Source organism: Neisseria sp. P0021.S007 (genome assembly GCF_051956855.1).
Window position 1 is genome coordinate 113,588 of sequence record NZ_JBQCXA010000001.1, and the last position, 228,727, is coordinate 342,314.

The window sequence follows — 228,727 nt, forward strand, 5'->3', positions numbered from 1 at the left end:
AGTACCATCATCATCGTCATCTCCATGATCATCAGCTACGGCTCTTCCGATTCCGACGGCTCGCGTATGCACTCCGGCGGCTATTATGGCGGCAGCGGTTATTCCGGAGGCCATAAATGACCCATGCGCCCGGTAATCATGGCCTATTGGACTTATACGGTTGCGATGAAGCCATCTTAAAAGATGAAGGCCGTCTGAAAACCGCTTTGGTGGCTGCCGCACAGGCTGCAGAAGCCACCATATTGACCGAACACTTCCACACCTTCGGTGGCGCAGGCGGCGTAACCGGTGTTTTGCTGCTCGCCGAGTCCCATATCAGTATCCACACTTGGCCTGAACACCGCTTCGCTGCTATTGATGCATTTATTTGCGGCGGTATGAAATTGGAAAAAGTGAAGGAAATCTTGTGCAGGGAGTTGGTGGCAGCAAGGGCTGTTTGGACGGTTGTGCAACGTGGCGAAGGTATACTGGACGATGTACAACCATCGGTTGAACAATAAAATCTGTCGGGCCGTCTGGAAAAAATTGGCTGATAGTAAATTAGATAACAAATTTTGTATAAAAAGGCTTTTAAACAAAATGCTTAAAATAAAAGATTGGAAGAGAAACAGAAGTTTGCCATTGGTTATTTACTTGCTTGCAGGTTTGTTTTTGCTTGGAGTGGAAAGTGCCGAAGCAAAAAAATTAACACATGATCGTACCGAGTATTGCCGTAATCAAGTTTATGTCAGTAATAACCAAGGCGCATCCCTGCAAGCTCAACCGGACGATAAAGCATCTTCAATCACTCAATTGCACCATATGCAATACCTTTGCGTTGTCGGTAATGACAGCAAAAATACCGAAGAAGGATACTCTTGGATAAAAGTAAAAAAAGTACCTTTGGCAATCAAAGAAAACCAAATCAGTTGTCATGATATGGGCCTGCCTGACAACTGCACCAAACCTACCGATTTCCCGACTGAATGGAAAATCAAACCGCCCAAAGGCAAAAAATGTCGTCTTTCCACTCATGTTGATAATGAAGGTCAGTTGCTTATTGTCGCAAAAGGCGTTTGCCCAACCGGATGGGTAAAAGAGAGAGATGTACAATTTTTTGCCGATTAGTAAACTTGGCTTTAGTTAAAGAAAAAAACAAAGTTCATCATATGGCAGAACAATCAAGAAAAAAGATTTAACTTATTCTTTATTAAAAGACAGGCCGTCTGAAAGCATATTCAATCCGTTTTCAGACGGCTTTATCTTACATTTTTAAAATATCCTGATTAAGGAAATCAGAAATGCATGTTCGTACTTCCATCATTTTTGCCTTATCCATGCTCACCTTAGGAGCATGTGTCAGTCATCATCCTTCGGTTCCTCATGCTTCAACGGTGAAAGACCGTGCATATTATTTCCAACATCTTGACGAAGCCCAAGCAAAAAAAGAGCAATGTTTGAAAGACAGAGTATTTGAGAAAGCAGGCGTTGATATGGAAAACAGCAGAGATCAACAAATGATTGCTGCGTATCCCGATGACCTTTTAATGCTCAACCAAGATAATGCGGAATTATTTTCTTGTATCGCTGCGTGGACGGCTGCTAATTCCGCAGAACCATTACGCAAATGGCAGAGGGAAAATGAGGAAAGTGAAGCCACCAATCAAAAATTTGAGGCACAGGTTATGCGGTTTAAAGCAGAACTAGAAAAGAAATACTCAGAAATAGATTGGAAAAAGTTTTATCCTGCCGCACTCTATCAGGAATCTGTCCATTTCCTTTACACAGACAGTACGTCAGAAGAATATGCAAAAAAAGAAGCCATCGAACGTATCTTTATTGATAAAGCGAAACGGTTTATAGCAGAATCGGAAGCGAACAATATTGAAACGCTGACCCAAAAGATGTCGCAAATCTGCAAGGAGGATACTTGGGGCTATATCCCTTCGTGTAAAGTCTATTATCATGTTTTAAAAGAAAAACTCTCGAAAAAAACACTATCCGAATTAGTGGAGATGGAAAAACAGTATAACGACGGCGAGCATATGCCTGTTCCTATTTTATTTGAAGCTTATCGTTTTACCCTTGGATCTGCTTTGGAGAAAATAAATCGAGAATTAATGTCAGACTACGGTAAACTCGATTCCGAATATAGGCAGTGTGTAAAAAAAATCGGAGAAAAAGTCTCGGTTACCCAAATGGACAGCTTTGAAGAAAATTTCGAGCCGGAGTTTTATCTCGGTTTTTATCCCGAATGTGCCGTTACCGATAACATTATGAAACAATTGGAGTTTCCTCTGGATTTAAATGTCGCGGTTGAAAGCAAAATTTTCCACAAAATAGTCAAACAAAGCCAGGAAGAAAACGAGAAATTTCTCATCGATGAAGAGCTATCAGGAATAGCATGGCGGAAGCAGCTGGAAGAATCGCCCGAAGTCTTACAAACCAAAAAAAGCTTGGCTCAAAAATATGCCCAAACACCTTGGCAAAATTTCAGGAGCACTATAAAACAAGACTATCCAGATATCGAAAGTGACTTCTCGGGTACGGAAGAAGAACAGAAGCAGAAAAAGATAATTTCTACTGCCCTGAGGTTAATCTTGATTGAAAAAATACAGCCTGAAATGGACAAGTTAGAGAAAAAAAGTATAGATGAATTACTTACTGAACTACGAGCTCGTTGTAAAGAAGGAGAAGGAATAGATTGGCTAAGCGATACTCAGTGTATTCTGTATTACCGTACCTTCTTAAAAAAAATTCAGGGTCAAACTTTAGAAGAGCTATTAGCTTCAAAAGATAAATATGAAGAGGGGCCTTCCTTGGTTAAGTTTTCCTATAAGTTAGTATTAGAAGGGAAAGAGGTGAAACGATCCTTCGAACTGATAAAAAATGATGACAAACGCGAAGCAGCATACTGGCAATGTATCAAAAACATCAGCAAAACCATAAAGAAATCAGGCATTCTAGAAACTAACGATGCCGAGTCGATTATCTTGAACGAACCTGGTTGCAAACAGGTGTACTATGTCATGAGCAATATGAACGAAGAAAAACGGTTCACATATTTTGCCGACACGCTGCTTAACAAGAAACGTTTCAAAGAAGCTCCGAAAGTTCAACAAGATTGATGTAAACATTTCATTAAGAGGCCGTCTGAAGTCTTGCATATGCTGTTTTCAGACGGTCTTAAACCTTGTTCTGATTAAACTGAAATATTGACGTTATATGGAAAAAACGCCTTTTTTTAAAACCGATTGCCCAAGCTGTGGTGCGCCTGTGGAGGCGTATTCCGCTACTGCCGTGACGCTGGTGTGTGGCCATTGTCACAGTATGCTGGTTGCTAGAATCGGTAAGGGGAGGAGCGGATATTTTGTTGCCAATTCAGGGCGTGATTCTGCGTTGCTGGAAGATTTCAGTCCGTTGCAGATTGGAACGCGAGGCGTTTTTGATGATCGGAAATTTACGCTGATTGGGCGATTGCAGGTGCATTACGATGTCGGCGCATGGAATGAATGGTATGTCTTGTTTGATGACGGGCAGACCGGCTGGCTTTCCGAGGTTGGCGATTTATATGTGATGACATGTTTACTTGCCCAGAAGAGGAGACGGGGGCCGAAAAATTTTAAGTCGGTGAAAGCCGGTTCCAGTTCGTTGATCTTTAATGGCCAAACCTTTATTGCGTCAGATGTCCGCACCATACATTACCGTAATACCGATGCGCAAGGCGAGTTGCCGTTCAACTTATCTGAGAACCAAGCGGCAGGCGAGGTTTGCGACTGGCGACGGGGCAATTTGTTTTTGACCTTGGATTATTCGACGTTTCCAATGGACTCCTACTTCGGACGCATAGTCAGTTTGGACAGTTTGAAGCTGGAAAATAAGCGCAGTGATGATGAAATCCATGAAAGTGCAGGTCGTCTGAAAGGAGAGATTCTTTCTGAAAACTGCCCGCATTGCGGCTCTCCTGTTCATTGGCCAAGGGGTGTTACTTCTTTCCTTTTATGTCAGTCTTGCGGCAGCAGTTTGAATACGACAAAAGATACTGTTGCGTTGATGGAGGCAAATGCCCAAAGGAAAGAACAAGAAAATCTGTTCACACTTTCCATTGGTACGAAAGGCCGTCTGAACGATACAGAATATCTGATTATCGGGGCTGTAAGATTTGTCGAGATATCGTCCTATAATCAAAATCAGTCCGAATACTGGACGGAATATCTGCTTTATAACACTCAACAAGGTTTTGCCTGGCTGATTGAGTCTGGAAAACGCTGGCGGCTGTCAGAAACCATTACAAACATGGCCGGACTTTGATTCAAGTGGCAATCCTGCCGGTGAAATGTTGATTGATCATTACCGCGGGCAGGTCGAGGTAGCGGCTGGTGCTTTTTATTGGAAAGTCAAACAAGGCGATTTGCTTCATTACAAGGAATATAGCGGCAAGAAAAGTTATGGCCGGAATGTCATTCTGTGTTCCGAGCAGAGCAAGGACGAAATTGTCTGGAGTAAAAGCAGTCCTGTGTCTTACCGTCAAATGAGAAAGGCATTCGGTCTGTCTTTTGATACTAAGGAGATGCTCTCTTACTGGCTGAAGGGCGACAATAGAAATGTTGGGAGTAGAGATAATGTAGCCCGTATCATTGCTATGCTGATTCTTATCATCGTCAACCTTCCGGCCTGGCTGTCGCCGCATCTACGTAGTCCTGTCGGTATAGTGGTCAGTCTGTGTGCGTTGGTATGGATATGGATTTCTGACAGATATAAAAACGATCGTGATTACGAAGAAGAACGGGTAGGGATGATTATTTTCTTTGCTTTCATCATTTTTCTTACCGTCTTATTCAACTATGTCCAAGCGGAAGACAGTGATTCATCGCATTCCGGCAGATCCTATCATGGTTATTCGGCAGGGCATAAATAACGTGAGATCTGCTTAACCTCGTTGTATCGTTTTACTTTTATTTTTTCAGACGACCTTTTTATAAAACATGCTAACCCGCCGTCAATTTCTCAGCTATACCGCCGTGCTTGGTGCCGCCTCTGCTTTCTCTTGGCAGACTTATAAGTACCTCAACCGCAAACCGCCGGTTTCTATTAACCGTGTCGGCTTGCCGTTGGGGCATTTGTTGCGTGACGGGGAATTGCTCAGTTCGCCGACCCGTCGTTATGAATGCAATACGTTGATACTCGGCGGCGGTGCGGCTGGGTTGGGAGCATTGTGGTATTTGGCGAAGCATAATCACCGCGATGTATTGTTGGCAGAAGGGTTTGAACGTAATGGCAACAATGCCGCCTATACGTCTTCAGACGGCCTGAAAGCGCCGAGCGGTGCGCATTATTTGGCTTTGCCGTCGAAAGAAAGCGTGTATGTGCGCGAGATGTTGGCGGATTTCGGTATTTTGCAGTCGGATGGCAGCTTTAGGGAAACCGATTTGGTCTATGCGCCCGAATCGCGCCTCTTATATCAGGATAAATGGGTAGAACATTTATTGCCGAAAGAAGATGCGGATTCCAAACGGTTTTTTGATTTGATAGGCCGTCTGAAACAGGCTTACGGCAATGACGGTAAGAAAATTTTTGCCATTCCGATTGCGCTGTCATCGATAGATGAAACATGGCGAAAGCTCGATCATCTGACGTTTCAACAATGGCTTGATCAGGAAGGTTACCATTCGCCCGAGCTTTTGTGGTATCTCGATTATTGTTGCCGCGACGATTACGGACAAGGCATCGGGCAAGTATCTGCCTTTGCCGGATTGCATTATTTTGCCGCCCGCAACAATGCAGAAACTGTCCTCACTTGGCCCGAAGGTTTGGCACATCTTTCTGAAAACCTGCGCCGTCATGCCGATTTGCAGGAAGGCTGGCAATGGCCGTCTGAAAACAGTATCCGTTTGGAGAAACCTGCTTCGGTTAATGCTTCTGCCGTCAAAATCAAACCGCTTTCAGACGGCCGGATTGAAGTGTGGCTGCGTGATAATGCAAAAGGGGAAACCGTTGCCGTCACCGCGCAACACGTTATCTCCGCCATGCCGCTGATGGTTGCCGCCCACATTATTGAATCTCCCGAACAATTTGGTCTGAATATTCCCGAATACGCGCCATGGCTGGTTTCCAATTTTGAACTGCACAGTTTTCCGAAAGAAAAAAACAACAGCGAACTTGCGTGGGACAATGTGGTTTACGGCAGCCAAGGACTGGGCTATGTTGTTGCGACCAACCAGCTTATCCGGGTTGCCCGTCCTGAACGTACGATTTTTACCGCCTACGCCGCGCTCAATCACGATACGCCACAAGCCGTCCGCCGCCAGCTGCTTGAAGCAAGCGATGAAGAGCTGCTCCAGTTTGCCGCACAAGATCTGCTTACCGCTTACGGCGAAGGCTTTTGGCGGCATGTTTCCCATGTTGACATTACCGTTCGCGGGCATGGCATGAGCGTGCCGAAACCCGGCTATTTAAGCGATGAGGCTTTATTAAAAATCAGAAATCGAAATACTGGATTATTATTTGCACACAGTGACTTAAGCAGCTATTCGGTGTTTGAAGAGGCTTTGTATTGGGGTGTGGAAGCGGCGCGGAAAGTATTGGCTTAATTGATATAAAAAGGCCGTCTGAAATCATATTCAGACGGCCTTTTCTCTTTTAACTTAATAACCTGATTAGGCTTTTGGTTTCAAAGCGGCAGCTTCGCGAGCCAGACGGGTGATGGTATCCCAGTCTTTGTTTTTGATGGCTTCTTTTGGGGTCAGCCATGAGCCGCCGACGCACAAGACATTAGGCAGCGCCAAGTACTCGGGAGCGGTTGCCAGGCTGATGCCGCCGGTCGGGCAGAAGCGAACATCGGCGTAAGGGCCGTACAGGGCTTTGAGCATGGCTTTGCCGCCAACGACTTCGGCAGGGAAGAGTTTGAGGGTGTCGATGCCGTGTTCCAAAGCCAGTTGGACTTCGCCAGGAGTGGCAACGCCCGGAATCAGGGGGATGCCACTGTTGTGGCTGGCTTTGGCGAGGGATTCGTGCAAACCCGGGCTGATGGCGAAAACCGCGCCTGCGTCTTCGACGGCTTTGAGCTGTTCGGGATTGGTTACCGTACCCGCGCCGACGATGGCGTTAGGAACTTCTTTGGCAATCAGGCGGATGGCGTCGAGACCGACAGGGGTGCGCAGGGTGATTTCGAGGGTGGGAATGCCGCCTTCGACAAGGGCGTGGGACAAATCGACGGCAGTACTCAAGTCGTCAATCGCCATTACCGGCACAACTGCGCCGGCAGTCAGAATTTCACGAGGGGTCAGTTTAGACATTTTAGGTCTCCGTTGGGGACTGTATCGTAATAGGGTCGTTAACATGGTTTCAGACGACCTGATTGTTTTAAGAGGCCGTCTGAAAAGGGTTTAGGCAAATTCGCCGCCGAAGCTCATGGCACCGGTTTCTGCGCTGCTGGTCATGCTGCGGAAGTTGGCGAAGAGTTCGCGGCCGCAGCCTTGTTGATTCGCGCTCAAGTCGATACGTTCGACTTCGCGGGCGTTCCATTCGGCTTCGTTGATCAGGACGTTGAGTTCGCCGGTAACGGAGTCGAAGCGGATCAAGTCGCCGGTACGGATTTTGGCGATGTTGCCGCCCATCAGGGCTTCAGGCGTCATGTGGATAGAGGCCGGAACTTTACCGGACGCGCCGGACATACGGCCGTCGGTCAGCAGTGCCACTTTAAAGCCGCGGTCTTGCAGGATGCCCAAAGGAGGGGTCAGTTTGTGCAATTCGGGCATACCGTTGGCGCGCGGGCCTTGGTAGCGGACAACACAGACGAAATCGCGTTCCAACTCGCCGCGTTCAAATGCGGCCAATACTTCGCGTTGGTCGTTGAACACGATGGCGGGTGCTTCAATGATGCGGCAGCCTTCGCGCACGGCGGACACTTTAATTACGCCGCGACCGATGTTGCCTTTCATTAGGCGCAGACCGCCGTCTGGGGAGAACGGGTTGTCGGCTTTGCGCAGGATGTCTTCATTACCGCTGGTTTCAGGGGCTTCGCGCCATTCAAGTTTGCCGTCAATGAGGAAAGGCTCTTTGGTGTAGTGGCGCATACCGTGTCCGACAACGGTATCGACATCATCGTGCAACAGGCCTGCGTCCAGCAATTCGCGGATAACGAAAGGCAGGCCGCCGGCAGCGGTAAAGTGGTTTACGTCGGCTTTGCCGTTGGGGTACACACGGATCAGCAATGGGATGATGGAAGAAATTTCATCGAAGTCGTCCCAGTTCAAAATCACGCCTGCAGCACGCGCCATAGCAACGAGGTGCATGGTGTGGTTGGTCGAGCCGCCGGTTGCCATCAGGCCGATCAGGGCGTTAATGAAGGATTTTTCGGTCAACATTTCGCCCAATGGTTTGATGGTGCCGTTTTTGATGCCGCGTGCGAGGTGTCCGGCTGCGTAGCGGGTCAGTGCTTCGCGCAGGTCGGTATAAGGGTGGACGAAGGCAGCAGCAGGCAGGTGTACGCCCATCATTTCCATCATCATCTGGTTGGAGTTGGCGGTACCGTAGAAGGTACAAGTACCCGGGCTGTGGTAAGAGCCCATTTCGCTTTCAAGCAAGGCGTCGCGGCCGACTTTACCTTCGGCGAAAAGCTGGCGGGTACGGGCTTTTTCTTTATTGCCGATACCGCTAGACATCGGGCCTGCCGGAACGAAGATGCCAGGAATATGACCGAAAGACAACGCACCGATCATTAAGCCCGGAACGATTTTGTCGCATACGCCCATAAACAAGCTGCCGTCAAACATTTGATGCGACAGACCGATGGCGGTACTCATGGCAATCACGTCGCGGGAAAACAGCGATAATTCCATGCCGGCGTAGCCTTGCGTGATGCCGTCGCACATGGCGGGCGTGCCGCCGGCGACTTGGGCGGTCGCGCCGTTTTTTTGTGCTTCGTCTTTGATTTGGTCAGGGAAGTCTTTAAACGGCTGGTGTGCGGAAACCATGTCGTTGTAGGCAGTGATGATGCCTAAGTTGGGGACGGTTTCCTGAAGCATTTCGATTTTGATGCTCTTAGGCATGGAGGCATAGCCGTGTGCCAAGTTGCTGCAGCCGAGCTGGTTGCGCTCTAAGCGTCCCATCTGTTTGGCGCTGCGGATTTTCGCCAGATACTTTTCACGCGTCGGGCGGCTGCGCTCGATGATGCGCTCGGTAATTTCGGCGAGTTTCGGGTGAATAGGAGTGGGGTTCATGTGCGGTCTCCTGGCTAAACGATATGATAGGGATTTTGTTTGCGCGTTTCTGATTTTTGTATTGGGTGTTTTCTTCAGACGGCCTTGAGCTGTGGGAATGAATAATATGGGCCGTCTGAATATTTGAAGATTTTCTCTTCGAAGCGTCCGCATATTATAGTACAAAATCTGTAATTTTGTTACAAAATAATTTACTAAGTGGAAGAAATTTGATTTAAATCGAGGTATGGTCAATTCGTAAAATGGCAGGCTGCAAAAGTCATCAAACTTTTATGTTAAATCAAACAATTTGTAAAAATGAGAATAGACAAAATGTGTAGCCATGTGTAGTATTACTACTCATTAGCCCGCTTGTTTGAAATTTTGGTGCAGGCGATTGGTTCTTTACTGCTTATTGCTTAAAGGCTTTTGATTTTAATCGATTTTTATGGATGACGACAGTCCAAAAGTTTTGAAGCAAGCTTCCTCAACGAGAGATGAAACAATGAGTACACAGACAAATTTTGATTTGGTGTTGTTTGGCGCGACCGGCGATTTGGCAATGCGTAAACTTTTGCCTTGCCTGTATCAGGCGCATGTAGCCGGTTTGCTTCATCCCGAAGGTCGTATTTTGGGCGTAAGCCGCAGCGAATTGGATACCGCCGGCTTTTTGGCTAAAGTGGAAACGAATTCTAAAATCCATGTCAAACAAAACTTCTCAGATGAAGCGTGGGCATCGTTTATCCAACGTCTTGAGTATTTGAAAGTCGATGTGACAAAGAAAGACGACTTCATTGCTTTGGGCGACTTGGTAAAAGCGCGCAAGAATACTGAGAATGTCGTGATCTACCTCTCAACTGCGCCGAAATTCTTTGCACAAGCCTGTGAAAATCTTGCCGAAATCGGTTTGAATGCCGATAACGTGCGCGTGGTTTTGGAAAAACCGTTGGGTACGGACTTGGCTTCTTCCCAACAAATCAATACAGATGTAGCCCGTTATTTCAAAGAAGAACAAATCTACCGTATCGACCATTATTTGGGTAAAGAAAGCCTGCAAAACCTGCTGGCCTTGCGTTTTGCTAATGTGATGTTCGAGCCTTTGTGGAACAACAAATATATTGAAAGCGTACAGCTGACCATCGCCGAGCAGTTGGGCGTGGAAGAACGCGGTGAGTTTTACGACATTACCGGCGCATTGCGCGATATGGTGCAAAACCACTTGATGCAAATGCTTTGTATGACTGCGATGGAAGCGCCGGCAAGCTTGGATGCCGATGCCGTACGCGACGAGAAAGTGAAAGTCATCAAATCGCTGAAACCGCTGACCATCGAATCCGTCAACGAAAATGTTATTCGCGGCCAATATGTTGCAGCAAACGGTATGAACGGCTATCTGGAAGAAGTCGACGTACCGAAAGACAGTTTCACTGAAACCTATGTTGCCATCAAAGCCGAAATCGAAAACGAGCGTTGGAAAGGCGTACCTTTCTACCTGCGTACCGGCAAACGCATGGCAGGCAAAGTGGCGGAAATCGTGTTGAACTTCCGTCCGCTGCAAAACCATATTTTTGACAACAGCCAACCTGCGCCGAATCGTTTGGTTATTGAACTACAACCGACCGAATCCGTCCGTCTTTACACACAAGTGAAAACCCCGGGTGCTGGCAACAAAGTCGAAGTGACACCGATTGGCGTGGACTTGGGCACAGCCGTCGAGGGTCGCCGTGCCGAGGCTTATGAACGCCTGCTGCTGGATGTGATTAACGGCAAACTCGCTTTGTTCAACCGTCGTGACGAACTCGAAGCCGCTTGGGAATATGTGATGCCTATCCTGGAAAACTGGGCGAACAATACAACGCCTCCACATGCTTACGAAGCCCATTCTTGGGGTCCTGAAGCTGCGCGCGCGCTGTTGGCCCGTGACGGTAACAAGTGGCACGAAGAGCAATAATATTTCTTTCAGACGGCCTTGTTTTCCAACAAAAGGCCGTCTGAAACCATGAAAGGACGAAACATGTTTGTTTGGCACGAACAAGAAAATGCTGCAACTGCTGCGCAAGCTCTCGCCGATGCCGTTGCCGCCGCATTGCAAGCCGCGTTGAATGAGAAAGGCCATGCGGTTTTGGCCGTTTCCGGCGGTCGTTCGCCGATTGCGTTTTTCGAGGCTTTGTCGCAAAAAGATTTAAATTGGCAAAACGTCGGCATTACTTTGGTGGACGAGCGTATCGTTCCGACCACGCATGCCGACAGCAATACAGGCTTGGTACGCGAATATCTGCTCAAAAATAACGCGGCCGTTGCCACATGGATTCCTGTTGTTGAAGACGGAAAGTCTGAAACTGAATTACAACCTGAAGTTGTCGTTGCTTACGCATTGAAACATTATAAGCAACCTGATGTGCTGGTGTTGGGCATGGGAGGGGACGGACATACGGCGTCGTTGTTCCCTCAAGCGCCTCAATTACAGGCAGCAATCAATGAAGCCAATGACCCGACATTGATTCATACTACGCCGGTTACCGCGCCGCATGAGCGTGTGAGTATGACTTTGGGTGCGATTGCCAAAACGCCGAATGTATTTTTGGCCATTCAAGGCGCAGAGAAAAAAGCGGTATTCGACAAGGCTGCAGCAAGGGTCGATACCGAATATCCGACCAGCCTGATTCTCAATCATCAAGGGATTAACTGCCATGTCTACTATGCACACTGAAGCTTATCCTCGTTTGGTCGCCGATATCGGCGGTACGAATGCCCGTTTTGCACTTGAAACTGCACCACAGGTCATTGAAAAGGCTGAAGTCTTGCCTTGCCAGGATTACGACACCATTGTTGATGCCGCCAAAACTTATTTGGAACGCGCAGGCAGTCCGAAAGTTTTGCACGCCGCCTTTGCGATTGCCAATCCGATTTTGGGCGACTGGGTGCAGATGACCAACCACCACTGGGCATTCTCCATCGAAACCACCCGCCAGGCTTTGGGTTTTGAAACGTTGATTCTGTTGAACGACTTTACCGCCCAGGCTTTGGCGGTAACAAAAACCGATAAGAAAGACTTGATACAAATCGGCGGTCAAAAACCAATCGAATTTGCGCCTAAAGCCGTTATCGGTCCGGGTACCGGTTTGGGTGTCAGCGGTTTGGTGCACAGCGCTGCCGGCTGGGTGGCGTTGGCAGGCGAGGGCGGCCATACCAGCTTCCCGCCGTTTGACGATATGGAAGTATTGATTTGGCAATACGCTAAAAACAAATACGGCCATGTTTCTGCCGAGCGTTTCTTGAGCGGCGCAGGTCTGAGCCTGATTTACGAAGCATTGGCCAAACGCGACAACATCAAACAATGCCGTCTGAAGCCTTCTGAAATCACCGATAAGACATTGAGCGGAACATCGCCGATTTGCCGTCAGACTTTGGATATTTTCTGCGCCATGCTGGGTACGGTTGCTTCCAATTTGGCTTTGTCATTGGGTGCGCGCGGCGGCGTGTATTTGTGCGGCGGGATTATCCCGCGCGTGTTGGATTACTTTAAAACGTCTCCATTCCGCAGCCGCTTTGAAAACAAAGGCCGCTTTGAGGCTTATCTTGCCGCTATTCCCGTGTATGTCGTATTGAGCGAATTTCCGGGCATCGTCGGCGCGGCGGTCGCATTAGACAATCATTTAAATAACGTTTAAACACACAAACGGCGGTGCAGGGCAGGGGGTGGAAAAAAACCTTGTCCTGAACGTCAAAGAATCAAAGGGTAGAGTATATGTTAAGCAAAATCAGCGAATCATTGTCCAACCTCTCCGGCGCAGAACGCAAAGTTGCCGAATCTGCGTTGGCCGAGCCGAAATGGTTCGTTCATGCTGCTGTGGCGGAAATCGCCGAGCGTGCTTCCGTCAGTCAGCCGACTGTAATCCGTTTCTGCCGCAGCTTGGGTTACAAAGGCTTGCCTGAGTTCAAACTCGCTTTGTCTGCCAGCATCGGCCACGAAGGCATGCCTTACGTTCATGAAGAATTAAACGCCGATGACAACATGGGCAGCGTGGTCGAAAAAGTATTGGGCAATGCCGCAGCCTCCCTCTTGGGTGAGCGCCGTTTCCTGAAAGAATCCGAGCTGGAAAACGCGATTGCCATTCTGATGCACGCGCGACGCGTTGAGTTTTATGGTGTCGGCAACTCCGGCATCGTTGCCCAAGATGCGCAACACAAATTCTTCCGCTTCGGTATGTCCACCGTTGCCTATGTCGATACACATACCCAGCTGATGGCGGCTTCCGTATTGACCGAGCAGGATGTGTTGGTGGCGATTTCCAATACCGGCTCATCTATCGAATTGTTGGATGCGGCCAGTATCGCCAAAGAAAACGGCGCAGCCGTTATCGCGCTGACCCGCAATGATTCACCGTTGGCTCAAATGGCCGACTGTGTATTGAGCATTGCTACTCAGGAAAATGCCGAGCTTTATACGCCTATGGTGTCCCGTCTTCTGCAGCTGGCCGTTATCGATATTCTTGCCATCGGCTTGGCCTTGCGTTTGGGCGATACTGCCAGTACGCAACTGCAAAAAAGTAAAAAAAGCATACATAACAAGCACATCGAATACGATAAAGATTGATTCTTCATTGATATCTTCAGACAGCCCCAACCCACATCAAGGCCGTCTGAAACCTCAAAAAACGGAAACCACCCCGTTCCCGTTTCAGACGACCTCACGGCCGTTTTCTCAACAAAACTGTCCACTATCCAGGAGAGCATCCGATGAAACACCTTCACGATTTACCAGCTTGGTCAAAATTATGGATACATTTTGACGAAACCAAAGAACAACACATGCGCGAAATGTTCGAGCAAGATCCCGAACGTGCCGAGCGCTACTGGCTGCAGGTTGGCGGCCTGACTTTGGATTATTCTAAAAACCGTATCAACGACGAAACCATGGCACTGTTGTTCGAGCTGGCGCGTGAAGCAGGCGTACCGGAGCGGATGCAGCAAATGTTCCACGGCGAAAAAATCAATACGACGGAAAACCGCGCCGTTCTCCACGTCGCCCTGCGCAACCGCACCAACGCCCCTATCGTCGTGGATGGCGAAGATGTCATGCCTAAGGTCAACCATGTCCTGCAACGCATGGGCGAGTTCGCGCATGAAGTCCGCAGCGGCAGCTGGTTGGGCTATACCAATCAAGTCATTACCGACGTCGTCAACATCGGTATCGGCGGCTCTGACCTCGGTCCTCTGATGATGTGTACCGCGCTCAAGCCTTTCGGCCATCCGCGTTTGAACATGCACTTCGTCTCCAATGTGGACGGCTCCCAACTGCGCGACGTATTGTCCAAAGTCCACCCTGAAACTACGCTGTTCATCATTGCGTCCAAAACCTTTACCACCCAAGAAACCCTGACCAACGCCCTGACCGCGCGTAAATGGTTCTTGGATCATGCAGGCGATGAAAGCGCCGTGGCCAAACACTTCGTTGCCGTATCGACCAACCAAAAAGCCGTTGCCGAATTCGGTATCGATACCGCCAATATGTTTGAATTTTGGGACTGGGTCGGCGGACGATACAGCCTGTGGTCGGCCATCGGCCTGCCGATTATGCTGTATCTCGGCGAAGAAAACTTCATCGAAATGCTCAACGGCGCGCACTTGATGGACCAACACTTCATCAACACGCCGCTAGAGCGCAACATGCCCGTCATCCTCGCCCTCATCGGCATCTGGTACATCAATTACTACGGCGGCGGCAGCCATGTTATCGCGCCTTACGACCAACATCTTCACCGCCTGCCCAAATTCATCCAGCAGCTCGACATGGAGAGCAACGGCAAACAAGTTACCCTTGACGGTAAACCGGTCGGTTACGAAACTTCGCCGATTATTTGGGGCGAAACCGGCATCAACGGCCAGCACGCCTTCTTCCAACTGCTGCACCAAGGTACGCACATCACGCCGATTGACCTCATCGCCTCCCTTGAAAAACGCAGCAACCTGCGCGGTCACCACGAAATCCTGCTGGCGAACGTCTTTGCCCAAGCCGAAGCCTTTATGCGCGGCAAAACGCCTGACGAAGTCCGCACCGAGCTTCAAGCCCAAGGCATGGAAGCAGAGCGTATCGAAGAGCTGGTTCCGCACAAAACCTTCTCAGGCAACCGCCCGACCAACCTCATCCTAATGGACAAAATCAACCCGCGCAATATGGGCAGCCTGATTGCCATGTACGAACACAAAACTTTCGTTCAAGGCATTATTTGGGGCATCAACAGCTTTGACCAATGGGGCGTAGAACTCGGTAAACAACTGGCCAAAACCATTCTTGCCGAATTGACCGGCGAGACCGAAGTGCAAAAACACGACAGTTCCACTACACGCCTAATTAATCTTTATTTGAACGCCAACAAATAAAGCATTTATTTAAAGCTAAGGCCGTTTGAAAGTTTCAGACGGCCTTTTGTTTTATTCCGGATCATCCGTAAACGCATTTTCCCGAAATATCGGTACAAACGTGAAAAGATACAGTACGAACACGGCGATGGTCAGAATCGTAGGAATGGTGATGAAGAATATCGGGTTCACGTTCATTAAAACAGCGCGCGAGACGGCGGCGGCGAAGAGGATGGGGACGGCAATGCGGCAGAGCTTGGGGTAGTCGAGTTTGGTAAAGCCGCTGTGCCACAGCCCGGCGGTCAGCCACACCATCATCACGCCCCCCATCATGCCGCCGAGGGTAATCAGGTGTAATGGGGCGGAGGAGGGCAGATTTTGCAGTTTCGCCGCGCCTGTCCACAGATAGCCTGCGGCGGCAAAGAGTTGGAGCAGGTAATAAGTGCGGACGTAGTGTTTGCGCAGGAGTTCGTGATGGTGAAGCTCACGCAGCTTGGCGAGCAGGATAAAGCCGACGGCAAGCGCGGTAAAACCGGCGGTTTGCACTGGCAGCCAAAGTTCGGCGGCGGCGTGCAGCAGCAGGAAGGTGATGGCGATGTTTTTATAAACGATATTTGGAATAAAAACAGGGTCTTTCAGACGGCATTCTTTAAGGGCTTCCGCGCCCAAAAGAATACTGACGCGGACGGATACAAACATGACCGCCGCCATGTTCAGATGTACTTGCGCACGCAACAGGTTTAAATCGCCGCTGACGGCATAGGCCGTCTGAAAAACGGTAAACGCGGCAAGCAGCATTAGTAGGGCAAAGTTGTCAGTGTTTCGGTCAAGCCAAATCAGCCAGGCGCAAAACAGCAGCAATACCAGCCAATAGGCGGCAACGAAAAACGAGGCAGTTTGCGGCGAAAAGGGCAGTATGGCGGATGCGGCGAGCAACAATGCCGCCATCAAAGTAGCGACAGGTTTCAGACGGCCTTGATAGCCCGTCCATTCGAGCATGGCGGCAGTCAGGAAGCCGCCGTATGCCGCAGGCAGCATGAGTTCTAAGAAGATTTGGCGGTGCAAAATGACGGCACCGGGGCTGATGAAAAACACCAACGCGCCGAATATGGCAAGTACCGCCGCACCGACAAAAAACGGCCGCATGGGGTGGGTGAAAAATTTATTCATGGCTTGGCTTGATTCTGCATGAAGATGCTTTCGGATATGGATTTATTGGGCGGACAGGGTTGTATTTTTCGCCAAAGAGGCAAGCCTGCGGCTTGCTTGCCCTCTCCCTAGCCCTCTCCCACGGGGAGAGGGGATTAGGCTGTCGAGCGCCCTCTGATTTTCAGAAACCTGATTCCCTCTCCCCGTGGGAGAGGGTTAGGGAGAGGGCAACGAACCGCAAGGTTTGTCAGATACTCAAATGCCCGTATCATTCATATTATTGATATTATTGTTCGAATTGTATTATTTTCAATAATAATAAATAACCCTAAACCAATATAAATAACAGCCATTATCCAACGACTAAACTTCTCTACAATTTCACCAACACCTGAAATATTAGCCAATCTTTGTGCTGTATATACTAAAACAAAAATCAATATTAAAAATACAAGAAGAGTAACTAATAAGTCGACAAGATCTAAAGTCACAAAGTAAGGAACAAAAAGTCCAATATTATCTGCACCACAACTAGCAACTGTAACCAAAGCAACAATACCGACTAATTTTGACAACCCTTTTTCATCCAATTCTTTTTTAGCTCTTTTTTCGCCCTCACAATCGTCGTAAATAGCAACTTTAATACCTAAGTAAATCGGTATTAAACCTAATAAACCCAACACCCATTTTTCCGGAACATAATGCAAAACAAAAGCTAGAAATAAACTAACTAATATTAAAATTACAGAACCTAAATATTGTCCGATATAAATATCTCGATATTCTTTTCTAGTATTTGCTCTAGCAAAAAATATTAATAGTATTACCAACAAATCTACTGCTGTAGCAATATATAAAACAGCAGCAGTAATCACAGTCGAAAACATAAAGCACCTCATAATGAATCCCCTGCCCCCTTGGCACCACGGCTTTTTCAAAAACCGAATCGCGTTCGGATAACAGATTCGTATCTTTCGCTAAAGAGGCAAGCCTGCGGCTTGCTTACCCTCTCCCTAGCCATCTCCCACGGGGAGAGGGAATTGGGCTGTCGAGCCTGAACATTTTCAGGTTTACCTGACATCTGATTCCCAATTCTACGGCTCTCTGATTTTGAGAAACCTGATCCCCTTTCCCCGTGGGAGAGGGTTAGGGAGAGGGCAACGAACCGCAAGGTTTGTCAGAAATTTAAATTCCTATCACTCATAATAATGAATCCCCTGAAACTCTCTTGCCACCACGGCTTCTTCAAAAGCCGAATCGCGTTCGGACAGCGGCGTAGGCAGGGTAATCACGTTTTGCACGTTCATGCCCTTAGTGGAAAGCAGCATGATTTCATGGCTCAGGCGTGCGGCTTCGAAGCGGTCGTGCGTTACCAGCATACACGCCATGCCCTGCCGCTCGATTTTTTCCACCAGCATGGCGACCAAAATATCGCGCAAATCGCGGTCCAAACCGACGAACGGCTCGTCCAGCAAGGCAAGGTCGCAGCCGCACAGCAGCAGGCGCAAAAATGCTACCCGTTTCGCCATGCCGCCGGACAATTCGGTCGGATATTTGTTCAAATCGCCCGCAGTCAGCCCGACTTTCGCCGCCAGCGCGATGATTTCGCCTTCATCGGGTTTGTCCATAAAAATAGCGATATTCTGCATCGCGGTCAAGTTTCCCGGCAGGCGGTTTTCCTGAAACAGAAAACCCGTTTTGCGGAAAGTATTGCGTATCGTGCCCGATTTCGGCGTTTCCAAGCCCGCAATCAAACGCAAAACCGTCGTCTTGCCACAGCCGCTCGGCCCGAACAAAGCTTTCACTTCGCCATGTTGCAGGTTCAAACTGAAATCGCGCACGATGGGGTCGCGGAGAATTTCAAAACGCACGTTTTCAAGACAGAGCATCATCTCCTCCACGGCATAAACAAAATTTCCAAAGGTTTGGTAATCAGGTATTCAAACAGTGACACAAACACGATAACCAACACCACATAAGCCATCACCGTCGAAGTCTCCAGCATCGCCCTCGCGTCTGCAATCCGCGCGCCTACGCCTTCGCTCGCGCCCAAGAGTTCCGCCATAATCACCACCTTCACCCCCATCGCCACCGCCACGCCGATGCTGGAAATCACATAACCCGTCAGATGCGGGATATACAGATAACGGATTTTTTTCAGACGGCCTAATTTATAAGCGTCAAACAATTCCTCATGCTGCTTGTTCACGCTCGCCATCCCGACCGCCGCACTCGCAAACGTCAGCGGCGCAACCAACACAATGATGGTAAACAGCACGCTCGGATTGCCGAACCCGAACCAAAACAGAGCCATCACCACCCAAATAATCGGCGGCATCGCCAACAAAGTCGTAATCACAGGTTTAAGCAATGCCATCGCCGTCTTAAAACTGCCCGCCACCAGTCCCGCCGCCAATCCCGCTACCAGCGCAACCGAAATCCCCACCACCGACCGCCACAGCGAAATCCCGATTTCGTTTTCCTGAAAATGTTTCAATAAAGCCAAAGATTTTTGAAACACCTCCACCGGCGCAGGCAGCATAAACTCGCCGAACACGGCACTGCCCCACGCCCACAACGCCACCACTACCATCGCCACGCCTAGACCGGCAAAGCCGCTCCAAAGGTAGTCGATGATGTAAAACAGCGCAGGCTGCGGTTTGCGGATTTTGTCGGTTTTAATCATGGTTTGGGTGTTGGTTTGTCGTTATGTTTTGGCAAGGATAGGCCGTCTGAAAAAAGTAGGTCGGATACTCGTATCCGACAGCCCCCATTTAGCCGAAATGTCGGATTCAAGAATCCGACCTACGCTGCTGATAATGTCCTAACAGGCCGTCTGAAAAATGATAAGTCAAATTTCAATGGCTTTCACTATTTTCAGACGGCCTCTCTCCTCTTTTAAGCTAAGAAGAACCCGTTATCCGGCAGCTTGCCGCCCAAGAGTTTCGGGTTGAACTGCATCAGGATTTCGTAAAACTTCAAAATCTCGTTCTTCACTTCGCTGCCTTTGGTTACCGTCAGCCGCGCGCCGTCCAAGCCCATGACTAGGGCGGGTTCGGGGGCGGGGAGGTAGTTTTTGCCGATTTTCGCGGCGCTCTGACGGTTGGCGAGTATCCAGTTGAGCGCGTTTTTCAAATCCTGATGGAAGATGTCGAACTGCGCTTTGTGTGCGTGGAAATATTCTTCGTTGGCGATGATGCCTGCCATCGGAATCAGCGGTTTGGTGTCAAACGCCTGTCCCCATGCTTTCACCAAGTCAAATCCACGCACGACGTTTACGCCCATGGTTTTGCCTTTAAGTAGGCTGGCGGTTGCCATCGGTTCGGGCAGGATGGCAGCGTGGTAGTCCTTGCTCAAAAACAGTCCGACTGCTTCCGGCGGCGTGGCGGTGTAAGTGATGCCGACTTTGTGCGCGTCGATTTTCAGTTTTTTCAGTAAGGCTTGCAGCACGATGTCGGGCATATCATTTTTAAACGGTACGAGGATTTTTTTGCCGACCAAATCCTGAGGCGAGGCAATCGCACTGCCTTTGCACATCAGCTGCGTGATGCCGTTGGTCAAAATATTGACCATGCCGACTTTCTGCCCTTGGTTGCGCAGGTTTACGCCGACATTGCTCGGGCTCATCATCACTTTAAATTGTCCGCTTGCTACGCCTGCGCGCAGTTGGTCGGGCGAACGCCAGATTTTCAGCGATACATCTGCCTGTTTCGCCAGCTTGCCTTGCAACGCCGCTACGGCAATGGTTACGCTGGGCATTGCCGGTGCGCCGTACACGGTAAATTGTTCTTTACCGGCTGCCAACAATGAAGGCGAAACGCCTGCGGCTGCCAGAGCGGCGGTCATTTTTAAGAAATCGCGTCTTTTCATGTCCATTTTTTATCTCCTAATTCTTAATAAGCCAGTGTAGGCATTCTTTCAGACGGCCTGATTTTAAAAAGCCGCATGCAAACTCAACCAATATGTCCTGCCCGGTGCATACACCACACTGGGCGACAGGGCGAGGACGTGGTCGCCGCTGATGTGTTCGGCGTATTTTTTGTTGAACACGTTGTTTACGCCCAAGCGCAAGCCGTATTTGTCTTTGATGTTTACGCCTGCGTAAAGGTCGGCAACGGTAAAGCCTTTGGCGGCTTCGCGTTTGTCTATGCCCAGACCTCTTGCCGCGTCAAAATCGCCGCGCGTTTGTTTGGCGACAAAGCGTGTTGCTGCGCCGATGTTGTAGCTGCCGTGGGCAAAGTAGTTTTTGTAGTCGGCTTGGACGGCGGCTTCAAACGGGCGGATTTGATAGAGCGGCCTGCCGTCAGTTTCGTTGTGTCCGTAGTTGTAGGCGGCTTTGATGCCTGCCGCCCAATGCGGATTGAAGTTGTAACGCGCGTAGGCCTGCGCGGTAAACAATCGAGCGTCTACGTTGCGTGTGATGATGCCGCCGCCGTTGGAGGCTGTGCCGCTTTGTCCATGTGCGCGGTCAAAAATAATCAGGTCTTTGACTTTGTCCGCTACAAGCGTGCCTCCCACGTTCCAGCCCGCGCCTGCGAGCGAGTTCATGTAGCCGTTGTAGTAGTCGTTGCGGCTGTCGGCGGTGAGCTTGATGCGGTTGTGTTTTTCGGTTTTCAGCAGGGGATTGCCTGCGATGGCGGCGGCTGAATTTTGGTTCATCAGTGCGCCGTTCATGCGGTTTTGTACGATGGCGGCAAGCGAGTTGAAGCGTTCGGTGTTGTCGCCGATTCGTTCTAAGTGAGCAAGGGAAACGCTGTATTTTTGCGTTTCAGACGGCGTGAAATCATATTTGAGTTCACCGGAGAAGGCATGACGGCGCACTTTGCCGTTGAAGTCGTAGCCGTAATGGGTTTTCCAAATTTGTTGTGATGAGGCGAAGGCAAGGTTGCGGTTCATCGGATGGGCGGGCTGTGCCGTATTTTTGCGTACGTCCGCTTCGTTGATTTCGTAGCTTAAGCCCAAACCCAGTTTGTGTTGGTCGTTGAACTTGTAAGACAGGGTATCGGCAATGCGCCAGCGGTCGAGGTGTACATCGGCGAAACGGTAGCCGTTGAGGAAGTCGCGCATGGCGGTGTGGGCGTTGCGCTCGCCGTTTTGGCTGTCGTTGCGGTAGCTGACGGCGGCGTTGTTGTGGAATTTGCCGAAGTCCGCGTCGTGTTTGAGCGAGAAGTCGTACACTTTGCGGTCAAGTTCTACAAACATTTGTTGCGGCGTGTTGTTTGGGCGCAGGGAGTAATTGTCGGCATGGCGTTTGAGTTTGATGATGCCTGCTTCCGCGCTGACCGTATTGCTCAAATCGGCATTGCCCCAACGCGCGTTGAGTTTGGCGATGTGGCGTTCGGTGTCCAATGCATCGTTGACGAACTGCGGCTGGCGGTCGTTGTTGATGTCGTCGTGTAGGTAGGTGAGGCGGTATTCTTGATTTTCAGATGGCACGAAACCGAGTACCAAAGCTTGATTAAAACGGCTGTATTTCCAATCGGTCTGATTGCCGTCGCCGTCTTTATAGCCGTTGGCCTTGGTGTGATTGAGGTTGGCCACGCCATACACTTTTGCCCCGCGCGCTTGCGCGGTAATGGAATTGTAAAAACTTTTGCCGTAAAAGCCGCTGTTTGCTTTCAGAGGACGGAAGGCTTGGTCTATGTTTTCGGTAACAAAGTAATGATCGCTACGGTCGGTGCGGTCGAATTGGTTTTCGGGGAAATAACCTTGAGCGGCGGTCGGAGCAATCGGTTTGGGAGGGGAAAAGGTTTTGACAGGCTGGATTTCATCGGGGTCTGCCAAGGTTTCGGCAAAACCGTTTGCGGCGGCAAAACTGCTCATTAACAGGTAAACCAAATGTTTTCGTTTCATCTTCATCTCCTGATAATCATTTTTATTCATTATGCTCTTGGAGAAAAACAAAGTAAAGAAACGATAAGGTATTTATTGTCGATAAACACCTAGCGCAAAATACAAATCGGCAAGGAGGAAAATTTTTAGAAGAGGGGAGTGGCGGCGCAGGTTGTGTTTGCTCCGAAATCGGGTTTTATCTTCTATTAATATTTCAGGTTGATAAAGCAAAAGGCCGTCTGAAAACCTCTCTCTTTTCAGACGGCCTTTTGCTGGGTATAATAAATTTACGAATCATTATTATTTCTGTTTAAATATAGGAGAAACGCATGAGCACCCGTACCGAACACGACACCATGGGCAATGTCGAAGTCCCGTCCGAAGCCTATTGGGGCGCGCAGACCCAGCGCAGCCGCAATAATTTCAAAATCGGCGGCGAAACCCTGCCGCAGCCACTGATTTATGCTTTGGCGCTGGTGAAAAAAGCCGCCGCCGCCACCAATGTCGACCTCGGCAGGATTAAGCCCGAGCAGGCGGATTTGATTACGCAGGCGGCGGATGATGTGTTGAACGGTAAGCTCGACGGGCAGTTCCCATTGGTAGTGTGGCAGACCGGTTCCGGTACGCAGTCCAATATGAACATGAACGAAGTGCTGGCGAACCGTGCCAACGAAATCGCCGGTACGGGTTTGGCGGCGTATCAGCCCGTCCATCCCAACGACCATGTGAACCACGCGCAATCGACCAATGATGCGTTCCCAACCGCCATCCACGTTGCTGCCGCGATTGAAATCAACCGCCACCTTATTCCGGCAGTAAAAGCCCTGCGCGACACATTGGACAAAAAAGCCAAAGAATTTGCCCCCATCGTCAAAATCGGCCGTACCCATTTGCAGGACGCAACGCCGTTGACTTTAGGACAAGAGTTTTCCGGCTACGTTTCCCAGCTTGATCACGGCTTAGGCCGTCTGAACGACGCGCTCAAAGGTTTATACGAACTCGCCTTAGGCGGCACGGCAGTCGGTACGGGTTTGAACAGCCATCCCGAATACGCCGAAAAAGCCGCCGCCAAACTTGCCGAACTGTCCGGTCTGCCGTTTGTCAGCGCGCCGAATAAATTTGAAGCCTTGGGCGGACGCGATGCCGCCGTTGCCGCTTCGGGCGCACTGAAAACGCTGGCGGCAAGCTTGAACAAAATCGCCAACGACATCCGCTGGCTGGCAAGCGGCCCGCGTTGCGGTTTGGGCGAAATCAAAATCCCCGAAAACGAGCCGGGTTCGTCCATCATGCCGGGCAAAGTCAACCCGACCCAATGCGAAGCGATGACCATGGTGTGCTGCCAAGTGTTCGGCAACGACGTTACCATCGGCATGGCGGGTGCGTCGGGCAACTTCGAGCTGAACGTCTATATGCCCGTTATCGCTTACAACCTCTTGCAATCCATCCGCCTGTTGGGCGATGCGTGCAACAGCTTCAATGAAAACTGCGCCGTCGGCATCGAACCCGTACCGGAAAAAATCGACTATTTCCTGCACCATTCCCTGATGCTGGTTACTGCGTTAAACCGCAAAATCGGTTACGAAAACGCCGCCAAAGTCGCCAAAACCGCCTATAAAAACGATAAATCGTTGCGCGAAACCGCCATTGAACTGGGCTTGTTGACAGGCGAAGAGTTTGACGAATTGGTTGTTCCTGCCGATATGGTTCATCCGCGTTAAGCTTTAATAATGAAACATGCCGTCTGAAAATGTGTTCAGACGGCATGTTTTTATGCTTCGCTTGTCTTTTCTTCGAATAGGGCAAAAATCATTGACAGTAAATTGAAGAGCAGTAGGAAAGTCACTGACCTTAAAAATGTACGCCAGGCGTAGTGCCACGCTTCCTTTCTGTCTGCTTGGGGTAGGAGCAATGCAGAATAGCGGTTATGTAGGGTTTTGGCGGTGTCATTGTTTTCCAAATACTCCAACGAAAGTACCAATAATTTGCCTGTGTCCTTGTGTTGTAAGAATTGGGCATGTTCAACCCAGATGCCCGGCTTGGCGTGTTCGCATAAAGCTTCAATGCCGACGCAAGAGGCTAAGCTGTTTTGGTTGTTTTGCAAAATCGACAGCTCGTTTTTTTCAGCTTGCATGGTGGCGGCGGAGGTTTGATGAAGGTATGCGCTCATGCCGTTGCGCTCTATTGCTTGGAAATCATGGAGCTGGCTGAATCCGCCATTTTCCCAGGCGACGAATACGGCATAGCAGCCGCTGAATAGGCAGATCATAGCCAATTTTAAGACAATGTTTTTCATCCTCGCTCCTTTTTTGAAAATGGCGGCAAAGTCAGGAGGCGTGTTTTCTCGTTTGAAGGTAAGTTTAGGTTTTATCTGTTTTTATTGTGAGGTTGAGTGTAACACAGGTAATCAAAAGGCCGTCTGAAAATTTTCAGACGGCCTTTTATTATGTGTTTAGATGGGTTTAAGCCAACAACTCACGCCAGCGTTTAATTTGGAAACGGACTTGTTCAGGCGCGGTGCCGCCCAAGTGGTTGCGCGCGTTTAAGCTGCCTTCAGGTGTCAGCACGCTGTAAACATCATCGGCAATCAAACTGCTAAAACCTTGCAGGACTTCGAGCGGCAATTCGCTCAAATCAACGCCAGCTTCATCGGCATGGCGCACGGCTTGGGCAACGACTTCGTGGCTGTCGCGGAAAGGCATGCCTTTTTTCACCAAGTAGTCCGCCAAGTCGGTAGCCGTTGCAAAACCCTGCATTACGGCGGCGCGCATGTTGTCGGGTTTGACGGTGACGCCGCGCATCATGTCGGCGTAAATGCGCAGCGTGTCGATAAGCGTGTCGGCAGTGTCAAACAAAGGCTCTTTGTCTTCCTGATTGTCTTTGTTGTATGCCAAAGGTTGCGATTTCATCAGGGTAACCAGGCCGATCAGGTGGCCAATCACGCGACCGGATTTGCCACGCACGAGTTCGGGTACGTCGGGATTTTTCTTTTGCGGCATGATGGACGAGCCGGTGCAGAAACGGTCGGCGATGTCGATAAAACCGAAACGCGGGCTCATCCATAAAATTAATTCTTCGGAAAGACGGCTCAGGTGAACCATAATCAGGGAAGCGGCGGCTGTGAACTCAATGGCAAAATCGCGGTCAGACACGGCATCGAGCGAGTTTTGGCAGATTTGCTCAAATCCCAATAGCTCGGCGGTGATTTCGCGCTGAATCGGGTAGGTGGTACCGGCAAGGGCTGCGGCGCCGAGCGGCATACGGTTGACGCGTTTGCGGCAGTCGACCATGCGCTCGAAATCGCGGCCGAGCATTTCAACGTAGGCGAGCATGTGATGCCCGAAGCTGACCGGCTGGGCAACTTGCAGGTGGGTAAAGCCGGGCATGACGGTTTCGGCGTTTTGTTCCGCCAAATCAACCAAGGCCGTCTGAAGGTTTTGAATCAGGTCTTGAATGACGGTAATCTGGTCGCGCAGCCACAGGCGGATGTCGGTAGCGACTTGGTCGTTGCGGCTGCGGCCGGTGTGCAGGCGTTTGCCGGCATCGCCGATTTTGTCGGTGAGGCGGCGTTCGATGTTCATGTGGACATCTTCCAAATCCAGCGACCAGGAAATCGTTCCTTCCTTGATTTCTGCTATAATCTCGGCCATGCCCTGACGGATGGCAAAGAGGTCGTCTTCGCTCAAAACGCCCGACTGTGTCAGCATTTGCGCGTGTGCCAGCGAGCCTTGGATGTCCCATTCTGCCAGCCGTTTGTCAAAATCAATCGAGCCGGTATATTTTTTGACCAGCTCGGAAACAGGTTCGTTAAAACGGCCTGACCAGGTTTTGTCCTTGCTCATATCAGCATCCTTAAAATATAAATAAAAAACAGGGTCTACGTCTTCAATATAGCAGACCCGTCTATACATTATGAAAGAAAACGGTTGAAATCATGTCTATTATACGTCAAATAAACCAGAATTTCGCAGTGCCGGATTTGCGCAATTCCGCAACTTTGGTGCGCCTGCTTATTGTTTTATTAATCAGTTTGTTTATCTTTCCGTTGATGACGGTATCGGGTGTGCCTTATCCGGAACAGATTTTCCAACATTTTTCATGGGCTTGCCCCGTCATCCTCTTAATTTTACTCAAGGTCTATTTCTTACAGGCATTTGCGCCTTCCCTGCTTCGCTCGCAGTACAGCGTTGTGGTTTCCTACGTCTCCAACCTGCTGATTTTCTTGTTTGTCGATCTAGTGATTTTGAAGACGGAAATTTGGCTGCTGATTCAACACTTCTTCTTGCTGACCTTTTTTTGTTTCAGTTTCATGTACATCGAAGCAGCCCGTCGCAATAGCCTTGCGCCTTCCATTTCCGAAGCCAGACTGAGCGCGTTGACAGCGCGTATCCGTCCGCATTTCTTGTTTAACAGCTTGAATGCCGCCATCAGCTTAATCCGTCTGCGTCCGTATGACGCGGAGACTTTGCTGGAAAATTTGGCCAACTTGTTCCGCGCACAACTGCGCGACGGTAGTCAAAACAGTACCTTAGGACAGGAAATCGAGTGGGCGCAGGAATATATTGCCATCGAGCAAATCCGCATGGGACATATGCGCGTACAGGTCATGTGGCAGCACCATGCGCCTGATGATGCGGAAACACCGCATCTGTTGTTGCAACCGCTTTTGGAAAATGCCGTATTCCATGGTGTCGAATCTATCCACCGTCCAGGGATAATTACGGTATTAACAAAATTGGAAAAATCATCTATTTTCATCAGTATCGAAAATCCGTGCGGAACGGAACCCAACGAAAATACCAAGCCGCATAAAGGTAATTCTATGGCCTTGCGCAATCTGAAAGAGCGCCTGACTTTGATGTATGACACCGACGCGAAAATCAGATATATCCAATCAGACGGCCTGTTCCGCGTTGAAATCATATTGCCGTACCGTAAAAAATCAGCCGAAGTTTCCCGTCTGTTTGGCTAAAACGCCTAGAATAGGGCAGCTTTAGATAATTAGACTATTAACACATTAAATAAAATAGTTTAAATTTATTACACTTAGTAACATAACTGTTCCCATTTTTTGAAAACTGGTCTATGATACTTAAAAGGATTGTTTACAATCCTTAATTGCAAATCATTTGCAATTATCCAGAAGAAAAAACAGAAAAAGGAACAAAGAGATGTTAGAAGCCTATCGTAAAGCCGCCGCCGAGCGCGCCGCCCTTGGTATTCCCGCCCTTCCTCTGACTGCTCAGCAGACTGCTGATTTGGTTGAGCTGCTGAAAAATCCACCTGCCGGTGAAGGTGAGTTCTTGGTTGAGCTGTTGGCTCACCGCGTACCACCCGGTGTGGACGATGCCGCCAAAGTTAAAGCCTCATTTTTGGCTGCCGTTGCCGAAGGCAGCGCATCCAGTCCGCTGATTTCCCCTGAGTATGCTACCGAGCTGTTGGGTACTATGCTTGGCGGTTACAACATTCATGCACTCATCGAACTCTTGGACAACGACAAACTTGCGCCTATCGCTGCAAATGGTCTGAAACACACTCTGTTGATGTTTGACTCTTTCCACGATGTTCAAGAAAAAGCCGAAAAAGGCAACAAATACGCGCAAGAAGTATTGCAATCTTGGGCAGATGCCGAATGGTTCACTTCTCGTGCCAAAGTTCCAGAAAAAATCACTGTTACCGTCTTCAAAGTCGACGGTGAAACCAATACAGACGACCTCTCTCCTGCACCTGATGCATGGAGCCGTCCTGATATCCCTCTGCACGCGCTGGCTATGTTGAAAAACCCGCGCGACGGCATCAATCCTGACAAACCGGGCGAAGTCGGTCCGATTAAATTGTTGGAAGAACTCAAAGCCAAAGGCCATCCGGTTGCTTACGTTGGCGACGTGGTCGGTACCGGTTCTTCACGTAAATCTGCTACCAACTCCGTGATTTGGCATACAGGCGAAGATATTCCGTTCGTACCGAATAAGCGTTTCGGCGGTGTGTGCTTGGGTGGCAAAATTGCTCCTATTTTCTTCAATACTCAAGAAGACTCCGGCGCATTGCCGATTGAAGTCGATGTATCTGCTCTGAAAATGGGCGATGTCGTCGATATCCTGCCTTATGAAGGCAAAATCGTGAAAAACGGCGAGATTGTTGCCGAGTTTGAATTGAAATCACAAGTATTGCTGGACGAAGTGCAAGCCGGTGGCCGTATTAACCTGATTATCGGTCGCGGTTTGACTGCCAAAGCGCGCGAAGCACTGAAATTGCCTGCTTCTACCGAGTTCCGTCTGCCTCAAGCGCCAGCTGAAAGCAAAGCCGGTTTCACATTGGCTCAAAAAATGGTTGGTCGCGCCTGCGGTTTGCCGGAAGGCAAAGGCGTGCGTCCGGGTACTTACTGCGAACCACGCATGACTACTGTCGGCTCGCAAGATACTACCGGCCCGATGACTCGCGACGAATTGAAAGACCTGGCTTGCTTGGGCTTCTCAGCAGATATGGTGATGCAGTCTTTCTGTCACACCGCGGCTTATCCAAAACCTGTCGATGTGAGAACTCATAAAGAATTGCCTGCTTTCATCTCTACCCGTGGCGGTGTATCCCTGCGTCCGGGTGATGGCGTGATTCACTCATGGCTCAACCGTCTGCTGTTGCCTGATACAGTCGGTACAGGCGGCGATAGCCACACCCGTTTCCCTATCGGTATTTCTTTCCCTGCAGGTTCGGGCTTGGTTGCTTTCGCAGCAGCCACGGGCGTAATGCCGCTTGATATGCCTGAGTCTGTATTGGTACGCTTCAGCGGCAAACTGCAACCGGGCGTCACCCTGCGTGACTTGGTAAATGCAATTCCGTTGTACGCGATTAAACAAGGTTTGCTGACTGTTGCCAAAGCCGGTAAGAAAAACATCTTCTCCGGCCGCATCCTCGAAATCGAAGGCCTGCCTGATTTGAAAGTGGAACAAGCCTTTGAATTGACTGACGCGTCTGCCGAACGCTCTGCTGCTGGCTGTACCGTGAAGCTCAACAAAGAGCCGATTATCGAGTACATGAAATCCAATATTGTGTTGATGAAAAACATGATTGCCGACGGCTATCAAGATTCACGCACTTTGGAACGCCGTATCAAAGCCATGGAAGCATGGTTGGCAAATCCTGAATTGCTCGAAGCGGATAAAGATGCCGAATACGCCGCCGTGATTGAAATCAACATGGACGACATTAAAGAGCCGATTATTGCTTGCCCGAACGACCCTGACGACGTGTGCTTCATGTCTGAACGCTCCGGCACCAAAATCGACGAAGTGTTCATCGGTTCTTGTATGACCAACATCGGCCACTTCCGCGCCGCCTCCAAACTCTTGGAAGGCAAGAGCGACATCCCGGTACGTCTGTGGATGGCACCGCCGACCAAAATGGATGCGAAAGAGTTGTCTGACGAAGGTCACTACGGTGTACTCGGCCGTGCAGGCGCGCGTATGGAAATGCCGGGTTGCTCATTGTGTATGGGTAACCAAGCGCAAGTACACGAAGGTGCGACTGTAATGTCCACTTCTACCCGTAACTTCCCGAACCGCTTGGGTAAAAACACCTTTGTTTACCTCGGCTCGGCTGAGTTGGCGGCAATCTGCTCCAAACTGGGTAAAATCCCGACTGTTGAAGAATACCAAGCCAATATCGGCATCATTAACGAGCAGGGCGACCAAATCTACCGCTACATGAACTTCAATGAAATCGACAGCTACAACGAAGTAGCCGAGAAAGTGAATGTTTAATATAGCAAGGTAAACCGATTTTCAGACGGCCTTAAATAATAAAGGCCGTCTGAAACGGAAAAATAAAGGGCGTGTTCATCACGTCCTTTTTATTTTTAGTTTAATAAAAGGCCGTCTGAAAGATAAGTTTCAGACGGCCTTTGCTTAGGATAAATAATCAGAAAACCGATTAATCAGCGTTGTTTACTTTACGCCAAAACCAGGTTGGAGCAGGGCGCAAGGCTGACGCTCGTGACGGCTGCGGCGTGTTCTGCCGGCAATTTTGCCGCAGACAATACCCGGATCGTTTTTCTCTTCTGCTTTTTTTGAGCTTTTATCTGATTTATTCGCGTATTCGTTGCGTTTGTTTCTATCTTCGCGGCGAGAGCGGCTGTCGTTGTGCTGAACCGGTTGTGCTTCAGCTTCATCTTGATTGTCGTTGCCCCACCAATACGGCTCAAAGCCTTCGATGCGTTCCACATTCAAATCGCTGCCGGTCAGCTCTTTAATGGATTCAAACATTTTCTGTTCGGTTTTATCCATCAAGGAAATGGCAACGCCGTCGGCACCGGCCCGGCCGGTGCGTCCGATGCGGTGGACGTAGTCTTCAGGTTGGGTTGGCAGCTCGTAGTTGATGACAAAAGGCAACTCGGCAATATCCAAACCGCGCGCAGCAACATCGGTGGCAACCAAAACGCGTAATGTGCCTTCTTTAAAGGCGTTGAGGGTTTCCAGTCGGCTTTGTTGGGATTTGTCGCCGTGGATGGATTGAGCGGCAATGTTGCGGCGGACGAGGTCGCGGGTAACTTGATCGACGCTTTGTTTGGTTTTGCAGAATACAATGACTTGATTCATATGCAAATCAACAATCAGACGTTCGAGCAGGTTGCGCTTTTTGAGTGCATCAACGGCGATGATGTGTTGCTCGACATTGGCGTTGGTGGTATTTTGCGCAGCCACTTCAACCATTTCGGGCGTGTGCATAAAATCTTGCGCAAGTTTGCGGATAGGCGGTGAGAAAGTGGCGGAAAAGAGCAGGGTTTGTCGCTGTTTGGGCAACATCTGCATGATTTTGCGGATATCGTCGATGAAACCCATATCAAGCATACGGTCGGCTTCATCGAGTACGACGATTTCAACTTTGTTTAAATTAATGTTTTTTTGTTTGACGTGGTCGAGCAGTCGGCCAACCGTAGCGACAACGATTTCACAACCAGCGCGCAAGTCGGCAGTTTGTTTGTCCATATTGACGCCGCCGAAGAGGACGGTATGGCGCAAAGGAAGATTTTTAATGTATGCCTGCACGTTTTGATCGATTTGATCGGCCAGTTCGCGGGTAGGGGTTAATACCAACATGCGGACAGGGTGCATGGCAGGGGAGGTGCTGGATGTGGCGTAGCGTTTCAGGCGTTCGAGGCTGGGCAGCATAAAGGCGGCGGTTTTACCTGTGCCGGTTTGTGCTGCGGCCAAAAGATCGTGTCCTGCCAAGGCTTTAGGAATCGCTGCGGCTTGGATAGGCGTCGGGTTTTCATACCCTTGATCGGTCAGGGCAGAGACTAATTCGCTGCCTAAACCGAGTGAAGAGAAAGGATTCATGATGGTGGCTTTCTGTTCAGACGGCTTTTTGAATGGTGAGGCCGTCTGAAAAATCTGATTCTGAAATGGATAAACCGCAGTATGATTTTGATTCTGCGGTTTGAAAAAAATGGGGAGCGGAATAATCCGTCAAGTAGCCCATTATGCCATAAAAAGATGGACTCCCCAAATGATGGTTGCGGCTAGAATTGACCAAGTTTTGATATTTTTACAGTTCAAAAACAGAAAAATTTACTGGCCTGCAAGGTTTTGAGTTTATTGAGGATTAAGCATTTGTCTTAACGTCAATAGAATTAATTTATCAAAAACTTACAGGCTGAAATGAAACTAAATTGTACTCACGTACTCAATATTGAGGTGCAGAGCTTGTTTTGTAGCCTGTATCTCCCGTTTAACGGTAAACCATAAAATCAAAATTTAGGAATATACAATTATGAAAACTTTATTGATCGCTCTTGCAACCGGTAGCCTGATGTTGGCAGCTTGTTCTTCTTCCAAACCTGCTGAAGAAGCGGCAGCGCCACGCGTCACTGTTGAAGAAGCAATGACCCAATGCCAACAGGCATCTGGTGAAAATGCTGACCGCGCTGTGTTTGACGCCTGCATGAAAGACAAAGGCTATCAACGTACCGCTGAATCAGCTGCTTCCGAGCCTGCTGCCTCTGAACCTGTAGCAGCGCCTGAGGCTGTTACTCCTGAAGCTGCCGCATCCGAGCCTGCTGCTAAAGCCGCTCCTGCAAAAAAAGCTGCTAAAAAAGCAAAAAAATAAGCTTCATAAAATTCAAGGAAGTCACTCTCATCAATACTCCGGATGAAGACAGACTTAGAGCAACTTGAAAACAAAGGCCGTCTGAATATGTTTCAGACGGCCTTTGTTTTTTTATGTATAAGGGCATTATTAGGAAATATGGTTTTGGTTTTATTAAGAAAATAAAAAAGACGTGTAACGGGTACACGTCTTTTTCGGAGAATAAACCTTATTGCTTATATTCGCTGCCGTCTTCACGGAAAAGTTTTGGCTGTTCGCCTTTTTCCACGACCTCTTTATTGATGACGACTTTTGCTACGTCTTTCAAATCTGGTAGAGTGTACATGGTGTCTAAGAGGCAACGTTCGACGATAGAGCGCAGGCCGCGCGCACCTGTTTTGCGTTCCATTGCTAGTTTGGCGATGCTGCGCAAAGCATCTTCTTCAAACTCAAGGCCGACATCTTCCATTTCAAACAAGGTTTGATATTGTTTGACCAAGGCATTTTTCGGCTCGGTCAAAATGTTGACTAAAGCATCTTCGTCCAATTCTGTCAATGTAGCAATCACGGGCAGACGGCCGATAAGCTCGGGAATTAAACCGAATTTAATCAAATCTTCAGGCTCGACTGTCTCAAACAGAGCTGAAATATCGGCGTTTTCATCTTTACTGTGCACCGCCGCACCAAAGCCGATACCGCCTTTTTCAGTACGTTGACGGATGACTTTTTCCAAGCCGGCAAATGCGCCACCACAAATAAAGAGGATGTTGGTGGTATCAACGTTGATGAATTCTTGGTTCGGATGTTTGCGGCCGCCTTGAGGGGGAACGCTGGCTACCGTGCCTTCAATCAGTTTCAGCAAGGCTTGTTGCACGCCTTCGCCAGATACGTCGCGCGTAATGGACGGATTGTCGCTTTTGCGTGAAATTTTATCGATTTCATCGATATAAACGATGCCGCGCTGGGCTTTTTCAACGTCAAAATCACATTTACCCAAAAGTTTGGTGATGATTTGTTCGACGTCTTCACCGACATAACCGGCTTCGGTTAAAGTTGTGGCATCCGCCATGACAAAAGGTACATCCAGTTTGCGCGCCAAAGATTGCGCCAACAAGGTTTTACCTGAGCCGGTAGGGCCGATGAGCAGGATGTTGGATTTGGACAATTCAACCTTGCCCTCTGCTTTTGGATGGCGCAGGCGTTTGTAGTGGTTGTAAACCGATACTGCCAACGCTTTTTTTGCGTGTTCCTGACCGATAACGTGGTCGTTGAGGTTGGCAACGATTTCGGCCGGGGTAGGCAGTTTTTTCTCGGTGTTTTCTTCTTTTGCTTTGGCAAGCTCGTTTTCAATTTCGCCGGATTCGTTGTCTTGCAGCATCATGCCGCAAGTTTCTACACATTCGTTGCAGATGAAGGCGTGTTCGCCTTCGATCAGATTTTTAACGTCGTTTTCGGACTTCCCGCAAAATGAACAGGTGCGTTTTTCTTCAGACATAATAATTTCTTCGTATGGTTGTATGGAGGCTGTGTTGTAAAGGGGGAACAGATATTTCGGGCGTATTGCCGGATTGAGGGAATGCCTCTGACAAGGGAGCCTAAGTATAATGACTATCTTGTGTTTTTTCAAATCAGAGCAGGCATTGCGCCGTATCGTCTAAGAAACAGATGAGGGCGCTGGATTTGAATATCTCGCAAACAAACGCAAAGTTTTCTCAACTCGCTTTACAATTAGCGAAAAATTTAACAGAATGTTGAATTAAATGTATTTTTTTGAATTGGCAGATATGAAATTCTATAAAACTTTAGGAATGGTATGGACAGGTGTGGCATTGGCTTTTGCTTCCGCGCCTGCCGTTGCCGATGATATGGATGTATTGGGACAATTTTTGGAGCAAAATTTCCCAGTGCAAAATGACCCGATGGAAGCTTTTGCGTTGAGTCATGCCGACCAAGTCGAAGCTCAAGCCGCTTTGGCCGGTCCTCTGCTTTCTTCGCAATCTGCTTTGATTTTCAATAATAAAACCGGTGAAGTGCTGTATCAGAAAAACCCTGATCGTGTCATGCCGATTGCTTCTATTTCCAAATTGATGAGTGCGATGGTGGTTTTGGATGCGCATCTGGATATGAACGAGCCGATCACGATTACCGAGGCTGAAATCGACCGTCTGAAAGGTACGGGCAGCCGCTTGAGCATCGGCACGACGCTGACACGCGGCGAATTGTTGCATTTGAGCCTGATGAGCAGTGAGAACCGTGCCACTCATGCATTGGGCCGTACTTATCCGGGCGGTATGAGCGCGTTTGTTGCGGCAATGAATGCCAAAGCGCAAAGCCTGGGTATGACCAGCAGCCGTTTCTATGAGCCTACCGGTTTGAATTTCCAAAACGTTTCAACTGCGCGTGATTTGAACCGCATGGTTGCGGCAGCCAGCAAATATCCGCTGATCCGTAAAAATTCGACTTCAAATTACGGCTCGGTTTGGACGGCAAACGGTCGTCAAAACTACAAAAACTCCAATGCCTTGGTGCGTGAGGGCAGCTGGAATATTGAATTGCAGAAAACAGGCTATATTCGTGAAGCAGGACGTTCTATGGTGGTTAAGGCCAATGTGCAGAATCAGCCGATTACCATTGTGTTGCTCAACTCTCCGTCTTCCACAACCCGCGTGAACGATGCGCGTAAGATTGAGTCTTGGATGCTGCAGCGCCGTTCTTAAATATTACGCTTAAAGGCCGTCTGAAACCGTTCAGACGGCCTTTTGTGTAAAGTGTATTAAATTTGGGTACAATGTCGTTACATTAACTTAAAAACACAGAGAGAAAACATGTTGAAAAAATGGAATAAAAAATATTGGGCCGGCATGGGCGTGATTTTGGCGTTGACCGGCTGTACTTCTGTAGCGGATATGGTTGGCTACGATACTGCGACTTTAAATGAAGACGCGGCTAAAAGTTATTCACAAGTCATTCAAAAAGCGCGTGGTCAAAAAGCTTTGGATGTTTCCTCTCCAACTGCTCAACGTGTTCAACGTGTGTTTGCACGTCTGCGTCCTCATGCTGAGCGCGCTAACAAAACCGGCGTGCCTTTCAATTGGCAGATGAACGTTATCCGTAGTGATGAAATGAACGCATGGGCGATGCCGGGCGGTAAAATGGCCGTGTACACCGGCATAGTAGAAAAATTGAAGCTGACGGATGCTGAAATTGCCGCCGTTGTCGGCCATGAAATGACCCATGCTCTGTTGGAACACAGCAAAAAAGCTTTGGGCGGACAAGTGTTGACCGGCTTGGGCGGTTCGATTTTGGCCAGCTCAACCGGTGTGGATGGTGATTTGGTTGGCTTGGGTGCAGATTTATTGGCAACCAAACCGTTCTCGCGCCATCAGGAAAGCGAAGCGGATGCCGGCGGTGTGCGTTTGATGGCTGAAGCAGGCTACAACCCTGAGGCTGCGGTAAGCGTGTGGGAAAAAATGAACAAAGTACAGGGCGGCAGCTCATTGTCTATTTTGTCGACCCACCCGACCAATCAGGCGCGTATCAATGCAATCCGCAAAATGTTGCCTGAAGTAATGCCGATTTATCAGAAGAACAAACGTTAATTCGACGTATTGATGATTTTGCCGGTTTGAACGGATGATTCAAACCGGCAAAGTTTTAGGTTTCAGTCTGACAGTTTTGCAAATTTATCCCAATTTGCCTGAACGTAGGCTGCTGCGGTTTCCAAGTCTTCGTCGGCAACGTCATAATAATCGCCGTCAAGTTCTTCAAAATCGGGAAAAGCTTTGCGGATTTCGTCGAAATCCCTTTGTTCGTCTGCCATTTTTTCAATGGCTTCGCCGTGTTTTTCGTACAGGGCTTTGGCTTTGTCTAAGATTTTCGGTATCGGCTTGATGCGCCAGCGGCGCAGGCTGTCGGCAACCGGGTTGCCGAAGATGTATTCTCCGTATCCTGAAGCGATAAGCTGTACGAAGCCGCCTTCTTGAACCTGGCTGTCGAGGTAGCAAAGGGCGGTCAATGTATGCTGTTCGTCGTTGAGACCGGACATTTCCTCGTCGCCTGCCTGTTCGGTGTGGTCCAAATAGGCTGCGCTGAGTGTATAAAGAAATGAAGCGGAATCGGAAGTATCGAAATCTTGAATGCTAAGCAGGGTGGTCATCATCATCAAAGGCCGTCTGAAAAAAGTGATTATATAATGTTTCAGTCTGAACCTAGCGGCCGTTTTGCTTTACAATATCGGAAGATAAGAAAACATAGTGAGGAACCAAACCATGAGTACACAATCTGAAAAAAACGTTGTAGTCATCAAGCCGCAGGATTTGCCGCTGCATTGCTCCGGCCCTAATCATGAGACATGGAACGGCCATCCGCGCGTGTTCTTGCCGATTCAGTCCAACAGTGAGATTGAATGCCCGTATTGCAGCACTTATTACCGTCTTGATGGCGAGATTCCGCATCACCATTACTAATCTATGCCTATGTTGAACAAAATCATCTGCGCCTTGTGCCTGAGTTTGTGCGCTGCATGCGGCTCGTATAAGGCCGTGCGCCCTGATGCGCCGTTACCGGTCATTGCACAGGCGCAGACGTATTCTGTCCGTTATCAATCCGCACAAGGTCGGACGATTACTGCAATTTATATCAACAGCCACAGCCCGATGATGGTTGAGCTGCGTGAAGGCAATACGGTTGAGAAACTGGTGCAAGTCCGCTTGCGCAGTCAGGGCGTCGAGTACGCCAATCCAAGCTCGCGTTGGCAGATTGGCGATGGGTTTGCCGTATTGATTCGAGGCGGAAAAGAAGTTGTATTTAAAGAGATTGTGGAATAGGGCGGTTTAGCCGTTTGCCAAATATTTGATTAAAGGTTTGGGCAAACCATAATCTGCCAAATGTTCCGATGATACCCAAAGGCCGTCTGAAAGATGTTCAGACGGCCTTTGTTGCGTCTGAAAAGGGGTAATCATCAATAAGCGGTGGGTCAGGCGGTGGGTAAACGTGGTTTGTTCTTCAAGGCCGTCTGAAACAATGCCGAAGCGTTCGGCGTAAGCATACAAATCGTCTAATTTTTCAAAACAGGGTACGCAATACAGACCGCCCCAAATGCCTTTGGCAGGGCGTTTTTCAAGCAATAATGCGCCGTCTTGGTTACGAATAATCAGCCAGTAAAGCGGCAGGGTATGTACTTCAAGGGTGATTTTTTTGCGCGGCAGCTCGTCAATACGGTTTTGTTTTTTTGCTTCGCAGATGTCTGCCATAGGGCATTGATGACACAAAGGTTTTGTCCGTTTGCATACTGTTGCGCCCAAGTCCATCAAGCCTTGCGTGTAGGCAGGCATATCGGCGTTTTCAGACGGCAGCAGGCTTTCGGCGAGCGACCAGAGCGAGTTTTCAAATTTTTTGTCTTGCGGATTGCCGTCTTGGGCAAAAACACGGCAGAGAACGCGTTTGACATTTCCGTCCAAGATGGTTTCGCGGCGGTTGAAGGCGAAGGCAGAAATGGCGGCGGCTGTACTTCTGCCTACGCCGCAGAGCGTTTCCAAGTCTTTGCGCTCGGAAGGAAAGATACCGCCGGATTGTTCGACGACTTGTTGCGCGGCTTTGTGCAGGTTGCGTGCGCGGCTGTAATAGCCCAAGCCTGCCCATAAAGATAAAACCTCGTCTTGCGGCGCGGCGGCAAGAGATTGCACAGTTGGGAATTTGGCTAAGAAACGCGGATAGTAGTCCAATACGGTGGCAACCTGCGTTTGCTGGAGCATGATTTCTGAAAGCCAGACGGAATAAGGATCTTTGACCTGCCAAGGCAAGTCGTGACGGCCGTGTTGCCGTTGCCAATCAATGAGTCGGCGTGCGAATGATGTGGGTATGTTCATTAATATTTACCTTTTAATTATTTATTTTTAAAACAATACGTTATATCATAATATTATAAATAATAATCAGAATTGACTTATCTGGTGGAGGGGTATATAAATATAGTTAACGTGGATTTACGCAGTATTGTTAAAGTTTATTAACCGCTCAAGGAGATTCACATGAAAGCAATGGTTTATCACGGCGCAAACGACATCCGTTTTGAAGAAAAGCCCCGCCCTCAAATTATCGATCCGACCGATGCAGTCGTCAAAATTGTTAAAACCACGATTTGCGGTACTGACTTGGGTATTTGGAAAGGGAAAAACCCTGAAGTTGCCGACGGTCGTATCCTCGGTCATGAGGGCATCGGTATTGTAGAAGAAGTCGGCGATGCTGTAAAAAACATCAAAGTCGGTGATAAAGTCATTATTTCATGTGTCAGCAAATGCTGTACTTGCGACAACTGTAAAATCCAACTTTATTCACACTGCCGCAACGGTGGTTGGATCTTGGGTTATATGATTGACGGTACTCAGGCCGAATACGTCCGTACGCCTTATGCCGACAACAGCTTGGTTCCGCTGCCTGACAACGTCAACGAAGAAGTTGCCTTGCTGTTGAGCGATGCTTTGCCGACCGCCCACGAAATCGGCGTGCAATATGGCGATGTGAAACCCGGCGATACCGTATTCATCGCAGGCGCAGGCCCTGTTGGTATGTCTGCGTTGTTGACTGCGCAACTGTATAGCCCTGCCGCCATCATTGTTTGCGATATGGACGAAAACCGCTTGAAACTGGCGAAAGAATTGGGCGCGACCCATACCATCAACCCTGCTTCCGGCGATGTGAGCAAGCAAGTTGCCGCTATCGTCGGCGAAGATGGCGTAGATTGCGCCATCGAAGCGGTCGGTATCCCTGCGACTTGGAATATGTGCCAAGACATCGTGAAACCTGGCGGCCATATTGCTGTGGTTGGTGTACATGGTCAATCCGTTGATTTTAAACTGGAAAAACTGTGGATTAAAAACCTTGCCATTACTACCGGCCTGGTTAACGCCAATACTACCGAAATGCTGATGAAAGCCATTTCCAGCAGCTCAGTGGATTACACCAAGATGATGACCCACCATTTCAAATTCAGCGAATTGGAAAAAGCTTACGATGTATTCAAACACGCTGCTGAAAACCAAGCCATGAAAGTGGTTTTGGAAGCGGATTGATTTGAAAATCACTTAATATGCCGTTAATTAAAGGCCGTCTGAACATTCAGACGGCCTTTTTGTATGGTTTTATTTTTTCTTCTTCAACCAAACGCCGCTTTCGATATGGTGGGTAAATGGGAATTGGTCGAACAGGGCGGCGCGTTCGATGGTATGGGTTTGACAGAGCGTGTCGAGGTTGGTGCGCAGGGTCTCAGGATTGCAGGAAATATAGAGGACGTTGTCGAATTGGGCAACTAATTTGAGCGTCTCATCATCAACACCAGCGCGTGGAGGATCAACGAAAATGGTTGAAAAATCATAGTTTTTCAAGTCGACGCCTTGTTCTTGCAGGCGGCGGAATTCACGGTTTTGCGTGTAGGCCTCGGTAAATTCTTCCGCAGACAGACGAGCGATTTTGAGATTGGTAATTTGGTTGGCTTCAATATTCCATTGGGCGGCGTTGACGGAAGTTTTGGAAACTTCGGTTGCCAGCACCTGATTGAAATGTTGCGAAAGCGGCAGGGTGAAATTGCCGTTACCGCAGTACAGCTCAAGCAGGTCTTTGCCTAAGTTTTGCGCGGCATCACACGCCCAAGTCAGCATTTTTTGGCACACTTGGGCATTGGGTTGGGTAAAGCTGCCCTCGATTTGACGATAGCGGAAGGTCTTGCCGTTGACTTCCAATGCTTCGGTCACAAAATCTTGGCTCAATACGATTTTTTGTCCGCGGCTGCGGCCGATGATATGAATGCCCAAATTGTGCGCCAGCTCTTGCGCGGCTTGTTGCCATGCGTCGTTCAGCTTCTTGTGGTAAATCATGGTCACCAGCATTTCGCCGCTTAAAGTGGATAAAAATTCGACGGCGTACCAGCGGTTTTTCAGTTCGGGATGATTGGACGCGGCTTCAATCAGTTTCGGCATCAAGGCATTGATGGATTTGGACGCGGCAGGAAATTGGTCGCAACGGATCAGGCTTGCCCCACTTGCCTTTTGCCCGCGCTCAAACATGGCATAAAACATTTCGCCGCCTTCATGCCAGATGCGGAACTCGGCACGCATTCTGTAATGCTGTTCCGGAGATTCAAAGACTTCGATTTCAGGAAAATCCAGTCCTTGGAAAAGTTGCTGAAGATATTGCTTTTTGTCGGCTAGTTGTTGCTGGTAGGCAGTCATTGGGGCAGTCTTTCAGAAAATAATGGCGAATTATAATATAGTTGGCGCAAATATACGAAAGGCCGTCTGAAACATCGGTTTCAGACGGCCTTTGATTTCAAAGCATCAGCTTGTCAATCAGCCTTGCATTTGTTTGGCTTGAACGGCAGTCAGGGCGATGGTGAAGACGATGTCTTCAATCAATGCGCCGCGGGACAAGTCGTTAACCGGTTTACGCAAACCTTGCAACAACGGGCCTACGCTCAGGACGTTGGCGCTGCGTTGTACGGCTTTGTAAGTACAGTTGCCGGTATTGAGGTCTGGGAAAACTAAAACGGTTGCTTGACCGGCAACAGCGCTGCCCGGAGCTTTGGATTGGCCGATAGATGGAACGGTAGCCGCATCGTATTGCAACGGGCCTTCGATGGCCAAATCAGGGCGTTTTTCATTAGCCAGTTTGGTTGCTTCTATCACTGCATCGACATCAGGGCCGCTGCCTGAGTTGATGGTAGAGTAGGAAATCATGGCCACTTTGGGATCGATACCGAAGGCTTTGGCGCTGTCGGCAGATTGGATGGCGATGTCGGCCAGTTGTTCCGGAGTTGGGTTCGGGTTAACCGCGCAGTCGCCGAATGCCAAAACTTGGTTAGGCAGCAACATGAAGAATACGCTGGATACAAGGCTTGCACCCGGAGCGGTTTTAATCAGTTGCAGGGCAGGGCGGATGGTGTTGGCAGTAGTGTGGACTGCGCCGGAAACCAAACCGTCTACGTCGTTTTGAGCCATCATCATGGTACCCAGTACGACGGTGTCTTGCAGCTGTTTGCGTGCATCTTCAGGAGTCAGGCCTTTGGATTTGCGCAATTCGCACATTGGTTCAACGTATTGTTCAACCAAAGTAGCTGGATCAATGATTTCCAAAGAATCGGGCAGGGAGATGCCGCGTTCTTTCGCTACGGCTTCAACTTCTTCGCGGGTCGCCAACAGTACGCAACGGGCGATGCCTTTTTCGTGACAGATAGCGGCAGCGGCGACGGTGCGTGGTTCTGCGCCTTCAGGCAGGACGATGCGCATATCGGCTTTGCGTGCGAAATCGATCAGGTTGTAACGGAATTGGGCTGGAGACAGGCGTTTGGCTTCGCGTTTGGCCAAAGCGGATACGTCTTGCAGTTTGTCGCTGGAGCCGAAGAAAGTCAGGCCGGTTTGCTCGGCAACTTGTGCGCCTAAAGCAGCGGCTGCGCCGTCAATGATAAAGCCTTCCAATAAGCCCGGGGAGTTGGTGTAGAGCTGTTTGGTGAGGTTTAATTGTTGGGCAACGGCGGCTGCGTCGGAGTTGTCGGATTTCAGCGCCAATACAACGCCTGCGTCCAAAGACAACGCCAATTCGACGTTTTTGCCTGCCAAGAACAATTTGTCCGCATCAGGAGTGATGCCTTCGATAACGAGGTTATCTGCGTTCAATGCTGCAACTTTACCGACAAGCGCGTCGAACCAGTCGTCGCTTTTGCCTTGAGCCAACAGGGTTTCTGTAGTGGAGTCAACGGCTTGGAAAACTTGCGCATTCAATGCCGCTGCAAATGCTTTTGCCGCTGCATCGGCGCTCAGGCCGGTAGATACCGGTGCGATCAGGATTTTTGCCATTTTGTGTCCTCTCTTTCGGTGATTGTAGAAGAGTGTTGCTGTTGTGCAGCTGGTGCTGCATTTTATCACTTTGGGATAACATATACACGGTCATATTGACATATGTCATCAGGCCGTCTGAAAAGTATAAACGCAATGGACCAAATCCATCAATCCCCCATTGCCGCCAAAAGCTCGGCTTGATGCTCGGCAATCAGGGCATTGGTGATTTCTTCCAAATCGCCGTCCATCACAAAATCCAGTTTGTGCAGGGTAAGGTTGATGCGGTGGTCGGTCACGCGGCCTTGCGGGTAGTTGTAGGTGCGGATGCGTTCGCTGCGGTCGCCGCTGCCGATCAGGGATTTGCGTTCGGCGGCTTCTTTGGCTTGGGCTTCGCGTTTTTGCGCGTCGTTTAAGCGGGCGGCGAGGACTTTCATCGCCTGCGCTTTGTTGGCGTGTTGGCTGCGGCCGTCTTGGCATTCGACTACCATGCCTGTCGGTAAGTGGGTAATGCGGACGGCGGAGTCGGTTTTGTTGATGTGCTGACCGCCCGCGCCGGATGCGCGGAAGGTGTCGATGCGCAGGTCGGCGGGGTTCAGTTCAATGTCTTCCAGTTCGTCCGCTTCGGGCATGACGGCAACGGTACAGGCGGAGGTGTGGATGCGGCCTTGGCTTTCGGTAGCAGGGACGCGTTGCACGCGGTGGCCGCCCGATTCAAATTTCAGACGGCTGTACGCGCCTAAGCCGATAATGCGGGCGATGACTTCTTTATAGCCGCCCAATTCGCTTTCGTTGGCGGAAACGATTTCAACCTGCCAGCGATTGCGCTCGGCGTAGCGGCTGTACATACGCAGCAAATCGCCTGCAAACAGAGCAGCTTCGTCGCCGCCGGTACCGGCACGTACCTCGATAAAGATGTTTTTATCGTCGTCGGCATCTTTTGGCAGTAGTAGTTTTTGCAATTCGGTATCGAGTTTGTCGATTTTGGCTTTGGCCGTTTCAATTTCTTCGGCAGCAAAGTCTTTCATTTCAGGGTCGGACAGCATTTCTTCGGCATCTGCCAAGTCGCTTTGCGCCAGCTGATAGTTTTGGAAGACTTCGACGACGGGCGTCAATTCGGCGTGTTCGCGCGTGAGTTTGCGGTAGTTGTCCATATCGGACGTGGCTTCAGGCTGTCCGAGCAAATGTGTGACTTCTTCTAGTCGGTCGCTGAGTTGTTGTAGTTTTTCTAAGATAGACGGCTTCATAAATTTTCCAAAATACGGATGCCGTCGGGTGGTCTGCAACGGCGAAATAAGGCGTTATTATAATGGGTTTGAATGAAAATTCAAAAAGATATGATGGATTGGAAAGGCCGTCTGAAACCTGTTTTTAAGTTTCAGACGGCCTTTTTTATATGGGCTTATTTAGGCGCAGCCAAGATGCCTGTTTGGTTCAGTAGGAATAAAACGGTAAAGCCGGTCAAATAAATCAAACCAATAATGGCGAGGAAGTTCATCCCCATGGTCAGTTTGTGGCGTTTGTCGCCTTTAACGAGGCGGTAGTTCAGCCAAGCGAATACAGGGGCGGCAACGAAGGCGGTAATCATGGCAAATTTGAGCAGTTCCGCCATTGCGCTGTTGAACCAGAAAATCACGGCCAAGCCTGAGCCTGCAACCCAGACGTTCCAAGCAAACAATTCGGCATTGCCGGTTTTGTCTTTGCCGCGCAGCAGGCGTACCGGTTCGGCAATCGCACGTGCGTAGCCGTCCACTACGGTAATGGTGGTGCCGTACATACAGGCGAAGGCGATAAATGCCACCAGCGGACGAGACCAGTCGCCGATGGTCACGGCGTACATATTAATCAGTTGGCCAACATATTTGCCGCCCGCCATTTGCACTTCCTCTCCGTTGCCGTATTGTACATATGCACCCAAGGCGAGGAAAACGACCGCCAAAATCGCGCTGGTGATATAGCCGACGTTGAAGTCGAAAATGCCGTCGCGGTAGCTGGAAGGGTTGATGCGTTGTTTTTCGGTAACCCACAAAGAGTTGATGGCGGAAATTTCAATCGGTGCAGGCATCCAGCCCATCAGTGCGATGAGGAAGCCCAAGCCTGCCAGTGTCCACGGGGTAGGCTCGATAAAGTCGGGTTTCATCTGCATGCCGCGAGACATGGCCACGGCGGCTGCGGCGACGGTGGCAATGGTCAGGCTGACGATGATGATTTTGGAAACGTTGTCCAATGCTTTATAGCGGCCGCTTGCCAAAATCAGCAGGCAGGAAACCATAATCATGACGGACACCATGCCGGCATCGAAAGTCAGCGATGGGATCGCCATTTTGACGATGGCGGCGGTAACGATGGCGACTGCACCGGCATTAATCGTTGCCGATGCAATACACAAAATCAAAAATACCCACAAATAAACGCGGCTTTTTTCGGCATAGCCCTCAATCAGGCTTTTGCCCGTGTCCAGCGTGTAATGTGCGCTGAAGCGGAAAAAAGGGTATTTGAACAGGTTGGTCAGAATGATAATCAGCGCAAGCTGCCAGCCGTAAAGTGCGCCTGCCTGCGTGGAGGCAATCAGGTGCGAGCCGCCGACTGCCGCCGAAGCCATCATGATACCCGGGCCGAGAGCATTGATTTTGCTCTTCCAGGTGGAAGCGTGTGTATGTTGTTCAGCCATAATTAGTTTCCGCCTTTTTCAGACGGCCTTATTATCAATAAAAAGCATATTTTAACGTAAATAAAAAGTTTGCCCAATAATATGCGTAATACTTTTTATCAATCAAAAGGAAAATACGGTGTTAAAAAGCCGAGATGACGGAGTGAACGATATTTTGTGCCAAAAACATTTTTCCAGACGGCCTTGTATCGCTTTTTATTCATGAACATGGGGTAGGGAGGGCTGAGTGTGTCCGTTTGGAAACGGAACGGCCGGGCGAGGCTTTTTGATGCCTTGAGGTCGGCATATTAAGGGGAAATATGGAGCAGGGAATCCACGTTTTGCTCGGTTGCTTCAGCCAGTTGTGCCAGCGGTACGCCGCGTAGTTCGGCGGCAATTTCGGCGATACGGCGGATGTTGGCCGGGGTATTGGTTTCGTGGCCGAGCATAAAGGGGCTGTCGGTTTCGAGAACAAAATCCGTGTCATCTAAGGCTTGTAAGGCGGCACGGACTTTTTTGGCATTGGGATTGAGCAGCAGCGAGCCTATGCCGATTTTGAAGCCGAGTTTCACCAAAATCCGCGCTTCTTCTACGCTGCCGGAGAAGGCGTGGACGATACCGCCTTGCGTGAAACCGGCAGTTTTGACGGCGGCGGCAATGGCGGCGGCGGCTTTCAGATTATGAATGATGACGCGGCGGTTGAGGTGTTGGGCGAGGATAAGTTGGCGGATAAAGACGTCGGTTTGTGTGTCGCGTTGCGCTTGGGTTTGCTCTTTGCCATAAAAATCCAAGCCGATTTCGCCAACCCATGCTTGCGGATGCCGGATTAATTCTTTCTCTAACTCTTGGAATGCCGCTTCGTTGAGGCCGTCTGAAAACCACGGATGAATGCCCAAAGCGATATGGATGTTTTCAGACAGCCTTTCCAACTGCGCAACGGAGTGCCAATCCTTGGGGGACGTAGCCGGTACGATGAAACGCGCCACGCCGGCGGCTTGCGCTTCGGCAAGCACGGCAGGCAGCGTGTTGGCAAGTTTAGGGTCGGCAAGATGACAGTGGGTGTCGGTGAAAGTCATGTTAAATGGCGGTTTACAGCAGATTTAATTGTCGCAATTCTTGTTGCACCTTATCCGCATTCCAGTCATGGGATACGGCAAGGGTCATCAGCGCAGTGGCGGTTTCGAGATTGCATTTGCCACCGTTGATGATACCTGCCTGACGCAAAGCATCGCCTTGGGCATAGACGGCAGCGGCGCAACCTTGCGGTACTTGGCTGATGTTGAGCAGCAATTTGCCTTGTTGCGTAAAGGCTTGGACAGCTCGGACAAACGCATCGTTGCTCGGCGCATTGCCGTGGCCGTAGCTTTGCAGAATCAGGGCTTGGGCGCAAAGGTGGGGCAGGTCGTCTGAAAGTTCTTGCGCGGCATAACCGGGAATCAGCGTGCGGACGGAAACTTTGGCTTCAGGATTTGGAAGACGCGGATTGAGGTCGTTTGAATGTTGGGTCGGGGCGATACGGATATTGTGCCAACCTTTGTTTTCCTCCCATTCGGCGAGCGCGCCAAAATGCAGGTTGTCAAAACCAGCGGCAGTCTCGGTGCTGACTTTACTGCTGCCGACGGCGGGGAAGAGCTTGCCGTCAAAGGCAATCGCCACTTGTTTGAGCTTGAGCGAGAAAGCGGAAACGGCAGTGGCCAGGTTGCGTGGCGCATCGCTGTTGGCGGCATCGTAAGGCCATTGCGAGCCGGTCAGGATAACGGGTTTGTCCAAACCTTGCAGCGAAAGGGCGAAGAGGTTGGCGGTGTATGCCATGGTATCCGTGCCGTGCAACACCAAAATGCCGTCATAGTCAGGCAGTTTGGCGATAATAAGCTCCAGCCAGTCGCGTTGGTTTTGCAGCGTTACCGCGGAAGAATCGATGAGCGGCTGACAAACGTGCCATTCGAAATCAAGGCCGTCTGAAAAGGGGGCGAGGGCTTTATCGACGAGAGCGGTATCGGGACGCAGGCCGGCGCTGCTTTGGGTCATGCCGATGGTACCACCGGTGTAGAGGACGAAGATTTTTTGTTTCATGGTGTTTCTGATGAATGATTGAGGCCGTCTGAAAGCGGAGAAGTGTTTCAGACGGCCTGGAATGGTTTATTGATTGGTTTGTTTTTTTGCTTTTGCCGCGCGTTTTTCGTGTAATTTTTCACGGAAGAAGGTGTGGCGGCGGTGTTTTCTCCACCAAATCCAGCCGACGATGACTGCGCCGATGCCCAGTACGGTAAAGATACCGGATTGCAGGCTATGCATTTTTTTCATCAGCCAGTCGGTATTGCGTGCGCCGTATTCGCCCAGATAAATCCAAACCGGAACGGAAATCAGCGCGGCCAAGCCGTCCATCAGGATAAAACGTAGGTAGGAAACCTTGCGGCTGATACCAGCGGTCACGAAAACGGCAGTACGCAGGCCGGGCAGGAAACGGGCGACGAATAAAACCCAGTTGCCGTATTTGTCGAATTTTTCCTGTACTTGGGCATAGCGTTTGGGTGTCATCACGCGCGCAATCGGTTTGAATTTAAGGATTTTTTGTCCCCAAATCCGGCCGGCCGCAAACATAAAGCCGTCGCCTACCAATACGCCGAGCATGCCGACGGCAAACATAATATGCGAGTTGGTATAACCCAGGCCGGAAATCACACCGCCGGTTACCAGCGTCAAATCTTCAGGAATCGGCACGCCGAAGCCGCAAATAACCAAAACGAAAAACACGGCCGCATAGCCGTATTCAACGAAAAAAGATTCTAAAATTGCAAACATGGCCGCCGTCCCACGATAAATATTGATTGATGACTGGATTAAGTTGGAATTTTACCAAAGATAAGGCCGTCTGAAAGCAATCACAAGCAGATATTGTTTAAATTTGACGGTAGTTTGCAAAAAATCTAGAAATTCGGGCGTGGAAAGTTGGGATTTGAACAGATTTGGCAGGTACAATAGCCGCTGGTTTATCTTTCAAACCCGAAATGGCAGTCTGTTTTCAGACGGACTGTTCAGGAAAATGAAATCATGAAATACAGAGATCTGCGAGAATTTATCGCCGGATTGGAAGCTGATGGCAAACTCAAGCGCATTCAGCATCCGGTGTCGCCGCATTTGGAAATGACCGAAATCGCCGACCGCGTGCTGCGTGCCGAAGGGCCGGCGTTGTTGTTTGAAAACCCGATTAAGCCTGATGGTACGCGTTATGATTATCCCGTCTTGGCGAATCTGTTCGGCACGCCCGAACGCGTGGCACTGGGCATGGGTGCGGACAGTGTGTCCAAGCTGCGTGAAATCGGGCAGACGTTGGCGTATCTGAAAGAACCCGAACCGCCTAAAGGCATCAAAGACGCATTTTCTAAACTGCCGTTGCTGAAAGACATTTGGAGCATGGCGCCGAACGTGGTGAAAAATGCGCCGTGTCAGGAAATCGTGCGGGAAGGTGAGGACGTTGATTTGTATAAACTTCCGATTCAGCATTGCTGGCCGGAAGACGTTGCGCCACTGGTAACGTGGGGCTTGACCGTTACGCGCGGACCAAACAAAAAACGCCAAAATCTCGGTATTTACCGTCAGCAACTAATCGGCAAAAATAAGCTGATTATGCGTTGGCTGTCGCATCGCGGCGGCGCGTTGGATTATCAGGAATTCCGCAAACTCAATCCCGATACGCCGTATCCCGTCGCCGTCGTGCTTGGCTGCGACCCTGCCACCATTTTGGGCGCGGTAACGCCCGTTCCCGATACCTTGAGCGAATACCAATTTGCCGGACTGTTGCGCGGTTCGCGGACGGAGCTGGTGAAATGTATCGGCAATGATTTGCAAGTGCCCGCACGCGCTGAAATCGTGCTGGAAGGCGTCATCCATCCGAACGAAACCGCGTTGGAAGGCCCATACGGCGACCACACGGGCTATTACAACGAGCAGGACCATTTCCCCGTGTTCACGGTCGAGCGCATCACCATGCGCGAAAACCCGATTTACCACTCCACCTACACAGGTAAACCGCCCGATGAACCCGCCGTTTTGGGCGTGGCATTGAACGAAGTGTTCGTACCGCTTTTGCAAAAGCAGTTCCCTGAAATCACTGATTTTTACCTGCCGCCCGAAGGCTGCTCCTACCGCATGGCGGTGGTGAGTATGAAAAAACAGTACGCCGGACACGCCAAGCGCGTGATGATGGGCTGCTGGTCGTTCCTGCGCCAATTTATGTACACCAAATTCATCATCGTGGTTGATGACGATGTGAACGTGCGCGACTGGAAAGAAGTCATCTGGGCGGTCACCACGCGCATGGACCCTGTACGCGACACTGTTTTGGTAGAAAATACGCCCATCGATTATCTCGACTTCGCCAGCCCTGTCAGCGGACTCGGCGGCAAAATGGGTTTGGATGCGACCAACAAATGGCCGGGTGAAACCGACCGCGAATGGGGGCGTGTGATCAAAAAAGACCCTGCCGTTACGGCCAAAATCGATCAGATTTGGGAGCGTTTGGGTTTGTAGATGTCGGATTTATTGGAATTTCTACTTCAAATATTGATGGAAATAATTGGGTCTATGTTTGAGGGTACGGTAGAAATATTGAAGCTCGATTGGAGAAAAAGAAAACTCTCCAAAAAAGGCTTGATAATGTTGGCCATATGGTTTGCCATCATTGTTGCACTGATTGTGTATATGGTCATTCCCCAATAAACATCTTATTCTGACAATGTATCTGTTAAAAGGCCGTCTGAAACTTTTTGGGTTTCAGACGGCCTTTAATTTGAAAATTTAGCGTGGTTTGAGCCACTTCCATTGTTCTTGTATGGTTTCTTGCAGGGCTTTTTGTTTTTCTGCAGGTGTGTTCATGCCATTGGTTAAGCGGCTGTAATCGAGGGTAATGGAAGGGTTTTGTACGGTACCGCCGATTTTGAGGGGAATCGGTTTGTTTTTAGGTTGCAGTACGTTGCTTATAAGCAGGTTTTCCGATAGCTTTTGGGTATTTAAATCGGTATAGCCGCTGCTGACAACGTGCAGGCTGTCAGAAAACAGTTCGGTGTTGATATGATGGCTGATGCCTTTCTCGATTTCGCTATTGAGGATGAAATGATGGAAAGGGGTTTTGAGGTTGCTGTTGTCGATTTTTTCCGAAGAGATGCCGTTTTTCAGAATGCTGTCCATATCGATGCCGTGCCATGCACCGTTGGTAATATCGAGAAGCAGGCTGCCGTTTAAGGCTTGTATCATTTGGGCACGGTCATTGCCGGTAGTTTTAATGTCGATAACGGCGTCGCCGCTGCCGCTGAAGCTGTGGAAACCGAACAGGTCTTGCAGCAGCGGCTGAATTTGTATGCCTTTTGCGTTTTGCTGAAGGTGGTAGGAAGCAGGTTGGGTTGCCGCAATACTCAGGCCTCCCTCGGTTTTGCCGCCATAAAGCCCGGCTTTGAAACGGTGTAGGGCTATATGTTCTTTATCGGCGGTGAGCAGGGATTCGATGTTTTCTAATTGCAGACCGGCAGTTTGAATGCTGCCGATTTGGAGGTTGGCCTCAATGTCGGGCAACCAGGATTTGGCCAGCAGGGAAGGAAGATTCAGTGATGGCTGGGTTTTCAGATCTTCCAAGTAAGGGGTCAGATTGAGTTTTTGTAAGGCGATACCGGCGTCAAGGTGCGGGCGCGGCTGGGCATCGCGTTGGTATTTAAAGGCCAAGGCGAGGGCTTGTCTGTCAAATGCGCCTTTCAGACGGCCTTCCCATGTATTGAGGCTGAAATTGGCCTGTCCTTCGAGTGTACTGATGAATCGGGGGCGGGGAAGGCGGTTGATGGTGTCTTGCAGGGTGCTGAGGTGCAGTTTGGGCGCATCAATGCCTTTGCCTTTTTGCCAAACCAATGGGCTGGAAAAGGTAAAGTTGGTTTGGAGTCGGTCGTTTTTATGGCTGCCTTTGAGTTCAAAATTGGCGGCGGTCAAAACGGTTGCGTAGAGGTTGGCTTTGTCCAGTTTGAATGAACCGTCCCATTGGTTGTTTTCACTGCCGGCGGTCAATGCGCCGTTGAGTGTGTTGAGGTGCAAATAGCCGTTTTTAAACTGCAAGAGGGGCGAGCGTGCGTTGATATGCAAGTTTTGATAGCCGCTTTCAGCTTGCAGATTGAAGTCGCGGAAAAGGGCGGTTTGGTTTTGCCAATTAAGGCTGCCTGCGATTTGGGCATCCAGCTTGTTTTTGAGTAATACGGTTTGCAGGTTTAATTTGAGGGCGGGAACGCTCCAGCCGGCATCATCTTGTACAAGATGGCCGGCCCCTTGCCAACTGATGGGGTTGCCTATGTTTTGCAGTGTGCCGCTGATATCGAATGGACGGCCGTCTGAATCGGCTCTGCGCAGGGAAAATTGCAGATCGTTTAAGGCAATATCTTGTTCTTTATTGTGGTAACGGATGCTGCCGTTATTGATGATGATGCGGTTGAGCTGAAAACTTTCTTTTGACGATGGGTCTTGTTGCAGGCAGGCGGGCAGATGGTGTTTTGAGTCCAGTGTCAGTGTCGGGTTTAAAAGAATCCATTTCTCAAGTATGGGCGCATCCGACCATAGGCTGCTCCAACCAAAGCCCATTTCGGACTCAGCGATGTTCAGCGTCGGCGTGTCAGGTTCGGAAGAGGAAAGGCTGAGGTCTTTTAAAATCAGCGTAGGGCGCGGTAGCCATTTTCTGCTGATATTGGCGTTGTATTTGACTTGGCAGCCATGGGCAGAAAAGTTTTTCTGTATGAATGCGTCGATGTTTTCTGTATTGAATATGCGGAACATTAAGGCACTCAATACCGCCGCGAGGCATAAAAGCACGGCAATGCTGAAAACCAGGGATTTCAGCCAAAATTTTCCTGAGTGCAACATGGAATGAACAGACAATTCAGATTCTCGCTTTGATGGGAGCTTTAAGGAGTGATTGGAAGTTTAAGCCTTGCTGCTTAAGCGTGTGGAAGTATAACACAGAGCGTGGGCCTGTGTTTCAGACGGCATCGGTATGTTAATAAAAAACACCGCCCGAAGGCGGTGTTGATTTAAGCATAAATTATTTACGCAGACCCAGGCGGGTAATCAGTGTACGGTAAGTATCAGGCTGAGTACGACGCAGGTAAGACAATAGGCGACGACGTTGGCTAACCATTTTCAACAGGCCGCGACGGCTGTGGTGGTCTTTAGGGTTGGCTTTGAAGTGAGGAGTCAGGTCGTTGATGCGGAAAGTCAACAGAGCGACTTGTACTTCAGAAGAGCCGGTATCGCCTTCTTTGCGTTGGAAATCTTTAACAATTTGTGCTTTTTGTTCTACGGTCAATGCCATGATGGATAACTCCGAAAATAAAAGAACCTTTTCAGGTTCGGACAAGTTTGCCAAGCCAAACGACCTAAGCAAACTCCTAAGTGCCTTTTTAGAAAGACGGGCGGATTATGCCACAATTTGTCTTTGTGCGCCATATCTTTTCAGACGGCCAAAAAAAGCGGCGATACCTTTCAGTACCGCCAAAGCTGCTTTGGTGATAAAAAACTAAACTTTATTTGCTCGCACAGCGGAAGCCCAAGTTATTTAAAACATATTTGGACTGTAGGCTGGTGCGGATGCCGTAGCGTAAGAATGCCGCATAGTTGGACGGGTCGCTTGAGCCTACGGATGCGCCGCTACAGAACATTTGTGTGTTGGACGAGCCGGCAGAGAGTTGGCTGCTGTTGAAGTCTTCAGTCCATTCCCAAATCAGGCCGTGCATATCGTATACGCCCCAGTAGTTGGGTTTGTTTTTACCGATGTCGTGCAGGCCGTTTCGGCCGCCGTCTGCATACCAATCCAAGATGGTGCGGTTGTAGCCGGGTTCGGCAGAGCCATCTTTTTGAGTGGTAGAAGCCAAGCCTGCAAATTCCCACTCGTCAATAGTCGGCAGGCGTTTGCCTTTGGAAACGCAGTAGGCATTGGCGGCAAACCATGAAACATTAGTTACCGGATGTTTGAGTTCGCTGGCTTTAGGCGCATAACTGTTGCTGCCGTTTTTTACCCAATGTTTCAGGTAAGCTTTTTCAGCTTGTTTAGAGCTGATTTTGTCTTTTTGCCATTGTGGATGTGTTTTCAAAAATTCGGCGAATTCGGCATTGGTTACAGGATATTTATCAAGTTGGAAGGGCTTGACTTTAATAAGGGAAGTCTCTTTTTTAAGATAGAGAGGGCGATAGCTGCCTCCTTCGATTTTTACCATTTCGGCTGCAAATGTATTGCCGCAGATTAAGGCACTGCCTAAGAGGAGGAGTCGTATGAGTTTCATGGTACGCCCTTATTATCGATTGAAACAGAAAATTTATTTTTAAGATAGCCTAATCATAACAAGGCCGTCTGAAAAATCAATCTGTCTGATTGAATAGGAAGATTAATTGTGATGGAAGCCACTGCGACTCTAAGAGAAGAGTAGCAGTGGCTTGGCGTATTAAACCGAGGGATTATTTAGCGGCTTCAGAAGCAGCAGGTGCGGCAGACGCAGCGGCTGGGGCAGAAGCAGCAGCACCGGCAGGTTGGTAAGCGGTGTCGCTCAGTTTTTTGGTCATGATTTCAGGGTTTTCATCACCCTCAACTTTCAATTGACCCAAAGCACCTTTGTTGAACGCACGGAAGATAGAGTGGTCAACCACAGTGTAGCTGCCTGGAATGTCGACTTTGAATTCGATCATCGCTGCGCCACCGGCAGGAATCAGAGTACTTTGTACGTTTTCATTAATCAGTTTACCACCTTCAACATATACTTTGTCGAAGATTTCGCCGATAACGTGGAAAGAAGATACCAAGTTAGGACCACCGTTACCAACGTACATACGAACAGTTTCACCAGCTTTAGCTTTCAGAGCGTTGTCGCCGGCGATAGAGCCCACGTGGCCGTTGAATACAACGTATTCAGGTTGTTCAGCAATCGCTTTATCCATATCGAAAGGTTGCAGGCCTTGAGCACCTTTTTTACCTTTAGTATAGAAGTCACCTTGTACGATGTAGAACTCTTTGTCCACTTTAGGCAGACCTTCTTTAGGTTCAACCAAGATCAAACCGTACATACCGTTGGCGATGTGCATACCGACAGGAGCAACGGCACAGTGGTAAATGTACAAACCGGCTTGCAGAGCTTTAAAGCTGAAAGTAGAAGTGTGGCCTGGGGCAGTGAAAGAAGCTTCTGCACCACCGCCTTGACCGGTAGCAGCGTGGAAGTCAACGTTGTGAGGAACGGTAGAAGAAGGATTGTTAGAGAATTCTACTTCTACGGTATCGCCTTCGCGTACACGGATCATTTGGCCCGGAACGTCGCCGTTGAATGTCCAATAGTGGTATTCAACACCGTCTTCCATAGTCATGGTTTTTTCGACGGTTTCCATTTTAACGCGTACTTTAGCCGGATGATCGCGATCGATTGCAGGTGGAACTTCCGGAGCGTGAGTCATGATGGCATCGACTACAGGCAATTCTGAAGAAGGAGTCTCGGCAGCAGCTTGTGAGTCAGAAGCAGCAGCAGGGGCTTCGGCAGAAGCGGTGGCAGCCGGAGTTTCAGCTGGTTTAGCAGCTTGTTCGCCGCATGCGGCCAGTGCAAATACAGAAGCGATAAGTGCAGCTAAGGTTTGGCGTTTCATGTTTAAAGTTTCCTTATTGTAAGAAAAGTTAAGTATCCTGATAGGATGGTTTGAAATTTTGTATGATTATGTAGGCGCTTGTTTGGGTGCATTTTGACATAAATCAAATTGTTCAATGAATATGAATCTTTTAATCCTTAAATACTCCTTTAGTAGTATAAAAAACTAAACCGAAAAGTTTATTTTTGTGTGAAAATGTTAGTGTGGGCTTAACACAAAATATAACAAAGGAGGAGTTATACAGGATAATAGGAATCAATATCATGTAAGTTAATGGTTTTAAAGGAATATTATTGACAAAATATTTCTTTACTTTTAAAACCGTGATACAATCTTTAACATTCATATTTGATGAATTAATACCCAACCACTTTTTACCAAAATCAAGGAGTACTCAAAATGGGACAGTACAAGAAGCTTTGGTACTTGCTGTTTGCCGTACTGGCAGTATGCTTTACCATTCTTGGTTATATGGGTAGCGAGGTCTATAAAAAGGCTCCGCCATACCCTGAACAAGTCGTTTCTGCATCCGGCAAAGTCCTGATGACCAAAGACGATATTTTGGCAGGTCAATCTGCATGGCAAACTACCGGCGGTATGGAAGTTGGCTCTGTATTGGGTCACGGTGCATACCAAGCTCCGGACTGGACTGCCGACTGGCTGCACCGCGAGCTGGTTGCATGGTTGGATCTGACTGCGCAAGAAACTTACGGCAAAAAATTTGACGAAGTTTCTCCTGAGGAACAAGCTGTTCTGAAAACCCGTTTGGCTGACGAATACCGCAACCAAAGCCGTATTAAGGAAGACGGTTCTGTCGTTATCAGCGATACCCGCGTGAAAGCGATCGAAAGCATTCTGCCTTACTACCACGGCGTGTACAGCGACGATCCTAAGTTCCAAACCACTCGCGAACACTTTGCAATGAAAAACAACACATTGCCAAGCCAAGAAGCGCGTGAAAAACTGTTCAACTTCTTCTTCTGGACTTCTTGGTCTGCTTCGGCCAACCGTCCTGACGAGAACTTCACTTACACCAACAACTGGCCGCACGAGCCTTTGATCAACAACGTACCGACTACTGAAAACTACATGTGGTCTTTCACCAGCGTGGTATTGTTGCTGATGGGTATCGGCTTGCTGATGTGGGGTTACTCTTTCTTGACCAAACACGAAGAGGTTGAAGTACCTACTGAGGATCCTATTTCCAAAGTACAACTGACTCCTTCTCAAAAAGCGTTGGGCAAATATGTATTCCTGACTGTTGCGCTGTTTGTCGTACAAGTACTGTTGGGTGGTTTGACCGCTCACTATACTGTCGAAGGTCAAGGTTTCTACGGTATCGATACCGCCTTGGGCTTTGAAATGGCCGACTGGTTCCCATACGCACTGACCCGTACTTGGCACATCCAATCCGCTATTTTCTGGATTGCAACCGGCTTCCTGACAGCAGGTCTGTTCTTGGCTCCGATTGTGAACGGCGGTAAAGATCCTAAATTCCAACGTGCCGGTGTGAACTTCCTGTACATCGCCCTGTTCATCGTAGTTGGCGGTTCTTATGCAGGTAACTTCTTTGCTTTGACCCACATCATTCCGCCTGAGCTGAACTTCTGGTTCGGTCACCAAGGTTACGAATACTTGGATTTGGGTCGCTTCTGGCAATTGTTGCTGATGGTCGGCTTGCTGTTGTGGCTGTTCCTGATGCTGCGTTGTACTATCTCTGCCTTTAAAGAAAAAGGTACAGACAAAAACCTGTTGGCTATCTTCGTAGCTTCTATGGTCGGTGTGGGTGTGTTCTATGCTCCTGGCCTGTTCTACGGTGAAAAATCTCCAATCGCTGTGATGGAATACTGGCGTTGGTGGGTGGTTCACTTGTGGGTAGAAGGTTTCTTCGAAGTGTTCGCTACTGCCGCCTTCGCATTCATCTTCTATAACATGGGCTTTGTCCGCCGTAGTACTGCCACTGCTTCTACTTTGGCTGCTGCTGCCATCTTCATGTTGGGCGGTATTCCAGGTACATTGCACCACTTGTACTTCTCCGGCTCTACCTCTGCTTCTATGGCAATCGGTGCATGTTTCTCCGCTTTGGAAGTTGTACCTTTGGTTCTGCTGGGTCGTGAAGCTTACGAACACTGGTCTTACCAACATCTGTCCGACTGGGCGAAACGTCTGCGTTGGCCTCTGATGTGCTTCGTAGCAGTTGCCTTCTGGAACATGATCGGTGCCGGCGTATTCGGCTTCCTGATTAACCCGCCGATTTCCCTGTTCTACATCCAAGGTCTGAACACTACTGCAGTTCACGCTCACGCGGCTCTGTTTGGTGTGTATGGTTTCTTGGCTCTGGGCTTCGTATTGCTGGTTGCACGTTACCTGAAACCTAATGCTCAATTTGACGACAAACTGATGACTTGGGCATTCTGGCTGCTGAACGGCGGTCTGGTGGGTATGATTGCCATCAGCCTGTTGCCGGTTGGCGTGATTCAAGCTTACGCTTCTATCACTCACGGTCTGTGGTATGCACGTAGCGAAGAATTCCTGCAAATGGAAATTCTGGATACCCTGCGTTGGGTTCGTACCGCTGCTGACTTGATCTTTATCGGTGGTGCTGTCTGCGTTGCTATCCAAGCTACCAAAATCGTATTCAGCCGCGATAAATAATCTTAAGCTGAATTAAATCGAAGGCCGTCTGAAAAGTTTTCAGACGGCCTTTCTGTTATAATTTCAATATTCTTAAATCGACAAGACAAAACATTATGTTTAAGCAAGCTGCTCAAGAGCTGACCACTGTTCGCGATTTATTGCGTTTCGCCGTTAGCCGTTTTAACGATGCCGGACTGTTTTTCGGACACGGAAGCGATAATGCCCATGACGAGGCAGCCTATCTAATTTTGCACACTTTGAATCTGCCTTTGGATACATTGGAGCCTTATTTGGATGCCAAATTGTTGCAAAGTGAGAAGGAAGAGGTATTGTCCATTCTCGAACGCCGCGCAGTGGAGCATATTCCTGCCGCGTATCTGACACATCAAGCATGGCAGGGCGAGTTTGATTTTTATGTCGATGAGCGCGTCATCGTGCCTCGTTCTTTTATTTATGAATTGCTTGGCGACGGTATCCGTCCTTGGATTGAACATGATGAGTTGGTGCATCGAGCTTTGGATTTGTGTACCGGTAGTGGCTGCTTGGCCATTCAAATGGCGCACCACTATCCTGATGCACAAATCGATGCCGTAGATTTGAGCTTAGATGCTTTGGAAGTAGCGGCCATCAATATCGAAGATTATGGCTTGGAAGACCGTATCAGCTTGGTGCATACCGATTTGTTTGAAGGTTTGGATGAAACCTACGACTTAATTGTTTCCAATCCGCCTTATGTTGATGCGGAATCTGTGGAAGCGTTGCCTGATGAATACCTACATGAGCCGGAATTGGCTTTGGGCAGCGGAGAAGATGGTTTGGATGCTACACGCCAAATCATTTTGCAGGCTGCGAAATATTTGAATCCGAAAGGTGTATTGCTGGTTGAAATCGGCCATAACCGCGAAGTATTGGAGGCGGCTTATCCGGAATTGCCGTTTACTTGGTTGGAAACCAGCGGTGGCGACGGGTTTGTATTCTTATTGACCCGTGAGCAATTGTTGGGTGAAGAATAGTTTATTGTGATGTAAATAAAACAAAGGCCGTCTGAAAAAAATTCAGACGGCCTCTGTTTTGTAATGTCTTTAATGTTTTAAGAAAATACAAACGCCTATGGTATGCTGAATATGAAATCCAAGCAGGGTTTGAAACTATGGCTTATAATATTCGTCATAGATTTAAATGCCGGTAGATTTTTATTACTGACTTTTTGTAGAACATATACTGCCAAAAACCCAATATTATGAATAATTTTTTAAAATCAGGCCTGTTGGCTGCTGTTTTATTCAGTACGCCCGTTGTCGCTTTTGCCCAGCAATATACCGTTTATTTCAATCAAAACGGTAAACTGACGGCAACCATGCCTTCGGTTGCTTATGTCCGCCAATACAAAATTGCGGCAGGCAAGGCGCAGGTTCAGGATTTTTACTATCCATCAATGAAAAAATATTCTGATCCGTACGAGATACCTGCTGGTCAGATCAAGGTTTTTGTGCCGGCTTTGGATAATGGCACGCTGACTCTATGGCATTTTAACGGGCAGAAAAAGATGGTTGGCAGCTATCGCAACGGCAAACCGCATGGCGAATGGGTCAACTGGTATCCAAACGGTAAAAAATCTGCGGTGATGCCTTATCAAAATGGCCTGAGTGAGGGCGTGGGTTCCCGCTATTACCGAAATGGTGTGAAAGAAAGCGAAATTCAGTTTAAGCATGATAAAGCCAATGGCCATTGGAAACAATGGTATTCAGACGGCAGTCCGAAAACTGAAATGATGATGAGCAATGACAAACCGACGGAGATCATCAGTTGGGATGAAAATGGCCGCATCGTGTCTGAATTGAGTATTCGCAACGGTAAACGCAGCGGCATCATTTTGGATTGGTATGATGATGGTGCGAAGAAATCTGAGCTGGTTTATAAAGACGACCAGTTGGTGAAAAAAACTTTTTGGGATACGGACGGATACGTTCTCGAATAATTTTGATTATAAAAAACCGCAGGCTGATCGGCTTGCGGTTTTTTTATTACATACAGCCTTTGTTTTGGCACAGGGTAAATAATGGCGCGCCGCTTTCACGAATTTTTTTGCCGCCGTCCAAGTCGGTAAATTCCAAAATGGCAGCCGCTTCGATTACTTCACCGCCCAATTTTCGGATCAGCTCGACACCTGCGAGCATTGTGCCGCCGGTTGCCACCAAATCATCTACCAACAAAACGCGTGCGCCCGGCTTGATGGCGTCAGTATGGATTTCTACCGTTGCTTCGCCATATTCCAAAGCGTAACTTTGAGAAACCGTATCAAAAGGTAGTTTGCCTTTTTTGCGGATAGGGACAAAGCCGACGTTCAGCTGATAGGCCAAAGCCGCGCCAATGATGAAGCCGCGCGCATCCAAGCCCGCAACGACATCAACTTTTTGCCCCATATAGCGGTAAACCAGTAAATCGACCAGCAGGCGGAAATATTCTGCGCTTTGCAAAACGGGAGTAATGTCATGAAACAAAATCCCTTTTTGCGGCCAGTTTTCAATTTTACGGATTTTGTCCGCCAAAGCCTCTACGCCCATTACTTCAGGATGAATCAACATCTCGACATTCCGAAATCAAAAAGTTTTTAACACGATATTGTAGCGGTCATATGCGGACTTGCCAAATTAATCGATACAATAGCCAAATTTTGCAACATGCCGTCTGAAATTCCGAGAAACATTGTGTTGTGTTATAATTTACAGATACATACCATCGGCTGAACCACCATGCAAAATCATAAAAAAGGCAATATTTACATCATTTCTGCCGCTTCCGGCACAGGTAAAACGACCTTGGTGTCACGCCTGTTGAAAAATCATGACGACATCCGTGTTTCTATTTCTCATACTACGCGCCAGCCGCGTGAGGGTGAGGCACATGGTGTGCATTACCACTTTGTTCCCAAAGAAGAATTTGAATCGCTGATTGAGCAAAGAGCCTTTTTGGAACACGCCAATGTGTTCGGTAATTATTACGGCACCAGCATCGCCGGCGTAAATTCGTTGAGCGAAGAGGGCTATGACGTAATTTTGGAAATTGATGTGCAAGGTGCGGCGCAAGTGCGTAAATCGTTGCCTGAAGCCAGCAGTATTTTTATCCTGCCGCCTTCCTTTGAAGTATTGGCGCAACGGTTGATCGGCCGTGGTACAGACAGCGAAGAAGTTATTCAAACACGCCTTTCAAAAGCCCGTCATGAGATTGAGCAATCCGTTTTGTTCGATTACGTCGTTGTGAATGACGATCTGGATCGCGCCGAAGCCGATTTGTTCCACATTATTAAAGCAGGCCGTCTGAAAAAATCCTCTCAACAGGGATTTATTTCAAACCTGTTGGAAAATTCGTAAAAAACAGCGAAAATAAACGTTTATTTGAAACATAGAAAGAAAGCAAGCAAACATGGCCCGTATTACTACTGAAGACTGCACAGGTAAAATCCCTAACCACTTCGACCTTACCCTCGTTGCCGCCCGTCGTGCACGCCAGCTCGAAAACGGCAATACGCCATTGGTTGACGACATCCGCAACAACAAACCAACCGTAACCGCCCTGCGCGAAATCGCAGCCGGACAAATCGGAACCGAGCTGCTGACCCGCAACAAATAAACCAACCGGCAAACCGATAAAACCGTCGTGCGGACTGTATCGGTGCAATATAACAACCGATACAGTCTGACGGCTTAAAAAAATAGCCATAAAAGGCCGTCTGAAAATGCCAGCCCCACTGCCTACCGCCCCCTATGATCCGTTGACAGCAGAAGCGCGCGAGCTTTTGTTTCGCACCGCATCCTATCTCAATACCAATGAGCAGGCCGAGCTTGAAAGAGCCGTTGCCTACGCTTTCCACGCCCATGACGGACAAACCCGTAAAAGCGGCGAACCCTACATCACCCATCCCCTTGCCGTTGCCACGCAGCTTGCGATTTGGCACATGGATGTTCAAGGCCTCTGCGCAGGCGTTATGCACGATGTATTGGAAGATACGGGTGTAACCAAAGTCGAAATGGCGGCAGAATTCGGCGATACCATTGCCGAAATGGTAGACGGTCTCTCCAAACTAGAAAAACTCAAATTCGAAGATCATGCCGAGCATCAGGCGGAAAGTTTCCGCAAACTTATCCTCGCCATGACTAAAGACGTGCGCGTCATCGTCGTCAAACTGGCCGACCGATTGCACAATATGCGCACCCTTGGCTCTATGCGTCCGGAAAAACGCCGCCGCATCGCCAAAGAAACCCTCGAAATCTATGCTCAAATCGCCAACCGCATTGGCCTGAACAATGCGTATCAAGAGCTTCAAGACTTATCGTTCCAAAATCTCCACCCAAGACGCTACGAAACCCTGAAAAAAGCCATGAACAACAGTCGCAAAAATCGCCGCGATGTTGTCGGCAAAGTGTTGCGTGCATTTGGTCAGCGTTTGGTCGGTGTCAATATTGAAGCCAAAATCAAAGGCCGCGAGAAAAACTTATACAGCATCCATCAAAAAATGCAGGCTAAAAAGCTGCGTTTTGCCGAAGTGATGGATATTTACGGCTTTCGGGTCATCGTAAACAACATTCCTGCCTGTTATGCCGCGTTGGGCGCATTACATAATTTATACCACCCCAAGCCCGGCCGTTTTAAAGACTATATCGCCATTCCGAAAAGCAACGGCTACCAAAGCCTGCACACGACCTTGGTCGGCCCTTACGGTTTGCCGATCGAAGTGCAAATCCGTACGCGTGAAATGGACGCTGTGGCTGAGGGTGGTATTGCCGGCCATTGGATTTACAAATCCGGTGAAAATACTCCGGACCAAGCCGTCCTCCATATGAACCGATGGATGAAAAATATTCTTGACCTGCAAGCCAGCAGCTCAAATGCCATCGAGTTTCTGGAGCATGTCAAAGTCGATTTGTTTCCTAACGAAGTCTATATCGTTACCCCGAAAGGCGATATCCTTACCTTGCCTAAAGGGGCGACACCGATTGACTTTGCCTATGCCGTTCACACCAATATCGGTCATAAAACCGTTGCCGCGCGTATCAATAACGTCATGATGCCGTTGCGCACCAAGCTGAAAACTGGCGATACGGTAGAAATCATTACTTCCGAGCACGCCAAGCCTAATGTAGCATGGCTGAACTTTACCGTTTCCAGCCGTGCGCGCAGCGCCATCCGCCAATACATTAAAAATCTGAATCGTCACGATGCCGTTGTTTTGGGTGAGAACCTGCTGCAAAAAGCTTTATCCAGCCTGTTGCCTAAAGACATCCTGCTTTCAGACGACCTCAAAGAAAAATACCTTGCCGATTTGAATACCAAACAAACATCGTTTGAAGAGGTTCTCTACAATGTCGGTATGGGGCATACTTTGCCGGTACACGTTGCCATGCATATTGCCGAGTTGGCAGGCCAACATTTTGGCAGTGCGGTCAAACTCAGCCCGATCAAAGTCAACGATCAAGAAACCGGCCGGATTCATTTTGCCGAATGTTGCCATCCGATTCCAGGCGATGCGATCCGCGCCTTATTGGTTAAAGACAAGGGTATGATTATCCACCGTGATACCTGTCAAACTTTGGTCAAAGCCGATCCGGAAGAGCAACTCGATGCGGGCTGGGACAGTTTGCGTAATCAAACGTACCGCACCATCCTCAACGTCAAATCCGAAGATGCGCATGGTTTGTTGGCTTCAATGGCGCAAGCGATTTCCAATTCCGGTGCGGATATCGAATCTGTCGATACGCCAACCAAAGCGCAAGCAGGAACAGAAGGTTTTGTAGAATTTAAATTTACAATTAAAGTCAAAGACTTGGATCAGGTTAATCAGATTATTCATGCAATGCATGCCAATCCGAATATCCGCAAAGTGATTCGAGGATAATCTCGTTATAAGCAAAGGCCGTCTGAAAGCATTTTCAGACGGCCTTTTTGATGTTTACAAATAAAAGCTATTGGCTTTTTTATAAGAGGGTTTATGGCTTTTTTGTAATTGGATTGGGTTTAACTCAACCAAAAACGGAAAACCAAAAAGAAAACTAAGGCCAAAACGCCGGCCCAAACCAGCAACATGAATCCGGCTACTGCCTGACCCAAGCGGTAAACAGGATTTTTGCGTTCGTCTTCGAGTAGGGGATTAGGTGTATCGTGCGGTTTGTCGGACATGATGAAGCTCTGATTGAATTATTGAATAAAAGCGTAAGGGTACGCCGATAGAAGCAAAGATTCAAGTGGGAATGATTATTGATAGAAGTCTTCGTCTTCATTCCAAGCGGTTTTTAAGGCCGTCTGAATGGTGTCGGCACCAAAGCCGCGATAGGCAAGGAAACGCGCTTGTTTTTGTTTTTCTTTCAAATCTTGAGCTTCTTGCTTGAATTTTTTACGCAAGACGGAAATGGCGGTTTGCAGCTCGTCCTCCCTGTCGGGTAGGAACTCTCGACAGTCGTCTGCATCGATACCTTGTTGCGCCAAGGCTTGCTTGAGGCGGAGCGTGCCGTAACGGTTGCTCTTGCTGTGAATATAGGCTTCTGCGTAACGTTGGTCGGATTGCCAATTTCGTTCGGCGAACTCGTCCAAAACCTTTTCCAATTCTTCTTCGCTTTCAGCATGCGGGGCCAGTTTGCGTTTCAAACCGACGCGGCTGACTTCTTGACGGGAAAGAATATCCAAGGCGCGGGCGCGTAAGGTTTTGGGAGGTTTCATGGGAATATGGAAGGGGAGGGATTTAACTACATTGAATTACATTTCAGACGGCCTGATTGGGCGAAAGCACCGAAAAGGCCGTCTGAAAATAAAGCCGAATTATTCTTCGTCTTTGTTTTTTTGCGGTTGCAGATTTTCGTAGATTTCAGGCAGGGCGCGAATCAACAAATCAGGTTTGGTCGCTTTATCTTGAGAGAGCAAGGTCATGTCGCCGTAGCCGAATGTTACGCCGACGCTGAAGCAACCGGCCGCTTTGGCGGCAATAATGTCATTTTTGGAGTCGCCCACCATCAGCATATTGGCAACGTCGATGCCTAATACTTCGGCCGCATGTTGAAGCGGCAATGGGCTGGGTTTTTTCTCAGTCAGGCTGTCGCCGCCGAGAACCAGGCTGAAATAGTCGTCGAGATTAAGTTGTTTCAGTAGCTCGGCAGCCAGAATTTCATTTTTATTGGTAATGACAACCAATGGAATACCCAAGGACTTGAGCAGGCCGAGACCGGCTTCGGTTTCAGGGTAGGGGTAGGTAAAGTCGCTTAAGTGTTCGCGATAATATTTCATAAAGAACACAAAACCTTTTTCCCAGATTTCAGGATCGGCTTCTTTTTCACGATCATTGGTAATGACGCGATGAACCAACTTGCTGATGCCGTCGCCGACATAACTTTCAACCGTTTGGGTAGGTAAAACAGGTAAATCCAAGTGCGCACACATGGCTTGGGCTGCTGCGGCTAAATCGGGAACGGAATCACATAAGGTACCGTCCAAATCAAAGGCAACGGCTTGAACGTGTTCTAAAGCAGCAGTGGTCATTGAGTAGCTTTCTGTCATATTATTTAAGCGCTTATTTTAACATTGTTTGCCTGATTTGCCGATGTTTTGCTGATTCTTTAAAGGGATATTTGTTTAAATTGTTAACAATTTTTGCTGGTGTAAGTCTGTCCGTCTGTTGGTAATGTGGAAGGGATTTTGTCAACAAAAAGGGCGGTTTGGTAGGCATTAAAAAACAAAGGGTTTGAGTGTTTTTTTGAATGGTTTGATGAGCATTTATACTAGGCCGTCTGAAAATTTTTTGGTCGGCGTACCGATATTTTCAGACGGCCTCAAACTAAATTTATATATAAATGAATGGATTTGCTTTTTATCGACTACATGCTATTACATTTTTTCCTGTTTTTGTATATAGTAACAAGTATGGCTCTCGTCTAATCATGTGTATGAAAAGGAAAAATACATGTCCGCATCTGCTGTTAAAGAAACACTGAATCCGTTTGAAATTGCACAAAAACAAGTAAAAATTGCCTGCGATCGCCTGAATGCCGACCCGGCAGTATTTGAAATCTTGAAAAAGCCGCAACGTGTTTTGGAAGTGAACTTCCCTGTCAAACTCGACAACGGTACAGTAGAAAATTTCACCGGTTACCGTTCCCAACACAATAACGCCGTCGGCCCTTACAAAGGCGGCGTGCGTTTCCATCCCAATGTAAATCTGGACGAAGTCAAAGCACTGTCTATTTGGATGACCATCAAATGCTGTGTAGCCGGTATTCCTTACGGCGGCGGTAAAGGCGGTATTACTTTGGATCCGCGTAACTATTCCGAAGCAGAATTGGAACGCATCGCCCGCGCTTATTCCGAAGCCATTTCTCCGCTGATCGGCGAGAAAATCGACATTCCCGCCCCTGATGTGAACACCAACGGCAAAATCATGTCTTGGATGGTTGATGCCTATGAAAACGTCGTGAAACATTCTGCACCGGGCGTGTTTACCGGCAAACCGGTTGAGTTTGGCGGTTCCTTGGCGCGCACCGAAGCCACCGGTTACGGCGTAAACTTCGCCGCCGTCCAAGCTTTGGAAAAACTGGGCAAAGACGTGAAAGGTGCCACTTACGCCATTCAAGGTTTCGGTAATGTGGGCTACCACACCGGTTACTATGCACACAAAGCCGGTGCGAAAATCGTTGCCGTATCTACTGTTGACGTTGCCATCTACAACGAAAACGGCTTGGATATGGAAGCAATCATTAAAGAATTCCAAACCAAAGGTTTCATCACCAATGAAGCCGGCTACGGTAAAGAAATCAGCAATGCCGAACTTTTGGCTTTGGATGTGGACGTACTCGCCCCTTGTGCATTGGAAAATCAATTGACTTCCGAAAATGCAGGCAAAGTCCGCGCGAAAATCGTGGTTGAAGGCGCAAACGGCCCGACTACTCCTGAAGCCGACGTTATTCTGCGTCAAAACGGCGTATTGGTTGTTCCTGACATTTTGGCAAACTGCGGCGGCGTGGTTGTGTCCTATTTTGAATGGGTACAAAACCTGCAAGGCTACTACTGGGAGTTTGACGAAGTTCAAGAGAAAGAAACCGTGGTTCTGCGCCGTGCGTTCCGCGATATTTGGAACTTGGCTCAAGAATACGATGTCGACCTGCGTACCGCTTCTTACATGATGAGTATCCGTCGTGTTGAAAAGGCAATGAAACTGCGCGGCTGGTATTAATCGTTTGACCAATAGCTAAGAGTAGGCCGTCTGAAACCTGTTTTCAGACGGCCTTAATGTTTTTGATAAGAGCCTTTACAAATTTTAATCCACCTTGATTCCATTTCAATCAAACTCAGCTATAATCCCCTTTTTTGACCTTTCCGGAAAAGACATAATCATGAACAAAACTTTCAAATTCAGCGCATTGGCTTTGTCTGCTTTGTTGGCACTGACTGCTTGCAACCAAAAAGACACTGCCGCTAAAGACGCCCCTGCTGCTTCCGCAGCTTCAAATGCGACTGCAGATGCTTCTGCCATCGGTTCTACTGCCCAACAAGCCAGCTACGCAATGGGTGTGGACATCGGCCGTTCATTGAAACAAATGAAAGACCAAGGTACGGAAATTGATTTGAAAGTCTTCACCGAAGCCATGGAGGCCATGTTTGAAGGTAAAGAAGTTAAAATGACTGAAGCTCAAGCTCAGGAAGTGATGATGAAATTCCTGCAAGAGCAACAAGAAAAAGCGGCTGCCAAACGTGCTGAAGATGCCAAAGTAAACTTGGAAAAAGGCGAAGCGTTCTTAAAAGAAAACGCGACTAAAGAAGGCGTGAAAACCAGCGCTTCCGGTCTGCAATACAAAATCACCAAAGAAGGCGAAGGTAAAAAACCAACTAAAGACGATATGGTTACCGTTGAATACGAAGGCCGTCTGATTGATGGTACCGTATTTGACAGCAGCAAAGCCAACGGCGGCCCAGTAAGCTTCCCTGTAAGCCAAGTGATTCCAGGTTGGACTGAAGGTATCCAACTCTTGAAAGAAGGCGGCGAAGCAACATTTTATATCCCTGCCAAATTGGCTTACCGCGAAGTGGGTGCCGGCGATAAAATCGGCCCGAACGCTACTTTGGTATTTGACGTGAAACTGGTTAAAGTCGGCGCGCCTGATGCTGCTGCGCAACAACCTGTACAAGTTGACGTACAAAAAGTTCAATAATCCGAATCAAGGCTTACGCCCTTAAACAACGGATAAAAGGCCGTCTGAAAAATTCCGTTTCAGACGGCCTTTGTTCCAAACCAACAAGGAATTATGATGAAAAATATCGTCATCCTTATTTCCGGACGCGGCAGCAATATGCAGGCGATTGTGAATGCCGATATTCCCGATGCCAACATTGCAGCCGTATTGAGCAACAGCGAGACCGCAGCCGGATTTGCATGGGCGGCAGAGCGCGGTATTGCCACCGACAGTTTGAACCATAAAAACTTCGACTCGCGTCTGGCATTTGATCAGGCCATGATGGAGAAAATCGATGCCTATCAGCCGGATTTGGTTGTATTGGCGGGCTTCATGCGCATTTTGACTCCGGAGTTCTGCGCACATTATGAAAACCGCCTGATCAATATCCATCCGTCCATCCTGCCTTCTTTCACCGGTCTGCACACCCACGAACGCGCATTGGAAGCAGGTTGCCGAGTGGCAGGCTGCACCATCCATTTCGTGACCCCAGAGCTGGATTGCGGCCCGATTATTTCTCAAGGCATTGTTCCTATTTTGGACGGCGATACCGCTGACGACGTTGCCGCACGCGTGCTGACGGTTGAACACCAGCTTTTCCCGCAAGCCGTTGCCGACTTTGTTGCAGGCCGTCTGAAAATTGAAGGCAACCGCGTTTTGAATGCACAACGCAATGCCGCCGGTCAAAGCCTGTTGGCTTAATTAAAACACGATACACACAAGGAAAACATCATGAATCCGATTAAAACAACCCTGCTGACACTTTCCCTACTTACAGCCTCCATCGGCGCGCAAGCCGCTGAATTGCCGCAATCTGCCGTTTTGCAATACTCAGGCAGCTACGGTATTCCTGCGACCATGACCTTCACACGCAGCGGCAACCAATACAAAATCGTTTCTACCATCAAAGTACCGCTTTACAATATCCGCTTTGAATCCGGCGGCAGCATCAACGGCACGACCTTGAATCCGTCTTACTACAAAGATGTACGCGGCGGCAAAGTGTATGCCGAGGCCAAATTCTCCGGTGGCAACATCACTTACGGCAAAGCAGGTGATTTGAAAACTGAAAAATCCGGCCCAGCCATGGACTTGTTCACTTTGGCATGGCAACTGGCCGCCAATGACGTGCGCCTGCCGTCAGGTTTGAAAATTACCAACGGTAAAAAACTGTACACCGTCGGCAGCATGAACAAAATCGGCAGCGAAAGCTATAAGCTGAACGGCGGTACAACGCCTGTGAGCAAATATCGCGTCCGCCGTGGCGACGATACCGTGACTTACTCGTTTGCTTCCGATATCGACAATATCCCTGCGCAAATCAGTTATACCGATGACGGCAAAACCTACAACTTGAAACTGACTTCCGTCAAAATCAACGGTAAAGTAGTGAAACCGTAATCTTTATTTGCTCAAAAAAGAAGGCCGTCTGAAAAGTTTTCAGACGGCCTTTTATCTTTAGAGCAACACAATATCGTATTGTTCCTGCGTGTAGGCGGTTTCGACTGCCAGCGAAATCGGTTTGCCGATAAAGTCTATCAACATCGCCAGCGATTGTGATTCTTCGTCTAGGAACAAGTCGATGACATTCGGAGCGGCCAAAATGCGGAAGGCTTGGACATCGTAGCGGCGCGCTTCGCGGACGATTTCGCGTTGGATTTCGTAGCACACGGTTTGCGGCGTTTTCAGACGGCCCCGGCCTTGGCAGGAAGGGCAGGGTTCGCAGAGGATTTGGCTTAAGTTTTCACGCGAACGTTTGCGGGTCAGTTCGACAAGGCCCAGACTGGTAAAACCGTTGAGGGTGACGCGGGTGCGGTCAAAACTCAGGGCTTTGGCAAGCTCTTGCAGGACGGCTTCGCGGTGGACTTCCTGCGCCATATCGATGAAGTCGATGATGATGATGCCGCCGAGATTGCGCAGGCGAAGTTCGCGGGCGATGGTGTGGCAGGCTTCGAGGTTGGTGCGGAAGATGGTTTCATCAAAATTGCGCGCGCCGACAAAGCCGCCTGTGTTGACATCGATGGTGGTCATGGCTTCGGTGGACTCGATGATGAGGTAGCTGCCGAAGTTGAGGTTGACGCGCGGTTGCAGGGCTCGGGCGATTTCCTGCTCGATGTTATGGGTTTCAAATAGGGGGCGTTCGCCTTTGAACAGCTCGATTCTGCCCAATGCACCTTGAACGTATTGTTCGGCAAACTGGGTCATGCGGCGGTGGTTTTCAGTGGAATCGACCAGGATTTTGTGCGTATCGAGGCTGAACATATCGCGCAAAACGCGCAGGCTCAAAGGCAAATCTTGATAGAGCAGGGTTTCGGGCGGCTGGATTTTCGCCTGTTTTTGAATGTGTTCCCACACTTTGGTCAGATAGTTGATGTCTGATTGCAGTTGGTCATCGGAAGCGTTTTCGGCGTTGGTACGGATGATGTAGCCGTGGCAGGCGTTTTCGGGCAGCAGGTTGTTGAGGCGCTCCCTCAAACTGCTGCGTTCGGCATCGTCTTCAATGCGTTGGGAAATGCCGATGTGGTCTTCTTGCGGAAGATGGACGAGGAAACGGCCGGCCAGTGAGATTTGGGTGGAAAGGCGCGCGCCTTTGGTGTTGATGGGGTCTTTAATGACCTGAACCAAGACGGACTGGCCTTCAAAGAGCATATGTTCGATGCGTTGGGTTTCGTCCGGATTACGGCGTTGTTCAAGGACGTCGACGATATGCAGAAACGCGGCACGTTCCAAGCCGATATCGATGAACGCGCTTTGCATGCCGGGAAGAACGCGTTTGACGACGCCCAAATAAATATTGCCAACCAAGCTATGGCCGCTGTTGCGCTCGATGTGCAGCTCGCAGATATTGTTCTCTTCCAAAACAGCCACACGCGTTTCTTGCGGCGTGATGTTGACGAGGACGGTTTCGGACGGACGCACGGCGTCCTTGGGGATGGGAATTCCTGAAAGCATGGGGATACCTGATTTTGAATAGAAAAACTTTTGCGATGTGTTCTTCTCCAAAAAACAAATGGCAAAAGTCATTCTGCGAAAGCGCTTATCATACTTTAATTATGGTTTTTCCGCATCTGCACAAATGTTTATGGCCAAGAGGCCGTCTGAATGTTTTTTACAACCGTACGGCGGGAACACTTGTAAAATCACACCTATGCCCATATAGTCATGAACATTGGTATTTTGGAAGAAATCATGCAAACCGTTACTGTTTATACCGGTCCATATTGCCCGTACTGCACCATGGCGAAAAGGCTGTTGCAGGCGGTGGGTGTGAAAGAAATCAACGAAATCCGCATCGACGGCAATCCGGAAGTTTTTGCCGAAATGCAGCAGCTTTCCGGCCAGCGCAGCGTGCCGCAGATTTTTATCGGCGACACCCATGTCGGTGGCTTTACCGATTTGTACCGCTTGCAGCAGGAAGGCAAGTTGGACGAATTACTGAATCCTTAACCCTTAACTTAGGAAAATAAAATGAGCGAAGAATTGCAACCCGTATTCAGCGTTGAGCGTCTGTATGTAAAAGACTTGTCTTTGGAAGTGCCTCATGCACCACAAATCTTCTTGGAACAAGGCGAGCCTGAAGTCGATATGCGCGTTTCTACCGGCAACACCAAACTGGAAGACGGCTTCTACAGCGTTGACGTTACCGTTACCGTGACTGCCAAACTGAACGAAGAGCGCACCATGTTCTTGAACGAAGTTACCCAAAGCGGCATCTTCCGTCTGGAAAACATTCCTGAAGAAGACGTACAACTGCTGCTGGGCGTTGCTTGTCCAAACATCCTGTTCCCTTACGCACGCGAAGCCATTTCCAACAGCGTAACCCGCGCCGGCTTCCCACCTGTATTACTCGCTCCGATCAACTTCGAAGCAATCTACCAACAACAACAGGAAGCTAACGCTTAATCGCGTTATACCTAAATTGAGGCCGTCTGAAACATTGCGTTCAGACGGCCTTTTTTTATCTAAAAATCAGGACATAAGAAAAAATCTATAACAAAAAGTTCATATATTAATGCAATAAGTATATAATGATATCGTTTATCATTACGATCTAATTTTAAATTTTATAGGTTATATACCATTTAAAATCAATAAATTGTAATTTTTATCTAGCAGATAAATAGATTCTATTAATTAAGGAAATAGTTGTGAAACCTGATTTTCAAATGAAAACAATTTGTTTGTTATTAGTGCTGCCTTGCCAAACTGTTTTTGCAGATACGGGACATCAAGAAGTGGAACATGTAGACATGGATACGGTCAAGGTCAGTGGCAAACGGCAGGCACAAAGGAATACCGAGCGCAGTCAGTCTTATACAATCGGAACGATGGCAACGGCGACTGGCTTGCGTATTTCAGGTAAGGATACGCCGCAGTCGGTGAGCGTAATGACGCGTCGGCAGCTAGATGATAAAGCAATATATTCTTTAGAAGAGGCAATGAAAAACACTACGGGAATCAACGTGGTTCGGGATTCGGGTCTACAAACTCGTTTTTTGTCTCGTGGTTTCTATGTTGATCAGATTGGTGAAGACGGTATTACCACGAATGTGTCTGGACGTTCGGGCTATACGGCAAAAATCGATGTCTCACCGAGCACAGACCTTGCTGTTTATGATCACATTGAGGTTGTTAGAGGTGCAACCGGTCTTACTCAATCCAATTCCGAACCGGGTGGAACCATTAATTTAATCCGTAAGCGGCCAACAGCTCTGTTTAAGCATACAGGTGAAATCAGCACTGACCATAGGGGCAGCAAGCGTTTGGCTTTGGATGTATCTGGAAGCTTGAATAATGAACATACGGTACGCGGTAGGCTGGTTGGTGTTCATGAGGACCACCGTTCTTTTAAAGAGGGTGTATGGAACAAGAAAGACATGGTTTATGGCGTGATCGATACGGATTTGAGTGATAACAGTATGCTGACATTGGGCGGCACTTATCAGAAAAATAAAGACATTCCCGATTTTGCCGGCGTGATTTTACCTTGTGAGGATCAAAAAACTGCGGCCTTCAGCTCCAGTCCTGCCTGTAACAATCCTTTGAAATTGCCACGTAAAACTTATTTGGGTGAAACCTCATGGTCACGCCTGAATGCTGATAAATACAATATTTTTTCCGGTTTCAAACATGTCTTTGACAATGGATGGCAACTCAATGCAGAAATTTCTTATACGCATAATGATTCAGATGCCAAAGTCGGACAATTTTTTCTGAAAAACGAACACGCGGCAGGTATTTCAGCATCTGAGGCAACGGGTTTCTTAACCGAGAAGGGGGAGGTTATTCCTTTTGAGCCTAAAGACAAGGCGTTGGCAAAATTAAAAGAATATCGTGATGGTGTCACTAAAACATATGAAGAGAAAAAAGCAGATTATGTTGCCCATCGTTTCGATGCATCTGCTTTTGAACAATATCGCTCCCAAAGAGCGGCAGCACGTCGGGCAGGTTTTGATCAATGTATGCAGGACATTGGTTTGGATTTCCTGTGCAACGACTGGCAGGATCCGGGTGTAGAAGTAGATAAAAAAGAGTTTGTTGATAAGGAGCTTGCAAAGCAAGGCATTATTAACAATGCAGAAGGCCTGTTTCCCAACCGTCTATACGACTCAGCATACAATCTTCGCCACACATACAACCGCCGTTACAACTTCATGCCGTTGCACTATACCAAACATGATGTGCAATGGGGCTTTAAGCTGGATCTGACAGGTAACTACCGCCTGCTTGGGCGTGAACATGATTTCTTTGTCGGCTATGCGTATAACAATGAAAAAATCCGTTCTGCCTATACGGAAATATATCAAAACCGTTATTTTGTCCGTCCTCAAGGTTATGCAGGTGCAGGCAGTTGCGGCATTCATCCCGATGGTCCGGAGCGTAATCCTTTAGAAAAAGGCATTGTCGAACCAGATTGGCATATTTATAACGAAAAAGGTAATAACAAAATCTATGTGCCGGAATGCAGTGGCGCGCATGTTACCAAATATACTCCCCGTTTGGATGCGGAGGGCAAGCCTGTCTGGACAGTCAACGACAATGGTGAGCGCGTAATGGTGCAAGATCCTGTTTATGAATTGGATGCAAATGGAAACAAAATACAGGAGCGGGATGAAGAGGGAAATTTGAAATGGGCAAACCAATATCTGAAAATACCGCTGTGGAAAACTGTTCAGGTTGCAGATGATCATGTTCCGGCGTTATACAATTATTCGAAATACCTTAACACGAATAAAACACATTCTTTGACTGTCAGCACGCGCTTTAATGCGACCAACCGTCTGCATCTCTTGGGTGGTATGCACTATACGCGCTATGAAACCACACAAGCCAAAGAAATGCCTGTACGCTACGGCCAGCCTGCTACGGCATTCCAAACTGAGAGCAGTAACAAAATCGACAAAGAGCATTACACCTCAAAAATGCAAAGCCATAGGTTTACGCCATATGCTGGCATTACCTACGACCTGACACCGCAACAAAGCTTGTATGCCAGCTATACTAAGATTTTTAAACAACAGGATAACGTTGATGTAACCAGCAAATCCGTTCTTCCACCACTCATCGGGACTAACTATGAAATAGGTTGGAAAGGGTCGTTCTTGCAAGGCCGTCTGAATGCTTCGCTTGCCTTGTTTGTTTTACAGCAGAAAAACCGTACCGTTGTCGATTTCGGATTTGTTCCTGATACTAGTAGTAACGGAGGCTCATTCCAAACCATCGCTAAACCTGTGGGTAAGGTTAAGAGCAGCGGTGCAGAACTTGAATTGGCTGGCGAATTGTCGGAAAACTGGCGTATTTTTGTTGGCTACACATATAACAAAAGTAAGTATAAAAATGCGGCAGAAGTCAATGCGGAGCGGTTGGAGAAAAATACGACTGCCGACCCGTATAACTTCAGTAACTTCACGCCGGTACATATGTTCCGCCTCGGTACAAGCTACCGCTTGCCTCAAACTAAGTTAACCTTGGGTGGCGGAATATCTGCACAAAGTCGTACAAGTAGCCTTTACAATATTCGCCAAGGAGGCTACGGACTTATAGATGGCTTTGTTCAATATGACTTTCACAAACACGGCAGAATCAGCCTGATAGGAACTAACCTGGCTGACAGGACGTATTTTGAAAATAACTACAACCGTACGCGAGGTCAAAACAATTTCTATGGCGAACCGCGGACAGTTAAACTGAAATTGGATTGGCATTTCTAGAGAGAATGGATAATGATTGGGTATGTAAACATTATTGGCTAAATTCATAAAAGTATGGGTTGAATATCCTTCTTTTTTGAAAGCTGTTTCCTAACAATGGCTGAAGTTGATTCGATAGCCGGCGTATTTTCAAATATTAATTCGTTTCAAGTATTCAGCTTTGAAGGCCGTCTGAAACATTGCGTTCAGACGGCCTTTTTGTTTTCGGATAAAATACAGCAAACTTTCAATCAGCTGCCTTTTAAGATGACGCCCGAAACCCAAAAACAGCTCAAAATTACCGATGTCTCTGCTAAGAAGCTCGAAAAACTCAACCTCCATACCGCATGGGATTTGGTGTTGCACCTGCCGCTGCGTTACGAGGACGAGACGCACATCATGCCGATTAAGGATGCGCCGATCGGCGTGCCGTGTCAGGTTGAGGGCGAGGTCATCCATCAGGAAGTCACGTTCAAACCGCGCAAGCAGCTGATTGTCCAAATCGCCGACGGTTCCGGCAGCGTCCTTTTTTTGCGTTTCATCCACTTTTACGCCAGCAACCAGAAACAGATGGCGGTCGGCAAACGCATCCGAGCCGTGGGCGAAATCAAACACGGGTTTCACGGCGACGAGATGATTCATCCCAAAATCCGCGATGCCGAGAGCAGCGGTTTGGCGGAAAGCCTCACGCCGATTTATCCGACCGTAAATGGTTTGAACCAGCCCACTTTGCGTCGCATCATTCAGACGGCGTTGGACGTTACGCCGCTACACGACACGCTGCCCGATGCCTTATTGAGTCGTCTGAAACTACCGCACCTTGCCGAAAGCCTGCGCCTTTTGCATTCGCCGCCGCCGAGTTTCACCATCCACCAGCTTTCCGACGGCGCGCTACCCGCATGGCAGCGGCTTAAATTCGACGAACTTTTGGCGCAACAGCTTTCCATGCGCTTGGCGCGGCAGAAGCGTGTCAGCGGCTCAGCCACGGCATTGGGCGGCGACGGCATATTGACTCAAGCCTTGCGCCACGCCTTACCGTTTGCCCTGACCGATGCCCAAGAAAGAGTCGTGTCCGAAATCTGCCGCGATATGGCGCAAACCCACCCCATGCACCGCCTGCTGCAAGGCGATGTCGGCAGTGGCAAAACCATCGTTGCCGCCTTGTCTGCTTTGACCGCCATTGAATCTGGCGCGCAGGTGGCTGTAATGGCACCAACTGAAATCCTTGCAGAACAGCATTTTATCAAGTTCAAACAATGGCTTGAGCCGTTAGGCCTTGAAGTCGTTTGGCTTTCCGGCAGCCAGCGCAAAAAAGCCAAAGATGAAGCCAAAGCCAAACTCGCCGATGGCACCGTCAAAATCGCCGTCGGCACGCACGCCCTGTTTTCAGACGACGTCGAGTTCCAAAATCTGGGCTTGGTGATTGTGGACGAACAACACCGGTTCGGCGTTGCCCAACGTCTCGCCCTCAAAAGCAAAGGGCGCGACGTCCACCAGCTGATGATGTCCGCCACGCCCATCCCGCGCACGCTCGCCATGAGTTTCTTCGCCGACTTGGACGTGTCCGTCATCGACGAATTGCCGCCCGGGCGCACCCCGATTAAAACCCGCCTAGTCAACAACATCCGCCGCGCCGAAGTCGAAGGCTTCGTCCTCAACATCTGCCGCAAAGGACAGCAGGCATACTGGGTCTGCCCGCTGATTGAAGAAAGCGAAACCCTGCAACTGCAAACCGCCACCGAAACCCTAGCCCAGCTTCAGGCAGCCTTGCCCGAACTCAACATCGGCTTGGTACACGGGCGCATGAAGGCCGCCGAAAAAGCCGAAGTCATGGCTCAGTTTGCCGCAGGCCATCTGAACGTCTTGGTCGCCACCACCGTCATCGAAGTCGGCGTAGATGTACCCAACGCCGCCCTGATGGTGATCGAACACGCCGAACGCATGGGCTTGGCGCAGCTGCACCAATTACGCGGGCGGGTAGGGCGCGGCGCGGCAGAAAGCGTGTGCGTCCTCCTGTTTGCCGAACCCTTGAGCGAACTCGCTAAAGCGCGGCTGAAAGTCATCTACGAACACACCGACGGCTTCGAAATCGCCCACCAAGACCTCAACATTCGCGGCCCCGGCGAATTTCTCGGCGCGCGCCAAAGTGGCGTCCCCATGCTGCGTTTTGCCAATCTTGAAGAAGACCTGCACCTCTTGGAACAAGCGCGCGAAATCGCGCCCATGTTAATCGAACAAAACCCTGAAATCGTCGAAGCGCATTTGGCAAGATGGCTTTCCAGCAGGGAAGGTTATTTGGGCGTATAAAATTTGCATGAAAAGAAAAAGGCCGTCTGAAAACAGACGGCCTTTGGTTTGGCTGGATAGAGGTTTAGAAACCTTGTGCCAACATAGCATCGGCTACTTTGACAAAACCGGCAATGTTCGCACCGTTGACATAGTTTACTTTATCGCCGACTTTGCCGTATTTCAGGCAGGATTCGTGGATGTTGTGCATGATGTCGAACAGGCGTTGGTCGACTTCTTCACGGGTCCAAGACAGGCGGATGGCGTTTTGGCTCATTTCCAAACCTGAAGTTGCTACGCCGCCGGCGTTGGAGGCTTTGCCCGGAGCGTAGAGGATGCCGGCTTTGATAAATTGTTCGACTGCGCCTAAAGTTGACGGCATGTTCGCACCTTCGGCAACCACATAGCAACCGTTTGCCAGCAGGATTTTGGCAGCGTCTACATCCAATTCGTTTTGGGTGGCGCAAGGCAGGGCAACTTCGGCCGCAATGTTCCACGGTTTTTGGTTTTCAAAGTATTGCAGGCCTTGTTCTTTGGCGTAAGTGGCCACGCGTTCGCGGCGTACTTCTTTCAGCTCGATCAAAGCGGCCAGTTGCGCTTCGGTCATACCGCTATCAGGGAAGAGGACAAAGCCGTTGGAGTCGGAAACGGTCAATACTTTTGCACCCAGTTGGATGGCTTTTTCGGCAGCGTATTGCGCCACGTTACCGGAGCCGGAAATCAACACGCGTTTGCCTTCAATGCTGTCGTTGCGGGTTTCCAACATGGCTTGGGCAAAATACACGCAGCCGTAGCCGGTGGCTTCAGGGCGAATCAGGCTGCCGCCCCATTCGAGGCCTTTGCCGGTCAGGACGGAAGCAAATTCGTTGCGGATTTTTTTGTATTGGCCGAACAGATAGCCGATTTCGCGGCCGCCTACGCCGATGTCGCCGGCAGGAACGTCGGTATCGGCGCCGATGTGGCGGTAGAGTTCGGTCATAAAGGCTTGGCAGAAGCGCATTACTTCGGCATCGGATTTGCCTTTAGGATCAAAGTCGGAACCGCCTTTGCCGCCGCCCATAGGCAGGGTGGTCAGCGCGTTTTTGAAGACTTGTTCAAAAGCGAGGAATTTCAACACGCCCAAATCGACGGTCGGGTGGAAGCGTAAGCCGCCTTTGTAAGGGCCGATGGCGGAGCTCATTTGAATGCGGTAGCCGCGGTTGACTTGGACTTGGCCTTTGTCGTCCATCCAAGTGACGCGGAACATAATCACGCGCTCCGGTTCAACAATACGCTCAAGTAGGCTTTGTTGGGTGTATTTCGGGTTTTTCGCCAAAAACGGATCCAAACTCATGAACACTTCTTCAACAGCTTGGTGGAAGGGTTCTTGGTTGGGGTTGCGTTGTTTAAGATTGGTAAACAGGGTGTTCAGGTCAGTCATTTTTCTACTCCTATTGAGTGAGATATTTCAATATTTATGTTTTGAAATATAGCTGTAAAAATTTTACTTGCCAAGAAAAATTTTACCTAGATTGTTGACATTATTTTTTTACCAATTTGTAAAAATGGAATTATATTTTAAATTCAATTAAAAATATATAAAAATATTTTATTAAATAGATTTAAATAAAAATAAAATACCGAGTAATTAAACTAGAAAATGTTGAAAATTTTTTTGTAAAAATTTAATTCAGCTCATAAATTTGTGTAAATTAGCGCTGAATTGTCAACATTGTTAATGAGTGTACTACGCGAATATGGGGAAGGTTGCCCCATTGAAGACAGAGAGGCAGGCCGTCTGAAAATTCGGTACAATACACAAGAAATTCCCACAACACATACATTAAGGAAACACATGAAAGCCTATCACGACCTTATGCGCCATGTTCTCGACAATGGTATCGACAAATCCGACCGTACCGGCACCGGCACGCGTTCCGTGTTCGGTTACCAAATGCGTTTTGATTTGAGTGAAGGCTTTCCGCTATTGACCACCAAAAAACTGCATCTGCGCTCGATTATTCATGAGCTGCTTTGGTTTCTTAAAGGCGATACCAACATCAAATACCTGAAAGACAACAATGTGTCTATTTGGGACGAATGGGCGGATGAAAACGGCGATTTAGGCCCGGTTTACGGCTACCAATGGCGCAGTTGGCCTGCACCCGACGGCCGCCATATCGACCAAATTGCCAACGTGGTGGAACAAATCAAGAAAAATCCCGACTCGCGCCGTCTGATTGTATCGGCATGGAATCCGGCTTTGGTCGACGAAATGGCCTTACCACCTTGCCACGCGCTGTTTCAGTTTTACGTTGCCAACGGCAAACTGTCCTGCCAACTTTACCAACGCAGCGCCGATATTTTCCTTGGTGTACCGTTCAACATCGCCAGCTACGCATTGTTGACCATGATGATGGCGCAAGTGTGCGGCCTGGAAGCCGGTGAGTTTATCCATACGTTTGGCGATGCGCATTTGTACAGCAACCATATCGAGCAGGCCCAGCTGCAATTAAGCCGTGATTTCCGAAAACTGCCGACCATGAAAATCAACCCTGAAGTCAAAGACTTGTTTGCCTTCAAATTTGAAGACTTCGAATTGGAAGGCTACGATCCGCATCCGCACATCAAAGCAGCCGTATCGGTGTAATCCAAGTTAAAAAACAAAAGACCGTCTGAAACTTCAGACGGCCTTTTTATTTAGGTAGATTTATTGACGTTTCGCGCCATAGCCACCGATTAAGTGTTCGGTTGCATCTTTGTTTTTCAAGCCGTAAGTGCCGCCAATTTCTGCAGCATTGGGGCCGTAAAATTTGCCGTTCAGGTTGCCACTTAACTTGTCATCGGCCGTGCTGACTTTGCCGGAGAAGAGGTTGCCGTCTTTCCAGCTTGCCGTACCTTTGAAATCGTAGTTTTTATCTGCTTTGGATACGCGCTTACCATTTTCCAAAGTATGGAAGTGTGAGTTTGATGTTTCAAAACGGATACCTTTGAGGCCGAAATCAACGATAGCCATGACATTGGAAGTCAACTGACGATTGTTATTATCGGTAACCACATAGGCAGTAGAAATACCTTTGTAGGTGGCTGTACCTTTAGCAGGCAGGGTCGTGAAGACAGTTTCATCGCCCAGGCTTTGGTAGCCTTGGTATACATGTCCTTTAGGGTCGGTGTAATGCGCGAAGGTTTGATATGTCCAGCCGGCCGCAGAAGGATCATGCAACACAATTTCTGTGCCATCGCCAAAATTGATGACATAGACACCGTCGAATTGTTTGTCGAATACCAAGCCATCTTGGTCTGGACGGAAATAGGCTAGATTATTGCTAACATTCTCATTAATTTCTGCTAGTTTAGTTCGATTTTCAAGATTTTTAGCGTGTGAAGTCTTTAATTCTTCAATCTTTGCTTTGATTTCCGTTACTTTTTTATTGTTAACTGGACCTGCTTCTGGATTTTCTTCTTTTTCAAGCTTTTCTTCTTCAGCCTTTAATTTTTTATAATCTTCAGCAATTTTGTCATCCAAAGTTGATTTGCCGTATGCGAATTCGGTATTTTTCTCCTTGCCCGTTTGTTCGCTGACATCAGTTTGAGTATTGCCTTTTGAATATACTTTGGCAATAACAGAAGCGTAACTTGTCCATGTAGGTTGGGTTGCGTTGCCATTAGAGGTCTTATTAAATAATACAACGCCGTCCATTTTGACTTCATCATTGCTGTTAAAGTCAATAGAACTGATCAGACCATTTTGGTTGCGGTCTTGATTGTCCGTTTGGAACATTTTGCCTGCGGCATCTTTGCGGATTTGTACGTTAGGGTTGGATTGCTGTGCACCTTTGGAAGAGATGAAATGTGTGTGCAAAGGCTGGGTAACGTTGGCCGGATCGATTGGAGCTTCATCGGTCAGTTCGGCAAGGTTGTCGGCACTGTTAGTAAGCGTAGTAGACGGAGCTTTCGGAGTGTTGGCATTGCTGTTGTTGGCAGGATTGCCATTGTTGCCAGCAGAGTTGCCGGTATTATTGGTAGGAGTTGCGCCGGTGCTTAAAGCAGATGAACCGCCGCCTCCGCCACCACCGCATGCGGACAAGATGGCTGCGCTGATGGCTGTAAAAACGATGGTTTTAAGTTTGGTTTGGATGTTTGACATGAGATTCCCTGTATGGTTATTCGCTTGATTAAAAGGTCGGAGAGATCGTTTATCTGATTTTTAAACCTTTAATATCTGATAATAACCATAAATCATAAAAAAATAAACAGTTTGTTTGCATTTCTGTACAAAAATTAATCAAAGGGAAGATGGTTGGGTGGATATTTTCTTAGTTAATTGTTTTATATGAATTTATTTTGAATATTTTAGTGAGTTCTATAGCTAGTCTGTTTCTTTTTAACAAACTTTTCAGACGGCCTTTTGAAGATAAAAAAGCAGTCGGACTTTATGGATGCTTTTCTCTCAACGGATAAGCGTATTTCCGTTAAAATACGCCTTCTTTTCCGATTCGAAACATTGCCATGCGCCTTACCCACATCAAACTCTCCGGCTTCAAATCTTTTACCGACCCGACTACGATTCATGTGCCGGGGCAGCTTGTTGCGGTCATCGGGCCGAACGGCTGCGGCAAGTCGAATGTGATTGACGCGGTGCGCTGGGTGTTGGGCGAGGCTTCGGCGAAGCAGCTTCGCGGCGAGAGTATGCAGGACGTGATTTTTAACGGTGCGGCGACGCGCCGTCCTGCGCCGAGGGCTTCGGTGGAGCTGGTGTTTGACAACAGCGACCACAGTTTGCAGGGGGCGTGGGGGCAGTATGCCGAGGTGAGCATCAAGCGACAGCTAACGCGTCAGGGAGAATCGACTTATTTCATCAACAATCAGACCGTGCGCCGCCGCGACATTACTGATTTGTTTCTGGGTACGGGCGTGGGCGCGCGCGGTTATGCCGTCATCGAGCAGGGGATGATTTCACGCATCATCGAAGCGCGGCCGGAGGAGTTGCGCGCCTATATCGAGGAGGCGGCGGGCGTGTCCAAATATAAGGAACGCCGTAAGGAGACGGAAGGCCGTCTGAAAGGCACACGCGAGCATTTACAGCGTTTGGGCGATTTGCAGAACGAGTTGGCGCGTCAGGTGGAAAAGCTCGAGAAACAGGCGGAAACCGCCGAACGCTACAAATCCCTGACCGCGCAGTTGAACCAGCAACAGGATTTGCTCGATTACGCCCAATGGCAGCAATCGCTTGCCGCTGCCGACAAAGCGACCGCGCAGCATCAGTCTTTGCAGGCGCAGCAGGACGAAACCGCCGCGCAGGTTCAGGCATTAAACGACGAAGTACACACCTTGCAGACCGCCGAACAGTCGCAACAGCAGGCGGTACATGAATTGAGCAACAAACGCGGTGTGTTGCGCGAGCAGATTGCCCGTTTGGAAGAACAAATCCGCCATCAGCAAAACCTGCACCAACGCATCGAACGCGACAAGCAGGCAGCGCAGGCGCAGTTGCAGCGCATCCATCAAGAACAGCAGCAAATCCGCGTCAAGCTGGAAGAAAACGAGTTGCAGGTCGAAGAAAAGCAAACCGAGTTGGCGGAATGGGCGATGCAGGTTGCCGAACACGAAGAGCGTCTGCCCGAATTGGAAGAAGCACAAGCCACGCTCAACGCCGCCTTCCAAACCCAGCAGGACGAGGCAAACCGCATCCGCCGCGAACTGGCGTTGAAACAGCAGCAGCTTACCCATGCCGAACAAACCGTTGCCAAACACGAAGAGCGCAAAGGTCGTCTGAAACAGGAAAACCAAGCCCTGAACCTGCCCGACGAAGCCGAGACCGCCGCCGCGCAGGAAGCCTCCGCCTTGTTGCAAAGCCAGCAAGAGCATTACGAAGAACAAATCATTGCCGCCGAAGAAGCCCTACACGCCGCCCGCGAAGCGTTTCAGACGGCCTCAAACCGCTTCCAAAGCCTGAAGCAGCAACACATCACCTTGCAGGCGCAGCAGCAGGCGTTGTCGCAAATCCTGTCGCAACAGCAGGAAGCCGCCGACTTCTGGCAGGCAACCGACCACGCCACCGCGCCGCAACTGTGGCAACACATCATCGCACCCGCCGAGTGGCAGCACGCCTTGTCCGTCATCCTTGCCGAACGCCTGCACGCCCGCTCCGTACCGCACAGCTTCGTTCCCCCCACGCCTTTGCCGCAGGGGCAGGCTGCATGGCTTTCAGACGACCTCTCCGGCGGTATCAAGAAATCCCTGCCCGTACAGGCATTGCTGAACCAAATCCAAGCGCAGCCGCCGTTTCAGACGGCATTGCACCACTGGCTTGACGGCATATTGTGCGCGCCCGATTTGAGCTACGCCCTCGCGCATCAAAGCGATTTGAGCGCACATCAAATCTGGCTTACGCCCGAAGGCCATCAGGTCGATAAAGTCAGCGTCCTGCTTTATGCCAAACCTGCGCAGGAAAGCCTGATTACCCAAAAAGCGCGTCTCGACGGCATCGCGTCCGAACTGGAAAGCCTCGCCCCCGAACTTTCTGCCGCCGAAGCCGCGTTCAAACAGGCGGAGGTTGCCGTGCGCTCGTCCGAAACGCAGCACAAAAACCTGATGCAGCAGCAACAGCAGCACACGCGCCAATACAGTCAAGCGCAGCAACGCGCCGCCGAACTCTTGGCGCGCACCAACCAAGGGCAAATCCGCCGCGAACACATCGAGCGCGAACTGGCGCAGTTGGCGAAAGAACAGACCGTATTGCAACACACGTCCGACGGGCTTTCAGACGACATCGTTACTTTGCAGGAAGCCGCCGCCGAACTCGAACACCAACAGCAAACCACCGCACATAGCCGCCAAGAGCAGCAAGGTCGTCTGAAACAGGCGCAGCTTGCCCTGTTGGAAGCCAACCGCCAATACGGGCTGGCCGAAGTCGCCGTCCACAAGCTCAACCAGCAAAAACAAAACTACCAGCAGCAAATCGCCCAGCTTGAACAGCAAACCTTCGACTGGCAGGAACGCCAACAAGAACTTGCCCTCGCCTATGAAACCGAGTTCCAAAACGACGAGCAGCACATCAAGCTCGAAGAATTAAGCGAAGCCGTACAGACTTTGGATGAAGAATATATCGTCGTACAGGAGAAACTCGCGCAGATTCAGGAGCAGGGCAGGGAGCAATACGCCCGCGTACAAACCCTGCAAACCAAGCTGCCGCAGCTTCAGGCCGCGACCCAAACCGCTCTGTTGCAACAGCAGGAAGCCCTGATTAACGCCAAACGCTACCATCAAAACCTGACCGAACGCGCCGCCGATTTGGACGCGCTCGAAGCATTGGCGAAAGAATCGCCGAAAGTATTGAACACCAGCATCGGCAGCCTCACCCAGCAAATCGAAGCCCTCGGCGCCGTCAACCTTGCCTCCCTGCAAGAACTTGAAGAAGCGCGCGAACGCGACGGCTACTACCGCAGCCAAAGCGAAGACGTGCAGGCCGCCATCACCCTTTTGGAAGAAGCCATCGCCCAAATCGACGACAAAACCAAAGAGCGTTTCAAAGAAACCTTCGATGCCGTCAACGGCAAAGTCCAAACCTTCTTCCCGACCCTGTTCGGCGGCGGCGAAGCCACCCTCAAGATGATAGGCGACGACCTCCTGACCGCCGGCGTGTCCATCATGGCGCGCCCGCCCGGCAAGAAAAACAGCACTATCCACCTCCTCTCCGGCGGCGAAAAAGCCCTCACCGCCATGAGCCTCGTGTTCGCCCTGTTCAGCCTCAACCCCGCCCCCTTCTGCCTTCTGGACGAAGTCGACGCCCCGCTGGACGACGCCAACACCTCGCGTTTCTGCAACCTGGTCAAAGAAATGTCGGCGCAAACCCAGTTCCTCTACATCTCCCACAACCGCCTGACCATGGAAATGGCAGAACAACTCGTCGGCGTAACCATGCAGGAAAAAGGCGTATCGCGTGTTGTGGCTGTGGACATCAAACAAGCGTTGGAAATGGCTGAGCCGAATTGAGGTAGGAACAAAGGCCGTCTGAAAGAATGAGGAAGAAATCTATAATTTCATCTTCCCATTTTTTCAGACGGCCTTTTTATATTGGATACAGCGTTATTGTTTTGAAGTATTATCTTTGGCGCGTTGAGGCTGTCCCGAGCGTTGGTTGTTGCCGTTGACGGCATCGCGCCATGCTTTGCGTTCGGCTTCGATTTTGGCGGCTACTTCGTGAACCATGGTTTCTTGTTTTTTGACGGCCGGTTCTTCCGGTGTGTTGTCGGAAAAGTGGAGTCCATACCACAAGGCGGCGAAAATGCTGCAGACGAAGATAACGGCAATCAGGCCGATGATGGCCTGTTTGCCGGCGAGGGGTTTTTCGGGGGGAGGGACGAGGACGTCAAAGCAGTCGGCGCAATCGAGGGCGAAGCAGACGTTTTCGGCTTCTTTGCGGCCGCGTCGGCCTTCTGTGATGTTGAAGGAGATGTGTTGCCCTTCGGCCGGAAGGCGGGTAAGGGTGGTAAAGGCGGCAAGTGCAAGAAAGATTTCTTGGTCTGTGTCTTCTATGGTAGCGGCTCCGAAGCCGCGCTTGCTGTTCCAGCGAGTAATCGTTCCGTAATAGCGCATAATATATGTGGGATATTATTGTAGGTAACAATTTTTCCTTGGACTGATTTTAAATCAAAAAGTTTAGTTATTGTCTTAAATTTACACTAGATTTGTCTTGTTGGAAGCAGGCAGGCCGTCTGAAGGATTTCAGACGGCCTGTATGGTTTATGCCTATTTATTAAGCACTTTTTGGAAGGTGTCGATCAGGTGTTGCGCAATGGCACGGCTGCCGAATTGTTGCAGGCAATCTTGGCGCAAACGGACGGGATCGTATTGTGCGTGGTTTTCGTAGAGGGTGAGCAATGCTTTGGTCAGCTCCGGTATGTTTTCGATTGGCACCAGCAGGCCGTTGTCGGAAGTGACGATGGATTCGGGGCCGCCGCAGCGTGTGGCGATAACGGGTAAACCTTGAGACAGTGCTTCGATATAGACGACGCCGAAGGTCTCGGTACGGCTGGCGAGGACGAAGGCGTTGCTGTGGCGCATAAGGTCTAAGGTTTGGTCGGTGGTTAATGCGCCGGTAAAGGTAACGGCGTGGTTGATGCCCAAGTCGCTTGCCAGTTGTTTCAGACGGCCTTCTTCTGCGCCGCCGCCGCCGATTTTGAGTTTGAGCTGCGGATAGGTTTTGAGTGCTTCGGCAAAGGCAGGCAGGAGCAGGTCGTGGCCTTTGAGGTGGCGCAGATGGGAGACGCTGCAGAAGGTGAAATCTTGATTGTTTTTTTCGGGGAACTCGAAATCCTGTTCAAAATTGCCGCCCAGCATATTGGGCAGGTATTGCCAGTCTGTACCGGCGTAGGTTTTTTCGAGAATGCGGCAGAAATCACGGCTTACTGCGAACCGGGCCGCGCTGTGGCGCACGGCTTCGTGCATGGACGGCCATTGGTTTTTGCGGACAAGGCCGCGTGAAATGGCGCTGCTGTGTTCGGTAATTACATAGGGAATGCCGTATTTTTTGAAGATGGCGCAGGCTAAAATGGCGGCGTAGTTGACGCAATGGGCGTGAATTACGTCGGGTTTGCCGTTGTCGGCGATATAGGCTTCAAAAGCTTTCATGCCTGCGTTGACCCAGCGGATGCGGTCGATATCGACAACCGGGCATCGCGGGAAGAAATACATGCTGTCGTAGGCGTAAGTTTTGAGTCCGCCTTGCTGATGGCGGCGTAGGCCGTAGAAGCGCGAGAAGATGGTTTTCGGCTGGCTTCTCAAGTAGCGGAACATGGGCACGACCATGCCGATTTTCATGCCTTCGCGTTGCAGGGCTTGGGCTTGGAGGCGAAAAAAGATTCCGTCCACATCAGTTTCGGAAGAAGGATACCAAGAGGGGATAACGACAATATGCATGATGTATTTTTTATGGAAGTAGATAACGGCGAGGCCGTCTGAAAAGAAAAGATATCTTTCAGACGGCCTTTTGTATATTTAGTTCAATCAGTTGCCGGCAACCGTCATTTTGGAAACCAAGACGGAGCCGATTTGGTTGGATGAACGGCGTAATGCGTCGTCTGCCACGCCGATGATGTCGCGGTACATATCCTGCAAACGTCCGGCAATGGTGATTTCCTGAACCGGATAGGTAATGACGCCGTTTTCCACCCAAAATCCGGCCGCGCCGCGCGAGTAGTCGCCGGTAATGGTGTTGACGCCTTGTCCCATCAATTCGGTAACCAGCAAACCTGTTCCCATTTCTTTCAACAGGTCGGCCTGCGTGGCATGGGTGTGGTTCAGATACAGATTGTGCGCGCCGCCGGCATTGCCCGTTGTCTGCATGCCGAGTTTTTTCGCGCTGTAACTGCTGAGGAAATAGCCTTCGACTATGCCGTCTTTCACCACAAAACGCGGCTGCGTGGCCACGCCTTCGGCATCGAAATAAGTGCTGCGGAACGAGCGCAGGATATGCGGTTCTTCGCGCAGGCTGAGAAACTCGGGCAGCACCTGTTTGCCGATGCTGTCAATCAGAAAGCTGCTTTGACGGTAGAGCGCGCCGCCGCTGAGTGCGCCGATAAGGTGGCCGATTAAGCCGACTGCGACGGTGGTGTCGAACAGTACGGGATAGCTGCCGGTCGGAACGCTGCGGCTGTTCAGACGGCGTAAAGTCCGTTCGGCTGCAGTTTGGCCGATGAGTTCGGGCGCGTCCATGTCTTCGTGACGGCAGGAAGAATCATACCAATAGTCGCGCTGCATGCCGTGTTCGTCGCTGGCGACCACGCTGCAAGAAATGCTGTGGTGCGTGCTTTGCTGATGTGCGGCAAAGCCGTGGGCGTTGCCGTAAACATATTGGTAATGGCCGGTATGAACCGATGCGCCTTCGGAATTTTCAATGCGTTTGTCTGTTGACAGCGCAGCCTGTTCGCATTGCTTGGCCAAATCGATGGCGGATTCGGTACTTAAATCCCATTCGTGGTAGCGGTCGAGGTCGCCGATATGGGTTGCCATCAAGGCAGCATCGGCAAGGCCGGCGCAATCGTCTTCGGCGGTATAGCGTGCAATATCAATGGCGGCTTTGACCGTATCTTGCAGGGCGCGTTCGGAGAAGTCGGCCGTGCTGGCACGGCCTTTGCGTTGGCCGACATAGACTGTAATGTCTAAAGATTTGTCTTGTTGGAACTCGATTTGTTCGATTTCGCCCAAGCGCACGCTGACGCTTTGACCGAGCGACTCGCTGAAATCGGCTTCGGCCGAGGTAGCGCCGGATTGTTTGGCCAAATCCAGCGTGTGTCCGCACAAGCGCAACAGCTCGTCCGGTGTGTGGTTAAACAGCATAAAAAGGTTTCCTGACAGGGTTTTGCGGCATTTTAACCGTTTCAGACGGCCTCTGCAAAAATCGCACGGAAAGGCCGTCTGAAAACTGATAAAATAGGCAGATTCAGAAAATCAGGGAAACACAATGTTTGAACAAGAAGACGAATGGGTCAGCAAAACCCAAATGAAAAAGCAGATGAACGATTTGCAGGCTTTGGGTATGGAATTGACCAAACTCTCCAGCGATACGTTGAAAAAAATCGGCTTGGACGAAGAGCTGTTCGAGGCCATCGTTACCTATAAAAAAATCACCTCCAACAGCGCACTCAAACGCCAAGCACAATTTATCGGCCGCCTGATGCGCGATACCGACCCTGCGCCCATCGAAGCCTATTTGGCCAAACTGCGCGGCGACAATACGGTGCACAATGCCTTTTTGCAACGCGTCGAGCAGGCGCGTACCCGACTGTTGGCAGACGATGGCTCGATTACCCAATTTATGGCCGATTTTCCGCAAGCCGACGCCGGCAAATTACGCACCTTGATCCGCAACACTAAAAAAGAGCAGGAACAAAACAAACCGCCGAAAAACTTCCGCGCGCTGTTCCAAGAAATTAAAGCAGTGATGGAGGCCGGTCAATTCGATGCTTCAGAAGAAGGGCAGGATTGGGAGGAATAAACCTCAAGGCCGTCTGAAAACGGATTGCGGTTTTCAGACGGCCTGTATCGTAATGCCGAAGGAGGATGACCATGAAATTTCGCCGCTTTGTACCTGCCTTGTTAATTAGTGCACTAACCCTCAATGGTTGTACTAACGATCTTTGGGAAAGAAATAGCCCGTTCCATAAAACCACAACCGAAAAAACCGTTGCCAAAGACAATATTCAAGCATTTGGCGTGGTTGCCAAAGACAATACGCAGTTGGAAAAAGGCAGCTTGGTCATGATGGGCGGAAAATATTGGTTTGTCGTTAATTCTAAAGATTCGGCCAAGTTGAAGGCGATCTTGGATGCTAAGCTGAGCAAACGGTTTCAAATGGTTCGGCAAAACCCAAAACAGGTGTATGAGGCTTTGCCGGTTGAATTGAAATCCCCTGAAGCGCAAACTTTCCGCTCGAATTTCTGCCTGCGTTACGATACTCAAAAAGTTGCCGAGATTGTCAAGTTGAAACAACTGGCGTTCAAGCCGGTTGAGCTCGATGGTAAAACTGTCTACACACGGTGTATTTCTGCCGAAGGTCATTATTACGCAACGCCGAAAAATGTTGCCGAAGACCGCCATTTTGACACTGCCGTTCCAGTCAGAATTTATTATACGGAAACCAAAACAAGCACCGATGTTTGGAAGTTGACGGGGAATATCCTGAAAACGCCATTGGCGCTGGCTTTGGATGCAGTCGGCGTAGTGATAGCAGGCTCCTATGCCGTGATCGGTGAAATTGTCGATGATTCACGCAAATAATATCCAAGGCCGTCTGAAAACGGATTGCAGGTTTCAGACGGCCTGGCCCTTAAAATAAACGCTTCAAAAATATTAATTTCTCTCTATTTAATCCCACACACCATGTCCGTCAAAATCCAAACACGTTCCATTAATCCGACTGTTTTTAACGACTTGCTCACTGCCGGTACCGATCCTTTGATTGCGCGGCTGTGTGCTGCGCGTGATGTACAAAGTCCGGCCGAGTTGGACGACAAGCTTGCAGCTCTTTTGCCGTATCAAACGCTGACAAACTGCGAAGCCGCCGCCGGCCGTTTGGCGGATGCGGTTGAGCGTCAGGAAAAAATCCTGATTGTCGCCGACTACGATGCCGACGGTGCGACGGCGTGTTCCGTCGGTATGAGCGGTTTGGCGGCGATGGGGGCGAAAGTGGATTTTCTCGTGCCCAACCGCTTTGAACACGGCTACGGCTTAACGCCCGAGCTGGCTGAAATCGCGGCAGAGCAAGGTGTGGATTTATTGGTGACGGTGGATAACGGTATCGCCAGCATTGCAGGCGTGGCGCGCGCGCAGGAATTGGGTTTGGATGTGATTGTAACCGACCACCATCTGCCTGCCGAGACCGTGCCCGACTGCATCATCGTCAATCCAAACCAAAAAGGCTGCGGTTTCCAAAGCAAAAGCTTGGCGGGCGTGGGCGTGATTTTTTATGTATTAATGGCTTTGCGTGCCGAACTGCGCCGCCGCAATTATTTTTCAGACGGCCTGAAAGAGCCGAATCTGGGCGACCTCTTGGATTTGGTTGCACTCGGTACCGTCGCTGACGTCGTCACTCTAGACCACAACAACCGTATCCTCGTATCGCAAGGTCTGAAACGGATGCGTTTGGGTAAAATGCGCCCCGGTATCCGTGCCTTGTTTGAAGTGGCACGGCGCGATTGGCGCAAGGCTCAGCCTTTTGATATGGGCTTTGCGTTGGGGCCGCGCATCAACGCGGCCGGACGGCTGGACGATATGTCGGTCGGCATTGCCTGTCTGTTGGCGCGAGATAATGCCGAGGCGCAGGAACTGGCGGCGCAGTTAAACAACCTCAATATCGAGCGCCGCGAAATCGAGCAGTCTATGCTGCAAGACGCGCTGAATGCTTTTCCTGAAACCCTGCCTTCAGGTCAGACGACTTTGGTGGCGTATCGCGACGACTTCCATCAGGGCGTGGTCGGCATCGTTGCCAGCCGCCTCAAAGACCGTTTTTATCGTCCTACTATCGTGTTTGCGCCTGCCGACAACGGCGAAGTGCGCGGTTCGGGACGCTCCATTCCCAATCTGCACTTGCGCGATGCTTTGGACTTGGTGTCCAAACGCTATCCCGATTTGATTTTGAAATTCGGCGGACACGCGATGGCGGCGGGTTTGAGCATACTCGAACACAATATCCCCGCGTTTCAGACGGCCTTTGAAGAAGCCGTGCGCGAGATGGTGTGCGAAGACGATTTGTCGCAAACCTTCATCACCGACGGCAGCCTGCCTGCACGCGACATTACGCTGGAACAGGCGCAAAACCTTGCTAAACACGTTTGGGGGCAGGGCTTCGCGCCACCGAGTTTTACTGACGAATTTCATGTTGTCCGCCAGCAGCCGTTGGGTGCGGAAGGCAAACACAAAAAAGTCTGGCTGCAAAAAGACGGCTACGAATTTGAAGCCATGTTCTGGCGTTGCAGCGAAGACATTCCAGAATACATCCGCACGGTGTACCGCCCCGTTGCCAACGAATGGCGGAACAATCTCGAATTGCAGCTTTATATCGACTACTGGGAAGCCGCGTAAACAAAGGCCGTCTGAAAAATGAAGAAACAAAAACCTTGGCTCGGCTTTTCATTGGCGTTGCTTGCCACCATGACTTGGGGTTCGCTGCCGGTCATCGCCCAACAGGCATTAAAAGCCGTCGATGCGCCCACGCTGGTGTGGATACGTTTTTTAGTGGCTTCGCTGGTGTTGTTTGTGCTGTTGGGGCTGACCGGCAAGCTGCCGAGGCCGTCGGAATTTTCCAAGCAAACCTTATTTTTATTGATGCTGGGCATTATCGGTATTTCCGCCAACTTTGTGCTTGTTGCCATGGGCTTGCACTATATTTCTCCGACAACCACGCAGGTGTTGTGGCAGCTTTCTCCCTTTACCATGATTTTGGTCGGCGTAGGCGTGTTTAAAGAAGCCTTTACGCATTGGCAAAAAATCGGCTTGATGCTTTTGCTGACGGGTTTGGTCATGTTTTTCAACGACAAATTCGGCGAACTTTTCAGCTTGGGCAGCTATGCGGTCGGCGTAATGATGGCGGCTTCGGGCAGTATGATCTGGGTGTGCTACGGCGTGGCGCAAAAACTTCTGTCCAAACATTTCAATTCGCAACAAATCCTGCTCATGATCTATTTTTGCAGCAGCTTTGTTTTCCTGCCGTTTGCCGAACCGTCGCAAATCGCCCATATCGGCAATCCGTTTTTATGGGGTTGCTTTATCTATTGCTGCCTGAACACGCTGATCGGCTACGGTTCATTCGGCGAAGCGCTCAACCATTGGGACGCTTCAAAAGTCAGTATCGTCACCACGCTGATTCCCGTATTCACCATGATATTTTCCACCATCGGCCATCATCTCGCCCCCGATTATTTTGCCGCTTCAGATATGAATATCGTCAGCTATGTGGGTGCCATGGTAGTTGTGACCGGAGCCTTGCTGGCGGTGGCCGGAGAGAAAGTAATGGGGCTTTTTTTGAGAAAGATATGAAGCATTTATTGCAAAACAGAATAAAACAAGGCCGTCTGAAACAGGTTTCAGACGGCCTTTATATTTTCTAAATCAGATTAATGTGGAACGGCGGATTAATAGAAGCCTTCGCGTTCTTCACGGGTGCTGATGTAGATGTTTTTCACTTGGGTGTAGGCGGCGAGCATCATTTTGTGGGTTTCTCGGCCGATACCTGAAGTTTTGTAGCCGCCAAACGGCGCGCCGGCAGGCAGGCGGTTGTAACAGTTCACCCAAACGCGGCCGGTTTCCAATGCATTGGAAACACGCAGGCAGCGGTTGATGTCGGTACTCCACACTGCGCCGCCCAAGCCGTATTCGCTGTCGTTGGCCATTTTGATGACTTCTTCTTCGGTTTTGAATTTAATCACGGTGGCAACCGGGCCGAAGATTTCTTCTTGGGCAACACGGGCTTCGTTGCTGCTGGCTTCAATCAAAGTAGGCTCGACAAATTCGCCTTTGCCCAATGCGCCTTCGATTTTTTTACCGCCGGTAATGATGCGGCAGCCTTCCTGTTCGCCGATTTTGACGTATTTCAAAATGGTCTCGAGTTGACCGGCGTTGACTTGCGAACCCATTTGGGTGTCGTCTTCCCAAGGCAGGCCGACTTTGATTTTTTTGAATTCTTCAGCCAAAGCATTGACGAATTTGTCGTAAATGCCTTCTTGTACAAAAATGCGCGAACCGGCGCAGCAGACTTGGCCTTGGTTGAACAAAATACCTTTTTGCGCGCCTTCGAGGGCTTTGTCGAAAGGCATATCGTCGAAGAAGATGTTGGCAGATTTGCCGCCCAATTCCAAAGTGGACGGAATCAGCAATTCGGCAGCGGCGATGCCGACGCGGCGGCCGACTTCGGTTGAACCGGTAAAGGCCAGTTTGTTGAAGCCTTTGTGGTGCAGCATGTATTCGCCGGATTTGGAACCGCGGCCGGTAATCACGTTCAACACGCCTTTAGGCAGCAAGTGGTTGATTTTTTGAGCGAGGGACAATAGGCTCAATGAAGTGCTGGAAGAAGGGTGGATGACGATGGTACAACCTGCGGCCAATGCCGGAGCGATTTTCCATGCGGCCATCAAGAATGGGAAGTTCCAAGGAATGATTTGGCCGACAACGCCGATCGGTTCGCGCAGAACGATGGATAAGTCTTCGGCGTCAAGTTGGGTCGCAGTGCCTTCTTCGCCGCGGATCACGCTGGCGAAATAGCGGAAATGGTCGGAAGCCAATGGTACGTCGGCGGCGCGGGTTTCGCGGATCGGTTTGCCGTTGTCCAAGGTTTCTTGCAGGGCGAACAATTCTGCGTTTTCGTCAATCACGTCGGCGATTTTGTTCAAAATGGCCGCGCGTTCGGCAGTCGTGGTTTTGCGCCATGTTTTGAACGCTTCTTGGGCAGCGGCCACGGCAGCATCGACATCGGCGTCGGTTGCGTCTGTGAACTTGGCCAATTCATCGCCATTGGCAGGGTTGTAAGAGGATAAAAGTTTGCCTTCGCTACCTTTCGTCCATTCGCCGTTGATTAAAAGACCATATTCTTTATCAAACACATTTAAATCTTTTGCCATAATACTGTCTCCTTAATGAATGGGAAGGCGTATTTCTGCGCCATAAAAACAGCTTATGCTTTTTTCTTTTTAAGTTCAAGTACTAAAAATGATAATGTTCTCAAAATTTACATTTGTAATGTTATTTCATGTAGCAGGCCGTCTGAAAAATAAAGGATTTGATTGAAATGAAAGTGCATTTGTTAATATATTTAAAGATTCAGATGGTTTGAATAGGATTTGTTATGGTATAACATCATAACTCGTTGTTTTGAAAAAGATTATGGGTTGACGGTTTCGAACATGGGGAGTATTCTCATTTATAGCTAAACAGTTTTTCAACACCCTAGGAGACTCTCTCATGAAAATGCATGCTGTGGTAGTAAATAAAGATGTAGCAGGTGATGTAGAAGTTGTTGAACGCGAACTGCGTCCGCTGGAATACGGCGAGGCGTTGGTAGAAGTCGAGTATTGCGGCGTGTGCCACACCGACTTGCACGTTGCAGCAGGCGATTACGGCGACAAACCGGGTCGCGTGTTGGGACACGAAGGCATCGGTTTGGTTAAAGAAGTTGCTGACGGTGTGAAAAATCTGAAAGTCGGCGATCGTGTCAGCATCGCATGGCTGTTCCAAAGCTGCGGTTCTTGCGAATACTGTAATACCGGCCGCGAAACCTTGTGCCGCTCCGTATTGAACGCAGGTTATACTGCCGACGGCGGTATGGCGACCCACTGTATCGTGAGTGCCGATTATGCGGTCAAAGTTCCTGAAGGCTTGGATCCTGCGCAAGCTTCGAGCATTACTTGTGCCGGTGTGACCACTTATAAAGCGATTAAAGTTTCCGGCGTTCGTCCGGGTCAATGGATTGCGATTTACGGCGCAGGCGGTTTGGGCAACTTGGCGGTTCAATACGCGAAAAAAGTGTTTGGCGCGCACGTTGTTGCCGTTGACGTCAACGATGAAAAACTGGCTTTTGCCAAAGAAACCGGCGCTGATTTGGTGATCAATGCCGCCAAAGAAGATGCGGCTCAAGTCATCCAAGAGAAAACCGGCGGCGCACACGCAGCCGTTGTCACAGCCGTATCCGCTGCGGCCTTCAATTCAGGTGTTAACTGCGTCCGCGCCGGCGGTCGTGTCGTTGCAGTCGGCTTGCCACCTGAGTCTATGGACTTGTCTATCCCACGTTTGGTATTGGACGGCATCGAAGTGGTCGGCTCTCTGGTCGGCACCCGCAAAGATTTGGAAGAAGCATTCCAATTCGGCGCAGAAGGTTTGGTTGTGCCTAAAGTCGAATTGCGTGCTTTGGATGAAGCGCCTGCCATCTTCCAAGAAATGCGCGAAGGTAAAATTACCGGCCGTATGGTGATTGATATGAACAAAGAGTGCAGCTGCATTCATCACTAATCAGATTTTGTGACAAAAAGGCCGTCTGAACAATTTCAGACGGCCTTTTTTATTGGATTGGATAACTTAAAGCGCAAAACCACTTTCAAATACGCGGATTTCTCCGCTGACAGGATCGGTGAACTCTATTCTTTTAGCCAGAAGTTTTAAAGGTTTGTCGTAGTCTTCATCACCGGCCGCCAATGGGGTAGGGTAAAGCGCATCGTTCATCAGCGGCATGTTCAAACTCATCATATGCACGCGCAGCTGGTGTTTTTTTCCGGTATGCGGCGTGAGGCGGTAGAGGCTGAATGCGCCGCGGTTTTCAATAAGCTCGATGGTTGTGTGGGCGTTGGGTTCGCCTTCCGTTTCCCGCGTGAGAAAGAATTTTTCGCCGCGTTCCATTCGGGACGAAATATGCAGCGGATAGTCCAAATCCGTCCGCGTCGGCGCCACCGCTTCATAAGTTTTTTGGACGGTTTTTTCTTGGAACATGGTCTGATAATCGCAACGCGTGGCAGGGTTGAGTGAAAGCAGCATAACGCCTGCCGTATCTTTGTCCAAGCGATGAATCGGCGTAATGTCTTCAACATTCAAATGCTGCAATTCCCGCCGCAGACGTAGGCGCGTGAGCAGGGTTTCCCGCAAAAACCTGCCGCTGGGGATGACGGGCAGAAAATGCGGTTTGTCCACCACAAGCAAATGCTCGTCAATATGCAAAATCTTTTCATCAAACGGAATACGCGGCTCGCTCTCACGGCTGGTTTCACGGTAATAAAACATCGTCTTGCCGGGTTCGAACAAAGTATTCTCATCAAACGGTACGCCATCCGCGCCCACCACAAAACCGCTGTTCAGCCGCCGCCGCCAGTTTTCTTCGCCGACAAAGGGAAAATGAGCGCATAGAAAATGCAGCAGCGGCAAGCCGTAAAACTGCTTTTCGTGCGGCAAAACCAAGTAGCTGGGTTTGACACCGTCTAGAAGGGGTAGGGGATTGGTACGTTTTTTCATGCGGCGGATTGTACTCGGTTTTTAGGATTTTTTCAGACGGCCTTGTTTTTATGGAAAATAAGTTTCTAATAATAGATATGTATTGATGCAGGTTTTGTGTTTAAATAGATTCTTCAAACGAGCAGAGAAACTGGTTTTGTTTGAACTTGCTTTTATGGCATGAATTAAAGAAATGATAAAGAAGCAATATTTGAGAAAAGGAGAATATTATGCAGAGAAAAATCAGCATAATCATCATGTTATCCGCATTTTCCGTATCCGCTATGGCGGGAGGGGAAGTTCGGCTTGGTAAGAATAATGCATACGATAATGAGTATGAACTTGTGGTAGAGCATGAAGTAAATGAAGAAGTTTCACAATTAAATCAAGACGAGTATGCCGCACATCCAATACGCAACGATAGCGGCGTCATGCAGTCAGGGAAAGCTGCTTCAGGCAGACAAGCCGTTTCCCAATACGGAAAACCTAATTTGCCGCCTGTCCGCTTAAATCCGCATCCTTCACGACCTTGATTTCAAAATCAAAGGGCTGATCCATTTGTTTGGACAGCCCTTTTGTTTTGTCGGCTCACTCACATTTTTGTTTGCGCAAAACAAGTTTGTAATCAGTTTTGATGCTGGTTTGATCGCCAATCATCTTAAAATCATCTATCAAACAACGGTTTTCTGTACATTTCAACATGAAATCTGCACCGACCCTATGGCCGTCAAATTGTTTAAATGTTGCCCGGACGGTATGGGGAGAAGTGACCTTGACTTGCAAGGTTTTATGGAAGTTGTCAGGATGATCCTGACCAAAGCCCAAGTAGTAATGTATCGGCATGTCACACCCCATCTCCATATCGGGTTGCTTGCGGATATTAGTGTCAAATTTATTGAATTGTCGGATGATTTTTTGTAGTTCAGGCGTGGTAATACGATTGTGTTCAGAGCCTAAATCCACTTTGGTCAGATAAACCTTTTTGACTAAATCTATTTTTGCTTGATTATTTGCGGCGTTATTTGCAGCCATCGCTTGGGAAGATAGGCTGGTAGTCAACAAGCCGATAACAAAAAGAGAGCGCAGTGTTTTCATGATGTGCATAGGGATGAGATGAAAAGAATCCAAGTATAACGACATTGAATCTATATTGAATATATTTTTAAGAAATTTAAGTTGAAAGGCAGGGGAAGGATGGGAACCATTGAATATGATTCTGTAATCTGCTTACAGGCCGTCTGAATGCGAAAACCGATTTTCAGACGGCCTTTTGATTTGTTCCCAAACTCACAAACCCTTAAAAATCAGCTATAATGCCCAACTATTTGGTTTTCGCTTATCCCATATTGAAATGGCACAAAAAATTCAATCTGTAAAAGGCATGAACGACCTTTTACCTGTCGAACAAAAAGATTTCAAACTGACGGCTGCGTTTTGGCAGGCGTTTGAAGATACGGTTAGCCGTTGGACACGCGCTTACGGCTATCAGCAAATCCGTACGCCGATTGTCGAGCAAACCGGTTTGTTTGTCCGCTCCATCGGCGAGGAAACCGATGTGGTCGGCAAGGAAATGTACACCTTCTCCGATTCAAACGATTCTTTGAGTTTGAGCTTGCGTCCTGAAGGTACGGCTTCCTGTCTGCGTGCGGTGGTCGAACACAACCTTCTGTACAACAGCCCGCAAAAGCTGTGGTATATGGGGCCGATGTTCCGCCGCGAGCGTCCGCAAAAAGGCCGTTATCGTCAGTTCCATCAGGTCGGTATCGAGGCTTTGGGTTTTGAAGGGCCGGATATTGATGCGGAAATCATCGCGATGTCTGCTGACTTATGGGAAAAATTGGGTATTCGCGAATACCTGACTTTGGAAATCAACAGCTTGGGCAACCGTGAGGAACGCGCGGCACACCGTGCGGCATTGGTTGAATATTTGACCCGCTATGAAGCACAACTGGATGAAGACAGCAAACGCCGTCTGAAAACCAATCCTTTGCGTGTTTTGGATACGAAAAACCCTGATTTGCAGGAAATCTGCAATGCGGCACCGCGTTTGGTGGATTACTTGGGCGAGGCTTCGCAAAACCACTATGCACGCTTCAAGGCGATGTTGGACGGTTTGGGGATTCAATATGTTGAAAATCCGCGCTTGGTACGCGGTTTGGATTATTACAATCAGACGGTTTTTGAGTGGACGACCGACAAACTCGGCGCGCAGGCGACTGTGTGCGGCGGCGGCCGTTACGATGGTTTGATTGAAGAACTTGGCGGTAAGCCTGCGCCGTCTATCGGCTTTGCGATGGGTATTGAGCGCCTGTTGCTTTTGGTGAGTGAATACGGCTCTCTGGAAGTGAACGCTGCGCCTGATGTCTATGCAATGCACCAAGGCGAAGGTGCGGACTTGCAGGTGATGAAATACGCGCAAGCCTTGCGCGCACAAGGTTTCAATGTGATGCAGCATTCCGGCTATCAAAGCCTGAAAGCGCAAATGAAAAAAGCAGACAACAGTGGCGCACGCTTTGCCCTGATTGTGGCTCAGGATGAGCTGGCAAACGGTACGGTTACCCTGAAAGATATGCAGGGCAAACACGAACAGAAAACCGTTGCCGCCGCTGATTTGACAGACACTTTACAACAATGGAAGAACGCATAAATGGCAGCCCATTTGGAAGAACAACAAGAGTTAGACAACTTTAAATATTTTTGGAAACGCACCGGCCGTTGGATCTTTGCCTTGCTGATTGTGGCGGCTTTGGGGTATTTGGGTTACACCATTTACCAAGGCCAAAAAGCTTCAAAAGATCAGGAAGCCGCCGCCGTATTGGCGCAAATGGTGGAAAAGGCGCAGCAAAAAACCGACCCCAAAGCCATCAACGCCGATTTGGCTGAATTGCAAAAAAACTATCCTGATTCTATTTCGACAGCCCAAGCTACGTTGATGGTAGCGGCGACCGAGTTTGATGCCGGCCGTTATGATGTGGCGGAAGGTCATTTGAATTGGGTGCTGAAAAACCAAAACGCACCGCTGGTTCAAGCTTTGGCAGCCCAGCGTTTGGGCGTTGTCCTGTTGCAGCAGAAAAAATACGATGCCGCCATCAATGCCCTGAATACTCAGGTTGAGGCTGATTTCGAGCCTTTGATGCTGGAAACCAAAGGCGATGTTTACGTTGCCCAAAATAAAACCAAAGAAGCCGTACAAAGTTACGAAGCTGCTTTGAGCAAATTGCCGCAAACCGCAGTAGGCCGCGAATTGCTGCAAATGAAAATCGACAGCTTGAAATAAGTTTGTTTGAAATCAAGGCCGTCTGAAGTTGCCATGACTTTTCAGACGGCCTACACTTATCCTTATCAACCGTGTTTTTAAAACACCTGCTTGTGTTCCGCTCCCGTTTTTAGGCGGCACTTGACACAGAAAGACTCCATCATGAAACCCACCATCGCGCTTGTCGGCCGCCCCAATGTCGGCAAATCTACTTTATTCAACCGTTTGACGCGTACCAAAGACGCGCTCGTGCATGACTTGCCCGGCCTGACGCGTGACCGCCATTACGGTCATGGCAAAGTCGGCAGCAAACCTTATTTGGTCATCGATACCGGCGGTTTTGAGCCGATTGTGGACAGCGGCATTTTGCACGAAATGGCAAAACAAACCTTGCAGGCTGTCGATGAAGCCGATGCGGTTGTGTTTTTGGTGGACGGCCGTACCGGCTTGACCCCGCAAGACAAAATCATTGCCGACCGTTTGCGCCAAAGCCCACATCCTGTTTATTTGGCCGTGAATAAGGGCGAGGGCGGCAATAGGGCCGTGCTTGCCGCCGAGTTCTACGAACTTGCCCTGGGCGACCCTTATGTTATTTCAGGTGCGCACGGCGATGGCGTGTATTATCTGATTGAAGATATTTTGGAAACCTTCCCCGAGCCTGAAAAGGAAGAGGAAGAAGCGAAACATCCTGTTTTTGCTGTAATCGGCCGTCCAAATGTCGGTAAATCAACCTTGGTAAACGCCATCCTCGGTGAAGAACGCGTGATTGCCTTCGATATGGCAGGCACGACGCGCGACAGTATCCATATCGATTTTGAACGCGAAGGCAAGCCGTTTACCATCATCGATACCGCAGGTGTGCGCCGTCGTGGCAAAGTGGATGAAGCGGTGGAAAAGTTCTCTGTTATCAAAGCTATGCAGGCGGTTGAAGCGGCAAACGTTGCTGTTTTGGTGTTGGATGCGCAACAAGATATCGCCGACCAAGATGCGACGATTGCAGGTTTTGCTTTGGAAGCAGGCCGTGCTTTGGTGGTGGCGGTCAATAAATGGGACGGCATCAGCGAAGAGCGTCGCGAGCAAGTGAAACGCGATATCAACCGCAAACTGTATTTCCTTGATTTTGCTAAGTTCCACTTTATTTCTGCATTGAAAGAGCGCGGTATAGACGGTTTGTTTGAAAGCATTCAGGCTGCCTACAACGCGGCAATGATTAAGATGCCGACGCCGAAAATCACGCGCGTATTGCAAAGCGCTATCGAGCGTCAACAGCCGCCGCGCGCAGGATTGGTGCGTCCGAAAATGCGTTATGCCCACCAGGGCGGCATGAATCCGCCGGTGATTGTGGTACACGGCAATTCGCTGTACGCCATTTCTGACAGCTATACGCGCTATTTGACCCAAACGTTCCGTAAAGCCTTCAATCTGCAAGGTACGCCGCTCAGAATTCAATACAATGTTTCGGAAAACCCGTATGAAAATGCGGAAGACAAACCGAAGAAAAAACCGCTGCGCCGTGTCAGCCTGAGCAACCGTATTGAGAAACGCGAAGGCCGCAAGGAAGAGAAAAACCGCTTCAAGAAGAAAACCAAAGTCAGTGTGAAAAAACAATTCAGCAAATAAGCATAAAGGCTGTCTGAATAATTTCAGACGGCCTTTTTATAATGAAAAACAGCTCATTAGAGCTTCATGGCATATTTTCGATAGGGTTTGCCGAATTTAGAAAAAACATCTAATTTGGATTTGGGATTGTTGTGAATATGGAAATGAAACAGTCGGTTTGACGGGAAGTTCCCTTATTACTGGATTTCTAAACGGTGTGATAGAAAAAAATAGTTGGTAATTTATCCTATTCGGGGCTACAATCCCATCTAACGCCGATTTTGGCGTCTTTACAATCATAATAATGGAGCTCAAGAATATGACAGCTAAAGGACAAATGTTACAAGATCCTTTTTTGAATGCGTTGCGTAAAGAGCACGTTCCGGTTTCGATCTACTTGGTAAACGGCATCAAGCTGCAAGGTCAAGTGGAATCATTCGACCAGTACGTTGTTCTGCTGCGTAATACTTCCGTCACTCAAATGGTTTACAAACACGCTATCTCAACAATCGTTCCTGCACGCGCAGTCAGCCTGCAACACGAAAACAAACAACCTCAAGCCGCTGCCGCAGCTGCTCCGGTTCAAGTTGAGACTGTGCAACAACCTGCCGAATAAATGATGTAACGCATTCCTGTTTTTCAATACCTTACCGCTTTTGCGGTAGGGTATTTTTATTTTCAGACGACCTTTATCATGCTGCTTGAGAACATTCTTCCCTTTGCCCACTCCCTGTTACAGCAAGCCTTAAAAGCAGGCGGCCGCGCTTTGGATGCGACGGCCGGAAACGGGCATGATACTTTGCTGTTGGCGCAGTCGGTTGGAGAGACTGGTAGGGTGTGGGCGTTTGATGTGCAATCCAAAGCACTGGAGCAGACTCAAGGCCGTCTGAAAGAAAACGGCGTAGATGGTCGGGTAGCCCTGATACATGACGGCCATGAAAACCTTTCGTCTTATATCGACGAGCCTTTAGATGCCGCAGTATTTAATTTCGGTTGGCTGCCGCGTGGCGATAAAAATTGTACAACTGAGGCGGCAAGCAGTATCCGTGCGCTGACGGATACTTTGGGTTTGCTGAAAGAGGGCGGGCTTGCCGTAGCGGTATTGTATCCGGGGCATGAAGCCGGCCGAATAGAGGCTGAAGCGATTGTGCAATGGGCGGAAACTTTGCCGCAGGAAGCCTTTGCCGTGTTACGCTATGGCTTTGTCAACCGCCGTAATGCGCCTCCCTATCTGCTGGCGATTGAAAAGTTGCGTCAGAAATAGATGTTTGCGGTAAAATAGCTGCTTTGTTTTTCAACCCTTAACATAAGAAACTGCCATGCAATATCTGTTTGTAAAATACAGCCATCAGATTTTCGTTGCCATTACCATCCTGTTGTTCAACATACGTTTTTTCCTGCTCTGGCGTCATCCTGAGAAGCCATTGGCTGGTATTTGGAAAGCCATGCCGCATTTGAACGACACCATGTTGCTGTTTACCGGCTTGTGGCTGATGAAGATTACCCATTTTTCGCCGTTCAATGCGCCGTGGCTCGGCATGAAAATCCTGCTGTTGCTGGTTTATATTGTGTTGGGCATGATTATGATGCGTTCGCGTCCGCGTTCGCCGAAATTCTATATCGTCTACGTTTTGGCCATGTCGTGTGTTGCCACGATTGTTTTCCTTGCCAAAACCAAAACGCTGCCGTTTTAAAAGAGGCCGTCTGAAATGTATCCGCATTTTGCCGTTGTCGCTTTGGGCAGCAATCTTGCCAATCCTGCCGAACAGGTTCGCGCCGCTTTGGCCGAATTGGACGCGCATCCGCATATTCGGCTCGAAAAGGCTTCTTCCCTGTATCTGACTGCGCCGGTCGGCTATGACGATCAGCCCGATTTTGTGAACGCCGTGTGTGCCGTGAAAACTTCATTGGACGGCGTGGCGCTGTTGGCAGAGTTAAATCGCATCGAGGCCGAATTTGGGCGCGAGCGTAGCTTCCGTAATGCGCCACGCACTTTGGATTTGGACATCATCGATTTTGACGGTATCCGCAGCGATGACCCGCATCTGACCTTGCCGCATCCGCGCGCGCATGAGCGCAGTTTCGTGATGTTGCCGTTGGCTGAAATTCTTCCAGATTTCGAGTTGGGCGAGCATGGCCGTGTGGCTGATTTGGCTCAGGCTTTGGGCGGGCAGGGGATTCGCCTGTTGAAAGAATAAGGGCCGTCTGAAAAACAGGCTGAAACAAGAAAGGGCGTGTTGGACACGCCTTTTTTGCTATAAAATATTGTTGGAAAACACATTACAAAGAGTTACTATGAATCCTCGTTATATTGTTGTCGAAGGCGCCATCGGTAGCGGCAAGACTGCTTTGAGCCGCCGCTTGGCAGAGCATTTCAGCGCGTTGCTGTTGTCGGAGAATCCGGATCACAATCCGTTTCTCATGAAGTTTTACAGTAATGTTTCCAATAATGGCTTGGCTGCCGAGCTTTTCTTCCTAACGCGCCGCGCTGAAAGCGTGAATATTATTGAAGACCAATGCGCGCAAGGCGGAATGGTTGTGGCTGATTTTTTGCCGGAAAAAGATCGTATTTTTACGCCCATCGTTTTGAATGATGACGAGCAGCAGCTTTTTGTCGATATGAAGCAACGCATTCTGCCGCAATACGCGGAGCCCGATGTGGTGATTTATCTGCAAACCGCCGTCGAAAACAACCGCAAACGTCTGCAAAAACGTCACGAAGGCATTATCAGTTTGTTCCCCGAAGGCTATTTGGGACGGGTGCATGACGAATACAGCCATTTCTTCCATTTGTATCAAAGCGCGCCTTTGCTGACCGTCAATGCCGATGAGTTGGATTTGGCCGGCAATGACGACCACTTCCAGCTTTTGTTGCGCGCATTGGAAGATTTTCAAGGTACGCGCAGTTATTTGAATTTAAGCGAAAAATAAACGCAGGCTAGGTTTAGGCCGTCTGAAAGGAATAATATGTCAAAATATCAATTCACACTCCCATCTTCTTCCGGCAGCGATTTTAATTCCGCCGAACATTTGCCGTTGGTTGTCTATTTTTATCCTAAAGACAGCACGCCCGGCTGTACCACCGAAGGCTTGGATTTCAATGCCAGATTGGAACAATTCAAAGCATTGGGCTATACCGTTGTCGGCATTTCGCGCGACGGTGTCAAATCGCATCAGAATTTCTGCGCTAAACAAGGTTTCCAGTTTGAATTGTTGAGCGACAAAGAAGAAACTGTCTGCAAACTGTTTGACGTGATCAAGCTGAAAAAGCTTTACGGCAAAGAATCCCTCGGCATTGAGCGCAGCACGTTTGTGCTGGACGAAAACGGCGAAATCGCCCATGAATGGCGCAAAGTCAAAGTGGCCGGACACGCGCAAGAAGTTTTGGATACAATTTCTCAAGCCTCTTAAATAGGGCTTTGAAAACCTAAAGGCCGTCTGAACGGATGTAAAGCCATGCCGTTCAGACGGCCTTTCAATACAGTTTGATGAATATGGACGATTTAATAGACAAGCTGCTTGAATCCCTTTGGCTGCAAGACAGGCTCAGCCACAATACGCTGCAAAGTTACCGCCGTGATTTGGTCAAAGTCGCTGCGCGGTTGGCCGAGGGTGGGCAGGATTGGTTGAGTGCCGATGAATTTGCCCTGTCTGATGCCGTGTATGCGGAGGGAGAAAAAAACACGTCCCAAGCGCGGGCATTGTCGGCTTGCAAGCGTATGTACGGCTGGTTGGAGGAAACGGGCCAAAGGGCAGACAATCCCACCCGTTTTCTCAAGGCACCGAAATCGGAACGCAAACTGCCTACGCTGATTACCGAAGCCCAAATCGACGCGCTGCTGGCTGCGCCGGATGTGGAAACGCCGCACGGGCTGCGCGACAAAGCCTTGCTTGAAGTCATGTATGCAACAGGTTTGCGCGTGACCGAAGCCGTCAAATTGACGCTCAGCGATATCGATTTACATCGCGGCAGTATCCGTACCATAGGCAAGGGCGACAAATTGCGTCTGGTTCCGTTGGGGCAGGAAGCGGCGTATTGGGTGGAACGCTATTGCAACGAATCGCGCCCGTTGTTGCTAAAAAACAAGATCTGCGACGAAGTGTTTGTCAGCCAGAAACGCAGCGGCATCAGCCGTCAGCTTGCATGGATGATAGTTAAAGAATATGCCGAAGCGGCCGGTATTGCTTCGCTCAGTCCGCACGGCTTGCGCCATGCTTTTGCCACGCATTTGGTCAATCACGGCGTCGATTTGCGTTCGGTCCAGATGATGTTGGGACATTCCGACATCAACACCACGCAGATTTATACCCATGTTGCCAATATCCGTTTGAAAAACATGGTCGATGAACACCATTCCCGTTCATAAATAAAGGCGGCATCTCGAAGATGCCGCTTTTTGTTATCATGGCCGTCTGAACGGTTATAAAGTTTATTATTTATAAAATAACAATCAAAATGCAAATTTACATAGAAAAATTTCAAAACAAAAGGATGGTGCCAATATTGCAATGCAAACCGTTTTTATTTATATTTACGTTCAAGAATAAATCCTACTCTCAATTACAGAGGGTAACAAAATTATTGGAGCACATCATGTTTGTCTGCATCTGCAACGCCATTACTGACCACGACATCAAAGAGACCATCGCCGCCGGTGCAACCACCATGAGCGATTTGCAGGCTCAATTGGGCGTGGCAACTTGTTGCGGTTGCTGCGGCGAATTGGCTGCATCGTTTTTGACTGCAAGCAGTGCCCAAAATACCGTGACTGCCGGTATTAACGTTCAGTCTTAATTCAGAATACACATAAAGGCCGTCTGAAGGCGCTATCTCGCGCCTGCTCAGACGGCCTTTGTCATGCCTGTATGGTTTGGCGGCATTTTGCTATACAATGGCCGCTTTTGTCCCTCCGAGAGTAACCACCATGAAACTGACCTTGATGTTTCGGGAATATTGCAGCCTGTGCCACAAAATGCGCGAACAATTAAAGCCTTATCAGGAGCAGTTTGGATTTGGGCTGGATATTGTCGATGTTGATGAAGATCCGGTTTTAGAAGAAAAGTACAATGAGCTGGTGCCTGTTTTGCTGGATGGCGATACCGAAATCTGCCATTGGTTTTTGGACGAAGAAAAACTGAAAGCGCATTTGAGCGCGTAACAAACCATTGACCATATTGCCTTTCAGACGGCCTTCGGCTGTTTATGCCGTCTGAACCTTGATTTTATTATGACTGAAAAACTTTCTCCCGATGCGCTGATTGAAGCGGCGCTGTTGACGCAAGTCGAACCCTTAAACGAAAAAAACATGCGCGAATTGTGCGTGCCGCCGTTATCGCAAGACAAGCTAATTGACGTGTTGGCGCAACTGAAGGCACGCTGGCAGGGCAGGGCTTTACAACTGGTGCATACCCATGAGGGCTGGCGTTTTCAAATCGCCCAAGCCGCATTTGAACGACTAGGCAGCCTGCAAGAGCAGCGAGCGCCGCGTTATTCCCGTGCCGTGATGGAAACGCTGGCGATTATTGCCTATCAGCAACCGGTAACGCGTGGCGATATTGAAGGCATACGCGGCGTGGCAGTGTCGCAAAATGTCATGCAAACCTTGCAGGATAGGGGCTGGATTGAAGTCATCGGCCACCGTGATTCTGTCGGCCGTCCGGCTTTGTGGGCGACAACGGCAACTTTTTTAAGCGATTTGCGTTTGGAAAGTTTGGAAGAATTGCCGCCGCTGACTGAATTGGGTGAGCTGGTGTTGCCTGATTTGATGGAAACGCCGCCGACAGGCGATGAGGAGGCTGAAGAAGCAGTTGAATCAGGAAGCAGACTGATTAACTGATTTGAATGTAAAGGCCGTCTGAAACAATCGTGTTTCAGACGGCCTTTATTATTGTATAACATCATGATTTTAAATATAATTTTCATCTATTTTAATAACTTATTGATTTTGTGATATAATTTAAGAATTATTAGAATAAATATCTCTCATTCTGTAATAGTTTGAGAAGGCATACGGAAACGTTTCTTTCTTTATCAATCGGCAGCCCGTTTGTTCTTCAAATATGCGCTGTATCAACTACGGAACCGATATGAAATTCAAACAATTTATTCAAAACAAATCTTCTTTCAATCCAAGCGTGGTCGGTATTACGCTTTTCTTCGTCCTTTTGCTTTTGTCAGCTGCTTTGGTTTGGCCTCAAAATACTGAGGCTTTGTTAAATGCAATGAAGCAGTTTATCTTTCAAAATGTCAGTTGGTTTTACATTCTGACTTTCTCTGTATTCCTTATTTTCTTATTGGCGCTTCCCATCAGCAGCTTCGGCAGTATCAGGCTGGGTACAAACGAGGACGAACCTGAGTTTTCGTTTTTATCATGGTTGGCCATGCTGTTTGCGGCCGGCATGGGCGTGGGCTTGATGTTTTTTGGTGTGGCCGAGCCTTTATCGCATTTTTCTTCCCCGATTGCCAAAGGCAATGCGCAAGAGGCGATTCTGCATACGGTATTCCACTGGGGGATTCATGCCTGGGCAATCTACGGAATCATTGCGCTTGCCTTGGCGTATTTCGGTTTCCGCTATAAATTGCCGCTGGCGTTGCGTTCCTGCTTTTATCCGATTTTAAAAGACAAAATCAACGGCAAAATGGGCGATGCCATCGATGTGATGGCTTTGATTGCGACTTTGTTCGGTATTATCACAACCTTGGGATTTGGCGCGGCACAAATGGGTTCCGGTTTGCTGAAGATGGGCTGGGTGCAGGACAACAGCTATGTCTTGCAGGTCGGCATTATCGTTGTTGTGATGGCGATTGCCATATTTTCCGCAACTTCGGGCGTGGGCAAAGGCGTCAAAATTTTGAGTGAAACCAACTTGGTATTGGCACTGTCATTGCTGTTGTTTGTCTTGTTGAGTATGCCGACGACGTATTTGATTTTCGCATTCAGCGACAATTTGGGCACTTATTTGAGTAACTTCGTTTCGTTCAGCTTTAAGTCATATACCTACGAGCCTGAGCATACAAAATGGTTTACCGGCTGGACGGTGTTGTATTGGGCTTGGTGGTGTTCGTGGTCGCCTTTTGTCGGTTTGTTCATTGCCCGAATTTCGCGAGGCAGAACCATCCGCGAATTTATTTTTGGTGTATTGGCAGTGCCTAGCCTGATGAGTATTTTGTGGTTTACCGTATTTGGCAATTCAGCCTTGTGGCTGGACACGCATGTGGCAAACGGCGCCTTGTCTGCCTTGACCAACGAGCCTGAAAAATTGTTGTTTGCCTTTTTGAATTATTTGCCGTGGCCGGTTGTCAGCAGCTTGGTAGCATTGCTGGTGATTTCGCTGTTTTTTATCACTTCTGCCGACTCGGGCATTTATGTGCTGAACAATATTGCTTCGCGCGATAAAGGGCTGGCTTCGCCTAAGTGGCAATCGGTTATGTGGGGCGTGTTGATTTCTGCTGTGGCCATTGTGTTACTGGGTGCCGGCGGTTTGCCCATCTTGCAAACCATGACCCTGATTGCGTCTCTGCCGTTTGCGGTGTTGATGATTTTTATGATGGTTTCTTTGTGGAAAGCTCTGAACAACGATGCCAACTATTTTGCAACCGCCGTCAATCCGAGCAGTATTTTCTGGTCGGGCGATCATTGGAGGGAACGCCTTGGTCAAATGATGAATCAGACGCAGGAAGTCGATATCATCAAATTTATGAAAAATACGGCGCTTCCGGCAATGCAGGAATTGAAAAACGAATTGACCGAAAAATACAATATGGACGTAGAAATCCGTTGCCTGTTGCAACAGGATGAGCCGTCGGTGGAGCTGGTGGTGCATAAAGGGACGGTAAGGGATTTTGTCTATGGGATTAAATCCGTAAAGCGGGAAATTACCGACCAGTTGATTCGTGAAGACAGCCTGCCTCATTTCAAATATGCAGCAACGTTTATACCGTTGACGTATTTTTCGGATGGGCGCGATGGATACGATGTGCAATATATGACGCAAAAAGAATTGATTGCCGATATGCTCAAACAGTATGAGCGTTATCTGAACCTGCTTGCCGGAGTAGGGCAGGAATTGATGGGGCATGAACAAGTAGAACTGGCAGAGTAAAATAAATTTAGGCCGTCTGAACATGTAGCAATATTCAGACGGCCTTTTTATTGCCCGCTTAAAAAATAATTTGTTTAAAATAAATATCTTAGATAAATCATAAGAAAAATCTGATTTAAACTATAAAAAACCTTAGTTATAATCAACTTATCTAAAGCTATTCCGCATGAGTGCGGGTGATTTACTAAGGAATACTGCAATGCTGTTGGCACTTTCTTTGCGTGATTTTGTCATTGTTGAAAACCTGAATCTTGATTTTCAAAACGGCTTTACCGTATTGACGGGCGAGACCGGCGCAGGCAAATCGATTACTCTGGATGCGATTGGCCTGTTGTTGGGCGATAAAGCCGATTACAGCCAAGTGCGCAGCGGCGCCAAAGAAGCGCAGTTGTCGGCTTTGTTCGACATCAGTGGTTTGCCTGAATTGAAAGCGCAGCTACAGGAGCAAGGTCTTTTGGAAGAAGATGCTGAAGAGCTCAGCATCCGCCGTATTATCGATGCTAAGGGTAAAAGCCGCAGTTATATCAATAATCAGGCAGCAACATTGGCGCAACTGAAAGCCATCGGCGAGCAGTTAATCGATATTCACGGACAAAATGCCCATCATTCGTTGAATCAAGAGTCTGCGCAACGCGAGTTGTTGGACGCATTTGCCGGCAGCAAAGAGCAGGCTGAAACGGTCAAACAGCTTTATCAAAATTGGGTCAATGCGAAAAAGGCACTGCAAGAAGCACAAGAGCAGGCAGAAACCATGGCTATCGAACGCGAGCGTTTGGAATGGCAGTTTAATGAATTGAACCAATTGGAGCTTAAACCCAACGAATGGGAAACCTTAAGCCAAAGCCACGACAGTCTAGCGCATTCGGCCGAGTTGCTGCAAACCGCCGAGCAGGTGGGCGACAGCATAGACGGAGATAACGGCATCCAACGTCAAATCTACCAATGTCAAAAACTGTTGGGCAATCTGCAAAACATTGAGCCGCGCTTTGCCGAGAGCCTGAATATGTTGGCAAGTATTGAAGCAGAATTGGGTGAAATCAGTGCTAATATGCGCGATGTGGCCGGTCGCAGCGATATCGATCCTAATGAATTGGCCGCACAAGAAAGTCGCATGGGCGAATTGATGAGCATGGCGCGCAAATACCGTATTGAGCCGGAAGAGTTGCCGCAAAAGTTGGCAGAAATCGATGAGCGCCTGCAAAACCTGCACGCGGCTGCCGATTTGGAAGCCTTGGAAAATACAGTCGCACGCAATCTTGCCGAATACCACGAAGCCGCACATATCCTCTCCGCCATGCGCCATCAGGCAGCCAGCCGTTTGGGCGAAGAAACAACCGAGCATATGCAACATTTGGCCATGAAAGGCGCACGTTTTGACATCGTCTTGTTGCCGTCTTCACCGACTGCACATGGTCTAGAGCAGGTGCAATTCCAAGTGGCGGCAAATAAAGGCAATCCGTCCCGTCCTTTGAATAAAGTGGCTTCCGGCGGTGAATTGGCGCGTATCAGCTTGGCTTTGCAAGTGGTTGCCAGCCAATACACGCAAGTGCCGACATTGATTTTTGACGAAGTGGATACCGGTATTGGTGGCGGCGTTGCTGAAATGGTCGGTAAAGCTTTGCGTGCCTTAGGTAAAAAACATCAAGTCTTAGCGGTAACCCATCTTCCTCAAGTCGCCTCTTGCGGTGAAAACCATTGGCAGGTCCGCAAGCATAGCGAAGGGGAGCAAACCGTCAGCGAAATCAGTGTTTTGAACCATCATCAGCGCATTGAGGAAATCGCGCGTATGCTGGGTGGCGAAATCATTACCGATACCACACGCAGCCATGCTGCCGAACTCTTGCATTTGGCAGCCGCCTAAAAGCCTCAAGGCCGTCTGAAAATAGGATTCAGACGGCCTTTTCTATATTTTGCCACCCTTTCAGGCGGGCCGAATACAAGGTATGATTATATCGTCTGTTTACAAGGAAATTTTGATGAAAGTCCTGTTTATCGCCGATCCGATGGCAAGTTTTAAAACCTATAAAGACACTACTTACGCCATGATGCGTGAAATGGCAAAGCGCGGTTGGCAGCTTTTTCATACCTTGAGCGGAGAATTGTCCGTCCGTGAAGGCTTGGTAGTGGCTCAGGTGGCGGCATTTGAGTTTGTCGGCGCGAAAAACGATGACGATCACGAATGGTTTAAATCAGAGGCAAAAGTTCAGACGGCCTTGAAAGATTTCGATGCGGTCATTATGCGCACTGATCCGCCGTTTGATATGCAATATCTGTACGCGACCCAGTTTTTGACGTTGGCACAGCAGCAGGGTACAAAAGTATTTAACAGCGGGCAGGCAATGCGCGATTTCAATGAAAAATTGGCTATTTTGAACTTCAGCCAGTTTACCGCGCCGACTTTGGTTACCACACGTTCCGCCGATGTCCGTGCCTTTTTGAAAGAACACGGCGACATCATTATCAAACCTTTGGACGGTATGGGCGGTATGGGCATTTTCCGCCTAACCGAATCCGACCCCAATATCGGCAGTATTTTGGAAACCCTGATGCAGCTTGATTCACGTACCATCATGGCGCAACGTTATATTCCTGAAATCGTACATGGCGACAAGCGCATTCTGATTATTGGTGGAGAGGTTGTTCCGTATGCTTTGGCGCGTATTCCGCAAAACGGAGAAACGCGCGGCAACTTGGCTGCCGGCGGCCGCGGCGTGGCACAGGAATTGAGCGAGCGCGACCGTGAGATCGCAGAAACCCTTGCGCCTGAATTGAAGCGTCGCGGTATTTTGCTTGCCGGTTTGGATGTCATCGGCAACAACCTGACCGAAGTCAATGTAACCAGCCCGACCGGCTTCCAAGAAATCATGAAGCAAAAAGATTTCAACGTTGCCGCTATGTTTGCAGATGCCGTAGCATCTTGGGCAAAACAATAAACCCAAAGGCCGTCTGAAAATTGACCCGACCGTTTCTTTTCAGACGGCCTTTTTATGTTGAGAATATGATGGAACCATCTTCCTACGCATCTGAAAAAAAAGGTAAAAACGGCATTAAGCGCATTATCAATGCGTTTGGCTATTCCAAAGACGGACTGGCTGCCGCGTACCGTTATGAAAGCGCATTTCGCCAAGTTTTTTGGTTGAACCTGATTTTAATTGTCTTGGCCTTATTCCTTGATTTCGGGCCGGCCATCAAAATGGTGCTTGTTGTCGCATCGTTTATTTCATTGATTACCGAATTGTTTAATACCGCCGTCGAAGCAGCCGTTGACCATACCTCTACTGAAAAACACGAGCTGGCCAAGCGTGCCAAAGATGCCGGCTCGGCCGCGCAATTGATGGCTTTGTTCATGTTATTTATTGTTTGGATTATTGCATTAACTGCTTAAAAATGTGGTAATATGGTAATTCGTTAGGATTAGATAGTATTAATTAATCTATATCAAAGTTTTCAGACGGCCTTTGGTTGTAAGATGAAGGCTGTATATCCCAGCCATTTGGCAAACACAAGGAGCAAAACATGAAAAAATTAATGGCAACCCTGATTCTGGCAGGCTTGGCAACTTCCGTATCTGCAGCCGGTATCCATATCGAAGACGGTTGGGCGCGTGCTACTGTCGAAGGTATGAAAATGGGTGGCGCATTCATGAAAATCCAAAACGATGAAGCCAAACAAGACTTCTTGGTAGGCGGCAGCAGCCCTGTTGCAGAACGCGTTGAAGTACATACCCATATTAACGACAACGGCGTTATGCGTATGCGCGAAGTTAAAGGCGGCGTGCCTTTAGCTGCAAAAGGCGTAACCGAGCTGAAACCGGGCAGTTACCACGTTATGTTCATGGGTCTGAAAAAACAATTGAAAGAAGGCGAAAAAGTGCCTGTAACCCTGAAATTCAAAAACGCCAAACCTCAAACTGTCGAGCTGGAAGTGAAAACCGCGCCTAAAGCCGAAATGCAGCACGATCACGGCGCACACGGTGGCGCACATCAGCACTAATTGCTTGAATTTGCATATAAAGGCCGTCTGAAAGTCATTGGGCTTGCAGACGGCCTTTTCTGTCGTCAAATCAAAATGTGCTAAAATCACGCTTTAAAAAATGTATTTAAAACCCACATTCCGCTCATGAATACTCACAACACACCAGCAAACATCATCGTCGGCCTCTCCGGCGGCGTCGATTCATCCGTTACCGCGGCCCTGCTCAAACAGCAAGGCCATCAAATCAGCGGCGTGTTCATGCAGAACTGGGAAGATGACGACAACGACGAATATTGCAGCATCAAACAAGATTCCTTTGATGCCATTGCCGTTGCCGATATCATCGGCATCGACATCGACATCGTCAATTTTGCCGCGCAATATAAAGACAACGTATTTGCCTATTTTCTCAAAGAATACAGCGCAGGCCGCACGCCAAACCCGGATATCTTGTGCAATGCCGAAATTAAATTCAAATGCTTTTTGGACTATGCCATAGAGCAGGGCGCCGATACCATTGCCACCGGACACTATGCCCGCAAAGAAGTTCGAAACGGCGTGCATTACCTGCTCAAAGGCTTGGATCAAAATAAAGACCAAAGCTATTTCCTATATCGTCTCAAGCCTTTCCAACTCGAGCGCTCGATTTTCCCATTGGGTGAGTTGGAGAAGCCTGAAGTCCGCCGTCTTGCCGAAGAATTCAAATTACCGACTGCAACCAAAAAAGACAGTACCGGCATCTGCTTTATCGGCGAACGCCCGTTCCGCGAGTTTTTGCAAAAATACCTGCCGACCAATAATGGCAAAATGGTGACCCCTGAAGGCAAAGTAGTCGGCGAACACGTCGGCTTGATGTTTTACACGCTGGGCCAACGCAAAGGCTTGGGCATCGGCGGCGCAGGCGAGCCGTGGTTTGTTGCGGCCAAGGATTTGACCAAAAACGAACTGATTGTCGTCCAAGGCCATGACCATCCTTTGCTTTATACGCAAAGCCTGGTTATGAACGATTTGAGCTTCACATTGCCAGAACGCCCGAAAGAAGGCCGCTATACCTGCAAAACGCGCTACCGTATGGCCGACGCGCCTTGTACGTTGCGTTATTTAGATGATGAAACCATCGAGCTTGTTTTTGACGAGCCGCAGTGGGCAGTAACCCCAGGCCAATCTGCGGTACTGTATGACGGCGATGTGTGCTTGGGCGGCGGTATCATCATGTCCACCGACAAGCCTGTCATTATTACAGCTTAATAAAAGGGCCGTCTGAAAACGAAGCGGCAGATTGAATAAAGCCTTTCAGACGGCCTCGATTTCAAAAAACGACTAAATAAAAGACTGATCAATATGGAAAAACTCTGGCTCAAAAGCTACGAACAAGGCGTAAACCCTGAAATCGATATCTCTCAATACAGCTCCATCAGCGATGTATTCCGTCAAAGTGTCGAGAAATTCGCAGATAAACCTGCTTTTCAAAATATGGGCAAAACACTGACTTATGCCGAAGTGGGCAAGTTGGCGACCGATTTTGCGTCTTACCTGCAAAACGTATTGAAACTACCGCGCGGTGAGCGTGTGGCAATTATGATGCCGAACGTTTTGCAATATCCGATTGCGCTTTTCGGTATTTTGCAGGCAGGTTTGGTGGCAGTGAATACCAATCCGCTTTATACGCCGCGCGAGTTGGAGCATCAGTTGAAAGACAGCGGTGCGACCACGATTGTCGTGTTGGAGAACTTTGCCAATACGCTGGAGCTGGTGTTGCCGCGTACGCAAATCAAACATGTGATTGTCGCGTCGGTCGGCGAGATGTTCGGCATGATTAAGGGCGCGTTGCTGAACTTTGTCATCCGCAAAGTGAAAAAAATGGTGCCGGAATACCGCATTCCAAATACCATCACTTTTCAGACGGCCTTGAAGCAAGGTGCAGCAAATACGTTCAAACCAGTCGAGTTGACACGTGACGATACTGCCTTGCTGCAATATACAGGCGGCACGACCGGTTTGGCAAAAGGTGCCGTCCTCAGTCATGGCAATATCTGCGCCAATATGTTGCAGGCAAAAGAATGGATTAAAAACAGCCTGCACGAAGGCAAAGAAACGGTTATTGCCGCGTTGCCGCTTTATCATATCTTTGCCTTGACGGTAAACCTGATGATCTTTGCGAATACCGGTTCTAAAATCATCCTGATTACCAACCCTCGCGATATGAAGGGGTTTATCGGCGAATTGAAAAAAGAGCCGATTAGCGTGTTCATCGGTGTGAATACCTTGTTTAATGCGATGGTCAACCGTCCGGATTTCGCCGAAGTCGATTTTTCCCGTTTGAAGCTGACTTTGGGCGGCGGTATGGCAACGCAAAAAGCCGTTGCGGAAAAATGGAAAAAAATCACCGGTACGCCGATTGTGGAAGCTTACGGTTTGACCGAAGCCAGCCCGGGTGTGTGTTGCAATCCTTTGAATATCGAGGCTTACAGCGGCGGTATCGGTTTGCCGGTTCCTTCGACCGAAGTCGAATTACGCGATGCGGACGGCAAAGAAGTGCCTATCGGACAGCCGGGCGAATTGTGGGTACGCGGTCCGCAAGTGATGAAAGGCTATTGGAACCGTCCTGAAGAAACCGCCAAAGCAATCGATGCACGCGGCTTTTTAGAGACCGGCGACATTGCCGTGATGGATGAAAAAGGCTGGCTGAAGCTGGTGGACCGCAAAAAAGATTTGATTGTGGTATCCGGTTTCAATGTATATCCGAACGAAATCGAAGAAGTGGTGGCCAGCAACGACAAAGTCTTGGAAGTCGCCTGTATCGGCGTGGCAAGCGAGAAAACCGGTGAAGCGATTAAGGTCTTCGTCGTACGCAAAGACCCGTCTTTGACCAAGGAAGAACTGATCGATTTCTGCCGCAAAGAACTGACGGCGTATAAAGTGCCGAAAGACATCGAATTCCGCGACGAGTTGCCAAAATCCAACGTTGGCAAAATCCTGCGCCGCGAGCTGCGCTGATATATAGAATCAGTATGATAAGGCCGTCTGAAAACGCTGTTTTCAGACGGCCTGAAGCTTTTGCCGTTTGCCAGAATATGCTGCTTCAAGTTAAAATCACACATTCCAACATGGGTATCACATCATGACTAAATTCATTTTCGTAACCGGCGGCGTTGTATCTTCTTTGGGTAAAGGTATCGCCGCCGCTTCTATTGCTACTATTCTCGAGTCGCGTGGCTTGAACGTGACCATGCTTAAGCTTGACCCGTATATCAACGTTGACCCGGGTACCATGAGCCCGTTTCAACACGGCGAAGTATTTGTGACCGATGACGGCGCGGAAACTGACCTCGACCTTGGTCACTATGAGCGTTTCATCAACGCCACCATGACCCGCCGCAACAGCTTCAGTACCGGCCAAGTCTATGAAAACGTGATTGCCAAAGAGCGTCGCGGCGACTATTTGGGCGGTACCGTACAAGTGATTCCGCACATTACTGATGAAATTAAACGCCGTATCCATGAAGGCGCGGCTGGTTATGATGTGGCGATTGTTGAAATCGGCGGTACAGTCGGCGATATCGAATCGTTGCCTTTCTTGGAAGCCATCCGTCAAATGCGCAGCCAGCTCGGCCGTAATAATACATTGTTTGCCCACCTGAGCTATGTTCCCTACATTGCCGCCGCCGGCGAAATCAAAACCAAACCGACCCAGCATACCGTTAAAGAAATGTTGAGCATCGGTTTACAACCGGACATCCTGATCTGCCGTATGGACAGAGAAATGCCTGCGGACGAGCGCCGTAAGATTGCTTTGTTCTGTAACGTTGAAGAACGCGCCATCGTGGGCAGCTACGATGTGGACAGCATTTACGAATGCCCTGAAATGCTGCACAACCAAGGCATCGATAGCATCATTACCGAGCAGCTTCAACTGAATGTCAAACAAGCCGATTTGACCGAATGGAAGAAAATCGTTCACGCGATTCAAAATCCGAAACATACCGTCAAAATCGCGATGGTCGGCAAATACGTTGATTTGACCGAGTCCTACAAATCATTGATCGAAGCACTGAAACACGCCGGTATTCACACTGAAACCGACGTACAAATTACCTTTGTCGACAGCGAAAGCATTGAGAAGGGCAATGGCGACGTTTCCATGCTCAAAGACATGGACGCGATTTTGGTGCCGGGCGGCTTCGGTTCACGCGGCGTGGAAGGCAAAATTGCCGCCGTACGCTATGCGCGTGAAAACAACGTACCATACTTGGGCATCTGCTTGGGCATGCAAATTGCCCTGATCGAATACGCCCGCGATGTTGCAGGCTTGAAAGGTGCGAACTCTACCGAGTTTGACTTGAAATGCGCTGCGCCTGTCGTTGCCCTGATTGACGAATGGCAAACTGCAGACGGTAGCGTAGAAACCCGTGACGAATCTGCCGATTTGGGCGGTACCATGCGTTTGGGTGCGCAAGAAGTTGACCTCAAACCGGGCAGCCTTGCCGCAAAAATCTACGGTAGCGAACATATCCGCGAACGTCATCGCCACCGCTACGAGGTCAACAACAACTATGTGCCTCAGTTGGAAAAAGCTGGTTTGGTCATCGGCGGCGTATCCGCAGGCCGTGAGCGTTTGGTTGAAACCATCGAATTGCCAAATCATCCTTGGTTCTTCGCGTGTCAGTTCCATCCGGAATTTACTTCCAATCCGCGCAAAGGCCATCCTTTATTCAGCGCGTTTGTGAAAGCCGCGTTGGGTAACAAAAAAGCCTGATTGATGTGATTGAAAAAGCACCCGTTATCCGGGTGCTTTTTTCTTTTCAGACGGCCTTAGAAGTTATTTGTCTTCATTGACTTCGCGGTCGTTCAAAGGTTGTACGGGACGGTTGTTTTCGCCACCGATAATGTCGCGCATGGCTTTAAACTGCGCCGCATCTGCCTGAACCGGAGTTTTTAAGACAACCCAAGTCACGTTTTCGCTGCAAGGCGGCGTTGTCAGCGAGCCTTTCAGCTGAAATGACTTGCTATCTTTAGGCAGCAGGGCTTGGATATTCAAGTTTTTCAAATCTACGGATTCGCCTGCTTTCAGTTTTTTGGCAATGAGTGCGGACAAGGCAGGGTTGTTTTTGCCCGGTTTAAATACAGAGCCGATGACCGCCAAAGTACCGTCTTCGGCTTGATGGACGAAATGCGCTTCCATCGGGAAATGTTTGCCTTTGAAAGTATGTTCGCTCGGCGTATGGAAGTGGAATTGTTTTAAGGTATAGGTTTTACCGTTAATCACGATGGTTTGTGCCTTGCCTTGCGGCGTGGCTTGAAGGGTATGGCCGTTATTTTCTACTTTGTAGTCGGCGACGTTGTAACGGTATGCCAGTTGTTTGCCTTTTACTGCTTTTGTTGCGGAGAAGTCCACAGGAGATTGCTGTTTGCCTGTTTTGCAGACAGCAAAGTCTTCACTTAAATCGCCCCAGTGTGCAGCATCGTTTTCACCTGTGTAAGACCAATGTGCATGATGGGTTTCGGCGGATACCGTTGCAGTAGAGACAGCCATTAGCAAAGATAAAAAGAGATGTTTGTTCAACATAAGGGCTCCTGTTTATTTATATTAGGTAAAAGAAAAAATTTATACCAAATAAATTATTGATATAAAAAAACTTCTTCATAAGAAGAAAGTTAATGATAGTGGCAATTTGGGAATGTTGGGTTGATATATGGCAAACATTTATCAAGCAATCATTTTTGATTAAATGATTGCAATAAGAGGGATGATTGTCCTTGCAGTGACTTTGAATGGGAGAGGCCGTCTGAAATTTCTTTCAGACGGCCTGTTTTATTTGAAAATGTTGTAAAAAGTCTAAACTCTAATAAATAAAAGTGCTTATCAAGATGAAAGTAGTTGTTTGTAGCGTTGGAAAACATTAATATTGCTAAACGTGTTTTCACGAGATTTTAACTTTGTTTTGGAGAGAATAATGAAAAAATCGATTATCGCTTTGGTTATTGCCGGTTTGCCGCTGGCTGCATCTGCAGAAGTGATTCTGTATGGTCAAATCAAAAGTAGCGTGACCGTCGGTCAAGTAAAAATCAAAGGTGATGCAGGTTCTGAAACCAGCTCTACCGCAACCAGCATCAATGACAATACCTCCCGCATCGGTTTCAAAGGCAGCGAGAACTTGGGCGGCGATTTGAAAGCCATTTGGCAGGTAGAACAAAAAACGGCCATTACCGGCGGTTCCCAAGGTTTTGCCACTCGGGACTCCTTCATCGGCCTGCAAGGTAACTTCGGTAAGATTCGCGCCGGTAAACTCAGCAATATGCTGAATGAAATGGACACCATCGATCCATGGATGTACAAAACCAATGCCGCAGGCTTGGGCATCTTTACCCGTACCGGCAACCGCAACGCCGCTGTACGCTACGACAGCCCGGATTTCGGCGGATTCAAATTCAACGTGTCTTACGCACCGCGCGACAACCGCAATCCTTCAGATAAATACACGCATACCCAAGCGGCCAAAGACCAATACACCGGCGGCGTGAGTTTCTCTAAAAACGGCTTTACCGCCAATGCGGCTTACGGCCACTACAACGGCGCGTACACCGACAAATCAAGCAAAGCCAAAGCGGCGCAAATCGCCAAAGTCGAAACTTATTACGATAAAGACAATCTCTTTGTCGGCGGCGGCGTACAATATGCCAAAGGCCATGAGACAGCCAACAAATATTTAGGCTATTTCACCGATGATTTTAATCAGTACAAGGGTAGTGACATCACTACCGACACAGGCAAAGAGGAAGCCGTGAAAGTAGTTGATGCAGCGGTAACTGTCGGCTACAAATTCGGCAACGTGACCCCACGCATTACTTACGCACACGGCTGGCCTGCCAAGGGCGTGAACAGTGGCGAGAAATTGGTGGATAAATTCGACCAAGTCGTTATCGGCGGCCAATACACCTTCAGCAAACGCACCGGCATCAATGCTCAACTGGCGTATCTGAAAGTCGGCAACAAAACCCGTCTGACTGCGGCCAACAAAGGCGGCGTTGAACAAAAAGCCGCTTCTGTGGGCCTGTATCACAAATTCTAAACCGTCTTGAAAGACAAGGCCGTCTGAAAAATTTCAGACGGCCTTTTTGTTGATTAAAGCGGTTTATTTGTCGTGCTTGGTCAGTGTTGTGCCGTGACGGCCGCCGCGTTCTTTCAAACGTTGTACCAAGCCTTCGACCGTTGTCGGCATACCGTCGATACAGAATGCCTGATACAGGGCGGTGTGCAGGGCATCATTGCGGCTGAACGCATTGCCGATCAGCTTCCAATCGCCTTTACGCGGCTCGATCCAGCGGTGGTTTACTGTGTCGCCGTATGCGAATACTTTGTAAGAAGAACGCTTGTCGTTACTGTAAGTAAAGGACGTACGGGCGCAATAGAGGCCTTCGACGGAGAGGTTGTCGTAGCCTTTGTCGGAGCGTACGTTCAAGACATAGCGGATGCTGTTGTCCGGCGCAGGCATGATTTGCAGGCTGCTGAGCAGGATTTTGGGCTGCTTGCCGTAGGTTTCGTTGACATAGAGGTCGAACCAATCGCCCGATTGGGTATCGGGCAAGGGCGGCAACTCGGCTTTATGTTCTTTAAATTCGCGTGCGGCAACTTCTTCAGGGCTTTCCTGATAACGCGTGTTGGTCAGCGTATCCTTTTGGCTGAAACCCAAAGCAAATGCTTGAGTCGCGGCAAGGCTGAGAGCGAGAAGGGCAAAACGGCGCATAGACAGCTCCAAAGTGAAAAACGGCTTTATTTTATGGGCTTGCAGGGTGGGGTGCAAGTAAGTGCGGTATAATTGACGTTAATTCTGATTAATATGACGAGTTTTCATCATGAATACACAAACTCTGGATGTCATCGGTTTGAAATGCCCGCTGCCGATTTTGCGTGCTAAAAAAGCTTTGGCGCAAATGCAGGAGGGCGAAGTGCTGACCGTATTGGCTACCGATGGCGGCGCGCCCGGCGATTTTGAAGCGTTTTGCCGTCAGACCGGACATGTCTTGTTGGAATCGAGCGAAGCCGACGGCGTGTTCAAGCTGGTGTTGAAACACAAATAAGGCCGTCTGAAATGTCTAAAGCCGTCGCGTTGTGTGCCGCCGTATTGGCCGTCTGCCTGAGTGCATGCGGCAAGGAAGGCGTTTCGCCGCAGAACGCTGCCGATTATGCCCAAAATGTAACCGACTTGTTCCGCCAAAGCTGCGTGGCCTCAGACGGCGATGCCGCCCTTGTCGGCGAGTTTGCCAATGCCAACAAACTGGTTTTATTGTCGAAAAAAGATATTGCCGATTTGCCTGCCGGAATGATGGATTTGGAGGCATTAAGCATTTGGAAGAAAACGGAAAACGGCGTAGATTATTATTTGAGCCTGACTGAAGACAGTTGCAGCGTGCGCACGGCTAAAGCCGACGACCATCTGATTTTCAAACAATTTTTAGCTTTGGCAGAAAATCCGCCGCAAGGTTTGAACGCTGAGTTGCGTGCCGATAATTTGGCGGAAGCCCCGTTGCCTATGCGTCAGATTTCCTACGCATGGCGCGCGTCCGGCAGTCCGAAAGAAACCTTGCTGACCGTCAAAACAACGTCGTCCGAGCATTTTCCGGTACAGGCTGTTTTTTATTTGACCCATCATTCTTACGACAATAAGGCCGCCGTTTTGCCTTAGGCCGGTTGACGATTGAAACATCAAATCGATAGAAACCGTTACCGCCGAATAAAGGCCGTCTGAAACATTATCAAACCAAACCACTCGAAAGTAAGCTATGCAAACCCTGACCATCATCCGCCCCGACGATATGCACTTACACCTGCGCGACGGTGACGCGCTCAAAGCCGTTGCCCCCTACACCGCCCGACAAATGGGTCGCGCGGTTATCATGCCCAACCTGAAGCCGCCCGTTGTCAGCATTGCCGATGCCCAAGCATACAAAGAGCGCATTATGGCCGCCCTGCCAGAAGGCAGTGCCTTTCAGCCGTTGATGACGCTTTATTTGACCGACAACGCTACTCCCGAACTCGTGCGTGAAGCCAAGGCTGCCGGTATCGTGGCTTTCAAACTCTATCCAGCAGGCGCGACCACCAATTCCGATTCCGGCGTGACCGACTTGTTTAAGCTAATTCCCGTGTTGGAAGAAATGGCGAAACAGGGTATTTTGTTCTTGGTTCACGGCGAAGTAACCGACCCCGAAATCGATATTTTCGACCGCGAGGCCGCCTTTATCGAGCGCGTGATGAAGCCGGTTCTGGCGCAAGTGCCCAACCTCAAGGTCGTGTTTGAACACATCACCACTGCCGAAGCAGCCCGACTGGTATTGGAAGCTGGCGATAATGTGGCCGCGTCCGTGACGCCGCAACACTTGCTGCTCAACCGCAACGACCTTTTGGTCGGCGGCGTGCGCCCTCATCATTTCTGCCTGCCGGTTCTCAAACGCGAAACCCACCGTCAGGCTTTGGTTGCCGCCGTTACCGGTGATAAGGCGCACAAATTCTTCCTCGGCACGGATTCTGCACCACATGCCAAAACTGCCAAAGAAAATGCTTGCGGTTGTGCCGGTATGTTCAGCGCGATGACTGCCATTGAGCTTTATGCTGAAGTGTTTGAGAAAGCAGGCGCGTTGGACAAACTGGAAGCCTTTGCTTCTAGAAACGGTTCGCACTTCTACGGTCTGCCTGAAAATACCGATACCATCACATTGGTCAAACAAACACAAACCGTACCTATCAGCGTACCTTACGGCGATGGCGAGCTTGTACCGATGAGGGCCGGCGGTGAGATTGAATGGACGGTGCAATATTAAATTTGCTGTCAATAAGGCATAAAAAGAAACAACCTGCTTGAAAGGGCAGGTTGTTTTTTTATTGTCGTTCAGACGGCCTGTCGTGGGGAGGGGAGACAGACAAGGCCGTCTGAAAACCAAATTATATTGCGTGTTTATTCGGTCAACATGGGTTTCAGTGCTTCCCAAGCCTGCGGCAGTTGGGTAAAGCCGTCCGAAGCCATCAAATGGCCGCCTTCGGGAATATGGGTAACAGGACTTTTGAGTTTGGCCGCCATGTCCAAAGTCAGTTCGGGCGGAACATGGGTGTCGTTGTCGGAAACCAGACAGTGTTTGGGCATGTCGATTTTGCGCAGGATGTCGAAATCGGGCGACGCTGCTTTAATGTAGGCATCAAGCGCAGGCAGGGGTGGCAGCGTATCGGCAAAACCGGCGGCAAGCAACAGACCGCCGATTTTTTGGGGCTGTTGGCGGCTGAGAAAGTGAAGGAGGGTAATGCAGCCGAGACTGTGGCCGACTAGGAAGGTATGGGCATCGGGCTTGCCGATGTGCTGGTCAAGGGTAAACTGCCACGCGGTCGTGCTTGGTTTGTCGGGATTGGGCATGGCGAGGGAGATTGCTTGTGCGCCGGTGCTTTTGATTTGGGCGCAAAGCCAGTCAAACCAGTTGCCGTGCGGATTGCCTTCAAAGCCATGTACGATATAAACGCGTCGATTCATGTTTTTCCTCCTTCAGACGGCCTGAGACTTTTGTCTAAATCTCTGCCTGTAAGCGTTTATTATACCATGTTTGTTTATGTTTTATTGTTTGTCGCTTGGTAAGGATTTTTAATTAAGCTTTTGTTGTTAAATGATATTTGCAAGAATAATAAAGCAAACAACACGGCAGGGGCAGATGGTTTTGCCGTGTTGTTCGGGTTTGAAATATATATGGGCCGTCTGAAAAACCGGTTTAGAAATAGCCTTGTTTTTTGCGTTCTTCCATTGCCGCTTCCGATACGCGGTCGTCCATGCGCGTGGCGCTGCGTTCGGAAATGGTTGCGGCGGCGGTTTCAGCAATGATGTCTTCGGGCGTGGCGGAGGTACTGGCAACAGGGCAGGTGCAGGAAATATCGCCGACGGTGCGGAAACGGACATCACGGATTTGGGCAATTTCGCCTTCGCGTTTTGGGGTCAACGGGGTAACGGGAACGAGCAGGCCGTTGCGTTCGACAACTTCGCGCTTGTGGGTGTAATAAATCGGCGGCAGGGCGAGTTTTTCGCGTGCGATGTATTGCCAGATGTCCAATTCCGTCCAGTTGGAAATCGGGAATACGCGCATGTTTTCGCCTTGGAACAGGCGTGTGTTGTAGAGCGACCATAATTCAGGACGTTGGTTTTTAGGATCCCATTGGCCGAACTCGTCGCGGAAAGAGAAGATGCGTTCTTTGGCGCGCGCTTTTTCTTCATCGCGGCGAGCGCCGCCCATTAGCGCATCAAAGCCTTGTTCTTCAATGGTTTCAACCAGCGTAACGGCTTGGGCGGCGTTGCGAGAATCGGTTTCGCGGCGCAAGACGACACTGCCTTTGCGGATGGATTCTTCTACGCTACCGATCACAAGTTGTACGCCGGTACGCGCGACTGTGTCGTCGCGGAATTGGATGACTTCGGGGTAATTGTGGCCGGTATCGACGTGCAGGAGTTTGAACGGCAGCTTCAGCGGACGGCCTTCGATTTGGAAGGCTTTGACGGCAAGCGCCAGCAATACGACTGAGTCTTTGCCGCCGGAAAACAGCAAGGCCGGATTTTGGGCGTTGGCAATGACTTCGCGGATGATGTAGATAGACTCGGCTTCGAGCCAGTCGAGGTGGTGGTTTTGGATGGACATTTTTTCTCTCTTTGCAACCTTGGCGATAGTCGATACTTTAGTGAGGCCGTCTGAAAAAGGGAAAGAATGGTTTGTTTGTTGCAAAGATGTTTTTGTTATATTGCAAGGCCGTGTTTTTCAGACGGCCTTTGCGCTTTAACTTATTTTTAAACCGATTTCTCTGACGAAGCCTCTGTCTTCGCGTACACTTTGGTCTTTTAGAAATGAGAATGGTTTATGTATCACGGCGAGAGATTTAATGCGTACAGCCATTTGGCCGGTTTCTTATTGGCAGTGGCGGCGTTGGTGCTGATGCTGGTGAAAGCGGTGGAATCGGCGGACGGCTATCGGATTGCCGGTGCACTGACTTACGGAATCTGCCTGCTGCTTCTGTATTTGGGTTCAACCTTATATCACAGTATTCCGCAGCCTAAGGCCAAGGCGATTTTGCAAAAGGTTGATCATTGTATGATTTATCTTTTGATTGCAGGCAGTTATACGCCGTTTACGCTGATTACCCTTCACGGCGGCTGGGGCTGGTCGCTTTTCGGCGTGTCTTGGGGATTGGCTTTGCTAGGCATTGTTCAGGAACTGACAATTGGGCGCAAAAGCGAGAAGCGGCTGCTGTCGATGGTGATTTATGTGTTGATGGGCTGGCTGATTGTGGTGGCGGTATGGCCGCTGATACAGTCGCTTTCGGCTGGTGGATTATTTTGGCTGGTGTTGGGCGGCGTATTGTATAGCGCGGGGATTTATTGGTTTATCAACGATACGAAAATCCGCCACGGCCACGGTATCTGGCACTTGTTTGTCTTAGCAGGCAGTTTGACGCAATTTATCAGTATTTATTTTTATGTGTTGTAGTTTCAGACGGCCTGAAATAAAAAACCTCTCAGTTTGACTGAGAGGTTTTTGTTTGTCGTTAATCTGGGTTTTTGTCGTGGAATTCGTGGAATTCGTAGTTGTAGGTCAACTCTTTGCCGGCTTTGGTTTGCGCCAGATAATCGTCATAAACCGCACGGATTTCCTTACGCAGCAGGAAGAGGGCGATTAAGTTCGGCAAAACCATAAAGCCGTTGAACATATCGGACATACTCCAAACCAAATCCACTTTGCCCAATGTACCCAATACGATGGCCACCAAAACCAGTGCGCGGTAGATGCCCAAGTGTTTGCCGCGGAACAGGAAGCGGATATTGGATTCGCCGAAGTAGTACCAGCCGATGATGGTGGTGAAGGCGAAGAAGGTCAGGCAGACGGCGAGCAATTGTGAACCAAAACCCGGGAAGGCTTTGTTAAACGCCAGTTGGGTAACTGCTGCGCCGGTTTCGCCGGACAGGTTGGCATCGGTCAGCAGGATAATCAGCGCGGTTGCCGTGCAGACCATCAGCGTATCGATAAAAATACCGATAAACGCGGCCATACCTTGTTGCACAGGGTGTTTGACGTTGGCGGTCGCGTGAGCGTGCGGGGTCGAACCCATACCGGCCTCATTGGAAAACAGGCCGCGTGCCACGCCGAAGCGGACTGCCTCGCGCATACCGATACCGGCCGCACCGCCCAATACCGCTTCGGGATTGAAGGCGGCAACAAAGATACTGTGGAACATCGGGATAATGTGGTCGGAGAATTTGAACAAAATAATCACGGCACACAAGATGTAAATTACCGCCATAAACGGCACGACAAATTGCGCGATACCGGCAATGCGGTTGATACCGCCGATGATGATCAGGCCGGCGAATACCGCCAAAGCAATGCCGACAGCCATCGGAGGAATATCGAAAGCCAAATTCATGGCCGAGGCGATGGAATTGGATTGGGTTGCGTTGCCGATGAAACCCAGCGCGATAATCAAGGCGATGGAGAAAAAGCCGGACAGGAAACGCGCCGCGCCACGGCCGATTTTCGGGGTCAGGCCGTGCGTGATGTAAAACGCAGGGCCGCCGATGTATTTGCCGTGGCTGACCACGCGGTATTTTTGCGCCAAAACGGCTTCTGCAAAAATGGTAGACATGCCCAGAATGGCAGACAACCACATCCAAAAAATGGCCCCCGGGCCGCCGGCAGTAATCGCAGTGGCGACACCGGCAACGTTACCGGTACCGATTTGCGCAGAAATCGCTACGGCAAGCGCTTGAAATTGAGACAGGGATTTGCTTTCGTGGTCTTTGTCTTTTTTGCTGAACAAGCCGCCGAAAACGGCTTTAAAACCCGCCCCCAATTTGGTAATTTGCGGCGCGCCCAAGTACAGGGTAAAAAACAGGCCAATACCGATTAAGGCATAAATCAGCAGGTAGTCCCAAAGAACCAGATTGACTGCACCCACCAGAGCAGACAATATTTCTTCCATAATAAAACCTTTAATAAAAACAATAAAAATAAAATGATACGGGTAACTACTCCCACTCATTTTTCGCGTTTGGCAATATCGGCGAGCAGGCCGTTTTGCCATTCGATACCGGTTAAGTTGTTAACAATTTTGACCGATTTTGTCATCATACCGTAAACCTTCGTGAATTAAAACGAAAAACTGACAAAGGTTTGCCGCAAATGTGCTTCTTTATTTAAAAAAGTTTCTTTGTTTTCAGACGGCCTGTTTTTGCAAATATTCGGGCCGTCTGAATATTTTGGCTAAAGGCAACTTATGATAAAATGCACGCCTTACAAATGAAGCAAATTCCGCCTCAGCGCGTGAAAAAACGAAAGGAATCAACATGGCAGGCCATAGTAAGTGGGCAAATATCCAACACAAAAAAGCCCGACAAGATGCCAAACGCGGCAAAATCTTCACCCGTCTGATTAAAGAAATTACCGTTGCTGCCCGCATGGGCGGCGGCGATCCCGGCGCGAACCCGCGCCTGCGCCTGGCTTTGGAAAAAGCCGCTGAAAACAATATGCCTAAAGACAACGTGCAACGTGCCATCGACAAAGGTACGGGCAATCTGGAAGGCGTGGAATACATCGAGTTGCGTTACGAAGGCTACGGCATCGGCGGCGCGGCTTTGATGGTGGACTGTCTGACCGACAACAAAACCCGTACCGTTGCCGATGTGCGCCATGCGTTCACTAAAAACGGCGGTAACTTGGGTACCGACGGCTGCGTAGCGTTCAACTTCGTTCATCAAGGCTATTTGGTGTTTGAACCGGGCGTTGACGAAGATGCGCTGATGGAAGCAGCTTTGGAAGCCGGTGCGGAAGACGTCATCACCAACGACGACGGTTCCATCGAAGTGATTACCGCGCCGAACGACTGGGCCGGTGTGAAATCGGCTTTGGAAGCCGCAGGCTACAAATCTGTTGACGGCGACGTTACCATGCGCGCCCAAAACGAAACTGAATTGAGCGGCGAAGATGCGGTTAAGATGCAAAAACTGATTGACGCATTGGAAGATTTGGACGACGTACAAGACGTTTACACTTCTGCCGTGTTGAATCTGGACTAAACAGTTTAAAGAACAAAAGGCCGTCTGAAATTTCAGACGGCCTTTTTATATCGAAACCAATCAGATTTTTCTGGTTTTCAACCAAGCCCAAAGCAGCAGCAATACCACGAAGCTGAAATACAAAATACTCCACACCGGTAGGGCGACGCCGAATAGATAGTCCGGCTCGGCGCAGTTGCCAAAGCCGCGGACGATAGGTTCAAACCAATCGAACAAAGGCCAGTCGCGCAGGCGGAAGGTCCAAGGTGCGCCGCAAGAAGGGGCGGTGCCGGGCGGCAGGCTTTGCAGCCAAATTTGATAGGCGGCGACACCGGCGCCGTAAACGGCCGGGGCGGCAATCAACAATGCCGAGAGTGAGCGGGCAAATTTGGAAGATTGCGAGCTGAATGCCGTAACAATGGCCAACAGCCCGACTGCCAATACGCACAAGCGTTGCAGGATACACAATACGCACGGGTTCATGCCCAAAACGTATTGGGAAATAAATGAGCCGCAGGCGGCAAATATGGAGAGGACGACTAGAAATAAAACAGTCTTGCGGAAAAAGTTCATGACATAAAACCTTTCAGACGGCCTGGACGCAAAACAGCCGCTAAATAATGTTTACTTTAACACAAAACGCATATGCTTTTTTTGATTTGACGGTTTTTTGCGTATGTTTGTTGATGTTGCGTAACCATAAATATGGAAATAAGAATGTGTTCCATATCGAAAAGGCCGTCTGAAATGTTCAGACGGCCCTTAGGGGAGAGACGTTTTATTTTTTCCCGTGAGATTTTTTGACATCTGCTTCAGTAATTGTACCGCCGCCATTATTGAAGGCGTTCATGATGTAAGTGGCAACGGCGGCAACATCGGCATCATTGATGGCAGTAGAAGGCATAAAGCCGTTGTAGGATTTGCCGTTTACTTTAATCGGGCCGTTGATGCCTTTGGTCATGCTTTGCAACAGCACTTGCGGTTTTTTATTGATATAGTCGGACTGGAATAAAGGCGGGAACATGGCACCCCGGCCTTCACCTTTTTTGCCGTGGCAGGCGGCGCAGTTGGTTTCGTAAATCTTTTGTCCTTTGCTCATCAGTGTGGCATCGGCGGCAAAAGCGGTTGGGATGCTGAGTGCGGTCAGAAGGAGCAGGATAGTGCGGAGTGCAGTCATGATGTGTTCCTTTTTGAGTAGTATTTTTGATGGCTACACGCTTGGTTTGCGTTTTAATAGCTTGATGATAACGCTAAAGGCCGTCTGAAAGTGGATTTTTCAGACGGCCTTTGGTTTAGGTCAAATCCAGCCTTGCAGATTAGCCCGGCTTAATTGTGCAAGTGCGGCAATCCAGTCGGCGGAATCGTTGAGGCAGGGGATGTAACGGTATTCTTTGCCGCCTGCGGCGTGGAATTGTTCGCGTCCCATAATGGCGATTTCTTCCATGGTTTCGAGGCAGTCGGCCAGGAAGCCGGGGCAGAATACGTCGAGTTTGGTCGTGCCTTGTTTCGGCAGCTGATCAAACAGGGCTTGCGTGCTGGGCTTGATCCATTGGGATTTGCCAAACTGGCTTTGGAAAGAAACGATATATTCTTGTTCGGACAAGCCCAATGCTTGCGCCAACAGTTTGGCAGTATGGTGGCACTCGTCAGGATAGGGGTCGCCGTCGTCGTGATGCTTTTGCGGAATGCCGTGGAAACTCAACATCAGTTTTTCGCCGCGTCCGTTTTGGGCCCAATAGGCTTCAATATGCTGCTTCATGGCTTGAATATAGGCGGCATCGTCGTAATAACGGGAGACAGTGCGGACGCTCATTTGGTTGCGTTGCAGCAATAACTCTTGAAACACTTTATCCAAAGCCGCGCCAGTAGAAGAGCCGGCATATTGCGGATAGAGCGGGATGACCAGCAATTTGCCCACGCCTTGGGCTTTGAGTTCCGCCAAAACATCGGCAACGCTTGGATTGCCGTAAGTCATGGCATGACGGACGATGACATCGGGCAAATGTTTGGCTAGGGCTTCTGCTTGGCGGTGTGTGTAAACCTCAAGCGGCGAACCTTCTTTAAACCAAACTTTTTCATAGGCATGCGCGCTTTTTTTCGGGCGAAAAGTCAATACCAAGCCGCGCAATATCGGTTGCCATAAAAGTTTAGGCAGTTCGACAACGCGTTGATCGGACAGAAATTCTTTCAAGTAAGGCTTGACTGCGGCAGCCGTCGGCGCGTCAGGCGTGCCGAGGTTGAGCAGCAGGACGGCGGTGCGGTTTTGTGCGGTGTAGGCTAAGGGAGGTTCGGTATGGAAACGGGACATGATTGTGCTTTATTAATTAAGAATATTGAGGCCGTCTGAAAAGCAGTTTGAATTAAAACCTGATTTCAGACGACCTTTTAAAGGATTAATCCACACCGCGGGCGCGGTTTTCATGGAATTGCGCCTGCCAATCGGCAAATTTGCCTTGTTCGATGGCTTCGCGCATTTCTGCCATGATGACTTGGTAGAAGTGCAGATTGTGGATGGTGTTGAGCTGTGCGCCCAAGATTTCGCCGACACGGTGCAGATGGTGCAGGTAGGAGCGGCTGAAATTCTGACAGGCGTAGCAGGTGCAGCTTTCATCAATCGGACGCTTGTCGAGTTTGTGTTTGGCGTTTTTGATTTTCAAATCGCCAAAACGGGTAAACAGCCAGCCGTTACGCGCATTGCGGGTAGGCATGACGCAGTCGAACATATCCACGCCGTGTGCCACGCCGTACACCAAGTCTTCAGGCGTGCCGACGCCCATCAAATAATGTGGCTTGTGTTCCGGCAGGATAGGGCCGACGGCGCGCAACATGCGGTACATTTCGGGCTTAGGTTCGCCAACGGACAAGCCGCCGATGGCCAAGCCGGGGAAGTCGAGCTCTTCCAAACCTTTCAGCGATTCTTCACGCAAATCTTCATACATCGCGCCTTGTACAATGCCAAACAGCGCATTTGGGTTTTTCAGGTCTTCAAAAGCCTTTTTGCTTCGTTCCGCCCAGCGCAGGCTCATTTGCAGCGATTTTTGCGCTTGGCTGTGCGTTGCTTCTCCAGGGGTACATTCGTCTAACTGCATCACAATGTCGGAATTCAACACAGTTTGGATTTTCATCGACACTTCGGGCGAGAGGAACAGTTTGTCGCCGTTGATCGGGCTTTGGAAGGTACAGCCTTCTTCGGTCAGCTTGCGCATGTCGGACAACGAGAATACTTGGAAGCCGCCTGAGTCGGTCAAAATCGGCTTATCCCAACCGATAAATTCGTGCAGGCCGCCGAATTGTTCGATGACTTCCAAACCGGGGCGCAGCCACAGATGGTAAGTGTTGCCTAAGATGATTTGTGCTTTGATGTCATGCAGGTTTTGCGGGTTCATCGCTTTGACCGAACCATATGTGCCGACCGGCATAAATACAGGCGTTTCGATTTTGCCGTGGTTCAGTTCCAAAGTACCGCGTCGGGCATGACCGTCTTTTTTGTGTAAGGTAAATTTGAGCATAATAATAAGAGATTGGATGTTCGCGTGTGTGCGAAATGAAAGGGCAGATTATAAAGGATTTTTCGCTGGTTGACGGCTGGATTTTATCTTCTCTAAAACAATGCTTCAGACGGTCTGAATAATAGAAGAAATAAAACAATGAGGCATAAATCAAACAAAATTATCTAGGCCGTCTGAAAAGTATTTACAGATGCTTGCAAAAGGGAACACGCTTCGTTACAATAAGCGCCTTAGATGAAGGCACATAGCTCAGTTGGTTAGAGCACCACCTTGACATGGTGGGGGTCGTTGGTTCGAGTCCAATTGTGCCTACCAAATTTCCATAACGGCTTTATGCCGTTATTTTTTAATGTTTTGGAGCTTTCTGATGTTGAACATTACCTTGCCGGACGGTTCGGTCCGCCAATATGAATCACCCGTTACCGTGGCGCAAATTGCAGCGTCTATCGGTGCAGGTCTGGCAAAGGCAACGGTAGCGGGCAAGGTTAACGGTAAATTGGTGGATGCTTGCGATCCGATTACCGAAGATGCCCACGTTCAAATCATTACGCCTAAAGACAAAGAAGGTGTGGAAATTATCCGCCACTCCTGCGCGCACTTGGTCGGTCATGCGGTCAAGCAGCTCTACCCTGATGCCAAAATGGTTATCGGCCCGGTCATTGAAGACGGATTCTATTACGATATCGCAACTGAAAAACCATTTACGCCTGATGATGTGGCCGCCATCGAAGCGCGCATGAAAGAGTTGATTGCACAAGACTATGACGTCATTAAAGTGATGACGCCCCGTGCAGAAACCATCAAAATTTTCCAAGATCGCGGCGAAGAGTACAAATTGCGTCTGATTGAAGACATGCCTGAAGTGGAAGCAATGGGTATGTATCATCATCAGGAATACGTCGATATGTGCCGCGGTCCTCACGTTCCCAATACCCGTTTCTTGAAAAACTTCAAGCTGACCAAACTGGCAGGCGCATACTGGCGCGGCGACAGCAATAATGAAATGTTGCAACGTATTTACGGTACGGCTTGGGCAAGTAAAGACGAATTGAAAGCCTATATCCAACGCATCGAGGAAGCAGAAAAACGCGACCACCGTAAGCTGGGTAAACAATTGGATTTGTTCCACCTGCAAGATGAAGCGCCGGGTATGGTGTTCTGGCATCCTAAAGGCTGGGCTTTGTGGCAGGTGATTGAGCAGCATATGCGCAAAGAGTTGAATGCTGCCGGTTATAAAGAGGTGAAAACGCCTCAGATTATGGATAAAACCTTCTGGGGAAAATCTGGCCACTGGGAAAACTATAAAGACAATATGTTTGTGACCAGTTCGGAAAAACGCGAATACGCGGTTAAGCCGATGAACTGTCCGGGTCATGTACAAATTTTTAATAACGGCCTGCGCTCATATCGCGATTTACCAATGCGTTTGGCTGAGTTTGGTTCTTGCCATCGTAATGAACCAAGCGGTGCGTTACATGGTCTGATGCGTGTTCGCGGTTTTGTGCAAGATGATGCGCATATCTTCTGTACCGAAGATCAAATCGTTGATGAAGCACGCGCATTCAATGAATTGCTGGTTCGCATTTACAAACAATTCGGCTTCCATGATGTTGCCGTGAAGCTGTCACTCCGCCCTGAACAACGTGCAGGTTCTGACGAAGTTTGGGATAAAGCCGAACAAGGTCTGCGTGATGCATTGACCGCTTGCGGCGTAGAGTGGGAAGAGCTGCCTGGCGAAGGCGCATTCTACGGTCCTAAGATTGAGTATCATGTTAAAGATGCTTTGGGTCGTTCTTGGCAGTGTGGTACCCTGCAGTTGGACTTCGTATTGCCGGAGCGTTTGAATGCCGAATATGTAACTGAAAACAACGACCGTGCGCGTCCTGTAATGTTGCACCGTGCTATTTTGGGTTCATTGGAGCGCTTCATCGGTATTCTGATTGAAAACCATGCAGGCTCATTCCCATTGTGGCTTGCGCCGGTTCAAATGGTGATTATGAATATCACCGAGAACCAAACAGATTATTGTCGCGAAGTGGCTGCCAAATTGCAGGCTGCAGGCTTCCGTGTCGAATTGGATTTGCGTAACGAAAAAATCGGTTACAAAATCCGTGACAACAGCCAATACCGTTTCCCTTATCAAATCGTTGTCGGCGATAAAGAGAAACAAGAAAACAAAGTTGCGGTACGCCGCAAAGCAGAAGACTTGGGTTCTTTGAATGTCGATGATTTTATTGCGCAATTGCAGCAAGAAATCACTGACGCCCTCGTCAATCATTAATTTTTATAGGAGTATTCATCATCGCTCAAGAACGCGAAGCACGAATCAATGGTGAAATTACCGCCAAAGAAGTGCGATTAATCAGTGAGTCAGGCGATCAGCTTGGTGTCGTTTCAGTTCGTGAAGCTCTGGCTATGGCCGAAGAGCAAGATGTCGATTTGGTAGAAATTTCCCCGACTGCCAAACCGCCCGTATGCAAACTGATGGATTACGGTAAATACAAATACCAACAAGCCAAGAAGCGCGACGAAGCCAAGAAAAACCAAAAGCAGGTACAAATCAAGGAAATTAAATTCCGTCCGGGTACTGATGAAGGCGACTATCAAATCAAGATGCGCAACATCAACCGCTTCCTTGCCGATGGTGACAAAGTCAAAGTGACATTGCGTTTCCGCGGTCGTGAGATGGCCCACCAACAATTGGGCGCCCAACTGCTTGAACGCGTAAAAGAAGAGTTGGCTGAAGTGGCACAAATCGAGTCCTTCCCTAAAATGGAAGGCCGCCAAATGGTGATGATGATTGCGCCTAAGAAGAAATAAAGCTATAATGCAAGGCTTATTTCGATTGCCGCTCGGAATAAGGTTTAATTAGCGGCAAAAACCGTGGTATTTTGGGTTCCAAGTGTTTGAAATTTTATTTCAAAACCCCTTATACCTTATCTAATAACGAATGGAGTTTTCCAATGCCTAAAATGAAAACCAAGTCTAGCGCGAAAAAACGCTTTAAAGTACTGGGTAACGGTGGTGTAAAACGCGGTCATGCGTTCAAAAGTCACATCCTGACCAAAAAAACCACTAAAACTAAACGTCAATTGCGCGGCACCGCTATGGTGGATTCACGCGATTTGGCTTCTGTTGCTAAAATGTTGCCCTACGCTTAAGGAGTTTAGAATATGCCACGCGTAAAACGCGGTGTTACCGCTCGTGCTCGTCACCAAAAAGTCTTCGCGTTAGCCAAAGGCTACCGCGGTCGTCGTAAAAACGTTTACCGTGTTGCCAAACAAGCGGTAATGAAAGCCGGTCAATACGCATACCGTGACCGTCGCCAACGCAAACGTCAATTCCGTCAACTGTGGATCGTTCGTATCAACGCAGGTGCCCGTGAAAATGGTCTGTCTTACAGCAAATTCATGAACGGCCTGAAACGCGCTGCTATCGAAATCGACCGCAAAGTATTGGCTGATTTGGCTGTATTCGACAAAGCTGCATTTGCACAATTGGTTGAAAAAGCTAAAGCTGCTTTGGCTGCTTAATTCGATAAGATTATTTAAAAAGGAAGCGTATGCTTCCTTTTTTCTTTTCTTAAAGAAATCCTATGTAGTTGATTTTCTTTCTTTAAACTCTATTTTTTTATACTAATTTGCGATAAAATAGGCCTCTCTTATCAAACGGATTGGCCGCAGTAAGACAAAAGGCCGTCTGAACGGGTTTGCAATCAAATCCAACAGACGGCTTTGTTGTTTCAGACGGCCTGCCATCAACAAACAGACGATAAACCACCATGGAAAATGTAAACCGTATCGTTGCAGAAGGTATTGCCGCTATTGAAGCCGCGCAAGACTTCAATGCCTTAGAACAAATTAAAGCACGCTATCTTGGTAAAACCGGCGAATTGACCGGACTTTTGAAAACTTTGGGTCAAATGTCTCCTGAAGAGCGTAAAACCATAGGCGCGCACATCAACGAATGTAAAAATCAGTTTCAGACGGCATTTAATAGCAAACGCGATGCCCTGAATGAAGCCAAGCTGCAAGCTCAATTGGCTGCAGAGGCCTTGGATATTACTTTGCCGGGCCGTGCACAAGAACATGGCGGTTTGCATCCAGTTACTTTGACTTTGCAACGTGTGGTTGAGCTGTTTCACGGTATGGGTTTTGAAGTGGCGGACGGCCCTGAAATCGAAGACGATTTCCATAATTTCCAAGCCTTGAATATTCCTGCAAATCACCCAGCGCGTGCGATGCAAGATACTTTCTATGTTGAAAATGGCGACGTTTTGCGCACACACACTTCGCCTATTCAAATCCGCTATATGCTCGACAAAAAAGAGCCACCTATCCGCATTATTGCTCCCGGCCGCGTTTACCGCGTGGACAGTGATGCCACTCACTCGCCTATGTTCCATCAGGCCGAAGGTTTGTGGGTAGAAGAGGGTGTGACTTTTGCCGACTTGAAAGCAGTGTTCACTGACTTTATCCGTCGCTTCTTTGAACGCGATGACCTGCAAGTACGTTTCCGTCCGTCTTTCTTCCCGTTCACCGAGCCTTCTGCCGAAATCGACATCATGGGCGAAAACGGCAAATGGTTGGAAGTCGGCGGTTGCGGTATGGTACATCCTAACGTGTTGAAAAACGTCGATATCGACCCTGAAAAATATACCGGTTTCGCTTTCGGTATCGGTCTCGACCGCTTTGCCATGTTGCGCTACAACGTCAATGACTTGCGTTTATTCTTCGATAACGATTTGAACTTTTTGAAGCAGTTTAAATAAATTTCAGATGGTCTTTTGATAGTCCGTCTGAAAAGTGAATAGATATTACTGATTTCGTCTGATAAAAATTTGTTTCAGACGGCCTGATAGTAGAGAAAATAATATGCAATTTCCTTATTCATGGCTGAGAACCCAAGCCAATCCTGATCTTTCTGCCGATAAACTGGAACATCTTTTGACCATGGCCGGTTTGGAAGTGGAAGAAATCGATACTGCTGCCCCTGCTTTCAGTGGCGTGGTTGTTGCCGAAGTAAAATCCGTTGAAAAACACCCTGATGCAGACCGTTTGAACGTTACCCAAGTTGATGCCGGTACGGGCGAGTTGGTTCAGATTGTTTGTGGTGCGCCGAATGTCAAGCCGGGCATTAAAGTGCCGTGTTCGTTGCCAGGTGCCGTTTTGCCGGGCAATTTCAAAATTAAGCCGACTAAAATGCGTGGTGTGCCATCAAACGGTATGCTGTGTTCGACCAATGAACTGGGTTTGCCTGATGACGGTGTAGACGGCCTGCACATTCTGCCTGAAGATGCGCCTGTCGGTACCAATATCCGTGAATACTTGGATTTGGACGATACGCTGTTTACATTGAAAATTACGCCTAACCGCGCTGATTGCTTGAGTGTTAAGGGTATTGCGCGTGAGGTTTCTGCGTTGACTCAATGTGCGTTTACGCCTGTTGAAATTCAGACGGCCTCTATCGACAGTGAGAAAAAACAGGCTGTCCGTATTGATACACCGGCCGATTGCGGTCGTTTTATCAGCCGCATTATTGAAAATGTCAATGCGAAAGCGGCTACACCCGATTGGATGAAACAACGTTTGGAACGCAGCGGTATCCGCAGCATTTCCGCATTGGTGGACATTGGCAACTATGTGATGCTGGAAATCGGTCAGCCTATGCATGTTTTCGATGCTGACAAGCTGTCAGGCAGCTTGATTGTCCGCCGTGCTCAAAATGGTGAGACTTTGGCGTGTCTGAATGAGAAGACGGTTACTTTGGCGGACAATACACTGGTGGTCGCTGATGAAAAAGGTGCGTTGAGCTTGGCCGGCTTGATGGGCGGCGAGGCAAGCGCGGTTTCTGATGAGACGCAAAATATTGTGTTGGAAGCTGCTTGGTTTGCCCCGGAGATTATTGCAGGTAAATCCCGTCAATACGGTTTTGGTTCGGATTCTTCTTTCCGTTTTGAGCGTGGTGTGGATTGCCGCTTGCAAGCTGATGCCATTGAGCGTGCTACCGAATTGGTGTTGCAGATTTGTGGTGGCGCAGCCGGTGAAATGGTTGAAGCACAAGGCAAATTGCCCGAGGCAAAACAGGTCGAATTGCGTTTAGGCCGTCTGAAAACGGTATTGGGCGTTGAAGTCCCTGCCGATCAAGTCGAAATTATCTTGCAACACTTGGGTTTGAAGCCTGAGAAAACTGCAGAAGGCTTCCGTGTCACTTCTCCTAGCTTCCGTTTCGACATCGAAATCGAAGCCGATTTGATTGAAGAAATCGGCCGCGTTTACGGTTATGAAAATATTCCCGACGACTATACTTCAGGCCGTCTGAAAATGTTGGCTTTGCCTGAAACCAAACGTCCGCGTTTTGCGGTTTATAATGAAATGGCGGCTCGCGGTTACCGCGAAGTGGTCAGCTATGCGTTTGTGGATGAGCAATGGGAGCAAGACTTTGCTGCCAATACCAATCCTATCCGCCTGCAAAATCCGTTGGCGGCGCAGTATGCCGTCATGCGTTCTACGCTTATCGGCGGTTTGGTGGAAGTTTTGCAAAACAATTTGAACCGCAAGCAAAACCGAGTACGCGTGTTTGAGATTGCCCGCGTGTTCAGCAAAGATTCGGCTGATCAATTTGTTCAAAACGAACGTATCGGCGGTTTGTGGTATGGCTCCGTGCTGCCTGAGCAATGGGGCGAGAAAACACGCAACGTGGATTTCTACGATATGAAAGCTGATGTTGAGAGCCTTTTGAAAAGCAAGGAAGTATCCTTTGTTAAGACCGAACATCCGGCATTGCATCCTGGACGTGCTGCTAATATTGTTTCAGACGGCCGAGTAGTTGGTTTTGTTGGCGAGTTGCATCCGAAATGGCTGCAAAAATATGATTTGCCACAAGCGCCGCTGGTATTTGAAATCGATATGGATGCGGTATTGGGTCGTGAGAAAACCCGTTATCAATCCGTATCCAAGTTCCAACCTGCACGCCGAGATTTGGCATTTGTAATGCCTGAAGCTGTGACGCATGATGATTTGTTAAATGTCCTGAAAGCGGCGGCGAACAAGCTGGTTCAAGAAATCAGTGTGTTTGACGTTTACCGCGGTACGGGCGTGCCTGAAGGCATGAAGAGCGTTGCCGTCAAAATCATTTTGCAAGATATGGAAAACACGTTGACAGATGAGGTCATCGAGCCTTTGGTTGCGAAAATGATTAAAGCGGCAGCCGAAAAAGACGCACAGCTTCGCGCTTAAAATAAGATAAAAGTTGTCGCTAAAAATCACTAATAATATTTGATTTTTTGGTGAGGACTTGATTTTTAAAAGAATTTTGGTAATAATTGCACCAGTTTGAATGAAGGTAAACACATGACACTAACTAAAGCAGAATTGGCTGATATTTTGGTCGACAAAGTCAGCAACGTCACCAAGAATGATGCCAAAGAAATCGTCGAGCTCTTTTTTGAAGAAATCCGCAGCACTTTGGCGCGTGGTGAAGAAATTAAAATTTCCGGTTTCGGCAATTTCCAATTGCGCGACAAACCTCAACGCCCTGGCCGTAACCCTAAAACAGGCGAAGAAGTGCCGATTACCGCACGCCGTGTGGTAACTTTCCATGCCAGCCAAAAACTCAAAGGCATGGTGGAGCATTACTATGACAAACAACAATAATCCGGTTATTCCTGCCAAGCGTTATTTTACGTTGGATGAAATGTGCCAATTGGTGCAAATCAGTCCGGCTCAGTTTGCCCAATGGCAACATGAAAATAATGTTGTGATTGGATACGGTGGCGATCGATATACGCGCTCAGATGTTGTTAAGTTGTTGAAACTGAAAGATACGTTTGAACCGTATATCGATACGTTCAGCCGTGGCGCTTTGGATGCAAACGGCAATCCTGCCGCCAATGCGGAAGAAGTCCGTCATGGTCTGACGCAAATTTTGTCTGATTTGGAGCGTCATCTAGGTTCTGAACAACAAAACCATCATGTTGAGCTGTAATCGATAGGGAAACTCTGATCAAAAGTGCGAAAGCATACAAAGATTTGCATAATTGATTCTAATAAAGGCTGTTTGAATGATTTTCAGACGGCCTTTATTGTTTTATATTGCTTTCAAAATATCAGAATCTTGATTGCAAATGATTCTATGAAATAGCCGTAAATGTTATACTTAGCCTCTTGTTTGCCGATTGGGAAGAAACAGTCATTAGATAATGCGGATAAATGCCGCTTTTTCATGGCAGACTGAGGTTTTTAAAACAAATGTAACGGCAGAATAAACAGGCTGCCGGACAACATTCAAATCGATGAAATGGATAGCAGAAAATGAGCAGAATCCAACAAACTTTCTCAGTGCTCAATGGCGCAAAAGCACTGATTCCTTATATTACAGTGGGTGATCCCAACCTTGAGACAACCTTGGCATTGATGTATAGCCTGGTGGCTAATGGTGCTGATATTTTGGAACTGGGTGTGCCGTTTTCTGACCCGATGGCGGATGGCCCGACTATTCAACGTGCGGCTGAAAGGGCGTTGGCAAATCATGTTTCTTTGCACGACGTATTGGAAACAGTACGCTTGTTCCGTCAAACCAATGATAAAACGCCGGTTGTCTTGATGGGCTATTTGAACCCTGTACATAAAATGGGCTATCAGGCGTTTGCGCAAGCGGCTGCCGACGCGGGCGTGGATGGCGTATTGACTGTGGATTCTCCGGTAGAAACCATTACCCCGCTGCATGACTCATTGAAAGCGCAAGGTATTGATTGTATTTTCCTTATTGCGCCAACAACGACTGAGGAGCGTATTCAAACGATTGCCAAAGTAGCCGGCGGTTTTGTGTATTATGTATCGCTCAAAGGCGTGACCGGTGCGGCAAGTTTGGATACTGAAGAAGTTTCGCGTAAAATAGAGCTTTTGCGCAAATACATCGATATTCCGATTGGTGTCGGCTTCGGCATCAATAATGCGGAGAGTGCGCGTAAGATTGGTGCGGTAGCGGATGCCGTTATTGTCGGCAGCCGTATCGTCAAAGAGATTGAAAGCCACGCAGGTAGCGAGGCCGAAGCAGTAGGCGCGTTGGTTAAAGAGTTGAAAGACGCGATTCGCTAAATTTTTCCATTCCATTGTTTCAGACGGCCTTACGTTCAACTGGCCGTCTGAATTCTGAATTCCAAGGAGTCATTCATGAGCTGGCTAGATAAAATTCTTCCTCCGAAAATTAAAAACCGAAGCAGTTCGTCCAGCGTCCCTGAAGGCCTGTGGCACAAATGTCCGTCTTGTTCGGCAACGGTTTATTCAACCGAGTTGAAGCAAAACAGCGAAGTCTGCCCGAAATGTAATCACCACAATCCGCTTTCTGCGCGCGAACGTTTGAATCTACTTTTGGATGAAGAAGGCCGTGAAGAGATTGCAGCCAATATTAAACCGACCGACCCGCTGAAATTCAAAGACAGCAAAAAATATCCCGACCGCCTCGCGGCTGCGCGTAAAGCAACCGGTGAAGACGATGCATTGGTTGTTATGAAAGGCACCATGAACGGCCTGCCTGTCGTAGTGGCTGCGTTTGAATTCCGTTTTATCGGCGGCTCTATGGGTTCGGTCGTGGGTGAGCGTTTCGTTCAGGGTGTACGTCGTGCCGTTGCAGATAATTGTTCGTTTATTTGCGTGGCGGCTTCCGGTGGTGCGCGTATGCAGGAAGGGATTAACTCTTTGATGCAGATGACGAAGACCAGCGCGGCTTTGCATTTGCTGACTGAAAAACGTCTGCCGTTTATTTCCGTATTGACTGACCCGACCATGGGCGGCGTGTCTGCCAGCTTTGCCTTCTTGGGTGATGTGGTTTTAGCAGAACCGAATGCGCTGATTGGTTTTGCCGGTCCGCGCGTTATCGAGCAGACTGTACGCGAAACCTTGCCGGAAGGTTTCCAACGTGCAGAATTCTTGTTGGAGAAGGGGGCAATCGACCAAATCGTCGATCGCCGTTCCATGAAAAAACGTATCAGCGATTTGATTACTTTGTTGCGTCATGAAGGTAAAGTAACTGCTGCTTGATTGGCACAATAAGAAAGGCCGTCTGAAAATAATATTTCAGACGGCCTTTTTGATTATTGAGGATTAAGCAGTCAATGCGGCTTTTAAAATCTTGTTGACTTCACCCATGTCGGCTTTGCCGGCCAGGCGGGTTTTCAATACGCCCATGACTTTGCCCATATCTGCCATGCCTGATGCACCGGTTTCTGCAATGACTGCTTCAACAACAGTCTTGATTTCTTCTGCAGACATCATTTGCGGCAGGTAGCAGTTGAGGATTTCGATTTCCGCGTTTTCTTTGTCAGCCAAATCTTGACGACCGGCTTCGGTGTAGATTTTGGCGCTGTCTTTGCGCTGTTTTACCATTTTGGTCAGGATAGAGATGACTTTTGCGTCATCGGCTTCAGTGCGCTCATCTACTTCAAATTGTTTGATGGCGGCATTAATCAGGCGGATGGTGCTTAAAGACACTTGGTCTTTGGCACGCATGGCGGTTTTCATGTCTTCGGTTAATTGTGTTTTTAGGCTCATAATGTTCTCACTTTATATCAATAAAAAAGTGCCGTCTGAAAAATAAAACACACCGCAAAGCTGCCCTTGCGGTGTGTCGTTTATCACAGGGCAGGCCTGTAATTAGTACATTTTAGGAGGCAGTTGTTGGCTGCGCAGACGTTTTTGCAGACGTTTGGCTGCAGCAGCTTTTTTGCGTTTGCGTTCGGTAGTTGGTTTTTCGTACGCTTCACGGGCGCGCAACTCGGTCAACAGACCGGTTTTTTCTACGGCACGTTTGAAACGACGCATGGCAACTTCAAATGGTTCATTCTCTTTAACACGAATAGCAGGCATTTTATTTCCTTTAAATTTTGTTCAATCAAACCGTTTTAAGAAATAGAGGACGGTTTGTCATAATGGGGTAGTTGTTGTATCGCTGGTTTGCCTAGGGCAGGGCGGGATACGCGCCGTGATGTAAACATCACCTCCTAACAAGTCGGCTTTTGCCGTGCAAGTGACCTTTTCGGTCAGAAACAATCGGGCGATTATCTTATAAACCCGATAGTCTGTCAAGGTTGTAGGCCGTCTGAATGTTGGATTCTGTCTCACTTTTCAGACGGCCTATCGGGTATTAATAGCGGCCGGGAACCGTACCCATACGTTGTTTCAACGAAGTCTGCGGTTCGTTGAACAATGACGCGTAATAAGTCGCGTTGGTCATGACTTTTTTCACGTAGTCACGGGTTTCGGTGAATGGGATGGTCTCGGCGTAGATGGCGCCTTCCAAAGGAGAAGAAGCCTGCCAGTTGCGGGCGCGGCCGGGGCCGGCGTTGTAGCCTGCGGTGGCCATCACTTCGTTATTTTGCAGGCGGCGTTTGGCATCTGCCATGTACCAAGTACCCATGCGGATATTGCCGTCCATGGTGTAGAGTTCGCTGCTGCTCATACCGATTTTGCCGGCGATTTCGCGGGCGGTTGCAGGCATGACCTGCATCAGGCCTTGTGCGCCGACGCTGGATTGTGCGCCCATGACAAAGCGGCTTTCTTGGCGAATCAAACCGTAAACCCATGCCGGGTCAACGCCTGCCTGTGCGGCATAGCGGACGGTCAGGTCTTTAAACGGAGAGAGATAGCGCAGTTTGTAGTTGAGTTTGTGGTCGGTACGGTCTGCGCTGTTGATTGCCATGTCGTAGAACTGGTTGTCAAAAGCGACTTGTGCGGCAGTCAGCAGATTGTCTTCGTTGAAGTCGCGGGTGGCAAAACGCCATTCCGCCTGCGCCTGACGGCGCATTTTGGAATCGCCGTTGCTTTGGCTGTTTTTAAACAGAACCAATGCGCGTTTGATGGCCCCGTCTTCACTCATGCGGCGGACGTCTCTGGAATCGGCATCGGAAACATTGTTGCGCGTATTGATGCGGTGGCCCAGTTCTTCACCTGCCATTACGGCGTAGAAATTGCGGCCGGAAGCGGCGGCTTTTTCGTACATTTCTTTGGCTTGGCTGCTTTTGCCTTGTGCGGCAAAGCTGCGGCCCAGCCAATATTGCCATGTCGGGTCTTTTTGCAGTTTTTCAGGCATATGCTGAATCACGCTTGCCAATTCGTCCCAACGTTGCAGGCGCAAGGCGGCGCGTGCGTACCATTCCAATTGTTCGTCGGTCAATTGCTTGCGGTCGGAAACGCGGCCGTAGTAGCTTAAAGCAGTCGGCATGTTTTGGCTTTGAGCATGGTAGTGGCCCAATACGCCCCATGCGAAGCTGCGTTGTTCGCGGCTGAGGCCGGATTCCATGTCGGACAGGGTGGCAGCGGCAGAAGCAGACTTGCGTGCATCTTTGCCGATTACGCTCAACAGGCTGTATTCGGTCGCACCTTGCGCGCTACCTTCAAAGGGGCTGCCCAATGCGGCGGCGAGGTTGCGTGCATCTGTGGTTTGACTGTTGCTCAACAAGCCACGCACGCGACGCCATGCGTCGTTGGTGTTCAGACGGCCTGAAGCTGCCGCGCTTTCAACCAAGCGGGTACAACCGGCAGGCAGTTTGCCGGTAACGCGAACCAGCTCGGCGGCTTTACTGTAATTGCCGCTGCTCAAATCGGCATAACATTGCACTTCTTGGGCGACGCCAGCGGCGTTCAATTTACTGAATTCTTGACGGAACAAATCCCATTGGCCGCGCGTGCCCAAGGTTTTCAGCCATTCGTTGCGGACGTTTTCAGCCATTGCGCTGTCGCTGGCTTGGGATAAAAATTGTTGTACCCAAGCATCGTCACCGCGTTTGGCGGCATCGATGGCGCTTTGGTATTGGCTGTAATCGGACAGGACTTTGGATTCGCTGTCGGTGCGGCGTGAAGGAATAGAAGTGGATTTAGGCTGAACGACGGTTTCGGTTTTCGAAGCAGTCGGTGTGTTTTGGGTGGCGCACGCCGATAAAACAGCGGCGGTAATCAAGCTGAGGGAGAGAGGGAAAAGACGTTGAACGTTCATTAGATACCGTGTCGTTTTTAGAATCAAAATAGTTGCTTATTTTAAATGATTTATGCGGAATAACCGAATTACAAACCGATATTTACATTTTCAAAGCCAGGAAATGACTAAAGCCGTCTGAAATATGAAACACTTTTGAGGTATTCCTAATTCAGACGGCCTGTTATGAAGGAAGTCGTCAATCGGGTTTGTGTTCGATATATTCTTGCGGTTTGTCGGCTTTGCTGGTGCGTGTAACCGTATATTCGCCTTCGATAATGTCTTCATCATCTTTGGCAGAGCTGTAAGTCTGGCGGCTTTGGAAAGACTGCGTAGAAGAAACGGCCGCGTTGCCTTTAAACGGAATCAGCAAGAGTAGGGCAACGGCGGTTGAAATAAAACCGGGGCTGAGCAGGAAAACCGCGGCAGCAGTATAGCGAATCGGCCACAGCATCTGATAGAGGGAAATGTTTTGGCCGCTGCGGACGGCTGCGCCAGCGAGTAAAAGGCCAGAGATGCCGGTATGGCGCAGCATAAAGATACCGCTGATAAAGCTGAGAGCCATCACAAACAGCGTCCAACCACCGCCAAGCCAGTCGGCAACCCAGACGATGGACATGATTTCCAAAAAGATTAAAACCAAAAAACCGATTCCAAAATACTGCATAAGTGTTTGTTCCTTCATTCAACGGATAGTGTCGATTGTGTTCTATCTAGATAAAGATAAACCTTATTTTTTCAAGCAAATGCTGTGTGAAAAAGGGTAAACGGGCGATGAGGCCGTCTGAACGGAGATAAAAAGAAGGTAGATGTTCCAGACGGCCTTTAGATATTTTATCGCATCACATTGTTCCAATCACTTTCAAAATAACTGACGAGAATTTGGTTGTTCAAATAATTTGCTTCCACCTTGCGCCTTGCCATATCGGGCGGAAAACGGAACATTTCAGCGACGGTCTGGGCATTGAGATAGCGGGTGGGTACGTCGAATTTTTGCGGAATGGGGAAGTTTTGGTCAAACCCTGCCAACACAAATCCCCATTCGCCAAAGGAAGGGACGTAAACATGATAGGGCGCGGTATTCAATTTGGCCGCTTCGAGGGTGGCAACGACCGACCAGTAGGCGTTAGGGGCGAAATAAGGCGAAGTCGATTGCACAACAATCTTGCCTTGCGGCTCAAGATGGCGGGCAACGAGGCGGTACATGGGGACGGAGTAGAGTTTGCCCAGCGAGAAATTGGATGGGTCGGGTAGGTCGATGATGATAACGTCGAATTTTTCAGACGACCCTTCCAGCCATTTGGCGGCATCGTCGTTGACGACGTGCATTTTGGGATGGGACAGCGAGCCTTGGTTGAGTGCGCTCAAGGTGGCGGAGGTTCTAAAAGTGGCGGTCATGTCGGGGTCGAGATCGACCAAAGTAACATTTTTGACCTGCGGATATTTCAAGACTTCGCGTGCCGCCAATCCGTCACCGCCGCCGAGAATCAGGACGCGTTCGGCATTGGGAACCATCTGCATGGCAGGCAGGACGAGTGCTTCATGGTAACGGGCTTCGTCGCGTGAGGAGAATTGCAGGTTGCCGTTGATATAGAGGCGGGTGTCGTCTTTCCAGCGGGTCACGACCAGCCGTTGGTAGGGCGAATGGCTTTGATAGACAACGGGATCGCCGAAATAGCTTTGTTCGGCTTTGAATGAGATGCGGTCGGCGTAGGCGAAGGCGGCGGCGAGGACGGACAAGACAATCAGCGCGCGCAGGCGGATGGCGCGGTAGCGGGGTAGCTCGGCTTTGAATACGCGCGCGGTCAGGTAGGCAACGGCGGCGTTGAGGATGCCGAACAAAAGGGCGGAACGCGCCATGCCGAGTTTGGGTGCGAGGAGGAGCGGGAAGAGCAGGGAAACGGCGAGTGCGCCCAAGTAGTCGAAGGTCAATACTTTGGAAACGAGTTCTTTAAATTCCGCACCTTTTTGGTTTAACACGCGCATGACCAAAGGAATTTCCATGCCGACAACCATGCCGACAATCAGTACAAAAGCGTAGAGCAGGGTGCGGAACGGGGCGGCGGATAAACCGAAGGCCACAAATAATGCCAGTGCGGAAATACCGCCGATGATGCCGACCAGAAGTTCGATTTCGATAAAGCGGTGCAACACGTCTTTATCTTTGATGTATTGGGTCAGGTGGGCACCGATACCCATTGAAAACAGATAAAGCCCGATGACGGAGGAAAACTGCAAAATACTGTCGCCCAAAAGATAGCTTGCGAGCGCGGCGATGATGAGCTCATAAGCGAGGCCGCAGCTGGCGACGATAAAAACGGAGATGATGAGGGTGCGGTGGGCGTTCATGATGACGTTTTTGTTGCTTGAGTGTGGGCAATGTAATGATTTTTAAGGTGGGCTGCAAGTTTAATTATAGGATGTAGAAAAGGCCGTCTGAACAAATTGTTTCAGACGGCCTTTAATCTGTCAGGCATTAATAGCGGTGTTTGAATACCATGCCCACGGCGTAAGAAGATTTTTTCGGCAAATCTTCTTCGTATTTCGGATTGACGTTTTCTTTCAACCAGCCGGCGCCGAGTGTGGCAGTTGTCCGTTTGGAGAAGCTGTAATCGGTGCTGACGGCGACGTGTTTGTAGTCTTCGCCGATAGAGCTTTTACCGTAGGCAAAGCCGATTTGAGGTTTGAAATTGCCGATTTTATATGAACCCGACACCATAAATTCTTTGGTGTTGTTGATTTCTTTGTCTTCGTGTTTTATTTTTATACTATTCTTCTCCTCCTCCCATGGCCCCCAGCAGCTAAAGCCGTCGCAAGTATTTTTGGCGTATTGGAACGCGGCATCGACGGAGATTTTGTCTTTGCTGTATCCGGCCATGAATGCGTGGGCTTGGAAGTCTTTGGTTTCGGTCGGAGAGTCGTTGGGTGCGTATTCGGCAGCGTAGTGCGCGTTAAAGCCGTTGTTGGGGTGGTAGTAGTCCACACCCCAGCCGAAGACCCAGTCACCGTCACGTTTTTTGTCCGGATTCCAGTTGTTGTTATTGCGCGCGGCATTGGAACCGGGGGAAACGTTGAATTTGAATTGGAAGCCGTTTTTCCAAGGCGACTCATAAGCCATGGAAACACGGCGTTGGCCGAAGCGGGAAATTTTGCCGAACTCCAAAATCGGGCTGTTGGTGTCGAACGGGTTCAGATAAATGCTGTTCATGGGCGTACTGATGTAGCCCATTTTGACGGTGCCGAGGTTTTTGTAGCTGTTGAGCGCGACGTATGAGTCGGCAGTACCCCAGCCGCCCCAGCGGTCGGAATCGAAGTAAATAAAGGAGCCAAGTTGCCATTTCAGCCATAAGTCGTTGTTGAGTCGTACTTCATCGGAGAGATAAAGACTGGAACTTTTATCGGAAATGGTTGTAGAGGTTACACTGGTTTTATTGTTGTGTTCGACCTCGGTCATGATGTAGATGGTGCCGCTCATTTTAGGTTCGGCGTGGGCGGCGCTTATGGAAGAGCCTATGAGGGCAGTGGCAATAAAGTAAGATAACTTCTTCATTTGATTCTCCTTTTTATGTCTTTTTCTTGCTTATGGCGAAAGAGTTCGGATAATCTTATTTGACAAATCATAAAAAATCAATACATTTGTAACTTATCGTAGGATAAATTGAAAAATAGTTTTCAGTTACGTATTTTTGTGTTAATTTGCCGACAATCTTAGACGGCTATTATTATTTCGATGGAATATGTGGTTTAAAACACTATTTTCATGGTTTGAAATAGATGATTTAACTATGCTGGAGAACTTCTAAATAAATGTAGTTGAGTGTAGTTTGAATAATTAGGCCGTCTGAAAAAGAAGAATACCCAAAAGAAGGAATGAAATATGGCCGGAAAAACCTATCCGCTGTTGGCTGCATCATTGGCTGCCGTATTCGCATTGTCGGCGTGCAGCCGCGATGTTAAGCCTGCTCCTGAGTTTAAACGTACCGATTATGAGCGCGTGGTGGTCAGCAACGGTGTTGAGCCGGGTACGCTGGATCCTCAAATGAGTGGCGATATGGCGGCCGGTGCGATTATCCGTCAGTTGATGGATGGTTTGGTCGGTACGGATGCCGAAGGTAAAACCATTCCTGCTTTGGCGGAAAAATGGGAGAGCGAGGGCGAGCGTATTTGGACCTTCCATCTGCGTGATGCCAAATGGAGCAATGGCGATCCGATTACCGCCGAAGATTTCGTGTACAGCTTTCGCCGTCTTGCCGATCCAGCCACCGGCGCACCTTTCGGCAGCTATTTGGTCGATGCCCAAGTGGAAAATGCGGAAGATATATTAAACGGCAAAGCCAAGCCTGAGACATTGGGTGTCAAGGCGTTGGACGCAAAAACCCTGCAATTTACGCTGATTGCGCCGGTACCTTATTTCCCCGATATGCTGATTCAGCAATTCACTTTCCCAGTTCATCGCGCCACTGTCGAAAAATACGGCAATAAGTGGACGCAGCCCGGTCATTATGTTTCCAGTGGCGCTTATCTGTTAACGGATTGGAAAGTCAACAGCCACATCAATATGGAACGTAATCCCAATTATTACGATAAAGACAAAGTGGCCATTCCAAAGGCGGTTTTTCTGTCAGGCAGCGGCGAGTACAACCGTTATCGCGCCAATGAAATTGATGTGACTTACGGCATTCCCAGCGATCAGGTCAAAGTGGCGGATATTGAGTTTCCAGGCCAAGTAAGACGCACGACTTCTTTGTGCAGCTGGTATTTGGAGCCGAACCACGAAGCGGCGCCGTTTAATGATCCGCGCGTCCGCAAGGCGCTCAATATGCTGACGCGCCGCGACATTGTCGTTAAAGTGGGCGGCCGCGGCGATACGCCTGCGTTCCAATTGACGCCGCCGCAAATGCAGGGCGTGATTCCCGTTTATCCTGAGTGGAAAGAGTGGACGCCTGAAAAACGCATCGAAACCGCGCGCAAACTGTTGAACGAAGCAGGCTACAACGATGACCATCCGCTTGAGTTCGATATTTTGTACAGCACCAGCGAAGCGTCCAAAAAACAAATTACTGCCGTGCAGTCGGTGTGGAAAGCCGCCATTCCGTTTATCCGTCCGACTTTGTCCAACGAGGAATGGAAAACTTATTTGGATACGCGCGCGCAAGGCAATTTCAAGGTTTCGTTCAGCGGCTGGTGTTCCGATTTCAACGATCCGGCGGGCATGCTCAATATCTTGAAATCCAACAACTCAAACAATGCATTCCGCTACAAAAGCGCGGCGTTTGATACATTTATGAACAATACGCTGAAAGATGGTGTCAGCAAGGAAGCGCGCAGCCAGCTCTATGCCGATGCGGAGAAGCAGCTTCAAGAAGACGCTGCACTGATTCCGCTGTATCATCAGGTTGAAGTGCGTATGGTCAAACCCGATATTATCGGCTATTCCGACAAAGACCCTTTGCGGAACTACACGGTCAAGAGCTGGTCGTTCGCACCGAAAAAATAGATTGATTATAGACAGTACAAGTTTTCAGACGGCCTTAATGACAGAGGCCGTCTGAAACAACAGGAGACATAACACATGAAATCTGTACAACAACGTTTGTCCGCTTTACACGAAGCCATGAAAAAACATGGCGTGGACGCGTTTGTCATTCCTTCCGCCGATCCACACCTTTCCGAATACCTGCCCGAGCATTGGCAGGCACGCCGCGATTTTTCCGGCTTTACCGGTTCGGCCGGCACTTTGGTGGTAACCGCCGATAAAGCAGGCGTGTGGACCGACAGCCGCTATTGGGAACAGGCTGGCCAACAGCTTGCGCCAAACGGCATCGAGCTGCAAAAAATGGGCGTTGATGCGCCTTATACCGAATGGTTGGCACAAAATCTGCCCGAGGGCGCCGTCGTCGGCGCGCCTGCCGATATGTTCGCACTCAGCGGCGAGCGCGGTTTGAAACAGGCACTTGCCGCCAAAAACATCCGCCTCGAATATCCTGAAACTTTGTTGGACGAAGTATGGGACGACCGTCCTGCATTGCCGACTCCGGAAATCTACGTTCACCATCCCGACTACGTTTCCGAAACTGCGGCCGAAAAACTGGCCCGTATCCGTACGGCCATGAAAGAGCAGGGCGCAGATGCACATTTGGTTTCTTCTTTGGATGACATTGCTTGGATTACCAATCTGCGCGGTGATGATGTGCCGTTCAACCCTGTGTTCTTGTCCCATCTGTTTATCAGTCAAGACAAAGCCGTATTGTTTACCGATGCAGGCCGTCTGAAAGCCGAATCTGCCGAAGCTTTGAAAGCGGCAGGTTTTGAAGTATTGCCTTATGCGCAAGCGGCGGACTATTTGGCAGGCGTTAAGGGCGCATTGCTGATTGATCCGAACAAAACCGCTGTCGGTACTTTGCGCCGCCTGCCTGAAGACGTCCGTTTGATTGAAGCCATCCACCCAAGTACATTCTTCAAATCAGTCAAATCCGATGCCGACATTACCCATATCCGCAATACCATGGCGGAAGACGGCGCGGCATTGTGCGGCTTCTTTGCCGAGTTTGAACAAATCTTGGCAGACGGCGGCGAATTGAGCGAGCTGGACATCGACGGCATGCTCTATAAACACCGCAGCCAACGTCCCGGCTTTATTTCGCCAAGTTTCGACACCATCGCCGGCTACAATGCCAATGCCGCCTTGCCTCATTACAGCGCGACACCGGAAAACAACAGCAAAATCAAAGGCGACGGTATGCTGCTGATTGACTCCGGCGGCCAATACTGGGGCGGTACGACCGACATCACGCGTGTGGTGCCTGTCGGCAATCCGAGTGCGGCCATGAAGCGCGATTACACTTTGGTGTTGAAAGCGCATATTTCTCTGGCGGAAACCATTTTCCCTGAAAACATCAAAGGCCCGATGATTGATGCCATCTGTCGTAAATCACTCTGGCAGGCGCAATGTGATTACGGTCACGGTACAGGTCATGGCGTGGGCTATTTCCTCAATGTGCATGAAGGTCCGCAAAGCATTGCCGTTGCCGCCGTGCCGCAACCGCATCACGCGATGAAGTCAGGCATGCTGACTTCCAACGAGCCGGGTCTTTACCGTCCGGGCAAATGGGGTATCCGTATCGAAAGCCTGGTAATCAACCGTCCGGTTGAAAACCCAGAGGAAACCGAGTTCGGCAAATTCCTGTATTTTGAGACCGTTACCCTCTGTCCAATCGATACGCGCCTGATCGATACCAAACTGATGACCGGCAGCGAAATCGAATGGCTGAACCAATATCACGCCGAAGTGCGCCGCCGTCTCGAGCCTTTGACAGAAGGCGCGGCCAAAGCATGGCTGATTGAACGCACCAAACCTTTGGCGCGTTAACGTGAAAGGCCGTCTGAAACGGCGGATACAAAGTTTCAGACGGCCTTATCACAACAATTATCTAAAAACTAAAAAACCTTACCCGACTCCGAATAAAAACAATAACCCGGTCGGAATAGAGAGAGAAACCGGCGCGGCGACGTTACAGACGCCTGCTGCCATTCATCCGATTTCCGCTTCAGGTCAGCTTTGTTTTCACGAGTCCGGTATGTTCAGACAGGACAGCCTGATTATGTTGAAATTCATCATCAAACGGATATGTGCTTCCATCCCGACCATGCTGGTGTTGATTACCGTATCGTTTTTTCTGATGCGGCTTGCACCGGGCAGCCCGTTCACAGGCGAACGCAATTTGCCGCCTGCGGTCATGGCCAACATCGAAGCCAAATACCACCTCAATGACCCGATGTACCTCCAATATTTCCACTACCTCAAGCAGTTGGCGCAGGGGGATTTGGGGCCGTCGTTCAAATATAAAGATTTCAGCGTTAATGAGTTGCTTGCCCAATCCCTGCCAGTATCGGCAGAACTTGGTTTCTACGCCTTTTTGATTGCCGCCATCTTCGGCATGTTTATCGGCATCATCGCCGCCTTAAAACAAAACAGCTGGCTGGATTATTCGCTAATGAGCGGCGCGATGACCGGTATCGTTGTTCCCAGTTTTGTGATGGCGCCGGTATTGGTGCTGGTGTTTGCTGTCAGACTGCAATGGCTGCCTGCAGGCGGCTGGAACGATGGCGCACTGATGAATTTGATTCTGCCTGTCGTTACTTTGTCCATCGGTTATGTGTCCAGTATCGCGCGGATTACGCGGGGTGCGATGATTGAAGTATTGAACAGCCCCTTTATCCGTACGGCACGCGCCAAAGGCCTGCCCATGAGCCGCATCATCCTGCGCCATGCGCTGCGTCCCGCCATGCTGCCGATTGTTTCTTTCTTAGGCCCGGCATTCGTTGGCATCATTACCGGCTCCATTGTGATTGAAAACGTGTTCGGTATTCCCGGCGTCGGACAATTATTTGTCAACGGCGCGCTCAACCGCGACTACGGCATGATTTTGGGTTTGACGATTTTGGTGGGCATTATGACCATTTTGTTCAACGCCATCCTCGATATTCTGTATGCCATTATTGACCCGAAAATCCGTTATTAATCCCATTTGCGCAAAGGCCGTCTGAAACGTTCAGACGGCCTGAAGAAAGAATAAAAAGCGAGAGAGAACATTATGTTATTCAAAAAGAAGCAGACTCAGGCCCTCGCAGAGGCAGCAGAATACGCCCAAGTGCACGGCAAAAGCCTGTGGAGCGACGCATGGCGGCGTTTTAAACAAAACAAAGCGGCGGTGTACAGCATTATTATCCTGTTGCTGATCAGTATTTTTGTGATTGTGGCACCATGGATTGTCCGCTACACCTACGACTTCACCGACTGGGACAATATGCAGATTCCGCCGTCCCTTTCTACTCATCACTATCTGGGTACGGACTTGCTCGGCCGTGATTTGCTGTCGCGTGCGGCAACCGGCGGACGTATTTCCTTGCTGGTCGGTGTGGCCGGCGCATTGGTGGCTGTTGTCATCGGTACGCTTTATGGCGCGATTGCCGGCTTTATCGGCGGTAAGCTCGATTCGCTGATGATGCGCTTTTTGGAAATTTTGAACGCGTTTCCGTTTATGTTTTTCGTCATTCTGCTGACCACATTCTTCGGCCGCAACTTGCTTTTGATTTTTGCCGCCGTGGGTTTGGTGTCTTGGCTGGACGTGGCGCGTATCGTGCGCGGCCAAACCTTGAGCTTGAAGCATAAAGAGTTTGTCGAAGCGGCACGTGTGAGCGGCGTGGCAAAACGTAAAATCGTAACGCGCCACATTATTCCGAATGTTTTGGGTGTGGTGATGGTGTATGCCTCTTTGCTGGTACCGGGCATGATTATGTTTGAATCCTTCTTGAGCTTCTTGGGCTTGGGTGTGCAAGAGCCGATGACCAGTTGGGGTTCGATGCTGCAAGAAGGCGCAATTTCGATGGAAGCCGCACCATGGCAGCTGCTCGTGCCGAGTTTCTTCTTGGTAACCACTTTGTTCTGTTTCAACTTTATCGGCGACGGCCTGCGCGATGCGCTCGACCCGAAAGACCGCTAAACCACAACCAAAAGGATAATCAAAATGACAAAACAGTTACTGGTTGTAGAAAATCTGGACATCAATTTTGAATTGCATGAAAAAAACGTGCACGCCGTGCGTAATGTCAGCTTTAAAGTGGCAGAGGGCGAAACATTGGCTTTGGTCGGCGAGTCCGGCTCGGGCAAGTCTGTAACATCTATGTCCGTTATGCGCCTGTTGCCTGAAAAGTTTGCCCGTTATGGCAAAGATTCGCGCATTACTTTTGACGGCATTTCCATTTTGGATGCCGATGAGAAAACCCTGCGTGATTTGCGCGGCAACCGCATCAGCGTGATTTTCCAAGAGCCGATGACCTCGCTCAATCCGTTTATGCGTATCGGTGCGCAACTGATTGAAGCGGCGCGTGTGCACAATAAAAAGCTCGGCCGCAAAGAAGCAGGGCTGAAGGCATTGGCATTGTTGGAGCGTGTGGGCATCAAAGAAGCCGAACGCCGCATGAAACAATATCCACACGAGTTTTCCGGCGGCCAGCTGCAACGCATCATGATTGCCATGGCACTCATTAATGAACCTGACCTGCTGATTGCCGACGAACCGACCACGGCTTTGGATGTAACCATTCAAGCCGAGATTCTCGATTTGCTCCACGATTTGCAACAGCAAATGGGCATGGCGATTATCTTCATTACCCACGATTTGGGTTTGGCGGAACACTATTCCAAAACCGTCTGCGTCATGCGTAACGGCGAAATTGTCGAGCGCGGCAAAATCAAAGAAGTTTTTGCCCATCCGAAGCACGAATATACCGCCGAACTCATCAATGCCATTCCCAAAGGCATGAAAGAGCCGGAAGAAAACAACGCCGGTGTGTTAATCGATGCCGATAATGTCAATGTTTCTTTCGTATTGAAGCAAAGCTTTTTTGGCAAGCCGCTCAAAACTTTCGACGCCGTCAAAGGCATCAGCCTCAAAATAAAAGAAGGGGAAACATTGGGCGTTGTCGGCGAGTCCGGTTCCGGAAAATCCACGCTGGGCAAAGCCGTCATGCAGATGCTGCCTTATACCGGCCATATCTTCTTTGAAGGCAAAGACCTGAAAAACTATACAGCCGAGGAAGCATGCCGTCTGAAATCGCAACGGCAAATTGTGTTCCAAGATCCGTTCGGTTCGCTTTCCCCACGCCTTACAGTTGGTGAAATTATTGGTGAAGGTTTGACGGTTCATCATCCTGAGATGACTAAAAAAGAACGTATCCAGCGCGTTTTGGAAGTCATGAAGGAAGTGTCCCTGCCGCTTGACGCGCTCAACCGTTATCCGCATGAATTCTCCGGCGGCCAGCGTCAGCGTATAGCTATTGCACGCGCCGTTATCCTGCGCCCGAAATTCATTCTTTTGGACGAGCCGACTTCTGCACTTGACCGTTCCGTACAATCCAAAGTAGTCGAGCTTTTGCGCGATTTGCAAAAGAAATACGGCCTGACTTATATGTTCATCAGTCATGATTTGTCTGTCGTGCGCGCCGTTAGCGATAATGTGATCGTGATGAAGCAGGGCGAAATGGTTGAGTACGGCAGCGCGGATCAGATTTTCCACCATCCGCAAAACGATTACACCAAACGTTTGATTAACGCCGCATTTGATTTGTAGAAAAGGAAAAGGCCGTCTGAAAAGAAATTTTCAGACGGCCTTTTTAAGCGGAGGCTTTTTTCATCTAATGAGCGATTGCTTATGCCTGTACGGCATCCAATGCCTGCGCCAAGTCGGCAAGCAAATCGTCGATATGCTCGATACCCACGCTCAGGCGTACCATGTCGGGGCTGACGCCTGCTGCGGCGAGTTCTGCATCGTCAAGCTGACGGTGGGTCGTTGTGGCAGGATGGGTAGCCAGCGATTTGGCATCGCCGATATTCACCAAACGCAGGAAGAGTTGCAGTGCGTCAATGAATTTCGCGCCGGCTTCACGACCGCCTTTAATACCAAAACTCAGCAAACCTGAGGCTTTTCCGCCGTAGTCGCGGTCAATCAAAGCTTTATACGGACTGTCAGGCAGTGCAGGATAGTTCACCCATTCGACCCGCGGATGTTTCTTTAAGAATTCGGCTACTTTTAGGGCGTTTTCGCAATGACGTTCCATACGCAGGGCGAGGGTTTCCAAACCTTGAAGCAGTAAAAATGCGCTGTGCGGAGACAGGGCGGCACCGGTATTACGCAATGGGACGACACGGGCACGGGCGATATAGGCTGCCGCACCAAAATGTTCGCAGTAGTTTACGCCGTGGTAAGACGGATCAGGCTGATTGAAGGTTTTTTCAAAACGCGGATTGCCTGCCCATTGGAATTTGCCGCCGTCGATAATGGCACCGCCAATCGTTGTGCCGTGGCCGCCGATGTATTTTGTCAGAGATTGGATAACAATGTCGGCTCCGTGTTCTATCGGGCGGAACAATGTAGGCGTAGCAACGGTGTTGTCCACCATTAGTGGTAGCCCTTGAGCGTGCGCGGCTTGGGCGAATGCTGGAATATCAACGACATTGATGGCAGGATTGCCGATAGATTCGCAATACACCAGTTTGGTGCGGCTGTCGGTATTGGCGGCGATTTCTTCGGGTTTGGCCGGATCGATAAAGCGTACTTCTATGCCTTGGCGCGGCAGGCTGTGAGCAAAGAAATTGTATGTGCCGCCGTAGAGGGTTTTGGTTGCAATGATGTTGTCGCCTGCTTCAGCCAAGGTTTGAACGGCATAGGTAATTGCCGCCATACCGCTGGCGACAGCCAATGCGGCGATACCGCCTTCCAAACGGGCAACGCGTTCTTCCAAAACGGCAGTGGTCGGATTCATCATACGGGTGTAGATATTGCCCGCTACATCAAGGTTGAACAAGTCTGCGCCGTGTTGCGTGTTGTCGAAAGTGTAGGAAGTGGTTTGGTAAATGGGGACAGCAGCGGATTTGGTAGTTGGTTCGGATTGATAGCCTGCATGCAGGGCAATGGTTTCCCGTTTCATTTAAATATCCTTGTAGCGATTAAATAATGATAAATAGAGGCCAGCAGATTCGGATTTGAAGGGCAAACTTTCCATAACGGAAAAGTTCGGTATGTAGCAGCATACAGCCTTTCCTATAAGAAAGATTACCCTGAGCGACACTCAACTGACCCAAGAAGAACGATATCACATTCAAGACCTGTCCTACCACCACACCATCATCGAATGACACCCCATCATAATGCCGTTTACCGCGACCTTCTCCAAGATAAAAGCAACGGCAGTACTCTTTGGCAACAGCTCAGAATATGCAGCAAACCCTACCGCAAATGATACGGCAGCACACGGCTCTGAGGCAAAATGCACGATCGCGTCGGCATAGGAAAAGCCCCACATGGTTGAGCAAAAATTCCGCATTGGTGATGGGTAGGCAGATACCATTGACGGCAAAGATTAGAAAAGCGGAGACCTTGGCAAAAATCCCTCAAATTCCTAAATGTCTGGGTAGGACTTTAGGGATTTGGGGGAGTTTTAAAGGTTTTAGGCCGTCTGAAACTGCGTTATAGAAAGTTTCAGACGGCCCTTGGGTATTCTTTGGATTTGAAAATAAAAAAAGACTTGAATCATCAAGTCTCGCATTTCATTTTTACTGGATAAAAAATATCAAGAATGGCGGAAGCGGTGAGATTCGAACTCACGGAGGGCTATCAACCCTCGACGGTTTTCAAGACCGTTGCATTAAACCGCTCTGCCACGCTTCCGTTCTTGAAGCCGTAATACTAATGGAACTTACGGCCTTTGCCAAGAGGTATTTTAGAAAAAATATCTAGGATTCTGTTTTTATTTAGATTGTTCTTTACGCATGAATACCCATTCGGCTTCGTTTGAAGCTGCTTCATTGAATGAATAGCCTTCGTAGTCGAAGTTTTTGAGCATTTCAGGCTCGGTAATGCCGTGTTCTGCCGCGTAGCGCACCATCAAACCGCGCGCACGCTTGGCGTAGAAGCTGATGATTTTGTATTTGCCGTTTTTCTCGTCTTTAAAAATCGGCGTAATCAGGCGTGCGTTGAGTTTTTTGGTGTTGACGGATTTGAAATATTCTTGTGAGGCGAGGTTGATTAAAACGTTGCTACCGGCCTGCTTCAGTGTTTGGTTGAGCAGGTCGGTAATTTTATCGCCCCAAAATTCGTAGAGGTTTTTACCGCGCGAGTTGGCAAAGACCGTGCCCATTTCCAAGCGGTAGGGCTGCATCAAGTCGAGCGGGCGCAGTACGCCGTATAGGCCGGAGAGCAGGCGGACGTGTTGTTGCAGGTATTCGATTTGCTCCGGCTTGAGTGTATCGGCGGCGATACCTTCATAGACGTCGCCGTTGAACATAAATACGGCCTGCTTGGCGTTTTCAGGTGTAAACGGCGTGTGCCATACGGCATTGCGTTCGGCGTTGAGCAGGGCTATTTTGTCGGAAACGTGCATCAGCTCGGCGATTTGTTGAGGGGCAAGCTGACGCAACTCCTGCATCAGGATTTCTGCTTCGGGCAGAAGGTCGGGCTGGGTAAAGCTGCTGACGGGGGAGGGGTCTTTTTCGTTGAGGTTTTTGGCTGGGGATAAGACAAAAAACATAATAATTTCGGCTTTGAAATGAATAATGTGTGGGATTGTAGGTTTAAAATCGAGGAAGAACAAGACGGGCTAAACGCATTAATTGAATGCTTTTATTGAAACGTATTTCTGTTGAAAGTAAAATTCGAAGCTTCCACCTGTTTCTGACATTTCTACTTGAGGAGAATATCATGTCTAAAACCATTATCCATACTGACAAAGCCCCTGCCGCAATTGGTGCATACAGCCAAGCAGTCCGCGCAGGCGATACGGTTTATATGAGCGGTCAGATTCCTTTGGATCCGGCCACAATGACTGTGGTCGGTAATGGTGACTTCCGTGCCGAAGCCGTGCAAGTATTTAAAAACCTGCAAGCCGTAGCCGAAGCGGCCGGCGGTTCTTTGAACGATATCGTCAAACTCAATGCTTATTTGACTGATTTGGCCAACTTTGCAGTGTTTAATGAAGTGATGGCTGAATTTATCGAGCAACCTTTCCCTGCGCGTGCGGCAGTTGGTGTGGCCAGCCTGCCTAAAGGCGTTCAGGTTGAAGCGGAAGCAGTATTGGTTTTAAACGCATAATTGATGTTTTAGACGGCCTGAGCTGGGCTTGAGGCCGTCTGAAAAGAATAACAACGGAAAACAATAATAATGGCACATTACGCAATCGGAGACATTCAAGGCTGCTTTGACGAACTGACTTTGCTGCTTGCCAAAATCGGCTTTAATCATGGTACGGACACCCTTTGGCTGGTCGGAGATATTGTCAATCGCGGCCCGAAATCATTGGAAACCTTGAAATTTGCCAAAGAACACGACAGCAGTGTGCAAATGGTTTTGGGTAATCATGATTTGCATCTTTTGGCAGTCGGTTGCGGTGAAGGCACGCTCAAGCGCAGCGATACGGTTGAGCCGATTTTGACCCATCCCGAGAGTCAATCCCTATTGGACTGGCTGCGTCATCAACCGCTTTTGGTGCGCGGCAACAGGCATGTGATGGTGCATGCCGGTATTTTGCCGCAATGGTCGGTTGATAAGGCCGAAAGCCTTGCCCGTGAAGCCGAGGCTGAATTGCAAGGTAAAAAATACAGAAAATTTTTTGGCAAAATGTACGGCAACAAGCCGACTGCGTGGACGGATGATTTGACCGGCTACGAGCGCCTGCGGATGATTGTCAATGTCTTTACCCGTATGCGTGCGCTGACGTACAAAGGCGAATTGGATTACGAATATAAATCCACTTTGAAGAAAATGCCGCTTTACCTGCGCCCTTGGTTTAAAGCGCCTGATAGGCAGAATTTGGATTATATTACCGTGTTCGGGCATTGGTCGTCGTTGGGCTACGTTAACACAGACCAAGTAATTGCTTTGGATACCGGTGCGTTGTGGGGCGGAGAGCTGACAGCGGTCAATTTGGATACCAACGAAGTGATACAGGTACCGTCATTGGGCGGATTGGACTGGAAAACGGCATTAAAATAGTTTGGATAAGATAAAAGGCCGTCTGAAATGTTTCAGACGGCCTTTTTGTATTGGTTAATCCAAAGAAGGAAGGAGTTTTCCCGGATTCATAATGCCGTAAGGGTCAAGCTGATTTTTGATGGCATGCATCAGAGCAAGTTCGGCCTGTGTACGCACTCGGGGCAGCCAATGTTTTTTGATGATGCCTACGCCGTGTTCGGCGGCAATCGTGCCGTGGCAGGCAAGGATGTTTTCATAAACAATGGTATTGACGGCATCTTCGTATTGGTAGGCTTCGTTGCTCAATACGTTGGGCAGGAATGTATTGTAATGCAGGCTACCGTCGCCTAAATGTCCGAAGCAGACAATTTGTATGCCGGGGAAACGGGTTTCCAAGGCAGGCGCGCATTGGCGGACAAAAGCGGCTACTTGGGCGATAGGGACGGCGATATCGTGTTTGATGCTGGTGCCGAGTTTGCGTTGGGAGGCGGAAATATTTTCACGCAGGGTCCACAAATCGGAGCGTTCTTGCTCGGATTGCGCCAAGATACTGTTTTCCCATCCGTTTTGATAGAGAAATTCGGCAAGCTTTTCATCCAAACCTGCGTCGGGAACAGAGTCGGCAAGTTCAATCAAAATATGCCATTCCGCATCGGCAGGCTTTTTGAGTTGGCTGAATTCCGAAGATAAATCGAGGGCAAAGCGGCTGATCAGCTCGAAACTGGTCAAGCGTTCGGCAAAATGGCCTTGCACAGCGGTCAAAAGCGAGACGGCAGATTCAATATCATCTAGGCCTACCCATGCGGTCGCTTTGGTTTTGGGCTGGGCAAAGAGTTTGAGTGTGGCGGCGGTAATGATGCCTAATGTTCCTTCGCTGCCGATAAAAAGATGGCGCAAGTCGTAGCCGGTCGTGTTTTTGTGTAGGGGCTGAAGGTGGGAAACCAGTTCGCCGTTGGGTAAAACGACTTCCAAACCCAATACCAAATCACGCATGCTACCGTAACGCAAGACATTCAAACCGCCTGCATTGCAGGCGATATTGCCGCCGATTTGGCAAGAGCCCTCGCTGGCAAGGCTGAGCGGAAACAGTCGTCCTGCTTTGTCTGCTGCCTTTTGGGCATTTTGCAAAATTACGCCGGCCTCAACCGTCATGCTGTTGTCGGCAAGGTTGATATCGCGGATGCGGTTGAGTTTGGAGAGGTTGAGCAGTACGCCTTCGGTGGTTACCGTTGCGCCGCATAATCCGGTATTGCCGCCTTGCGGGGTGACGCGGATGCGGTTTTCAAAACAGAAACGCATGATTTTCTGCACGCTTTCGACAGAGTTCGGCTGTAAGACAATATCCGGCGAAGAAACAAAACGGCGGCGTTGGTCGTTTAACAAGGCCGGAGTGGCTTCGATGATTTCAGAGGCGGAAAGAAACTCAGCAAAACGGTCGTGAAGGTGCATGGCAGTCAGGCGGAAAAGTCGGGAAGGGGAGTGAGAGGAATGTAAAAAAGCAGGATACGCAATGGTATCCTGCTTTTTTTATATTCAAAAGAATATTATTTAGCAGCTTCAGAAGCGGCAGAAGCAGCGGCATCAGTAGCAGACGCAGCAGCTTCAGTAGCAGAAGCAGCAGCTTCGGTAGCGGCAGAAGCAGCGGCATCAGCAGTAGAAGCAGCAGCTTCAGTAGCAGAAGCAGCGGCTTCAGAAGCAGCAGAAGCGGCAGTTTCAGCAGCTTTATCAGCACCGCCACAAGCGGCCAAAGCTAAAGACAACAAAGCAGCAGCGAACAGAGATTTTTTCATTTTTAAGAACCTTTTTTAAATCGATTTAAACTAAAAATAGCCGTCAGACGGCCTATACAGTAGAAATTCATTGCTGAATTTTTCGATATTATGCCCCACGGGATAGGTCAATGCAACGTTGCGTAACCGTTTGCCGGCTAAAATCAATACGAAAATAGTGAAAATAATGTAAATCATATTGGCGCGCGAAAAATCATCTGAAAATATTCATTATTGATGAAGATTTTAAAAACATATTATATTCAATTGGTTGTGTGGTTTTATTTGTTATTGGTTTTAAGGGTTTGGAATGTTTTTGCTTTGGGGAAGTTTTTTGTAATTTAATCACTTTGTGTTGTGAAAAAGCAACTTCTGCTTATTGAAATCATTTGATTTTGCTTTTTTATATAGGCTTTTATCTTTTTGTCGCATTTGAATGGGGTATTTATTAAAGCAAGCCGATTGTTTGGTTGCGGCTGTGATAGAATAACCGTAGCGTAACTTTTAAATATTGATTAAGGACGGCATGATGTCTATTGTTAAAAATTCCGTAGTTTCCCTGCATTATGAAATGTACGATGCCAACAACCAGCTGTTGGACAAAACCGAAGAGCCGATTGCTTACCTGCATGGCGGTTATGACGGTATTTTCCCTTTGGTGGAAGAAGCGTTGCACGGCAAAAATGTAGGCGATACCGTCGAAGTGGCTTTGTCGCCCGATGATGCTTTCGGCGAACAAGATCCTGATCTGGTGCGTATTGAAGATGTCAGCGTGTTTCCTGTTGAAGTCGAAGTCGGCATGATGTTTGAAGCCGATGATCCGGAAACCGGTGATGTATTGATTTATCGTGTAACCGATGTTGCCGACGGCAAAGCCGTGGTGGACGGCAACCATCCTTTGGCCGGTATGAAAGTATTGTTCAAAGCGACTGTTGAGGGCGTGCGCGATGCGACCGAGGAAGAAATTGCCCACGGTCACGTACATGGTCCGCACGGTCATCACCATCACTAATCAGGCTTAAAGCATGATAAAGGCCGTCTGAAAAGGAATGAAATCCTCCTTTTCAGACGGCCTTTAAGTTTTTACAAGACAGATAAATAGGAAATTTTGGCTCAGGTCAAATCAAGCGGGGAAATATGGGGTTTGTTTGAGACTACAATGAATTACATATCACGGTGCGGCAGAATCTGTATTAAGATTCAGATATTGGTAAAACAGGCAGAATGCAATGAGTGAAACATTGGAGCAGCAGGCGGTGCAGGCCGGTATTGATTTAGGTTACCACGACATCAACGGCACTTATCATGTGACCAAAACGGAAGTTTTGGAATCGATTGTCGCTGTTTTGGATAAAAGCAAACCGGATTCAGACGGCCTTTATTTGAATACGATGGTTGCGCATGAAAATGGCGAAGAATCTTTACAGATGCCGTCTGAATTTCATGGTGCTGAAGCAGTCGTATTGATTGATGAAGCAGATAAATGTCAGACCTTGACTTTGTATCCGGGCGACAACGATACGCTTTGGATTAAGCTGCCCCAACTGGCTTGCGGTTATTACACTTTGTCGGCCGAGACCGGCGGCAAAAGTTGCTTTGTGCGCCTGATTGTTGCGCCTGAATCGGTTTATCAGCCTAAACTGCTTGCCAATGGCGGACGGATGAATGGTTTGACCATGCATTTGTACAGCCTGCGTTCTGAGCGCAACTGGGGTATAGGCGACTTTACCGATTTGTTGAACCTGATGAAATATGCGGCGGAGAAAAAGCTGGATTTTGTCGGTATTAACCCTTTGCACGCTTTGTTTACCAGCAAGCCCGCCTTTGCCAGCCCGTATAGCCCTTCTTCGCGCGAATGGCTCAATCCGATTTATTTGGATGTTGAGAAGGTCGGTGCGTTCACTTATAACGAGCAACTGAAAAACTGGCTGGCGCAACCGAAAATCCGTCAGCGCATCGCTGCTTTGCGTATCACGGAAACGGTGACTTATACCGCGGTTTGGGCGTGCAAGCGTGATGCGCTGCACATGGCGTTTAACGCGTTTGAACAAGATACTTGCGAAGCTGCGGAAAATGAACGCGCTGCATTTGAAGCTTTTGTATTAGAAAAAGGCAAAGCCTTACGGGGCTTCGGTTTGTTTGAGGCTTTGGACCAGTATTACAGCCGCCCAGGGCAAGTGGGTTGGCAGTCATGGCCGTCTGAATTTCATCAGCCTGATGGCGAAGCGGTAGAAAAATTCGCACGCAGCCATGAACGTGAAATCCGTTTTTATATGTGGTTGCAATGGCTTTGTGCGGAGCAGTTGCGCGAAGTCAACCAAGCCGCTGCCGAATACGGTGTCAAACTCGGCATTTACGGCGATTTGGCAGTCGGCGTGGCGCGCGGCAGCGCGGATACTTGGTTAAACCGCCAAGATTATTGTATGGACTTGTCAGTCGGCGCACCGCCCGATCCTTTGGGGCCGACAGGGCAGAATTGGGATTTGCCGCCGCTTAATCCGTCGATGTTGAAGCATACGGGCTATGAAAAATTTGCCCATCTGCTGCGCGAAAACATGCGCCTGTATGGCGTATTGCGGATCGACCATGTGATGGCATTGTGCCGTTTGTGGTGGGTGTTAAACGGTAAAACGGCGGATTTCGGCGCGTATGTGCATTACGATGCCGAAGTGATGTTTGCTATTTTGGCGTTGGAAAGCCGGCGCAACCGTTGCGTCATCATCGGCGAGGATTTGGGGACGGTACCTGACGAAGCCCGCCATCTGCTCAACCGCTATCAGGTGTTCTCATACAAAGTAATGTATTTCAGCAAGGGCTGGAACGGTTTCCAATTGCCGGAAGAATACCCCGAGCAGGCGATTACGGTCATCAGCACCCACGATGTTGCGCCTTTGGCTGGCTATTGGACAGGCAAAGATTTGGATACGATGTTCAAACTTGGTACTCTGCCTGATGCAGCCGCTTTTCAGACGGCCTTGGATGAGCGCGAACACGATAAAGCCGATTTGCTGGATAAATTGAAAGAAACCGGTTGTCTGGGTGCAGACGTACAAATGCCGGCAAAAGCCGATGAAACCTTGCTGGCGGCTTTGCATAAATACGGCGCATTGAGCCGCAGCAAGCTTTACGCCGTACAACTGGAAAACCTGCTGGGCGTCATTGACAATCTGAATGTCCCGGGTGTGACCGAAGGCTATCCGAACTGGGCGCAAAAAATGCCGGTTTCTTTGGAAGATTTCCTACAACACCGCCTCATGGGCGGCCAACTTGCCATTATTGACGAGGTACGCATGAAAACAAACAGCCAAATCAAGACTTATCATGAACTTGACCAAATCGAGCGCGATACGGTCGAAAGCCTGTTTCTTGCCACCCATAGCGATGTGTTCGCTTATCTGGGACGACACCGCCTTGCAGAGGGCGATGAAGTGGTACGCGTTTTGATTCCCGGCGCAGTAAGCGTGGATATCGTGAACCGCCGCAGCGGCGAACTCATCGTGCCGTCTGAAAAAATTGATGAACGCGGTTTCTTTGTGGCCGTCTTGCCCGATGATGCGCCCGATTACGCTTTGCGTATCCGTTACACCGAAGATACCGAGCCAGTGATTGAAGAAGACCCTTATCATTTCGGCTCTGCGTTGCAAGACATGGATTCCTGGCTGTTGGCCGAAGGCAAACACCTGCGTCCTTATGAGACTTTAGGCGCGCATTTTGCCGAGTTGGACGGCGTGAAGGGTGTACGTTTTGCCGTCTGGGCGCCCAATGCGCAACGCGTTTCCGTTATCGGCGAGTTCAACAACTGGGACGGCCGCCGCCACGTCATGCGTTTCCACCGCGACAACGGCATTTGGGACATCTTCATTCCTGCCGTCAAACTCAATGCCCTCTACAAATTTGAAATCCGCGATGCCAACGGCAATGTGCGCGAAAAAGCCGACCCGTATGCTTTTGGTGCGGAACTACGCCCGACCACGGCATCTATCGTGCGCGGCTTGCCTGACGAAGTGGAAGAACCGGCCTTCCGCGCCCGCGCCAACGCCATTGATGCGCCGATCAGCATTTATGAAGTACATTTGGGTTCGTGGAAGCGCAATCCGGAAAACAATTTCTGGCTGACTTACGAACAGCTCGCCAAAGAATTGGTCGCATACGTCAAAGACATGGGCTTCACCCATATCGAGTTCCTGCCTGTTTCCGAATATCCGTTTGACGGCTCATGGGGCTATCAGGCAACCGGTTTGTATGCGCCGACCAGCCGTTTCGGTTCGCCGGAAGAATTGCGCGCATTGATTAAAGCCGCGCACGACGAAGGCATCAGCGTTATCCTCGACTGGGTGGTCGGACACTTCCCGACCGACGACCACGGCCTGGCCAAGTTTGACGGCACCGCGCTGTACGAACACGCCGATCCGCGCGAAGGCTACCATCAAGACTGGAACACCCTGATTTACAACTTCGGCAGAAACGAAGTGAAAAACTTCCTGCAAGGCAACGCCCTGTATTGGATAGAACGTTTCGGCTTCGACGGTATCCGCGTTGACGCGGTTGCTTCGATGATTTACCGCAACTACTCACGCAAAGACGGCGAGTGGATTCCGAACCAATACGGCGGCCATGAAAACCTTGAAGCCATCGCTTTCCTGCGCGATACCAACACCATGTTGAAAGAGGAAGTTCCGGCTGCGACCGAAATTGCCGAAGAATCTACTTCATTCGCCAATGTGACCCGCCAAGAAGGTTTGAACTTCAGCTTCAAATGGAATATGGGCTGGATGAATGATACTTTGCGTTACATGATGGAAGATCCCATCAACCGCAAATATCACCACAACAAAATGACCTTCGGCATGATGTACCAGTACAGCGAAAACTTCGTCCTGCCACTTTCACACGATGAAGTCGTACACGGCAAACGCTCGCTGCTCGGACGGATGCCCGGCGACTGTTGGCAACAATTTGCCAACCTGCGCGCCTACTACGGCTTTATGTACGGCTTCCCCGGCAAAAAACTTTTGTTTATGGGCAGCGAGTTTGCACAAGGCCGAGAATGGAACTACAACGAAGGACTGGATTGGTTCCTGCTGGAGCAAGAGGGCGGCTGGCACAAAGGCGTACAAGACTTCGTACGCGAATTGAACCATGTCTATAAAGACACCGCGCCGCTTTACCAGCTTGACCAATGGCCGGAAGGCTTTGAATGGCTGGTCGCTGACGACGGCAATAATTCCGTTTTTGTCTTCGAACGCCGCGACCGCGAAGGCAACCGCGTTATCGTCATCAGCAACTTCACGCCTGTAGTGCGTGAAGGTTACCGCTTCGGTGTGAATTCTGCCGGCGAATACCGCGAAATCCTCAATTCAGACGACCTGCATTACAAAGGCAGCGGCGTTTCTGCCGGCGCAACGGTGGAGACAGAAGAAGTTTGGTCGCATGGCAAACCAAATTCCCTGTCTGTGACCGTACCGCCGTTGGCAACTGTTTACCTGTATCAGGCGGCAGTCAAAGAAGAAGCGTAAATCAACTTTGAGGGTGGGCATCCTGCCTGCCCAATCAGCTGAAAATTAAAAGATAGTGGTATCAATATGACTCAAGGCCGTCTGAAAGATTTTCAGACGGCCTTATATTGGACACGAAACCAAATACATACCAAGGAATCATTCTATGTCTGCCAAATCATGGCATATCGAGGAAGGCAAGCCTTATCCCATGGGCGCGACCCTGACAAGCAAGGGCTCGAATTTTACCTTGTTTTCCATCAATGCCGAAAAGGTCGAATTGTGTCTGTTTGATAAGGATAAAGAAACCCGTTTGGAGATGCCTTCGCGGCGCGGTTCGGTATTTTACGGATTTGTGCCGGATGTTAAGGCAGGGCAGCGATACGGTTTCCGCGTGTATGGACGTGAAAACGCAGAATATGGCTCATGTTTCAATCCCAATAAATTGCTGATTGACCCGTATTCCAAAAAAATTGACGGCAAACCAAGCTACCGTAACGCCGAAGAAATGGCATGGTTCAGGCCGGAAGATGAACGCGACAATGCCGCCGTTGCGCCGAAAAGCGTCGTGGTCGGACGCAGCCGATTTAATTGGGCCAAAGATTGCCGTCCGGAAATACCGTGGGGCAAAACCGTTATTTATGAAGCCCATGTCAAAGGGGTGACCAAGCAATTCCCTGATTTGAAGTATGCAGGCACTTATAAAGCCTTGTGCGATAAACGGGTTTTGGCCTATTTGCAAGAATTGGGGGTAACGACGGTCGAGCTGCTGCCGATTCATTTTCATCTGGATGAATACCATCTTCAGCAGATGGGCTTGAGCAATTATTGGGGCTACAACACTTATTCCCATTTTGCCGTTGAGCCGTCTTATGCCGACAATCCCGAACGTGCGGCGGCAGAATTTAAACAAGCGGTCAAAGCCCTGCATCAGGCAGGTTTGGAAGTGATTTTAGATGTTGTGTACAACCACACGGCCGAGCAGGACGACAAAGGCCCGATGCTGTGTCAGCGCGGTATCGACAACACCTTATGGTATTGGCACACCCCTTACGGCAATTATGAAAACTGGTCGGGTTGCGGCAATACGCTCAATATTGTCCGGCGCGACGTTACCCGTTGGGCGGCAGACAGCCTGCGCTATTGGGCGGAAGAGTTTCATATCGACGGCTTTCGTTTCGATTTGGGAACCGTATTGGGACGCGAACCCGATTTCCAATCGTACGGCCGTTTTTTCCAAGTCCTGTATCAAGATCCTGTGTTGGCCGGTTTGAAGCTGATTGTCGAAGCATGGGACATCGGCGAGGGCGGCTATCACTTGGGTAATTTCCCGCAACCTTTTGCCGAATGGAACGGCCGTTTCCGCGATGACATGCGCGCGTTTTGGTCATGGGAAAGCGGCAATTTGGGCGCATTTGCCGAACGCTTGGCCGGGTCGTCCGATATTTTCAACCACAGCGGCCGCCACCCGTCCGCCAGCATCAACTTCATTACTGCACACGACGGCTTCACTCTGCGTGATTTGGTCAGCTATAACGAAAAACACAACGAAGCTAACGGCGAAAACAACCGCGACGGGCATAATGAAAACATCAGCTACAACCACGGCGTAGAAGGCGAAACCGATGATGAAGAGGTTTTGCAAAATCGTGAATACACCTCCAAAGCGCTGCTTGCCTCCTTATTTTTATCCAACGGTACGCCCATGCTTTTGGCAGGCGATGAGTTCGGCAACAGTCAGCAAGGCAACAACAACAGCTACTGCCAAGATAATCCGATTACATGGTTGGATTGGCAAAATGAGCCTCATGAGTTGCAAAATTACACTCAAGCGCTGATACGCGTACGCAGCCAAATCAAGCTTCTGACAGATGATTGCTGGTGGGAAAAAGAGCGTGTGCAATGGCTCAATGCGGATGGCAGCCCGATGACCGAATATTGTTGGCACAACAGGGGCAGCAAGGCAATTCAGGTTGTTTTGGACGATGAATGGCTGCTGTTGGTCAATGCCAAACGTAGTCGTCAGTTATTTAACCTGCCTCAAGGCAATTGGGAAATTTCTTGCGTACCATCTGAGAAATTTAATTACGAAGAGGCTGGGAAATGTGTTGTTGAGCATATGGGGATTTGGATTTTACATAAAACAAATTAAATGAGAATTAAACTATTGGTTGATTAACTCTTTGATATTTTGTCAGTATTTTCTGATTTGTAGCTTAGTGGTATAAATTGAAAATGCCAATAAGATGATGAATGGTTTAATTGTTAATTAAATGTTTTATAAAGAAAAATATATCCTTTTTTTGAATCTTTCCGCTATAATCTCCTTGGTTTGTAACAAATCTACGCACCATTCCTTTCAGACGGCCTGTTGCCGTTGTCAGGCCGTCTGAAAACCGAGTTTCGTTGTTTTTAATAAAACCATCAGGCGCGTTGTCCAGTGCCTCACGCTAGAGAAAGGCTTCCATGGCTAAGAAAAAACTCCCCATCTCCGGTTACGATTATGTAATGCCTAAACCGGACGCCGAAACCATCCGTAAATCCATCGTTTACAAGCTGATTTTCATCTTGGGCGTAGATCCGAAGGAGGCAACTTCACACCAATGGCTCAACGCCGCCATGCTTGCCGCGCGTGACCTGATTGCGGAAGATTTCCTCAAAACACGCCGCGCCCACATTGATAACAGTAAACGCATGGTTTATTACCTGTCTATGGAATTCCTGCTCGGCCGTTCGTTTGTCAACGCGCTGATTAACGAAGGCGTTTACGCCGAATTTGAAGAAGCCTTTAAGCAACTGGGCAAAGAATTTGCCGATGTCTGCGAACAAGAAGAAGATCCGGGTTTGGGTAACGGCGGTTTGGGCCGTCTGGCCGCCTGCTTCCTCGACTCTTTGGCAACCCTGCGCATTCCGGCCATGGGCTACGGCATCCGTTACCAATACGGTATGTTCAAACAAGAAATCGTGGATGGCCAACAAGTTGAAAAACCTGATTTGTGGCTCGACCAAGATTTGGCATGGCAGTTTGCCCGTCCGAACAAACAATATTCCGTCCGTTTCGGTGGTCAAGTGTTGAACTTGGGCGACAAAAAAGAATGGCAGCCAAGCGAAGAAATTTCTGCTTGGGCATACGATGAAATCATTCCGGGCTATGGCGGCGAATGTGCCAACCCATTGCGTTTGTGGACTGCACACGCAGGCAACCTGTTCGACCTTGCCGACTTCAACCGAGGCGACTATGCCTCTGCCGTTCGCGCACAAAACAGCGACGAAAACATCTCACGCGTTCTGTATCCGAACGACTCTACCGATTCCGGCCGCGAATTGCGCTTGAAACAAGAATACTTCTTGGTTTCCGCTTCCGTTCAAGACATCGTTGCCCGCCACAAATGCCGTTTCCCAAGTATCCGCACTTTGGCGGACGAAGTCGCCATCCACTTGAACGACACCCATCCGGTACTCGCTATTCCAGAATTGATGCGTATCCTGATTGACGAAGAGGGCATTGCATGGACTGAAGCATGGAATATGTGCTGTAAGATTTTCTCTTACACCAACCACACATTGATGAGCGAAGCCTTGGAAACTTGGCAGGTTGACCTGATGGGCCGTCTGCTGCCGCGCCACTTGGATATCATCTTTGAAATCAACGCCTACTTCCTCAATGCCTTGCGTGCCATCGGTAACTTCGACGACGACTTTGTCCGCCGCGTATCCATCATTGACGAAACCCACGGCCGTCGCGTTCGCATGGCATGGCTTGCCGTGATCGGTTCGCACAAAGTCAACGGCGTGGCAAAAATCCACTCCGATTTGATGACCACATCCATCTTTGCCGACTTTGCCAAAGTGTTCCCAGAACGCTTTACCAACGTAACCAACGGCGTCACCCCGCGCCGCTGGATCAACATCGCCAACCCGGGCCTGACCAAATTCTTGGACAAACATCTGGGCGACGAAGACTGGCGTCTGCATTTGGACAACCTGACCAAGCTCAACGACAAAGTGGACGATGCCTCCGTACAGGCAGAATTCGGCGAAGTGAAAAAAGCCGCCAAAGAGCGTCTTGCCAAATACATCGAAACCGAGCTGGGTATCAAAGTTAATACCGATGCACTTTTCGACATCCAAATCAAACGTATCCACGAGTACAAACGTCAAGCATTGAACGTGATGCACATCGTCGACCGTTACAACAAAATCCTGGAAAACCCGGATTTCGATTGGCAGCCGCGTGTGTTCATCTTTGCCGGTAAAGCCGCTTCCGCCTATTACATGGCGAAGAAAATCATCCGACTGATTAACGACGTTGCCAAAGTCATCAACAACGACACCCGTATCCGTGACCTGATTAAAGTCGTTTACATCCCGAATTACAGCGTCAGCCTCGCCCAAATCATCATTCCTGCCGCCGATTTGCACGAACAAATCTCACTGGCAGGTACAGAAGCATCCGGTACCAGCAACATGAAATTTGCCCTCAACGGCGCAATCTGTATGGGTACACTGGACGGCGCGAACGTTGAGATTTTGGAAAAAGTCGGTGCGGACAACTGCTATATCTTCGGTAACACCGTAGAACAAGTCGAAGAAATCCGCCGCAACGGTTACGACCCGTTGAGCTATATCGAGCGAGACAGCGACCTGCGCCGCGTCGTCAACCAAATCAGCCAAGGCACTTTCTCTCCGGAAGAGCCAAACCGCTACAACGACGTGTTGCAACCATACGGCGACTTCTATCAACTGATGGCCGATTTCCGCAGCTACATCGACACGCAATACAAAGCGGACGAACACTACCGCAACGTATCCGCATGGCGCAAATCAGCCTTGATCAATATCGCCAACATGGGCTTCTTCTCATCCGACCGCTCCATCGCCGACTACTGCCGCGATATTTGGTACATCAAACCATTGAGCGAAAAAGAATTGCCCGGCAGAAATTAAGCGTTAAGCAGATAACGAAAGCCGATACATCGGAAAGGTGTGTCGGCTTTTTTTATATTCGCTGTTTTTGAATTGGATAATAAACTTAAAAGGCCGTCTGAAAACTTTCAGACGGCCTTTTGTTTCATTTGCTTTGAGCATCAATCAAGCAAGATTATTTTTCAGCTTCTTCAAAGCCGACGACTTCGAGGCCGAAGCCGGTGAGGCCGGTGAAGGATGACGGCTGGCCGAGGACGCGCAGTTTTTTGACGTTGAGGCCGGCGAGGATTTGTGCGCCTATGCCGTAGCTTTTGCTGTCCCATTTGTAGGCTTGGTTGGCGCCTTTGGGCAGGGTGCGGTCGAGCAGGGTGGCGCCGTCTTCGGTACGGTGCAGGAGGATGACTACGCCGCTTTCGGCTTGTTGGATGCGCTCAAGGGCTTTGGGCAGCGACCATGAATGGCGCGGGTTGGCTTGGATGAAGTCCATGACGCTGAAGGGTTCATGGACGCGGACGAGGGTTTCTTCTTCGGCGGAGGGTGTGCCTTTGACAAGGGCGAGGTGGGTTTCGCCGGAGAGTTTGTCGACGTAAACGTGTTGTTGGAACTCGCCCCACGGGGTTTGTACGGGTGCGTTGCCCATGTCTTCGAGCAGGCTTTCGGTACGGCTGCGGTATTCGATGAGGTCGGTAATGGTGCCGATTTTGAGGTTGTGCTCTTCGGCAAACTTCATCAGTTCGGGCATACGTGCCATGGTGCCGTCGTCGTTGATGATTTCGCAGATGACGGCGGCGGGAATCAGACCGTTCATTTGTGCCAGATCGACGCCGGCTTCTGTGTGTCCGGCGCGGACGAGTACGCCGCCTTTTTGGGCGCGGAGAGGGAAGATGTGGCCGGGTTGGACGATGTCTTCAGGTTTGGCGGATGGGGAAACGGCAGTTTGAATGGTCAGGGCGCGGTCGGCGGCGGAAATGCCGGTGGTAATGCCGTGGGCGGCTTCGATGGAGACGGTAAAGTTGGTGCCGTATTGTGCGCCATTTTTTTGGGTCATCATGGGCAGGCCGAGTTTTTCGACCATTTCGCCGTCCATCGGCAGGCAGACCAGGCCACGTGCGTTTTTGATCATGAAGTTGATGGCTTCGGGGGTAACGAATTGGGCGGCCATCAGCAAGTCGCCTTCGTTTTCTCGGTCTTCGGCATCAGTGATGATGACCATTTTGCCGGCTTTGATGTCTGCTAGGATTTCAGGGATGGTGGAGATGTGGGACATGGTATTTCTTTCTTGGCTGATGGTAGGGGCGTGGCGGTCTTGGTGGTCTTGATCCAACCACATGTCAGGCATATTTGCTGCCTGCTCGATTTTTCGGGCTTTTTTCTCGCCGAAAGATTTGTTTTTCAGTAGGGCGGACAGCTCGCCTTGGTTGATAGAAATGGCTTGGGCAAACTTGGTCTGCTGGCCGTTGTGGTGTTGTGTTATCCATTGCCGCAGGTTGTGGCGGCGCAGGTCGGTGGTATTCATGATGAGATGAAATTGAATTGTGTGTAATGGATTGTAGTCTTGTATTTACCAAAAGGCAAACTTTGTTTGTTGAGATTTTTATTACTTTTTGGTAATGAAATTTATTGTTTCAGACGGCCTGGGTATGGCTTGAAATTGACGGTTTTGGGAGAATATGGGGAATGTTTTGATGATTATTTTAATGGGGGATGTTTGAAATGAAAATGCTTGGACGCGGATTGGTCGTGCTGGTGTTGTGTGCGCTGACGGCTGCGGGCGGCTGGTTTTATGCCCTGCATGGTCAGAACGAAGAACATCAGGTTTTGTCCCGTGAGGGGGTTTTGATGCAGATTAAGCAGATGAACCGCTTGGAAAGTACGGCATTTTATATCGATACGATTATCCGTACGGAGAAAAAAGGGGATTGGCGCAGGCTGTGGCAGGATTCACAAAGCGGTATTTTTATTGTGCGCGGTAAGGTGTTGGCTGGTTTGGATTTGGACAAGTTAGGCGCGGACAATGTCAATATTGTGGACGACAAGGTCTTAATCAGCCTGCCGGCGGTGGAAATTTTGAGCGTGGATTTGGAAAATATCGAAGTGTACGATATTCAGACCGGCTCGTTTAATTTGCTGCCTATGGATAAGTCGGTATTTAAGACGGTGCAGGAAGAGGCGAAACGGCAGGTATTGCAAAGCGCATGTAGGGCTGAGATTTTGGAACATGCCAACCGTCAGGCGCAAATGCAGTTGGAAAACCTGTTTGCATTGACGCAGACGAAGGTATCCGTCTATCCGGCTGCGGTAGGGAAGTGCGGTTAAATAGATTGCTTGAAAAGATAAGGCCGTCTGAAAAATTTTCAGACGGCCTTTGTTTCATCAAGCCATTAACCGCGTCGTAAAACGGCGGTATTGATGTATTTTTGAATACCGGTGGCAATGGCTTGGGCGCATTGTTGGCGGAAGGATTCGCTGCCGAGCAGCCGCTCTTCGGTAGGGTTGGAGAGGAAGGCGGTTTCCACCAAAATGGACGGAACGTCCGGCGCGCGGAGGACGGCAAAGTTGGCCTCGTCAACGCGGCCTTTGTGCAGTTGGTTGAGTTTGCCCAATTCGGTCAAGACGGAATGGCCGAGCTTGCGGCTGTCGCGCAGGGTTGCGGTTTGGGTCATGTCCAAAATCGTGTTGTCGACGTTGCGGTTGCCGCTGGATTGTACACCGCCGATGGCGTCGGCGTTGTTTTGGGTTTGGGCAAGGAATTTTGCCGCCGAGCTGGTCGCGCCTTTGGTATTGAGCATATATACGCCGGTACCGCGAGCGGACGGGCTGGTAAAGGCATCGGCGTGGATGGATACGAATACGTCGGCATTGCGCGCACGGCCTTTGGCAACGCGTACGCCCAATGGGATAAAGATGTCTTCGTTGCGCGTCATGAATACGTTGTAACCCAAGGCCTCGAGGCGTTTTTTGGTTTCGCGTGCAATGGAGAGTACGACGTTTTTCTCTTTGAGGCCGCTCGGGCCGATTGCGCCAGGATCTTCGCCACCGTGACCGGGGTCGATCATAATCACGGGACGGCGGTTGCCGCCGCTGCCGCGATTGTTTTTAGGGGCAGGGGTGTCGTATGCGATATTGGTATTTTGACGTTGTTTGGGAACATTGCCGTTGAGCAAGGCCATCATCGGGTCGTTGGCATCTGCGCCGTGCGGATAGAGGTCGATAACCAAGCGGTTTCTGAAGTTGCCGACGGGGGCGAGCGCAAAGACTTGCGGATGGGTGCTTTGTTTGAGGTCGATGACGATACGCACGGTATTGGGCGTATTTTGACCGGCACGAATGCTGCGGATAAAAGGGTCGTTAGACAGCACTTTGCTGGAAATGCCTTGCAGGACGCTGTTGATTTCCGCACCTTGAATATCCACGACCAACCTGCTGGGGTTGTCCAACATAAAATGTTGGTATTTCATCGAGTGGTTGCTCTCAAGGGTAACGCGTGTGTAGGCGTTCGCCGGCCAAATGCGGACGGCAAGGAATTGCGCAGGAGAGGCCGGTTTGGCCAATGCGGCACCAACGGGCGTGAGGGTGAGAAATAGTCCTGTGCCTTGACGGAGAATGTGTCTTCTAGTTAATTTGACCATGATTCTAAACTTTTTCGGCCTTGGTTTGTGTGGGCGGAAAAGGTGCAGGTTCTGCCCTTATCGGTGTACGTCAATGTAATGGTAATGTCTGCCAGAGGCGTGAATTCTCCACCTTGCTGCGGCCATTCGATGAGGCAGATGCTGTCGGGCGCAAACAATTCGTCCAAACCGGCATCTTCCCATTCCTCGGGCATGGTAAAGCGGTAGAGGTCGAAATGGTGGAGGGTGAATGTATCCAGCGGATAAGATTCGACAATGGTGTAAGTCGGGCTTTTGACTGCGCCCGTATGTCCCAGTCCGCGCAAAATTCCGCGTGTCAGCGTGGTTTTGCCTGCACCCAGCCCGCCTTCAAGATAGATGGTCAGCGGAGCGGAGAGTTGCTTGCTCCATTCTTCACCCAGTTGCAGGGTTGCTTCTTCATCGGGCAGAAAACGGGTGTAAAGTCCGTTTGAGTGCATGGAATAGGCCTTGTCGTTCAAAAGGCTTAATTATGATGGAATTGGCGGCGTTTGCAAACCTGATAGACGATAAAGTTAGATAAAGATAGTGTTGAGGCCGTCTGAAAACAGAATTCAGACGGTCTTTAATGTTAAAATGAAAATATCCCTCACAAAATTGCGAGACAGCTTATGCCTTTATCCATAGACGAACAATTATTGCCGCACCGCAATGCCATCGACAGCATCGATGCGGAAATCCTCCGTTTGCTCAACGAGCGCGCCGGTCATGCGCATGCTATCGGTGAATTGAAAGGGACAGGCGCGGTGTACCGTCCTGAACGGGAAGTGGCCGTTTTGCGCCGGATTCAGGATTTGAACCGCGGCCCTTTGCCGGATGAATCGGTTACCCGGCTGTTTCGCGAGATTATGAGCGAATGTTTGGCAGTAGAGCGTCCGCTGACGATTGCCTATTTAGGCCCGAAGGGGACATTTACCCAGCAAGCCGCCATCAAACATTTCGGCCACGCCGCACACACCATGGCGTGTACCACCATCGACAATTGCTTCAAACAAGTTGAAACGCGCCAAGCCGATTATTTGGTGGCGCCGGTAGAAAACTCGACCGAAGGCTCGGTGGGGCGCACTTTGGATTTGTTAGCAGTAACCGCGTTAAAAGCCTGTGGCGAAGTGGTTGTCCGCATTCATCACAACCTGCTGCGTAAAGACAGCCACGAAATCGGCGGCATTACCAAAGTTTTCGCCCATGCCCAAGCCTTGGCGCAATGCAACGACTGGCTTGGCCGCAACCTGCCCAATGCAGAGCGTATCGCCGTGGCCAGCAATGCAGAAGCAGCACGTCTGGTTGCTGAATCTGACAGCCCGAATGTGGCCGCCATTGCCGGACGTATTGCCGCGGAAATTTATCAGTTGAGTTTTGCCGCCGAGTGTATCGAAGACGAACCGAACAACACCACGCGCTTCTTGGTGATGGGTCATCAAGAAACCGGCCGCAGCGGCAATGACAAAACCTCTTTGGTCGTCTCCGCGCCGAACCGTGCCGGTGCCGTTACTTCGTTATTGCAACCTTTCACCAAGTTGGGCATTTCCATGACCAAATTTGAAAGCCGCCCAAGCAAATCGGTTTTGTGGGAATATCTGTTCTTCATCGATATCGAAGGCCATCAAAGCGATGAAAATGTCCAAAAAGCCTTGCAGCTTTTGGGCGAACGCGCTTCCTTCGTGAAAGTTGTCGGATCTTATCCGACCGTTGTTTTGTAAGGATTATTGGGTATAAAAGGCCGTCTGAAAAGTTTTCAGACGGCCTAAATCATGTTCTCAATAGTTGCCATTTATGTAACATCATTGGCAGATTGATGTCAGTAAGTTTGCATGATTGGAAATGAACCCTCTATAATCCGAACGTTTTTAATATTTTCATGCAAAGAAAGGAGCAAGCCATGACATGCAATACTTCAATCTGCTCAATCACATTCTTTGCAGCCCAAGCGTCGGTCTGATTTTCGGATAACGCTTTTCGCATTCCATGTCGCCCGCTTCGGGCTGCTTTCCCTACAATTATCGGCTAGAAACCAGGCCGTCTGAACATTTCGCAGACGGTGGATACCTATTGTCATCAGTTGTCGGTTTCTATCCGTTTTAAAGAAAGCATAAACACATGGGCAATTATCCCCATCATATTCAAATTATTGCCGATTCAAATACATGGATTGAAGGCAACGCTGTCGCACAGCTCGAAACCACCGCCCGATTACCGCATATGCTACGCGTTGCCGGAATGCCGGATTTACACGCAGGGCGCGGTTATCCGGTTGGTGCGGCATTTTTCAGCGACCGCCATTTTTATCCTGCCCTGATTGGGAACGACATCGGTTGCGGCATGGCGTTTTGGCAGACCGATTTACGCGCAGCCAAACTCAAACCGGCCAAACTCGCCAAACAGCTGGGCAATATCGATACGCCGTTGGATAAAGACGAACAGGTCGATTTATTAGGCGACGCTGTCGATATGCGCCAATTTTCAGACGGCCTTGCCGTAGGTACGATTGGCGGCGGCAACCATTTTGCCGAGTTGCAAACCGTTGATACTGTTTATCGCGCCGATCTGCTTCCGCCCGATTTTGATGAAAACCATCTGCAACTGTTGGTGCATAGCGGTTCGCGCGGATTGGGTCAGCAGATTTTGCAACGCCATATTGCCGCCTTTGGGCATCAAGGTTTGGCGGAAGAGGGCGAAGCGGCGGCAGCTTATCTAGCCGAACATCAAACGGCTCTTGAATTTGCCAGCCTTAACCGCCGTTTGATTGCGGCCAGAATGCTCGACTGTTGGTGCGCAGAAGGAACATGCCTGCTCGATGTCCATCATAATTTTTTGGAACAAACCGAGATTGACGGCACGACCGGTTGGCTGCACCGAAAAGGCGCAACGCCCACCGATAAAGGCTTGGTTATGATACCCGGCTCGCGCGGCGATTACAGCTATCTGGTCCGACCTGCCGAAGATTGCCAAATTTCGTTGAATACCTTGGCTCACGGCGCAGGTCGGAAGTGGCAGCGCGGTGAATGCAAAGGCAGGCTGTCGCACAAATATACTGCTGACAGCCTGCGCCAGACCGAATTTGGCAGCGTAGTCATTTGTCAGGATAAGGCCCTGATTTTTGAAGAAGCGCCGCAGGCTTATAAAAGCATTGACAGCGTTATTGCCGCCATGAAAAACGCAGGTTTGATTGAATTGGTCGCGCGGTTTAAGCCTGTTTTGACTTATAAAACCGGCGGCGAGTGTGGAGCGTAAAGATGAAACAGAATACACCAGTGATTTATCTGCAAATTTCCACCGCGCAAGGGCCGGCAGAGTGCCGCATATTTGCCCGTTTCGTCTTGGGCAAATTGCTTGCAGAAGCTCAAGCAAAAGGCATTGATGCTGAACTTGTTACTGAAACATCCGATAAGCACGGCATTTTGTCGGCAACGCTCAAATTGGAAGGGCAGAAAGCCGAAAGTTTGGCACAAACTTGGCAGGGGACGCTCCAATGGATATGTCCCAGCCCTGTCCGCCCGAAACATCCGCGCAAAAATTGGTATATAGGCGTTTTCCGCCTGCCCGATATGCCGCAGACGTATGAAATGCCGTCTGAAAACGGAATCGAGTTTCAAACCTGCCGTTCGGGCGGCAAGGGTGGGCAACACGTCAATAAAACCGAAAGCGCCGTCCGCGCCACCCATAAAGAAAGCGGCATTTCTGTACGGGTCGAGAGCGAACGCAGCCAGCATGCCAATAAGAAATTGGCGGTCATGTTATTGGCGCAAAAGTTGGCGGAACATCATGCCGGACAAGCTGGAAATTTTGCGCAGGAGCAGCACGCGCAACTCTATCAAGTTGAGCGCGGCAATCCGAAAAGGACATTTATCGGAGCTACGTTTAAGGAGAAATAATTTATCTGCCGGATAAGCAGGCATAGTGAAAACATAAATCAAAGGCCGTCTGAAAACTTTCAGACGGCCTTTTATCAGTTTATCGATTAGCGTTCGCTCAACGCTTGTTTCATACGCGTAATCGGTTTGATCAGGTATTGGAAGATGGTTTTTTCACCGGTTTTGATGTCTACCGTTGCAACCATGCCCGGAATAATCGGCATCGGTTTGCCGTTTTTGTCTTTCAGGGAGTTGTTTTCGGTTTGGACGAGAACACGGTAATAGACTTGGTTCGGGTCGAGTTTCAAGTCGTTGGCACGGTTTTGCATGGAGTTGCTGATGGTATCGGCGCCGACGAGGGTAACTTTGCCTTCCAAACCGCCGTAGATGGAGTAGTCGTAGGCACTGACTTTAACCAATGCAGGTTGGCCTGCTCGGATAAAGGCGATGTCTTGCGGACGGATATAGGCTTCGACCAGCAGTTTGTCGTCAACTGGGACGATTTGCATGATGTCTTCGCCTGCGTTCACAACGCCGCCGATGGTGGTGACTTTTATGCCTTTGACGATGCCGCGCATAGGCGCACGGATTTGCGAGCGTTCAACCGGGTCGGCACGCATGGCAACGTTTTCTTTGGATTGCGCCAGCTCGGATTCAGCTTGCAAAAGTTCGTTGTTGGCATCGGCTTTGTAGCGGTTGCGGCGTTCGGAAATTTGGGTGGCCAAGTCGGCAGACTCACGGCGCATTCTTAAGAGTTCGACTTCGGAAACTACGCCTTCGGCAACCATAGGCGCAGTAATAGCGATTTCGCGGTCAAGTGCGGCCTTGCTTTGGGAAAGGCCGCTGACGGCGTCGGTCATGGCTTGACGGCGTGCTTTGTAGGCGGCAATTTCGCGACGGCGCAGCTCAGGGCCCACGCTGTCAGGGAAGGAGAGCTTGGTGCCGTAGGCTTCGGCTTTAAGGCGGGCAACGGTGGCTTCGAGGTTTTCGACTTTGGCTTCGCTTTCTCGTAAAACGGCGGAGCTGCGCGTGTCGTCGAGTTTCATCAGAATCTGATCTTTCTCGACCATATCGCCTTCTTTAACCATGATTTCGGTTACGATGCCGGGGTCGAGGCTTTGAATCACTTGCTCACGGCTACTGGGAATGATATTGCCGTTGCCGCGGGTCACTTCTTCGACAGGGCTGTTGTATGCCCAGACGACGAAGACGACTAGGAAAAGGAAGAATAGGATGATGACCCAAAATTGGCCGCTGTGTTTTTCTTTTTGAAGGGCGGCATTGAGGTCGTTGATGAGGTGTAGGTCTTTGGATTTGACGTTGTTTTCGCGGCTCATAATCGTGTATCTTTATTGTGTTTGGTGGATTTTAACCATTAGGGCAGGCCGTCTGAAAGGGTAAGTAGGTTTCAGACGGCCTTTTGCTTTATTGTGCTGCCGATTGAGGGGCTGTGGCAGCTTGTTGTTGCTGCTGTGCAGCAGCTTGTTGCTGTTGTTGTTTGATGTTGGCTGCTTTGGCCTGTTCGTTTTGCATGAGTTTTTGCAATACCAGGTCACGCGGGCCGTCCATCACGACTTTACCATTGTCCATGACAATGATGCGGTTGACGATTTGCAGCACTTGCGGACGGTGGGTTACCAAAAGCATGGTGCGGTTGCGACCCCATTGGGCGATGGCATTGAGCGCCATGCGTTCAGTAGCTTGGTCCAGGCTGGTGGTTGGCTCGTCCAGCAGGACGACTTTCGGATTGCGCAAGGTCATGCGCGCCAGTGCGATGATTTGTTTTTGACCGCCAGACAAGCCCAAGCCGTCTTCACCCAGAGGCATATCCAAACCACGCGGATGGTTGCGGATGATTTTGTCGAGGCCGAAGCGGTTGAGCGCAGTCAGTAGGTCTTGGTCAGTAGAGTAGCTGCCGGTACGTGCCAAGTCCATGTTTTCGCGTAATGTGCCGAGGAACAGGCGTGGCGATTGGCTCAACAGTAGGACTTGATCGCGCAGGAAGTTGGGGTCAAGCTGGCGCATATCGACGCCGTCAAGGGTAACGTTGCCTTTTTCAGTATCGTACAGACCGCTAGCCAGTTTGAGCATGGTACTTTTACCGCTACCGATACGGCCCAAAATACCGACTTTTTCGCCCGGTTTGATGGTCAGGCGCAAGTCTTCTACGGCGCTGTTGTTGTCGGCTTGATATTTGAACGATACGTTTTCAAAGGTAATATTGCCTTGAACATTGTCCAAAGTAATATATTTGCGTTCCGGATTGCGCTCGATAGGGCGGGTAACGATGTCGTTTACGCCTTTGAGGGCAAGTTTGGCCTGTTGGAAGCGGGTGGCCAAACCGGCAATTTGTGCCAATGGCGCCAAAGCACGGCCGGACAGAATCACGGAGGCAATCAATGCACCCATGGTGATGCGTTCCGCATGGTTGTCGGCATGAATCAGATAGGTACCGACGACGACCAAAAAGACGGTATTGAGCTGCTGCATGGCAACGGCAAAGTTGACCATGAAGTTGCTGGTGTCTTTGACTTTGATGGAAGAGGCGGAAGTTTTGGCGGTGTATTCGTCCCAACGTTGTTGCGCCCAAGATGTGGCGTTGTTGGTTTTCAGGGTTTCGATGCCTTCGATGGCTTCAACGGCAAGGCCGGAGCGTTGCGAACCTTCTTTCATCGATTCGTTAATGTGGCGCGAGAGCGGTCGTTGTACGACAAAACCGACAATCACGACAATCGGAATGATGGTCAGGGGAACGAGTGCCAGTTTGCCACCGACCATGGAAATCACGAAGATAAACAGCAACAGGAAAGGCAAGTCGACGATGGTCAACAAGCTGGCACTGGTCATGAACTCGCGCACGGCTTCAAATTCGCGCAGGTTGCTGGCGTATGAACCGGAAGAAGCAGGACGGTCTGCCAGACGCAATGCCATCACGCGGCGGAACAGGGCGGAGCTGATGATCAGGTCGGCTTTTTTGCCGGCAATATCGGTCAAGTGGCCGCGAATCATCTTGGCGGCAAACTCAAACAAAATCGCCAAGACCACGCCGATGCTCAATACCCACAAGGTCTCATAGGCTTGGTTGGGAATCACGCGGTCGTACACGTTCATCACATACAGGGAGCTGACGAGCGCAAGGAAGTTGATGATGATGGTGGCCAAGATGACTTGGTAGTAGTAGCTGCGGAAACGCCAAATGACTTTCCAAAACCATGCTTTGGGCAAATGGTATTCAGGCAGCTCCGAGCGCATATCGGTAGCCATTTTGGGTTTGATAAACCAGCAGTAGCCCAAATACAGGCCGGAGAGCTGCTCGTGGCTGAGTTCCTGTTCCAAACCGTCAACCTGGCGGATATGGTATTTGCGTTCTTGGCCGGAGCCTTCGATTTGGGTGATGACCGCTGCTTCTTCGTTGTGCAGGATAATCATAACCGGCACAGCGAGCGAGGGGATGTCTTCCAGATTGCGTTTGGATAAGGTGTTTTCAAAGCCGTGACTGCGCAGGACTTCGACCAGTGAGTGATAGTTGACCTTGAGCTTTTTGTCGCGCACGACTTCGGCGGACAAAGCGGCTTCGGATACGGGCGCACCCAAAAGGCGGGTCACTAAAACGATGTGTTCAATGATGGCTTTCATATTTTTTCGCGTAATGTTTTTGGTTTAACCGGCGGATATGGCTTTATTTTTGTGCCAAACCGACCCAAGCGGAGATTTTGGCTTGGGTATTTAAATAGTCAAGCGCCGCATCGCGGAAATCGTTGCGGGCGGCAACATAATCCTGCTCGATGGAGGATAACTCGCTGTATGCGCTCAAAACGTCGGTCAGCGTACGTCGGGCGATTTTAAATTGCAATTCATACACTTTGATGACTTCTTTTTGGGCGGCGATGTGTTGCGCCGTCAGCACGGTACGCTGTTCGCTTTCCTGCATATCGATGGCCGACGTTTGAACGCGTTCGTTCATGTCGCGCAGGATTTGTTCGGACTTGGCTTCTGCGGCAATCAATGATTTGGCATTGCGTTCCACATTGTGTCGTGCGGCAATATCCAACACATTCCATGCAACGTTTAAATAAAGCTGTCTGGTGTTGCGCGTTGCACTGCCTTCCAAATTGAGGGCAGGCAGGCGTTCGGCTTTGGAGGCGTCCAAATCGGCACGGACGCTGTCGCGCTCGGCCAATTGCGCCTGATAGGACGGATTGTTGTTGCGGTTGGGATTGTTGAAGCGTTCAGTGATGGATTTCGCCGTGTCGTTTTTAAACGGATCTTCCAAGTCGTTGGCAGTCAGCTGGCGCGAGGTATAGCGGGACAGGCGGCTCAGGGCCAAATCCATGGTGCGGCGTTGTTGGGCAATGATGTTTGCCACTTGTAGTTGGCGCGCGCGCGCTTCAATCAGCTCGGAACGACGGCCGGCATCATATTTGACGATGGTGTCCAAGTCTTTTAAGAGGTTGTTGTGGCGCGCTAAAGTCTGCTCGTTGAGGATCAGGGTTTCTTTTGCACGCAATGCGCTCAGGTAGAGGCGGCCGATATCGCTGCCGAGCTGCTCTTGGCTTTCGGTGTATTTGTGTTGATAGTATTCTTCGCGGCTGCGGTCGCGGCGGACGGCGGCTTCAATCGCACCCCATGAGTAGATGTTCACGCTGCCGCGCACGCCGATACCGTCATCCATGTCGTTGCTGTTATATTTATTGTGTTGCGCCAGCACTTTCGTGCCGGTCAGGGTAACGACAGGATAATGGCGCGCACGCGTAGCTTTGGTCGTGCTTTGCGCTGCTTCTTGAGTGGCTTTTGCTTCACGCACAATCGGGTCGCTGATTAAAGCATCCCTGAGGATGTCTTGCAGGCTGTATGCAGAGGCCGTCTGAAACGGCATCAGACAGCAGGCGACGGCAACGGCCGATGACAATAAACGGAGCTTTGTGGGGGAAGAATAAATATGCGGCATGATTTCTAACCAAATGATTTATATATTATCGTTGTCCGTATCGGGTATCGCCTGAGGCATGACCGGGCGAATTTTGAACGAGAACACATACATTTACAAAGCATAAAGCATTTTTTCCAGCTTTTCACAATATTCTGATGAAAGGTCAAGATACATGCCTTAAAGTATATTATTGCAGAGCGCGACTATCGTTTCTAATGATTTTAATGTAAAAAATCTATTAAAAAGGCCGTCTGAAAGGATTTCAGACGGCCTTTTTCAACCTTAATCCTTACGTTGCAATACAGCGGCAAAGAAACCGTCGGTTTGGTGTTCTCCAGAGTTGAGGCGCAGGTATTTTCCGGTATCCAAATCAACCTTCAGGCTTTGCAGCAGTTCGGCGCAGTTGACGAGTTCAAACTCGGGATGTTCGGACAGGAAACGTTCGACTTGCAACTCGTTTTCTTCCGGCAACACGCTGCAGGTGGCGTAAACCAAACGGCCTTGCGGTTTCACCAGTTTGGAGGCGGCATCGAGGATACTGTGTTGCTGTTCCAAAAGGTTGGCCACGGTCTCGGCGGATTGGCGGTATTTGAGGTCGGGATTGCGGCGTAAAGTACCCAAACCGGAGCAGGGCGCGTCCACCAACACGCGGTCGGCTTTGCCTGCCAGTCGGGCGATACGGGTATCGTGTTCGCTGCTGATGCGTTCGGGGTGGATATTGGTCAGTCCGGCACGGGTCATGCGCGGTTTGAGGTTGGCAAGGCGTTTTTCGGCGATGTCGAATGCGTAGATTCTGCCTTTGTTGGCCATTTGCGCGCCGACAGCCAAAGTTTTACCGCCGGCACCGGCACAGAAATCGACAATGATTTCGCCGCGTTTTGCGCCCACCAATAAGGCAAGCAGCTGGCTGCCTTCGTCTTGGACTTCCAGTGTACCGTCTAAAAATAGCTCGTGTTTGTTAAGCGCGATTTTGTTTTTCAGGCGGATGCCCCAAGGCGAATAAGGCGTGGCTTCTGCATCGGCACTTTCGGCTTGCAACAATGGCAGCACTTTATCGCGTTTGCCTTTCAAGGTATTGACGCGGATGTCGAGCGGGGCAGGTTGGTTGATGCTGCGGCCGAAGGCGAGGATTTCTTCTTCGCTCCAATGCCGTTGCAGTTGTTCTACCAGCCATTGCGGCAATTCTGCGGCGGTATTCAGGCCGTCTGAAAACTCGGTTTTGCGGGCTTTCAAATTGCCGAGGAACTCTGTTTCTTCTTCATCAAGCAGGTCTTTGATTTGGCTGATGTTGGTGCTTCTGCCGAGAACCAGTGCGGCGAGTGCTGCTTTGCGCGGCTGCGCGTGCGGACGGCGCAGGGCGGTACTGATTTTTTGATAGTGGCGCAATGCGGCAAAGGCTGTTTCGGCGATTTCGTGGCGGTCTTGGCGGCCGAGCTTTTTGTGTTCGCGGAAATAGGCGGAGAGGACGGCATCGGAAGGCTGTTTGAAAGTCAGCATTTCAGCCAAAACTTTGGCGGTATGGTCGAGTTGTGCGGCGTTCATAATGTAATGGGTTCTCTTAAAGTTGGTAAAGGGTTTCAGACGGCCTTCATGATGCGTTCGATTTCGTGCCAAAAGCCGTCCGGCCGTAATTCCAAAACGGCAATCAAGCCTTGGTCGATACGGCGGATTTCGGTTTCGTTCAATGTTTCGGTTTCGGCGACACGAGCAGGCGCGAGATAGGCCATACGGTCGAGCAGGTGGTAGCGGACTTCTTGGTGTTCAAACCAGTATTCCGCCCAATCTTGAATATAGATGCCGCGCCAGCCGTATGAGTTAAGTGGCGGCTCAAAAGCATGGAAACCTTGTGGAAAAAATCCGATGCCGCGCACGATGGAAGCAGGAAGCGGATTTTCCGGCAGGCCTTGTGCGGTTAAGGCTGCTTTGCCTTGCAGTGTATGTAGCAGCTGGGATTGCTGCACCAATTTGGCGGCCTTGTCCGTCAGCGTGTCTTTAGGGTTGAGACCGTGCAGGTTTTGCACTTGGTCTCCGCCGTAGTATTTACACGCCAGCTCGATATGGTAGGGCTGTTGGTTGAGGGAAACGACAAAATCCGCGGCACCTAAAGTTTGGCCGTCTGAAAAAACGGGCAGGTTGTATGCGTGCAGTTTGGCGTGCGGCGCGTTGGCAAACCAAAACGTCAACAACTCTTCGGCATAAATGCCGAGACGGTGGCCGAATGGGGAACGTTGGGCAAGGTGATCCATCAGCGGCGCGGGATCGGCGTCCAATGCCAAAAGGTAGCGGAAACCGTGCTCCCCCAATAGTTCGCGCACGCTCAATTCGCAACCGCTTTGCCACAAAGGGGGCGCAGTCAGCAGCGAGGCGAGGTCGCGGACGGGTTGGCTGGTGAGTTTCCACCATAATGCGTCTAGGGCGTAATTCATGCTTATCCGAATATCAGTCATGCTGTCTGAAAAAGCTTGTAATGTTTTCAGACGGCCTTAAATCAGTCTTTTTTATGGATACGGTGGCTGACGGTATTGAAAAAACCGCGCAGGATGTCGATGTCTTCGGTTTGCGTGTTGGCGCGTCCGAACAGGCTCTGCATACGGCGCATCAGGCGCTCGCCGTTGCGGCGGTTGAAAAAGCCGATGTCGTTCATCACGCTTTCCATGTGGGCGACCATGCCTTTGATTTGCTCATGGGTCGCAGCGTGGTCTTCCTGTTGAAGATGGGTCATGGGCGAATCGGTTTGGCTGAAGATTTCGTAGCACACGACCTGCACGGCTTGGGCGAGGTTGAGCGAGAAATAGTCGGGATTGCCGTTGATGGTCATCAGTCGGTTGCAGGCTTGGACTTCTTCGATGCTCAAGCCGAAAGTCTCGTTGCCGAAAACCAGTGCCACTTTTTCGCCTCGGTTGGCGGCCTGCAGTAATTCGGGCACCAAATCGCGCGGGGTTTGCAGCGGCGCGGTGATTTCGCGGCGGCGACTGGTCAGGGCGCAGGCGATGGTGGTGTCGGCAAGGGCTTCGTCCAAAGAGGCAGCAATGGTGGCATTTTCCAAAACGTCTGCCGCACCGGAAGCGAGGATGAAACTTTCTTCCGGTAATTTAAACGATTGCGGATGCTCCGGATCGAATACGGGCGGATTTTCCGTCATCGGCGTTGCCATCAGATTGGGGGCAACGATGGTCAGTTTGTGCAGGCCCATTGTTTTCATGGCGCGGGCGGCGGAGCCGATATTGGCGGGATGGCTGGTACGCGTGAGGATGATGCGGATATTGTCCAGATAGGCGGGCAGGGCGGGTTTTTCGGAAGTCATGTTTTGTTTTCTGTTTGTACGGGAATCAGGTATAATGCGCCATCTTTTTGTTTTCAGACGGCCTTTTTCCATGCCGTCTGAAATGTTCTTTAACAGCATCGGAAACGATTAACAGCCTCTTGTGTGCCTGTTCGGCGCATTAGGGCGTATTTTACCTGAATTAGGAAGAAAACCATGAATCCGTTTTTAAATACCGCTTTCAAAGCCGCCCGTAAAGCAGGGCAAATGATGATTCGCGCCGCCGGCAATCTGGATGCCGTCAAAGTAGACAGCAAAGCATTCAACGACTTCGTTTCCGATGTTGACCGCAGCTCCGAGATGATTTTGGTGGAAGCGCTCAAAGAAGCCTATCCGCATCATAAAATCACTTGCGAAGAAGGCGGCTCCCACGGTAAAGCCACCGCCGAGTACGAATGGATTATCGACCCGCTCGACGGCACAACCAACTTCCTCCACGGCCATCCCCAATACGCCATCTCTATGGCACTCCTGCACAAAGGCGTGTTGCAAGAAGCTTTGGTGTACGCACCTGAGCGCAACGACGTATACATGGCTTCCCGCGGCAAAGGCGCGTTGCTCAACGACCGCCGTATCCGCGTTTCCAACCGCATCGAATTGAACCGCTGCCTGATTGGTACCGGCTTCCCTGTTGTCGATCAAAGCATGATGGACAAGTATCTGGCGATTTTGAAAGATTTCTTGTCAAAAACCGCCGGCGGCCGTCGTGAAGGCGCGGCTTCTTTGGATTTGTGTGCCGTTGCGGCCGGCCGTTTGGACGGTTTCTTTGAGTTCAACCTCAAACCTTGGGATATTGCCGCCGGTGCATTGATTGTCCAAGAAGCAGGCGGCATCGTTACCGATATGTCCGGCGATGAAGGCTGGTTGGAAAGCGGCGACATCGTTGCGGCCAATCCTAAAGTATTGGCACAAATGCTGAAAATTATTTCTGAACACCAATAAGCTTTTGTAGGGAACGGTCTGTATTTATCGTGACAGGCTAGAGTTTAAACAATCGGTAAAAGGCCGTCTGAAACCTGAAATAGGGTTTCAGACGGCCTTTTATTTTGTTATTAACGGATTCGGATAAGAGCTGAAAATACGGCTTTTAAAGGAAGCGTTTTTAATTTTGTCTGTATTTTCTATTGCTTCGCAGTTATGATATGGATACGTTTGGCTGAAATAATGCCGCATGCAATCATAAAAATAGAAAGCAGAGGAGAATAATGAAACGAGATTTTGAAGCAGTAAAACGCATTGTTATTAAGATTGGAACCAGTTCGTTGGTGTTGCCAAACGGCAAAATCAATTTGGCAAAAATCGACCAACTGGCCTTTGTCATTTCCAGCTTGGTCAGTAAGGACAAAGAAATTGTGCTGGTGTCTTCCGGCGCGATGGGCTTTGGGCTGAATGTCCTCAACATGGAAAAACGTCCGGCGGAAATGGCGCAGCAGCAGGCTGTTTCCAGCGTCGGCCAAGTGGCCATGATGAGCCTTTACTCGCAGATTTTTTCCCATTATCGGATGACGGTATCGCAAATCCTGCTGACGCGTGATGTGGTCGAATATCCGGAAAGTTTGGCAAACGTTACCAATGCTTTTGAATCCCTGCTTTCCATCGGCGTCATCCCTATTGTCAATGAGAACGACGCGGTCAGCGTGGATGAGATGGACCATGCCACCAAGTTTGGCGATAACGACCGTTTGTCGGCAGTCGTGGCGAAAATCGTTAAAGCCGATTTGCTGATTATGTTGTCCGATATTGACGGTTTGTTTGATAAAAATCCGGCTGTTCACGCCGATGCCAAGCTGCGCAGCCATGTTGCCGATATTACCGAAGAAATTATTGCTTCTGCCGGCGGATCGGGCAGTAAGTTTGGTACGGGCGGCATGTTCAGTAAGATTAAGAGTGCGCAGATGATGTTTGAACATCACGGCCAGATGGTGTTGATGAACAGCGCCAATCCGCGCGATATTCTTCAGGTTTTAGATGGCGCGCCTATTGGAACGTGGTTTGCACAAGAGAAATAGGGAGGTTTGATGAGCTATATCGAACAGTTGGGCAAGAATGCCCAAAAAGCCAGTAAAACGTTAATCAGCTTGGGAAGCTTGGAAAAAAACAATCTGCTGCGTCAGGTTGCAACGGCGTTGGTTGAACAGGCTGAGATGATTTTGGCAGAAAATGCCCGCGATTTGGCCGCTGCAAAAGAAAACGGCATTTCGGACATTATGCTCGACAGGCTGCGTTTGAATCACGAACGCATCAAAGGCATTGCGGAAGGCGTTGGGCAGGTTGCCGATTTGCAGGACCCAATTGGGCAGGTTGTCCGCGGCTATATCAATTTGGACGGTTTGAAAATAGTTCAAAAACGCGTGCCTTTGGGCGTGGTTGCCATGATTTTTGAAAGCCGCCCGAATGTTTCGGTCGATGCGTTTTCTCTGGCCTTTAAAACCGGCAATGCCATTATTTTGCGCGGCGGTCGCGATGCCATCCATTCCAATACCGCATTGATTGCCGTCATCAGGCAGACTTTGGTAAAAGCGGGGATGGATGCCGATGTGGTGCAGCTGGTTGAAGATACCAGTCATGCTGCCGCTGAGGAATTGATGCAGGCGGTTGATTATATTGATGTACTGATTCCGCGCGGCGGCGCGCGCTTGATTCAGACGGTGAAAGAGAAATCGAAAGTTCCCGTCATTGAAACCGGAGTCGGTAATTGCCATATTTATGTGGATGACAGTGCCGATTTGGAGATGGCGGTCAATATCGTCGTGAACGCGAAAACGCAGCGTCCGAGCGTGTGCAATGCCGCGGAGTCTTTGGTTGTTCATGAAAAGATAGCGGAAGCGTTTTTGCCAAAACTGGAAGAAGCCGTTGCCAAAGTGCATCCGATCGAATTTAGAGCCGATCAGGAAGCGCTGCGTATTTTTAAAAATGCTGTTTTGGCAACCGAGGAAGATTACAGTACCGAGTTTCTTGACTATATTATGTCGGTCAAAACGGTAAAATCAGTGGAAGAAGCCGTCGATTGGATTAACGGCCATACGACGCATCACTCGGAAGCGATTGTGACCCAAAGCATTGCCCATGCCGAGTTTTTCCAAGAAAGCATTGATGCGGCGGCGGTTTATGTCAATGCGTCCACTCGGTTCACCGACGGCTTTGTTTTCGGATTGGGCGCGGAAATTGGTATTTCCACCCAAAAAATGCACGCCCGCGGCCCGATGGGTTTGGAAGCGCTGACTTCGACCAAGTTCTACATCAACGGCAACGGTCAGATCCGACGTTGATAAACGCCCCTCAACTTCATCAATTTGCGTATAATGGCGGGAAATTTGATTTTTCCCGAACAACCGATTTAGTAAAAAGGAACACACCATGTCCTCTATCCACGATCAAATCAAAGAAGTCGTTACCACACACCGCGTCGTATTGTTCATGAAAGGCACGAAGCAATTTCCGCAATGCGGCTTCTCTTCCCGTGCCGTACAAATCCTCAATGCGGCAGGTTGCACCGACTATGTGACTGTCAACGTATTGGAAAACGATGCCGTACGCCAAGGCATTAAAGAATACAGCGACTGGCCGACCATTCCTCAACTGTACGTTAACGGCGAATTTGTCGGCGGCTCCGACATTTTGATGGAAATGTATGAAGCAGGCGAACTGCAAGAATTGCTGAAAGCTTAATTATCCACAATATTCCGTAATGTAAAATTGTTGACAAAGGCCGTCTGAAACCCTGATTCAGACGGCCTTTCGCATGAATACGCACTTTGCGCGCCATGCGAAAAAAAGTATAATCCCCCTCCATCAACGCAATTCGGAAAATCAACATGAACGTTACCGTTATCAACCACCCTTTAGTCCGCCACAAACTCACGCTGATGCGTGAAGCGGATTGCAGCACTTACAAATTCCGCACGCTTACCACCGAGTTGGCACGTCTGATGGCATATGAGGCCAGCCGTGATTTTGAAATTGAAAAATATATTATTGACGGCTGGTGCGGCTCTATTGAAGGCGACCGCATCAAAGGCAAAACGCTGACCGTTGTCCCGATTTTGCGTGCCGGTTTGGGTATGCTTGACGGCGTACTCGACCTGATTCCGACTGCCAAAATCAGCGTTGTCGGCTTGCAGCGCGATGAAGAAACTTTGAAACCGGTTTCTTATTTTGAAAAATTTGTCGACAGCATGGACGAACGTCCCGCACTGATTATTGACCCAATGTTGGCGACCGGCGGCTCTATGGTTGCCACCATCGACCTTTTAAAAGCCAAAGGTTGCCGTAACATCAAAGCATTGGTATTGGTTGCCGCTCCGGAAGGCGTAAAAGCCGTCAATGACGCGCATCCTGATGTAACCATCTACACTGCCGCGCTCGACAGCCACTTGAACGAACACGGCTACATCATTCCCGGTTTGGGCGATGCCGGCGATAAGATTTTCGGTACACGTTAATTGAAATGTTTAAGGCCGTCTGAAAAGTGTCAAACCTAAACTTTCAGACGGCCTTGTTATATGGTTTGCTTTAAAACCCACATCAGAAAGGACAATCATGAGCTTCCAAGATAATCTTGCCGCCATGCCTGCCATCGATCATTTGAGCGGCTTAGATATTCTCGACAAAGAGGGCAATGTGGTTCATCACATTCCCAATGCACCCGGCAAACAAGGCTCGCTCAAGCTTTACCATGCTTTGGCGCAAGAGTTTGGCGGTAAACTTGACGCAGCGGCGGCAGAACGCGGCCTGGCATGGTTTGCCGAACATGTTGCCGATGCCGAAGCCAATCCGGGCAAACATCCGAATATTGATTTGCTGTTTAAAGTGAAAGCTGAAAATGCCAGCCTGACTTTGAAACCATTGGCTGCTTAATGAATACAAAAAAGGCCGTCTGAAAACAATTTTCAGACGGCCTTTTTATATGCTTAAAGCCTCAAGCGATAGAGGCTTCAACGAATGCAGTCAGTTGACCTTTAGCCAATGCGCCAACTTTAGTGGCAACGTTTTCGCCGTTTTTGAACACCATCAGGGTAGGGATGCCGCGAACGCCGAATTTGGCAGGAGTGGCTTCATTGTCGTCGATGTTGATTTTAACGACTTTCAGACGGCCTTGGAATTCGGAGGCAATGTCGTCCAAGATTGGGGCGATCATTTTGCAAGGGCCGCACCATGGTGCCCAGAAGTCCAGCAATACAGGTACGTCGGATTTCAAAACGTCTTGTTCGAAGCTGGCATCGCTGGCGTGGATAATCAATTCGCTGCTCATGTTTGTTTCCTTTTGAATGGGGATCGATAAATATGTTGTTCAGGATAGTGGCAGACTGGGAAAATTTCAAGTGCCGCCACTCGGTAATAGTTTTTTTGAAATGCGTCTATCGTAATCCTTAAAGATTCAGACGGCCTCTTGGACCATGTGGCCGGAGTGGGCAATCAAATGACGTGTGTAGTCGCTGGCCGGATTGGCAAATACGCTTTCGCATTCGCCTTCTTCAACGACTTGACCGTCTTTCAACACCATCACGCGGTGGGAAATGGCGCGGATGACGGCGAGGTCGTGGCTGATGATGATGAAGGCGAGGCCGTATTCTTTTTGCAGGCCGCTGAGTAATTCAAGGATTTGTTGTTGCCATTGGACATCGAGCGCACTGGTTGGTTCGTCCAATACGAGGATTTTCGGGCGGACAATGATGGCGCGGGCGATGGCGAGGCGTTGGCGTTGGCCGCCGGAAAATGCGTGCGGATAGCGTTCGAGTGCGTCTTCGGGCAGGCCGACTTGTTTGAGGACTTCTTCGACGCGGCGGCGCATTTCTTCGCGCGGCATTTCAGGTTCGTGCACGCGTAAGGCTTCGGAAACGGTATCGAAGACGTTCATGCGCGGATTGAATGCGCCGAACGGGTCTTGGAACACCATTTGGATTTCGCGTCTCAATTCGTGTTTCCATGGTTCGCCGTTGACAATCAGGCTGCCTTCGGAATCGATAAGGTGCATAACGGCTTTGGCCAGTGTGGTTTTGCCGCTGCCGCTTTCGCCGATGATGCCTAAGGTTTCGCCGGATTTGAGGTCGAAAGAAATGGGGTTGAGAATGGTTTTGTCGCGTTTTTTAAACCAACCGTCCGATTCTTTGACGGAAAAGGCGACGTGCTCGGCCTTAAGTACGGTGGCCGGGTTTTCAGGCAAGGGGGCCACTCGGCGCGTTGTGCCGGCGTTGAGCAGCATTTTGGTGTATTCGTGCTGCGGATTGGCGAAGACTTCGGCTGCTTTGCCGGTTTCAAGGATGCGGCCGTTACGCATAACGGCGACATCGTCGGCAAAACGGCGCACGAGGTTTAAGTCGTGCGTAATGTAGAGCATGGTCATGCCGTGTTCTTCCTGCAGGCGTGAGAGCAGGTCGAGGATTTGGGCTTGAACGGCAACGTCCAAAGCAGTGGTCGGTTCGTCGGCAATCAGGAGCTTGGGTTGGGCGGATACGGCCATGGCAATCATGGCGCGCTGGCGTTGGCCGCCGGAAAGTTGGAACGGATAAGCCTGGGCTTTTTGCTCGGGCTGGTGGATGCCGGTTTCGTCTAGGAGTTCGATGGCGCGCGCCCATGCCTGTTTTTTATCCAAACCCAAATGCAGGGTCAGGACTTCGGCGATTTGTTCGCCGACGCGCATCACGGGGTTGAGGGCGGTCATGGGTTCTTGAAACACCATGCCGATTTCGCAGCCGCGCAGCTTTTGCAGGGCGCGTTCGGACTGGGTCAGCAGGTCGGTTCCGCAATATTTCAGACGGCCTTCAAAGCTAACCATCGGGTTGAGGCGCATAATGCCTTGCGACAATACGGTTTTGCCGCTGCCGCTCTCACCAACCAATGCCAGCTTGCGGCCGGGTTGCAAGGTCAGGTTGATATTGTGCAGGACTTGCTTGCTCGGAAAGGAGCCGTTTAGGTTTTCGATTTCGAGTATAGGTGTCGTCATGGTTGTGGCCGTCTGAAAAGGTTTGTGGAATACAGGTTGTTTTCAGACGGCCTGCATGAATCAAGAGGCCGTCTGAAACAGCGGTTTAGTCTTGAAACTGTTCTTTGAGTTTGCGTTTTAACACTTTGCCGGTGGCATTGCGCGGCAGCTCGTCTTGGAAGATGATTTGTTTGGGGATTTTAAAGTTTGCCAACAGGCCGCGCAGGTGGCTGCGGACTTCGGCTTCTTCCAGCTTCATGCCTTCTTTGAGTTGGATAAAGGCAATGATTTCTTCATCGGCGTATTGGTCTTTCACGCCAATGACGGCGGCGGCTTCCACGGCTTCGAGTTTGTAGATGGCTTCTTCGATTTCGCGCGGATAGACGTTTTGGCCTTTGGAGATAATTAGGTCTTTTTTGCGGTCGACGATGAAGATGAAGCCGTCTTCGTCTATGGTGACAAAGTCGCCGGTTTTCAGCCAACCGTTGACGATGGTTTCATCTGTGGCGTCAGGCATATTGAGGTAGCCTTGCATGACCGAGCCGCCTTTGATGATCAGTTCGCCCACTTCGCCGCGCGGCACTTCGACCAATTCGTCATCGACGGCTTTCACGGTCAGGCCGGGCAGGGCGACGCCGACGCTGGCGGTTTTTTGGCGTTCGGGCGTATTGACGGCCACGACGGGCGAGCATTCGCTCAAGCCGTAGCCTTCCAGCAATTTGGCACGCGGGAATTTGGCTTTGAAGTCGTCAATGGTTTGTCCGGCCAAAGGCGCGCCGCCGCTGATAAACAGGCGGACGCGGTTGAACCATCTGAAATACCAAGGAATTTTGGCCTTGCTCATGGCGGTGTAAATAGCCGGTACGCCGAGGAAAATGGTAGCGCGTTTGAGCAAAACCTGTTTCAACACGTTGGAGAACGGGAAGACGGATTTGACCAAAATAATCGAGCAGGCTTGATATATCGGCAGCAAAACCATGGCAGTCAGCGTAAAGCTGTGGAACATCGGCAAGAAGACGACGAAGCGGTCTTTGCTTGAAATTTGGAAAATTTGTTCGATGCCCGAAAGGTTGGAAAACAGGTTGCTGTAACTGATTAATGCGCCTTTGGGATGGCCGGTTGTACCGGAGGTGTAGATAATGTGCGCCAAATCGTTGACAGACGGCTGACGGCTCAGATTCGGCTTGCCGGGGAATGTGCGTGCGGCATCGAAATAGCTGTCTTCGCCACTGGCGGCTTGGGTTTCGCCAATCCAGATGATTTTACGGACTTTGGTTTTGGCTTTGATGTTTTTGAGTTCTTTGGCCAACGGCGCGGAGGCGAACATAAAGTGTGCGTCGCAGTCATTGAGGATGTAGGAAAATTCTTCGCTTTTCAAAAAGACGTTGAGTGGGACGGCTACTGCGCCGATGGAAGTAATGGCGAAATAGGCGGCAATAAATTCGGGAGAGTTGGAAACGACAAGGGCGACCTTGTCGCCATATTGTACGCCTTCGTGTTGCAGATAGGCGGCGACGGTTTCTACTTCGTGTTTGAGGGAGGAATAGCTGATTTTTTCTTTGTCGTTGAAAATGACCGTGCCTTTACCGTTTTTTTGGCAGGCGGCTGTCAACATGGCGTAAAAATTAGAGTGGGTGTGCATTTCGGAGTTCGTGTCCATATTGTGTCGATGGGTGTACGGTTTCGATGAACCGTTTATTTCGAAGGATAGGTTTTACATCCTATCGGTAAAATAAGCAAGAGGCCGTCTGAAAATACTTTCAGACGGCCTTGAGCTTTGCTGGGCTTAGGAAAGCAATATTTTGAATTTAAATTCATTTATTGTGTTGATGGAAATATTCCCATTCTTTAAAGGTCCGGCCGTTCGGAAGATAGCGCAAGCCGATTTTGTTGTCGTTTCTGTCTTGAGCCATTTTGAGTTTGCCGCTGCGTTTGAGGCAGAACCGGTGGTAGAAAGCCTTAGAACTAGCCGTTGTTCAGACGGCTGTCAGGTACTTTCTTAAACAGGCGGTAGAAATTGTCGCTGGTGTTTTGTGCCAATGTTTCCAAGCTCTCGCCGCGCAGATTGGCTACGAATTCGGCTGTATAGCGGACGTAGGACGGCTCGTTTTGTTTGCCGCGTTTGGGAACCGGCGCGAGGAAGGGTGCATCGGTTTCTACCAAGATTCTATCGGCTGGGACGTATTTGGCGGCTTCCTGAATCAGCGGTGCGTTTTTAAACGTCACAATGCCGGAGAAGGAGATGTATAACCCTAAATCCAAAGTGGCTTTGGCAAAGGCGATGTCTTCAGAGAAGCAATGAATCACGCCGGAATTAGTGTGGCATTCTTTCAAAATCCGCAACGTGTCTTCGGCTGCATCGCGCGTGTGGACGATAACGGGCAGGCCGCTTTCGTTGGCTGCTTGGATATGGTCGGCAAAGCGTTGATGTTGCCATGACAAATCGCCTTTGCACCAGTAATAGTCCAAACCGGTTTCGCCGATACCGACGATTTTCGGATGTTTGGCGGCCTCTACCATTTCGGCAATGGTAAATTCTTCTGCTTCTTGGCTGTCGGGATGTATGCCGATGGTGCAGTAGATGTGGTCATTTGCCTGAGCAATGTCGAAGACTTCGGCAAAACTTTGTTTGCTGACGCTGATGGCAAGCGCCTGTTTGACGCTTTGCGCTTCCATATTGGCAAAGACTTCGGGCAGGCGGTCTTTTAAGCCGTCAAAGTTGAGATGGCAATGTGAATCGATTAAATACATGGTATTACAGGGTAAAAGTAGTGCGGTCGCTGCGCAGGCGCGGGCCAAGCTCGGCTTCGATCAGGTTTTTTGCCTGCAGGCAGCTTTCGTGTTCGGAGAATGCAAGGCCTACGCCTTTGGGGCGATGGGCCGAGGTGCGCGCCGGATTGATCCAAACGACTTTAGTTGGCAGGAAGCGTTTGGGATAGTCGGCGATTTCGACGGCCAAGAGGATGTCTTCGCCTAGTGAGAATACGTCATCGGTCGGTACGAACAGGCCGCCGTGTTCTAAAAACGGCATATAGCAGTTGTACAACAGATTGGGGTCTTTGAGTTGCAAGGCCAACATCTTCGCCGGAATGTCTTTTTTATTCATCATTGATTACCTGTTAGGGTTTGTTTTGCCAAAAATCTAAATATTCGATAAGCAGATACTCAAGCTGCATTTTAACACTCAAGGTATGGTATCCGTAAGGGTTGAGCGCGTTCAGACGGCCCAATAGGGCAAACAGTTTGCGTGAATCGGTTTTAGAGGCCGTCTGAAGCAGGGCTTGGGCATGGTGCGGATAATAAAGCGGCGCCATGCTTTGTTGTGCCAAGCCGACATCCATCAGCCACTTTTGCAACCAGTCGATGAAAACGGCCAGCGGTTGTTTTTGTTTGTCGAACGCGGCGGCGTAGTCGAGTATGGCTAACAGGCGCGGTGCGGCCAGCAGAGTCAGCAACTCTTCGCGTAATGCGTCCAATTCGGGAGTCGGCGTGAATAAAGGTGCGCCGCTGTGAAATGCCAACAAGGCTTCAGCATTTCCCACACCCTGTTGGCGCAGGTATGCCGCAGCCTGCTCATGGGTAGGCGAGGGCAGCACCATCTGGCGGCAACGGCTTTTGATGGTAGGCAGGAGTTTGTCGCGCGCATGGGTAACGAGCAGGAAAACGACGTGTTGCGGCGGCTCTTCCAGAGCTTTCAACAAACCGTTTGCCGCCTGTGTGTTCATGCTTTCAGCCGGATGCACCAATACCACGCGCAGTCCGCCGCGGACAGCGGTCAGGTAAATGTTTTCCACAATATCGCGCACGGCATCGATTTTGATTTGCAGGAGTTTGCGTCCTGTTGCCTCGCCTTCGGGCATTTCCGGCGTGAGTTCGTAAAAGTCGGGATGGGTGTTTTGGCTGAACAAATGGCACGAAGCACACTCGCCGCAGGGTTCATGGCCGGACTTGGGCGATTCGCACAGCAATGCCTGCGCGACAAAGCGGGCAAACTCGGTTTTGCCGGTATTTTCTTTGCCGGTAAACAGCCAAGCGTTGGGTCGGTTTTGCCAATGGGCGGCGAGCTGTTGCCATTGGGTTTCATGCCATGGGTAAATCATATCGTTTGGGAACTATAAGGTAGGTGGTTATTATACTCTCAGGCCGTCTGAAAAAGGTTTCAGACGGCCTTTAATAAACTGCTTAAAAATTAATCAAGTATCTTTTTGCTTTGAAATATCAATTATTAAGCTTACTTATTCACAGCCTTTGCACACGCTTGTTTGGGGAAAATGTGCATTTTGTTTGGTAGTAAAGTTGTACTTAAAATTTAGTCAGTCCTGTTTTTTAATGTTAAATCAGACAGTAATCTGATTTATGCACAAGCTGTCCACGCGATTGAATAGTGAAAATGTGCATGGTGGGGAGACATTTCAGACGGCCTTATTTGCTGCTTTTCAACAAAGCGGTCAAATCCCCGATAAATTTCGATTCCCGTTTGATGAGGTAAACAATCAACGGAATATTACCTACGGCAACAATCAAATACAGCAGCGTGATGCTGTTGAACAACATCAGCAAAACCGCGCTCAAAATGGCAGCCGACACCATAAACACGCCGTTGATGATGTTGTTGGCGGCAACAGCATGGGCGCGGAAGGTTTCGCTGCTGGCAGTTTGCAGCCAAGTGTAGAGCGGTACGGAGAAGAAGCCGCCGAAAAAGCCGATGGCCGACATCACGAGCATAATCGGATACGTTTGGGCTTGCGATAAAAACCAAATAATGCCGTTTAATTCGGTAAAACGTTGGCCTTGGGTCAGCCACACCAGCAATAATCCACAGACCGTCAGTCCCAGAGTGCCGATGGTAACCAAGCCCAAAATCAGGCGTTCGTGGCTGAGTTTGGCGCATAACACCGAGCCGATGGCGATACCGATGGAGAACAGCGCCAACATCAGGTTGAACACATTATCGTTGCCGCCCAAATGGATTTGCGTGAACGTTGGCAGTTGGGTGGTATAAACCGAGCCGATAAACCAAAACCATGAAATACCAATGATGGAAGTGAATACGGGACGATTGGCCGCCGCTTCACGAATCAGTGAATTCGTGCCTTTAATGATGTTCCATTCGATTTTTGTGTCCGACATTTTAGCGGGTACAGACGGCATAAACAGGCTGGTCATCGAGCCGCCGATAGCGACCAATAACACCAAACCACCAACAATATACGGCGGAACACCTGCGACTGCGGTGCCCAAAATTTGGCCGAGCAAAATGGAGATAAACGTACCCGATTCAATCAGGCTGTTGCCCATAATCAGCTCTTTGTCGTTGAGGTAATCGGGCAAAATGGCATATTTCAGAGGGCCGAACAAAGTCGATTGCGTACCCATGCAAAACAGGCAGATTAAAAGCAAAGGCGCGGATTGAATATAGAAGCCATATGCTGCCACTGCCATAATGATGATTTCCAACAGCTTGATCCAGCGCGCTAAAACGGCTTTATCGAATTTGTTGCTCAGCTGTCCTGACAGTGCGGAAAACAGGAAGTAGGGCAGAATAAACAGCATTGCGCCCAAATTCAGCATTTGGCTGGGCGGCAGAAAGTCGTTTTTACCCAAACCGTAAAAACTGATCATCACGAATAATGCGGTTTTGAACATATTATCGTTCAACGCGCCCAAAAACTGCGTCCCAAAGAGCGGCGCAAAACGGCGGGTCGTGTGGAAATTCAGATTGTCTTTTTTAAGGCTCATTGTTTGGATTCTTTGTCTTCGTCTTTTTCGATCAGTTTTTCAGTGGAGTCGTCATCCATCAAAATGCGGTGCGCAGGTCCTTCAAGGTCGTCAAACTGTCCGTTTTTACCCGACCACCAGAAAAACCAGCCGATGATGAAGGCCAAAATAATGCTGATGGGGACAAGGATAAACATACTTTCCATTACATCGCTCCGGTCAAATCGGTCAGGATAAAGGTTTTACCGCTAATGGTCAGGTATTCGTTGCGCAACGAACCGATATTTTTATCGTCAAAAAACAGTTCGATACGGTCTTTAACCACGCGCCAGTATTGCGGGATATCGGTTTGCTCAAAAGGCGACAATACCGCCGCTTCGGCTGCGTCTTCACTTTGCAGCTTGATTACAAAGCGTCCGCTTTGCGGCGGATTTTGCGATTCATCGTCTGCCAGCATAATGAAAAATCCGGCGTGTTCGCCGTCTTGAGTGTGGATACTGAAATAATGCATATCGGTAAATTTTCAAAACCGTCGTCATTTTTTCAGACGGCCTAAAATAAAATTCCGTCCATTTTACATCAAATATTAAGTCAAGCAGCCGATTACATTTTTTGTTAGAATACGACGTTTACTTTGTTAATCTGTTCAGACCGCTACCCACTACGTCCCACAAGGGGTGCAACATAGCCGGAGCCGCAGTAAGGTCCCGACAAAAATGCCGTCTGAAACCTCAAGGAGCATAAAAATGTCACAAAAATTAATCTTGGTTTTGAACTGCGGTAGCTCTTCCCTCAAAGGTGCCGTATTGGATAACGACAGCGGCGAAGTATTGCTGAGCTGCCTGGCAGAAAAGCTCAATCTGCCTGATGCCTACATTACCTTTAAATTCAACGGTGAAAAACACAAAGTTGACCTGTCTGCCAAGCCCGACCACACCGGCGCAGTTGAAGCCCTGATGGAAGAACTCAAAGCCCACGGCCTCGACAGCCGCATCGGCGCCATCGGTCACCGCGTCGTCAGCGGCGGCGAACTGTACAGCGAATCCATCCTCGTTGACGACGAAGTTATCGCTGGCATCGAAAAATGTATCCCGCTCGCTCCCCTGCACAACCCGGCCCACCTTTTGGGTCTGCGTGCCGCACAAAGCATTTTCAAAGGTTTGCCTAACGTTGTCGTATTCGACACCGCCTTCCACCAAACCATGCCGGAACATGCCTACACCTACGCTGTTCCACATGAATTGTATGAAAAATACGGCTTGCGTCGCTACGGCGCGCACGGTACCAGCTACCGCTACGTTTCTGATGAAACCGCCCGTTTCCTCGGTAAAGACAAAAAAGACCTGCGCATGGTGATTGCCCACTTGGGTAACGGCGCATCTATTACCGCCGTCGCCAACGGCGAATCACGCGATACCAGCATGGGTCTGACTCCGCTAGAAGGTTTGGTCATGGGTACCCGCAGCGGCGATATCGACCCTTCAGTTTTCAGCTTCTTGGCTGAAAATGCCAACATGACCATCGCCCAAATCACCGACATGCTGAACAAAAAATCAGGTCTGCTCGGTATTTCAGGTTTGTCCAATGACTGCCGTACCATCGAAGAAGAAGCTGCAAAAGGTCATCCAGGCGCCAAACTGGCTTTGGAAATGTTCATCTACCGCTTGGCTAAATACATCGGCAGCATGACAGTCGCGGCAGGCGGTTTGGACGCATTGGTCTTCACCGGCGGTATCGGTGAAAACTCCGACATCATCCGCGAACGCGTATTGGGCTACTTGGGCTTCCTCGGTCTGTACATCGACCAAGAAGCCAACCTAAAAGCCCGTTTCGGTAATGCTGGTGTGATTACCACTGCCGACAGCAAAGCTGTTGCCGTTGTGATTCCTACCAACGAAGAATTGATGATTGCACACGATACTGCCCGTCTGAGCGGCCTGTAATCTCCGTCATTATTGAAAACCTGCCCGCAAGGGCAGGTTTTTTTGTTGTGTATAGATGAAGAAAATTTTGAGGATATATCGAAAAAAGCCGGAAAACATTGCGTTTACCGGCTTTTTAATCAGTGCAATATGAAGAATGCTGATGGATAGGTTTAGAACTTATAACTGATGGTAAACAGCAAAGTCCTGCCGCGCGCATAGTTATTCAAGACGGAGCGTGTCGTGCCGCCATATTTGCCATTGCATAAACCGTTGGCATCGCATTCGACTTCCTCATCATCTAAACCACCTTTTCTTTCAAATACGCTGAAATAGCGCTGGGTTGCGGCATCGTTTGCGGAATCCAGAGGATCGATATAGCGCTTATTGAACGCATTTTGAATGTCGAAACGAAGGATAAGGTTTTTCTTCGGTTCATAATTGGCATAGAAATCAAAAATCAGCGGCTGTCTGTTGATGCTTTCTGTTTTTTTGATCACCCTTCTGCCCATTTGGTGTGAAGAGTAGGTATTGGCACCGGTTGTCCCGTCAACAAATTCCTCCTCAGTCGTCGCCCGTGTACTTTTGCCGTAATAGCGCATAATGCCGCCGATAGTCAATTTATTGCCCAACCATCGGGACCCTAATTCAAACCGACCGTAATCTCGGGGTAAGCGGGAAATTTTGCTTAAGCCGTAGCCTTGTTTGATTTGGTCTTCTTTAGAAGAGTTGCGGGGCGATTCGCTGGCATCGCTATAATTGGTCGGCTGGTTGGTTTTTTGATATGCGTAAGACAGGGTTGTAAAAAAGCGGCCGAAATCATAGTTCATTTCCACTTCCAAACCATTTTTATGGACAGGTTTGGCGTAGTTTCGATGCTGGATAGAGTATTGCAGGCCGGTACTGGTTACCCAGCTGGGTGCTTTATCCAAATCCCACCATTTGCCATAAACATTGTGGATATAGTTGTTTATCCTGCTGCGATAGGCGACCAGTTTGAAACCCAATACATCGTCCGGCTTGAAAATCCCTTTTTTGAAGGTATTGAAGCCTATTTGGTAAGTATTGGCCTGTTCCGGCTTGAGGGCGGTATTGACGCCTGAGTCGCCGATTTGTGAAAAATACATTTCTTGAATATTCGGCATTCTATGCGTACGCGAATAGCTGATAAACGGCATAAAGTAGTCGTTGACATTGATGTTTAATGCCACCGAATGGTTTACCGCATGCTTTTTACCGGATTTGGTATAAACCGGTTCGTAAAGGTCGCAGCTTGGCGTGCAATGCTGTTTATAAATTTCAGAATCTTCTCCAAATGCTTTTTTAAAGTCTTCTTGGGTATTGAAGTAGTCGGTATATTCGCCCTTGTAGCGGTAGTTGACCATATTGGCGCTGTAATTCAATTGATAAATGCCTTTTTTCAAGGAAGTATCAAAATAGAACGTATTGAATTTTTGCTGGCCTGAAGGTTGCAATATGGTTGATTTTTGAGGAAATATTCCTTTGTCTCCTTTGAAACGGCCTAAAAAGCTGTACAGGCCGGCATCTTGATCCGGGCCGTCGTAAAACAGGCTCAGCTCTTCCGGAAAGCGGTTTTTACTGTATTGGTTTTTAAAGAAATTGAAACCGACGGTAGCTTTTAAATCTGTTTTTTGGGGAAGTTTGAAAGAAAAGCTGTTGTTGATATCCAAAAGATTGGCTGTGTTTTTGGTTTCCAAATAATCAAGCAGCCCCCATCCTGAAAAACGTGAGTTTTTCGGATATTTTTGTTTTCCCAAATTATGGGCGGCCAACACGTTTAAATCGACATAATCGCCAATGTTTAAGTTGTAATTGGCTTGGTAGTTGCGGTTTTCTACTTTGCGGCTGCCGATACGGTTGTTCATGGTACGAAGCTGAAGGTCCAGCTTGTTGTTGTCGTTTTCGTATTCCACTTTGACCAAATGGCTGTTTGAGCGTTGTTGCAGGCTGGTAGGATCGATTGGGGTCAGATCCCATTGCGGTGCCAAATTCTCTTTCCAGCTTCTTTCCAAGTCATCGACATAATCTCTTTGCAAAACCTCAGGATCGTTATATTTTTTGGAGAAAGGGTAGTCCCAATAGCTTTTACCGACCGCATTGCGCTTGGAAAAGTCACGGACCCAGAGATTTTGTTCGTGGTCGAATTTCAATAAATTGCTCTCAAAATATTCTTGTTTTTTACGATCCAGATATTCCTCGCCAAAATTGCCGATACGCTGACCGCCACCGCCTACTTTATAGTTTTGCTCGACATTACGGTGGCTGTAACCATATAACGCACCAAGGCGCGCTCCGCTGTCAAACCATTTTTGTACCGCTCCGGTTGCCATAAAGTTGCTTTTGGTGCTGTTTGTGCCGGTCAATCCTTTGGTCAAGAGGCCGAAGGTATTGTTTCCGTGTACTACATCGTCTACCCGTAAAGTACGGAAATTGGCTGTACCGGATAAGGTATTGATGCCGTTGGCACCCGAGAAACTGCCTTTGGTTACATCCACGCCGGCAATAAAATTGGGATCCAGTGCCGTACCGAATTGTGAGGAGCTGCCGCTGCGTCCGGCATCGGCAGAAGTGGAATAGAAGGTTTGGGTTACGCCGTCAACCATCGTATTGACACGTCCCAAACCGCTATCGCCACGGATATTGACCGCCAATACGCCTGATCCTTTGTCTTGTTGGGTGAAAACGCCGGGCATGCTCCGCACGATGGTATCGATGTTTTCGCTGGATTGATAAACGCGTTCACGCGAACTTTTGGCTTGGCCTTCGGTAAAAACTTTTTTCTCTTTGGCAATGTGTTTACCTTTGACTTGAATTTCATCAAGCTCTTGAGTTGAAACCTCGTCTTCTGCGTGTGCGATACTGGTTATAGCCAGTAAAGATAATGTTAGTAGATTTAATTTGAAATTCGGATTCATGATAGTTACCTCAGAAACGAAGTAGATACTTTATAACATATTATTAAACTTTACAAATATTTAGATAATGGTTTTTATTTATTAAAAAATAAAGCAGATTCTTGTTTCAGGAGATAATCCAAGCGCATATGATTAATCTGGCTGAAAAGATAAAGCAGGTCTGAATTTGAATTTGATTGGTTGAGAAGAAGGGAGATTTAATTGAATTTAAACAGCCGGAAGAAGAAAATTTGATTGCGATATGTGAACTGGGCCGTTAGTTTCAAATGAAACCGGTAAAAAACATGAAATGCAAAATATAAAGTTAATATAGAAAGATTTGAAGTCAGTTGAAGAAAAGGCCGTCTGAAAATGATATTTCAGACGGCCTTTATTGTTTTAAGCCTTATTCCGGACCGCGGAATGTGTCGTGGCAGGATTTGCAGGTTGCACCGGTTTCGCCGTAAGCGGCTTTGATTTCTTCCAATTTGCCGGTTTGTGCGGCGGCGTTGAGTTTCTCAACTGCAGCGGCAAATTTTTCTTCTTCGGCTTTGAAGGTTGCCGTGTCTGTCCAGATGGCAGGCAGGGCGCGGCCGTTGCCTTGAGGGTCGGATTCAAACAGGGTGAACGGTTTTTTGCTGTTTTCGGCGAAGGTTGCGGCGGCTTGTTTGAATTTTTCTACGTCGTAAGGCTCTTCGTCTTTGACCATTTTGCCCATGCGGGTAAACTCAGGCATCATGGATTTGAACGCGGCCGTACGGTCTTCGGAAATAGGGCCTTTAGGCTGGGAAGGCGCGCTGCTGCCGCCGCAGGCGGAAAGGGTAAGCGCCACTGCTGCCAAAGCAACAGGGAGAAAACGGGTTTTCATATGGAGTGTGTCCTATTGTAATGATATGATTATCGTTAAATTTAAAATCAGCCGGCCAAACTCTCAGGCCGTCTGATAAGGCGTTATCATACCTTAAACCCAAGTCTGAAACGAGTACAGAAAGGAAACGATATGGCAATTTTGATTACCGGGGCATCGGCAGGATTCGGCGCGGCAATGTGCCGTACTTTTGTTGCGGCAGGCTATCATGTCATTGGCGCGGCACGGCGCGAAGACAAATTGCAGCAGTTGGCAGAGGAATTGGGCGAGCAGTTTTACCCTTTGGAAATGGATGTTTCTCGTACGGAGTCAATTCAAAACGCTTTAAACAGCCTGCCTGAGCATTTAGCTGAAATCGATTGCCTGATCAACAACGCCGGTTTGGCTTTAGGTCTGGATTCCGCTGATAAAGCCGATTTTGGCGATTGGGAAACCATGATTCAAACCAATATCATCGGCCTGATTTTTCTAACCCGCCAGATTTTGCCGCAAATGGTAGCGCGCAAACAGGGCTACATCATCAATTTAGGTTCGATTGCCGGCAGTTATGCTTATTCCGGCAGTAATGTCTATGGTGCAACTAAGGCTTTTGTGCGCCAATTCAGTATGAATCTGCGCGCCGAATTGGCAGATAAAAATATCCGCATTACCAATATCGAACCGGGTTTGTGCGGCGATACCGAGTTTTCCAATGTCCGTTTCAAAGGCGACGATCAGCGTGCGGCCGAGGTTTATGAGAATGTCGAGTTTATCCAGCCGCAAGATATTGCTGATACCGCTTTATGGCTCTATCAGCGTCCGGCGCGGATGAACGTCAATTCCATCGAAATCATGCCGGTTGCCCAGACCTTTGCAGGCATGAAAGTTTACCGCGATGAGCCTGCTCCGGTGAAGGAAGAAACGTTTGAAAAACAAAGTATGTCTTTGTTTGGAAAAATTAAATCTTGGTTTAAGTAATCGGCATCAGGCCGTCTGAACGTTTCAGACGGCCTCTTTGTTATCTGAAATTGAACAAACACGTTATAATGTAATTTTTTATTAACAAGGCCGTCTGAAAGGCTGTTTCAGTTATGAACGTAATCAAACAAAAAATCTTAGAACAAGCGCAGCGCGATGGTGTGCAGGTAACCGCTTTGCGCGAGCAAGTGCTTGATATTGTTTTGAAACAAAGCGGCGTGATTAAAGCCTACAACGTTCTGTCGCAGATGCAGCAGCAAAGCGAGGGCGTGGTTGCGCCGCCGACGGCCTACCGCGCCCTTGATTTTTGGGCGGAGCAGGGCGTTTTGCACAAAGTGGCGGCGGTCAACGGCTATATTCTGTGCAGCCACGCGCAGCACGAGTGCAATGACCATTGCCATGACCACGAAGAAGCCGAAGCGCACCACAGCGCGTTTATTTTGGTTTGTACCGAATGCGGTACGGCAGATGAGCAGACCTTGAGCCAAGAATGGGCGGCCTTGCGTGCAGGCGTGGCTGAAACCGGTTTCTCATTAAAAGAAGAACATGTTGTTTTAACAGGAATTTGTAAAAAATGTCAGAAGTAAAAAAGACCAAAGTCCACCTGATTTCAGGCTTTCTCGGAACAGGTAAAACCACCGCACTCAAAAGTCTGATGGCGCAAAAAGACCCGAATGAAAAATGGGTCATCATCGTCAACGAATTCGGCGAAATCGGCATTGACGGCGCCGTCTTGAGCGACAACGGCATTCCCGTGGCCGAAATCGCCGGCGGCTGTTTGTGTTGTACTGCCGGTGCGCAAATGGGGACGACCGTACAAAAAATGCTGCGCGATGCCCAACCCGACCGCTTGATGATTGAAGCCAGCGGTCTGGCACACGCCGCCAGCGTTATCGACGAACTGAAAGCCAAACCGCTCGACAGCATGCTGGAAATCGGCGCCGTCTTTACCGTCGTCGATCCGCGCCAATTCATTAATCCCGATTACGCGCAACAAGCCTTGTATAAAGACCAAATCGGCATTTGCGACGTATTGGTCGCCAGCAAAACCGACTTGTGTACGCCGGAGCAACTGGCCGAATTTCATGATAAAGCGGCCAAGCTGTTCCCGCCTAAAGCCAAAGTGGTTGAAGTACAAAATGCGCAACTTGACATCCAATGGCTTGATATTCCCGTTGTCGAAAAATCGCGCTACCGCCTCAAAGCCCTGCCGGACAACACCATGGGCTTCCAGTCGCAAGGCTTTACTTTCCCTGCCGGACGTGATTTCGATGGCGAAAAACTGACTGATTTCTTCAACGACCTGCCTAAATTTACAGACGGTCTCGTGCGTGCCAAAGGCGTGTTCCAAGTGCTCGGTACATGGGTATGGCTGAACTGGGTGGACGGTCAATGGGGCGCAAACCAAGTTTCATGGCGCCGTGATTCCCGCTTTGAGCTGATTGCCAAATCGTTTGACGCGGATTTGATTGAGAAGAAATTGCAGGAGGCGTTGGAGAAGTAAATCATCGGCCAAACGCTTATTAATCCGTTACTATATGCCGTCTGAAGTCAGCGGTTTCAGACGGCCTTCAAATCAAAAAATAGAGGAACACTTAACCATGTGGCGTTATATCTTTCATCGTTTGCTCCTTTTGATTCCCACGTTGTTGGGGATTTTGGCGATTACCTTCGCTGTGATTCAGTTTGTTCCCGGCGGTCCGGTGGAGCAGATGGTTCAGCAGCTGACGCAGGGCGCGGTTGGCGGCGAGACGGCGGGACACAGTATGCCTGGAACTTTGGCCAAAAACGGCAACCGCATCAGTGCGGAAGATTTGGCCGCGCTGAATGCTTTGTACGGTTTCGACAAGCCACCTGTGACGCGTTTTGTGGATATGGTATGGAAATTTGCCCGTTTCGATTTGGGCGAGAGCTTTTTCCACCACCAAACCGTATTTGAGTTGGTAAAAGAGAAAATGCCGGTATCGATGAGTTTGGGTTTGTGGACGTTCTTCCTGACTTATTTGATATGTATTCCGTTGGGTATTGCCAAGGCGGTCAGGGATGGCAGCCGATTCGATACGATTACGGGGATGATCATTTTGGTCGGCTATACCGTACCGCCGTTTGTCTTGGGCTTGGTGTTGCTGGTGTTATTTGGCGGCGGCAGCTTTTTTGCCTGGTTCCCGCAGGGTGGCTTGGTTGGTGATGATTTTGATACGCTCTCTTGGGCAGGTAAAGTCAAAGATTATTTATGGCATATGGCCTTGCCGATTACCGCTTCGGTGGCAGGCAACTTGGCGGTGATGACCGTATTGACGAAAAACGTGTTCCTTGAAGAAATCCGCCGTCAATATGTTTATACCGCGCGAGCCAAGGGCTTGCCTGAGAAACAGATTTTGTGGAAGCATATTTTCCGCAACGCCATGATTCCTCTGATTACCGGTTTCCCGGCTGCATTTATCGGCGCATTCTTTACCGGAAGCCTGTTGATTGAAACGCTGTTCTCGCTGGATGGTTTGGGTTTGCTGTCTTACGAGGCAGTGATGAAACGTGATTATCCTGTCGTAATGGGTACGCTGTATGTATTCACGCTGATGGGGTTGTTGGCTAAACTGGTGTCGGATATTTCTTATTCATGGGTCGATCCGCGTATTCACTTTGGCGGACAGAAATAAGGCCGTCTGAAAATATCTTCAATCCATTATTAAAGAATGTTTCGAACCATGAAAAAGAAAAAATCTACTTCAAACCCTACTTGGCAAGCCTTTAAGCAGCATAAGCGCGGTTGGTTGGCTTTGCGGATTTTGGCCGTTTTGTTTGTCGTCACTTTGCTTGCTCCTTTGTGGAGCAACGATAAACCTTTGTGGATACGCTATCAGGGCGAGTATTTCTTCCCCTTGGTAAACGAATACAACGAAACCACATTTGGCGGCGATTTCGATACGCCTGCGGATTATCTGGATCCGCTTATCCGCCACAACATTACTTCAGACGGCAATTTTGCCCTTTATCTGCCCAATCCTTACGATGCCGATACTTTAAACGATTTTGATACGGCACCCGATCCGGCCAAACCGTCCGAACGGCATATCTTGGGAACGGACGACCGCGGCCGTGACCTGTTGGCGCGCTTGGTTTACGGTTTCCGCGATTCGCTGTTGTTTGCCTTGGTGTTGACTGTGGTGACTACCGTAATCGGCGTGGTTGCAGGCGCGGTACAGGGTTATTTCGGCGGTAAAACCGACCTTCTGATGCAGCGTTTTATCGAGGTTTGGGGCGGTATGCCGGAGCTGTACCTCTTGATTATCCTGTCTTCGTTTTTTAATCCGGGGCTGTTGATTTTGCTGGTGTTGCTGTCGCTTTTCGGCTGGATGGGCTTGTCCGACTATGTCCGTGCCGAGTTTTTGAAAAACCGTCAGACCGATTATGTTTTGGCGGCGCGCGCAATGGGCGTGGGCAACCGTGAAATCATGTGGCGCCATATCCTGCCCAACAGCTTGACGCCGGTATTGGCCTTCCTGCCTTTCCGTATTTCCGGTGCGGTACTTGCCCTGACCAGTTTGGACTTCTTGGGCTTGGGCGTACCTGCCTCACAGGCAAGTTTGGGCGAGTTGCTGGCGCAAGGTAAAGACAACTTGGACGCGTGGTGGATTGGCCTGTCTGCCGTTGCTACGCTGACGGTAATGCTGCTTTTGCTGGTCATGATCGGCGAAGGTTTGCGTCAGGCATTTGACGTACGCGCACGCAGTTAATTGCTTTTCTAAAGCGTGAAGAGGGTGGGCGGAAAAGCTTATCCTGCATTCTCAGGGCCGTCTGAAAAGTTTCAGACGGCCTCATCCATTCGTTTGAATCATTAAAAACCATGAATCAAGAAATCACATTTCTTACTCTTTTTCTGCTCGGCTTTTTTGGCGGAACGCATTGCGTCGGTATGTGCGGCGGATTGAGCAGCGCATTTGCTTTGCAGCTGCCGCCACATTTAAACCGAATCGGGCTGATTGTATTGTTGAACTTGGGGCGCATCAGCAGCTATGTCGTCATCGGCCTTCTGGTCGGCTTGGTCGGGCAGGTCGGCATTTCCTTGGACGATACGCGCGCGGTTCAAAACGGTTTGTATATTGCCGCCAATGTTTTGCTGCTTTTGCTCGGTCTGTATCTTGCCGGTATTTCGACTGCCGCAACCAAAATCGAAGGCATCGGTAAACCGATATGGAAACGCCTGAATCCTTTGCTGAACAAATTGCTGCCGATTAAATCAGTGCCTGCCTGTTTCGGCGTCGGCGTGCTTTGGGGCTGGCTGCCTTGCGGTTTGGTGTACAGCGCGTCTTTGTATGCTTTGGGCAGCGGCAATGCCTTGCACGGCGGGCTGTATATGCTGGCGTTTGCATTGGGGACCTTGCCGAACCTGCTCGCGATGGGCATATTTGCAGCGCAGTTGAAAACCTTTCTGCAAAAACGCATGGTTCGTTTGTGCGCCGGATTGTTGGTGGCAGGATGGGCGATATGGCGCTTGGCTGTATTTGCGATGGGGCAAATCGGGTAAGGTAAAAAGGTTTTATTTAGTTTGTTGTTTTGCAATTAAAAAGGCCGTCTGAAAGAATTTCAGACGGCCTTTTTCACAAGAAAGATTTAATGTATCAAATTCCAAGCCATCTTGGCGGCAATCAGCAGCAACATGATGCCGAAGGCGATTTTGAGTTTTCGGGCGGGCAGCTTGTGCGCCGTTTTTACGCCGAGTGGAGCGAAGAGGATGGTGGCAGCGCTCAATATGGCTACAGCCGGAAGATAGATAAAGCCTGCCGCGCCTTCAGGCAGGTGGGCAACATGTAAACCGTTGGCAAAATAGCCGATGGTGCCGGCAATCGCAATCGGCCATGCCAGACCTGAAGATGTGCCGATGGCGCGGTGTGCCGGAAAGTTGCAATATAGTAGAAATGGAACGGATAGCGAACCGCCGCCGATACCGACCCAACTTGAAGCCGCCCCAAAAAGCGTACCCACGGCTGTCAGGCCGTGGAGGGCAGGCAGGGTGCGTGAAGGTTTGGGTTTGGAATCGCGTAGGGTTTTGACTGCGATAAAGGCAAGAAATGCAATAAAGAAAACTTGCAAAGCCAGCGTCGGCATATATTTTGCCGTTACCGCGCCGAGGAGTACGCCAAGTATCATGCCCGGCGTCATTCGGCGGACGGTCGCCCAATCAATGGCGTGCTTTTTATGTTGGGCGTACATACTGGAGAAGGTAGTAAACACCATGACGGCAAAGGAAGTGCCGATGGCAAGATGCTGGGCATAGGGGTGGCTGCCTATGCCTTGCAGCTGCAACGCCCATAAGACAACGGGAACAATCAACGTGCCACCGCCTACGCCGAATAGTCCGGCAATAAAGCCCGCTGCGCTGCCGACGGCGAGCAGGGCAAGGATGATGTCCCAAGACCACATTTCAGACGGCCTTGTCGTGTTTGTGTGCTTTATGGCGTTTTTTAAACCAACGGATGACTGCCATCACATAACCGGACAGGCTGTAACCGAGGAAAAATAGGAAGAGGACGAGAGAAGGCTCCCAGTTGATGAGCAGCAATACCAACACGGCCAACACCATGCCCATAAACGGTACTTGGCGGCGGATGTTGATTTCTTTGAAGCTCCAAAACGGAATCTGCACAATCATGGAAATGCCGGCAAACAGGGTAATGCCCAATGCCCACCAATGCACGCCGGGGAAGCGTTCGATGCTGTGGTTGACCCAAATCAGGCCGACAATCAACGCAGCGGCGGTCGGGCTTGGAACGCCGATAAACCAGCGTTTGTCGACTTTGCCGATAAGCGTGTTGAACAGTGCCAAACGCAGAGCGGCGCAGGCGCAGTAGATAAAGGCGACGGAATAGCCGATTTTGCCAAACTGCCAAAGTTGCCATTTGTAGGCAATCAGGGCAGGCGCGACGCCGAAACTGACCATATCGGCGAGGCTGTCGAGCTGTTCACCGAATGCGCTCTGGCTGTTGGTCAAACGTGCAACGCGTCCGTCCATGCCGTCGAGCAGCATGGAAAGGAAAACTGCAATCGCCGCCGTTTCATAACGTCCGTGCATGGACTGTGTAATGGCGAAGAAGGCGCAAAACAGTGCGGCGATGGTAAAGGAATTGGGCAGCAGGTAAATGCTGTTTTTGCGGATGGAATTGCGTGGTGGAATCGGATTTTCTGTATTTTGTGAGTTGTCCATAATGTTTCCGTATATGCTGCGGGTGCAGATGAGGCATTATACCGCATTGGCAGGTTAAGGATTTTTAAAAGGCAGACATAGTTTCACTTCAATCGCATAAAGTTTCAGACGGCCTTTATTTTGTCAGTCAAACAACTCGCCCTGAGCCTGCTCTTTGGTCACGCGTACGTCGGTTTCGCCGTCGGCAAAAGTGATGTGCAGTTTCTGCCCTTGTTTCAATGTATCGGCATTGCGGATGACTTGTCCGCGTGTGTTTTTGACGACGGAGAAACCTCGCTCCAGAATATGCTGCGGCGATACGGCTTCGAGCAATGCGGCTTGGGCGATCAGGCTTTGACAGCGTTGGACAAGCAGCTGGCGGAAGGAATGCGACAAGGCCGTCTGAAAGCGGTCGATGTTGTGTTTGTAAATGGAAACATCAGGACGGCAATGTTTCAGGGTTTGGGTTTGGCGTTCAAAACGGGCGGTATGGGCACGGAGGTTTTGCGTCATCGAGTAAGACAGCGTTTGCGCCAGCTTGCTGATTGAAGCGCGCTGATCGTCAAGTTTTTGGCGCGGGTGACGGATTTGCCGCGCCAACCAGTCGAGTTTTTGGCTGGCATCGAAATAACGTTGCTCCAAAACGGTTTTCAGACGGCCTTGCGCTTGGGCTAGACGATGTAACGATTCTTGGCGGTTGGGGCTGACCAGTTCTGCCGCGCCGGTCGGCGTGGGTGCGCGTACGTCGGCGACGAAATCGGCGAGTGTGAAATCGGTTTCGTGGCCTACGCCGCTGACAACGGGAATTGCGCAGGCTTCGATGGCGCGCACAACCGGTTCTTCATTAAACGCCCACAAGTCTTCAATGCTGCCGCCGCCGCGACAGACAATCAGCACGTCACATTCGGCGCGTTGCGAAGCGGTTTTAATCGCTTGAGCAATTTGCAACTCGCTGCCTGTGCCTTGTACGGGCGTCGGATAAACGATAACGGGGATTTCGGGTGCGCGGCGGTTTAAGGTGGTCACGACATCGCGCAAAGCTGCCGCCGCCAGGCTGGTGACGATGCCGATACATTGCGGACGGGCGGGCAGAGGTTTCTTGCGTTCCGCTGAAAACGCGCCTTCCGCCTGCAACTGCGCCTTCAATCGCTCATAGGCTTCGTAAAGCTGCCCCAAGCCTTTGAGCCGCACCTCGTTCACCGTAATCTGAAATTCACCCCGCGCTTCATAAATACTGATTCTTCCTGATACCTCGATATGGTCGCCTTCTTTCAAAGGCTTCGCCAAGCGCATGGCCGCACCCTTAAACATCGCGCAACGCACCTGAGCGCGGCTGTCTTTGAGCGAGAAATAATAATGTCCGCTGGCAGCACGGGTCAGGTTGGATACTTCGCCGGCAATCCACAAGCCTGCGAGATGGTCTTCCAACAAGGCTTTGGCGAGGGCGTTGAGTTCGGATACGGAAATGGAGGAGGGCGCGAAGAGTTCGGACATTGCGAAACAGGAAAAATTTGGGAAAGTTGAATTATAAGGGTTTTAGAGCGATTCGTTGTATTCGTTTTTATGAAACTTGCGCCCTTTGTTTTAATATTATCAAAGGCGCATGTTCAGACGGCCTTGCCTGGGCGGGCTTGTGTTATATTATCGTTTGATTTTCGCTTCAAAAGCCGTGCGTATGCCCAAACTCCACCAAATTATCGAACGCCATTGGCAATCCCCCAATCCGTTTTTGTCTTTGCTGTTAAAACCATTGTCCAAGCTGTTTGCCAAAATTGCGGCGAAACGGCGCGATGATTTTGTTTCAGGCCGTCTGAAAAGCGAAAAATTGCCTGTGCCTGTGGTGGTAGTCGGCAATATCCATGCAGGCGGAACAGGGAAAACGCCGATAGTCGCTGCGCTGGTGTCGGGTTTGCAGGAAAAGGGCGTTAAGGTCGGTATCATCAGCCGAGGTTATGGGCGCAAGAGTAAGGCGGTTCATGTATTGAATACAGCCAGCAGTGCGGCAGATGCAGGCGACGAGCCTTTATTGCTGTTTCGCCAAACCGGTGCGCCGACGGCGGTAGGCAGCAGCCGTGCAGAAGCAGGCAGGGCATTGCTTGCAGCGCATCCGGAGCTTGAATTGATTGTGACCGACGACGGCTTGCAACATTATGCCTTGCAGCGCGATATGGAAATTGCCGTATTCCCGGCGGCGGATACGGGGCGGACGGATTTGGATTTACTGCCCAACGGCAGCTTGCGCGAACCTTTGTCGCGATTGGCTTCCGTTGATGCGGTCGTCGTCAGTGGCGGAAAGGCAGATGCGGCATTTAAGCCGTCTGAAAATATGTTTGTCAGCCATATTGAAACAGGGCGGATTTACCGGTTGAACAGGCCGTTTGAGAAATTGGATTTGGAAGGCTTGGGAAATCAAACCGTCGCTGCCGTCGCCGGTATCGCCAAGCCGGAACGTTTTTTCAATACGTTGCAAAGCATGAATATCGCTTTGAAACAAACCGTTGCCTTGCCTGATCATGCAGATATTACGGCCGCGGATTTACCGGACGCAGATGTGGTGATTATCACGGAAAAGGATGCAGTCAAATTTTCAGACGGCCACGGTTTGAATCATGTGTGGGTCTTGCCTGTTTATGCGATAATTGAGCCGGACTTGGCGGCGTTTGTATCCGCGAATGTTTCAATCTAAATGCTTATAGATGTTTCACAGATGTTTTAAAGATGATCTTCAAACTACGCAATAGGAGTAAATCATGAAGTTAAAATATTTGTTGGTCGCTTGCGCAGCTTTATTTGTATCCACTCAAAGCTTAGCTGCTAAACCAAGTGATGAATCTGCAATGAAATGGTTGGAAATTCAAGGGATAAGCAGTAATTATAGCGAGAAAGTACAACGTTCTTTAGAGATGGTGAATAAAGAGGACAATGAACGCTTGTTAACGATGACGCCCAAAGCTCAAAAAGCGCAGATGAAGGCGGTCATCAGCCGTTATATGAAAAACATGCAAGACGATTTGAGCCGCCCTGAGTTGAAAAAACAATGGTTGGATGAAGAAAAGCGTGCCGTACAGAAAGTATTCACACAAGAAGAAGTGGATGTAACCAACCGTTTTTTCTCTTCGGCTCAGGGAAAAAATATTTTGAAAAAGATAAGAAGTTTCCAACAGCATGGTGGAAATCTTGAGGATATGTTGAGCCAATCGGATATAGAAAAGATGACTGAAGCATTTGGGCATGGTGCCGGTAAGTCTGCGCTCGAGAAAATTAAGCATTTCGATAAGCTGAGTGATGAGATTATCCACAAAACCATGAGTCAAAACTACCTCAATGCAAGCGATAAATATACGCCTGCTTTTGAGGAGCAAACACATGGTATTTTATGCGAAGGCAACAAACATTTGCCGAAGTGTGCCAAATAATTTTCCGACTATCTGAAAATATTTATTTTTTGTTGAAAGGTAGAAAAAGATGAAGCTGAAAACCTTATTATTACCCTTCGCTGCGCTGGCATTGTGTGCCAATGCGTTTGCCGCGCCGCCCAGTGATGCGTCGCTGGAGCGTTTGTTTGAGGTGCAGAAGATGGATGCTCTGTTAGACCAGTCTCTCCAAAGCGTTGGAGGTATTGTGCTTTCTGATCCGAATGTACAGAATCTTTGGAAAGATGCGCCGGAAGACAAACGTCCTCAGTTGGAAGCAGTCTTGAAAAAATATACAACTCAATTGATTGCTGAAATCAATACACCGCAAGTGCGTGCCCAGTTGCATAAAGCGGCTTTGGAAGGCATAAAGACGGTTTATACTCAGGAAGAAGTCAACGCATTGATTGACTTTTACGGCACTGCAGTGGGTCAATCAATACTCGCTAAAACTCCACGCTATCTTGAAGCAACAATGACCCCAATATTGAGTATCATCACCGAAAAATACGAAAAATCCAGTCAAAACGCAAACTTAGCCCGTGAAATCCGTCAGATCATGTGCAATGGCAAAAATCCTGACCAAGCTTGTACACAGCAAACGAAGAAAACGGCACGGAAAAAATAATGCCGCTTGAGGCCGTCTGAAAACGAGTGCAGCAAGTTTCGCCAAAACGAGCAAAGTGATTTTCGCTAAAACCACCAAACCAGAAAGTAACCCCATGGAAAAAAAATTCTTAGACATCCTTGTTTGTCCTGTTACCAAAGGCAAACTCGAATACCATCAAGACAAACAGGAATTGTGGAGCCGTCAGGCAAAGCTGGCTTATCCGATTCGTGACGGCATCCCTTATATGCTGGAAAACGAAGCACGAGCGTTGAGCGAAGAGGAACTGAAAGCATGACCGAATTTGTCGTATTGATTCCGGCGCGGTTGGATTCTTCACGTCTGCCGGGCAAGGCTTTGGCCGATATTCACGGTAAACCGATGGTTGTACGTGTTGCCGAACAAGCAGCGAAAAGCAAGGCCGCGCATGTTGTCGTTGCCACCGACCATCCTGATATTCAGACGGCCTGTCAGGCGCACGGTGTCGAAGTGGTCATGACTTCTAATCAACACGAAAGCGGTACAACGCGTCTTGCCGAAGCGGCCAATACGCTGAAACTGCCGCAGCATCTGATTGTTGTGAACGTACAAGGCGACGAGCCTTTAATCGATCCCGAACTCATCAACCGTACGGCTGAAGTTTTGGTTGAAAACAATGTGCAAATGGCGACCGCCGCCCACGAATTGCACGATTTTGACGAGTTTATGAATCCTAACGTTGTCAAAGCCGTCCTCGACAAAAACCGCAACGCCATCTATTTCAGCCGCGCCCCGATTCCTTATCCACGCGATGTGATGCGCTCTGAAAAACGTGAATTGCCTTCAGAAACAGCTGTCTTGCGCCACATCGGCATTTATGCCTATCGTGCAGGTTTCCTGCAACGCTATTCCGAAATGGAAGTTTCTCCTTTGGAAACCATTGAATCTCTGGAACAATTGCGCGTCCTGTGGCACGGTTATCCGATTGCTGTTGAAATTGCCCAAGAAGCGCCAGCCGCCGGCGTGGATACACAGGAAGATTTGGACAGGGTAAGGGCTGTGTTCGAGGCCGTCTGAAAGGAAAAAACATGAATGATTTACGCCATTTGAGCCGTGACGAACAAAAACTGCTTGCCGATGTCGCTTTGCTGGTCAAAGACGACGATCAAGAGTTCAACTACGAAATGTTGAAAGTGGCCGCGCCCGACGAGGCCAGCGGCGAATTTTGGTTTCGCATGGCAGAAATGCTCAGCACCCTGCCGCCCAACCAATCCTTAGATTTGCGCATGACCGGCGGACGGTTGGCGGTCGCCGTATCGATTTTATCGGTGTTGTTGCAGGAAAGCCCCGATATTCCCCAGCTTTGGGCACAAAAAGTGATTGCGCTCAACTATCTGGCACACGGCCATCGGACACGCGCCCTCGGTTTAGCGCAACAGCCGGATAAAGCGGCAGAAGCCAACGAGGAAGAATATTTGGCAAAAGCCTTGTCCCAAAACCTACTTTCCACGTTGAAAGACGCATTGGAACGCTTCCCCGAAGACAGCTGGTTTATCGAAATGCGCGATGATGCGTGGCAGCACTTTGGCTCAGAGCAGGCCGTCTGAAGTTTTGAACGATAAACGCAAGGCGTGTAGAATTAAACAAACATCAAATCCATAAACCAAGAAGGACTCATCATGAAAGTATTATTGTTGGGCGCACCAGGCGCCGGCAAAGGCACACAGGCTCAATTCATCACTGCTGCATTCGGCATTCCTCAAATCTCTACCGGCGATATGCTCCGTGCTGCCATCAAAGCAGGCACTCCGCTGGGTTTGGAAGCAAAAAAAATCATTGATGAAGGCGGTTTGGTACGCGACGACATCATTATCGGCATGGTCAAAGAGCGTATTGCCCAAGACGACTGCAAAAACGGTTTCCTGTTTGACGGTTTCCCACGCACATTGGCACAAGCCGAAGCGATGGTTGAAGCTGGTGTGGATTTGGACGCGGTTGTTGAAATCGACGTACCCGACAGCGTGATTGTCGACCGCATGAGCGGCCGCCGCGTGCATTTGGCTTCCGGCCGTACTTACCACGTTACCTACAATCCGCCTAAAGTTGAAGGCAAAGACGACGTAACCGGCGAAGATTTGATTCAACGCGACGACGACAAAGAAGAAACCGTGAAAAAACGCCTTGCCGTTTACCACGAGCAAACCGAAGTTCTGGTTGATTTCTACAGCAAACTGGAAGGCGAACACGCGCCTAAATACATCAAAGTCGACGGCACCCAAGCAGTAGAAGCCGTGAAAGCCGAAGTATTGAAAGGTTTGGGCAAATAAGTTTTGCTGAAGTAAAATCATGAGGCCGTCTGAAAAAATATTTTCAGACGGCCTTTTGTGTACAAAAGCTGTTAAAATCGAAGCTATAACCGTTTCCGCAGGCATCTTATGAATCCCTTGATCTCCGACTTCCAAACTCAGCAACAACGTACTCCCGTTATCGTCGCCCTTGATTTTGCCAACGAAAAAGATACGCTCGGATTTGTCCGCAATCTTGACCCGGCATTGTGTCAAATCAAAATCGGCAAAGAGCTGTTTACCGCAACCGGCCGTAATTTGGCAGAAAGCTTAATCAATCAAGGTTTCAAACTTTTCCTCGATTTGAAATACCACGATATTCCCCACACAGTTGCTCAGGCCTGTAAAGTTGCTGCCGATATGGGCGTTTGGATGGTCGATATGCACGCCTCCGGTGGCCGCCGCATGATGGAAGCTGCAGCAGAAGCCGTTGCCGGATATCAAACCAAGCCGCTCCTAATCGGCGTAACCGTGTTGACTAGCATGGAACAAAGCGACTTGTCCGAAATCGGTTTGAACATCGCCCCTGAAGAACAAGTCATCCGCTTGGCGAAACTGGCGCAAAGTTCAGGCTTGGACGGCGTGGTATGTTCCGCTCAAGAAGCCGCACCATTGCGTCGTGAATTGGGACAGGATTTTGTCTTGGTCACACCAGGTATCCGCTTGGACGTTGCAGGCAATAATGACGACCAACGCCGTATTATGACACCGGCCGAAGCATTGGCTGCCGGTTCAACCTATTTGGTAATGGGCCGTCCGGTAACCAAAGCTGCCGATCCGGTAGCCGTATTGCGTGAAGTCAATCGAGTAGCCAACGCTTAAGGCCGTCTGAAGTATGAAGACGATTGTGATTGGTGCGACAGGCGCAACAGGAAAATCCTTGTTGCCTTTACTTGCAACCAGTTCAGAGGTTGAGTCTATCGACTGCTTCGGTCGCAGACATCCTGATTTTACCCACCAAAAGCTAAATAGCCATCAGATTGATTTTTCTCAGCCTGATGATTGGCGCGATGAAGTACAGGATGATTGTTTGCCTGCTTGGGAACAACCCTGAAAGCAGCAGGAAGTAAAGAAGCGCAATGGGCAATTGATTATGAGGCAAATCTTGAATTTGCCAAAGCCGCACGAGAAAACGGCGTCAATACTTTGGTTTTGATTTCCGCTTCCGGTGCAAATTCTGCTTCGCGCCTGTTTTATCAACGGATGAAGGGCGAATTGGAGCAAGCAATTATCGCTTTGAATTTTCCTCACCTTATTATTTTCCGCCCGCCATTGCTGATTCGTCCGAACAGCGACCGCTTGGGCGAAAAAATAGCAGAACGGATTTTTCGCGTACTCAACCGCATCGGCATGCTGAAAAACCAACGTCCACTTGCTGTCGAAAAATTGGCGCAAGCCATGCTGAAAGCAGCGTTGTTGTCATCTCATGAACAGGCGTCGTACTCGAAAAACCATATGCAGGTATATGAGCCTCAAGATATTTTTAGGCTGTTAGATCAATAAACCGATAACAAGCCTTACACAGAGATTTTAATGGAGCCAGTATGGTAACCAAGTTCCAACAAGAAACCCTCAAATCCCGTTTTGCACAAGCCAAAGTCCTTGTTGTCGGCGATGTGATGCTCGACCGTTATTGGTTTGGCGATGTGTCCCGCATTTCTCCTGAAGCCCCTGTGCCGGTGGCGAAAATCGCCCGTATCGACCAGCGGGCGGGCGGGGCGGCAAACGTTGCGCGCAATATCGCTTCATTGGGCGGCAAAGTAGGGCTGTTGTCCGTGACTGGCGATGATGAAGCTGCAGATGCGTTGGACGCATTGATGATGCAAGACGGCGTTGCTTCCTATCTGATGCGCGACAAGCAAATTGCGACTACTGTCAAATTGCGCGTTGTTGCCCGTAATCAGCAGCTTATCCGACTTGATTTTGAAGAATCGCCTCATCGTGAAGTGTTGGAACAAATCAAGCATCAATATTGCGAAGTGTTGCCTGAATACGATGCCATTATTTTTTCAGATTACGGCAAGGGCGGCCTGTCGCATATTTCCGATATGATCGATTGGGCGAAACAGGCCGGTAAACCTGTTTTAATCGACCCCAAAGGCGATGATTACGAAAAATATGCCGGCGCTACGCTGATTACGCCTAACCGTGCAGAGTTGAAAGAAGTGGTGGGTAGCTGGAAAAACGAAAATGATTTGACTGAAAAAGCCCAAAACCTGCGCCGTCATCTTGATTTGACCGCGATTTTGCTGACCCGAAGTGAAGAGGGTATGACCCTGTTCAATGAGGGCGAGCCGATTTATCAGCCTACACGGGCCCAAGAAGTCTATGATGTATCGGGTGCAGGCGATACCGTTATTGCCGGAGTGGGCTTGGGTTTGGCCGCTGGTTATACCATGCCCGAAGCGATGCACCTTGCCAATACTGCGGCAGGTGTTGTCGTGGCAAAACTTGGTACAGCGGTTTGCTCGTTTGCCGAATTGACTAAGGCATTGGAAGAGCAATAATTGCGGTTTCAGACGGCCTTAAAATCTAAAGGCCGTCTGAAAATAGAGTTGGAAAATAATCCAGACAGACAAGTTTTTATTTTTAGACAGCATGATTTCTTCAAGGCCGTCTGAAAAATCAAAATAAAGGAAATTCATTATGACCATTATCGTAACAGGCGCGGCCGGCTTTATTGGCAGCAACATCGTCAAAGCACTTAACCAGCGCGGTATTACCGACATTGTTGCCGTCGACAATTTGAGCAAAGGCGAAAAATTTAAAAACCTTGCCGAGTGTGAAATTGCCCATTATCTCGATAAACACGAATTTATCCGTCAAGTGCGCGGCCATCTTCTGCCTTACGACGATATCGAAGCCGTTTTCCACCAAGGCGCATGTTCTGATACCATGAATCATGACGGCCTTTACATGATGGACAACAACTACCAGTACACACTTGATCTCTTGGACTGGTGTCAGGATGAACGCATTCCGTTCCTTTATGCTTCCAGCGCCGCAGTGTACGGCAAGGGCGAAATCTTCCGCGAAGAGCGCGAACTGGAAAAACCGCTCAATGTATATGGCTACTCTAAATTCTTGTTTGACCAAGTATTGCGCCGCCGCATGAAAGAAGGCCTGACCGCCCAAGTCGTTGGCTTCCGCTACTTCAACGTATATGGACAGCAGGAGCAACACAAAGGCCGTATGGCATCCGTCGCCTTCCATCATTTCCACCAATACCGCGAGCATGGTTATGTTAATCTGTTTGGCGCCAATGACGGCTACGGTAATGGTGAGCAAACACGCGATTTTGTCAGCGTAGAAGATGTTGCCAAAGTTAACCTTTACTTCTTCGATCATCCTGAGCTTTCAGGTATCTTTAACCTCGGTACAGGTCGTAGCCAACAGTTTAACGAACTTGCCGCCGCAACCGTCAACGCTTGTCGTGCGGCCGAAGGCAAGCCTGAAATGAGTTTGAAAGAGTTGGTTGAAGAAGAACTTATCCGTTATATTCCATTCCCAGATGCACTCAAAGGCAAATATCAGAGCTTTACTCAAGCGGATATTACCAAGCTGCGCGAAGCTGGGTATAAAGAAGAATTCTTGGATGTAAAACAAGGCGTCAGCCGTTACGTTAAATGGATGCTGGAGAAATTGGTTTAAGTCCTTCTGATTTGAATGATAAGGTCGTCTGAAAAAGGATTTTCAGATGGCCTTATCATTTTGGGAAATTTTAAAATGAGACCTTTGCAAAATTCCTTTTCCTTCCAGCAGCCGAAATCCAAACATAGATTTTCGACTGTTTTCGTTCCAAGTACCCACTGATTCTACTCAAACCCCCCTCTTTACTCTCCCCAGATACCTGATAATCAGGCATCCGGGCCGCCTTTTAGGTAACAACAGGCGCACTTAGCCTGTTAGCTGCTTTCAACAGGTTTAAACACATTGCCTTCAGATGGCTTTATGCACTCACTTTAATCAGACCGAAATAGGCTACCCGAGTGTAGCGGGACTTACGGTGCAGCGTACCGAAGCTTTGTTCGACCACATAACGGGTCTTCGATAGATGTCGGTTACGTTTGGTTTACGCTTCCATCAGCGGACGGTTGCGGTGGGCTTTGCGCATAATGCCGTCCAGCAAACGATGATTACCAGATGCTACCGGTCTTCCTCGTTGTCATAGCCTGAGACCTTTGCACGAGCTTGTCACATTTGACGCAAATGGCGCAAGTTAGATACAAATCAGGCACAAACAAAAAAGACAGCCTTACAAATAAGCTGTCAATTAGAAATTTAGAATATTAGGTTTTTCAATAAATTCAGATATTTATTGGTGCCCGGAGCCGGAATCGAACCGGCACGGCCGGTTTAGGGCCGACGGATTTTAAGTCCGTTGTGTCTACCTATTTCACCACCCGGGCGTAGACAGTAAATTGAGAAATTGGAGGCGGGGGCGCGGATTTGAACCGGCCTGTATAAGGGTTGCACCCCTTATAGCATAAACACTCTGCCACCCCGCCATGAAAGGGATGGAGGCGAGAGTCGGAATCGAACCGGCGTAGACGGATTTGCAATCCGCTGCATAACCACTTTGCTATCTCGCCAAAACTACGTTTGAGTGTTGTAGTATGAAACTGGAGCGGGAAACGAGTCTCGAACTCGCGACCTCAACCTTGGCAAGGTTGCGCTCTACCAACTGAGCTATTCCCGCGTATTCGGATGCATGATTTAATGGAGCGGGAAACGAGTCTCGAACTCGCGACCTCAACCTTGGCAAGGTTGCGCTCTACCAACTGAGCTATTCCCGCATTTGAGTGCATCTGAAATTAAACTGGAGCGGGAAACGAGTCTCGAACTCGCGACCTCAACCTTGGCAAGGTTGCGCTCTACCAACTGAGCTATTCCCGCATATTGAAAAAGAACAATCAACAAGTAATCAGAATGGAGCGGGAAACGAGTCTCGAACTCGCGACCTCAACCTTGGCAAGGTTGCGCTCTACCAACTGAGCTATTCCCGCTCTGATAGTTTGTTGCTTCGTATATCGAAGAAGACGCAATTATTATGGATTTAATCGCGTGCGTCAAGTATTTTGTTTTTATTTTTTTTAAAAATTTATTTGAATTCTTTCCATGCCATTTTCAGGTAGTAGCACATGGACCAGATGGTCAATACAGATGCTATAAACATCAATATGTTACCAATGAGATAGAAAGGATCGTTATATTTGTCTGTGCCGATAAGCAAAAGGAAGATGGCGATCATTTGGGCGGTGGTTTTGAATTTGCCGATAGTGGCCACTGCAACGCTGCCGCGTTTGCCCATTTGTGCCATCCATTCGCGCAAGGCGGAAATGGTGATTTCCCGGCCGATAATAATCATGGCGAAGATGGCGTATGTTCTGCCAAGGCTGACGAGCAGGAGCAGGGCAACGGCAACCATGAGCTTGTCGGCAACGGGGTCGAGGAATGCACCGAAGTCGGAGGTTTGTTTCCAGCGGCGTGCTAAAAAGCCGTCGAACCAGTCTGTAATAGCTGCAAGTGCAAAGATGATAGCGGCTGTCCAGTTGACGGTTTGTGGTTGAATCCATGTGTTCGGTAAATAGAATAGGATGGTGAACACGGGGATTAATAGGACGCGCATCCAGGTAAGTAAAATAGGTATGTTCCAAGGCATGGTTTGGGATCTTTTGGATGATGTGTCGGGTTGTTCATTATAGCTTATTTGTTCACTCTGCTTTTTGAAGTGTTGTTTTTTTGCCGACAAGTATCTTGGGCATAGATTTTTGTCGTGTGGGTTGTGAAGAAAATCTGCTAAGGCCGTCTGAAAAATAGGCTGTTGCGGGGTGTAAATGTTTTTGGGTAGAAAAGTAGCTGCGAAATAGTGAGCAATAAGGTCTGCCTGCTGTTCGATATTTAATTGGTTGATGTGGGGTAAGGGGATAGGGTAGGCGTAAGCTTTGCGTTTTCTGTATCCGCCTTTGAGCATGATGAATAGGCCGGAAAGCCAAACTTTGTGACCGCGCTGGTGTTGCCAGACATGTGTCAGCTCATGAATCAGCCAGATTTTGTAGGCGATGCCGGCTTGAGTGAAATCATCAGGGCAGTGTTTACGAGGAAAGTATATGTTTCCATTGGGCGCAATGGCGGTATTGGCGTTGGGTATAAGTGGAATGCCGCGATATATTTTGATGTGGTGGAAGTCTATGCTGTCCGCAAAAACTTGTTTTGCCATACGGACTTCATTTTCGGTCAGTCTGCGCCAATCGGAAAAAATCATATTTGGAAGGGAATATAAGAGGGTATGAAGATTTCAGGCCGTCTGAAAGGTTTCAGACGGCCTGGGTCGGGATTTATTGTTCTGTTGAAGCGGCTTGTTTGCCGTTGTCGAACAATTTGTCCATAGGCGTCAGATTGACTGCATTGCCTTGGCTGACTATCCATTTGTTTTCAACACGCCATACGCCTGAGGCATCTTCAACGCGTAAGTACCAATGATTGGTTGGGCGTAAAGGTTTAAAGACGGCTTCGTATTCCATGCGGCCGTTTTGTGGTTCGGCTGTTACGGCGCGCAGCTTGACGGTTTGGTCATCGGCTTTGCGCGTCGGGTGCATCAACAATAGGTTTAATGGCTGTTTGGTATCGAATTGTCCGCTGACGAATACTTTGGCGGCATTCATATCCGGACTGATTAAGACCTGCACTTGAATTTGCCGTTTAACGGCTTCTTCATCACGGTGAAGTTGGATTTCGATGTGTTTGCCGTCTTTGTAGTAATCGTCAGACACCAAGTCTGTCGTGTGTTCTTTTGCGACGAAGAACATGGAAACGCTGGCGATAACGACGAAGATGGGGCCTGCCATCAGCACCCAGGGCCAAATATGTTTGTACCAAGGTTTGATTTTGGGTTGTGGGGACACCGTTTATTCTCCGATAAAGGTTGCTTTTTCTTCTAAAGTAGTCGGTTTGGAGTCGGCAGAGCCGGTCTCGCGATAGATAAAGGTAAATTCAATCGGATGGCTGCCTTTGTCGGCGTATTCGGGAATGGTAGATACCTGTACTGGGATGGTAACGGTTTCCCGCGGCGCAATTTTAATACCGTTTTCAGGCAGGCCGGTCAGCGCGATTTCGTCAAAGCCTTTGACGGTTGCGGTCATCAGTTGTTCGTTTTCACTATTGTTGATAATACGCAGGTTATAGGCATTTTCCAACCAGCCTTGGCTGTTTTCGCGAACCATGACACCACGGTCTTTCAGGATATCGACTTCGACCATTTTTCGGGTGGAAATGCCGACCAGGAAGGCGATGATGACCACCAGGAGTACTGCGCCATAACCAGCTACGCGCGGACGTTTCAAGCGTTTTTTGATGTCGCTTTCAGGGTATTCGTGTTCCAACGCGCCTTCGGTTGTATAACGGATCAAGCCGCGCTCGTAGCCCATTTTGTCCATGATTTCGTCGCAGGCATCGATACACGCCGCGCAGCCGATACATTGGTATTGCAAACCGTCGCGGATGTCGATACCGACGGGGCAGACTTGCACGCACATGGTGCAGTTGATGCAGTCGCCCAAGCCGCTGTCTTCTTTGTTGGCGGTTTTCTTGCGTGCGCCGCGCGGTTCGCCGCGTTCGGTATCGTAAGAAATAATCAGCGTGTCTTTGTCAAACATTGCACTTTGGAAACGTGCATACGGACACATATGCAGACACACTTTTTCGCGCATGATGTGGGCGAAGAAGAAAGTCATGAATCCGTAAAATGCTGCGGCAAACATTGCGCCGCCGCCTGCTGCTCCGGTGAATAAATCGGGAACAAATTGGCGGATCGGGATAAACCAGCCTGCAAAAGTGATACCTGTCCATGCGCAGACAAGGAAAATCAGCAGGTATTTGGTGGCCTTAATGCGAATTTTAGTAAAGTTCCAAGGCGATTTTTCCAGTTTTAGGCGTTTGTTTCTATCGCCTTCGACCAAGTTGTCAATCCACAGCATAATTTCGGTGTAAACCGTTTGCGGGCATGAATAGCCGCACCACAAACGACCGGCAATGGTTGTCCACCAAAACAATCCGAATGCGCAAATCATCAGCAGTAAGGCAAGGTAAATCAAATCGCCCATACCCAGCGACAGTCCGAAAATGAAGAAATGACGGTCAGGGATATTGAATAAAACCGCCTGACGGCCGCTCCAGTTGAACCATGGAATAACGTAAAATACAAACTGGGTCGCCAATACTGCGGCGATACGCAGTTTGGCAAAGCGTCCTTCCGCCTTTTTAGGATGGATGCGTTCGCCTTCAGGATGGATTTGAATCACGCTGGATTTAGGTTTGGAAGGTTTGGGCGGAGTGGCTTTTGCTGTTTTTTCTGTTGAGGGTGTGGTATTTTCAGCTTGGTTTTCTGGTGACATTTCAGTGTTCCTTGATGAAGTGCACACAAGCCTGTTGTCATGGTAGTAGTTTGATGTGGATATTTTCAGACGGCC

205 protein-coding genes, 9 tRNA genes and 2 pseudogenes (1 of these 216 only partly in view) are annotated in these 228,727 nt (G+C 49.3%); 123 read left to right on the forward strand and 93 right to left on the reverse strand.

The window, feature by feature from the left end; translation table 11 throughout:
* From ACTHUR_RS00555 to ACTHUR_RS00585, 7 genes are all read left to right on the forward strand, one after another.
* Nucleotides 1-120, forward strand: the 3' portion of a protein-coding gene (locus tag ACTHUR_RS00555) for a hypothetical protein (protein WP_162837292.1). It extends 27 nt beyond the left edge of the window; only the last 120 of its 147 coding nucleotides appear in the window; its start codon lies off the left edge, out of view; it ends in the stop codon at nt 118-120.
* Nucleotides 117-500, forward strand: a complete 384-nt coding sequence (gene speD / locus ACTHUR_RS00560; RefSeq protein WP_049335402.1) for an adenosylmethionine decarboxylase — start codon at nt 117-119, stop codon at nt 498-500. Before ACTHUR_RS00555 ends, speD begins: the two co-directional genes overlap by 4 nt.
* A gap of 25 nt (nt 501-525) precedes the next feature.
* Nucleotides 526-1,107 carry a hypothetical protein gene (locus ACTHUR_RS00565; RefSeq protein ID WP_224783366.1) on the forward strand — a complete coding sequence of 194 codons (582 nt, stop codon included), beginning with the start codon at nt 526-528 and terminating at the stop codon, nt 1,105-1,107.
* Nucleotides 1,108-1,280: 173 nt separating this feature from the next.
* Nucleotides 1,281-3,107, forward strand: coding sequence for a hypothetical protein (locus tag ACTHUR_RS00570; RefSeq protein ID WP_049335405.1), 1,827 nt, complete (start codon nt 1,281-1,283; stop codon nt 3,105-3,107).
* Between the two features lie 97 nt (nt 3,108-3,204).
* A complete protein-coding gene (locus ACTHUR_RS00575) occupies nt 3,205-4,290 on the forward strand; it encodes a DUF4178 domain-containing protein (RefSeq protein ID WP_224783365.1) in 1,086 nt (361 codons plus the stop codon).
* Between the two features lie 25 nt (nt 4,291-4,315).
* Nucleotides 4,316-4,897 (forward strand): hypothetical protein, encoded by a 582-nt coding sequence (locus ACTHUR_RS00580; RefSeq protein ID WP_283120699.1) that lies wholly within the window; start codon nt 4,316-4,318, stop codon nt 4,895-4,897.
* A 67-nt stretch (nt 4,898-4,964) separates the two neighbouring features.
* On the forward strand, nt 4,965-6,569 hold the full coding sequence (locus ACTHUR_RS00585; RefSeq protein ID WP_049335410.1) for an NAD(P)-binding protein: 1,605 nt from the start codon (nt 4,965-4,967) through the stop codon (nt 6,567-6,569).
* Nucleotides 6,570-6,635: 66 nt separating this feature from the next.
* Here ACTHUR_RS00585 and ACTHUR_RS00590 read toward each other — a convergent pair whose 3' ends face one another.
* Complete coding sequence (locus ACTHUR_RS00590) at nt 6,636-7,274, reverse strand: bifunctional 4-hydroxy-2-oxoglutarate aldolase/2-dehydro-3-deoxy-phosphogluconate aldolase (protein WP_003745733.1); 639 nt, start codon at nt 7,272-7,274, stop codon at nt 6,636-6,638.
* A gap of 90 nt (nt 7,275-7,364) precedes the next feature.
* Entirely contained in the window at nt 7,365-9,200 is a 1,836-nt protein-coding gene (edd, locus tag ACTHUR_RS00595; protein ID WP_004519344.1) for a phosphogluconate dehydratase, read from the reverse strand.
* Nucleotides 9,201-9,684: 484 nt separating this feature from the next.
* Here edd and zwf point away from each other — a divergent pair, with 484 nt between their 5' ends.
* The 5 genes from zwf (at nt 9,685) to pgi (ending at nt 15,563) form a co-directional block, all read left to right on the forward strand.
* Complete coding sequence (gene zwf / locus ACTHUR_RS00600; protein ID WP_039862026.1) at nt 9,685-11,130, forward strand: glucose-6-phosphate dehydrogenase; 1,446 nt, start codon at nt 9,685-9,687, stop codon at nt 11,128-11,130.
* Between the two features lie 63 nt (nt 11,131-11,193).
* A complete protein-coding gene (gene pgl / locus ACTHUR_RS00605) occupies nt 11,194-11,889 on the forward strand; it encodes a 6-phosphogluconolactonase (RefSeq protein ID WP_039861965.1) in 696 nt (231 codons plus the stop codon).
* Nucleotides 11,870-12,850 (forward strand): glucokinase, encoded by a 981-nt coding sequence (locus tag ACTHUR_RS00610; RefSeq protein WP_039861966.1) that lies wholly within the window; start codon nt 11,870-11,872, stop codon nt 12,848-12,850. Before pgl ends, ACTHUR_RS00610 begins: the two co-directional genes overlap by 20 nt.
* A 77-nt stretch (nt 12,851-12,927) precedes the next feature.
* Nucleotides 12,928-13,776, forward strand: a complete 849-nt coding sequence (gene hexR, locus ACTHUR_RS00615; RefSeq protein WP_004519348.1) for a DNA-binding transcriptional regulator HexR — start codon at nt 12,928-12,930, stop codon at nt 13,774-13,776.
* Nucleotides 13,777-13,919: 143 nt separating this feature from the next.
* Nucleotides 13,920-15,563, forward strand: a complete 1,644-nt coding sequence (pgi, locus tag ACTHUR_RS00620; protein WP_049335414.1) for a glucose-6-phosphate isomerase — start codon at nt 13,920-13,922, stop codon at nt 15,561-15,563.
* A 51-nt stretch (nt 15,564-15,614) separates the two neighbouring features.
* Here pgi and ACTHUR_RS00625 read toward each other — a convergent pair whose 3' ends face one another.
* From ACTHUR_RS00625 to ACTHUR_RS00650, 6 genes are all read right to left on the reverse strand, one after another.
* Entirely contained in the window at nt 15,615-16,712 is a 1,098-nt protein-coding gene (locus ACTHUR_RS00625; protein WP_070695338.1) for an NnrS family protein, read from the reverse strand.
* Between the two features lie 251 nt (nt 16,713-16,963).
* A complete protein-coding gene (locus tag ACTHUR_RS00630) occupies nt 16,964-17,578 on the reverse strand; it encodes a CadD family cadmium resistance transporter (RefSeq protein WP_049335602.1) in 615 nt (204 codons plus the stop codon).
* Nucleotides 17,579-17,887: 309 nt separating this feature from the next.
* On the reverse strand, nt 17,888-18,580 hold the full coding sequence (locus tag ACTHUR_RS00635) for an ATP-binding cassette domain-containing protein (RefSeq protein WP_009310824.1): 693 nt from the start codon (nt 18,578-18,580) through the stop codon (nt 17,888-17,890).
* The gene (locus ACTHUR_RS00640) at nt 18,580-19,377 is read right to left on the reverse strand and encodes an ABC transporter permease (RefSeq protein ID WP_049335418.1); all 798 of its coding nucleotides are present in this window, start codon (nt 19,375-19,377) and stop codon (nt 18,580-18,582) included. The genes ACTHUR_RS00635 and ACTHUR_RS00640 overlap by 1 nt, the downstream gene beginning before the upstream one ends.
* A 212-nt stretch (nt 19,378-19,589) precedes the next feature.
* A complete protein-coding gene (locus ACTHUR_RS00645; RefSeq protein WP_049335420.1) occupies nt 19,590-20,567 on the reverse strand; it encodes an ABC transporter substrate-binding protein in 978 nt (325 codons plus the stop codon).
* A gap of 57 nt (nt 20,568-20,624) precedes the next feature.
* Nucleotides 20,625-22,544: a TonB-dependent receptor gene (locus tag ACTHUR_RS00650; protein WP_107867755.1), complete on the reverse strand. Its 1,920-nt coding sequence runs from the start codon at nt 22,542-22,544 to the stop codon at nt 20,625-20,627.
* A gap of 308 nt (nt 22,545-22,852) precedes the next feature.
* Between ACTHUR_RS00650 and fumC the strand changes: the two genes are divergently transcribed.
* Complete coding sequence (gene fumC / locus ACTHUR_RS00655; protein ID WP_107867754.1) at nt 22,853-24,241, forward strand: class II fumarate hydratase; 1,389 nt, start codon at nt 22,853-22,855, stop codon at nt 24,239-24,241.
* Between the two features lie 50 nt (nt 24,242-24,291).
* On the opposite strand, the gene ACTHUR_RS00660 is transcribed toward fumC, so the two are convergent.
* Both ACTHUR_RS00660 and argH read right to left on the reverse strand, forming a co-directional pair.
* The gene (locus ACTHUR_RS00660; RefSeq protein ID WP_107867753.1) at nt 24,292-24,816 is read right to left on the reverse strand and encodes a hypothetical protein; all 525 of its coding nucleotides are present in this window, start codon (nt 24,814-24,816) and stop codon (nt 24,292-24,294) included.
* 166 nt (nt 24,817-24,982) lie between these two features.
* Complete coding sequence (argH, locus tag ACTHUR_RS00665) at nt 24,983-26,362, reverse strand: argininosuccinate lyase (protein WP_440361148.1); 1,380 nt, start codon at nt 26,360-26,362, stop codon at nt 24,983-24,985.
* A 92-nt stretch (nt 26,363-26,454) separates the two neighbouring features.
* Between argH and ACTHUR_RS00670 the strand changes: the two genes are divergently transcribed.
* Both ACTHUR_RS00670 and acnB read left to right on the forward strand, forming a co-directional pair.
* Entirely contained in the window at nt 26,455-27,492 is a 1,038-nt protein-coding gene (locus tag ACTHUR_RS00670) for a sensor histidine kinase (RefSeq protein ID WP_004519364.1), read from the forward strand.
* Between the two features lie 199 nt (nt 27,493-27,691).
* The gene (gene acnB, locus ACTHUR_RS00675; RefSeq protein WP_004519365.1) at nt 27,692-30,277 is read left to right on the forward strand and encodes a bifunctional aconitate hydratase 2/2-methylisocitrate dehydratase; all 2,586 of its coding nucleotides are present in this window, start codon (nt 27,692-27,694) and stop codon (nt 30,275-30,277) included.
* Nucleotides 30,278-30,460: 183 nt separating this feature from the next.
* Here acnB and ACTHUR_RS00680 read toward each other — a convergent pair whose 3' ends face one another.
* On the reverse strand, nt 30,461-31,855 hold the full coding sequence (locus ACTHUR_RS00680) for a DEAD/DEAH box helicase (RefSeq protein WP_100066635.1): 1,395 nt from the start codon (nt 31,853-31,855) through the stop codon (nt 30,461-30,463).
* Between the two features lie 430 nt (nt 31,856-32,285).
* Between ACTHUR_RS00680 and ACTHUR_RS00685 the strand changes: the two genes are divergently transcribed.
* On the forward strand, nt 32,286-32,621 hold the full coding sequence (locus ACTHUR_RS00685; RefSeq protein ID WP_004519367.1) for a hypothetical protein: 336 nt from the start codon (nt 32,286-32,288) through the stop codon (nt 32,619-32,621).
* A gap of 208 nt (nt 32,622-32,829) precedes the next feature.
* Here ACTHUR_RS00685 and clpX read toward each other — a convergent pair whose 3' ends face one another.
* Nucleotides 32,830-34,095, reverse strand: coding sequence for an ATP-dependent Clp protease ATP-binding subunit ClpX (clpX, locus tag ACTHUR_RS00690; protein WP_070695339.1), 1,266 nt, complete (start codon nt 34,093-34,095; stop codon nt 32,830-32,832).
* Between the two features lie 313 nt (nt 34,096-34,408).
* Between clpX and ACTHUR_RS00695 the strand changes: the two genes are divergently transcribed.
* Together ACTHUR_RS00695 and ACTHUR_RS00700 are read left to right on the forward strand one after the other, a co-directional pair.
* Complete coding sequence (locus ACTHUR_RS00695) at nt 34,409-35,317, forward strand: serine hydrolase (RefSeq protein ID WP_371440889.1); 909 nt, start codon at nt 34,409-34,411, stop codon at nt 35,315-35,317.
* Between the two features lie 108 nt (nt 35,318-35,425).
* Nucleotides 35,426-36,199 (forward strand): M48 family metallopeptidase, encoded by a 774-nt coding sequence (locus ACTHUR_RS00700; RefSeq protein ID WP_150537636.1) that lies wholly within the window; start codon nt 35,426-35,428, stop codon nt 36,197-36,199.
* 62 nt (nt 36,200-36,261) lie between these two features.
* Here ACTHUR_RS00700 and ACTHUR_RS00705 read toward each other — a convergent pair whose 3' ends face one another.
* The gene (locus ACTHUR_RS00705) at nt 36,262-36,756 is read right to left on the reverse strand and encodes a DMP19 family protein (protein WP_440361153.1); all 495 of its coding nucleotides are present in this window, start codon (nt 36,754-36,756) and stop codon (nt 36,262-36,264) included.
* 112 nt (nt 36,757-36,868) lie between these two features.
* Here ACTHUR_RS00705 and ACTHUR_RS00710 point away from each other — a divergent pair, with 112 nt between their 5' ends.
* Together ACTHUR_RS00710 and ACTHUR_RS00715 are read left to right on the forward strand one after the other, a co-directional pair.
* Nucleotides 36,869-37,066: a zinc-finger domain-containing protein gene (locus tag ACTHUR_RS00710; protein WP_036491686.1), complete on the forward strand. Its 198-nt coding sequence runs from the start codon at nt 36,869-36,871 to the stop codon at nt 37,064-37,066.
* 3 nt (nt 37,067-37,069) lie between these two features.
* Nucleotides 37,070-37,426 carry a hypothetical protein gene (locus ACTHUR_RS00715; protein WP_049348955.1) on the forward strand — a complete coding sequence of 119 codons (357 nt, stop codon included), beginning with the start codon at nt 37,070-37,072 and terminating at the stop codon, nt 37,424-37,426.
* Nucleotides 37,427-37,432: 6 nt separating this feature from the next.
* Here ACTHUR_RS00715 and mutY read toward each other — a convergent pair whose 3' ends face one another.
* A complete protein-coding gene (gene mutY, locus ACTHUR_RS00720) occupies nt 37,433-38,467 on the reverse strand; it encodes an A/G-specific adenine glycosylase (RefSeq protein WP_440361147.1) in 1,035 nt (344 codons plus the stop codon).
* Between the two features lie 162 nt (nt 38,468-38,629).
* Between mutY and ACTHUR_RS00725 the strand changes: the two genes are divergently transcribed.
* Nucleotides 38,630-39,670, forward strand: a complete 1,041-nt coding sequence (locus ACTHUR_RS00725) for a zinc-dependent alcohol dehydrogenase family protein (RefSeq protein ID WP_049335428.1) — start codon at nt 38,630-38,632, stop codon at nt 39,668-39,670.
* Nucleotides 39,671-39,739: 69 nt separating this feature from the next.
* Here ACTHUR_RS00725 and trmA read toward each other — a convergent pair whose 3' ends face one another.
* The 7 genes from trmA to ACTHUR_RS00760 form a co-directional block, all read right to left on the reverse strand.
* A complete protein-coding gene (gene trmA / locus ACTHUR_RS00730) occupies nt 39,740-40,825 on the reverse strand; it encodes a tRNA (uridine(54)-C5)-methyltransferase TrmA (RefSeq protein WP_049335430.1) in 1,086 nt (361 codons plus the stop codon).
* A gap of 117 nt (nt 40,826-40,942) precedes the next feature.
* A complete protein-coding gene (gene pta, locus ACTHUR_RS00735; RefSeq protein WP_049344381.1) occupies nt 40,943-42,445 on the reverse strand; it encodes a phosphate acetyltransferase in 1,503 nt (500 codons plus the stop codon).
* A gap of 149 nt (nt 42,446-42,594) precedes the next feature.
* A complete protein-coding gene (gene prfA, locus ACTHUR_RS00740) occupies nt 42,595-43,671 on the reverse strand; it encodes a peptide chain release factor 1 (protein WP_049344380.1) in 1,077 nt (358 codons plus the stop codon).
* Between the two features lie 155 nt (nt 43,672-43,826).
* Entirely contained in the window at nt 43,827-45,095 is a 1,269-nt protein-coding gene (locus ACTHUR_RS00745; protein ID WP_070504437.1) for an Nramp family divalent metal transporter, read from the reverse strand.
* Between the two features lie 287 nt (nt 45,096-45,382).
* Nucleotides 45,383-46,150, reverse strand: a complete 768-nt coding sequence (locus ACTHUR_RS00750; protein WP_150540529.1) for a TatD family hydrolase — start codon at nt 46,148-46,150, stop codon at nt 45,383-45,385.
* 13 nt (nt 46,151-46,163) lie between these two features.
* Nucleotides 46,164-47,147, reverse strand: coding sequence for an asparaginase (locus tag ACTHUR_RS00755; RefSeq protein WP_049344373.1), 984 nt, complete (start codon nt 47,145-47,147; stop codon nt 46,164-46,166).
* A 66-nt stretch (nt 47,148-47,213) separates the two neighbouring features.
* Nucleotides 47,214-47,876, reverse strand: a complete 663-nt coding sequence (locus ACTHUR_RS00760) for a DedA family protein (protein ID WP_150540528.1) — start codon at nt 47,874-47,876, stop codon at nt 47,214-47,216.
* A gap of 249 nt (nt 47,877-48,125) precedes the next feature.
* Between ACTHUR_RS00760 and ubiD the strand changes: the two genes are divergently transcribed.
* On the forward strand, nt 48,126-49,604 hold the full coding sequence (gene ubiD, locus ACTHUR_RS00765) for a 4-hydroxy-3-polyprenylbenzoate decarboxylase (RefSeq protein ID WP_049344369.1): 1,479 nt from the start codon (nt 48,126-48,128) through the stop codon (nt 49,602-49,604).
* 267 nt (nt 49,605-49,871) lie between these two features.
* On the opposite strand, the gene ACTHUR_RS00770 is transcribed toward ubiD, so the two are convergent.
* The 4 genes from ACTHUR_RS00770 to nirK all read right to left on the reverse strand — a co-directional run bounded on the left by ACTHUR_RS00770 (nt 49,872) and on the right by nirK (nt 54,722).
* Nucleotides 49,872-51,965, reverse strand: coding sequence for an AsmA family protein (locus tag ACTHUR_RS00770; protein ID WP_070588331.1), 2,094 nt, complete (start codon nt 51,963-51,965; stop codon nt 49,872-49,874).
* 178 nt (nt 51,966-52,143) lie between these two features.
* Entirely contained in the window at nt 52,144-52,413 is a 270-nt protein-coding gene (rpsO, locus tag ACTHUR_RS00775; protein ID WP_003679932.1) for a 30S ribosomal protein S15, read from the reverse strand.
* Nucleotides 52,414-52,624: 211 nt separating this feature from the next.
* Nucleotides 52,625-53,380, reverse strand: coding sequence for a formylglycine-generating enzyme family protein (locus ACTHUR_RS00780; protein ID WP_004519388.1), 756 nt, complete (start codon nt 53,378-53,380; stop codon nt 52,625-52,627).
* A 172-nt stretch (nt 53,381-53,552) separates the two neighbouring features.
* A complete protein-coding gene (gene nirK, locus ACTHUR_RS00785) occupies nt 53,553-54,722 on the reverse strand; it encodes a copper-containing nitrite reductase (protein ID WP_440361146.1) in 1,170 nt (389 codons plus the stop codon).
* 399 nt (nt 54,723-55,121) lie between these two features.
* Here nirK and ACTHUR_RS00790 point away from each other — a divergent pair, with 399 nt between their 5' ends.
* The 3 genes from ACTHUR_RS00790 to ACTHUR_RS00800 all read left to right on the forward strand — a co-directional run bounded on the left by ACTHUR_RS00790 (nt 55,122) and on the right by ACTHUR_RS00800 (nt 59,337).
* Nucleotides 55,122-57,377 (forward strand): nitric-oxide reductase large subunit, encoded by a 2,256-nt coding sequence (locus ACTHUR_RS00790; RefSeq protein ID WP_440361145.1) that lies wholly within the window; start codon nt 55,122-55,124, stop codon nt 57,375-57,377.
* 95 nt (nt 57,378-57,472) lie between these two features.
* Complete coding sequence (prmB, locus tag ACTHUR_RS00795; RefSeq protein WP_049322128.1) at nt 57,473-58,372, forward strand: 50S ribosomal protein L3 N(5)-glutamine methyltransferase; 900 nt, start codon at nt 57,473-57,475, stop codon at nt 58,370-58,372.
* A gap of 227 nt (nt 58,373-58,599) precedes the next feature.
* A complete protein-coding gene (locus tag ACTHUR_RS00800; protein ID WP_440361144.1) occupies nt 58,600-59,337 on the forward strand; it encodes a toxin-antitoxin system YwqK family antitoxin in 738 nt (245 codons plus the stop codon).
* Between the two features lie 46 nt (nt 59,338-59,383).
* On the opposite strand, the gene ACTHUR_RS00805 is transcribed toward ACTHUR_RS00800, so the two are convergent.
* The gene (locus ACTHUR_RS00805) at nt 59,384-59,944 is read right to left on the reverse strand and encodes an adenine phosphoribosyltransferase (RefSeq protein ID WP_003682296.1); all 561 of its coding nucleotides are present in this window, start codon (nt 59,942-59,944) and stop codon (nt 59,384-59,386) included.
* 168 nt (nt 59,945-60,112) lie between these two features.
* On the opposite strand from ACTHUR_RS00805, the gene gmk reads away from it, so the two are divergent.
* From gmk to ACTHUR_RS00820, 3 genes are all read left to right on the forward strand, one after another.
* Nucleotides 60,113-60,730 (forward strand): guanylate kinase, encoded by a 618-nt coding sequence (gene gmk, locus ACTHUR_RS00810; protein WP_003686079.1) that lies wholly within the window; start codon nt 60,113-60,115, stop codon nt 60,728-60,730.
* Nucleotides 60,731-60,782: 52 nt separating this feature from the next.
* The gene (gene rpoZ / locus ACTHUR_RS00815; RefSeq protein WP_003682294.1) at nt 60,783-60,989 is read left to right on the forward strand and encodes a DNA-directed RNA polymerase subunit omega; all 207 of its coding nucleotides are present in this window, start codon (nt 60,783-60,785) and stop codon (nt 60,987-60,989) included.
* A gap of 106 nt (nt 60,990-61,095) precedes the next feature.
* A complete protein-coding gene (locus tag ACTHUR_RS00820; protein ID WP_440361143.1) occupies nt 61,096-63,252 on the forward strand; it encodes a RelA/SpoT family protein in 2,157 nt (718 codons plus the stop codon).
* Between the two features lie 119 nt (nt 63,253-63,371).
* On the opposite strand, the gene ACTHUR_RS00825 is transcribed toward ACTHUR_RS00820, so the two are convergent.
* The 3 genes from ACTHUR_RS00825 to ACTHUR_RS00835 form a co-directional block, all read right to left on the reverse strand.
* Nucleotides 63,372-63,533: a hypothetical protein gene (locus ACTHUR_RS00825; RefSeq protein ID WP_039861975.1), complete on the reverse strand. Its 162-nt coding sequence runs from the start codon at nt 63,531-63,533 to the stop codon at nt 63,372-63,374.
* 75 nt (nt 63,534-63,608) lie between these two features.
* Complete coding sequence (gene recX, locus ACTHUR_RS00830; RefSeq protein WP_049329865.1) at nt 63,609-64,070, reverse strand: recombination regulator RecX; 462 nt, start codon at nt 64,068-64,070, stop codon at nt 63,609-63,611.
* Nucleotides 64,071-64,169: 99 nt separating this feature from the next.
* Nucleotides 64,170-64,883: a phosphoglycolate phosphatase gene (locus ACTHUR_RS00835; protein ID WP_440361142.1), complete on the reverse strand. Its 714-nt coding sequence runs from the start codon at nt 64,881-64,883 to the stop codon at nt 64,170-64,172.
* Between the two features lie 421 nt (nt 64,884-65,304).
* On the opposite strand from ACTHUR_RS00835, the gene ACTHUR_RS00840 reads away from it, so the two are divergent.
* The 4 genes from ACTHUR_RS00840 (at nt 65,305) to ACTHUR_RS00855 (ending at nt 68,968) form a co-directional block, all read left to right on the forward strand.
* The gene (locus tag ACTHUR_RS00840; RefSeq protein WP_070504425.1) at nt 65,305-66,570 is read left to right on the forward strand and encodes a Glu/Leu/Phe/Val family dehydrogenase; all 1,266 of its coding nucleotides are present in this window, start codon (nt 65,305-65,307) and stop codon (nt 66,568-66,570) included.
* 160 nt (nt 66,571-66,730) lie between these two features.
* On the forward strand, nt 66,731-67,546 hold the full coding sequence (locus ACTHUR_RS00845) for an FKBP-type peptidyl-prolyl cis-trans isomerase (protein WP_070504422.1): 816 nt from the start codon (nt 66,731-66,733) through the stop codon (nt 67,544-67,546).
* Between the two features lie 96 nt (nt 67,547-67,642).
* Complete coding sequence (purN, locus tag ACTHUR_RS00850) at nt 67,643-68,269, forward strand: phosphoribosylglycinamide formyltransferase (protein WP_440361152.1); 627 nt, start codon at nt 67,643-67,645, stop codon at nt 68,267-68,269.
* Between the two features lie 30 nt (nt 68,270-68,299).
* Entirely contained in the window at nt 68,300-68,968 is a 669-nt protein-coding gene (locus tag ACTHUR_RS00855; protein ID WP_070461397.1) for a DUF3108 domain-containing protein, read from the forward strand.
* Nucleotides 68,969-69,025: 57 nt separating this feature from the next.
* Here ACTHUR_RS00855 and ACTHUR_RS00860 read toward each other — a convergent pair whose 3' ends face one another.
* A complete protein-coding gene (locus tag ACTHUR_RS00860) occupies nt 69,026-70,519 on the reverse strand; it encodes an Rne/Rng family ribonuclease (protein WP_107858142.1) in 1,494 nt (497 codons plus the stop codon).
* Nucleotides 70,520-70,756: 237 nt separating this feature from the next.
* Here ACTHUR_RS00860 and grxC point away from each other — a divergent pair, with 237 nt between their 5' ends.
* From grxC to recG, 4 genes are all read left to right on the forward strand, one after another.
* A complete protein-coding gene (grxC, locus tag ACTHUR_RS00865) occupies nt 70,757-71,014 on the forward strand; it encodes a glutaredoxin 3 (protein ID WP_003684090.1) in 258 nt (85 codons plus the stop codon).
* 21 nt (nt 71,015-71,035) lie between these two features.
* On the forward strand, nt 71,036-71,470 hold the full coding sequence (secB, locus tag ACTHUR_RS00870) for a protein-export chaperone SecB (RefSeq protein ID WP_003745844.1): 435 nt from the start codon (nt 71,036-71,038) through the stop codon (nt 71,468-71,470).
* Nucleotides 71,471-71,733: 263 nt separating this feature from the next.
* Nucleotides 71,734-74,778 carry a TonB-dependent siderophore receptor gene (locus tag ACTHUR_RS00875; protein WP_004519409.1) on the forward strand — a complete coding sequence of 1,015 codons (3,045 nt, stop codon included), beginning with the start codon at nt 71,734-71,736 and terminating at the stop codon, nt 74,776-74,778.
* A 246-nt stretch (nt 74,779-75,024) separates the two neighbouring features.
* Nucleotides 75,025-77,064: an ATP-dependent DNA helicase RecG gene (recG, locus tag ACTHUR_RS00880; RefSeq protein ID WP_039862031.1), complete on the forward strand. Its 2,040-nt coding sequence runs from the start codon at nt 75,025-75,027 to the stop codon at nt 77,062-77,064.
* Between the two features lie 64 nt (nt 77,065-77,128).
* Here the strand turns inward: recG and gdhA are convergent, their stop codons facing one another.
* Nucleotides 77,129-78,463 carry an NADP-specific glutamate dehydrogenase gene (gene gdhA / locus ACTHUR_RS00885; protein WP_039861980.1) on the reverse strand — a complete coding sequence of 445 codons (1,335 nt, stop codon included), beginning with the start codon at nt 78,461-78,463 and terminating at the stop codon, nt 77,129-77,131.
* 414 nt (nt 78,464-78,877) lie between these two features.
* Between gdhA and ACTHUR_RS00890 the strand changes: the two genes are divergently transcribed.
* Nucleotides 78,878-79,672: a thymidylate synthase gene (locus ACTHUR_RS00890; RefSeq protein ID WP_039861983.1), complete on the forward strand. Its 795-nt coding sequence runs from the start codon at nt 78,878-78,880 to the stop codon at nt 79,670-79,672.
* Nucleotides 79,673-79,732: 60 nt separating this feature from the next.
* Here the strand turns inward: ACTHUR_RS00890 and ACTHUR_RS00895 are convergent, their stop codons facing one another.
* The gene (locus tag ACTHUR_RS00895) at nt 79,733-81,169 is read right to left on the reverse strand and encodes a transferrin-binding protein-like solute binding protein (RefSeq protein ID WP_004519414.1); all 1,437 of its coding nucleotides are present in this window, start codon (nt 81,167-81,169) and stop codon (nt 79,733-79,735) included.
* 362 nt (nt 81,170-81,531) lie between these two features.
* Between ACTHUR_RS00895 and smc the strand changes: the two genes are divergently transcribed.
* Complete coding sequence (gene smc, locus ACTHUR_RS00900; RefSeq protein WP_440361141.1) at nt 81,532-85,017, forward strand: chromosome segregation protein SMC; 3,486 nt, start codon at nt 81,532-81,534, stop codon at nt 85,015-85,017.
* 93 nt (nt 85,018-85,110) lie between these two features.
* Here smc and ACTHUR_RS00905 read toward each other — a convergent pair whose 3' ends face one another.
* The 3 genes from ACTHUR_RS00905 to pmbA all read right to left on the reverse strand — a co-directional run bounded on the left by ACTHUR_RS00905 (nt 85,111) and on the right by pmbA (nt 88,362).
* Nucleotides 85,111-85,620 carry a cold-shock protein gene (locus ACTHUR_RS00905; RefSeq protein ID WP_440361140.1) on the reverse strand — a complete coding sequence of 170 codons (510 nt, stop codon included), beginning with the start codon at nt 85,618-85,620 and terminating at the stop codon, nt 85,111-85,113.
* Nucleotides 85,621-85,773: 153 nt separating this feature from the next.
* A complete protein-coding gene (locus ACTHUR_RS00910; protein ID WP_440361139.1) occupies nt 85,774-86,943 on the reverse strand; it encodes a glycosyltransferase in 1,170 nt (389 codons plus the stop codon).
* An 87-nt stretch (nt 86,944-87,030) separates the two neighbouring features.
* Complete coding sequence (pmbA, locus tag ACTHUR_RS00915) at nt 87,031-88,362, reverse strand: metalloprotease PmbA (RefSeq protein WP_440361138.1); 1,332 nt, start codon at nt 88,360-88,362, stop codon at nt 87,031-87,033.
* 124 nt (nt 88,363-88,486) lie between these two features.
* Between pmbA and yjgA the strand changes: the two genes are divergently transcribed.
* From yjgA to ACTHUR_RS00935, 4 genes are all read left to right on the forward strand, one after another.
* Nucleotides 88,487-89,020, forward strand: coding sequence for a ribosome biogenesis factor YjgA (gene yjgA, locus ACTHUR_RS00920; protein ID WP_049344065.1), 534 nt, complete (start codon nt 88,487-88,489; stop codon nt 89,018-89,020).
* 71 nt (nt 89,021-89,091) lie between these two features.
* Nucleotides 89,092-89,802 carry a hypothetical protein gene (locus ACTHUR_RS00925; protein WP_049344067.1) on the forward strand — a complete coding sequence of 237 codons (711 nt, stop codon included), beginning with the start codon at nt 89,092-89,094 and terminating at the stop codon, nt 89,800-89,802.
* Nucleotides 89,803-89,904: 102 nt separating this feature from the next.
* Nucleotides 89,905-91,605 (forward strand): single-stranded-DNA-specific exonuclease RecJ, encoded by a 1,701-nt coding sequence (recJ, locus tag ACTHUR_RS00930; protein WP_049344068.1) that lies wholly within the window; start codon nt 89,905-89,907, stop codon nt 91,603-91,605.
* Nucleotides 91,606-91,623: 18 nt separating this feature from the next.
* Complete coding sequence (locus tag ACTHUR_RS00935; protein ID WP_070504412.1) at nt 91,624-92,559, forward strand: DMT family transporter; 936 nt, start codon at nt 91,624-91,626, stop codon at nt 92,557-92,559.
* 95 nt (nt 92,560-92,654) lie between these two features.
* On the opposite strand, the gene ACTHUR_RS00940 is transcribed toward ACTHUR_RS00935, so the two are convergent.
* Entirely contained in the window at nt 92,655-94,136 is a 1,482-nt protein-coding gene (locus tag ACTHUR_RS00940) for an aldehyde dehydrogenase family protein (RefSeq protein WP_049335482.1), read from the reverse strand.
* Between the two features lie 340 nt (nt 94,137-94,476).
* Here ACTHUR_RS00940 and adhP point away from each other — a divergent pair, with 340 nt between their 5' ends.
* Nucleotides 94,477-95,520, forward strand: coding sequence for an alcohol dehydrogenase AdhP (adhP, locus tag ACTHUR_RS00945; protein WP_079453675.1), 1,044 nt, complete (start codon nt 94,477-94,479; stop codon nt 95,518-95,520).
* Between the two features lie 66 nt (nt 95,521-95,586).
* Here adhP and ACTHUR_RS00950 read toward each other — a convergent pair whose 3' ends face one another.
* Nucleotides 95,587-96,510 carry a pseudouridine synthase gene (locus ACTHUR_RS00950; protein ID WP_311476458.1) on the reverse strand — a complete coding sequence of 308 codons (924 nt, stop codon included), beginning with the start codon at nt 96,508-96,510 and terminating at the stop codon, nt 95,587-95,589.
* Between the two features lie 209 nt (nt 96,511-96,719).
* On the opposite strand from ACTHUR_RS00950, the gene ACTHUR_RS00955 reads away from it, so the two are divergent.
* The gene (locus ACTHUR_RS00955; RefSeq protein WP_311476460.1) at nt 96,720-97,022 is read left to right on the forward strand and encodes a hypothetical protein; all 303 of its coding nucleotides are present in this window, start codon (nt 96,720-96,722) and stop codon (nt 97,020-97,022) included.
* 55 nt (nt 97,023-97,077) lie between these two features.
* Here ACTHUR_RS00955 and ACTHUR_RS00960 read toward each other — a convergent pair whose 3' ends face one another.
* Nucleotides 97,078-97,584 carry a hypothetical protein gene (locus ACTHUR_RS00960; protein WP_311476462.1) on the reverse strand — a complete coding sequence of 169 codons (507 nt, stop codon included), beginning with the start codon at nt 97,582-97,584 and terminating at the stop codon, nt 97,078-97,080.
* Between the two features lie 256 nt (nt 97,585-97,840).
* On the opposite strand from ACTHUR_RS00960, the gene hisS reads away from it, so the two are divergent.
* The 21 genes from hisS to ACTHUR_RS01065 all read left to right on the forward strand — a co-directional run bounded on the left by hisS (nt 97,841) and on the right by ACTHUR_RS01065 (nt 118,178).
* Nucleotides 97,841-99,136, forward strand: coding sequence for a histidine--tRNA ligase (gene hisS, locus ACTHUR_RS00965; protein WP_107858089.1), 1,296 nt, complete (start codon nt 97,841-97,843; stop codon nt 99,134-99,136).
* Nucleotides 99,137-99,766, forward strand: coding sequence for a YfgM family protein (locus tag ACTHUR_RS00970; RefSeq protein WP_049322720.1), 630 nt, complete (start codon nt 99,137-99,139; stop codon nt 99,764-99,766).
* 141 nt (nt 99,767-99,907) lie between these two features.
* Nucleotides 99,908-101,365: a ribosome biogenesis GTPase Der gene (der, locus tag ACTHUR_RS00975; RefSeq protein ID WP_440361137.1), complete on the forward strand. Its 1,458-nt coding sequence runs from the start codon at nt 99,908-99,910 to the stop codon at nt 101,363-101,365.
* A gap of 298 nt (nt 101,366-101,663) precedes the next feature.
* The gene (hfq, locus tag ACTHUR_RS00980; protein ID WP_036493792.1) at nt 101,664-101,960 is read left to right on the forward strand and encodes an RNA chaperone Hfq; all 297 of its coding nucleotides are present in this window, start codon (nt 101,664-101,666) and stop codon (nt 101,958-101,960) included.
* 78 nt (nt 101,961-102,038) lie between these two features.
* Entirely contained in the window at nt 102,039-102,608 is a 570-nt protein-coding gene (locus tag ACTHUR_RS00985) for a tRNA (mnm(5)s(2)U34)-methyltransferase (protein WP_070695351.1), read from the forward strand.
* A gap of 55 nt (nt 102,609-102,663) precedes the next feature.
* The gene (locus ACTHUR_RS00990; RefSeq protein ID WP_003681989.1) at nt 102,664-103,038 is read left to right on the forward strand and encodes a SirB2 family protein; all 375 of its coding nucleotides are present in this window, start codon (nt 102,664-102,666) and stop codon (nt 103,036-103,038) included.
* A gap of 15 nt (nt 103,039-103,053) precedes the next feature.
* Nucleotides 103,054-103,542, forward strand: a complete 489-nt coding sequence (gene folK, locus ACTHUR_RS00995) for a 2-amino-4-hydroxy-6-hydroxymethyldihydropteridine diphosphokinase (RefSeq protein WP_150540520.1) — start codon at nt 103,054-103,056, stop codon at nt 103,540-103,542.
* Between the two features lie 97 nt (nt 103,543-103,639).
* On the forward strand, nt 103,640-104,275 hold the full coding sequence (locus tag ACTHUR_RS01000; RefSeq protein ID WP_049331360.1) for a deoxynucleoside kinase: 636 nt from the start codon (nt 103,640-103,642) through the stop codon (nt 104,273-104,275).
* 36 nt (nt 104,276-104,311) lie between these two features.
* The gene (locus ACTHUR_RS01005; protein WP_003683206.1) at nt 104,312-104,755 is read left to right on the forward strand and encodes a peroxiredoxin; all 444 of its coding nucleotides are present in this window, start codon (nt 104,312-104,314) and stop codon (nt 104,753-104,755) included.
* Nucleotides 104,756-104,832: 77 nt separating this feature from the next.
* A complete protein-coding gene (gene xerD / locus ACTHUR_RS01010) occupies nt 104,833-105,711 on the forward strand; it encodes a site-specific tyrosine recombinase XerD (RefSeq protein WP_053091030.1) in 879 nt (292 codons plus the stop codon).
* Between the two features lie 227 nt (nt 105,712-105,938).
* The gene (locus ACTHUR_RS01015; protein WP_003681978.1) at nt 105,939-106,139 is read left to right on the forward strand and encodes a (2Fe-2S)-binding protein; all 201 of its coding nucleotides are present in this window, start codon (nt 105,939-105,941) and stop codon (nt 106,137-106,139) included.
* A 130-nt stretch (nt 106,140-106,269) separates the two neighbouring features.
* A complete protein-coding gene (locus ACTHUR_RS01020; RefSeq protein WP_049331356.1) occupies nt 106,270-106,503 on the forward strand; it encodes a glutaredoxin family protein in 234 nt (77 codons plus the stop codon).
* Nucleotides 106,504-106,572: 69 nt separating this feature from the next.
* Complete coding sequence (gene scpB, locus ACTHUR_RS01025; RefSeq protein ID WP_150540519.1) at nt 106,573-107,181, forward strand: SMC-Scp complex subunit ScpB; 609 nt, start codon at nt 106,573-106,575, stop codon at nt 107,179-107,181.
* 250 nt (nt 107,182-107,431) lie between these two features.
* Nucleotides 107,432-109,447 carry a BCCT family transporter gene (locus ACTHUR_RS01030; protein WP_039861995.1) on the forward strand — a complete coding sequence of 672 codons (2,016 nt, stop codon included), beginning with the start codon at nt 107,432-107,434 and terminating at the stop codon, nt 109,445-109,447.
* Between the two features lie 199 nt (nt 109,448-109,646).
* A complete protein-coding gene (gene recN / locus ACTHUR_RS01035) occupies nt 109,647-111,308 on the forward strand; it encodes a DNA repair protein RecN (protein WP_070695356.1) in 1,662 nt (553 codons plus the stop codon).
* Nucleotides 111,309-111,423: 115 nt separating this feature from the next.
* Complete coding sequence (gshB, locus tag ACTHUR_RS01040; RefSeq protein ID WP_039862001.1) at nt 111,424-112,380, forward strand: glutathione synthase; 957 nt, start codon at nt 111,424-111,426, stop codon at nt 112,378-112,380.
* Nucleotides 112,381-112,448: 68 nt separating this feature from the next.
* Nucleotides 112,449-112,832, forward strand: a complete 384-nt coding sequence (locus ACTHUR_RS01045) for a diacylglycerol kinase (protein WP_070695357.1) — start codon at nt 112,449-112,451, stop codon at nt 112,830-112,832.
* Between the two features lie 131 nt (nt 112,833-112,963).
* Entirely contained in the window at nt 112,964-113,440 is a 477-nt protein-coding gene (locus tag ACTHUR_RS01050; protein ID WP_004519448.1) for a copper chaperone PCu(A)C, read from the forward strand.
* Between the two features lie 126 nt (nt 113,441-113,566).
* Nucleotides 113,567-114,670: a tRNA 2-thiouridine(34) synthase MnmA gene (mnmA, locus tag ACTHUR_RS01055; protein ID WP_004519449.1), complete on the forward strand. Its 1,104-nt coding sequence runs from the start codon at nt 113,567-113,569 to the stop codon at nt 114,668-114,670.
* Nucleotides 114,671-114,763: 93 nt separating this feature from the next.
* The gene (locus ACTHUR_RS01060; protein WP_004519450.1) at nt 114,764-116,419 is read left to right on the forward strand and encodes an AMP-binding protein; all 1,656 of its coding nucleotides are present in this window, start codon (nt 114,764-114,766) and stop codon (nt 116,417-116,419) included.
* A 124-nt stretch (nt 116,420-116,543) separates the two neighbouring features.
* A complete protein-coding gene (locus ACTHUR_RS01065) occupies nt 116,544-118,178 on the forward strand; it encodes a CTP synthase (RefSeq protein WP_004519451.1) in 1,635 nt (544 codons plus the stop codon).
* 63 nt (nt 118,179-118,241) lie between these two features.
* Here the strand turns inward: ACTHUR_RS01065 and ACTHUR_RS01070 are convergent, their stop codons facing one another.
* The gene (locus tag ACTHUR_RS01070; protein WP_004519452.1) at nt 118,242-118,988 is read right to left on the reverse strand and encodes a carbonic anhydrase; all 747 of its coding nucleotides are present in this window, start codon (nt 118,986-118,988) and stop codon (nt 118,242-118,244) included.
* A 388-nt stretch (nt 118,989-119,376) separates the two neighbouring features.
* Here ACTHUR_RS01070 and ACTHUR_RS01075 point away from each other — a divergent pair, with 388 nt between their 5' ends.
* Nucleotides 119,377-120,492 (forward strand): porin, encoded by a 1,116-nt coding sequence (locus ACTHUR_RS01075; protein WP_004519454.1) that lies wholly within the window; start codon nt 119,377-119,379, stop codon nt 120,490-120,492.
* A gap of 63 nt (nt 120,493-120,555) precedes the next feature.
* Here ACTHUR_RS01075 and ACTHUR_RS01080 read toward each other — a convergent pair whose 3' ends face one another.
* Nucleotides 120,556-121,167 (reverse strand): CNP1-like family protein, encoded by a 612-nt coding sequence (locus ACTHUR_RS01080; RefSeq protein ID WP_039862007.1) that lies wholly within the window; start codon nt 121,165-121,167, stop codon nt 120,556-120,558.
* Nucleotides 121,168-121,276: 109 nt separating this feature from the next.
* Between ACTHUR_RS01080 and ACTHUR_RS01085 the strand changes: the two genes are divergently transcribed.
* From ACTHUR_RS01085 to pyrC, 3 genes are all read left to right on the forward strand, one after another.
* Nucleotides 121,277-121,501, forward strand: a complete 225-nt coding sequence (locus ACTHUR_RS01085; RefSeq protein WP_003681929.1) for a sulfurtransferase TusA family protein — start codon at nt 121,277-121,279, stop codon at nt 121,499-121,501.
* A gap of 11 nt (nt 121,502-121,512) precedes the next feature.
* On the forward strand, nt 121,513-122,106 hold the full coding sequence (locus tag ACTHUR_RS01090) for an NMCC_0638 family (lipo)protein (protein ID WP_070588346.1): 594 nt from the start codon (nt 121,513-121,515) through the stop codon (nt 122,104-122,106).
* A 97-nt stretch (nt 122,107-122,203) separates the two neighbouring features.
* The gene (pyrC, locus tag ACTHUR_RS01095) at nt 122,204-123,238 is read left to right on the forward strand and encodes a dihydroorotase (RefSeq protein WP_070504408.1); all 1,035 of its coding nucleotides are present in this window, start codon (nt 122,204-122,206) and stop codon (nt 123,236-123,238) included.
* A 134-nt stretch (nt 123,239-123,372) separates the two neighbouring features.
* Here pyrC and ACTHUR_RS01100 read toward each other — a convergent pair whose 3' ends face one another.
* Together ACTHUR_RS01100 and cysD are read right to left on the reverse strand one after the other, a co-directional pair.
* Nucleotides 123,373-123,936 (reverse strand): RBBP9/YdeN family alpha/beta hydrolase, encoded by a 564-nt coding sequence (locus ACTHUR_RS01100; RefSeq protein WP_049322739.1) that lies wholly within the window; start codon nt 123,934-123,936, stop codon nt 123,373-123,375.
* 232 nt (nt 123,937-124,168) lie between these two features.
* Nucleotides 124,169-125,110 carry a sulfate adenylyltransferase subunit CysD gene (cysD, locus tag ACTHUR_RS01105; protein WP_079453679.1) on the reverse strand — a complete coding sequence of 314 codons (942 nt, stop codon included), beginning with the start codon at nt 125,108-125,110 and terminating at the stop codon, nt 124,169-124,171.
* 189 nt (nt 125,111-125,299) lie between these two features.
* Between cysD and trhA the strand changes: the two genes are divergently transcribed.
* The gene (trhA, locus tag ACTHUR_RS01110) at nt 125,300-125,926 is read left to right on the forward strand and encodes a PAQR family membrane homeostasis protein TrhA (protein WP_049335514.1); all 627 of its coding nucleotides are present in this window, start codon (nt 125,300-125,302) and stop codon (nt 125,924-125,926) included.
* A gap of 58 nt (nt 125,927-125,984) precedes the next feature.
* Here the strand turns inward: trhA and ACTHUR_RS01115 are convergent, their stop codons facing one another.
* Nucleotides 125,985-127,415 carry an alanine/glycine:cation symporter family protein gene (locus ACTHUR_RS01115; protein WP_049335517.1) on the reverse strand — a complete coding sequence of 477 codons (1,431 nt, stop codon included), beginning with the start codon at nt 127,413-127,415 and terminating at the stop codon, nt 125,985-125,987.
* 364 nt (nt 127,416-127,779) lie between these two features.
* On the opposite strand from ACTHUR_RS01115, the gene ACTHUR_RS01120 reads away from it, so the two are divergent.
* Nucleotides 127,780-128,508: a YebC/PmpR family DNA-binding transcriptional regulator gene (locus ACTHUR_RS01120; protein WP_049329917.1), complete on the forward strand. Its 729-nt coding sequence runs from the start codon at nt 127,780-127,782 to the stop codon at nt 128,506-128,508.
* Between the two features lie 60 nt (nt 128,509-128,568).
* Here ACTHUR_RS01120 and ACTHUR_RS01125 read toward each other — a convergent pair whose 3' ends face one another.
* The 4 genes from ACTHUR_RS01125 to tgt form a co-directional block, all read right to left on the reverse strand.
* A complete protein-coding gene (locus ACTHUR_RS01125) occupies nt 128,569-129,060 on the reverse strand; it encodes a disulfide bond formation protein B (protein ID WP_039864291.1) in 492 nt (163 codons plus the stop codon).
* Nucleotides 129,061-129,265: 205 nt separating this feature from the next.
* Nucleotides 129,266-129,664: a c-type cytochrome gene (locus tag ACTHUR_RS01130; protein ID WP_070695358.1), complete on the reverse strand. Its 399-nt coding sequence runs from the start codon at nt 129,662-129,664 to the stop codon at nt 129,266-129,268.
* 120 nt (nt 129,665-129,784) lie between these two features.
* Nucleotides 129,785-130,795: a ferrochelatase gene (gene hemH / locus ACTHUR_RS01135; RefSeq protein WP_063076397.1), complete on the reverse strand. Its 1,011-nt coding sequence runs from the start codon at nt 130,793-130,795 to the stop codon at nt 129,785-129,787.
* 85 nt (nt 130,796-130,880) lie between these two features.
* Nucleotides 130,881-131,996 carry a tRNA guanosine(34) transglycosylase Tgt gene (tgt, locus tag ACTHUR_RS01140; RefSeq protein WP_003745960.1) on the reverse strand — a complete coding sequence of 372 codons (1,116 nt, stop codon included), beginning with the start codon at nt 131,994-131,996 and terminating at the stop codon, nt 130,881-130,883.
* 238 nt (nt 131,997-132,234) lie between these two features.
* Here tgt and ACTHUR_RS01145 point away from each other — a divergent pair.
* From ACTHUR_RS01145 to accD, 11 genes are all read left to right on the forward strand, one after another.
* Nucleotides 132,235-132,311 (forward strand) — tRNA-Val (locus ACTHUR_RS01145).
* Between the two features lie 52 nt (nt 132,312-132,363).
* The gene (thrS, locus tag ACTHUR_RS01150) at nt 132,364-134,277 is read left to right on the forward strand and encodes a threonine--tRNA ligase (RefSeq protein WP_049335607.1); all 1,914 of its coding nucleotides are present in this window, start codon (nt 132,364-132,366) and stop codon (nt 134,275-134,277) included.
* A 17-nt stretch (nt 134,278-134,294) separates the two neighbouring features.
* The gene (infC, locus tag ACTHUR_RS01155; RefSeq protein WP_079453677.1) at nt 134,295-134,816 is read left to right on the forward strand and encodes a translation initiation factor IF-3; all 522 of its coding nucleotides are present in this window, start codon (nt 134,295-134,297) and stop codon (nt 134,814-134,816) included.
* A gap of 143 nt (nt 134,817-134,959) precedes the next feature.
* The gene (gene rpmI / locus ACTHUR_RS01160) at nt 134,960-135,157 is read left to right on the forward strand and encodes a 50S ribosomal protein L35 (protein ID WP_003675505.1); all 198 of its coding nucleotides are present in this window, start codon (nt 134,960-134,962) and stop codon (nt 135,155-135,157) included.
* 12 nt (nt 135,158-135,169) lie between these two features.
* Complete coding sequence (gene rplT / locus ACTHUR_RS01165; RefSeq protein ID WP_003675502.1) at nt 135,170-135,529, forward strand: 50S ribosomal protein L20; 360 nt, start codon at nt 135,170-135,172, stop codon at nt 135,527-135,529.
* Between the two features lie 248 nt (nt 135,530-135,777).
* The gene (pheS, locus tag ACTHUR_RS01170; RefSeq protein WP_049335524.1) at nt 135,778-136,767 is read left to right on the forward strand and encodes a phenylalanine--tRNA ligase subunit alpha; all 990 of its coding nucleotides are present in this window, start codon (nt 135,778-135,780) and stop codon (nt 136,765-136,767) included.
* Between the two features lie 103 nt (nt 136,768-136,870).
* Nucleotides 136,871-139,234: a phenylalanine--tRNA ligase subunit beta gene (gene pheT / locus ACTHUR_RS01175; RefSeq protein ID WP_049335526.1), complete on the forward strand. Its 2,364-nt coding sequence runs from the start codon at nt 136,871-136,873 to the stop codon at nt 139,232-139,234.
* Between the two features lie 114 nt (nt 139,235-139,348).
* Nucleotides 139,349-139,651 carry an integration host factor subunit alpha gene (locus tag ACTHUR_RS01180; RefSeq protein WP_003680933.1) on the forward strand — a complete coding sequence of 101 codons (303 nt, stop codon included), beginning with the start codon at nt 139,349-139,351 and terminating at the stop codon, nt 139,649-139,651.
* On the forward strand, nt 139,635-139,982 hold the full coding sequence (locus ACTHUR_RS01185; protein WP_004519475.1) for a hypothetical protein: 348 nt from the start codon (nt 139,635-139,637) through the stop codon (nt 139,980-139,982). The genes ACTHUR_RS01180 and ACTHUR_RS01185 overlap by 17 nt, the downstream gene beginning before the upstream one ends.
* Nucleotides 139,983-140,308: 326 nt before the next feature.
* Nucleotides 140,309-141,094: a tryptophan synthase subunit alpha gene (gene trpA / locus ACTHUR_RS01190; RefSeq protein ID WP_440361136.1), complete on the forward strand. Its 786-nt coding sequence runs from the start codon at nt 140,309-140,311 to the stop codon at nt 141,092-141,094.
* A gap of 75 nt (nt 141,095-141,169) precedes the next feature.
* Nucleotides 141,170-142,036, forward strand: coding sequence for an acetyl-CoA carboxylase, carboxyltransferase subunit beta (gene accD / locus ACTHUR_RS01195; protein ID WP_049331298.1), 867 nt, complete (start codon nt 141,170-141,172; stop codon nt 142,034-142,036).
* Between the two features lie 63 nt (nt 142,037-142,099).
* Here accD and ACTHUR_RS01200 read toward each other — a convergent pair whose 3' ends face one another.
* From ACTHUR_RS01200 to ACTHUR_RS01225, 6 genes are all read right to left on the reverse strand, one after another.
* Nucleotides 142,100-142,546, reverse strand: coding sequence for a GatB/YqeY domain-containing protein (locus tag ACTHUR_RS01200; RefSeq protein WP_049344106.1), 447 nt, complete (start codon nt 142,544-142,546; stop codon nt 142,100-142,102).
* A gap of 102 nt (nt 142,547-142,648) precedes the next feature.
* Nucleotides 142,649-142,861, reverse strand: a complete 213-nt coding sequence (gene rpsU, locus ACTHUR_RS01205; RefSeq protein WP_003680926.1) for a 30S ribosomal protein S21 — start codon at nt 142,859-142,861, stop codon at nt 142,649-142,651.
* A gap of 277 nt (nt 142,862-143,138) precedes the next feature.
* Nucleotides 143,139-144,986 (reverse strand): transglycosylase SLT domain-containing protein, encoded by a 1,848-nt coding sequence (locus ACTHUR_RS01210; RefSeq protein WP_440361135.1) that lies wholly within the window; start codon nt 144,984-144,986, stop codon nt 143,139-143,141.
* 178 nt (nt 144,987-145,164) lie between these two features.
* Nucleotides 145,165-145,632, reverse strand: coding sequence for an FxsA family protein (locus ACTHUR_RS01215; protein WP_049335533.1), 468 nt, complete (start codon nt 145,630-145,632; stop codon nt 145,165-145,167).
* A gap of 167 nt (nt 145,633-145,799) precedes the next feature.
* Nucleotides 145,800-147,317: a polyamine aminopropyltransferase gene (locus ACTHUR_RS01220; protein WP_293203795.1), complete on the reverse strand. Its 1,518-nt coding sequence runs from the start codon at nt 147,315-147,317 to the stop codon at nt 145,800-145,802.
* Nucleotides 147,318-147,441: 124 nt separating this feature from the next.
* Nucleotides 147,442-148,515, reverse strand: coding sequence for a porin (locus tag ACTHUR_RS01225; protein ID WP_440361134.1), 1,074 nt, complete (start codon nt 148,513-148,515; stop codon nt 147,442-147,444).
* Between the two features lie 327 nt (nt 148,516-148,842).
* Here ACTHUR_RS01225 and ACTHUR_RS01230 point away from each other — a divergent pair, with 327 nt between their 5' ends.
* The 5 genes from ACTHUR_RS01230 to ACTHUR_RS01250 all read left to right on the forward strand — a co-directional run bounded on the left by ACTHUR_RS01230 (nt 148,843) and on the right by ACTHUR_RS01250 (nt 156,097).
* On the forward strand, nt 148,843-150,462 hold the full coding sequence (locus ACTHUR_RS01230; RefSeq protein ID WP_004519485.1) for an ABC transporter substrate-binding protein: 1,620 nt from the start codon (nt 148,843-148,845) through the stop codon (nt 150,460-150,462).
* A 75-nt stretch (nt 150,463-150,537) separates the two neighbouring features.
* The gene (locus tag ACTHUR_RS01235) at nt 150,538-152,334 is read left to right on the forward strand and encodes an aminopeptidase P family protein (RefSeq protein WP_049335537.1); all 1,797 of its coding nucleotides are present in this window, start codon (nt 150,538-150,540) and stop codon (nt 152,332-152,334) included.
* Between the two features lie 232 nt (nt 152,335-152,566).
* Nucleotides 152,567-153,487 carry an oligopeptide ABC transporter permease OppB gene (gene oppB / locus ACTHUR_RS01240; protein WP_036472303.1) on the forward strand — a complete coding sequence of 307 codons (921 nt, stop codon included), beginning with the start codon at nt 152,567-152,569 and terminating at the stop codon, nt 153,485-153,487.
* A gap of 72 nt (nt 153,488-153,559) precedes the next feature.
* Nucleotides 153,560-154,468: an oligopeptide ABC transporter permease OppC gene (oppC, locus tag ACTHUR_RS01245; protein WP_049335539.1), complete on the forward strand. Its 909-nt coding sequence runs from the start codon at nt 153,560-153,562 to the stop codon at nt 154,466-154,468.
* A gap of 24 nt (nt 154,469-154,492) precedes the next feature.
* Complete coding sequence (locus ACTHUR_RS01250; protein ID WP_049335541.1) at nt 154,493-156,097, forward strand: ABC transporter ATP-binding protein; 1,605 nt, start codon at nt 154,493-154,495, stop codon at nt 156,095-156,097.
* A gap of 79 nt (nt 156,098-156,176) precedes the next feature.
* Here ACTHUR_RS01250 and ACTHUR_RS01255 read toward each other — a convergent pair whose 3' ends face one another.
* A complete protein-coding gene (locus tag ACTHUR_RS01255) occupies nt 156,177-157,454 on the reverse strand; it encodes an O-acetylhomoserine aminocarboxypropyltransferase/cysteine synthase family protein (RefSeq protein ID WP_049335542.1) in 1,278 nt (425 codons plus the stop codon).
* A 195-nt stretch (nt 157,455-157,649) separates the two neighbouring features.
* On the opposite strand from ACTHUR_RS01255, the pseudogene ACTHUR_RS01260 reads away from it, so the two are divergent.
* A pseudogene (locus ACTHUR_RS01260) lies at nt 157,650-157,860 on the forward strand (IS30 family transposase); the annotation flags it as partial.
* Between the two features lie 243 nt (nt 157,861-158,103).
* On the opposite strand, the gene ACTHUR_RS01265 reads toward ACTHUR_RS01260, so the two are convergent.
* Both ACTHUR_RS01265 and yaaA read right to left on the reverse strand, forming a co-directional pair.
* Nucleotides 158,104-158,194: transfer RNA gene (locus tag ACTHUR_RS01265), tRNA-Ser, on the reverse strand.
* A 79-nt stretch (nt 158,195-158,273) separates the two neighbouring features.
* A complete protein-coding gene (gene yaaA / locus ACTHUR_RS01270) occupies nt 158,274-159,053 on the reverse strand; it encodes a peroxide stress protein YaaA (protein WP_070695402.1) in 780 nt (259 codons plus the stop codon).
* A 170-nt stretch (nt 159,054-159,223) separates the two neighbouring features.
* Here yaaA and ACTHUR_RS01275 point away from each other — a divergent pair, with 170 nt between their 5' ends.
* A complete protein-coding gene (locus tag ACTHUR_RS01275; RefSeq protein WP_003746001.1) occupies nt 159,224-159,613 on the forward strand; it encodes a RidA family protein in 390 nt (129 codons plus the stop codon).
* A 69-nt stretch (nt 159,614-159,682) separates the two neighbouring features.
* Complete coding sequence (locus tag ACTHUR_RS01280) at nt 159,683-160,513, forward strand: symmetrical bis(5'-nucleosyl)-tetraphosphatase (protein ID WP_003746004.1); 831 nt, start codon at nt 159,683-159,685, stop codon at nt 160,511-160,513.
* Between the two features lie 54 nt (nt 160,514-160,567).
* On the opposite strand, the gene ACTHUR_RS01285 is transcribed toward ACTHUR_RS01280, so the two are convergent.
* Entirely contained in the window at nt 160,568-161,941 is a 1,374-nt protein-coding gene (locus tag ACTHUR_RS01285; RefSeq protein WP_070695359.1) for an FAD-binding oxidoreductase, read from the reverse strand.
* 95 nt (nt 161,942-162,036) lie between these two features.
* Entirely contained in the window at nt 162,037-162,282 is a 246-nt protein-coding gene (locus ACTHUR_RS01290) for a hypothetical protein (protein ID WP_070695360.1), read from the reverse strand.
* A 508-nt stretch (nt 162,283-162,790) separates the two neighbouring features.
* Here ACTHUR_RS01290 and ACTHUR_RS01295 point away from each other — a divergent pair.
* From ACTHUR_RS01295 to ACTHUR_RS01310, 4 genes are all read left to right on the forward strand, one after another.
* A complete protein-coding gene (locus ACTHUR_RS01295; RefSeq protein WP_070695361.1) occupies nt 162,791-163,273 on the forward strand; it encodes an FKBP-type peptidyl-prolyl cis-trans isomerase in 483 nt (160 codons plus the stop codon).
* Between the two features lie 217 nt (nt 163,274-163,490).
* A complete protein-coding gene (glgB, locus tag ACTHUR_RS01300; protein WP_070695362.1) occupies nt 163,491-167,777 on the forward strand; it encodes a 1,4-alpha-glucan branching protein GlgB in 4,287 nt (1,428 codons plus the stop codon).
* 145 nt (nt 167,778-167,922) lie between these two features.
* Nucleotides 167,923-169,908 (forward strand): glycogen debranching protein GlgX, encoded by a 1,986-nt coding sequence (gene glgX, locus ACTHUR_RS01305; RefSeq protein ID WP_070695363.1) that lies wholly within the window; start codon nt 167,923-167,925, stop codon nt 169,906-169,908.
* 314 nt (nt 169,909-170,222) lie between these two features.
* Nucleotides 170,223-172,703 carry a glycogen/starch/alpha-glucan phosphorylase gene (locus tag ACTHUR_RS01310; RefSeq protein WP_049335548.1) on the forward strand — a complete coding sequence of 827 codons (2,481 nt, stop codon included), beginning with the start codon at nt 170,223-170,225 and terminating at the stop codon, nt 172,701-172,703.
* Between the two features lie 154 nt (nt 172,704-172,857).
* On the opposite strand, the gene ribBA is transcribed toward ACTHUR_RS01310, so the two are convergent.
* Complete coding sequence (ribBA, locus tag ACTHUR_RS01315) at nt 172,858-174,198, reverse strand: bifunctional 3,4-dihydroxy-2-butanone-4-phosphate synthase/GTP cyclohydrolase II (RefSeq protein ID WP_049335550.1); 1,341 nt, start codon at nt 174,196-174,198, stop codon at nt 172,858-172,860.
* Between the two features lie 188 nt (nt 174,199-174,386).
* On the opposite strand from ribBA, the gene ACTHUR_RS01320 reads away from it, so the two are divergent.
* Complete coding sequence (locus ACTHUR_RS01320; RefSeq protein ID WP_079453678.1) at nt 174,387-174,998, forward strand: DUF4230 domain-containing protein; 612 nt, start codon at nt 174,387-174,389, stop codon at nt 174,996-174,998.
* Between the two features lie 65 nt (nt 174,999-175,063).
* Here the strand turns inward: ACTHUR_RS01320 and ACTHUR_RS01325 are convergent, their stop codons facing one another.
* Together ACTHUR_RS01325 and tsaE are read right to left on the reverse strand one after the other, a co-directional pair.
* Complete coding sequence (locus ACTHUR_RS01325; RefSeq protein ID WP_049335552.1) at nt 175,064-176,311, reverse strand: N-acetylmuramoyl-L-alanine amidase; 1,248 nt, start codon at nt 176,309-176,311, stop codon at nt 175,064-175,066.
* Nucleotides 176,299-176,769, reverse strand: a complete 471-nt coding sequence (gene tsaE, locus ACTHUR_RS01330; protein WP_004519510.1) for a tRNA (adenosine(37)-N6)-threonylcarbamoyltransferase complex ATPase subunit type 1 TsaE — start codon at nt 176,767-176,769, stop codon at nt 176,299-176,301. Before tsaE ends, ACTHUR_RS01325 begins: the two co-directional genes overlap by 13 nt.
* Nucleotides 176,770-176,940: 171 nt before the next feature.
* On the opposite strand from tsaE, the gene pheA reads away from it, so the two are divergent.
* From pheA to prfH, 3 genes are all read left to right on the forward strand, one after another.
* Nucleotides 176,941-178,029 carry a prephenate dehydratase gene (pheA, locus tag ACTHUR_RS01335; protein WP_070695365.1) on the forward strand — a complete coding sequence of 363 codons (1,089 nt, stop codon included), beginning with the start codon at nt 176,941-176,943 and terminating at the stop codon, nt 178,027-178,029.
* 397 nt (nt 178,030-178,426) lie between these two features.
* Complete coding sequence (locus ACTHUR_RS01340) at nt 178,427-179,560, forward strand: RNA ligase RtcB family protein (protein WP_107857224.1); 1,134 nt, start codon at nt 178,427-178,429, stop codon at nt 179,558-179,560.
* A 2-nt stretch (nt 179,561-179,562) separates the two neighbouring features.
* The gene (gene prfH, locus ACTHUR_RS01345; RefSeq protein WP_440361133.1) at nt 179,563-180,201 is read left to right on the forward strand and encodes a peptide chain release factor H; all 639 of its coding nucleotides are present in this window, start codon (nt 179,563-179,565) and stop codon (nt 180,199-180,201) included.
* Nucleotides 180,202-180,287: 86 nt separating this feature from the next.
* On the opposite strand, the gene ACTHUR_RS01350 is transcribed toward prfH, so the two are convergent.
* The 6 genes from ACTHUR_RS01350 to ACTHUR_RS01375 all read right to left on the reverse strand — a co-directional run bounded on the left by ACTHUR_RS01350 (nt 180,288) and on the right by ACTHUR_RS01375 (nt 188,414).
* Complete coding sequence (locus tag ACTHUR_RS01350) at nt 180,288-181,517, reverse strand: HlyD family type I secretion periplasmic adaptor subunit (protein WP_440361132.1); 1,230 nt, start codon at nt 181,515-181,517, stop codon at nt 180,288-180,290.
* 88 nt (nt 181,518-181,605) lie between these two features.
* Nucleotides 181,606-183,816 (reverse strand): type I secretion system permease/ATPase, encoded by a 2,211-nt coding sequence (locus ACTHUR_RS01355; protein WP_440361131.1) that lies wholly within the window; start codon nt 183,814-183,816, stop codon nt 181,606-181,608.
* A gap of 43 nt (nt 183,817-183,859) precedes the next feature.
* Complete coding sequence (locus tag ACTHUR_RS01360) at nt 183,860-185,128, reverse strand: TolC family protein (RefSeq protein ID WP_432760740.1); 1,269 nt, start codon at nt 185,126-185,128, stop codon at nt 183,860-183,862.
* Nucleotides 185,129-185,392: 264 nt separating this feature from the next.
* On the reverse strand, nt 185,393-186,652 hold the full coding sequence (locus ACTHUR_RS01365) for an RsmB/NOP family class I SAM-dependent RNA methyltransferase (RefSeq protein WP_049335559.1): 1,260 nt from the start codon (nt 186,650-186,652) through the stop codon (nt 185,393-185,395).
* A gap of 35 nt (nt 186,653-186,687) precedes the next feature.
* Nucleotides 186,688-187,557, reverse strand: coding sequence for a DUF1853 family protein (locus ACTHUR_RS01370; protein WP_049335560.1), 870 nt, complete (start codon nt 187,555-187,557; stop codon nt 186,688-186,690).
* Nucleotides 187,558-187,598: 41 nt separating this feature from the next.
* A complete protein-coding gene (locus tag ACTHUR_RS01375) occupies nt 187,599-188,414 on the reverse strand; it encodes an RNA methyltransferase (protein WP_049335615.1) in 816 nt (271 codons plus the stop codon).
* A gap of 174 nt (nt 188,415-188,588) precedes the next feature.
* Here ACTHUR_RS01375 and ACTHUR_RS01380 point away from each other — a divergent pair, with 174 nt between their 5' ends.
* The 6 genes from ACTHUR_RS01380 to ACTHUR_RS01405 all read left to right on the forward strand — a co-directional run bounded on the left by ACTHUR_RS01380 (nt 188,589) and on the right by ACTHUR_RS01405 (nt 193,289).
* On the forward strand, nt 188,589-189,374 hold the full coding sequence (locus ACTHUR_RS01380; protein WP_004519521.1) for an inositol monophosphatase family protein: 786 nt from the start codon (nt 188,589-188,591) through the stop codon (nt 189,372-189,374).
* A 263-nt stretch (nt 189,375-189,637) separates the two neighbouring features.
* Entirely contained in the window at nt 189,638-190,441 is an 804-nt protein-coding gene (gene proB, locus ACTHUR_RS01385) for a glutamate 5-kinase (protein ID WP_049335562.1), read from the forward strand.
* Between the two features lie 9 nt (nt 190,442-190,450).
* A complete protein-coding gene (locus ACTHUR_RS01390) occupies nt 190,451-191,701 on the forward strand; it encodes a glutamate-5-semialdehyde dehydrogenase (protein ID WP_049335564.1) in 1,251 nt (416 codons plus the stop codon).
* Between the two features lie 88 nt (nt 191,702-191,789).
* Complete coding sequence (gene grxD / locus ACTHUR_RS01395; RefSeq protein ID WP_003681608.1) at nt 191,790-192,101, forward strand: Grx4 family monothiol glutaredoxin; 312 nt, start codon at nt 191,790-191,792, stop codon at nt 192,099-192,101.
* A gap of 146 nt (nt 192,102-192,247) precedes the next feature.
* On the forward strand, nt 192,248-192,874 hold the full coding sequence (upp, locus tag ACTHUR_RS01400; protein WP_004519527.1) for a uracil phosphoribosyltransferase: 627 nt from the start codon (nt 192,248-192,250) through the stop codon (nt 192,872-192,874).
* Nucleotides 192,875-192,971: 97 nt separating this feature from the next.
* On the forward strand, nt 192,972-193,289 hold the full coding sequence (locus ACTHUR_RS01405) for a DUF2322 family protein (RefSeq protein WP_049335566.1): 318 nt from the start codon (nt 192,972-192,974) through the stop codon (nt 193,287-193,289).
* Nucleotides 193,290-193,350: 61 nt separating this feature from the next.
* On the opposite strand, the gene trxA is transcribed toward ACTHUR_RS01405, so the two are convergent.
* The 10 genes from trxA to ACTHUR_RS01455 all read right to left on the reverse strand — a co-directional run bounded on the left by trxA (nt 193,351) and on the right by ACTHUR_RS01455 (nt 201,583).
* Nucleotides 193,351-193,683 carry a thioredoxin TrxA gene (gene trxA, locus ACTHUR_RS01410; RefSeq protein WP_003681479.1) on the reverse strand — a complete coding sequence of 111 codons (333 nt, stop codon included), beginning with the start codon at nt 193,681-193,683 and terminating at the stop codon, nt 193,351-193,353.
* 126 nt (nt 193,684-193,809) lie between these two features.
* The gene (locus tag ACTHUR_RS01415) at nt 193,810-195,375 is read right to left on the reverse strand and encodes an ABC transporter ATP-binding protein (protein WP_049335567.1); all 1,566 of its coding nucleotides are present in this window, start codon (nt 195,373-195,375) and stop codon (nt 193,810-193,812) included.
* An 85-nt stretch (nt 195,376-195,460) separates the two neighbouring features.
* Nucleotides 195,461-197,014: a fatty acid--CoA ligase gene (locus ACTHUR_RS01420; RefSeq protein WP_070588366.1), complete on the reverse strand. Its 1,554-nt coding sequence runs from the start codon at nt 197,012-197,014 to the stop codon at nt 195,461-195,463.
* Between the two features lie 154 nt (nt 197,015-197,168).
* On the reverse strand, nt 197,169-197,267 hold the full coding sequence (locus ACTHUR_RS01425; RefSeq protein WP_083300566.1) for a hypothetical protein: 99 nt from the start codon (nt 197,265-197,267) through the stop codon (nt 197,169-197,171).
* A gap of 52 nt (nt 197,268-197,319) precedes the next feature.
* The gene (locus ACTHUR_RS01430) at nt 197,320-198,105 is read right to left on the reverse strand and encodes a TatD family hydrolase (protein ID WP_440361130.1); all 786 of its coding nucleotides are present in this window, start codon (nt 198,103-198,105) and stop codon (nt 197,320-197,322) included.
* Between the two features lie 4 nt (nt 198,106-198,109).
* Nucleotides 198,110-198,463 (reverse strand): PilZ domain-containing protein, encoded by a 354-nt coding sequence (locus tag ACTHUR_RS01435; RefSeq protein WP_003682949.1) that lies wholly within the window; start codon nt 198,461-198,463, stop codon nt 198,110-198,112.
* A gap of 10 nt (nt 198,464-198,473) precedes the next feature.
* On the reverse strand, nt 198,474-199,454 hold the full coding sequence (locus tag ACTHUR_RS01440) for a DNA polymerase III subunit delta' (protein ID WP_070588368.1): 981 nt from the start codon (nt 199,452-199,454) through the stop codon (nt 198,474-198,476).
* 322 nt (nt 199,455-199,776) lie between these two features.
* The gene (locus ACTHUR_RS01445; RefSeq protein ID WP_070695371.1) at nt 199,777-201,093 is read right to left on the reverse strand and encodes an MFS transporter; all 1,317 of its coding nucleotides are present in this window, start codon (nt 201,091-201,093) and stop codon (nt 199,777-199,779) included.
* Nucleotides 201,090-201,278: a cbb3-type cytochrome oxidase assembly protein CcoS gene (gene ccoS / locus ACTHUR_RS01450; RefSeq protein ID WP_003681462.1), complete on the reverse strand. Its 189-nt coding sequence runs from the start codon at nt 201,276-201,278 to the stop codon at nt 201,090-201,092. Before ccoS ends, ACTHUR_RS01445 begins: the two co-directional genes overlap by 4 nt.
* On the reverse strand, nt 201,278-201,583 hold the full coding sequence (locus ACTHUR_RS01455) for an HLGFF motif protein (RefSeq protein ID WP_049344144.1): 306 nt from the start codon (nt 201,581-201,583) through the stop codon (nt 201,278-201,280). The genes ccoS and ACTHUR_RS01455 overlap by 1 nt, the downstream gene beginning before the upstream one ends.
* A gap of 235 nt (nt 201,584-201,818) precedes the next feature.
* On the opposite strand from ACTHUR_RS01455, the gene ACTHUR_RS01460 reads away from it, so the two are divergent.
* On the forward strand, nt 201,819-203,015 hold the full coding sequence (locus ACTHUR_RS01460) for an acetate kinase (RefSeq protein WP_049344146.1): 1,197 nt from the start codon (nt 201,819-201,821) through the stop codon (nt 203,013-203,015).
* A gap of 152 nt (nt 203,016-203,167) precedes the next feature.
* On the opposite strand, the gene ACTHUR_RS01465 is transcribed toward ACTHUR_RS01460, so the two are convergent.
* Both ACTHUR_RS01465 and ACTHUR_RS01470 read right to left on the reverse strand, forming a co-directional pair.
* On the reverse strand, nt 203,168-205,930 hold the full coding sequence (locus ACTHUR_RS01465) for a TonB-dependent receptor domain-containing protein (RefSeq protein ID WP_004520833.1): 2,763 nt from the start codon (nt 205,928-205,930) through the stop codon (nt 203,168-203,170).
* A 385-nt stretch (nt 205,931-206,315) separates the two neighbouring features.
* Nucleotides 206,316-206,777, reverse strand: a complete 462-nt coding sequence (locus ACTHUR_RS01470; protein WP_004520832.1) for a c-type cytochrome — start codon at nt 206,775-206,777, stop codon at nt 206,316-206,318.
* 132 nt (nt 206,778-206,909) lie between these two features.
* On the opposite strand from ACTHUR_RS01470, the gene ACTHUR_RS01475 reads away from it, so the two are divergent.
* From ACTHUR_RS01475 to ACTHUR_RS01500, 6 genes are all read left to right on the forward strand, one after another.
* Nucleotides 206,910-207,734: an SDR family oxidoreductase gene (locus tag ACTHUR_RS01475; RefSeq protein ID WP_049335582.1), complete on the forward strand. Its 825-nt coding sequence runs from the start codon at nt 206,910-206,912 to the stop codon at nt 207,732-207,734.
* A gap of 113 nt (nt 207,735-207,847) precedes the next feature.
* Complete coding sequence (locus ACTHUR_RS01480) at nt 207,848-208,321, forward strand: Fur family transcriptional regulator (protein ID WP_004520830.1); 474 nt, start codon at nt 207,848-207,850, stop codon at nt 208,319-208,321.
* On the forward strand, nt 208,309-209,238 hold the full coding sequence (locus ACTHUR_RS01485; protein ID WP_003682934.1) for a CobW family GTP-binding protein: 930 nt from the start codon (nt 208,309-208,311) through the stop codon (nt 209,236-209,238). Before ACTHUR_RS01480 ends, ACTHUR_RS01485 begins: the two co-directional genes overlap by 13 nt.
* A 97-nt stretch (nt 209,239-209,335) precedes the next feature.
* Complete coding sequence (locus ACTHUR_RS01490) at nt 209,336-210,391, forward strand: ABC transporter permease subunit (protein ID WP_039862485.1); 1,056 nt, start codon at nt 209,336-209,338, stop codon at nt 210,389-210,391.
* A gap of 36 nt (nt 210,392-210,427) precedes the next feature.
* Nucleotides 210,428-211,468, forward strand: a complete 1,041-nt coding sequence (locus tag ACTHUR_RS01495; RefSeq protein ID WP_004520828.1) for an ABC transporter permease — start codon at nt 210,428-210,430, stop codon at nt 211,466-211,468.
* A 110-nt stretch (nt 211,469-211,578) separates the two neighbouring features.
* Complete coding sequence (locus ACTHUR_RS01500; RefSeq protein ID WP_003680951.1) at nt 211,579-212,259, forward strand: sulfite exporter TauE/SafE family protein; 681 nt, start codon at nt 211,579-211,581, stop codon at nt 212,257-212,259.
* An 86-nt stretch (nt 212,260-212,345) separates the two neighbouring features.
* Here the strand turns inward: ACTHUR_RS01500 and ACTHUR_RS01505 are convergent, their stop codons facing one another.
* From ACTHUR_RS01505 to xseA, 3 genes are all read right to left on the reverse strand, one after another.
* Complete coding sequence (locus tag ACTHUR_RS01505) at nt 212,346-213,155, reverse strand: sulfite exporter TauE/SafE family protein (RefSeq protein ID WP_070695372.1); 810 nt, start codon at nt 213,153-213,155, stop codon at nt 212,346-212,348.
* Nucleotide 213,156: 1 nt separating this feature from the next.
* The gene (gene pssA, locus ACTHUR_RS01510) at nt 213,157-213,936 is read right to left on the reverse strand and encodes a CDP-diacylglycerol--serine O-phosphatidyltransferase (RefSeq protein WP_004520826.1); all 780 of its coding nucleotides are present in this window, start codon (nt 213,934-213,936) and stop codon (nt 213,157-213,159) included.
* Nucleotides 213,937-214,059: 123 nt separating this feature from the next.
* Entirely contained in the window at nt 214,060-215,409 is a 1,350-nt protein-coding gene (gene xseA, locus ACTHUR_RS01515) for an exodeoxyribonuclease VII large subunit (RefSeq protein WP_049344148.1), read from the reverse strand.
* A gap of 181 nt (nt 215,410-215,590) precedes the next feature.
* Here xseA and lpxK point away from each other — a divergent pair, with 181 nt between their 5' ends.
* The 12 genes from lpxK to rfaD all read left to right on the forward strand — a co-directional run bounded on the left by lpxK (nt 215,591) and on the right by rfaD (nt 223,910).
* On the forward strand, nt 215,591-216,601 hold the full coding sequence (gene lpxK, locus ACTHUR_RS01520; RefSeq protein WP_049335618.1) for a tetraacyldisaccharide 4'-kinase: 1,011 nt from the start codon (nt 215,591-215,593) through the stop codon (nt 216,599-216,601).
* Between the two features lie 64 nt (nt 216,602-216,665).
* Nucleotides 216,666-217,331: a hypothetical protein gene (locus ACTHUR_RS01525; protein WP_049344150.1), complete on the forward strand. Its 666-nt coding sequence runs from the start codon at nt 216,666-216,668 to the stop codon at nt 217,329-217,331.
* Between the two features lie 49 nt (nt 217,332-217,380).
* Nucleotides 217,381-217,956 carry a DUF2059 domain-containing protein gene (locus ACTHUR_RS01530; RefSeq protein WP_049335588.1) on the forward strand — a complete coding sequence of 192 codons (576 nt, stop codon included), beginning with the start codon at nt 217,381-217,383 and terminating at the stop codon, nt 217,954-217,956.
* A 94-nt stretch (nt 217,957-218,050) separates the two neighbouring features.
* On the forward strand, nt 218,051-218,233 hold the full coding sequence (locus ACTHUR_RS01535; protein WP_003679524.1) for a Trm112 family protein: 183 nt from the start codon (nt 218,051-218,053) through the stop codon (nt 218,231-218,233).
* The gene (kdsB, locus tag ACTHUR_RS01540; protein ID WP_004520817.1) at nt 218,230-218,991 is read left to right on the forward strand and encodes a 3-deoxy-manno-octulosonate cytidylyltransferase; all 762 of its coding nucleotides are present in this window, start codon (nt 218,230-218,232) and stop codon (nt 218,989-218,991) included. Before ACTHUR_RS01535 ends, kdsB begins: the two co-directional genes overlap by 4 nt.
* Before the next feature lie 11 nt (nt 218,992-219,002).
* Nucleotides 219,003-219,521: a hypothetical protein gene (locus tag ACTHUR_RS01545; RefSeq protein WP_004520816.1), complete on the forward strand. Its 519-nt coding sequence runs from the start codon at nt 219,003-219,005 to the stop codon at nt 219,519-219,521.
* 72 nt (nt 219,522-219,593) lie between these two features.
* Nucleotides 219,594-220,241 carry an adenylate kinase gene (adk, locus tag ACTHUR_RS01550; RefSeq protein WP_003746105.1) on the forward strand — a complete coding sequence of 216 codons (648 nt, stop codon included), beginning with the start codon at nt 219,594-219,596 and terminating at the stop codon, nt 220,239-220,241.
* A 108-nt stretch (nt 220,242-220,349) separates the two neighbouring features.
* A complete protein-coding gene (gene pyrF / locus ACTHUR_RS01555; protein WP_049335590.1) occupies nt 220,350-221,081 on the forward strand; it encodes an orotidine-5'-phosphate decarboxylase in 732 nt (243 codons plus the stop codon).
* Between the two features lie 13 nt (nt 221,082-221,094).
* Complete coding sequence (locus tag ACTHUR_RS01560) at nt 221,095-221,313, forward strand: NADH dehydrogenase (RefSeq protein ID WP_004520812.1); 219 nt, start codon at nt 221,095-221,097, stop codon at nt 221,311-221,313.
* Nucleotides 221,298-221,762: a hypothetical protein gene (locus tag ACTHUR_RS01565; protein ID WP_004520811.1), complete on the forward strand. Its 465-nt coding sequence runs from the start codon at nt 221,298-221,300 to the stop codon at nt 221,760-221,762. The genes ACTHUR_RS01560 and ACTHUR_RS01565 overlap by 16 nt, the downstream gene beginning before the upstream one ends.
* A 41-nt stretch (nt 221,763-221,803) precedes the next feature.
* Nucleotides 221,804-222,766, forward strand: a complete 963-nt coding sequence (rfaE1, locus tag ACTHUR_RS01570) for a D-glycero-beta-D-manno-heptose-7-phosphate kinase (protein ID WP_004520810.1) — start codon at nt 221,804-221,806, stop codon at nt 222,764-222,766.
* Nucleotides 222,767-222,905: 139 nt separating this feature from the next.
* Complete coding sequence (gene rfaD, locus ACTHUR_RS01575) at nt 222,906-223,910, forward strand: ADP-glyceromanno-heptose 6-epimerase (protein ID WP_039862484.1); 1,005 nt, start codon at nt 222,906-222,908, stop codon at nt 223,908-223,910.
* Between the two features lie 226 nt (nt 223,911-224,136).
* Here rfaD and ACTHUR_RS01580 read toward each other — a convergent pair.
* From ACTHUR_RS01580 to ccoG, 11 genes and pseudogenes are all read right to left on the reverse strand, one after another.
* A pseudogene (locus ACTHUR_RS01580) lies at nt 224,137-224,432 on the reverse strand (transposase); the annotation flags it as partial.
* Nucleotides 224,433-224,578: 146 nt separating this feature from the next.
* A tRNA-Leu gene (locus ACTHUR_RS01585) sits at nt 224,579-224,668 on the reverse strand.
* 21 nt (nt 224,669-224,689) lie between these two features.
* A tRNA-Cys gene (locus ACTHUR_RS01590) sits at nt 224,690-224,767 on the reverse strand.
* Between the two features lie 10 nt (nt 224,768-224,777).
* Nucleotides 224,778-224,851, reverse strand: a tRNA-Cys gene (locus tag ACTHUR_RS01595).
* Nucleotides 224,852-224,882: 31 nt separating this feature from the next.
* A tRNA-Gly gene (locus ACTHUR_RS01600) sits at nt 224,883-224,958 on the reverse strand.
* Nucleotides 224,959-224,979: 21 nt separating this feature from the next.
* Nucleotides 224,980-225,055: transfer RNA gene (locus tag ACTHUR_RS01605), tRNA-Gly, on the reverse strand.
* Nucleotides 225,056-225,079: 24 nt separating this feature from the next.
* Nucleotides 225,080-225,155, reverse strand: a tRNA-Gly gene (locus ACTHUR_RS01610).
* Nucleotides 225,156-225,189: 34 nt separating this feature from the next.
* Nucleotides 225,190-225,265, reverse strand: a tRNA-Gly gene (locus ACTHUR_RS01615).
* A 95-nt stretch (nt 225,266-225,360) separates the two neighbouring features.
* A complete protein-coding gene (gene pgsA, locus ACTHUR_RS01620) occupies nt 225,361-225,921 on the reverse strand; it encodes a CDP-diacylglycerol--glycerol-3-phosphate 3-phosphatidyltransferase (protein ID WP_003679552.1) in 561 nt (186 codons plus the stop codon).
* 676 nt (nt 225,922-226,597) lie between these two features.
* Nucleotides 226,598-227,164 carry a FixH family protein gene (locus ACTHUR_RS01625; protein WP_039862483.1) on the reverse strand — a complete coding sequence of 189 codons (567 nt, stop codon included), beginning with the start codon at nt 227,162-227,164 and terminating at the stop codon, nt 226,598-226,600.
* A 3-nt stretch (nt 227,165-227,167) separates the two neighbouring features.
* A complete protein-coding gene (gene ccoG, locus ACTHUR_RS01630; RefSeq protein WP_004520803.1) occupies nt 227,168-228,652 on the reverse strand; it encodes a cytochrome c oxidase accessory protein CcoG in 1,485 nt (494 codons plus the stop codon).
* Nucleotides 228,653-228,727 lie beyond the last annotated feature (75 nt).

What these genes read in the sequence shown, in the direction of transcription:
- speD (WP_049335402.1), top strand. Translation starts at nt 117, where the DNA reads ATGACCCATGCGCCCGGTAATCATGGCCTATTGGACTTATACGGTTGC.
- ACTHUR_RS00570 (WP_049335405.1), top strand. Translation starts at nt 1,281, where the DNA reads ATGCATGTTCGTACTTCCATCATTTTTGCCTTATCCATGCTCACCTTA.
- ACTHUR_RS00575 (WP_224783365.1), top strand. Translation starts at nt 3,205, where the DNA reads ATGGAAAAAACGCCTTTTTTTAAAACCGATTGCCCAAGCTGTGGTGCG.
- ACTHUR_RS00580 (WP_283120699.1), top strand. Translation starts at nt 4,316, where the DNA reads ATGTTGATTGATCATTACCGCGGGCAGGTCGAGGTAGCGGCTGGTGCT.
- ACTHUR_RS00585 (WP_049335410.1), top strand. Translation starts at nt 4,965, where the DNA reads ATGCTAACCCGCCGTCAATTTCTCAGCTATACCGCCGTGCTTGGTGCC.
- ACTHUR_RS00590 (WP_003745733.1), bottom strand. Translation starts at nt 7,274, where the DNA reads ATGTCTAAACTGACCCCTCGTGAAATTCTGACTGCCGGCGCAGTTGTG.
- edd (WP_004519344.1), bottom strand. Translation starts at nt 9,200, where the DNA reads ATGAACCCCACTCCTATTCACCCGAAACTCGCCGAAATTACCGAGCGC.
- zwf (WP_039862026.1), top strand. Translation starts at nt 9,685, where the DNA reads ATGAGTACACAGACAAATTTTGATTTGGTGTTGTTTGGCGCGACCGGC.
- pgl (WP_039861965.1), top strand. Translation starts at nt 11,194, where the DNA reads ATGTTTGTTTGGCACGAACAAGAAAATGCTGCAACTGCTGCGCAAGCT.
- ACTHUR_RS00610 (WP_039861966.1), top strand. Translation starts at nt 11,870, where the DNA reads ATGTCTACTATGCACACTGAAGCTTATCCTCGTTTGGTCGCCGATATC.
- hexR (WP_004519348.1), top strand. Translation starts at nt 12,928, where the DNA reads ATGTTAAGCAAAATCAGCGAATCATTGTCCAACCTCTCCGGCGCAGAA.
- pgi (WP_049335414.1), top strand. Translation starts at nt 13,920, where the DNA reads ATGAAACACCTTCACGATTTACCAGCTTGGTCAAAATTATGGATACAT.
- ACTHUR_RS00625 (WP_070695338.1), bottom strand. Translation starts at nt 16,712, where the DNA reads ATGAATAAATTTTTCACCCACCCCATGCGGCCGTTTTTTGTCGGTGCG.
- ACTHUR_RS00630 (WP_049335602.1), bottom strand. Translation starts at nt 17,578, where the DNA reads ATGTTTTCGACTGTGATTACTGCTGCTGTTTTATATATTGCTACAGCA.
- ACTHUR_RS00635 (WP_009310824.1), bottom strand. Translation starts at nt 18,580, where the DNA reads ATGCTCTGTCTTGAAAACGTGCGTTTTGAAATTCTCCGCGACCCCATC.
- ACTHUR_RS00640 (WP_049335418.1), bottom strand. Translation starts at nt 19,377, where the DNA reads ATGATTAAAACCGACAAAATCCGCAAACCGCAGCCTGCGCTGTTTTAC.
- ACTHUR_RS00645 (WP_049335420.1), bottom strand. Translation starts at nt 20,567, where the DNA reads ATGGACATGAAAAGACGCGATTTCTTAAAAATGACCGCCGCTCTGGCA.
- ACTHUR_RS00650 (WP_107867755.1), bottom strand. Translation starts at nt 22,544, where the DNA reads ATGAAACGAAAACATTTGGTTTACCTGTTAATGAGCAGTTTTGCCGCC.
- fumC (WP_107867754.1), top strand. Translation starts at nt 22,853, where the DNA reads ATGAGCACCCGTACCGAACACGACACCATGGGCAATGTCGAAGTCCCG.
- ACTHUR_RS00660 (WP_107867753.1), bottom strand. Translation starts at nt 24,816, where the DNA reads ATGAAAAACATTGTCTTAAAATTGGCTATGATCTGCCTATTCAGCGGC.
- argH (WP_440361148.1), bottom strand. Translation starts at nt 26,362, where the DNA reads ATGAGCAAGGACAAAACCTGGTCAGGCCGTTTTAACGAACCTGTTTCC.
- ACTHUR_RS00670 (WP_004519364.1), top strand. Translation starts at nt 26,455, where the DNA reads ATGTCTATTATACGTCAAATAAACCAGAATTTCGCAGTGCCGGATTTG.
- acnB (WP_004519365.1), top strand. Translation starts at nt 27,692, where the DNA reads ATGTTAGAAGCCTATCGTAAAGCCGCCGCCGAGCGCGCCGCCCTTGGT.
- ACTHUR_RS00685 (WP_004519367.1), top strand. Translation starts at nt 32,286, where the DNA reads ATGAAAACTTTATTGATCGCTCTTGCAACCGGTAGCCTGATGTTGGCA.
- clpX (WP_070695339.1), bottom strand. Translation starts at nt 34,095, where the DNA reads ATGTCTGAAGAAAAACGCACCTGTTCATTTTGCGGGAAGTCCGAAAAC.
- ACTHUR_RS00695 (WP_371440889.1), top strand. Translation starts at nt 34,409, where the DNA reads ATGGTATGGACAGGTGTGGCATTGGCTTTTGCTTCCGCGCCTGCCGTT.
- ACTHUR_RS00700 (WP_150537636.1), top strand. Translation starts at nt 35,426, where the DNA reads ATGTTGAAAAAATGGAATAAAAAATATTGGGCCGGCATGGGCGTGATT.
- ACTHUR_RS00705 (WP_440361153.1), bottom strand. Translation starts at nt 36,756, where the DNA reads ATGACCACCCTGCTTAGCATTCAAGATTTCGATACTTCCGATTCCGCT.
- ACTHUR_RS00710 (WP_036491686.1), top strand. Translation starts at nt 36,869, where the DNA reads ATGAGTACACAATCTGAAAAAAACGTTGTAGTCATCAAGCCGCAGGAT.
- ACTHUR_RS00715 (WP_049348955.1), top strand. Translation starts at nt 37,070, where the DNA reads ATGCCTATGTTGAACAAAATCATCTGCGCCTTGTGCCTGAGTTTGTGC.
- mutY (WP_440361147.1), bottom strand. Translation starts at nt 38,467, where the DNA reads ATGAACATACCCACATCATTCGCACGCCGACTCATTGATTGGCAACGG.
- ACTHUR_RS00725 (WP_049335428.1), top strand. Translation starts at nt 38,630, where the DNA reads ATGAAAGCAATGGTTTATCACGGCGCAAACGACATCCGTTTTGAAGAA.
- trmA (WP_049335430.1), bottom strand. Translation starts at nt 40,825, where the DNA reads ATGACTGCCTACCAGCAACAACTAGCCGACAAAAAGCAATATCTTCAG.
- pta (WP_049344381.1), bottom strand. Translation starts at nt 42,445, where the DNA reads ATGGCAAAAATCCTGATCGCACCGGTATCTACCGGCCTGAGCGCCGAT.
- prfA (WP_049344380.1), bottom strand. Translation starts at nt 43,671, where the DNA reads ATGAAGCCGTCTATCTTAGAAAAACTACAACAACTCAGCGACCGACTA.
- ACTHUR_RS00745 (WP_070504437.1), bottom strand. Translation starts at nt 45,095, where the DNA reads ATGGCTGAACAACATACACACGCTTCCACCTGGAAGAGCAAAATCAAT.
- ACTHUR_RS00750 (WP_150540529.1), bottom strand. Translation starts at nt 46,150, where the DNA reads ATGACTTTCACCGACACCCACTGTCATCTTGCCGACCCTAAACTTGCC.
- ACTHUR_RS00755 (WP_049344373.1), bottom strand. Translation starts at nt 47,147, where the DNA reads ATGAAACAAAAAATCTTCGTCCTCTACACCGGTGGTACCATCGGCATG.
- ACTHUR_RS00760 (WP_150540528.1), bottom strand. Translation starts at nt 47,876, where the DNA reads ATGTTTGCAATTTTAGAATCTTTTTTCGTTGAATACGGCTATGCGGCC.
- ubiD (WP_049344369.1), top strand. Translation starts at nt 48,126, where the DNA reads ATGAAATACAGAGATCTGCGAGAATTTATCGCCGGATTGGAAGCTGAT.
- ACTHUR_RS00770 (WP_070588331.1), bottom strand. Translation starts at nt 51,965, where the DNA reads ATGTTGCACTCAGGAAAATTTTGGCTGAAATCCCTGGTTTTCAGCATT.
- rpsO (WP_003679932.1), bottom strand. Translation starts at nt 52,413, where the DNA reads ATGGCATTGACCGTAGAACAAAAAGCACAAATTGTTAAAGATTTCCAA.
- ACTHUR_RS00780 (WP_004519388.1), bottom strand. Translation starts at nt 53,380, where the DNA reads ATGAAACTCATACGACTCCTCCTCTTAGGCAGTGCCTTAATCTGCGGC.
- nirK (WP_440361146.1), bottom strand. Translation starts at nt 54,722, where the DNA reads ATGAAACGCCAAACCTTAGCTGCACTTATCGCTTCTGTATTTGCACTG.
- ACTHUR_RS00790 (WP_440361145.1), top strand. Translation starts at nt 55,122, where the DNA reads ATGGGACAGTACAAGAAGCTTTGGTACTTGCTGTTTGCCGTACTGGCA.
- prmB (WP_049322128.1), top strand. Translation starts at nt 57,473, where the DNA reads ATGTTTAAGCAAGCTGCTCAAGAGCTGACCACTGTTCGCGATTTATTG.
- ACTHUR_RS00800 (WP_440361144.1), top strand. Translation starts at nt 58,600, where the DNA reads ATGAATAATTTTTTAAAATCAGGCCTGTTGGCTGCTGTTTTATTCAGT.
- ACTHUR_RS00805 (WP_003682296.1), bottom strand. Translation starts at nt 59,944, where the DNA reads ATGTTGATTCATCCTGAAGTAATGGGCGTAGAGGCTTTGGCGGACAAA.
- gmk (WP_003686079.1), top strand. Translation starts at nt 60,113, where the DNA reads ATGCAAAATCATAAAAAAGGCAATATTTACATCATTTCTGCCGCTTCC.
- rpoZ (WP_003682294.1), top strand. Translation starts at nt 60,783, where the DNA reads ATGGCCCGTATTACTACTGAAGACTGCACAGGTAAAATCCCTAACCAC.
- ACTHUR_RS00820 (WP_440361143.1), top strand. Translation starts at nt 61,096, where the DNA reads ATGCCAGCCCCACTGCCTACCGCCCCCTATGATCCGTTGACAGCAGAA.
- ACTHUR_RS00825 (WP_039861975.1), bottom strand. Translation starts at nt 63,533, where the DNA reads ATGTCCGACAAACCGCACGATACACCTAATCCCCTACTCGAAGACGAA.
- recX (WP_049329865.1), bottom strand. Translation starts at nt 64,070, where the DNA reads ATGAAACCTCCCAAAACCTTACGCGCCCGCGCCTTGGATATTCTTTCC.
- ACTHUR_RS00835 (WP_440361142.1), bottom strand. Translation starts at nt 64,883, where the DNA reads ATGACCACTGCTGCTTTAGAACACGTTCAAGCCGTTGCCTTTGATTTG.
- ACTHUR_RS00840 (WP_070504425.1), top strand. Translation starts at nt 65,305, where the DNA reads ATGTCCGCATCTGCTGTTAAAGAAACACTGAATCCGTTTGAAATTGCA.
- ACTHUR_RS00845 (WP_070504422.1), top strand. Translation starts at nt 66,731, where the DNA reads ATGAACAAAACTTTCAAATTCAGCGCATTGGCTTTGTCTGCTTTGTTG.
- purN (WP_440361152.1), top strand. Translation starts at nt 67,643, where the DNA reads ATGAAAAATATCGTCATCCTTATTTCCGGACGCGGCAGCAATATGCAG.
- ACTHUR_RS00855 (WP_070461397.1), top strand. Translation starts at nt 68,300, where the DNA reads ATGAATCCGATTAAAACAACCCTGCTGACACTTTCCCTACTTACAGCC.
- ACTHUR_RS00860 (WP_107858142.1), bottom strand. Translation starts at nt 70,519, where the DNA reads ATGCTTTCAGGAATTCCCATCCCCAAGGACGCCGTGCGTCCGTCCGAA.
- grxC (WP_003684090.1), top strand. Translation starts at nt 70,757, where the DNA reads ATGCAAACCGTTACTGTTTATACCGGTCCATATTGCCCGTACTGCACC.
- secB (WP_003745844.1), top strand. Translation starts at nt 71,036, where the DNA reads ATGAGCGAAGAATTGCAACCCGTATTCAGCGTTGAGCGTCTGTATGTA.
- ACTHUR_RS00875 (WP_004519409.1), top strand. Translation starts at nt 71,734, where the DNA reads ATGAAAACAATTTGTTTGTTATTAGTGCTGCCTTGCCAAACTGTTTTT.
- recG (WP_039862031.1), top strand. Translation starts at nt 75,025, where the DNA reads ATGACGCCCGAAACCCAAAAACAGCTCAAAATTACCGATGTCTCTGCT.
- gdhA (WP_039861980.1), bottom strand. Translation starts at nt 78,463, where the DNA reads ATGACTGACCTGAACACCCTGTTTACCAATCTTAAACAACGCAACCCC.
- ACTHUR_RS00890 (WP_039861983.1), top strand. Translation starts at nt 78,878, where the DNA reads ATGAAAGCCTATCACGACCTTATGCGCCATGTTCTCGACAATGGTATC.
- ACTHUR_RS00895 (WP_004519414.1), bottom strand. Translation starts at nt 81,169, where the DNA reads ATGTCAAACATCCAAACCAAACTTAAAACCATCGTTTTTACAGCCATC.
- smc (WP_440361141.1), top strand. Translation starts at nt 81,532, where the DNA reads ATGCGCCTTACCCACATCAAACTCTCCGGCTTCAAATCTTTTACCGAC.
- ACTHUR_RS00905 (WP_440361140.1), bottom strand. Translation starts at nt 85,620, where the DNA reads ATGCGCTATTACGGAACGATTACTCGCTGGAACAGCAAGCGCGGCTTC.
- ACTHUR_RS00910 (WP_440361139.1), bottom strand. Translation starts at nt 86,943, where the DNA reads ATGCATATTGTCGTTATCCCCTCTTGGTATCCTTCTTCCGAAACTGAT.
- pmbA (WP_440361138.1), bottom strand. Translation starts at nt 88,362, where the DNA reads ATGCTGTTTAACCACACACCGGACGAGCTGTTGCGCTTGTGCGGACAC.
- yjgA (WP_049344065.1), top strand. Translation starts at nt 88,487, where the DNA reads ATGTTTGAACAAGAAGACGAATGGGTCAGCAAAACCCAAATGAAAAAG.
- ACTHUR_RS00925 (WP_049344067.1), top strand. Translation starts at nt 89,092, where the DNA reads ATGAAATTTCGCCGCTTTGTACCTGCCTTGTTAATTAGTGCACTAACC.
- recJ (WP_049344068.1), top strand. Translation starts at nt 89,905, where the DNA reads ATGTCCGTCAAAATCCAAACACGTTCCATTAATCCGACTGTTTTTAAC.
- ACTHUR_RS00935 (WP_070504412.1), top strand. Translation starts at nt 91,624, where the DNA reads ATGAAGAAACAAAAACCTTGGCTCGGCTTTTCATTGGCGTTGCTTGCC.
- ACTHUR_RS00940 (WP_049335482.1), bottom strand. Translation starts at nt 94,136, where the DNA reads ATGGCAAAAGATTTAAATGTGTTTGATAAAGAATATGGTCTTTTAATC.
- adhP (WP_079453675.1), top strand. Translation starts at nt 94,477, where the DNA reads ATGAAAATGCATGCTGTGGTAGTAAATAAAGATGTAGCAGGTGATGTA.
- ACTHUR_RS00950 (WP_311476458.1), bottom strand. Translation starts at nt 96,510, where the DNA reads ATGAAAAAACGTACCAATCCCCTACCCCTTCTAGACGGTGTCAAACCC.
- ACTHUR_RS00955 (WP_311476460.1), top strand. Translation starts at nt 96,720, where the DNA reads ATGCAGAGAAAAATCAGCATAATCATCATGTTATCCGCATTTTCCGTA.
- ACTHUR_RS00960 (WP_311476462.1), bottom strand. Translation starts at nt 97,584, where the DNA reads ATGAAAACACTGCGCTCTCTTTTTGTTATCGGCTTGTTGACTACCAGC.
- hisS (WP_107858089.1), top strand. Translation starts at nt 97,841, where the DNA reads ATGGCACAAAAAATTCAATCTGTAAAAGGCATGAACGACCTTTTACCT.
- ACTHUR_RS00970 (WP_049322720.1), top strand. Translation starts at nt 99,137, where the DNA reads ATGGCAGCCCATTTGGAAGAACAACAAGAGTTAGACAACTTTAAATAT.
- der (WP_440361137.1), top strand. Translation starts at nt 99,908, where the DNA reads ATGAAACCCACCATCGCGCTTGTCGGCCGCCCCAATGTCGGCAAATCT.
- hfq (WP_036493792.1), top strand. Translation starts at nt 101,664, where the DNA reads ATGACAGCTAAAGGACAAATGTTACAAGATCCTTTTTTGAATGCGTTG.
- ACTHUR_RS00985 (WP_070695351.1), top strand. Translation starts at nt 102,039, where the DNA reads ATGCTGCTTGAGAACATTCTTCCCTTTGCCCACTCCCTGTTACAGCAA.
- ACTHUR_RS00990 (WP_003681989.1), top strand. Translation starts at nt 102,664, where the DNA reads ATGCAATATCTGTTTGTAAAATACAGCCATCAGATTTTCGTTGCCATT.
- folK (WP_150540520.1), top strand. Translation starts at nt 103,054, where the DNA reads ATGTATCCGCATTTTGCCGTTGTCGCTTTGGGCAGCAATCTTGCCAAT.
- ACTHUR_RS01000 (WP_049331360.1), top strand. Translation starts at nt 103,640, where the DNA reads ATGAATCCTCGTTATATTGTTGTCGAAGGCGCCATCGGTAGCGGCAAG.
- ACTHUR_RS01005 (WP_003683206.1), top strand. Translation starts at nt 104,312, where the DNA reads ATGTCAAAATATCAATTCACACTCCCATCTTCTTCCGGCAGCGATTTT.
- xerD (WP_053091030.1), top strand. Translation starts at nt 104,833, where the DNA reads ATGAATATGGACGATTTAATAGACAAGCTGCTTGAATCCCTTTGGCTG.
- ACTHUR_RS01015 (WP_003681978.1), top strand. Translation starts at nt 105,939, where the DNA reads ATGTTTGTCTGCATCTGCAACGCCATTACTGACCACGACATCAAAGAG.
- ACTHUR_RS01020 (WP_049331356.1), top strand. Translation starts at nt 106,270, where the DNA reads ATGAAACTGACCTTGATGTTTCGGGAATATTGCAGCCTGTGCCACAAA.
- scpB (WP_150540519.1), top strand. Translation starts at nt 106,573, where the DNA reads ATGACTGAAAAACTTTCTCCCGATGCGCTGATTGAAGCGGCGCTGTTG.
- ACTHUR_RS01030 (WP_039861995.1), top strand. Translation starts at nt 107,432, where the DNA reads ATGAAATTCAAACAATTTATTCAAAACAAATCTTCTTTCAATCCAAGC.
- recN (WP_070695356.1), top strand. Translation starts at nt 109,647, where the DNA reads ATGCTGTTGGCACTTTCTTTGCGTGATTTTGTCATTGTTGAAAACCTG.
- gshB (WP_039862001.1), top strand. Translation starts at nt 111,424, where the DNA reads ATGAAAGTCCTGTTTATCGCCGATCCGATGGCAAGTTTTAAAACCTAT.
- ACTHUR_RS01045 (WP_070695357.1), top strand. Translation starts at nt 112,449, where the DNA reads ATGGAACCATCTTCCTACGCATCTGAAAAAAAAGGTAAAAACGGCATT.
- ACTHUR_RS01050 (WP_004519448.1), top strand. Translation starts at nt 112,964, where the DNA reads ATGAAAAAATTAATGGCAACCCTGATTCTGGCAGGCTTGGCAACTTCC.
- mnmA (WP_004519449.1), top strand. Translation starts at nt 113,567, where the DNA reads ATGAATACTCACAACACACCAGCAAACATCATCGTCGGCCTCTCCGGC.
- ACTHUR_RS01060 (WP_004519450.1), top strand. Translation starts at nt 114,764, where the DNA reads ATGGAAAAACTCTGGCTCAAAAGCTACGAACAAGGCGTAAACCCTGAA.
- ACTHUR_RS01065 (WP_004519451.1), top strand. Translation starts at nt 116,544, where the DNA reads ATGACTAAATTCATTTTCGTAACCGGCGGCGTTGTATCTTCTTTGGGT.
- ACTHUR_RS01070 (WP_004519452.1), bottom strand. Translation starts at nt 118,988, where the DNA reads ATGTTGAACAAACATCTCTTTTTATCTTTGCTAATGGCTGTCTCTACT.
- ACTHUR_RS01075 (WP_004519454.1), top strand. Translation starts at nt 119,377, where the DNA reads ATGAAAAAATCGATTATCGCTTTGGTTATTGCCGGTTTGCCGCTGGCT.
- ACTHUR_RS01080 (WP_039862007.1), bottom strand. Translation starts at nt 121,167, where the DNA reads ATGCGCCGTTTTGCCCTTCTCGCTCTCAGCCTTGCCGCGACTCAAGCA.
- ACTHUR_RS01085 (WP_003681929.1), top strand. Translation starts at nt 121,277, where the DNA reads ATGAATACACAAACTCTGGATGTCATCGGTTTGAAATGCCCGCTGCCG.
- ACTHUR_RS01090 (WP_070588346.1), top strand. Translation starts at nt 121,513, where the DNA reads ATGTCTAAAGCCGTCGCGTTGTGTGCCGCCGTATTGGCCGTCTGCCTG.
- pyrC (WP_070504408.1), top strand. Translation starts at nt 122,204, where the DNA reads ATGCAAACCCTGACCATCATCCGCCCCGACGATATGCACTTACACCTG.
- ACTHUR_RS01100 (WP_049322739.1), bottom strand. Translation starts at nt 123,936, where the DNA reads ATGAATCGACGCGTTTATATCGTACATGGCTTTGAAGGCAATCCGCAC.
- trhA (WP_049335514.1), top strand. Translation starts at nt 125,300, where the DNA reads ATGTATCACGGCGAGAGATTTAATGCGTACAGCCATTTGGCCGGTTTC.
- ACTHUR_RS01115 (WP_049335517.1), bottom strand. Translation starts at nt 127,415, where the DNA reads ATGGAAGAAATATTGTCTGCTCTGGTGGGTGCAGTCAATCTGGTTCTT.
- ACTHUR_RS01120 (WP_049329917.1), top strand. Translation starts at nt 127,780, where the DNA reads ATGGCAGGCCATAGTAAGTGGGCAAATATCCAACACAAAAAAGCCCGA.
- ACTHUR_RS01125 (WP_039864291.1), bottom strand. Translation starts at nt 129,060, where the DNA reads ATGAACTTTTTCCGCAAGACTGTTTTATTTCTAGTCGTCCTCTCCATA.
- ACTHUR_RS01130 (WP_070695358.1), bottom strand. Translation starts at nt 129,664, where the DNA reads ATGACTGCACTCCGCACTATCCTGCTCCTTCTGACCGCACTCAGCATC.
- hemH (WP_063076397.1), bottom strand. Translation starts at nt 130,795, where the DNA reads ATGTCCCGTTTCCATACCGAACCTCCCTTAGCCTACACCGCACAAAAC.
- tgt (WP_003745960.1), bottom strand. Translation starts at nt 131,996, where the DNA reads ATGCTCAAATTTACCTTACACAAAAAAGACGGTCATGCCCGACGCGGT.
- thrS (WP_049335607.1), top strand. Translation starts at nt 132,364, where the DNA reads ATGTTGAACATTACCTTGCCGGACGGTTCGGTCCGCCAATATGAATCA.
- rpmI (WP_003675505.1), top strand. Translation starts at nt 134,960, where the DNA reads ATGCCTAAAATGAAAACCAAGTCTAGCGCGAAAAAACGCTTTAAAGTA.
- rplT (WP_003675502.1), top strand. Translation starts at nt 135,170, where the DNA reads ATGCCACGCGTAAAACGCGGTGTTACCGCTCGTGCTCGTCACCAAAAA.
- pheS (WP_049335524.1), top strand. Translation starts at nt 135,778, where the DNA reads ATGGAAAATGTAAACCGTATCGTTGCAGAAGGTATTGCCGCTATTGAA.
- pheT (WP_049335526.1), top strand. Translation starts at nt 136,871, where the DNA reads ATGCAATTTCCTTATTCATGGCTGAGAACCCAAGCCAATCCTGATCTT.
- ACTHUR_RS01180 (WP_003680933.1), top strand. Translation starts at nt 139,349, where the DNA reads ATGACACTAACTAAAGCAGAATTGGCTGATATTTTGGTCGACAAAGTC.
- ACTHUR_RS01185 (WP_004519475.1), top strand. Translation starts at nt 139,635, where the DNA reads ATGACAAACAACAATAATCCGGTTATTCCTGCCAAGCGTTATTTTACG.
- trpA (WP_440361136.1), top strand. Translation starts at nt 140,309, where the DNA reads ATGAGCAGAATCCAACAAACTTTCTCAGTGCTCAATGGCGCAAAAGCA.
- accD (WP_049331298.1), top strand. Translation starts at nt 141,170, where the DNA reads ATGAGCTGGCTAGATAAAATTCTTCCTCCGAAAATTAAAAACCGAAGC.
- ACTHUR_RS01200 (WP_049344106.1), bottom strand. Translation starts at nt 142,546, where the DNA reads ATGAGCCTAAAAACACAATTAACCGAAGACATGAAAACCGCCATGCGT.
- rpsU (WP_003680926.1), bottom strand. Translation starts at nt 142,861, where the DNA reads ATGCCTGCTATTCGTGTTAAAGAGAATGAACCATTTGAAGTTGCCATG.
- ACTHUR_RS01210 (WP_440361135.1), bottom strand. Translation starts at nt 144,986, where the DNA reads ATGAACGTTCAACGTCTTTTCCCTCTCTCCCTCAGCTTGATTACCGCC.
- ACTHUR_RS01215 (WP_049335533.1), bottom strand. Translation starts at nt 145,632, where the DNA reads ATGCAGTATTTTGGAATCGGTTTTTTGGTTTTAATCTTTTTGGAAATC.
- ACTHUR_RS01225 (WP_440361134.1), bottom strand. Translation starts at nt 148,515, where the DNA reads ATGAAGAAGTTATCTTACTTTATTGCCACTGCCCTCATAGGCTCTTCC.
- ACTHUR_RS01230 (WP_004519485.1), top strand. Translation starts at nt 148,843, where the DNA reads ATGGCCGGAAAAACCTATCCGCTGTTGGCTGCATCATTGGCTGCCGTA.
- ACTHUR_RS01235 (WP_049335537.1), top strand. Translation starts at nt 150,538, where the DNA reads ATGAAATCTGTACAACAACGTTTGTCCGCTTTACACGAAGCCATGAAA.
- oppB (WP_036472303.1), top strand. Translation starts at nt 152,567, where the DNA reads ATGTTGAAATTCATCATCAAACGGATATGTGCTTCCATCCCGACCATG.
- oppC (WP_049335539.1), top strand. Translation starts at nt 153,560, where the DNA reads ATGTTATTCAAAAAGAAGCAGACTCAGGCCCTCGCAGAGGCAGCAGAA.
- ACTHUR_RS01250 (WP_049335541.1), top strand. Translation starts at nt 154,493, where the DNA reads ATGACAAAACAGTTACTGGTTGTAGAAAATCTGGACATCAATTTTGAA.
- ACTHUR_RS01255 (WP_049335542.1), bottom strand. Translation starts at nt 157,454, where the DNA reads ATGAAACGGGAAACCATTGCCCTGCATGCAGGCTATCAATCCGAACCA.
- yaaA (WP_070695402.1), bottom strand. Translation starts at nt 159,053, where the DNA reads ATGTTTTTTGTCTTATCCCCAGCCAAAAACCTCAACGAAAAAGACCCC.
- ACTHUR_RS01275 (WP_003746001.1), top strand. Translation starts at nt 159,224, where the DNA reads ATGTCTAAAACCATTATCCATACTGACAAAGCCCCTGCCGCAATTGGT.
- ACTHUR_RS01280 (WP_003746004.1), top strand. Translation starts at nt 159,683, where the DNA reads ATGGCACATTACGCAATCGGAGACATTCAAGGCTGCTTTGACGAACTG.
- ACTHUR_RS01285 (WP_070695359.1), bottom strand. Translation starts at nt 161,941, where the DNA reads ATGCACCTTCACGACCGTTTTGCTGAGTTTCTTTCCGCCTCTGAAATC.
- ACTHUR_RS01290 (WP_070695360.1), bottom strand. Translation starts at nt 162,282, where the DNA reads ATGAAAAAATCTCTGTTCGCTGCTGCTTTGTTGTCTTTAGCTTTGGCC.
- ACTHUR_RS01295 (WP_070695361.1), top strand. Translation starts at nt 162,791, where the DNA reads ATGTCTATTGTTAAAAATTCCGTAGTTTCCCTGCATTATGAAATGTAC.
- glgB (WP_070695362.1), top strand. Translation starts at nt 163,491, where the DNA reads ATGAGTGAAACATTGGAGCAGCAGGCGGTGCAGGCCGGTATTGATTTA.
- glgX (WP_070695363.1), top strand. Translation starts at nt 167,923, where the DNA reads ATGTCTGCCAAATCATGGCATATCGAGGAAGGCAAGCCTTATCCCATG.
- ACTHUR_RS01310 (WP_049335548.1), top strand. Translation starts at nt 170,223, where the DNA reads ATGGCTAAGAAAAAACTCCCCATCTCCGGTTACGATTATGTAATGCCT.
- ribBA (WP_049335550.1), bottom strand. Translation starts at nt 174,198, where the DNA reads ATGAATACCACCGACCTGCGCCGCCACAACCTGCGGCAATGGATAACA.
- ACTHUR_RS01320 (WP_079453678.1), top strand. Translation starts at nt 174,387, where the DNA reads ATGTTTGAAATGAAAATGCTTGGACGCGGATTGGTCGTGCTGGTGTTG.
- ACTHUR_RS01325 (WP_049335552.1), bottom strand. Translation starts at nt 176,311, where the DNA reads ATGGTCAAATTAACTAGAAGACACATTCTCCGTCAAGGCACAGGACTA.
- tsaE (WP_004519510.1), bottom strand. Translation starts at nt 176,769, where the DNA reads ATGCACTCAAACGGACTTTACACCCGTTTTCTGCCCGATGAAGAAGCA.
- pheA (WP_070695365.1), top strand. Translation starts at nt 176,941, where the DNA reads ATGCCTTTATCCATAGACGAACAATTATTGCCGCACCGCAATGCCATC.
- ACTHUR_RS01340 (WP_107857224.1), top strand. Translation starts at nt 178,427, where the DNA reads ATGGGCAATTATCCCCATCATATTCAAATTATTGCCGATTCAAATACA.
- prfH (WP_440361133.1), top strand. Translation starts at nt 179,563, where the DNA reads ATGAAACAGAATACACCAGTGATTTATCTGCAAATTTCCACCGCGCAA.
- ACTHUR_RS01350 (WP_440361132.1), bottom strand. Translation starts at nt 181,517, where the DNA reads ATGAGCCGCGAAAACAACGTCAAATCCAAAGACCTACACCTCATCAAC.
- ACTHUR_RS01355 (WP_440361131.1), bottom strand. Translation starts at nt 183,816, where the DNA reads ATGAAAGCCATCATTGAACACATCGTTTTAGTGACCCGCCTTTTGGGT.
- ACTHUR_RS01360 (WP_432760740.1), bottom strand. Translation starts at nt 185,128, where the DNA reads ATGCCGCATATTTATTCTTCCCCCACAAAGCTCCGTTTATTGTCATCG.
- ACTHUR_RS01365 (WP_049335559.1), bottom strand. Translation starts at nt 186,652, where the DNA reads ATGAACGCCGCACAACTCGACCATACCGCCAAAGTTTTGGCTGAAATG.
- ACTHUR_RS01370 (WP_049335560.1), bottom strand. Translation starts at nt 187,557, where the DNA reads ATGACTGATATTCGGATAAGCATGAATTACGCCCTAGACGCATTATGG.
- ACTHUR_RS01375 (WP_049335615.1), bottom strand. Translation starts at nt 188,414, where the DNA reads ATGACTTCCGAAAAACCCGCCCTGCCCGCCTATCTGGACAATATCCGC.
- ACTHUR_RS01380 (WP_004519521.1), top strand. Translation starts at nt 188,589, where the DNA reads ATGAATCCGTTTTTAAATACCGCTTTCAAAGCCGCCCGTAAAGCAGGG.
- proB (WP_049335562.1), top strand. Translation starts at nt 189,638, where the DNA reads ATGAAACGAGATTTTGAAGCAGTAAAACGCATTGTTATTAAGATTGGA.
- ACTHUR_RS01390 (WP_049335564.1), top strand. Translation starts at nt 190,451, where the DNA reads ATGAGCTATATCGAACAGTTGGGCAAGAATGCCCAAAAAGCCAGTAAA.
- grxD (WP_003681608.1), top strand. Translation starts at nt 191,790, where the DNA reads ATGTCCTCTATCCACGATCAAATCAAAGAAGTCGTTACCACACACCGC.
- upp (WP_004519527.1), top strand. Translation starts at nt 192,248, where the DNA reads ATGAACGTTACCGTTATCAACCACCCTTTAGTCCGCCACAAACTCACG.
- ACTHUR_RS01405 (WP_049335566.1), top strand. Translation starts at nt 192,972, where the DNA reads ATGAGCTTCCAAGATAATCTTGCCGCCATGCCTGCCATCGATCATTTG.
- trxA (WP_003681479.1), bottom strand. Translation starts at nt 193,683, where the DNA reads ATGAGCAGCGAATTGATTATCCACGCCAGCGATGCCAGCTTCGAACAA.
- ACTHUR_RS01415 (WP_049335567.1), bottom strand. Translation starts at nt 195,375, where the DNA reads ATGACGACACCTATACTCGAAATCGAAAACCTAAACGGCTCCTTTCCG.
- ACTHUR_RS01420 (WP_070588366.1), bottom strand. Translation starts at nt 197,014, where the DNA reads ATGGACACGAACTCCGAAATGCACACCCACTCTAATTTTTACGCCATG.
- ACTHUR_RS01425 (WP_083300566.1), bottom strand. Translation starts at nt 197,267, where the DNA reads ATGGCTCAAGACAGAAACGACAACAAAATCGGCTTGCGCTATCTTCCG.
- ACTHUR_RS01430 (WP_440361130.1), bottom strand. Translation starts at nt 198,105, where the DNA reads ATGTATTTAATCGATTCACATTGCCATCTCAACTTTGACGGCTTAAAA.
- ACTHUR_RS01435 (WP_003682949.1), bottom strand. Translation starts at nt 198,463, where the DNA reads ATGATGAATAAAAAAGACATTCCGGCGAAGATGTTGGCCTTGCAACTC.
- ACTHUR_RS01440 (WP_070588368.1), bottom strand. Translation starts at nt 199,454, where the DNA reads ATGATTTACCCATGGCATGAAACCCAATGGCAACAGCTCGCCGCCCAT.
- ACTHUR_RS01445 (WP_070695371.1), bottom strand. Translation starts at nt 201,093, where the DNA reads ATGAGCCTTAAAAAAGACAATCTGAATTTCCACACGACCCGCCGTTTT.
- ccoS (WP_003681462.1), bottom strand. Translation starts at nt 201,278, where the DNA reads ATGGAAAGTATGTTTATCCTTGTCCCCATCAGCATTATTTTGGCCTTC.
- ACTHUR_RS01455 (WP_049344144.1), bottom strand. Translation starts at nt 201,583, where the DNA reads ATGCATTATTTCAGTATCCACACTCAAGACGGCGAACACGCCGGATTT.
- ACTHUR_RS01460 (WP_049344146.1), top strand. Translation starts at nt 201,819, where the DNA reads ATGTCACAAAAATTAATCTTGGTTTTGAACTGCGGTAGCTCTTCCCTC.
- ACTHUR_RS01465 (WP_004520833.1), bottom strand. Translation starts at nt 205,930, where the DNA reads ATGAATCCGAATTTCAAATTAAATCTACTAACATTATCTTTACTGGCT.
- ACTHUR_RS01470 (WP_004520832.1), bottom strand. Translation starts at nt 206,777, where the DNA reads ATGAAAACCCGTTTTCTCCCTGTTGCTTTGGCAGCAGTGGCGCTTACC.
- ACTHUR_RS01475 (WP_049335582.1), top strand. Translation starts at nt 206,910, where the DNA reads ATGGCAATTTTGATTACCGGGGCATCGGCAGGATTCGGCGCGGCAATG.
- ACTHUR_RS01480 (WP_004520830.1), top strand. Translation starts at nt 207,848, where the DNA reads ATGAACGTAATCAAACAAAAAATCTTAGAACAAGCGCAGCGCGATGGT.
- ACTHUR_RS01485 (WP_003682934.1), top strand. Translation starts at nt 208,309, where the DNA reads ATGTCAGAAGTAAAAAAGACCAAAGTCCACCTGATTTCAGGCTTTCTC.
- ACTHUR_RS01490 (WP_039862485.1), top strand. Translation starts at nt 209,336, where the DNA reads ATGTGGCGTTATATCTTTCATCGTTTGCTCCTTTTGATTCCCACGTTG.
- ACTHUR_RS01495 (WP_004520828.1), top strand. Translation starts at nt 210,428, where the DNA reads ATGTTTCGAACCATGAAAAAGAAAAAATCTACTTCAAACCCTACTTGG.
- ACTHUR_RS01500 (WP_003680951.1), top strand. Translation starts at nt 211,579, where the DNA reads ATGAATCAAGAAATCACATTTCTTACTCTTTTTCTGCTCGGCTTTTTT.
- ACTHUR_RS01505 (WP_070695372.1), bottom strand. Translation starts at nt 213,155, where the DNA reads ATGTGGTCTTGGGACATCATCCTTGCCCTGCTCGCCGTCGGCAGCGCA.
- pssA (WP_004520826.1), bottom strand. Translation starts at nt 213,936, where the DNA reads ATGGACAACTCACAAAATACAGAAAATCCGATTCCACCACGCAATTCC.
- xseA (WP_049344148.1), bottom strand. Translation starts at nt 215,409, where the DNA reads ATGTCCGAACTCTTCGCGCCCTCCTCCATTTCCGTATCCGAACTCAAC.
- lpxK (WP_049335618.1), top strand. Translation starts at nt 215,591, where the DNA reads ATGCCCAAACTCCACCAAATTATCGAACGCCATTGGCAATCCCCCAAT.
- ACTHUR_RS01525 (WP_049344150.1), top strand. Translation starts at nt 216,666, where the DNA reads ATGAAGTTAAAATATTTGTTGGTCGCTTGCGCAGCTTTATTTGTATCC.
- ACTHUR_RS01530 (WP_049335588.1), top strand. Translation starts at nt 217,381, where the DNA reads ATGAAGCTGAAAACCTTATTATTACCCTTCGCTGCGCTGGCATTGTGT.
- ACTHUR_RS01535 (WP_003679524.1), top strand. Translation starts at nt 218,051, where the DNA reads ATGGAAAAAAAATTCTTAGACATCCTTGTTTGTCCTGTTACCAAAGGC.
- kdsB (WP_004520817.1), top strand. Translation starts at nt 218,230, where the DNA reads ATGACCGAATTTGTCGTATTGATTCCGGCGCGGTTGGATTCTTCACGT.
- ACTHUR_RS01545 (WP_004520816.1), top strand. Translation starts at nt 219,003, where the DNA reads ATGAATGATTTACGCCATTTGAGCCGTGACGAACAAAAACTGCTTGCC.
- adk (WP_003746105.1), top strand. Translation starts at nt 219,594, where the DNA reads ATGAAAGTATTATTGTTGGGCGCACCAGGCGCCGGCAAAGGCACACAG.
- pyrF (WP_049335590.1), top strand. Translation starts at nt 220,350, where the DNA reads ATGAATCCCTTGATCTCCGACTTCCAAACTCAGCAACAACGTACTCCC.
- ACTHUR_RS01560 (WP_004520812.1), top strand. Translation starts at nt 221,095, where the DNA reads ATGAAGACGATTGTGATTGGTGCGACAGGCGCAACAGGAAAATCCTTG.
- rfaE1 (WP_004520810.1), top strand. Translation starts at nt 221,804, where the DNA reads ATGGTAACCAAGTTCCAACAAGAAACCCTCAAATCCCGTTTTGCACAA.
- rfaD (WP_039862484.1), top strand. Translation starts at nt 222,906, where the DNA reads ATGACCATTATCGTAACAGGCGCGGCCGGCTTTATTGGCAGCAACATC.
- pgsA (WP_003679552.1), bottom strand. Translation starts at nt 225,921, where the DNA reads ATGCCTTGGAACATACCTATTTTACTTACCTGGATGCGCGTCCTATTA.
- ccoG (WP_004520803.1), bottom strand. Translation starts at nt 228,652, where the DNA reads ATGTCACCAGAAAACCAAGCTGAAAATACCACACCCTCAACAGAAAAA.